At 63.1% G+C, this 230,686-nt stretch carries 202 protein-coding genes, 2 tRNA genes and 1 pseudogene (1 of these 205 cut by a window edge); 116 read left to right on the forward strand and 89 right to left on the reverse strand.

Annotated elements, in window-relative coordinates; translation table 11 throughout:
- Positions 1 to 20 precede the first annotated feature (20 nt).
- The 5 genes from AB1781_07980 to AB1781_08000 all read left to right on the forward strand — a co-directional run bounded on the left by AB1781_07980 (position 21) and on the right by AB1781_08000 (position 5,371).
- Positions 21 to 395, forward strand: coding sequence for a DUF983 domain-containing protein (locus AB1781_07980; GenBank protein MEW5704504.1), 375 nt, complete (start codon positions 21 to 23; stop codon positions 393 to 395).
- Between the two features lies 1 nt (position 396).
- On the forward strand, positions 397 to 1,101 hold the full coding sequence (locus tag AB1781_07985; protein ID MEW5704505.1) for an SURF1 family protein: 705 nt from the start codon (positions 397 to 399) through the stop codon (positions 1,099 to 1,101).
- A 30-nt stretch (positions 1,102 to 1,131) separates the two neighbouring features.
- On the forward strand, positions 1,132 to 2,637 hold the full coding sequence (locus tag AB1781_07990; GenBank protein ID MEW5704506.1) for a carboxypeptidase M32: 1,506 nt from the start codon (positions 1,132 to 1,134) through the stop codon (positions 2,635 to 2,637).
- 74 nt (positions 2,638 to 2,711) lie between these two features.
- A complete protein-coding gene (gene thrC, locus AB1781_07995) occupies positions 2,712 to 4,118 on the forward strand; it encodes a threonine synthase (protein ID MEW5704507.1) in 1,407 nt (468 codons plus the stop codon).
- Positions 4,115 to 5,371 carry a pitrilysin family protein gene (locus tag AB1781_08000; GenBank protein ID MEW5704508.1) on the forward strand — a complete coding sequence of 419 codons (1,257 nt, stop codon included), beginning with the start codon at positions 4,115 to 4,117 and terminating at the stop codon, positions 5,369 to 5,371. The genes thrC and AB1781_08000 overlap by 4 nt, the downstream gene beginning before the upstream one ends.
- 28 nt (positions 5,372 to 5,399) lie before the next feature.
- On the opposite strand, the gene AB1781_08005 is transcribed toward AB1781_08000, so the two are convergent.
- Entirely contained in the window at positions 5,400 to 5,969 is a 570-nt protein-coding gene (locus AB1781_08005; GenBank protein ID MEW5704509.1) for a YqgE/AlgH family protein, read from the reverse strand.
- Positions 5,970 to 6,109: 140 nt separating this feature from the next.
- Here AB1781_08005 and AB1781_08010 point away from each other — a divergent pair, with 140 nt between their 5' ends.
- Positions 6,110 to 8,287, forward strand: coding sequence for a protein-disulfide reductase DsbD domain-containing protein (locus AB1781_08010; protein MEW5704510.1), 2,178 nt, complete (start codon positions 6,110 to 6,112; stop codon positions 8,285 to 8,287).
- Between the two features lie 88 nt (positions 8,288 to 8,375).
- The gene (locus AB1781_08015; protein ID MEW5704511.1) at positions 8,376 to 8,858 is read left to right on the forward strand and encodes a peroxiredoxin; all 483 of its coding nucleotides are present in this window, start codon (positions 8,376 to 8,378) and stop codon (positions 8,856 to 8,858) included.
- Here AB1781_08015 and rnhA read toward each other — a convergent pair.
- Positions 8,855 to 9,322 (reverse strand): ribonuclease HI, encoded by a 468-nt coding sequence (rnhA, locus tag AB1781_08020; GenBank protein MEW5704512.1) that lies wholly within the window; start codon positions 9,320 to 9,322, stop codon positions 8,855 to 8,857. The two genes, AB1781_08015 and rnhA, sit on opposite strands and share 4 nt — an antisense overlap.
- Positions 9,323 to 9,332: 10 nt before the next feature.
- On the reverse strand, positions 9,333 to 10,295 hold the full coding sequence (locus tag AB1781_08025; protein ID MEW5704513.1) for a homoserine kinase: 963 nt from the start codon (positions 10,293 to 10,295) through the stop codon (positions 9,333 to 9,335).
- Between the two features lie 260 nt (positions 10,296 to 10,555).
- Between AB1781_08025 and AB1781_08030 the strand changes: the two genes are divergently transcribed.
- The 5 genes from AB1781_08030 to gcvPB are packed head-to-tail and all read left to right on the forward strand — an operon-like array spanning position 10,556 to position 15,446.
- Entirely contained in the window at positions 10,556 to 11,107 is a 552-nt protein-coding gene (locus AB1781_08030; GenBank protein ID MEW5704514.1) for a hypothetical protein, read from the forward strand.
- On the forward strand, positions 11,104 to 12,210 hold the full coding sequence (gene gcvT, locus AB1781_08035; GenBank protein ID MEW5704515.1) for a glycine cleavage system aminomethyltransferase GcvT: 1,107 nt from the start codon (positions 11,104 to 11,106) through the stop codon (positions 12,208 to 12,210). Before AB1781_08030 ends, gcvT begins: the two co-directional genes overlap by 4 nt.
- A gap of 19 nt (positions 12,211 to 12,229) precedes the next feature.
- Positions 12,230 to 12,607, forward strand: a complete 378-nt coding sequence (gcvH, locus tag AB1781_08040) for a glycine cleavage system protein GcvH (GenBank protein ID MEW5704516.1) — start codon at positions 12,230 to 12,232, stop codon at positions 12,605 to 12,607.
- Positions 12,607 to 13,944 carry an aminomethyl-transferring glycine dehydrogenase subunit GcvPA gene (gene gcvPA, locus AB1781_08045; GenBank protein MEW5704517.1) on the forward strand — a complete coding sequence of 446 codons (1,338 nt, stop codon included), beginning with the start codon at positions 12,607 to 12,609 and terminating at the stop codon, positions 13,942 to 13,944. Before gcvH ends, gcvPA begins: the two co-directional genes overlap by 1 nt.
- Positions 13,941 to 15,446 carry an aminomethyl-transferring glycine dehydrogenase subunit GcvPB gene (gene gcvPB / locus AB1781_08050; GenBank protein ID MEW5704518.1) on the forward strand — a complete coding sequence of 502 codons (1,506 nt, stop codon included), beginning with the start codon at positions 13,941 to 13,943 and terminating at the stop codon, positions 15,444 to 15,446. Before gcvPA ends, gcvPB begins: the two co-directional genes overlap by 4 nt.
- Before the next feature lie 4 nt (positions 15,447 to 15,450).
- Here gcvPB and AB1781_08055 read toward each other — a convergent pair whose 3' ends face one another.
- The 8 genes from AB1781_08055 to AB1781_08090 all read right to left on the reverse strand — a co-directional run bounded on the left by AB1781_08055 (position 15,451) and on the right by AB1781_08090 (position 22,705).
- Entirely contained in the window at positions 15,451 to 15,933 is a 483-nt protein-coding gene (locus AB1781_08055; GenBank protein MEW5704519.1) for a F0F1 ATP synthase subunit B, read from the reverse strand.
- Positions 15,933 to 16,424 (reverse strand): F0F1 ATP synthase subunit B', encoded by a 492-nt coding sequence (locus tag AB1781_08060; protein ID MEW5704520.1) that lies wholly within the window; start codon positions 16,422 to 16,424, stop codon positions 15,933 to 15,935. Before AB1781_08060 ends, AB1781_08055 begins: the two co-directional genes overlap by 1 nt.
- A 43-nt stretch (positions 16,425 to 16,467) precedes the next feature.
- Positions 16,468 to 16,692, reverse strand: a complete 225-nt coding sequence (locus tag AB1781_08065) for a F0F1 ATP synthase subunit C (protein ID MEW5704521.1) — start codon at positions 16,690 to 16,692, stop codon at positions 16,468 to 16,470.
- Positions 16,693 to 16,734: 42 nt separating this feature from the next.
- Positions 16,735 to 17,469, reverse strand: coding sequence for a F0F1 ATP synthase subunit A (locus AB1781_08070; GenBank protein MEW5704522.1), 735 nt, complete (start codon positions 17,467 to 17,469; stop codon positions 16,735 to 16,737).
- A 30-nt stretch (positions 17,470 to 17,499) separates the two neighbouring features.
- Complete coding sequence (locus AB1781_08075; GenBank protein ID MEW5704523.1) at positions 17,500 to 17,835, reverse strand: AtpZ/AtpI family protein; 336 nt, start codon at positions 17,833 to 17,835, stop codon at positions 17,500 to 17,502.
- Positions 17,836 to 17,992: 157 nt separating this feature from the next.
- Positions 17,993 to 21,457, reverse strand: coding sequence for a chromosome segregation protein SMC (smc, locus tag AB1781_08080; GenBank protein MEW5704524.1), 3,465 nt, complete (start codon positions 21,455 to 21,457; stop codon positions 17,993 to 17,995).
- Position 21,458: 1 nt separating this feature from the next.
- A complete protein-coding gene (locus AB1781_08085; GenBank protein MEW5704525.1) occupies positions 21,459 to 22,106 on the reverse strand; it encodes a DsbA family protein in 648 nt (215 codons plus the stop codon).
- Positions 22,107 to 22,183: 77 nt separating this feature from the next.
- Entirely contained in the window at positions 22,184 to 22,705 is a 522-nt protein-coding gene (locus AB1781_08090; protein ID MEW5704526.1) for a DciA family protein, read from the reverse strand.
- Positions 22,706 to 22,822: 117 nt separating this feature from the next.
- Here AB1781_08090 and mutY point away from each other — a divergent pair, with 117 nt between their 5' ends.
- The gene (gene mutY, locus AB1781_08095) at positions 22,823 to 23,959 is read left to right on the forward strand and encodes an A/G-specific adenine glycosylase (GenBank protein ID MEW5704527.1); all 1,137 of its coding nucleotides are present in this window, start codon (positions 22,823 to 22,825) and stop codon (positions 23,957 to 23,959) included.
- Here mutY and AB1781_08100 read toward each other — a convergent pair whose 3' ends face one another.
- From AB1781_08100 to AB1781_08120, 5 genes are all read right to left on the reverse strand, one after another.
- Positions 23,960 to 24,802 (reverse strand): response regulator, encoded by an 843-nt coding sequence (locus AB1781_08100; GenBank protein MEW5704528.1) that lies wholly within the window; start codon positions 24,800 to 24,802, stop codon positions 23,960 to 23,962.
- A 276-nt stretch (positions 24,803 to 25,078) separates the two neighbouring features.
- Positions 25,079 to 25,753, reverse strand: a complete 675-nt coding sequence (locus AB1781_08105; protein ID MEW5704529.1) for a restriction endonuclease — start codon at positions 25,751 to 25,753, stop codon at positions 25,079 to 25,081.
- Position 25,754: 1 nt separating this feature from the next.
- Positions 25,755 to 26,528: a DNA methyltransferase gene (locus AB1781_08110; protein MEW5704530.1), complete on the reverse strand. Its 774-nt coding sequence runs from the start codon at positions 26,526 to 26,528 to the stop codon at positions 25,755 to 25,757.
- Positions 26,529 to 26,593: 65 nt separating this feature from the next.
- The gene (locus AB1781_08115; GenBank protein ID MEW5704531.1) at positions 26,594 to 27,229 is read right to left on the reverse strand and encodes a ribonuclease HII; all 636 of its coding nucleotides are present in this window, start codon (positions 27,227 to 27,229) and stop codon (positions 26,594 to 26,596) included.
- A gap of 59 nt (positions 27,230 to 27,288) precedes the next feature.
- Entirely contained in the window at positions 27,289 to 28,365 is a 1,077-nt protein-coding gene (locus tag AB1781_08120) for a PA0069 family radical SAM protein (GenBank protein MEW5704532.1), read from the reverse strand.
- Positions 28,366 to 28,505: 140 nt separating this feature from the next.
- On the opposite strand from AB1781_08120, the gene AB1781_08125 reads away from it, so the two are divergent.
- Together AB1781_08125 and AB1781_08130 are read left to right on the forward strand one after the other, a co-directional pair.
- Positions 28,506 to 29,210, forward strand: a complete 705-nt coding sequence (locus tag AB1781_08125) for a TIGR04283 family arsenosugar biosynthesis glycosyltransferase (protein MEW5704533.1) — start codon at positions 28,506 to 28,508, stop codon at positions 29,208 to 29,210.
- Complete coding sequence (locus AB1781_08130; protein MEW5704534.1) at positions 29,207 to 29,872, forward strand: TIGR04282 family arsenosugar biosynthesis glycosyltransferase; 666 nt, start codon at positions 29,207 to 29,209, stop codon at positions 29,870 to 29,872. Before AB1781_08125 ends, AB1781_08130 begins: the two co-directional genes overlap by 4 nt.
- On the opposite strand, the gene moaB is transcribed toward AB1781_08130, so the two are convergent.
- From moaB to AB1781_08145, 3 genes are read right to left on the reverse strand one after another with little or no spacing between them, the layout of a single operon-like run.
- Complete coding sequence (moaB, locus tag AB1781_08135) at positions 29,869 to 30,396, reverse strand: molybdenum cofactor biosynthesis protein B (GenBank protein ID MEW5704535.1); 528 nt, start codon at positions 30,394 to 30,396, stop codon at positions 29,869 to 29,871. The genes AB1781_08130 and moaB overlap by 4 nt on opposite strands.
- Positions 30,386 to 32,242: a lytic transglycosylase domain-containing protein gene (locus AB1781_08140; GenBank protein ID MEW5704536.1), complete on the reverse strand. Its 1,857-nt coding sequence runs from the start codon at positions 32,240 to 32,242 to the stop codon at positions 30,386 to 30,388. Before AB1781_08140 ends, moaB begins: the two co-directional genes overlap by 11 nt.
- 47 nt (positions 32,243 to 32,289) lie before the next feature.
- On the reverse strand, positions 32,290 to 33,093 hold the full coding sequence (locus AB1781_08145) for a uracil-DNA glycosylase (protein MEW5704537.1): 804 nt from the start codon (positions 33,091 to 33,093) through the stop codon (positions 32,290 to 32,292).
- A 106-nt stretch (positions 33,094 to 33,199) separates the two neighbouring features.
- Between AB1781_08145 and AB1781_08150 the strand changes: the two genes are divergently transcribed.
- The 3 genes from AB1781_08150 to AB1781_08160 all read left to right on the forward strand — a co-directional run bounded on the left by AB1781_08150 (position 33,200) and on the right by AB1781_08160 (position 37,666).
- The gene (locus tag AB1781_08150; GenBank protein MEW5704538.1) at positions 33,200 to 34,846 is read left to right on the forward strand and encodes an electron transfer flavoprotein-ubiquinone oxidoreductase; all 1,647 of its coding nucleotides are present in this window, start codon (positions 33,200 to 33,202) and stop codon (positions 34,844 to 34,846) included.
- A gap of 168 nt (positions 34,847 to 35,014) precedes the next feature.
- Positions 35,015 to 36,772 carry a tetratricopeptide repeat protein gene (locus AB1781_08155; protein MEW5704539.1) on the forward strand — a complete coding sequence of 586 codons (1,758 nt, stop codon included), beginning with the start codon at positions 35,015 to 35,017 and terminating at the stop codon, positions 36,770 to 36,772.
- Between the two features lie 6 nt (positions 36,773 to 36,778).
- The gene (locus AB1781_08160) at positions 36,779 to 37,666 is read left to right on the forward strand and encodes a 4-(cytidine 5'-diphospho)-2-C-methyl-D-erythritol kinase (GenBank protein MEW5704540.1); all 888 of its coding nucleotides are present in this window, start codon (positions 36,779 to 36,781) and stop codon (positions 37,664 to 37,666) included.
- 19 nt (positions 37,667 to 37,685) lie between these two features.
- Here the strand turns inward: AB1781_08160 and AB1781_08165 are convergent, their stop codons facing one another.
- The 3 genes from AB1781_08165 to AB1781_08175 form a co-directional block, all read right to left on the reverse strand.
- Positions 37,686 to 38,906, reverse strand: a complete 1,221-nt coding sequence (locus AB1781_08165; GenBank protein ID MEW5704541.1) for an SEL1-like repeat protein — start codon at positions 38,904 to 38,906, stop codon at positions 37,686 to 37,688.
- 75 nt (positions 38,907 to 38,981) lie between these two features.
- On the reverse strand, positions 38,982 to 39,491 hold the full coding sequence (locus AB1781_08170; protein ID MEW5704542.1) for a hypothetical protein: 510 nt from the start codon (positions 39,489 to 39,491) through the stop codon (positions 38,982 to 38,984).
- 120 nt (positions 39,492 to 39,611) lie between these two features.
- Positions 39,612 to 39,782, reverse strand: coding sequence for a hypothetical protein (locus tag AB1781_08175; protein ID MEW5704543.1), 171 nt, complete (start codon positions 39,780 to 39,782; stop codon positions 39,612 to 39,614).
- 167 nt (positions 39,783 to 39,949) lie between these two features.
- Here AB1781_08175 and AB1781_08180 point away from each other — a divergent pair.
- From AB1781_08180 to asnB (AB1781_08400), 45 genes are all read left to right on the forward strand, one after another.
- Positions 39,950 to 40,023, forward strand: a tRNA-Gln gene (locus AB1781_08180).
- Positions 40,024 to 40,576: 553 nt separating this feature from the next.
- Positions 40,577 to 41,221 (forward strand): MarR family transcriptional regulator, encoded by a 645-nt coding sequence (locus AB1781_08185; protein MEW5704544.1) that lies wholly within the window; start codon positions 40,577 to 40,579, stop codon positions 41,219 to 41,221.
- Positions 41,221 to 41,718, forward strand: a complete 498-nt coding sequence (locus AB1781_08190) for a transcriptional activator RfaH (GenBank protein ID MEW5704545.1) — start codon at positions 41,221 to 41,223, stop codon at positions 41,716 to 41,718. The genes AB1781_08185 and AB1781_08190 overlap by 1 nt, the downstream gene beginning before the upstream one ends.
- Positions 41,719 to 41,845: 127 nt before the next feature.
- Positions 41,846 to 42,955 carry a UDP-N-acetylglucosamine 2-epimerase (non-hydrolyzing) gene (gene wecB, locus AB1781_08195; GenBank protein MEW5704546.1) on the forward strand — a complete coding sequence of 370 codons (1,110 nt, stop codon included), beginning with the start codon at positions 41,846 to 41,848 and terminating at the stop codon, positions 42,953 to 42,955.
- Complete coding sequence (locus AB1781_08200) at positions 42,885 to 44,249, forward strand: glycosyltransferase (GenBank protein MEW5704547.1); 1,365 nt, start codon at positions 42,885 to 42,887, stop codon at positions 44,247 to 44,249. Before wecB ends, AB1781_08200 begins: the two co-directional genes overlap by 71 nt.
- Complete coding sequence (locus tag AB1781_08205) at positions 44,246 to 45,505, forward strand: class I SAM-dependent methyltransferase (GenBank protein MEW5704548.1); 1,260 nt, start codon at positions 44,246 to 44,248, stop codon at positions 45,503 to 45,505. The genes AB1781_08200 and AB1781_08205 overlap by 4 nt, the downstream gene beginning before the upstream one ends.
- Position 45,506: 1 nt before the next feature.
- Positions 45,507 to 46,628 carry a Gfo/Idh/MocA family oxidoreductase gene (locus AB1781_08210; protein ID MEW5704549.1) on the forward strand — a complete coding sequence of 374 codons (1,122 nt, stop codon included), beginning with the start codon at positions 45,507 to 45,509 and terminating at the stop codon, positions 46,626 to 46,628.
- Positions 46,625 to 47,362, forward strand: a complete 738-nt coding sequence (locus AB1781_08215; protein ID MEW5704550.1) for an NTP transferase domain-containing protein — start codon at positions 46,625 to 46,627, stop codon at positions 47,360 to 47,362. Before AB1781_08210 ends, AB1781_08215 begins: the two co-directional genes overlap by 4 nt.
- A 2-nt stretch (positions 47,363 to 47,364) precedes the next feature.
- Positions 47,365 to 48,366 (forward strand): Gfo/Idh/MocA family oxidoreductase, encoded by a 1,002-nt coding sequence (locus AB1781_08220; protein ID MEW5704551.1) that lies wholly within the window; start codon positions 47,365 to 47,367, stop codon positions 48,364 to 48,366.
- Positions 48,367 to 48,369: 3 nt separating this feature from the next.
- Positions 48,370 to 49,533, forward strand: coding sequence for a DegT/DnrJ/EryC1/StrS family aminotransferase (locus AB1781_08225; GenBank protein MEW5704552.1), 1,164 nt, complete (start codon positions 48,370 to 48,372; stop codon positions 49,531 to 49,533).
- A complete protein-coding gene (locus AB1781_08230) occupies positions 49,530 to 50,564 on the forward strand; it encodes an NAD(P)-dependent oxidoreductase (GenBank protein MEW5704553.1) in 1,035 nt (344 codons plus the stop codon). The genes AB1781_08225 and AB1781_08230 overlap by 4 nt, the downstream gene beginning before the upstream one ends.
- Positions 50,565 to 50,601: 37 nt before the next feature.
- Positions 50,602 to 51,348: a GNAT family N-acetyltransferase gene (locus AB1781_08235; GenBank protein MEW5704554.1), complete on the forward strand. Its 747-nt coding sequence runs from the start codon at positions 50,602 to 50,604 to the stop codon at positions 51,346 to 51,348.
- Positions 51,345 to 52,352 carry an N-acetylneuraminate synthase family protein gene (locus AB1781_08240; protein MEW5704555.1) on the forward strand — a complete coding sequence of 336 codons (1,008 nt, stop codon included), beginning with the start codon at positions 51,345 to 51,347 and terminating at the stop codon, positions 52,350 to 52,352. The genes AB1781_08235 and AB1781_08240 overlap by 4 nt, the downstream gene beginning before the upstream one ends.
- Positions 52,353 to 52,354: 2 nt before the next feature.
- The gene (asnB, locus tag AB1781_08245; GenBank protein MEW5704556.1) at positions 52,355 to 54,193 is read left to right on the forward strand and encodes an asparagine synthase (glutamine-hydrolyzing); all 1,839 of its coding nucleotides are present in this window, start codon (positions 52,355 to 52,357) and stop codon (positions 54,191 to 54,193) included.
- Complete coding sequence (locus tag AB1781_08250) at positions 54,190 to 55,311, forward strand: N-acetyl sugar amidotransferase (protein MEW5704557.1); 1,122 nt, start codon at positions 54,190 to 54,192, stop codon at positions 55,309 to 55,311. The genes asnB (AB1781_08245) and AB1781_08250 overlap by 4 nt, the downstream gene beginning before the upstream one ends.
- Positions 55,308 to 55,694 (forward strand): hypothetical protein, encoded by a 387-nt coding sequence (locus AB1781_08255; GenBank protein MEW5704558.1) that lies wholly within the window; start codon positions 55,308 to 55,310, stop codon positions 55,692 to 55,694. Before AB1781_08250 ends, AB1781_08255 begins: the two co-directional genes overlap by 4 nt.
- Complete coding sequence (locus AB1781_08260; protein MEW5704559.1) at positions 55,691 to 56,542, forward strand: class I SAM-dependent methyltransferase; 852 nt, start codon at positions 55,691 to 55,693, stop codon at positions 56,540 to 56,542. The genes AB1781_08255 and AB1781_08260 overlap by 4 nt, the downstream gene beginning before the upstream one ends.
- Positions 56,539 to 57,660 carry a class I SAM-dependent methyltransferase gene (locus tag AB1781_08265; protein ID MEW5704560.1) on the forward strand — a complete coding sequence of 374 codons (1,122 nt, stop codon included), beginning with the start codon at positions 56,539 to 56,541 and terminating at the stop codon, positions 57,658 to 57,660. The genes AB1781_08260 and AB1781_08265 overlap by 4 nt, the downstream gene beginning before the upstream one ends.
- Before the next feature lie 18 nt (positions 57,661 to 57,678).
- The gene (locus AB1781_08270) at positions 57,679 to 58,878 is read left to right on the forward strand and encodes a sulfotransferase (GenBank protein ID MEW5704561.1); all 1,200 of its coding nucleotides are present in this window, start codon (positions 57,679 to 57,681) and stop codon (positions 58,876 to 58,878) included.
- A 15-nt stretch (positions 58,879 to 58,893) separates the two neighbouring features.
- A complete protein-coding gene (locus AB1781_08275) occupies positions 58,894 to 59,649 on the forward strand; it encodes a class I SAM-dependent methyltransferase (GenBank protein MEW5704562.1) in 756 nt (251 codons plus the stop codon).
- A 13-nt stretch (positions 59,650 to 59,662) separates the two neighbouring features.
- Complete coding sequence (locus tag AB1781_08280) at positions 59,663 to 60,727, forward strand: FkbM family methyltransferase (protein MEW5704563.1); 1,065 nt, start codon at positions 59,663 to 59,665, stop codon at positions 60,725 to 60,727.
- Positions 60,724 to 62,247, forward strand: a complete 1,524-nt coding sequence (locus AB1781_08285) for a hypothetical protein (protein MEW5704564.1) — start codon at positions 60,724 to 60,726, stop codon at positions 62,245 to 62,247. The genes AB1781_08280 and AB1781_08285 overlap by 4 nt, the downstream gene beginning before the upstream one ends.
- On the forward strand, positions 62,240 to 63,082 hold the full coding sequence (locus AB1781_08290; GenBank protein ID MEW5704565.1) for a class I SAM-dependent methyltransferase: 843 nt from the start codon (positions 62,240 to 62,242) through the stop codon (positions 63,080 to 63,082). The genes AB1781_08285 and AB1781_08290 overlap by 8 nt, the downstream gene beginning before the upstream one ends.
- Positions 63,075 to 64,460 (forward strand): DUF4910 domain-containing protein, encoded by a 1,386-nt coding sequence (locus AB1781_08295; protein MEW5704566.1) that lies wholly within the window; start codon positions 63,075 to 63,077, stop codon positions 64,458 to 64,460. The genes AB1781_08290 and AB1781_08295 overlap by 8 nt, the downstream gene beginning before the upstream one ends.
- Positions 64,454 to 65,083: an imidazole glycerol phosphate synthase subunit HisH gene (gene hisH, locus AB1781_08300; GenBank protein ID MEW5704567.1), complete on the forward strand. Its 630-nt coding sequence runs from the start codon at positions 64,454 to 64,456 to the stop codon at positions 65,081 to 65,083. The genes AB1781_08295 and hisH overlap by 7 nt, the downstream gene beginning before the upstream one ends.
- Entirely contained in the window at positions 65,080 to 67,143 is a 2,064-nt protein-coding gene (locus AB1781_08305; GenBank protein MEW5704568.1) for an N-acetyl sugar amidotransferase, read from the forward strand. The genes hisH and AB1781_08305 overlap by 4 nt, the downstream gene beginning before the upstream one ends.
- Before the next feature lie 61 nt (positions 67,144 to 67,204).
- Positions 67,205 to 68,950 carry an ABC transporter ATP-binding protein gene (locus AB1781_08310; GenBank protein MEW5704569.1) on the forward strand — a complete coding sequence of 582 codons (1,746 nt, stop codon included), beginning with the start codon at positions 67,205 to 67,207 and terminating at the stop codon, positions 68,948 to 68,950.
- A gap of 82 nt (positions 68,951 to 69,032) precedes the next feature.
- On the forward strand, positions 69,033 to 69,878 hold the full coding sequence (locus AB1781_08315; protein MEW5704570.1) for a hypothetical protein: 846 nt from the start codon (positions 69,033 to 69,035) through the stop codon (positions 69,876 to 69,878).
- A gap of 18 nt (positions 69,879 to 69,896) precedes the next feature.
- Positions 69,897 to 70,970 carry an FkbM family methyltransferase gene (locus AB1781_08320; protein MEW5704571.1) on the forward strand — a complete coding sequence of 358 codons (1,074 nt, stop codon included), beginning with the start codon at positions 69,897 to 69,899 and terminating at the stop codon, positions 70,968 to 70,970.
- A gap of 5 nt (positions 70,971 to 70,975) precedes the next feature.
- Positions 70,976 to 72,001 (forward strand): class I SAM-dependent methyltransferase, encoded by a 1,026-nt coding sequence (locus AB1781_08325; GenBank protein MEW5704572.1) that lies wholly within the window; start codon positions 70,976 to 70,978, stop codon positions 71,999 to 72,001.
- A gap of 39 nt (positions 72,002 to 72,040) precedes the next feature.
- Positions 72,041 to 72,964, forward strand: coding sequence for a class I SAM-dependent methyltransferase (locus tag AB1781_08330; GenBank protein ID MEW5704573.1), 924 nt, complete (start codon positions 72,041 to 72,043; stop codon positions 72,962 to 72,964).
- Positions 72,965 to 72,996: 32 nt separating this feature from the next.
- Complete coding sequence (locus AB1781_08335) at positions 72,997 to 73,710, forward strand: methyltransferase domain-containing protein (protein MEW5704574.1); 714 nt, start codon at positions 72,997 to 72,999, stop codon at positions 73,708 to 73,710.
- A 31-nt stretch (positions 73,711 to 73,741) separates the two neighbouring features.
- Positions 73,742 to 75,610 carry an asparagine synthase-related protein gene (locus AB1781_08340; protein MEW5704575.1) on the forward strand — a complete coding sequence of 623 codons (1,869 nt, stop codon included), beginning with the start codon at positions 73,742 to 73,744 and terminating at the stop codon, positions 75,608 to 75,610.
- A gap of 193 nt (positions 75,611 to 75,803) precedes the next feature.
- Complete coding sequence (locus AB1781_08345; protein MEW5704576.1) at positions 75,804 to 76,502, forward strand: class I SAM-dependent methyltransferase; 699 nt, start codon at positions 75,804 to 75,806, stop codon at positions 76,500 to 76,502.
- Positions 76,499 to 77,485: an N-acetylneuraminate synthase family protein gene (locus AB1781_08350; GenBank protein ID MEW5704577.1), complete on the forward strand. Its 987-nt coding sequence runs from the start codon at positions 76,499 to 76,501 to the stop codon at positions 77,483 to 77,485. The genes AB1781_08345 and AB1781_08350 overlap by 4 nt, the downstream gene beginning before the upstream one ends.
- A complete protein-coding gene (gene neuC / locus AB1781_08355) occupies positions 77,482 to 78,636 on the forward strand; it encodes a UDP-N-acetylglucosamine 2-epimerase (protein MEW5704578.1) in 1,155 nt (384 codons plus the stop codon). The genes AB1781_08350 and neuC overlap by 4 nt, the downstream gene beginning before the upstream one ends.
- Before the next feature lie 21 nt (positions 78,637 to 78,657).
- Positions 78,658 to 79,359, forward strand: coding sequence for an acylneuraminate cytidylyltransferase family protein (locus AB1781_08360; GenBank protein ID MEW5704579.1), 702 nt, complete (start codon positions 78,658 to 78,660; stop codon positions 79,357 to 79,359).
- A complete protein-coding gene (locus AB1781_08365) occupies positions 79,359 to 81,038 on the forward strand; it encodes a hypothetical protein (protein MEW5704580.1) in 1,680 nt (559 codons plus the stop codon). Before AB1781_08360 ends, AB1781_08365 begins: the two co-directional genes overlap by 1 nt.
- A gap of 13 nt (positions 81,039 to 81,051) precedes the next feature.
- Positions 81,052 to 82,038 (forward strand): hypothetical protein, encoded by a 987-nt coding sequence (locus AB1781_08370; GenBank protein ID MEW5704581.1) that lies wholly within the window; start codon positions 81,052 to 81,054, stop codon positions 82,036 to 82,038.
- Positions 81,974 to 82,849, forward strand: coding sequence for an NAD(P)-dependent oxidoreductase (locus AB1781_08375; GenBank protein ID MEW5704582.1), 876 nt, complete (start codon positions 81,974 to 81,976; stop codon positions 82,847 to 82,849). Before AB1781_08370 ends, AB1781_08375 begins: the two co-directional genes overlap by 65 nt.
- 4 nt (positions 82,850 to 82,853) lie before the next feature.
- Positions 82,854 to 83,816: a dTDP-glucose 4,6-dehydratase gene (locus AB1781_08380; GenBank protein MEW5704583.1), complete on the forward strand. Its 963-nt coding sequence runs from the start codon at positions 82,854 to 82,856 to the stop codon at positions 83,814 to 83,816.
- Between the two features lie 31 nt (positions 83,817 to 83,847).
- On the forward strand, positions 83,848 to 84,777 hold the full coding sequence (locus AB1781_08385) for a class I SAM-dependent methyltransferase (GenBank protein ID MEW5704584.1): 930 nt from the start codon (positions 83,848 to 83,850) through the stop codon (positions 84,775 to 84,777).
- Positions 84,778 to 84,780: 3 nt separating this feature from the next.
- Positions 84,781 to 86,154, forward strand: a complete 1,374-nt coding sequence (locus tag AB1781_08390) for a hypothetical protein (GenBank protein MEW5704585.1) — start codon at positions 84,781 to 84,783, stop codon at positions 86,152 to 86,154.
- Positions 86,151 to 88,298: a bi-domain-containing oxidoreductase gene (locus AB1781_08395; protein MEW5704586.1), complete on the forward strand. Its 2,148-nt coding sequence runs from the start codon at positions 86,151 to 86,153 to the stop codon at positions 88,296 to 88,298. Before AB1781_08390 ends, AB1781_08395 begins: the two co-directional genes overlap by 4 nt.
- Positions 88,299 to 88,312: 14 nt before the next feature.
- On the forward strand, positions 88,313 to 90,259 hold the full coding sequence (asnB, locus tag AB1781_08400; protein MEW5704587.1) for an asparagine synthase (glutamine-hydrolyzing): 1,947 nt from the start codon (positions 88,313 to 88,315) through the stop codon (positions 90,257 to 90,259).
- Here the strand turns inward: asnB (AB1781_08400) and AB1781_08405 are convergent.
- Positions 90,256 to 91,200, reverse strand: a complete 945-nt coding sequence (locus AB1781_08405; GenBank protein MEW5704588.1) for a class I SAM-dependent methyltransferase — start codon at positions 91,198 to 91,200, stop codon at positions 90,256 to 90,258. The two genes, asnB (AB1781_08400) and AB1781_08405, sit on opposite strands and share 4 nt — an antisense overlap.
- A 195-nt stretch (positions 91,201 to 91,395) precedes the next feature.
- On the opposite strand from AB1781_08405, the gene AB1781_08410 reads away from it, so the two are divergent.
- On the forward strand, positions 91,396 to 94,359 hold the full coding sequence (locus AB1781_08410; protein ID MEW5704589.1) for a methyltransferase domain-containing protein: 2,964 nt from the start codon (positions 91,396 to 91,398) through the stop codon (positions 94,357 to 94,359).
- On the forward strand, positions 94,322 to 95,476 hold the full coding sequence (locus AB1781_08415; protein MEW5704590.1) for a glycosyltransferase: 1,155 nt from the start codon (positions 94,322 to 94,324) through the stop codon (positions 95,474 to 95,476). The genes AB1781_08410 and AB1781_08415 overlap by 38 nt, the downstream gene beginning before the upstream one ends.
- A 126-nt stretch (positions 95,477 to 95,602) precedes the next feature.
- On the opposite strand, the gene AB1781_08420 is transcribed toward AB1781_08415, so the two are convergent.
- From AB1781_08420 to AB1781_08455, 8 genes are all read right to left on the reverse strand, one after another.
- Entirely contained in the window at positions 95,603 to 96,928 is a 1,326-nt protein-coding gene (locus AB1781_08420; protein ID MEW5704591.1) for an FAD-dependent oxidoreductase, read from the reverse strand.
- 87 nt (positions 96,929 to 97,015) lie between these two features.
- Positions 97,016 to 98,047, reverse strand: coding sequence for a 2-oxoacid:ferredoxin oxidoreductase subunit beta (locus AB1781_08425; protein ID MEW5704592.1), 1,032 nt, complete (start codon positions 98,045 to 98,047; stop codon positions 97,016 to 97,018).
- A gap of 1 nt (position 98,048) precedes the next feature.
- Entirely contained in the window at positions 98,049 to 99,923 is a 1,875-nt protein-coding gene (locus AB1781_08430; GenBank protein MEW5704593.1) for a 2-oxoacid:acceptor oxidoreductase subunit alpha, read from the reverse strand.
- 126 nt (positions 99,924 to 100,049) lie between these two features.
- Complete coding sequence (locus AB1781_08435) at positions 100,050 to 101,264, reverse strand: 3-oxoadipyl-CoA thiolase (GenBank protein ID MEW5704594.1); 1,215 nt, start codon at positions 101,262 to 101,264, stop codon at positions 100,050 to 100,052.
- Positions 101,265 to 101,290: 26 nt separating this feature from the next.
- Positions 101,291 to 102,088, reverse strand: a complete 798-nt coding sequence (locus tag AB1781_08440) for an SDR family oxidoreductase (protein MEW5704595.1) — start codon at positions 102,086 to 102,088, stop codon at positions 101,291 to 101,293.
- Positions 102,089 to 102,182: 94 nt separating this feature from the next.
- Positions 102,183 to 102,635 carry a DoxX family protein gene (locus AB1781_08445; protein MEW5704596.1) on the reverse strand — a complete coding sequence of 151 codons (453 nt, stop codon included), beginning with the start codon at positions 102,633 to 102,635 and terminating at the stop codon, positions 102,183 to 102,185.
- Between the two features lie 95 nt (positions 102,636 to 102,730).
- A complete protein-coding gene (gene pabC, locus AB1781_08450) occupies positions 102,731 to 103,567 on the reverse strand; it encodes an aminodeoxychorismate lyase (GenBank protein ID MEW5704597.1) in 837 nt (278 codons plus the stop codon).
- Positions 103,564 to 104,946: an aminodeoxychorismate synthase component I gene (locus tag AB1781_08455; protein ID MEW5704598.1), complete on the reverse strand. Its 1,383-nt coding sequence runs from the start codon at positions 104,944 to 104,946 to the stop codon at positions 103,564 to 103,566. The genes pabC and AB1781_08455 overlap by 4 nt, the downstream gene beginning before the upstream one ends.
- A 95-nt stretch (positions 104,947 to 105,041) precedes the next feature.
- Here AB1781_08455 and AB1781_08460 point away from each other — a divergent pair, with 95 nt between their 5' ends.
- From AB1781_08460 to AB1781_08470, 3 genes are read left to right on the forward strand one after another with little or no spacing between them, the layout of a single operon-like run.
- Positions 105,042 to 105,569 carry a DUF1285 domain-containing protein gene (locus AB1781_08460; GenBank protein MEW5704599.1) on the forward strand — a complete coding sequence of 176 codons (528 nt, stop codon included), beginning with the start codon at positions 105,042 to 105,044 and terminating at the stop codon, positions 105,567 to 105,569.
- Positions 105,524 to 106,174: a CoA pyrophosphatase gene (locus AB1781_08465; protein MEW5704600.1), complete on the forward strand. Its 651-nt coding sequence runs from the start codon at positions 105,524 to 105,526 to the stop codon at positions 106,172 to 106,174. The genes AB1781_08460 and AB1781_08465 overlap by 46 nt, the downstream gene beginning before the upstream one ends.
- 15 nt (positions 106,175 to 106,189) lie before the next feature.
- Positions 106,190 to 107,410, forward strand: coding sequence for a CCA tRNA nucleotidyltransferase (locus AB1781_08470; protein ID MEW5704601.1), 1,221 nt, complete (start codon positions 106,190 to 106,192; stop codon positions 107,408 to 107,410).
- Here the strand turns inward: AB1781_08470 and hemF are convergent.
- The gene (gene hemF / locus AB1781_08475; GenBank protein ID MEW5704602.1) at positions 107,397 to 108,245 is read right to left on the reverse strand and encodes an oxygen-dependent coproporphyrinogen oxidase; all 849 of its coding nucleotides are present in this window, start codon (positions 108,243 to 108,245) and stop codon (positions 107,397 to 107,399) included. The genes AB1781_08470 and hemF overlap by 14 nt on opposite strands.
- The gene (locus tag AB1781_08480; protein MEW5704603.1) at positions 108,242 to 108,700 is read right to left on the reverse strand and encodes a TrmH family RNA methyltransferase; all 459 of its coding nucleotides are present in this window, start codon (positions 108,698 to 108,700) and stop codon (positions 108,242 to 108,244) included. The genes hemF and AB1781_08480 overlap by 4 nt, the downstream gene beginning before the upstream one ends.
- Positions 108,701 to 108,886: 186 nt before the next feature.
- Between AB1781_08480 and petA the strand changes: the two genes are divergently transcribed.
- The 6 genes from petA (at position 108,887) to AB1781_08510 (ending at position 114,256) form a co-directional block, all read left to right on the forward strand.
- On the forward strand, positions 108,887 to 109,444 hold the full coding sequence (petA, locus tag AB1781_08485; GenBank protein MEW5704604.1) for a ubiquinol-cytochrome c reductase iron-sulfur subunit: 558 nt from the start codon (positions 108,887 to 108,889) through the stop codon (positions 109,442 to 109,444).
- A 7-nt stretch (positions 109,445 to 109,451) separates the two neighbouring features.
- Complete coding sequence (locus AB1781_08490) at positions 109,452 to 110,663, forward strand: cytochrome b/b6 (protein ID MEW5704605.1); 1,212 nt, start codon at positions 109,452 to 109,454, stop codon at positions 110,661 to 110,663.
- A 4-nt stretch (positions 110,664 to 110,667) separates the two neighbouring features.
- Complete coding sequence (locus AB1781_08495) at positions 110,668 to 111,441, forward strand: cytochrome c1 (protein ID MEW5704606.1); 774 nt, start codon at positions 110,668 to 110,670, stop codon at positions 111,439 to 111,441.
- Positions 111,442 to 111,551: 110 nt separating this feature from the next.
- Positions 111,552 to 112,436 carry an S-methyl-5'-thioadenosine phosphorylase gene (locus AB1781_08500; protein ID MEW5704607.1) on the forward strand — a complete coding sequence of 295 codons (885 nt, stop codon included), beginning with the start codon at positions 111,552 to 111,554 and terminating at the stop codon, positions 112,434 to 112,436.
- Between the two features lie 24 nt (positions 112,437 to 112,460).
- Positions 112,461 to 113,561: an S-methyl-5-thioribose-1-phosphate isomerase gene (gene mtnA, locus AB1781_08505; GenBank protein ID MEW5704608.1), complete on the forward strand. Its 1,101-nt coding sequence runs from the start codon at positions 112,461 to 112,463 to the stop codon at positions 113,559 to 113,561.
- Between the two features lie 8 nt (positions 113,562 to 113,569).
- Positions 113,570 to 114,256, forward strand: coding sequence for a class II aldolase/adducin family protein (locus AB1781_08510; GenBank protein MEW5704609.1), 687 nt, complete (start codon positions 113,570 to 113,572; stop codon positions 114,254 to 114,256).
- On the opposite strand, the gene ychF is transcribed toward AB1781_08510, so the two are convergent.
- The 9 genes from ychF to rfaD all read right to left on the reverse strand — a co-directional run bounded on the left by ychF (position 114,253) and on the right by rfaD (position 122,456).
- Positions 114,253 to 115,353, reverse strand: a complete 1,101-nt coding sequence (gene ychF, locus AB1781_08515) for a redox-regulated ATPase YchF (GenBank protein MEW5704610.1) — start codon at positions 115,351 to 115,353, stop codon at positions 114,253 to 114,255. The genes AB1781_08510 and ychF overlap by 4 nt on opposite strands.
- Positions 115,343 to 115,951, reverse strand: a complete 609-nt coding sequence (pth, locus tag AB1781_08520; GenBank protein ID MEW5704611.1) for an aminoacyl-tRNA hydrolase — start codon at positions 115,949 to 115,951, stop codon at positions 115,343 to 115,345. The genes ychF and pth overlap by 11 nt, the downstream gene beginning before the upstream one ends.
- Before the next feature lie 12 nt (positions 115,952 to 115,963).
- On the reverse strand, positions 115,964 to 116,686 hold the full coding sequence (locus AB1781_08525; GenBank protein ID MEW5704612.1) for a 50S ribosomal protein L25/general stress protein Ctc: 723 nt from the start codon (positions 116,684 to 116,686) through the stop codon (positions 115,964 to 115,966).
- A 75-nt stretch (positions 116,687 to 116,761) separates the two neighbouring features.
- Positions 116,762 to 117,694: a ribose-phosphate pyrophosphokinase gene (locus AB1781_08530; protein MEW5704613.1), complete on the reverse strand. Its 933-nt coding sequence runs from the start codon at positions 117,692 to 117,694 to the stop codon at positions 116,762 to 116,764.
- A gap of 137 nt (positions 117,695 to 117,831) precedes the next feature.
- On the reverse strand, positions 117,832 to 118,707 hold the full coding sequence (locus AB1781_08535) for a hypothetical protein (protein ID MEW5704614.1): 876 nt from the start codon (positions 118,705 to 118,707) through the stop codon (positions 117,832 to 117,834).
- Positions 118,708 to 118,791: 84 nt separating this feature from the next.
- A complete protein-coding gene (gene pgeF / locus AB1781_08540) occupies positions 118,792 to 119,565 on the reverse strand; it encodes a peptidoglycan editing factor PgeF (GenBank protein ID MEW5704615.1) in 774 nt (257 codons plus the stop codon).
- Between the two features lie 6 nt (positions 119,566 to 119,571).
- Positions 119,572 to 120,660, reverse strand: coding sequence for an SAM-dependent methyltransferase (locus AB1781_08545; protein ID MEW5704616.1), 1,089 nt, complete (start codon positions 120,658 to 120,660; stop codon positions 119,572 to 119,574).
- Positions 120,657 to 121,457 carry a prolipoprotein diacylglyceryl transferase gene (gene lgt / locus AB1781_08550; protein ID MEW5704617.1) on the reverse strand — a complete coding sequence of 267 codons (801 nt, stop codon included), beginning with the start codon at positions 121,455 to 121,457 and terminating at the stop codon, positions 120,657 to 120,659. Before lgt ends, AB1781_08545 begins: the two co-directional genes overlap by 4 nt.
- A 12-nt stretch (positions 121,458 to 121,469) precedes the next feature.
- Complete coding sequence (gene rfaD, locus AB1781_08555; GenBank protein ID MEW5704618.1) at positions 121,470 to 122,456, reverse strand: ADP-glyceromanno-heptose 6-epimerase; 987 nt, start codon at positions 122,454 to 122,456, stop codon at positions 121,470 to 121,472.
- 109 nt (positions 122,457 to 122,565) lie between these two features.
- Here rfaD and AB1781_08560 point away from each other — a divergent pair, with 109 nt between their 5' ends.
- The 4 genes from AB1781_08560 to AB1781_08575 all read left to right on the forward strand — a co-directional run bounded on the left by AB1781_08560 (position 122,566) and on the right by AB1781_08575 (position 125,082).
- The gene (locus AB1781_08560) at positions 122,566 to 122,829 is read left to right on the forward strand and encodes an accessory factor UbiK family protein (GenBank protein MEW5704619.1); all 264 of its coding nucleotides are present in this window, start codon (positions 122,566 to 122,568) and stop codon (positions 122,827 to 122,829) included.
- Positions 122,830 to 123,044: 215 nt separating this feature from the next.
- Positions 123,045 to 123,548 (forward strand): YbjN domain-containing protein, encoded by a 504-nt coding sequence (locus AB1781_08565; GenBank protein MEW5704620.1) that lies wholly within the window; start codon positions 123,045 to 123,047, stop codon positions 123,546 to 123,548.
- Positions 123,549 to 123,566: 18 nt separating this feature from the next.
- Positions 123,567 to 124,382 carry a pyrroline-5-carboxylate reductase gene (gene proC, locus AB1781_08570; GenBank protein MEW5704621.1) on the forward strand — a complete coding sequence of 272 codons (816 nt, stop codon included), beginning with the start codon at positions 123,567 to 123,569 and terminating at the stop codon, positions 124,380 to 124,382.
- Positions 124,383 to 124,560: 178 nt separating this feature from the next.
- Positions 124,561 to 125,082 carry a phasin family protein gene (locus AB1781_08575; protein MEW5704622.1) on the forward strand — a complete coding sequence of 174 codons (522 nt, stop codon included), beginning with the start codon at positions 124,561 to 124,563 and terminating at the stop codon, positions 125,080 to 125,082.
- A 51-nt stretch (positions 125,083 to 125,133) separates the two neighbouring features.
- Here AB1781_08575 and AB1781_08580 read toward each other — a convergent pair whose 3' ends face one another.
- From AB1781_08580 to AB1781_08590, 3 genes are read right to left on the reverse strand one after another with little or no spacing between them, the layout of a single operon-like run.
- Positions 125,134 to 126,459 (reverse strand): ATP-binding protein, encoded by a 1,326-nt coding sequence (locus AB1781_08580; protein ID MEW5704623.1) that lies wholly within the window; start codon positions 126,457 to 126,459, stop codon positions 125,134 to 125,136.
- Positions 126,460 to 126,467: 8 nt separating this feature from the next.
- Positions 126,468 to 127,154: a response regulator gene (locus AB1781_08585; protein ID MEW5704624.1), complete on the reverse strand. Its 687-nt coding sequence runs from the start codon at positions 127,152 to 127,154 to the stop codon at positions 126,468 to 126,470.
- A 32-nt stretch (positions 127,155 to 127,186) separates the two neighbouring features.
- Positions 127,187 to 127,684: a MarR family transcriptional regulator gene (locus tag AB1781_08590; GenBank protein MEW5704625.1), complete on the reverse strand. Its 498-nt coding sequence runs from the start codon at positions 127,682 to 127,684 to the stop codon at positions 127,187 to 127,189.
- Positions 127,685 to 127,776: 92 nt separating this feature from the next.
- Here AB1781_08590 and AB1781_08595 point away from each other — a divergent pair, with 92 nt between their 5' ends.
- Positions 127,777 to 128,652: a branched-chain amino acid aminotransferase gene (locus AB1781_08595; GenBank protein ID MEW5704626.1), complete on the forward strand. Its 876-nt coding sequence runs from the start codon at positions 127,777 to 127,779 to the stop codon at positions 128,650 to 128,652.
- Positions 128,653 to 128,656: 4 nt separating this feature from the next.
- Here the strand turns inward: AB1781_08595 and AB1781_08600 are convergent, their stop codons facing one another.
- The 9 genes and pseudogenes from AB1781_08600 to AB1781_08640 form a co-directional block, all read right to left on the reverse strand.
- Positions 128,657 to 129,190 (reverse strand): molybdenum cofactor biosynthesis protein MoaE, encoded by a 534-nt coding sequence (locus AB1781_08600; protein MEW5704627.1) that lies wholly within the window; start codon positions 129,188 to 129,190, stop codon positions 128,657 to 128,659.
- On the reverse strand, positions 129,187 to 129,444 hold the full coding sequence (gene moaD, locus AB1781_08605) for a molybdopterin converting factor subunit 1 (GenBank protein ID MEW5704628.1): 258 nt from the start codon (positions 129,442 to 129,444) through the stop codon (positions 129,187 to 129,189). Before moaD ends, AB1781_08600 begins: the two co-directional genes overlap by 4 nt.
- Positions 129,441 to 130,697 carry a gephyrin-like molybdotransferase Glp gene (gene glp, locus AB1781_08610; GenBank protein MEW5704629.1) on the reverse strand — a complete coding sequence of 419 codons (1,257 nt, stop codon included), beginning with the start codon at positions 130,695 to 130,697 and terminating at the stop codon, positions 129,441 to 129,443. The genes moaD and glp overlap by 4 nt, the downstream gene beginning before the upstream one ends.
- Positions 130,694 to 131,215, reverse strand: a complete 522-nt coding sequence (mobB, locus tag AB1781_08615; protein ID MEW5704630.1) for a molybdopterin-guanine dinucleotide biosynthesis protein B — start codon at positions 131,213 to 131,215, stop codon at positions 130,694 to 130,696. Before mobB ends, glp begins: the two co-directional genes overlap by 4 nt.
- Positions 131,216 to 131,263: 48 nt before the next feature.
- Positions 131,264 to 131,872, reverse strand: a complete 609-nt coding sequence (pgsA, locus tag AB1781_08620; GenBank protein ID MEW5704631.1) for a CDP-diacylglycerol--glycerol-3-phosphate 3-phosphatidyltransferase — start codon at positions 131,870 to 131,872, stop codon at positions 131,264 to 131,266.
- 66 nt (positions 131,873 to 131,938) lie between these two features.
- Positions 131,939 to 133,783 (reverse strand): annotated as a pseudogene (uvrC, locus tag AB1781_08625) (excinuclease ABC subunit UvrC).
- A gap of 376 nt (positions 133,784 to 134,159) precedes the next feature.
- Complete coding sequence (folB, locus tag AB1781_08630; protein ID MEW5704632.1) at positions 134,160 to 134,579, reverse strand: dihydroneopterin aldolase; 420 nt, start codon at positions 134,577 to 134,579, stop codon at positions 134,160 to 134,162.
- A gap of 43 nt (positions 134,580 to 134,622) precedes the next feature.
- Positions 134,623 to 135,402 (reverse strand): SDR family oxidoreductase, encoded by a 780-nt coding sequence (locus tag AB1781_08635; GenBank protein MEW5704633.1) that lies wholly within the window; start codon positions 135,400 to 135,402, stop codon positions 134,623 to 134,625.
- A gap of 68 nt (positions 135,403 to 135,470) precedes the next feature.
- Complete coding sequence (locus AB1781_08640) at positions 135,471 to 136,415, reverse strand: calcium/sodium antiporter (GenBank protein MEW5704634.1); 945 nt, start codon at positions 136,413 to 136,415, stop codon at positions 135,471 to 135,473.
- Positions 136,416 to 136,655: 240 nt separating this feature from the next.
- Here AB1781_08640 and AB1781_08645 point away from each other — a divergent pair, with 240 nt between their 5' ends.
- Complete coding sequence (locus AB1781_08645; protein MEW5704635.1) at positions 136,656 to 138,419, forward strand: monovalent cation:proton antiporter-2 (CPA2) family protein; 1,764 nt, start codon at positions 136,656 to 136,658, stop codon at positions 138,417 to 138,419.
- A 2-nt stretch (positions 138,420 to 138,421) separates the two neighbouring features.
- On the opposite strand, the gene uvrB is transcribed toward AB1781_08645, so the two are convergent.
- Entirely contained in the window at positions 138,422 to 140,575 is a 2,154-nt protein-coding gene (gene uvrB, locus AB1781_08650; protein ID MEW5704636.1) for an excinuclease ABC subunit UvrB, read from the reverse strand.
- Between the two features lie 152 nt (positions 140,576 to 140,727).
- Here uvrB and AB1781_08655 point away from each other — a divergent pair, with 152 nt between their 5' ends.
- The 3 genes from AB1781_08655 (at position 140,728) to msrP (ending at position 143,819) form a co-directional block, all read left to right on the forward strand.
- On the forward strand, positions 140,728 to 141,534 hold the full coding sequence (locus tag AB1781_08655; GenBank protein MEW5704637.1) for an enoyl-CoA hydratase-related protein: 807 nt from the start codon (positions 140,728 to 140,730) through the stop codon (positions 141,532 to 141,534).
- 29 nt (positions 141,535 to 141,563) lie between these two features.
- On the forward strand, positions 141,564 to 142,766 hold the full coding sequence (locus AB1781_08660; protein MEW5704638.1) for a pyridoxal phosphate-dependent aminotransferase: 1,203 nt from the start codon (positions 141,564 to 141,566) through the stop codon (positions 142,764 to 142,766).
- Positions 142,767 to 142,844: 78 nt separating this feature from the next.
- The gene (gene msrP, locus AB1781_08665; protein ID MEW5704639.1) at positions 142,845 to 143,819 is read left to right on the forward strand and encodes a protein-methionine-sulfoxide reductase catalytic subunit MsrP; all 975 of its coding nucleotides are present in this window, start codon (positions 142,845 to 142,847) and stop codon (positions 143,817 to 143,819) included.
- Between the two features lie 19 nt (positions 143,820 to 143,838).
- Here msrP and trxB read toward each other — a convergent pair whose 3' ends face one another.
- Both trxB and AB1781_08675 read right to left on the reverse strand, forming a co-directional pair.
- A complete protein-coding gene (gene trxB / locus AB1781_08670) occupies positions 143,839 to 144,810 on the reverse strand; it encodes a thioredoxin-disulfide reductase (GenBank protein MEW5704640.1) in 972 nt (323 codons plus the stop codon).
- An 80-nt stretch (positions 144,811 to 144,890) separates the two neighbouring features.
- On the reverse strand, positions 144,891 to 145,841 hold the full coding sequence (locus AB1781_08675; GenBank protein MEW5704641.1) for a mitochondrial fission ELM1 family protein: 951 nt from the start codon (positions 145,839 to 145,841) through the stop codon (positions 144,891 to 144,893).
- Positions 145,842 to 146,017: 176 nt separating this feature from the next.
- Here AB1781_08675 and AB1781_08680 point away from each other — a divergent pair, with 176 nt between their 5' ends.
- Positions 146,018 to 146,545: an Lrp/AsnC family transcriptional regulator gene (locus tag AB1781_08680; GenBank protein ID MEW5704642.1), complete on the forward strand. Its 528-nt coding sequence runs from the start codon at positions 146,018 to 146,020 to the stop codon at positions 146,543 to 146,545.
- 18 nt (positions 146,546 to 146,563) lie between these two features.
- Here the strand turns inward: AB1781_08680 and greA are convergent, their stop codons facing one another.
- The 3 genes from greA to carA form a co-directional block, all read right to left on the reverse strand.
- The gene (gene greA / locus AB1781_08685; GenBank protein MEW5704643.1) at positions 146,564 to 147,037 is read right to left on the reverse strand and encodes a transcription elongation factor GreA; all 474 of its coding nucleotides are present in this window, start codon (positions 147,035 to 147,037) and stop codon (positions 146,564 to 146,566) included.
- 80 nt (positions 147,038 to 147,117) lie between these two features.
- On the reverse strand, positions 147,118 to 150,372 hold the full coding sequence (gene carB / locus AB1781_08690) for a carbamoyl-phosphate synthase large subunit (GenBank protein ID MEW5704644.1): 3,255 nt from the start codon (positions 150,370 to 150,372) through the stop codon (positions 147,118 to 147,120).
- On the reverse strand, positions 150,365 to 151,552 hold the full coding sequence (gene carA, locus AB1781_08695; GenBank protein ID MEW5704645.1) for a glutamine-hydrolyzing carbamoyl-phosphate synthase small subunit: 1,188 nt from the start codon (positions 151,550 to 151,552) through the stop codon (positions 150,365 to 150,367). Before carA ends, carB begins: the two co-directional genes overlap by 8 nt.
- A gap of 305 nt (positions 151,553 to 151,857) precedes the next feature.
- On the opposite strand from carA, the gene AB1781_08700 reads away from it, so the two are divergent.
- The 9 genes from AB1781_08700 (at position 151,858) to AB1781_08740 (ending at position 163,692) form a co-directional block, all read left to right on the forward strand.
- Positions 151,858 to 152,313 (forward strand): GatB/YqeY domain-containing protein, encoded by a 456-nt coding sequence (locus tag AB1781_08700; GenBank protein MEW5704646.1) that lies wholly within the window; start codon positions 151,858 to 151,860, stop codon positions 152,311 to 152,313.
- 49 nt (positions 152,314 to 152,362) lie between these two features.
- Entirely contained in the window at positions 152,363 to 154,144 is a 1,782-nt protein-coding gene (gene dnaG, locus AB1781_08705; GenBank protein MEW5704647.1) for a DNA primase, read from the forward strand.
- A gap of 98 nt (positions 154,145 to 154,242) precedes the next feature.
- Positions 154,243 to 156,252: an RNA polymerase sigma factor RpoD gene (gene rpoD / locus AB1781_08710; GenBank protein MEW5704648.1), complete on the forward strand. Its 2,010-nt coding sequence runs from the start codon at positions 154,243 to 154,245 to the stop codon at positions 156,250 to 156,252.
- Positions 156,253 to 156,271: 19 nt separating this feature from the next.
- A tRNA-Ile gene (locus tag AB1781_08715) sits at positions 156,272 to 156,348 on the forward strand.
- Between the two features lie 236 nt (positions 156,349 to 156,584).
- Entirely contained in the window at positions 156,585 to 157,019 is a 435-nt protein-coding gene (locus tag AB1781_08720; GenBank protein MEW5704649.1) for a hypothetical protein, read from the forward strand.
- 167 nt (positions 157,020 to 157,186) lie between these two features.
- Positions 157,187 to 157,645 carry a FixH family protein gene (locus AB1781_08725; GenBank protein ID MEW5704650.1) on the forward strand — a complete coding sequence of 153 codons (459 nt, stop codon included), beginning with the start codon at positions 157,187 to 157,189 and terminating at the stop codon, positions 157,643 to 157,645.
- 64 nt (positions 157,646 to 157,709) lie between these two features.
- Entirely contained in the window at positions 157,710 to 159,062 is a 1,353-nt protein-coding gene (locus AB1781_08730) for a TolC family protein (GenBank protein MEW5704651.1), read from the forward strand.
- A complete protein-coding gene (locus tag AB1781_08735) occupies positions 159,059 to 160,492 on the forward strand; it encodes an efflux RND transporter periplasmic adaptor subunit (protein ID MEW5704652.1) in 1,434 nt (477 codons plus the stop codon). Before AB1781_08730 ends, AB1781_08735 begins: the two co-directional genes overlap by 4 nt.
- Complete coding sequence (locus AB1781_08740) at positions 160,489 to 163,692, forward strand: efflux RND transporter permease subunit (protein MEW5704653.1); 3,204 nt, start codon at positions 160,489 to 160,491, stop codon at positions 163,690 to 163,692. The genes AB1781_08735 and AB1781_08740 overlap by 4 nt, the downstream gene beginning before the upstream one ends.
- 253 nt (positions 163,693 to 163,945) lie before the next feature.
- On the opposite strand, the gene AB1781_08745 is transcribed toward AB1781_08740, so the two are convergent.
- Positions 163,946 to 164,407 carry an NnrS family protein gene (locus tag AB1781_08745; protein MEW5704654.1) on the reverse strand — a complete coding sequence of 154 codons (462 nt, stop codon included), beginning with the start codon at positions 164,405 to 164,407 and terminating at the stop codon, positions 163,946 to 163,948.
- Positions 164,408 to 164,740: 333 nt separating this feature from the next.
- The gene (locus tag AB1781_08750; protein MEW5704655.1) at positions 164,741 to 165,538 is read right to left on the reverse strand and encodes a cyclic nucleotide-binding domain-containing protein; all 798 of its coding nucleotides are present in this window, start codon (positions 165,536 to 165,538) and stop codon (positions 164,741 to 164,743) included.
- Between the two features lie 201 nt (positions 165,539 to 165,739).
- Between AB1781_08750 and AB1781_08755 the strand changes: the two genes are divergently transcribed.
- From AB1781_08755 to AB1781_08795, 9 genes are all read left to right on the forward strand, one after another.
- Positions 165,740 to 168,436, forward strand: a complete 2,697-nt coding sequence (locus AB1781_08755) for an MFS transporter (protein ID MEW5704656.1) — start codon at positions 165,740 to 165,742, stop codon at positions 168,434 to 168,436.
- Positions 168,437 to 168,449: 13 nt separating this feature from the next.
- Positions 168,450 to 172,196 carry a nitrate reductase subunit alpha gene (locus AB1781_08760; GenBank protein MEW5704657.1) on the forward strand — a complete coding sequence of 1,249 codons (3,747 nt, stop codon included), beginning with the start codon at positions 168,450 to 168,452 and terminating at the stop codon, positions 172,194 to 172,196.
- Positions 172,193 to 173,719, forward strand: coding sequence for a nitrate reductase subunit beta (gene narH / locus AB1781_08765; protein MEW5704658.1), 1,527 nt, complete (start codon positions 172,193 to 172,195; stop codon positions 173,717 to 173,719). Before AB1781_08760 ends, narH begins: the two co-directional genes overlap by 4 nt.
- On the forward strand, positions 173,719 to 174,450 hold the full coding sequence (gene narJ / locus AB1781_08770) for a nitrate reductase molybdenum cofactor assembly chaperone (protein ID MEW5704659.1): 732 nt from the start codon (positions 173,719 to 173,721) through the stop codon (positions 174,448 to 174,450). The genes narH and narJ overlap by 1 nt, the downstream gene beginning before the upstream one ends.
- A 12-nt stretch (positions 174,451 to 174,462) precedes the next feature.
- The gene (narI, locus tag AB1781_08775; protein MEW5704660.1) at positions 174,463 to 175,200 is read left to right on the forward strand and encodes a respiratory nitrate reductase subunit gamma; all 738 of its coding nucleotides are present in this window, start codon (positions 174,463 to 174,465) and stop codon (positions 175,198 to 175,200) included.
- Positions 175,201 to 175,209: 9 nt separating this feature from the next.
- On the forward strand, positions 175,210 to 176,004 hold the full coding sequence (locus AB1781_08780) for a peptidylprolyl isomerase (GenBank protein ID MEW5704661.1): 795 nt from the start codon (positions 175,210 to 175,212) through the stop codon (positions 176,002 to 176,004).
- A 21-nt stretch (positions 176,005 to 176,025) separates the two neighbouring features.
- Positions 176,026 to 176,571 carry a hemerythrin domain-containing protein gene (locus tag AB1781_08785; GenBank protein ID MEW5704662.1) on the forward strand — a complete coding sequence of 182 codons (546 nt, stop codon included), beginning with the start codon at positions 176,026 to 176,028 and terminating at the stop codon, positions 176,569 to 176,571.
- A gap of 75 nt (positions 176,572 to 176,646) precedes the next feature.
- A complete protein-coding gene (gene glpD / locus AB1781_08790) occupies positions 176,647 to 178,170 on the forward strand; it encodes a glycerol-3-phosphate dehydrogenase (GenBank protein MEW5704663.1) in 1,524 nt (507 codons plus the stop codon).
- 62 nt (positions 178,171 to 178,232) lie between these two features.
- Positions 178,233 to 178,763 (forward strand): hypothetical protein, encoded by a 531-nt coding sequence (locus AB1781_08795; protein MEW5704664.1) that lies wholly within the window; start codon positions 178,233 to 178,235, stop codon positions 178,761 to 178,763.
- Between the two features lie 132 nt (positions 178,764 to 178,895).
- Here AB1781_08795 and AB1781_08800 read toward each other — a convergent pair whose 3' ends face one another.
- Positions 178,896 to 179,324: a CBS domain-containing protein gene (locus AB1781_08800; protein MEW5704665.1), complete on the reverse strand. Its 429-nt coding sequence runs from the start codon at positions 179,322 to 179,324 to the stop codon at positions 178,896 to 178,898.
- 329 nt (positions 179,325 to 179,653) lie between these two features.
- Here AB1781_08800 and AB1781_08805 point away from each other — a divergent pair, with 329 nt between their 5' ends.
- Entirely contained in the window at positions 179,654 to 179,863 is a 210-nt protein-coding gene (locus AB1781_08805; protein MEW5704666.1) for a dodecin, read from the forward strand.
- 107 nt (positions 179,864 to 179,970) lie between these two features.
- Here AB1781_08805 and AB1781_08810 read toward each other — a convergent pair whose 3' ends face one another.
- Positions 179,971 to 180,531: a hypothetical protein gene (locus AB1781_08810; GenBank protein MEW5704667.1), complete on the reverse strand. Its 561-nt coding sequence runs from the start codon at positions 180,529 to 180,531 to the stop codon at positions 179,971 to 179,973.
- Between the two features lie 340 nt (positions 180,532 to 180,871).
- Between AB1781_08810 and AB1781_08815 the strand changes: the two genes are divergently transcribed.
- Complete coding sequence (locus AB1781_08815) at positions 180,872 to 181,150, forward strand: hypothetical protein (GenBank protein ID MEW5704668.1); 279 nt, start codon at positions 180,872 to 180,874, stop codon at positions 181,148 to 181,150.
- A 77-nt stretch (positions 181,151 to 181,227) separates the two neighbouring features.
- Here AB1781_08815 and AB1781_08820 read toward each other — a convergent pair whose 3' ends face one another.
- From AB1781_08820 to nirB, 3 genes are read right to left on the reverse strand one after another with little or no spacing between them, the layout of a single operon-like run.
- A complete protein-coding gene (locus AB1781_08820) occupies positions 181,228 to 183,909 on the reverse strand; it encodes a molybdopterin-dependent oxidoreductase (protein ID MEW5704669.1) in 2,682 nt (893 codons plus the stop codon).
- Positions 183,906 to 184,244: a nitrite reductase small subunit NirD gene (nirD, locus tag AB1781_08825; protein MEW5704670.1), complete on the reverse strand. Its 339-nt coding sequence runs from the start codon at positions 184,242 to 184,244 to the stop codon at positions 183,906 to 183,908. The genes AB1781_08820 and nirD overlap by 4 nt, the downstream gene beginning before the upstream one ends.
- Before the next feature lie 3 nt (positions 184,245 to 184,247).
- Positions 184,248 to 186,683, reverse strand: coding sequence for a nitrite reductase large subunit NirB (gene nirB / locus AB1781_08830; protein MEW5704671.1), 2,436 nt, complete (start codon positions 186,681 to 186,683; stop codon positions 184,248 to 184,250).
- A gap of 377 nt (positions 186,684 to 187,060) precedes the next feature.
- On the opposite strand from nirB, the gene AB1781_08835 reads away from it, so the two are divergent.
- Positions 187,061 to 188,326 carry a nitrate/nitrite transporter gene (locus AB1781_08835; GenBank protein MEW5704672.1) on the forward strand — a complete coding sequence of 422 codons (1,266 nt, stop codon included), beginning with the start codon at positions 187,061 to 187,063 and terminating at the stop codon, positions 188,324 to 188,326.
- Between the two features lie 56 nt (positions 188,327 to 188,382).
- Entirely contained in the window at positions 188,383 to 190,059 is a 1,677-nt protein-coding gene (locus AB1781_08840; protein ID MEW5704673.1) for a protein phosphatase 2C domain-containing protein, read from the forward strand.
- 111 nt (positions 190,060 to 190,170) lie between these two features.
- Here the strand turns inward: AB1781_08840 and AB1781_08845 are convergent, their stop codons facing one another.
- Together AB1781_08845 and AB1781_08850 are read right to left on the reverse strand one after the other, a co-directional pair.
- Positions 190,171 to 191,592: a tetratricopeptide repeat protein gene (locus AB1781_08845; protein MEW5704674.1), complete on the reverse strand. Its 1,422-nt coding sequence runs from the start codon at positions 191,590 to 191,592 to the stop codon at positions 190,171 to 190,173.
- A gap of 151 nt (positions 191,593 to 191,743) precedes the next feature.
- The gene (locus AB1781_08850; GenBank protein MEW5704675.1) at positions 191,744 to 192,712 is read right to left on the reverse strand and encodes a zinc transporter ZntB; all 969 of its coding nucleotides are present in this window, start codon (positions 192,710 to 192,712) and stop codon (positions 191,744 to 191,746) included.
- Between the two features lie 134 nt (positions 192,713 to 192,846).
- Between AB1781_08850 and AB1781_08855 the strand changes: the two genes are divergently transcribed.
- Positions 192,847 to 193,512, forward strand: coding sequence for an isoprenylcysteine carboxylmethyltransferase family protein (locus AB1781_08855; GenBank protein ID MEW5704676.1), 666 nt, complete (start codon positions 192,847 to 192,849; stop codon positions 193,510 to 193,512).
- A 30-nt stretch (positions 193,513 to 193,542) separates the two neighbouring features.
- Here the strand turns inward: AB1781_08855 and AB1781_08860 are convergent, their stop codons facing one another.
- On the reverse strand, positions 193,543 to 194,004 hold the full coding sequence (locus AB1781_08860; protein ID MEW5704677.1) for a hypothetical protein: 462 nt from the start codon (positions 194,002 to 194,004) through the stop codon (positions 193,543 to 193,545).
- A gap of 358 nt (positions 194,005 to 194,362) precedes the next feature.
- Here AB1781_08860 and AB1781_08865 point away from each other — a divergent pair, with 358 nt between their 5' ends.
- Both AB1781_08865 and AB1781_08870 read left to right on the forward strand, forming a co-directional pair.
- A complete protein-coding gene (locus tag AB1781_08865) occupies positions 194,363 to 194,776 on the forward strand; it encodes a GFA family protein (GenBank protein ID MEW5704678.1) in 414 nt (137 codons plus the stop codon).
- Between the two features lie 77 nt (positions 194,777 to 194,853).
- A complete protein-coding gene (locus tag AB1781_08870) occupies positions 194,854 to 195,576 on the forward strand; it encodes a hypothetical protein (GenBank protein ID MEW5704679.1) in 723 nt (240 codons plus the stop codon).
- A 5-nt stretch (positions 195,577 to 195,581) separates the two neighbouring features.
- Here the strand turns inward: AB1781_08870 and AB1781_08875 are convergent, their stop codons facing one another.
- The 3 genes from AB1781_08875 to AB1781_08885 all read right to left on the reverse strand — a co-directional run bounded on the left by AB1781_08875 (position 195,582) and on the right by AB1781_08885 (position 198,519).
- The gene (locus AB1781_08875; protein MEW5704680.1) at positions 195,582 to 195,950 is read right to left on the reverse strand and encodes a response regulator; all 369 of its coding nucleotides are present in this window, start codon (positions 195,948 to 195,950) and stop codon (positions 195,582 to 195,584) included.
- Between the two features lie 53 nt (positions 195,951 to 196,003).
- Positions 196,004 to 197,605 carry an ATP-binding protein gene (locus AB1781_08880; protein ID MEW5704681.1) on the reverse strand — a complete coding sequence of 534 codons (1,602 nt, stop codon included), beginning with the start codon at positions 197,603 to 197,605 and terminating at the stop codon, positions 196,004 to 196,006.
- 272 nt (positions 197,606 to 197,877) lie between these two features.
- Complete coding sequence (locus AB1781_08885; protein ID MEW5704682.1) at positions 197,878 to 198,519, reverse strand: ABC transporter substrate-binding protein; 642 nt, start codon at positions 198,517 to 198,519, stop codon at positions 197,878 to 197,880.
- 467 nt (positions 198,520 to 198,986) lie between these two features.
- On the opposite strand from AB1781_08885, the gene AB1781_08890 reads away from it, so the two are divergent.
- Genes AB1781_08890 through AB1781_08920 form a run of 7 tightly spaced genes read left to right on the forward strand, consistent with a single transcriptional unit; the run spans position 198,987 to position 210,397 of the window.
- Positions 198,987 to 199,958 carry a metalloregulator ArsR/SmtB family transcription factor gene (locus AB1781_08890; GenBank protein ID MEW5704683.1) on the forward strand — a complete coding sequence of 324 codons (972 nt, stop codon included), beginning with the start codon at positions 198,987 to 198,989 and terminating at the stop codon, positions 199,956 to 199,958.
- Positions 199,955 to 200,893 (forward strand): methylenetetrahydrofolate reductase, encoded by a 939-nt coding sequence (gene metF, locus AB1781_08895; protein ID MEW5704684.1) that lies wholly within the window; start codon positions 199,955 to 199,957, stop codon positions 200,891 to 200,893. Before AB1781_08890 ends, metF begins: the two co-directional genes overlap by 4 nt.
- On the forward strand, positions 200,890 to 204,600 hold the full coding sequence (metH, locus tag AB1781_08900; protein MEW5704685.1) for a methionine synthase: 3,711 nt from the start codon (positions 200,890 to 200,892) through the stop codon (positions 204,598 to 204,600). The genes metF and metH overlap by 4 nt, the downstream gene beginning before the upstream one ends.
- 38 nt (positions 204,601 to 204,638) lie before the next feature.
- A complete protein-coding gene (locus tag AB1781_08905; protein MEW5704686.1) occupies positions 204,639 to 205,145 on the forward strand; it encodes a thioesterase family protein in 507 nt (168 codons plus the stop codon).
- A gap of 38 nt (positions 205,146 to 205,183) precedes the next feature.
- Positions 205,184 to 207,445 (forward strand): UvrD-helicase domain-containing protein, encoded by a 2,262-nt coding sequence (locus tag AB1781_08910; GenBank protein MEW5704687.1) that lies wholly within the window; start codon positions 205,184 to 205,186, stop codon positions 207,443 to 207,445.
- Positions 207,442 to 208,359 (forward strand): 50S ribosomal protein L11 methyltransferase, encoded by a 918-nt coding sequence (locus AB1781_08915; GenBank protein ID MEW5704688.1) that lies wholly within the window; start codon positions 207,442 to 207,444, stop codon positions 208,357 to 208,359. The genes AB1781_08910 and AB1781_08915 overlap by 4 nt, the downstream gene beginning before the upstream one ends.
- Before the next feature lie 10 nt (positions 208,360 to 208,369).
- A complete protein-coding gene (locus AB1781_08920) occupies positions 208,370 to 210,397 on the forward strand; it encodes a M24 family metallopeptidase (protein MEW5704689.1) in 2,028 nt (675 codons plus the stop codon).
- 4 nt (positions 210,398 to 210,401) lie between these two features.
- Here the strand turns inward: AB1781_08920 and ligA are convergent, their stop codons facing one another.
- The 16 genes from ligA to AB1781_09000 all read right to left on the reverse strand — a co-directional run.
- On the reverse strand, positions 210,402 to 212,498 hold the full coding sequence (gene ligA, locus AB1781_08925) for an NAD-dependent DNA ligase LigA (GenBank protein MEW5704690.1): 2,097 nt from the start codon (positions 212,496 to 212,498) through the stop codon (positions 210,402 to 210,404).
- A complete protein-coding gene (gene recN, locus AB1781_08930; GenBank protein MEW5704691.1) occupies positions 212,495 to 214,168 on the reverse strand; it encodes a DNA repair protein RecN in 1,674 nt (557 codons plus the stop codon). The genes ligA and recN overlap by 4 nt, the downstream gene beginning before the upstream one ends.
- A 15-nt stretch (positions 214,169 to 214,183) precedes the next feature.
- Entirely contained in the window at positions 214,184 to 215,017 is an 834-nt protein-coding gene (locus AB1781_08935; GenBank protein ID MEW5704692.1) for an outer membrane protein assembly factor BamD, read from the reverse strand.
- 181 nt (positions 215,018 to 215,198) lie between these two features.
- On the reverse strand, positions 215,199 to 216,122 hold the full coding sequence (lpxC, locus tag AB1781_08940; GenBank protein ID MEW5704693.1) for a UDP-3-O-acyl-N-acetylglucosamine deacetylase: 924 nt from the start codon (positions 216,120 to 216,122) through the stop codon (positions 215,199 to 215,201).
- 153 nt (positions 216,123 to 216,275) lie between these two features.
- Positions 216,276 to 217,940: a cell division protein FtsZ gene (ftsZ, locus tag AB1781_08945; GenBank protein MEW5704694.1), complete on the reverse strand. Its 1,665-nt coding sequence runs from the start codon at positions 217,938 to 217,940 to the stop codon at positions 216,276 to 216,278.
- A 91-nt stretch (positions 217,941 to 218,031) separates the two neighbouring features.
- The gene (ftsA, locus tag AB1781_08950; GenBank protein MEW5704695.1) at positions 218,032 to 219,282 is read right to left on the reverse strand and encodes a cell division protein FtsA; all 1,251 of its coding nucleotides are present in this window, start codon (positions 219,280 to 219,282) and stop codon (positions 218,032 to 218,034) included.
- Between the two features lie 27 nt (positions 219,283 to 219,309).
- Positions 219,310 to 220,164 (reverse strand): cell division protein FtsQ/DivIB, encoded by an 855-nt coding sequence (locus AB1781_08955; GenBank protein MEW5704696.1) that lies wholly within the window; start codon positions 220,162 to 220,164, stop codon positions 219,310 to 219,312.
- Positions 220,152 to 221,069 carry a D-alanine--D-alanine ligase gene (locus AB1781_08960; GenBank protein ID MEW5704697.1) on the reverse strand — a complete coding sequence of 306 codons (918 nt, stop codon included), beginning with the start codon at positions 221,067 to 221,069 and terminating at the stop codon, positions 220,152 to 220,154. Before AB1781_08960 ends, AB1781_08955 begins: the two co-directional genes overlap by 13 nt.
- Complete coding sequence (murB, locus tag AB1781_08965) at positions 221,066 to 222,004, reverse strand: UDP-N-acetylmuramate dehydrogenase (protein ID MEW5704698.1); 939 nt, start codon at positions 222,002 to 222,004, stop codon at positions 221,066 to 221,068. The genes AB1781_08960 and murB overlap by 4 nt, the downstream gene beginning before the upstream one ends.
- Positions 222,001 to 223,437, reverse strand: coding sequence for a UDP-N-acetylmuramate--L-alanine ligase (gene murC, locus AB1781_08970; protein MEW5704699.1), 1,437 nt, complete (start codon positions 223,435 to 223,437; stop codon positions 222,001 to 222,003). The genes murB and murC overlap by 4 nt, the downstream gene beginning before the upstream one ends.
- Positions 223,434 to 224,591: an undecaprenyldiphospho-muramoylpentapeptide beta-N-acetylglucosaminyltransferase gene (gene murG, locus AB1781_08975; GenBank protein ID MEW5704700.1), complete on the reverse strand. Its 1,158-nt coding sequence runs from the start codon at positions 224,589 to 224,591 to the stop codon at positions 223,434 to 223,436. Before murG ends, murC begins: the two co-directional genes overlap by 4 nt.
- Positions 224,591 to 225,715, reverse strand: coding sequence for a putative lipid II flippase FtsW (gene ftsW / locus AB1781_08980; protein ID MEW5704701.1), 1,125 nt, complete (start codon positions 225,713 to 225,715; stop codon positions 224,591 to 224,593). The genes murG and ftsW overlap by 1 nt, the downstream gene beginning before the upstream one ends.
- Entirely contained in the window at positions 225,712 to 227,121 is a 1,410-nt protein-coding gene (gene murD, locus AB1781_08985) for a UDP-N-acetylmuramoyl-L-alanine--D-glutamate ligase (GenBank protein ID MEW5704702.1), read from the reverse strand. Before murD ends, ftsW begins: the two co-directional genes overlap by 4 nt.
- 4 nt (positions 227,122 to 227,125) lie before the next feature.
- Positions 227,126 to 228,214 carry a phospho-N-acetylmuramoyl-pentapeptide-transferase gene (gene mraY / locus AB1781_08990; protein MEW5704703.1) on the reverse strand — a complete coding sequence of 363 codons (1,089 nt, stop codon included), beginning with the start codon at positions 228,212 to 228,214 and terminating at the stop codon, positions 227,126 to 227,128.
- Between the two features lie 12 nt (positions 228,215 to 228,226).
- Positions 228,227 to 229,654: a UDP-N-acetylmuramoylalanyl-D-glutamyl-2,6-diaminopimelate--D-alanyl-D-alanine ligase gene (locus AB1781_08995; GenBank protein MEW5704704.1), complete on the reverse strand. Its 1,428-nt coding sequence runs from the start codon at positions 229,652 to 229,654 to the stop codon at positions 228,227 to 228,229.
- Positions 229,651 to 230,686, reverse strand: the 3' portion of a protein-coding gene (locus AB1781_09000; GenBank protein ID MEW5704705.1) for a UDP-N-acetylmuramoyl-L-alanyl-D-glutamate--2,6-diaminopimelate ligase. It continues 398 nt past the right edge of the window; only the last 1,036 of its 1,434 coding nucleotides appear in the window; its start codon lies off the right edge, out of view — the gene reads right to left on this strand; it ends in the stop codon at positions 229,651 to 229,653. The genes AB1781_08995 and AB1781_09000 overlap by 4 nt, the downstream gene beginning before the upstream one ends.

Genomic DNA, 230,686 nt, shown 5'->3' on the forward strand with positions numbered 1-230,686 from the left:
AGGGGGCAGTCGGCACGCAAATGGCCGAAGGCTTCACGCCGATCCCCTCGCCGATACGCGCCGGCCTTGCAAGGCGCTGCCCGCGCTGCGGGAAAGGCAAACTCTTCCAGGCCTATCTCAAGGTCGCAGACCGGTGTTCGGTCTGCGGCCTTGATTTTTCGACCTTCGAGAAAGCCGACGGTCCGGCCGTTTTCATCATTCTTATCCTTGGCTTCCTCGTCGTCGGCCTCGCCCTTGTCGTCGAGGCCCTGTACCAGCCGCCGTTCTGGGTTCATGCGCTGCTTTGGCTCCCGCTTGTCCTGGGGGGCGTCTACGTCATGCTGCCGCCGCTCAAGGGCTGGATCGTCGCCGCCCACTATAAGTACCTCTCAAACCAGCGTGGCAAGGCACCTTAGAATGGCGTTCCGCTTTCGTCCGACCTTGTGGCCGACGCTGTTGACCATTCCCGCCCTGCTTACCCTGGTGGCGCTGGGCAATTGGCAGATGGAGCGGTTTGCCTGGAAGCGCGAGCTTCTGGCGACACTGGAGGCGCAGCTCGGCCAGCCGTCGGTGATCCTGCCGGCCAGCATCGCCGCGCCGGAAGCGTGGGAGTTTCGCCGCGTCCGCGTGGAGGGCGTTTTTCTCCACGCCAAGGAAATGCATTTGAGCGGCCGCGCCCGCGGAGGCGTTCCCGGCGTTGAGGTCGTAACCCCGCTTCGCCGGGCGGACGGCAGCGTGCTTCTCGTGAACCGGGGCTGGGTGCCGCTGGCCGAGCAGGACCCGGCCGCCCGGCCGGAAGGCTATCTTGTCGGGGGCCAAACGGTCGAAGGCGTGCTGCGCACGGAGAAACCGAAAGGGTGGTTAACACCCCCGAACGAACCGGCGAACGGCCTATGGTTCCGCCTTAGCCTTGCCGAAATGGGAAAGTGGGTGGACGCAGGCCCGGTCCTGCCGGTTTTCCTTGAGGCGAGCCCGAGCGGCGTTCCGGGCCGCTACCCGGCTGGCAAAGCGCCTGAGGTTGATCTTCCGGAAAACCATCTCGGCTACGCCATCACCTGGTACGCGCTGGCGGTTGCGCTCGTCCTTATCTATCTTATCTATCATGGGCGCCCGCGCGCCTGACCCCCGTTTGACGGATTCGGTTGACTGAAAATGGCCTCGAACGCCCTCTCGCCTTACGCGCAACTCGAAGCGCGTTTCCGCAAGGTGATGCACCTTCGGGATGCGGCCGGCATGCTGCAATGGGACATGGCGACGACGATGCCGCCGGGGGGCGCCGCGTCGCGGGCCGACCAGCTCGCCACCCTTGAGGTCGTCTGCCACGAGACGCTGGCGGATGCCGCTCTTGAGGATTTGATGGGCGCGGCCGAAGCCGAGGAAGGCACCGTGGACCCTTGGCGGGCCGCGAACCTGCGCGAGATGCGAAGGCTCTGGCTGCACGAGAACGCCCTGCCGGTTGCTCTCGTCGCGGCGCTGGCGCGCGCTATCGCCGCCTGCGAAATGACCTGGCGGGAAGCCCGCGCCAGAGACGATTTCAAGATGCTTTGCCCCAAGCTCGGGGAGGTTCTCAGTCTGGTGCGCGAGGCAGCCGCGGCGAAGGGAGCGGTATTGGGCTGCGGCGTCTACGACGCGCTTCTCGACAGCCACGATTCGGGTCGGACGACGGCGGAGGTAGACCGCATCTTCGGTTGGTTGGAGCCGTTCCTGCGGGACTTTCTTCCGACCGTGCTCGAACACCAAAAGGCGCACCCGCCGCTCGCCGTGCCGGCCGGGCCGTTCCCGGTGGCGAAGCAGAACGAAGTAGCGACCCATTTCATGAAGGTGCTCGGCTTCGAGTTTCACAACGGTCGGCTTGACGTCAGTCACCACCCCTTCTGCGGCGGCACGCCGGACGACGTTCGGATCACGACCCGCTACGATACGGAAGACTTCGCTTCGTCCCTGATGGCGGTTCTGCACGAGACGGGACATGCCCTCTACCAGCGGGGCCTGCCCCAGGTCTGGCGCGATCAACCGGTCGGCCGCATGCGCGGCATGACGCTCCACGAAAGCCAGTCCCTTCTTATCGAAATGCAGGCCTGCCGCGGCCGGGAATTTATTGCCTTCGCCGCTCCCTTTCTGCGCCAAGCCTTCGGCAGCGAAGGCGCGGCGTGGGAGGCTGAGAATCTTTACCGCCTCTACACCCGTGTCGCGCCCGGTTTCATCCGGGTGGACGCGGACGAGGTGACCTACCCGGCCCATATTCTTCTGCGCACCAAGCTCGAACGGGCGATGATCGCAGGCGATCTTGCGGTCAGCGACCTGCCCGGGGCCTGGCGGGACGAGATGCGGCGGCTTTTGGGCATCGTCCCGGAAACCGATCGGGAAGGGTGTCTCCAGGATGTCCACTGGCCGGGCGGCGATTTCGGCTATTTCCCGACCTATACGTTGGGCGCGATGACGGCGGCCCAGCTTTTCGACGCCGCCAAGCGGCAACTGCCCGAACTTCTTTCGGCCCTCGCCAAGGGGGATTTCGCGCCGCTTCTCGGCTGGTTGCGGACCAACGTCCACCGCAAGGGGGCGCTTCTTGACGCGGAGGCCCTCCTACAGGAGACGACCGGCCAGCCCTTGCAGCCGGCCATCTACCAGCGCCATCTTGCGGACCGCTATCTGGCCTGATGTCCGGCCTTAAGCTTGCCGCCCGGGCGGACGGCGGGTAGGTTCAAGGCGGCCGATTTCGGAGACGTTGCGTTTTGCATTACATCAGCACCCGGGGCGAAGCGCCGGAGCTTCCTTTCGATGAGGTCTTACTCGCCGGTCTGGCGCGGGATGGCGGGCTTTACGTGCCGGCCGACTTTCCGCGTGTCGAGGCGGCAACCCTTGAAGGGTGGCGGGACCTTCCTTACGCCGAGCTTGCCGTCCGGGTCATGACGCCCTTTCTCGACGGCAGCATCGGCGCGGCGGATTTTGCACGCCTCGTCCATGAGGCATACGCCTCTTTCGACGATCCCCGCGTCGCTCCCTTGCGGAAGTTCGACGGCAATGGCTGGCTGCTCGAGCTTTTTCACGGGCCGACGCTGGCCTTCAAGGACTATGCCCTGCAACTCCTCGGGCGCCTCTTCGACCACGTCCTCAAGGCGCGCGGAAGCCGCCTCACGGTTCTCGGCGCCACTTCCGGCGACACCGGCTCGGCCGCGATCGAGGCGTGTCGGGGCCGCGACGCGATCGACGTCGTCATTCTTCATCCAAAGGGACGGGTTTCGGAAGTGCAGCGTCGCCAGATGACGACCGTTCTGGCGGCGAACGTTCACAACCTCGCAATCGAGGGAACCTTCGACGATTGCCAGGATCTCGTGAAGGCGATGTTTCAGGACGTTGCCTTCCGCGATAGGCTCAACCTTTCCTCGGCGAACTCGATCAACTGGGTGCGTATCCTTGCCCAGACGGTCTATTATTTTTCGGCCGCCCTGGCGCTTGGCGCACCGAAGCAGGGCATAGCCTTCGCCGTGCCGACGGGGAATTTTGGAAACGTCTACGCCGGCTATGTGGCGAAACGCATGGGCCTTCCGATCACAAGGCTTATCATCGGAACCAACCGGAACGACGTTCTAACCCGCCTTTTTACGGAAGGCGAGATGCGGATCGCGGCGGTCGCGCCCAGTTTAAGCCCGGCGATGGACATCCAGATTCCAAGCAATTTCGAACGTCTCCTGTTCGATCTCTACGATCGGGACGCCTCCCGTGTGCGCGCCGCGATGGCGGCTTTCCGCCGGGAGGGCCGGCTGAAGCTGGAAAAGGCCATGCTCGATCGGGCGTCCGAGACGTTTTCTGCCGTCCGGATCTCCGACCAGGCGACCCTTCGCACGATCGCCAAAATCCATGAAGAAAGTGGCCTTCTGATCGATCCGCACACGGCGGTTGCCGTCGCCGCCGCCCGCCGGATGGCGCCGGAAGCCGGCGTTCCCATCGTGGCTCTTGCTTCGGCCCACCCGGCGAAGTTCCCGGATGCGGTCGAACAGGCGACCGGCCTTCGACCCGAGCTTCCCCCCCGCCTCTCCGACCTTTTCGAACGCGAGGAACGAATGGCGATACTGCCGAACGATCTCGGCAAGGTCGAAGCCCATATCCAGGCGCGGGTTTCGAGCCGGGGCATTGCATGACGGTTCGGGTCTCCACCCTTGCGAACGGGCTTTGCGTCGCTGCGGACCGCATGGAAGGCGTCGCCAGCGCCACCGTCGGCATGTGGGTCGGTGCGGGCACGCGTTACGAGAAGGCGGACATCAACGGGGTGGCGCATCTTCTCGAACACATGGCGTTCAAGGGGACGGAAACACGCTCAGCCCAGGCCATCGCCGAGGAAATCGAGGCCGTCGGCGGACAGTTGAACGCCTACACTTCGCGGGAACACACCGCCTACCATGCGCGCGTTCTAAGCGCGGACATTGGCCTTGCCGTTGACCTTCTGGGTGACATCCTTCAGCACTCCGTCTTCGACGAACAGGAGCTTGCCCGCGAACATACGGTCGTCGCCCAGGAAATCGGCCAGGCCGAGGATGCGCCCGACGACGCGGTCTTCGATCGTTACCAGGCGGTCTGCTACCCGGCCCAGCCGATGGGCTGGCCGGTGCTGGGAACACCGACAACGCTCAAAAACCTCACGCGCGAAACGGTCCTCGACTACCTGGCCGGGCATTACCGGGCCTCCGCCATGGTGTTGGCAGCGGCCGGCGACGTCGCGCACGAGCATCTGCTCGAACTCGCCGAAGAACGTTTTGCCGGGCTGGTGCGGGAAAAAGCGGCCCCGCCGCCGCCGGCGCGCTATGTCGGCGGAGAGATCCGGGAATCGCGCGATCTCGAACAGTTGCACGTCGTGCTCGGGTTTAACGGCATCGGCTACCTCGATCCCGATTTCTACGCGCTTTCTGTTTATTCGACGCTGCTGGGCGGCGGCATGTCGTCGCGTCTTTTTCAGGAGGTTCGGGAAAAACGCGGCCTCGTCTATTCGATTTACAGCTTCATCTCTTGTTATGCCGATGGCGGGATTTTCGGAATCTATGCCGGGACTGGCGAGAAGGAAGCAAGGGAGCTTATCCCGGTTGTCGCCGAGACCATCCAGGCGGCAACGCGCCAAGCGACGGAGGAGGAGCTTGAGCGCGCGAAAGCGCAGATCAAGGCCACCATCCTCATGTCGCTGGAAAGCTCGGCCGCGCGCTGCGAGCAGCTTGCGAACCAATTGCTTGTCTATGGGCGTCCCTTTTCGCCGGCGGAGATCGTGGCGAAAGTCGAGGCGGTGGACCTCGCCGCCATTGCCCGCGTCGCGCGCCGGTTATGCATGAGCGAACCGGCTCTCGCCGCCCTGGGGCCGGTCGACCGGCTCGAGGGTTTCGATCAGTTAAAGAGACGTTTCGATTAGCTCGATTGGAAAGGGCGGATAGCGGCCGTCAGGCGTTCCCAATTTCGCTGGAAAGCTTGCCCCAGTCGACGCCGATCTTCGCCATCGCCTTTTCCCATTTCCCGTCCATGTCGCCGTCGAAGATCAAGGGTTCGTCGGCCATGACGTTAAGCCAGCCATTGCTCCGCATTTCCATTTCCAACTGGCCGGGCGCCCAACCGGCGTAGCCGAGCGCGACCATGCTTTTCCGCGGGCCGCGGCCTTCCGCGATGTCGCGCAGAATTTCGGCGGACGCCGTCAGCGCCACGTTGGTGTCGATGCAGAGCGTGTTGTCTTGCTGATAGTCGGCGGAATGCAGGACGAAGCCGCGTTCGGATTCGACCGGTCCGCCGAAGAAAAGGCCAATCTCACGGTCGTCGCTGACGGCGTCAATTCCAAGCTGGGAAAGCAAGTCCGGCAAGGGCGCCGTGCCGATGCGCCGGTTGACGACCAGGCCCATTGCGCCTTCCAGGCTATGGGCGCACATATAAATGACGGCTCGCGCGAATCGCGGATCCTGGATTTGCGGCGTCGCAATCAAGAGTTGCCCCGCCAGATAGCCCTGGGAATTCGTTTTCATCGCTTCCATAAGACCATAAGTTTGGGCGAGCAGCGGTAAAGACAAGCTTACCAAAGCATAAAACTTTCGTGAACGCCCGCAATCCCGGTGTCGAATACATAATATAATAGGATGGTATGCGGCGCTTTATAATGCTTTCAATGTGTATACCCCGCCGCTTCCGCCAAGCTGCCCCGGGGCGAGGACTTGGCATCGCAGCGCTGCTTGGCGCGGTCTTGTTGCTTGGCCTTGCCGGCCACGGCCTGGCAGCAAGTTCGCCCTGGACGAGCCAGCTGAGCTCGGAGGAGGCGCCGGCCCGCCTGCGTCTGCTGGCAGCACCGGCGGGGGACCGGGACGAGCTTCTGCTCGGGCTTGAGTTCGAATTGCTGCCGGGCTGGAAGATTTATTGGCGGACGCCAGGAGACGCCGGCTTCCCGCCGGAGATCGACTGGGCGGGCTCGGAGAATCTGGATCGCTCTTCGATCCTGTGGCCGGCGCCGGAACGGTTTCGCGTGCTGGGCCTTGACACATTTGGCTACCGCGACCGGGTCGTGCTGCCGATCCGTGCCGGCCTCAAGGACGCGACGCAACCTTTGCGCGTCCGCGCCCACGTTTCCTACCTCGTTTGCGACGTCGTCTGCATTCCCGGAGAAGCGAAGCTCGCGCTCGATGCGGCGGCGGGCATGGCGGCATCCTCGGAAAGTGAGGTGATCGCGCGGTATTTGGCCCGGGTGCCGGGGGCCGGCGCCTTCGCGGGCCTTGTCCTCGAACGGGCCGAGTTTGCGGAAACGCTTGGGCGCCTCTCGGTCATGGCGCGGGCGGAAAGCCCTTTCCACAAGCCCGACCTCTATGTGGAGGGGCCGGAAGGCTATGCCTTCGGAGCCCCGGAGGTGCGCTTCTGGGAAGGCAAGCGCCGGGCGCTCTTCCACCTGCCGGTGACGCGGTCCGCTTCTGCGCCACCGGCTTCCGCTCTGCTCGGCGCGGGCCTCCGCTTCACTCTGGTTGACGATCTGGCAAAATCGCGCCCGCGCGCGGTCGAGCGCGTCCTTCCCGTGGTCCCCGCCTCGGCCGATGCGCTTCCCGGCCGCACCCTTGCCGCCGTGCTGGCGCTCGCCTTCGTCGGCGGGCTCATCCTCAACCTCATGCCTTGCGTGCTGCCGGTTCTTTCCTTGAAGCTTTTGGCCGTCGTCGGCCATGGCGGCGCGCCGCGGGCGGAAGTACGCAAGGGTTTTCTGGCGTCGGCCGCCGGCATCCTTGTCGCCTTTCTTACACTGGCGGGGGGGATCGCCTTTTTGCGCGGTGCCGGGGTGGCGGTCGGCTGGGGGTTTCAGTTCCAGTCCCCCTTCTTCCTTCTCGCCATGACGGCCGTGCTCGTGCTTTTTGCCGCCAATCTCTGGGGCCTCTTCGAAATCCGGTTGCCTTCAAGCCTACAAAGCGGGCTGGCCGAACGGGGCGGCGGGCATGGCTTGACCGGCCATTTCCTGACCGGCGTTTTCGCCACCTTGCTCGCCACGCCGTGTTCGGCGCCCTTCCTTGGCACCTCGATCGGTTTCGCCCTTTCGCGGGGGCTGCAGGAAATCTTCGCCATTTTTCTGGCGTTGGGGGTGGGCTTTGCTTTCCCCTATCTTCTCGTCGCTCTGTTCCCGGGGGTTGCCTCGCATCTGCCGAGGCCGGGGCCCTGGATGGGGCACTTGCGGCGCCTTTTGGGTGTAGCCCTCATCGGGACGGCGGTTTGGCTGCTTGGGGTGCTGGCGGCGGGTGTAGGCGCGCCTTCCGCCTTCGCCATCGGCGGTCTGTTGGCGCTTCTCCTGCTCGTCCTCGTGCTTGGCGGGCGGTTCCCGGAAAGAAAAGCCGCGTTTCGCGTGCTGGCGGCCGTCTTGCTGCTCTCGCCTTTGCTGATCACGGTCGCTGCCCCGCCGCCTGGGCCAGGCGTTGCCGGGAAAACGGACGCCGGCCCTTGGCGGGCCTTCGACGCCGCGGCGATCCCGGCCTTGGTGGAGGAAGGCCGCGTCGTCTTTGTGGACGTCACGGCGGAATGGTGCCTCACCTGCCAGGCGAACAAGGCGATCGTCCTCGACCGCGGTGCGGTGGCTGAAAAACTGAACAGCGGCGCCGTTATTGCCATGCGCGCCGACTGGACGCGGCCCGATGCGGAAATCGCCGCCTACCTCGCCCAATTCGGCCGCTTTGGCATTCCCTTCAACGTCGTTTACGGGCCGGGCGCGCCGACCGGCATCCCTTTGCCCGAGCTTCTGTCCGGCGAGGCCGTGCTCGAGGCCATGGCGCGGGCGGCCCGGACCGCCGCGCCGCCGCTTGCCAAAAGCCCTTATGGAAATTGAGGATGATTTTAGTTCGGTGTTCCCGTTAACCTAAGGGCTTCGGGACAAGAACGCGCCCCGTTCGGGGCGCTAAGGGGAGAGAACGCGAATGGCAATCAAGGAAGGCGACAAGATTCCATCGGTAACGGTTCACCGGATGACGAAGGAAGGACCGAAGACGGTCTCCACGGACGAACTCTTCAAAGGAAAGCGCGCCGTCCTCATCGGCGTGCCCGGGGCCTTCACGCCGGTCTGCTCGAACCAGCACCTGCCCGGCTTCGTGAAGAACGCCGGCGTCATCAAGGGAAAAGGGGTGGACATGATCGCCTGTATTTCCGTGAACGACGCGTTCGTGATGGATTCGTGGGCGAAATCTCAAAACACCGGCGACGATGTCGTCATGCTTGCCGACGGCAATGGCGCCTTCACGAAGGCGGCCGGGCTGGAGCTGGACGGCAGCGGCTTCGGCCTCGGCACGCGTTCCCGGCGTTTCGCGATGGTCATCGAGAACGGCGTCGTGAAGACCTTGAAGCTCGAGGAAGGCGGCAAGCTTGACGTCAGCACGGCCGAAAACATCCTGGCCGCCCTCTAGCCGTTTCTTTCTCCGCCTTTATTTTCGGCCGCTTCCCGGATGGCCTGGCGGGCGAGTTCGTCGGCGCGTTCGTTTTCGGGGTGGCCGGTATGGCCGCGGACCCAGTGCCACTCGACCTCGTGGGCGCTCAAGGCCGCCTCGAGGCGCCGCCATAAATCCTGGTTCTTTACCGGCTTCCGATTCGCCGTCCGCCAGCCGTTCGTCTTCCAGTTCTTAAGCCAGGCGGTGATGCCTTCCTTGAGGTAGGTGCTGTCCGTATAAAGCCGCGCCTTGATGGGTCGCTTGAGCGCCTCAAGCGCCTGGATCGCCGCCATCAGCTCCATCCGGTTGTTCGTAGTCTCCGCCTCACTGCCCAAGATTTCGCGGGTTTTATCGCGAAAGCGCAGGATGGCGCCCCACCCGCCGGGGCCCGGGTTGCCGCTGCACGCCCCGTCGGTGAAGATGTCGACGACCTCTTCTTTCATCACCTTCTCTTTACACGATCCCGTAGGCGGCCGGGCTTTCGATGCCGGCGTGAAAGCGGAGCCGACGCAGAAATTCGAGCGGGTCTTTCGGCCGCACGAGCGCGCCTTCCGACTGGTTCAGCCAATCGTAAAGCCGGGTCAGCAGAAACCGCATGGCGGCTCCGCGGGCGAGGACGGGGAGCGCGGCAACTTCTTCTTTGCTCAGCGTGCGCACGGCGCGGTAGGCGGTGATCAGCTTGCCCGCCTTCGTGATGTTGAAATCACCCGCCGGCTCGAAGCACCAGGCGTTCAGGCATATCGCAAGCTCATAGGCGAAGAAGTCGTTGCAGGCGAAATAGAAGTCGATGATTCCGGAAAGCCGGTCGCCGAGAAAGAACACGTTGTCCGGGAAAAGGTCGGCGTGGATGACCCCTATCGGCAGGTTGTCCGGCCAGTCTCGCCGCAGCGTCAGAAGCTCGGTGCGGATTTCCTGGGCGAGCCCCGTCCGCACGCGATCCGCTTGCCCCGCGCAAGCCTGAAACAGTTTCTCCCAGCCTTCCGGTCCCAGGTCGTTTTGGCGAAACACCTTGAAGCTTTCGCCGGCCAAATGCATGGCGGCTACCGCCTTCCCAAGCTCCACGCAGTGCTCGGGCAAAATCCGTCTGGGCCACATGCCTTGCAGGAAGCTCACGATAGCGGCTGGCTTGCCGCACAGGCTGCGCAGCGCTTGCTGGTCGCGTCCATGGAGCGGTGTCGGGCAGGGTACGCCGTGCGTCGCCAGATGCTCCATAAGCCCGAGGAAAAAAGGCAGATCCTTCCGCGCCACCCGCTTTTCATAGAGCGTCAGGATGTAGGCCTTCTTCTCCATTTGCAGGAGGTAATTGGAATTTTCGACTCCCTCGGCGATCCCCTTGAAGGCGACGAGCTTGCCAAGGTCGTATTCGGCGACGAATTTTGTCAGGTCTTCGTCGGATACTTCGGTATAGACGGCCATGAAACGAAGATATTTCGGTTGGGAGAGGGGGTGGCGGAGGTTGGCTTGTACGGCATCCGTTCGGGCAAGGCGGGTTGAACGTTTACCCATACGTTCGCCCACCTTACCCGTTCCAGCGCCTCTTGAGCAACGACCGCCAGTCCTCTAAAATCAGGGGCCGAAAGGGGGCCGCCGATGCCCTTGACATAACCGGCCGTGGCGGACGATGCGCAAGGCCGGGACAAACCCGAAGGGATGAAGGGGTGCGGAGAGACCATTTCGTGCGCGCCGGTCGATTTTGTTTGGGTGGTCCCGTTCTCGCGCTTGTCCTTCTTGCCGGTTGTTCGAGCATCGGCTCGACGGTCCGAAGCGTTTCCGAAACCGTCGTCCCCAGTTGCCCGGGCGCTTCGTTCCTGCCCGACGCTTCCAAGTTGACGCGCTTTCGGGAGGGGTCCTTGGGCGATCTCACCGACGTTCGTTTCGAAAGCGAAATCCGCCGCGTCGATGCGAGCTGCTCCTGGGAGGGGGATGCCGTCGTCGCCAACCTCGAGCTTGAATTCGTTCTGGCCAAGGGGCCGGCCTTTACCGGAGAGAATCCGGAGATCGTCTATTTTGTCGGGACGACGGATAAACACCGCGCGGTGATTTCGAAAGAGAAATTGACGACAACGGCCGTCCTTCCGCCCGATGCGAAGGCGCGCGCTTGGAAGGAAAAGCTCGCCCATCGGATCCCCCTGGCTGAGGGGAAGAGCGGCAGCGATTATTCCATCTTCATCGGATTCCAGCTCAGCCGGGAGGAGCTCGACTATAACCGCCGATGGTATGGCCGATGACGGCGGGAAGCCCGCTCCGCACCCCGCTTCATGCCTTTCACCTTCGGCACGGCGGCAAGATGGTCGCCTTCGCCGGCTATGAGCTGCCGGTCCAATACGCAGGCGGCATCCTGGCCGAACATCGGCATACGCGGAACGCCGCCTCCCTTTTCGATGCGTCTCACCTGGGTCAAGTGTTCGTACATGGGGAGAACCAGGCCGAGGCGCTGGAGCGGCTGGTGCCGGGCGATCTCCTGGCGTTGCCGGAAGGCCGCATGCGCTACACGTTGTTCACGAACGCCGGCGCCGGCATCCTCGACGACCTCATGGTGATCAACACCGGCAACCCGTGGTCGCTCGTCATCAACGCCGGACCGAAGGCCGCCGACCTTCGGCATCTGCGCGCGCATCTGGGCGAAGACAAAGTCGAATATCTCGAAGACCGGGCGCTTCTTGCGCTGCAGGGGCCGGCGGCGTCGGCGGTGCTTTCCCGTTTTGCCAGGGGCTGCGAAGGCATGCCCTATCTTTCGGCCAGGACGTTTTCGATCGCCGGTACGGAAGCCTTCGTCACGCGTTCGGGCTATACCGGCGAGGACGGCTATGAGATTGCCGTGCCCGGTGCTGCGGCGGACGCGCTGGCCGAGAAACTTCTCGAACAGCCGGAGGTCGCGCCGGCCGGGTTGGGCGCCAGGGACAGCCTCCGGCTTGAGGCCGGGCTTTGCCTTTACGGCCACGACCTCGATGCGACGACGACGGTGGTGGAGGCTGGGCTTGCCTGGACGGTCTCGAAACGCCGCCGCGCCGAGGGGGGCTACCCCGGCGCCGAGACCGTCCGCCGCGAGCTGGCCGAGGGGCCAAGGCGAAAGCGCGTCGGGCTTCGACCCGCCGGCCGGTCACCGGTCCGAGAGGGTGCCGCCATCGTGAGCGGGGCGGGCGAAAAGATCGGCCAGGTGACGAGCGGGGGCTTTGGCCCGACCGTGGAGGGACCGGTCGCCATGGGGTATGTTGAGGCGTCTTTCGCAACGCCGGGGACGGCGGTCGGGCTTGAACTTCGCGGCCGGACGGTGGAGGCTGCGGTAACTAGGCTTCCCTTCGTTCCGACGCGTTACCACAAGGGCGAATAAACATCTCGGGGGCAAGGCAATGAGCGGGTTTCGGTACACGAAGGATCACGAATGGGTTTTCCTGGAAGACGGGATCGCCACCCTTGGAATTACGGCCTACGCCCAGGGGCAGCTTGGCGACATCGTTTTTGTCGAATTGCCCGAAATCGGCAAGACGGTGAGCCGGGGCGAGGCGGCGGCGGTCGTTGAATCCGTGAAGGCGGCAAGCGAGGTCTACGCGCCGGTGACCGGCGAGGTCGTCGAGGTGAACGCGGCCCTTCAGGCCGATCCGGCCATCGTCAACGCCGACCCGACCGGCAAGGGCTGGTTTCTGAAGCTGCGCCCACAGGATCTCGCCGAGTTGAATTCGCTTATGGATGAACCTTCCTACCAGGCTTACGTGAAGGAACTCGCCTGATGCGTTACCTGCCGCTGACGGACGCGGACCGTCAGAAGATGCTGGAAACGATCGGGGCCGCTTCCGTCGATGCTCTGTTCGTGGACGTGCCGAAGGCGGCCCGGCTTGCAGCACCCCTCGATCTTCCCGACCATCTGGGCGAGATCGAAGTTGAGCGGGCGGTCGCCCGCCTTGCCGCGAAGAATCTGGACGCCGGTTCGGTTCCAAGCTTTCTCGGCGCCGGCCTTTACCGGCACTTCGTTCCCGCCGCCGTCGATTACCTGATCCAACGGGGTGAATTTCTGACCGCCTATACGCCCTACCAGCCGGAGATTTCCCAGGGCACGTTGCAGGCCCTGTTCGAGTTTCAGACGCAGGTCGCTCTGTTGACCGGTATGGAAATCGCGAACGCTTCCCTCTACGATGGGGCGACGGCGGCGGCCGAGGCGATGCTGATGGCCAGGCGGCTGTCGCGCCGCGAGCGCGTGCTTGTCTCCGGCGGTCTTCATCCCCATTACCGGGACGTCGCGCGCACGATGGCGGGAGGCGTCATCGAGGTCTTGCCGCCGAAACTCGGGGGGGGGGAGGAACTGGCCTCGAAAGTGGACGGGACGACCGCTTGCGTGGTCGTCCAGAACCCAGATTTCTTCGGCAATATCCGGGACTTGAGCGGTATCTCGGCGGCCTGCGCGGCGGCCGGCGCCCTGCTTGTCGTCGTCGTCACCGAGGCACTTTCCCTGGGTGCCATCCGTAGCCCGGGCGAGATGGGCGCCGACATCGTTGCGGCGGAAGGTCAGTCGTTCGGCAACGGCTTGAATTTCGGCGGGCCCACCGTCGGTCTCCTCGCCTGCCGCGAAAAGTTCCTCCGCCAGATGCCAGGCAGGCTGTGCGGACAAACGGTGGACATCGAAGGAAGGCGCGGCTGGGTGCTGACCTTGTCCACGCGCGAGCAGCACATCCGCCGGGAGAAGGCGACCAGCAACATCTGCACGAATTCCGGCCTATGCGCGCTCGCCTTCACGATCCACGCGGCACTTCTGGGCGAGGAGGGTTTGAAGCGCCTTGCCGCCATCAACCACGAGAAGGCGGTCGCGCTTGCCGAGAGGCTCGGGCGTCTGCCGGGCTGCGAGGTTACGACGCCCGCCTTCTTCAACGAGTTTACCTTGCGCCTGCCCCTGCCGGCCGCTTCGGCTGTCGAGCGCTTGGCCGAGGACGGCGTCCTTGCCGGCGTCCCGCTTTCCCGTCTCTACCCGGAAGCGGAGGCCCTTGCCAATCATCTCCTCGTTGCAGTTACCGAAGTGACGGAGGAAAGCGACATGGCGGCGCTGGCCGCCGGCCTCGAAGGGTTGCTGCCGTGACGGGCACGACCTCTGGCCATCGTGGCCTCGATTTCGAGGAACCGCTCCTCTTCGAGCAAGGTGCCGAAGGACGCACGGGTGTTGACCTTCCGAAGCCGGCGGGCAAGGCGAACCGCCTGGGCGGGCTTGAGCGGAAATCCCCGGTTGGTTTGCCCGGCCTTTCCGAGCCGCAGGTGATCCGCCACTTCACGCGGCTCAGCCAGAAGAATTACGGCATCGATTCCGGCTTCTATCCGCTCGGCTCCTGCACGATGAAGCACAACCCGAGGCTCAACGAAAAGCTGGCGCGGCTGCCGGGCTTCGCCAGCCTTCACCCGTTGCAGCCGTGGAGCACCGTGCAAGGGGCGCTCGAGTTGATCGAGCAATTGGCGGACTGGCTGAAAAAATTGACCGGCCTGCCGGCGGTTGCGCTGTCGCCGGCGGCGGGCGCCCATGGCGAGCTTTGCGGCATGATGGCGATCCGGGCGGCGCTGGCCGACAGGGGCGACAAGAGGGCCCGCGTGTTGGTGCCGGAATCGGCCCACGGGACGAACCCGGCGACGGCGGCCGCACTTGGCTACCGGGTGGACTCGGTGCCGGGGAATGCGCGTGGGCGGATGGATTTGGAGAGCTTCCATTCGAAGCTGGGCGAGGACGTGGCCGCCGTCATGCTGACCAACCCGAACACCTGCGGCTTGTTCGAAGACGAGATCCTGGAAGTCGCCGCCGCCATCCATGGCGTCGGCGGTTTTCTTTATGCGGACGGGGCGAATTTCAACGCAATCGTCGGCCGGGTGCGGCCGGCCGACCTCGGCGTGGACTGCATGCACATCAACCTGCACAAGACCTTCTCGACCCCCCATGGCGGCGGCGGACCCGGCAGCGGACCGGTCGTCCTTTCAGAAGCCCTAAGCCCCTTCGCGCCTTACCCCTTCCTGGTGCGGGACGCGAAGGGCCTGCGTCTGGCCGAAGGGCCGGGCGAGGTGCCGGAAGGCGCCAAGCCCTTCGGCCGCCTCAAAGGTTTCCACGGCCAGATGGGCATGTTCGTCCGCGCGCTTGCCTACATGCTGAGCCACGGCGGGGACGGTCTCAAGCAGGTGGCGGAAGACGCGGTCCTAAGCGCGAACTACCTGTTGGCCACGCTCAAGGACGAGCTTTCCGCGCCTTACGCGGGGCCTTGCATGCACGAGGCGCTGTTCGACGACGCGGCCTTTCGGAAACACGGGATCACGACGCTCGACTTCGCGAAGGCGTTGATCGACGAGGGCTTCCATCCGATGACGATCTATTTCCCGCTTGTCGTGCACGGGGCGCTTCTGATGGAGCCGACGGAAAGCGAAAGCAAGGAAGGCCTCGACCGTTTCATTGCAACGGTGAGGGCGTTGATGGCGCGCCTAAAATCCGGTGACGTCGTCCACTTCCAGCAGGCGCCGCAATTTACGCCGCGCCGCCGTCTCGACGAAACCCTGGCCGCCCGTCACCCAGTCTTGCGCTGGCGGGCGGGGGCGGAAGTCCAGGACTAAGGAATCAGTGCAGTTTGGCGGGGAGGTCGGCGATGGCGCGCGCGATCAGCCGTTCCGTCGTCTTCGGCTCAAGGCTTTCCGCCAGCACCTTCGTCGCGGATGCGATCGCAATCTCGACGGCGCGGCCCCGGATTTCGCGCACGGCTTCCCGCTCGGCCTGGGCGATACCGTCGGTGGCCATGCGCTCCCGCCGCTCGAGGGCGGCGTTCAAGTCCGTTAGGCCCCGTTCCCGGAGGCGTCCCGCCTCTTCTTTCGCGCGGGCAAGAATTGCGGCGGCTTCCTCGATCGCTTCCCGCTGCTTCCGCTGGAAATTGGCGAGGGTGGCTTGGGCTTCCTCGCGAAGCTTTTCCGCCTCTTCGAGGGAGGTGCGCACATGCTGGATACGCGCATCCAGCATGCCAAGAAGCTTGTTCCGGATTGGTTTGAAAACCGCGCCCACGAAGATCGCGAAAGCGAGGATTTCCCAGAAGACGATCGATTCGAACATTACGCCCCGCCTTTCAGCACGGCGTCAACGGCCAGGCTTGCCCGGTCCTTCGGCACCTCCATGCCGATCAGCTTCGCGGCGACGTCGGCCGCGGCCTCGACGGCCACTTCCCGGGTCGCGGCCAGCGCTTCCGCCTTCGATTCCGCGATGCGCTTCTCCGCCGTCTTCGCTTTCTCGGCCAAGATCGCCTCGAAGCTTGCCGTCCGCTTCACGGCTTCCGCGGCAAGCTCCTGCGCCGCCTGGCGCAGGGCGGCGTGTGCCGCCTCACGCGCCTGGCGCAGGGCTTCCTCGTAGGCGTGGATGGCGGCGTCCGCCTCTTCCTTTAAGGCGGTGGCTCGCTCCAGGTTGGCGTCAATGCGTTTTCGGCGCTCCTGCAGAACCCGCTCGACCCGGGGAAGTGCGACCTTCGCCATGACGACGTAAAGCGTCAGGAAGGTGATGACGAGCCACACGATCTGCGGCGCGTAGTCCGGGATGACCATCTGGGGCATGCGTCTCTCCGAAAGGCTTCGACGGCGTCCTTCGTGCTTCGGCCTAGCCGAAGAGGATCAGGAAGGCCATGACAAGGGCGTAAAGGGCAACCGCCTCGACCAGCGCGAAGCCGAGCAGCACGTTCCCGAACACCTTGGGGGCTGCCGCCGGGTTGCGGAAACTGCCCGCGACATATTCGCCGAAAATCGTCCCGATGCCGACACCGGCCCCCGCCACGCCAATCGTGGCAAGGCCCGCGCCGATCAGTTTTGCCGCTTCAACGTCCATGGTTCGTTTTCCTTCTTTCTTTGGTTTAAGAAATTCCGGTTCTCAGTGGTGGAGATGGATCGCATCGCTGATGTAAATGCAGGTCAGAACGGCGAACACGTACGCCTGCAGAAAGGCGATCAGCGTCTCGAGCCCGTACAGCAGAACGATGAAGATGAAGGGGGCCACCCCGAAAAAGCCGAGCGCCACGACGAAGCCCGCGAACACGGCCAGCATCGTGTGGCCGGCCAGCATGTTGGCAGCCAGACGAACGGAAAGGCTGACGGGACGCGAAAGGTAGGAAACGAGTTCGATGGGCACAAGCAGGGGCGCCAGATAGATCGGCACGCCCGGCGGCAGGAAAAGGCCGAAGAACTTGAGCCCGTGGCGGAGGAAGCCCAAAACCGTCACGCCGAGGAAGATGGCCGCCGCCAAGGCGAAGGTGACGATGATGTGGCTCGTCACCGTGAAGCTGTGCGGGATAAGCCCCAGCACGTTGCTGAACAGGATGAACATGAAGAGGCTGAATACGAACGGGAAGAACCGCTTTCCCTCGCTGCCGATGTTGTCCCTGACCGTCTTCGCGATCCACTCGTAGCTGAGCTCGGCCAGCATCTGCCAGCGGCCCGGCACCATGGCGCGGCTTCGTACGCTCAGGATCAGGAACAGGGAGGCGAGAACGACGGCGATCACCATCATCGCCGAGGAATTCGTGAACGAGGCATCGAGGCCGCCGATCCGGATATCCACGAGGCGCGTGATCGCGAATTGCTGTAGGGGGCTGTGCTCGGCGGCCACTTGGTTTCCTTTCGGCGCTGGGCGGGCGGCCTATTTGCCGCTTTCTTCCCCGGGCCTTCTTTCTTCTTCTTCGGGCTGGGCGTTCAGGCGTCTTCCCGTCCGGTACGCGTTTAACAAGCCCCCGGCACTTCCGAGGAGCAAAAAAATCAACAACAGCCACGGCCCGGTTCCCAACCACCGGTCGAGAGCCCACCCCATGGCGGCACCGACGAAAAGGACCGACGCCATCTCGACGGCTAGGCGAAGCGTTTGCCCGGCGGGCGATGGGTTGGGCGCGCCGGGTTCTTCCCCAAGTCTCGCGTCTTTGGCCTTCCGAATCCGGTTTCCCAGATCGTCGAGAGCGGAAGGCGGTTCGTCCTTTGTCATCGGCACGTTGCGCCTGCCTTTGCCGCAAGCCCTCGCCGTGAAATCGGGGGCAAGATAGGTGCGGGGTTCCCCCCTGTCAAGCGCGCCAAACGGCAACGGAAAGTGCGAGAAAGGGCTTCTTCGTCATGCGGTTACACAAGCACCGTTGGGCGGCGGCCTAGGCTGTCGCCCGCATCCGTTCGGCGCCTTGCAGATCGACGGAAACAAGTTTGGAAACGCCGCGCTCTCCCATCGTCACGCCGAACAGGCGATCCATCCTCGCCATCGTCATCCGATGGTGGGTGATGACGAGAAAACGCGTCTGCGAGGTGTGCGCGATCTCGCTGACCAGGGTGCAGAACCGATCCACGTTCGCATCGTCGAGCGGCGCATCAACCTCGTCGAGGACGCAGATCGGCGTCGGGTTGGTGAGAAAGACGGCGAAGATAAGGGCGAGCGCGGTCAGCGCCTGCTCACCACCGGAAAGCAGCGACATGGTCTGCAGCCGCTTTCCCGGAGGGCTTGCCATGATCTCGAGCCCCGCCTCGAGGGGGTCTTCCGATTCCGTTAGCTTCAGATGGGCTTGGCCGCCGCCGAACAGCCGGACAAAAAGTTCGCGGAAATGGGCGTCCACTTTTGCGAAGGCCGCGAGAAGACGCTCTTCCCCTTCGCGGTTGAGCTCGGTAATGCCGCGTCGCAGCTTGGCGATGGCCGCGACCAAGTCTTCGCGCTCCGCCGTCATCTCATCGATGCGGACTTGCAGTTCGTCGGCTTCCGTCTCCGCGCGCAGATTGACGGGGCCGATGCGTTCGCGTTCGCGCTCGTAGCGGTCGAGCTTGGCTTCGATTTCCTCGATCGGGGGAAGCGCTTCGCCTTCCTTCAGATCCGCCAGCCCGATCGCGTATGCGGGTTCGCAATCGAGGCGTTCGCGGATGCGCTCAATGATCACCTCGCGGGCCTGAACGTCCTGCGCGACCTGGGCTTCGAGCCGGATGCGGTTCTCGCGGCTTTCCGCCAGCGCCGCCTCGGCGGCCTTCAAGGCCTTGTCCTTTTCGGCCATCTGGCTTTCGCCCGCTGCCAGGCGGTCGGCGGCCAATGCGCGGACTTTTTCGGCCGCTTCGAGGCGGGTGGCAAGCTCGCCGCGCTGGGCGGCCAATGCGTCGGGAAGGGCGGCGAGCCGCTCGCGCTCTTCCTCGGCGGCCTGGTGCCGGTTTTGCAGCAATTCCTGCTGATGCGCGGCGCCTTCCGCCTGCTTTTGCCAGGAGATGGCCTCGGCCTCGATCGCATGGAGCCGCGAACTCCGCGCCGCGCCGGCTTGACGCAAACGTTCATGGTCGGCCTGGCATTCGAACATCACGATCCGCCGCTTCGAAAGCGTGTGCCGCTTCTGCTCGACCTGGCTTCTGGCTTCCGGCAGGTCGCCAAGCCGGGCAAGCGAATCCTTGACCGCGGCAAGGCGGGTCTCGGTCTCCCGCCGGTCGAGCGTGATCCGTTTCTCGGCTTCTTCAAGGGCGAGAAGATGTGAATCCGTCTCGGCGCTTTTGCGGGTGATCGTTGTCTGGGCCTGGTGGGCGCGGGCAAGGGTGGCTTCCGCTTCTTTGAGCGTCTCGCGCGAGGTGCGCTCGGCCGCCGCCGCCGCAGCCGCCGCAGCGAGCGCTTCCTGGCATGTCTGGCTGCACGCCGTCACGCCGGGTTCCGCCCGGGCAATCGCTTCGTGCAGTTCCTGAAGGCGGTTGCGCTGGTGCAGCCGGGTTGCCGCCGACAGGCGCGCGCCGGCCTTTATCCGGAAGCCGTCCCACCGCCAAAAATCGCCCGTTCGGCTGACCAAGCGCTGGCCCTGCGTCAGCTCGGCGGCCAGCCTTTCGCCAGTTTCGTGGTCCGGGACGAGGCCGATTTGCGAAAGCCTGCGGTGGAGAACCTCCGGGGCGCGGACATGGACGGTAAGCGGGATGGCGCCGGCCGGCAGGGACGGGTCTTCCGTCTTCGCCGACGTCAGGCGCCAATAAACCGGCGCCTCCTCCGGCCCGGCCGCCGCCTCCAAATCGTCGCCGAAAGCCACGCCGAGGGCCGTCTCGAAACCCGGCTCGACGGTGATCGCATCGAAAAGCGGCGTCCAGTCTTCGCCTTCCGCCCTTTCGAGAAGGGCGGTCCAGGCCGCCGCCTCGGCGCGGAGCTGCACCAGGGCGGATTCCGCCTCGTGCAGCCGGTTGCGGGCATCGTTTGCCGTCTCGTTCGCGGCGTGACGGGTTTCGTTCGCCTTCTCCATCGCCTCGCGCGCCTGGGCGAGGCGGGCGGAAGCGATAGCCACCGCATGGTCCGCTTCGTTCCGGATTGAAATGTCGACGCCTTCGGTCGCGAGCCTCTCGCGGCGGGCATCTATCTCTGTCGTCTGCTGGCCGATGCGGTCAAGGCGTTCCTCCAGATCGCGAAGCTCTTCAAAAAGTTTCGTCTTGCGCGCTTCGTCGGCGGCGACACGCTCGGTGAGTTCGGTAAGGTCGTTTTCAAGGGTCTCCACCTCGGCGCTTACGGCGGCCAGCCGTTTGGCGGCTTCCGCCAGCGCTTCGGTTTCCCCCTCGCCGGCGGCGGTCAGGGCCTTTTGCTCTTCTTCCAGGCGGCTCAAGGCCGACGCCGCGTCCCGGGCCAGTGCCTGCTCGCGTAGAAGATCGCTTTCGATCTGGGCCAGGCGATTCGCGCATTCGGCCTGGGCGGCCTGCAGGCGCGCCTCTTCCGCGTCCAGTCCGTCGCGGGCCAGCAGCAAACGCTGCAACTCGGCCGCCGCTTCGGCTTCTTTTTTGCGAAGCTCCGGCAGCGTCGCCGCCACTTCGGCTTGCGCGCCGGCCGCCGCCGCCGCGACGCGGGTGCGCTCGATGACTTCGGCGTTGCCTTGGGCGAGCTGGCTTTCCGCCGCTTCGACCTTGGCGCCGGCGGCAATCCATTTCAGGTGCAGAAGAAGCGCCTCGACGCTGCGCATGCGTTCGCTCAACCGGCGGTAACGGGAGGCCTGCCGGGACTGACGCTTGAGCCCCTGCATCTGGGTTTTCAGCATTTCGATCACGTCGTTGACGCGGGCGAGGTTGGTTTCGGCCCCCCGCAACCGGAGTTCGGCCTCGTGCCGGCGCGCATGTAGGCCGGCGATGCCGGCCGCCGCCTCGAGAAGGCCGCGCCTTTCCTGGGATTTTGCGTTGATGACGGCGCCGATCCGGCCCTGGCTTACGAGCGCCGTCGAGCGCGCGCCGCTCGTCGCATCGGCAAACAGAAGCTGAACGTCCTTTGCCCGGACGTCCCGCCCGTTCACCCGGTAAAGGGAACCTTCGCCGCGCTCGATCCGCCGCGCCACCTCAAGCTCGTCCGCGTCGTTGAAGAGGGCGGGCGCGGTGCGCTCCTGGTTGCCGAGCTGAATGACGACCTCGGCCAGGTTGCGGGCGGGGCGGTTGGCGGTGCCGCTGAAGATGACGTCATCCATCTCGCCGCCGCGCATCTGCTTGGCGGACGTCTCGCCCATCACCCAGCGCAGCGCCTCGACCAGGTTCGACTTGCCACAGCCATTCGGCCCGACGATGCCGGTCAGCCCGGTCTCGATCGACAGCTCCGTCGGATCGACGAAGGACTTGAATCCGCTCAGCGTGATCTTCAGGAATTGCACGTCAGGCCGCCTCGGCTTTTTTCAGGAGGGGAGCTAGAATCTTGTCGAAGTCCTCGATGAGCATGTCGCCGACATGCTTTTCGCCATCGATGATGAAGGTGGGAGTCGATCGCACCTTGTAGGCCTTTTCCCCATATAGGCGTTCCTTGAGGATGGTGTCGGCCAGCGTCGAATCGTTCAGGCAGGCGTCGTAGGTTTTTTCGTCCATGCCGACCATTTTTGCGAGACTGGCCAGCGCCGCCCGCGGGTCGGCGGATTCTGCCCAGCTCCGCTGACGGGAAAACAGCAGAGTCAGAAAGTTGAAATAATTATCTTTCGGCGTGCAATCGGCAAGCATGGCGGCCTTGTGCGCGAGGTTGTCCAGCGGGAAATTCCGGTAAAGCAGCCGCACCTTGCCGGTGTCGATATACTTTGCCTTGAGTAGCGGCAGCGTCTCGACCTCGAACTTTGCACAGTGCGGGCAGGTGAGTGAGGCGAAGACAACAATAGTGACGGCCGCCTCCGGGTTGCCGAGCAGCCGAGTCGGCAGGCGGGACGCGTCAAAAGTGGCCTCTTCGTCCGTTTTTCCGCAGCCATAGGCGGTCAACAGGAGCAAGGAGAAAAACAGGATATGGCGGAAAAACCGCCTCGCTTCCACAAGATATAGCATGCTGGCGGCCAGTATAGGGGCGAGAAGGCAGAAGCGGCAAGCCGCGCGTTGAACGGACCGTCCGCTTTTTATCCGGCCTATTTCTTGGCGCCGCCGCGGGCGTGTCCGGCACCCAGAACGCGCTGGCGCGCCTCCACCGCGCGGCCGAGGCGGGCCAGCGCTTCCTCCAATCCCGATTCCGTCTCCGCGCCTTCTTGGCCCGGGCCCGGCGTTCCGGCCGTTTCCGTCTTTTCCGAGAGGCGGTCTTTCGCCGGCAGGGCGGTCGCGTTCCGAACCAGCATGTCCTGAACAAGCTTCAGCCGGTGGACGGCGGCATAACCGAGAAAGCCGTTGATCCGTTCGACGATCAGGGGCTCGAGATGCTGCAGCTCCGTCGCCAGGCTGCCGGCCACCGCGACGTGCAGCGTCGCACCCTCGCGCGCCCCCCGCGGAAAGACAAGCTTGCGCGGCAGGCTGGCCCGTCCGAGGACAGGACCGACAATATCCGACCATTTCGTGACGAGGCTGGCGACCATGACGCCCCGCCGGCCAAGGGCGCGAACGGCGATGCGGGGGACAAGCTGGGCAAGGGAGCGCGTGCCTTGGCGGGGCGGCGACATGGCGACGTTTCCTCTTTTTCCCGGGTTGGCCAGATGCCGGGCTCGCGTCCTATGCTAGGCCCAACGCCGGTGAGCGGCAATCGCCGAGAGGGCGGGAAAAAAAGGCCGGGAGAAAACATGGCGACCACACGCCGCACATCGCCGAGTAAGAAGGCCGTCCCGGACGCCGCCCGTCTGGCGCGGGCGTTGCTTCGCTGGTACGACCGCGGCCACCGTTCCTTCGTGTGGCGGGCCGAGCTTGGGGAGCGCGCCGATCCCTACCGCGTCTGGCTCAGCGAAATGATGCTGCAGCAAACCCAGGCTGCCACCGTCGATCCCTATTTTCGGAAATTCGTCGCGCGCTGGCCGACACTTGCGGACTTGGCGGCGGCCGATCTCGACGACCTGCTTCACGCCTGGCAGGGCCTTGGTTACTACAGCCGGGCGCGCAACCTGCACCGTGCGGCGCGGATTCTCGTTCAGGAGATGGGGGGACGCCTCCCCGAGGACGAGGCGGCGCTGCGCGCGCTTCCCGGCATCGGTCCCTACAGCGCCGCCGCCATCGCCGCCATCGCCTTCGGCAAGCCGGCCGTGGTCGTGGACGGCAATGTCGAGCGGGTCATCGCGCGCTTCTTCGCGGTGAAGGAGGCCTTTCCCAAAGCCAAGGGAAGGGTTCGGGAGCTTGCGGCGGGGCTTACGCCGCGCGCCCGCCCCGGGGATTACGCGCATGCCATCATGGAACTCGGCGGCGCCGTCTGCCGGCGGTCGCAGCCGGATTGCGGCCGCTGCCCATGGGCGTTCGCCTGCCGGGCTTACGCGGAAGGGCTGACCGATCGGCTGCCCCGGCGGGCAAAACGGGGCAGGCGGCCGCTCCGCCATGGGGTCGCCTTCTGGCTTCAGCGCGGCGACGGCGCCGTCCTTTTGCGGCGGCGGCCGGAGAAGGGCCTGCTCGGCGGCATGATGGAAATTCCCTCGACCGTCTGGCGGGACGACGCATGGACCCTTGGCGAGGCGTTGCAGCACGTCCCCGTGCCGTCGGCCAGGCTTCGCCGCAAGCGGCTCTTGCCGGGCGTCGTCCGCCACGAATTTTCCCACTTCCGGCTGGAACTCCGCGTCGTGGCGACAGCCACCCAAGGCCGGGTAAAAATGTCGGAGGATATGGTCTGGTGTCGGCCGGAACGCTTCGCCGATTATGCGCTGCCTTCGGTCATGCGGAAACTCATCGCCCATGTTCTTGATGGCGAGATTCCTGGCGGCGAGGCTCTTGACCTTTGATCAGCCGCCGCCCGCCCGCGCGGCGGTTTTTGCCTCGCATCTTGCCGCGACCTCCGGGTAGGTGGCTCGCAGCTGGCTTAGCGAGGCGGCCAACATGCCGTCGACCTCGCCGGTCAGCACGAAGGCAAGTGCGGCGTTGCCGTGCTTGCAGGCCTTCTCGATGGCGGCGGCGTGGCGGCTCAAGCGCGTGAACCCGCAATTACCGGCGACGCTTTTGAGGTCGTGCGCGTTTTCGGAGAGGAGAAGAAGGTCCCGTTTTTCCGTTGCCAGGCGGATGCCGTCGGCGTGGACGCGTACCGTTTTGTCGAACAGCACGAGCAGTTCGATGGTTGACTGCAAGCCGATCATCGCCTCGAAATCGGCTAGCGTCATCGGCTCGAACAGGGGCAGGGGACTTTCCTTTCTTGCTTCGGTTCTTGCCTCGGCCGGGCAAGGTTTTTCCTGGGTCCAGCGTTCAACGAGCGCGACCAGCTCGTTGGCGGCAATCGGCTTCGCCGCGAAGTCGTTCATGCCGGCCTGGTAGAAACGCTCCTGATCGTCCAGCGTCACGTGCCCGGTGAAGGCGACGATGGGGACCTTGCTTTTTCCGTTCGGCAGCGCACGGATCGCCTTCGTCGCCTCGATCCCGCTCAACTTCGGCATCTCGACGTCCATGAGAACGAGGTCGTATTCACCCGCCGCGATTGCTTCGACCGCGGCGATACCGTTGTCGACGTTTTTCGTATCGAAGCCAGCCAGACCGAGGATCGTTCGGACGATCTCCTGCATGGCCGGGTTGTCGTCGGCGATCAAGACGCGCGACGCCTTGTGTGGTTGAGTGGAAAGCGCCTTTGCGTTTTGCATGGCTTGCTTCCTTCATCCTTCCCCTTTCCTTTATCACACGTAAAAGGGGATGTATAAAAGTTTATACAACTATTAGACGAGTTAGTGGTTAACAAAGACTTAAGCTGTGGATAATTATTTAACTATCTGAAAAATATAAGAATTCTTATGGATCATAGATCAATGGGGAAAAAGACGAACATCGGATGTATGGCCCGATTGCAGGGCGGCTCGGGCCAGTGCCACCGTTGTGGTGCGGCGAGCCTAAGGGGGGCGTGGTGCCAACCATTAGTTGTTTTAGTTGTTTCCGGGTAACTGTCTTTCGATTTCCGCCCGGACCGGTTGGATGGCTAGTAATTCTCTCGTAAAATATTGGAAGTTTTTGATTTGATGTTCCTGCCGAAATTTTACGATTTCCTCATAATCAATACTGAGCAACTGACAGAATTCTTGGCCCGTCATGGCTTCCTCCGTCGTAATTTTGCGCTTAAAGCCGTCAACAATCGCCCGACGGTTATTTTGGTTAAAGCAGCAAAAATGAGTGGTGATTGTAAACCGGACGAGAGGAGCAATAACATTGACAAAGCGATGCATACTCTCTCGCTCCCCTGCCGCCTTCTTAGTATCGAAGGCGTCCCCATCTTTTAATTCTATGATGTAACAATGTTGGCGAGAGGGGCGACGTTGAAACACCACGAAATCTGGCTCGGCCGAGACAGAAACAATCGTTTTGCATTTTTTGATTGCCGCTTTTGTCGCTATACACACACTTTCAGGGTAAGTGTCTTGCTGGAGAAAGACATCTAAGTCCTTAATAATATTTGATCTTTCTATTATGAGCTTTTCAAGCTCATTGCCGGACGCAATAACAGCGCTTTGGATACGGCTGATAAGGTTTCCAAGTTCAGGATCGCCAAAAAGGCGCGTGTAGCCCCCATCACCCCGCCCCCGCCTATCACGGATTAAGGCCATTTTAGCCCCTGATATCGCAGCCTAGAAATTGCCGGTTCGTTCGTGCGCAGGCCTTCAATATGGAATAACTACCCGCCGCCGGATCAATCACAATATCGCCGGCATTGGTAAGGGCTTCTATGAGGCGGCTCTGCAGGCCGATCGGTTTGGCGTGGGGGCCGTCGTTCGTTACTTTTTCATCCCAGACGTCGCGAATATCGTGGAGGGACCATACACCTTTGGCGCGGCGCGGCGCTTTTTGCAGGACGACCAGGTACTCGCTGACGCGGCGGCTCCGGTATCCCATGCCCATGCGCAGCTTGTTCCAGACGATAAGATCCACCACGTCCAGATTGGTTTTCTCCAGCCACGGCCCGAGACCCGTGCAGAGATGGAACTTGTCCGTCCATAAAAGCAGATGGCCGGACCGCATCAGCACCCGGTCAATTTCACGAAGGAATCGTTTGATCTCGGCTTCCGACATTTGCCGCAATTCCGATCGCGCACGTTGGCGTTCGCCTTCGTTGCCGTAGTTCTGATGATCGAGGACGCCGCGGTATTGCGGGTCGAAGAAACAAAGCAGCAAGCTTTCCGGTTGGAGTTTTTTTAAGAAGGACACACCTTCGTGTTTATTGCGGCGGTTCGGCTTGATGCCCTTGGGAAGGGAAAGGGAAGGCTGAAGGATTTTCTGCCGGTTGCCATAGACGGATTTCTTGCGGACAGACGGTGTTACGGTCTGCGCGAAATCTTCGTTGGCGGTATTGATCGGCCCAATAATTTCCGTGCGGTTTTTCATCTTTTTCCGGACTGGCATACGGGCCGCTTGTTGATCAACCTGGCCAAAATGCGAATCTTCTATTTCTAGGTATTTGCCAAACTACCCTGTGGGATTGCGCGACTCAAGATACGGGGAATGGGTTGGAAATGCCGCCGGTGGTGAAGGGTCGCGCCGTGGGTCCAAAGTGCCGCCCGGTGCTCGGCCGTGCCGTAGCCCGCGTTCCGCTCCCAGCCATAGGCCGGGTGGCGCTTGCCAAGTGCGGCCATCAGCCGGTCGCGCGTCACCTTGGCCAGGATCGAGGCGGCGGCGATTGAAAGGCTGAGGTTGTCTCCCCCGACGACGGTGCGAACCGGACAGGGAAGGGAAGGGGCGACGTTGCCATCCACCAGGGCAAGTGCGGGCGTGGTTCCAAGCGCCGCCACGGCGCGCGCCATCGCAAGCAAGCTCGCCTGCAAGATGTTGAGGCGGTCGATTTCGTGAACGCTCGCTGCGCCGATGCCGATGCGGCCCAGGGGAAGGATCGCCCGGAACAGCCGTTCGCGTTTCCCCGGCGTGAGAAGTTTCGAATCCCGCACCGTTGCGCCAAGGTCCTTCGGAAAAGTGAACGGATCGAGGATGACGGCGGCGGCGACGACCGGTCCGACCAGCGCGCCCCGGCCCACTTCGTCGATCCCGGCGACCGGACCTTGGGCTTCCATTTCGAGGGAAAAATCCGGCACGTCCCTGCTCTTTCGCGGAAATCGTTTTGGGGGATTCTACTCCGGAACCCATTTCCCTTCTACCCGAACAGGTTGAGTTGATCGCCGGCCGCGGGTGGCGGACGGAAGTGGTCGCGATCCAGCCCTTGCGTTTTTTCGTTCAGGCCGAGCCGCCGGCAGGCGAGGTGGAACCGCTTTTCAAGCAACTCGGCGTAGGGGCCGGCGCCCCGTCGGCGCAGGAAGAAACGGGAATCGTAATCCTTGCCGCCCCGCGCCCCTTGCACGAGGTGCATCACGTGGCGCGCCTTGCCGGGCGCGTTGGTCTCTAGCCATTCGCGGAAAAGAGGCGCTACTTCGCGCGGCAGGCGGATCAGGGTGTAGCCGGCTTCCCTGGCCCCGGCCTCGGCGGCCTTCTCCAGAATCGCCTCCATCTCCGAATCGGTGAGGAAGGGGATAAGCGGTGCCGTCATGACGCCGACCGGGACGTTGGCGCGGGCAAGCTCGCCGATCGTGGCCAACCGGCGGTCGGGCCTCGCCGCCCGCGGCTCCAGCGTGCGGGCGATCTCGGGCTTGAGGCTCGTCACCGAGACGAACACCTTGACCAGGTTGCGTTCCGCCAGCGCCCGCAAAATATCGAGATCGCGCAGGACGAGCGCCGATTTCGTCACCAAAGTGACCGGGTGGGAGAAGGCCAAGAGCGTCTTAAGGATCGCCCGCGTGATCGCATAGGTCCGCTCTACCGGCTGGTAGCAATCCGTGTTGGTGCCGAGCGCGATCGGCGCGCAGCGGTAGCCGGGCTTGCGAAGTTCGGCCGCGAGCAGTTCCGCCGCGTCGGGCTTGGCAAACAGGCGGCTTTCGAAATCGAGACCGGGCGAGAGACCTAGATAGGCGTGGGTGGGGCGGGCGAAGCAATAGACGCAGCCATGCTCGCAGCCGCGGTAAGGGTTGATCGAGCGGTCGAAGGGAATATCCGGCGAATCATTCCGCGTGAGGATCGTGCGCGTCGTGTCCACCGCGACGGTCGTGCGAAGGGGGGGGTCCGCTTCCGCCGTCCAGCCGTCGGCGACCGCGATCCGCGCCTGCGCGTCGAAACGGGGGCGCGGGTTGCTGACGGCGCCGCGGCCTTTCCTGGGCTGGGGTGACAGGGCGTCAACCATGCCGGAAGGCTAGGCGGAGAATAAGAACAAATCAAGAACATTTAACGCCGCCCGCCGCCCGCTTGGGCGGCGTGGCAGCCGTTAGCTTCTGTGCTAAACAGGCCGCAATCCATCGCCTTTGGAAGAAGTTTCGCAAACCTATGCCGAACGGTCCTTTGCTTAGCGTCCTGCTGCCGACCCGCAACGCCGCCAAGACGCTGGCTGCGACGCTGCCCAAGCTGGCGCCGATCCGCGAAGCCTTTCCTTGCGAGGTGATCGTGGCCGACGGTGGCTCGACGGATGACACGGTCGCGGTGGCGGAAAGCTTCGGCGCAAAGGTGGTGCGGCTTCCCCCCGGCATGCCGCCGGGTCGCGGCCAGCAGCTTCGCAACGCCGCCCTTGCGGCGCGTGGGGAATGGCTTTTCTTCCTGCACGCGGACAGTCAGCCGGGGACGGGTTGGAGCGAAGTAGTACGGAAGTTTACCGCAGAGCCTGAGAATTACCACGTTGCCGCCGTCTTTCGCCTGGCGCTCGACAGCGAGCGTAAGGCCGCGCGGCGGATCGAGCGGCTTGTCGCCTGGCGCTGCCGGGTGTTCGGCCTGCCTTATGGCGATCAGGGGCTCCTTCTCTCGCGCGCCCTTTACGACGCGGTCGGCGGCTTTGCGCCGATCCCAATCATGGAAGACGTCGAGATCGTGCGCCGGCTGGGTAAGGACCGGCTTGCCTTTCTCGACGCGCCGCTTGTCACCTCGGCGGAACGCTACGAGAAGGGGGGCTACTGGCGAAGGCCGTTTCGGAATCTCGTTTGCCTTGCGCTCTATTTCCTTGGCGCCTCGCCTGCGCGCCTTCGCCGCTTCTACGGATGAAACGTCACCCGTCCGGGAAGCCTCCGCCCAAGAAACGCCGCCGTGAATTCGCGCGTCACCTGGTTCTTTTTACGCGCGCCCCGCGCCTGGGTCGGGTAAAGCGAAGACTTGCCGCCTCGCTCGGCGCCATAGCCGCCCTTCGCTTCCACCGGGCGGCGATGGCGACCGCGCTCGCGCGCTTCGGGCGGCACCCTTCCTTCCGTCTCTGGCTTGCGGTCACGCCGGATGACGCCGGCGGCATCGCCAGCGCCTGGCCTCGGGCGAAAGGGGTGGCGCGCCTTCGGCAAGGACCGGGCGATCTTGGCCGGCGCATGGGGCGCGTCGTTCGGGTCTTGCCGCCGGGGCCGGTCGTCATCGTCGGTTCCGACATCCCGGAGGCGCGGGTGGGGGATGTCCGGGACGCCTTTCGCGCGCTAACCCGGTTCGATGCCGTCTTCGGTGCGGCCGGGGATGGCGGCTATTGGCTGGTCGGCTTCCGGCGCGTCGTCCTTCCCTTCCGCCCTTTCCGAAACGTCCGCTGGTCCTCCGCTCACGCGCTGCAAGATACGCTTCGCAACCTGGGGCCTTGTTCCCGCGTGGCCAGGGTTGCAACGCGCGAGGACGTGGACGATGAAAGAAGTTTCCGCCGCTGGCGCGAGCGGGAAAAAAGGAAGCAGCCTTAGCGTTCCTTCAGGCGGGGCATGAGCTCGACGAAATTGCAGGGACGGAAGCGGCTGTCGAGTTGCCAGCGCAGGATGCCGTCCCAGCCGTCCTTGCAGGCCCCCGGCGAGCCGGGCAGCGCAAAGAGGAAGGTGCCGTTCGCAAGGCCCGCGGTCGCTCGCGACTGAATCGTCGAGGTGCCGATCTTCTCGTAGCTCAGCCTGCGGAAAAGTTCGCCGAAACCCTCGATCTCCTTCTCATAGACCGCGCGAAAGGCTTCCGGCGTCGTGTCGCGCCCGGTGAGGCCGGTGCCGCCGGTGGCGATGACGACGTCCACGTCCACGTCCGCGACCCATTCGCGAAGCTTAGCCGTGATGGCGGGCGCGTCGTCCCGCACGATGGCCCGCCCAGCCAGATGGTGGCCCGCCTCCTTCACGCGCTCGACCAGCACGGCGCCGGATTTGTCGTCCGCCGCGCTTCGCGTATCAGAGACGGTGAGGATCGCGATGCGAACGGGAAGAAAAGGCCGGGACTCGTCAATCGCCATATTTGGCAACCTCCGTTTCTTCCTTGAAGGCGCGGCCTTCCTGCAAGGGATTGGAGGCGACGTAAATCGGCCATTCCCCGCCGAGCAGCGCGTCCAACGTCGGGGTCGGTTTCCCCAGCCGTTCCTGGTAGATCCAGAGGTTCCGAAAGACGCGCTTCACGAAGATGCGCGTTTCGTTCGCAGGGATGCTCTCGAGGAAAAGAAGGGCGTCGTTGTCGTAAGACAGATTGCGCTGCCATCTTGCGACCCGGTTCTCGCCCGCGTTGTAGGCCGCCGTCAGCAGAAAGAGGTTGCCCCCCACCTTCGCGTGCCGGAGAAGGCGCAGGATGTATTTCTGGGCGATCGAAAGGTTGAGCTCCGGCTCGAAAAGCTGGGCGCGCTGCGTCCCGCGGAACGGCTGGCCGTCCACCATGAGGTTCGCCGTCTGCGGCAGCAATTGCATGAGCCCATGGGCGCCAGCCGGGCTTTTTGCCCGCACGTTGAACGTCGATTCCTGATGCATGATGGCATAGAGAAGGGCGCGATCGACGAGGAAACCTTCGGTCGGCACCCATGGCGGGATCGGGTAGGTGCCCCCGAGACGCTCCGCGTTGTTGCCGAACAGCCCCGCGAGGCGAACGGAAAGAGACGGAAGCTGGAAGTGCGTCGCCAGGGCGAACACGGGCTCCGCCAGTTCGGGTTCGGCGGCAACGCCGCGTAGTTCCCGCTCCGCCCGGTAGGACTGGTCCACTTCGAGCAGGGCAAGCGCGCGCGCCCCGCGCGCCGTCGCCGCGATGCGGCGGACGTCTTCCTCGCTTAGGCTGGGCAAGTTCCACGTGTAGTTCGCCTTCCGCCCGAGCGCCCGGCGGGCCAGGATGCCGTAGAAGGTCTGCGGGTATTCCGCCGCCAGTTCAAGCCAGTGGCTGACGTTCTGCGGCCGGCGGTTGACCAATGCGTTGCGCGCCGCCCAATAGGCGCCAGCCGCTTTCCAGGCGGCGGCGGCCCCTTCCAGCTCGGCCAGCGCCTCGAAATGGGCGCCCGCCGCGTCCGGCCGCTTGAGCCGCCAGGCGGCCAGGCCGGCCATCCAATGTGCCTTCGGTACCGCCCTACCCGAACGCGCCGCGCTTGCAAAGGCTAGAGTGTAAGCTTCTTCGTCCTCGCCCTTGCCGAAATAGCCGGCGGCGACATCGGCCTTAAGACCGTCATAGGCGGCCGTTCCCACGTGCCGGCTGGCGGCCTTATCCAGAAGGGCCCGCTCGGCGCGTTCGGGTTTCCCCTTGCGCAGATGGTTGCGGACCGTTGCCTGAAGCTTGTGCAACGCCTGCCGGGCTTCCGGCGAAGCGGGTCGCAGCATCGCCGCCGCCTCGGCCACCCGCTCGAGACCGGTGATGTAGGTGCCGACGGGCGGCCTCGGCGGGCGGGCATCCCGCGGCTTCCGGTGAAGGGCAAGCCGATAGATGCGCGCGGCGTCCGGATGATCGGCGTAGGTGTCCATCCACCCTTGCAGTTCTCGGTAGTTCGAGCGGTAGGCCGTCGGATGAAGGTAGCGTTGGGCCAGGAGGTGCCCGACCAGGAGCCGGTTTTGGATCTGCCGGATGCGGCGATCGGCGGCCGGCCATTTCCCGTCTTCCTGAAGGGCGAAGGCTTCCCGGTAAAGTTCGCGGTCGTGGTCCGTAAGGACAGGCGGAACCAGGTTTTCCAAGGGGGCGGTCAAAAATTGACCGGTGTCCGTTTCGGAAGGGATGGCCAAAGCCTTTCCCGCCCCGGCCAGGATGAGGGCAAGCAGAAAACCGGCAAGAAGGCAGGTAATTCTTTCCGCCGACGCGGGTTCTCTCTTTGTTTTTGGCAGGGCCGACCGGGGGAACATATGGCCTCCCTTAACGAAATCGCGTGGCGTCGGCAAGGGCGCGGTCCCTAACGGCTTGCCTTGAGTTTCGCCTGGACGGCGAGAAGGTCGGCCCAAACGGCGCGCTTCTGAATCGGCGTGCGCAGAAGGTAGGCGGGGTGGAAGGTCGCGATCGCCGGAATGGGACGGCTCATGCCGACGCTTTCATAGTCGTGCCAGGTGCCCCGCAGCTTCATGATCCCCTCGTTCCGTGCCAACAGGGTTTTTGCCGCCACCCCGCCGAGGAGAACGAGGATTTCGGGGTCAACCAGTTCGATGTGCCGCTCGACGAAGGGCAGACAGGCCGAAATCTCCGGGGGCGTCGGTTGCCGGTTGCCGGGCGGGCGCCAAAAAAGGACGTTCGAGATATAGACGGAGGTTCGATCCAGCCCGATCGCCGCCAGCATCCGGTCAAGCAACTTGCCGCTGGCCCCCACGAAGGGAAGGCCAAGCCGGTCTTCTTCGGCGCCGGGCGCTTCGCCGATCAGCATAACCTTCGCGGTCGGGTTGCCGTCCGCGAAAACGAGATTTGCCGTCTCCTTGAGCGCGCAGCCGTTGAAAAGCAGCAACGCCTCGCGAAGCTCGGCCAGGTTTTTTGCCGCGTCGGCCAGGCTTCGCGCGCTCGACGTTTCGAAGGCGAGGGCGAGAGGCGTTCTTGGTTTTTGCGCCGGTCCGTGCGCGGGCGGTGCTTGCGGCTCCGACGTCTGCCCGGGCGCCTCGACCTCGACCGCGCGTTCCGCATAGCGGTTGTGCGGCCTCTCGCCGATCGCCTCGTCGGCGCCCGCTTCGATCAGCCACTGAAGGTGGGAAAGACAAGCCTGCATGGTGGCCATCCGGTCAGTCTAGCACGCACCCGCATGAGGCGCATCCCATGCTAGACTAAAGGTTCCCAATTGTTTAAGGCCGCAAAGCGGATTGAACGGAAAAGGCGGGGAAGCGATGGAACGGGAATCGATGGCTTATGACGTCGTCGTTGTCGGCGGCGGGCCGGCCGGTCTCGCGGCGGCGATCCGGCTGAAGCAGTTGGCGGGCGAAGCGGGGGCGGAGCTTGGCGTCTGCGTGATTGAGAAGGGCTCGGAGATCGGCGCCCATATCCTTTCCGGCGCCGTGCTGGAGCCGCGCGCGCTCGATGAGCTTTTGCCGGACTGGAAGGAGAGGGGGGCCCCGGTTCGTACCGCCGTCGCGGAAGAAAAATTCCTCTTCCTTTCCGAAAAGGGCGGCCTTGCCTTTCCGACTTTCCTGCTGCCGTCGGCCATGCACAATCGCGGCAACTACGTCATCAGTCTTGGCAATCTCTGCCGGTGGCTAGGACAGCAGGCGGAAGCGCTTGGCGTCGAAATCTATCCGGGCTTCGCCGCGGCGGAAGTGCTCTACGACCAAGACGGCGGCGTGCGGGGCGTCGCCACCGGCGACATGGGCGTGGGCCGCGACGGCGAAAAACTTGCCACCTATCAGCCGGGGATCGAACTGCATGCGAAATACACATTCTTCGCGGAAGGCTGCCGGGGCAGCCTCGGCAAGGGGCTGGGTGCGCGTTTCGGCTTAAGCGCGGGCGCCGAGCCCCAGACCTATGGCCTTGGCATCAAGGAACTTTGGGAAGTCGAGGCGGGCAAGCACCGGCCGGGCACGGTGCTGCACACGGCGGGCTGGCCTCTCACCAGTGACGTTTATGGCGGGGCGTTCCTCTACCATCTCGAGGATCGCCAGGTCGCGGTCGGCTTCGTCGTCGGGCTGGATTACGCGAACCCTTACCTCAGCCCTTACGACGAATTTCAGCGCTTCAAGCAACACCCGCAAATCCGCCCCCTCTTCGAGGGCGGGAAACGCGTTGCTTACGGCGCGCGCGCGCTGAACGAGGGTGGCCTGCAGGCGCTTCCCAAACTCGTCTTCCCCGGCGGCGTTCTCATCGGCTGCGAGGCGGGCACGCTGAACGTGCCGAAGATCAAGGGCACCCACACGGCGATGAAGTCCGGCATGCTGGCGGCGGAAGCGGCGTTCGCGGCCATCCGCGCCGGGCGCCAAGGCGACACGCTGGCGGCCTATGCGGAGGCCTTCCGCAATTCCTGGGCCCATGACGAACTGCACCGGGCGCGGAACGTGCGGCCTTCCTTTCACTGGGGCCTGTGGGCCGGCACGCTTTACACCGGCATCGACCAGTTGCTTTTCCGGGGCCGGGCGCCCTGGACGCTCCGCCACGGGCGCGCCGATCACGCGCGCCTGCGCACGAAGACCCAAGCCCGGCCCATCGCCTATCCGAAACCGGATGGCGTCGTCAGCTTCGACAAGATGTCTTCCGTTTTTCTTTCGAATACGAATCACGAGGAGAACCAGCCAAGCCATCTCGTGCTGAAGGACCCGAAGACGGCGATCGCCGTCAATCTGGAGCGTTTCGATTCGCCGGAGTCGCGCTATTGCCCGGCCGGCGTCTACGAGATTGTCCGGGACGACGCCGGCGCCAACCCCAAGCTTCAGATCAACGCCCAGAATTGCGTCCACTGCAAGACCTGCGACATCAAGGACCCGACCCAGAACATCCAATGGGTGGTGCCGGAAGGCGGCGGCGGGCCGAACTACCCGAATATGTGAAAAAAGGCCCTTGGTAGAGGCCGGTTATTACCCCATATGCCGTGTGAAAAAGCGCCCCCGCGGCTTGCGGGGCGGGCGGAAAACCCCTAGTTTTAGCAAAGCGTTGCCTGCCTTGGGCGGGCTTTTCCTAAAGCGACGTAAGCGAATTTACACAAAGGAATAGCGTCGGTGCTGGCGTTCTTTCCCAAGAATCGTTTCCAGAATCCAAGCGGCCTGCGCCGCCGATGCGGTGTTTTGTCGCTCGGCCTCGGGCTGGTTCTGCTCGTTGCGGCCTGCGACGATGGCCGGAAGAAAGAAACCGCCGCGCCGCAGACTTCCGCTCAGGCCGAACTCGAGGGCGGTTTCGCCGGCCGTTACCTCGCCGGCCGTCACGCCGCCATTACCCGGGATTTCACCGCCGCCGCCGACTTCATGGCCGCCGCCCTGGCTTACGACCCGGAGAACGCCGACCTTCTGCGCCGCACCTTCTACCTGATGGCCGACGAAGGGCGGTTCGAGGAGGCCGATAGGCTTGCCGAGCGCGTCCTCGTCATCGAGCCGGAGGATCCCATCGCGGGTTTCTACCGAATGGCCCGCAGCTTCCGGGCCGGCAACCCCGCCACCGCCCTCGACGATCTGGAGAAGATGCCGCGGCGGGGCTTGAACGCCTACCTCCAGCCGCTTTTTTCGGGGTGGATACACTTCGCCCTAGGCGACGGGGAAAAGGCCGTCGAGGCGCTTGGCCGGCTTGCGCGGGCGGAGGATTTCCAGACGATCTACCACTACCACCTGGCCTTGCTTTACGACCTTGAAGGCAAGGACGACGTGGCGGAAGACAATTACAAATTGGCTCTTGATGACCACCCGCCTTCCTTGCGCGGCATCGAGGCGCTTGGAAATTTTTACGAACGCCATAACCGGCGGGAAGAAGCGCACAAGCTTTACGGTGAATACGTTTCCGATGACAGTCCCTCGCTTCTCCTGATTGAGCGGCAGGAACGCTTGGCCGGGGGCAAGCCGCCGGCCCGCCTTATCGGATCGCCCGCCGAAGGGCTGGCGGAGGCCTTCTTCAATCTTGCCGGGCTTCTTCAGCAACAAGGCGCGCATGAATTCGCGCTGGTTGCGGCCCGTTTGGCGATGGACCTGCGCGCCGATTTTTATGATGTCCATATGCTGGTGGCGGAGATTTACGAGGCACAGGAACGCTACCGCGCGGCCATCCACTTGAGCGAACAGATCCCGTCGGAAACGGCGTGGGGCTGGCTTGCCCAGCTTCGCACCGCGCGAAACTATGACCTCCTCAACGAGGAGAAGAAAGCGATTCTTCTGCTGAAGGACATGGCGAAGAAACGGCCGGAAAGGATTGACGCGCCGATCGAGCTTGGCACGCTTTTGCGCATGCGCGAGCAGTATGGGGAGGCGATCGTCGCCTACGACGAGGCGATAAAACGAATCAAAAAAGTCGCGCCGCGTCACTGGACGATTTTCTATGCGCGCGGCATCGCGTTCGAGCAGTCCGGCAAGTGGGAAAAGGCGGAGGCGGACCTGCTGCGCGCGCTACAGCTTCAGCCCGATCAGCCTTACGTGCTGAACTATCTGGGTTATTCCTGGCTGGAGCACGGCCAGCAACTGGACCGGGCGCGGCGCTATATCGAACGCGCCGTCGAGCTGCGGCCAGACGACGGCTACATCGTGGACAGTCTTGGTTGGGCTCTCTACCGCACCGGGGCGTACGAAGAGGCGCTTCCCCATCTTGAACGCGCCGTCGAGCTGCGGCCCAACGACCCGATCATCAACGACCATTTGGGCGACGTCTATTGGCAGGTCGGCCGGCGGTACGAGGCCCGCTTCCAGTGGAAGCGCGCGCTGACCTTCAACGCCGATCCGAAGCTGGGCGAAAACATTCAGACAAAACTGGAAAGCGGACTTCCGGAAAAAGACGGTTGAGGAACGGTGACGGCAAGCGGTGCTCCCGGTGAATTCTGGCTTTCGGCGCCGGCCAAGCTGAACCTCTACCTCCACGTGCTGGGGGAGCGGGACGACGGCTATCACCTCCTCAACAGCCTGGTTGCCTTCGCCGGCCTCCGGGATGAACTCGTCTTCCGGCCCGACGACACCTTAAGCCTTTCGATTCGGGGCCCGTTTGCCCCGGCGCTGGAGGAGGTCCCGCTTGAGGAAAACCTCGTGCTGCGGGCGGCGCGCCGGCTGGCGGAAGCCATCGGCGTGCGCCAGGGGGCGGCGATCACGCTGGTCAAGAACCTGCCCGTCGCCGGCGGCATCGGCGGCGGCTCGGCCGACGCGGCGGCGACACTTCGCGGGCTTATCCGCCTGTGGGGGGTCGCGTGGGAGCCGGGCCTGCTTGGCGCGCTTGGCCTCGCGCTTGGCGCGGACGTGCCGGTTTGCCTTGCCGGACAGGCGGCCTTCCTGGGCGGCATCGGCGAGGAATTGACGCCGGCTGGAAAACTGCCGGAGGCGGGCCTCGTGCTCGTCAATCCCGGTGTTGCCCTTTCGACCGCCGCCGTCTTCCGGGCGCATGGGAAGGCGGTTTCCGAGGCCGCGCCCATCCGATCTCTTCCTGGCGATGCGGAGGGCCTGGCCGAATTTTTGAAGGCTAGGCGCAACGACCTGACGGAGGCCGCGCTTCGCCAGGCACCCGTCGTCGGGGAAGCGCTGGAGGAAATCGCCGGGACGGCCGGTTGCCTGCTTGCCCGCATGTCGGGCAGCGGGGCGACCTGCTTCGGGCTTTACCGCGATCTTGCCGCCGCCAAGGCGGCAGCCGCCGCGCTTCGCCGCCGGCCTTCCGGCTGGTGGATCGCGGCGACAACTTTTCTTGCCGGTTGAGGCGGCGTGGGAGAGCGCGTCAGTCGGCGGGACGACCCGCCGACTGGGAGACCGAACGGAGTTCCTCGAGTAGCGCCTTCGAAGCCTTGCCGTCGGTCGGCAAATTCCCGAACGCCTGGTAAAGCCGGATCGCGGCTTCCGTTTTCTCCGTCACGACGCCGTCCGCCGGTCCCGGCTCGAAGCCAAGCCCGACCAGCAAACGCTCAAGCGTTTCGATTTCGCCCTGGGTAAGGGCTTCCTCCGGTTTTGTTTCGTCGAGGACGACAATCTGTACGTCGCCTTCGGTTTCTTCCTGAGGGCTTGCCGCGCCTTCGGCGCTCATCCGCCAGCGGCGCGCCGCCTCGGTATCCTGTGCCACCCCTGCGCCCGCCTCGTAAAGGTCGGCCAAACGGTACATGGCCGCGACGTGGCCCTGTTCGGCGGCTTGGCGAAAGTAAGCCGCCGCCTTTTGGGCGTCCTTACCGACGCCGGCGCCCTCGGCATAGGCGATGGCGGATCGGAACTGGGCCTCCCGATGGCCCTGCTCGGCGGCGCTTTGGAACCAGAAGAAGGCTTCGATGAGGCTCTGCGTCACCGCGCGGCCTTGTTCGTAAAGCAGGCCTAGCCGGTACTGGGCTTCGGGGTGGCCGTGGAGAGCCGCTTTCTCGAACCATTCGGCCGCGGCTTGATCGTTCTTCGGGACCCATTCGCCGAGCGCGTAGCGCTGGGCAAGGTCGAACTGGGCTTCCCGGTCGCCGGCCTGGGCGGCGGCGCGGATCCGCTCGAGCGAAGCAGCGGAAAGATCCGCGGGATGACCGGCGGCCGTTTGGAGGCTGCCCGCGTTGGGGGAGGGCGCACCGTTCTCACCCACCCAGAGAAGCCCGAAGCCAGCCACCGCAAAAATCAGGACGACGAGAGAACTCGCCGCGAGCCAGCGAAGCTGCCGTTGCAGACGGGAAGACGGCGGCGCATAGCCTTTATAGCCGATAGCCGGTGTTTCCGTTTCCGTCGCCGTTTCGGGCAGCCGTTCGAGCTCGGGCACCGTCTCCGTTTGTTTCGCGCGCCCGCTTTCGCCAATACCTCGCGCGCGTCGCAGGATTACCGCCTCGACCCATTGCTCGACCGGGATGCCGGCCTGGCGGGCGGCTTCCGTGGCAGCCTTTCGCGCTTCCGGGCGTACGCCTTTCGGCTGCCAAGCGGCTTGCGTCGTCATGTCATCGGCCCGAAGCTTTCCCGGTTCTTCGTTATCTCGCGCGTCCATACAGTCTATCTATCTATCTATCTATCTATCACAGCTTTGGCCGGGCGGAACGGTTTGACCTTGCGGAGGGAATGGTCAGGGCAGATTGAACAGGCGGGCGAGCCGGCCGCGATGGGGGCGGCGTCTCTCTTGAGCGGTGGGTTCCGGCCCTTCCATTTTTTCCATCCGTTCCGTCAACCGCTGCAAGGCGCGCTCCATCGGTCCGGTGGCAATGCCGGTTTTCTCGCTCACCTCATGGAGGTGAGCGGCAAGCTCTTCGACCTTCTTGGCGATCGGTGCGACTGTTTCCTGGGTAGCCTGCTCGATGTGCTCGACCCGCTGGATGAGGTGCTGGATGCTTTTGAGGATTGCCTCTTCCGTCAACGCCGGCGGCGAGGGGCCTGCAAAATCGCCTTCGCCGCCGCTTGCCGTCCATTCGGCGGGCGTCTTCTGGCCGCCGCGTTTCAATTCGTTGGCGGCGGCGGCAAGGATCGTGCGGGTAAGCCAACCGCCCAGTGTCATGCCAGTCTTGCGTGCCGCCATCTTGGCGGCCTCGCGCGCTTCCGGCTCGATCCCCTTGATGCTCCAGGGGGCGTGGGAAGCCATACCGTCTATCCTTTCGGTTGCCCTTCAGATTCCAGGTAGTACCACCGAGAATCCATTGAAAACATGGATAATGCTATGGAGTTGGCCTGCTTAAGTCAAGAAAGGTAGGGCCATATTCGGCTAGTCGGGCGCGGTCCCGGCGGACGCCTTTTTTTCCTCGGCGGCCTCAAGGGCGGCCTCGAGAATGATGCGGCTCAGCCACTCGCCCACGGCAAGCTTCTCGCGCCGCGCCGCCTGTTTTGCCGCTTCCCGTGCTTCTCCGGATATGTTTTCGAGCTTCCAGCCGGTCATCTTCCCCTCTTCTGTTCCGGCCGGGATAGTACCTTCGGCCATCTCAATGGGACAAGGGGTAGCGCCAGCCCGTTCAAGGTAGTTGAGGGAAATTTCCCCCTTCTTCGTTACCCGACGGCTCTCTCTTGCAGGGGGGCGGGCTTTCCGCCTACTTTCTGCCCGCGCGATGGGGCGTGGCCAAGTGGTAAGGCAACGGGTTTTGATCCCGTGATCGCAGGTTCGAATCCTGCCGCCCCAACCAAGCGGTCCCGATTGCTACCTCGCCTTTACCCAATTTCAGCCACGGGCGCGCCGCCACTGCCGCCGCGATGCCCTGGGATGAGCCCGAACGATTCGCTCTCGCTCCGACCGGTCAAACGCCGGAACGAAACGGCGGCCGGATTGTGGGAGCTGGAATCACGGTCCATGGGCCGGCACGTAACCGGCAGAGAATAAATATCGGTCGTCGGGGCCTGAATGGTCCGCGCCATCGGCGTGCCATGGCGACGCATGAACGAGACCGCGGCATCGAAAGAATTCCAAATGATCCGTAAGGCGCCGGCGGCGACATCGGGTGGGATAAGCGCCGCCGCTTGGGTTTGGGCATACCCCCGGCCGGCCGGCTTTCCAGCGGAGGCCCCCCGAGACTCCCCGGCAGGCCAAGGCGGAGGATAGGCTAACAATTTGATTTAAAATCATAAATCTAGAAAAACTGCCCAGGCCGTATCGTTCACATTGTGAATTTCAAACCTTGACCATGCCCGCGGCGGGTGATATTCAAATTCTGAATTTCACACCATGAATGAGAGCGCCCCATGACCGGCAAGCCGAAGGCGCACGCCGAGCTCGACTTTCTAGCCGCGATCGAACGGGGCGAGATCGTCACCCAGATGACGTTGCGGCGGCAGATCGGGGTGTCCGTCGGCATGGTCAATGCGCTGGTAAAGCGGGCCGTTGGCAAAGGCTATGCGAAGGTGAGCCAGGCGCCCTACAAGCGCTATGCTTACTACCTCACGCCGCGGGGGTTTACCGAAAAGAGCCGGCTGGTTGCGGAATATCTGGAAACTTCGCTCGATTTCTTTCGCGCTGCCCGCAGCGAGTATGCCGAAATCTTCGTACGCACCCAGCATATGGGCGTGAACAGAATTGCCTTGGCGGGCTGCGGCGAGCTCACGGAGATCGCGGTGCTGGCCGCCCTCGGCGAAGGCGTCTCGATCGATGCCATTCTTGAGCCCGAGGCGAACGAGGCCGAACGGTATGGTGTCAGGATTATCCGAGACCTGTCCGAGGCGCCCGCCATCGACGTGGTGATCATCACCGAGACGAAAGCGCCACAGGCCGCCTACGAACAGATGTGCGCGGCTTTTGGCGCGGCGCGGGTCTTTGCGCCGCCGCTGCTGCGCATCACGCCGAACCGGCGAGAGCTGATTGCCAGGGCGGGGCAGGAGGAGAACGCCTGATGCGCTGGTACGTGGTCTGTTGCCAGGCTCGGCAGGAAGCGCGCGCCGATCTCAACCTGCGCCGCCAGGGTTTCGAGTCTTGGCTGCCCCGCTTGCGGTGGACGCGGCGCCATGCGCGGCGTGTCGATAACGTGCTCGTGCCATTGTTTCCCGGCTATTTGTTCGTGCGCTTGGGTCTGGACGTTCATCTGTGGCGTTCGATCAACGGCACGTTTGGCGTGCGCCGCCTCCTCTGCGAGAACGAGCGGCCGGCGCCGGTCGCCGCAGGGTTTGTCGAGACTCTGCGGGAAACCGTAGACGAAGAGGGCCTGGTCGTCGCACCGCAAGACGCCTTCAAGTGCGGCGATCCCGTGCGCCTGATCGCGGGGCCGTTTGCCGACATGGTTGGTACGCTCGCGCGCTTGACCGACAAGGACCGGGTCGCGGTGCTGCTGAATGTGCTGGGGCGTGAGGTCCAGGCGATAGTTTCGCGCCGCGTACTGATACCGGCCGGCTGAGCCAAGTCTGACCGACCGACCGCGCCGCAAGCGCGGCGCGCTTTGAACGGTACCGTCTGGGTGACACCGCTTTCACCCAAACGGCGGTAGCGTGCCACAAAACCCACTTTTCATACGCATATCCGACATGGCTGCTCCCCTCAAGGTTCACCTGATCGCAGGGGCGAGACCGAATTTCATGAAGGTCGCGCCGCTGTGGCACGCGCTCGCGCGCACGACCTGGTGCGCGCCCGCGCTGGTACACACCGGGCAGCACTACGATGACGCGCTCTCCGGCCGCTTGCTGGAGGAACTTGGGCTTCCGCACCCGCACCACGCGCTTGGCGTGGGCAGCGGAAGCCATGCGGAGCAGACGGCCAAAGTCATGATCGGCTACGAACGCGTGCTTGAGGAGGCGCCGGCTGATTTGGCGGTGGTGGTCGGGGATGTCAATTCGACGCTGGCGGCGGCGTTGGTGGCGGTCAAACGTGGCGTAGCGGTCGCGCACCTGGAGGCCGGGTTGCGCAGCGGCGACCGCGCCATGCCCGAGGAGATCAACCGCATCGTAACCGATTCGGTGGCGGATATTCTGTGGACGCCGTCGCCGGACGGCGATGAAAATCTCGTCCGCGAAGGGGTGTCAAAGACGCGCATTACCCGCGTCGGCAACATCATGATCGATGCCTTCGAGTTGATGCGCCCGCGCATCGCCGCCGATGAAACGGTGCGCCATTTGCGCCTTGCCGAGGGGCGATACGGCGTTGTCACGCTGCACCGGCCCTCGAATGTCGATGACGTGGCGCAGTTGACTGCCATCGTCGATGCGTTGTGCCGGATAGCGCAAGAATTGCCTCTCGTATTTCCGGCGCACCCCCGCACCCGCGCGCAACTCGCTCAGGCGAAACTCGACGATCGGTTGGTGGGCGGCGGGGTAACGCTCATCGACCCGCTCGGCTATGTCGGTTTCATGCGGCTTGTGACAGGGAGCCGCATTGTGGTGACGGATTCCGGCGGTGTGCAGGAAGAGACATCGTATTTGGGCATACCCTGCCTCACTCTGCGCGCCACCACAGAACGCCCGATCACGGTAACGCATGGCACGAATCGGTTGGTAGCCGCCGATACCTTGCTTGCGGCGATGGCGTCCGCCGCACCACGCCGCCGGCCTTCCGCGATTCCGCTCTGGGATGGCGCAACCGCTTCGCGCGTGGTCGCCGACATCGCGCATCGCTTTGCCGTCGGGCGTCATGCCGCCTGACAGCGCTGTCTTGGACCTTGTCTCCGCGCGGGCCGATTACGCCGTGGCGATTGTGGTGCAGGGTGTCCCGCACCCCAGCGAAGGGGCGAGCGCCGTCCTGTTTTTCCAGTATGCCAAGGCGATTGCCGATGCGGGCTACCGTGTCATGACCATAGTTCTTGCGCCGCAAGGCGCCGAAACCACACGTCAGCTATCGCGCTATGAAGACGCAATAAACCATGCCTCGCACGTGGTCCGCCAAATCCCGATTCGGGGCGCGGTGGTTCGCCCCAGCCGTTTCGGCTTGCAGGTCGATGGGGCGGCGATTGCCGGTGTCGGCCGGGTATGGGACGACGTTGCGCCGGACGCCATCGTTGCCTTCGATGTCGGCCCGGCGCGGTGTGCGGCCGGCGTCTCTGGCGGCAAGCGGATCGCCTGGCTCGGCGATCTCGGGTTCGAGTCGAACTGGTACCACTATCTCTATGGCTTCAAGGAGGACTGGATGTTGCTGCGGCGTCTGCCCTACGCCCTGGCGCAGACGGCGGCGTGGAAGCGGTTTTATCGCACGGCGCTTTCCGGGTTCGATCGCCTTATCGTGGCCTCCAAGTCGTCGGAGCGTCCGCTTGGGCGCTTAGGCCTTGCCGCGCATTTCGCACCCTATCCCTGGCCGGAAGCCAAGGGCCGTATCGCCGGTCCGCGCCGTGGCCCCAAAGAGAAGCCCCGGTTCTTGTTCTATGGGCATCTCTCCGGGCTTGGCTCCCGCTCGGCGCTGCATTTCCTTTGCGACCGCCTCTATCCGGAACTTGTGGCGGCGTGGGGCGAGGACGGGTTCGAGATCGTCATCGGCGGGCGGGAGCCGCCGCCGGCGTTTTTTGCGGCCAAGATCGATCGCCTTCCAGCGCTTTCTTGCGTCGGTTTTATCGAGGATTTGGATGCGATGATGACCACGGTTCACGCGGTGATCGCGCCGCTTGATGTGCCGGTCGGCAACCGCAGCCGCCTGTTGACCGCCATGGCGAAGGGCGCATTGATCGTCGCGCATGAAAATGCGGCGCTTGGCAATCCGATGCTGGTCGCAGGGCAGACGGCGCTGCTGGCGCGCGATGCGGCCGGGTTTGCGCGGCACATGCGTTTGGCGGCGCAGGATCCGGACGCTTGTGCGGCCATTATTGATCGGGCAGAAAAGGCGTATCTTGAACACTATGCGCCGGCGGCGGCGGCGCGCGCTCTTGTGCAAGCCATTGACGAAGAGTTGAAGATCGCCCTCACCCCCAAGACGGCGACCGCCAAAACGGTCCAGGGAAAAACGGAATGACGACACATCACGACTTGCCGTTGGGCAAAATTGACCATTGCCAGGTCTGCGGGGGCCGCAATCTGCACGATGTGCTGGATCTCGGGCATCATCCGCCGTGCGACAGTTTGCTCTGGCCGCGTCAATTGGACGAGGCCGAGAAAACCTATCCGTTGCGATTCCAGGTCTGTCGGGATTGCTCGCTCGGGCAAATCGACTATGTCGTATCGCCCGAGGTGCTATTCTTCCCGGACTACCCGTACCGGAGCGGCATTACCGCGACACTCGTTGAAAAGCTCAGCAAGACCGCCGTATCGACTCTTGCGCGCTTTCCGCTGCCCGAAGGCAGCCTGGCCATGGATATTGGCTCCAACGACGGCACGGTGTTGATGGCGTTCAAGGAGCGCGGCATGCGCGTGCTTGGGGTGGAGGCAACCAACATCGCCAAGATCGCCAATGAAAGCGGCATCGAAACCCTGCAGGCGTTCTTCGACGAAAGGCTCGCCGACCGGATCGTTGCGAGTCATGGCCAGGCTGGCTTCATAACCGCGACCAACGTGTTCGCGCACGTCGCGGGACTGGGGGGCATCCTGCGTGGGGTCTCCAAGCTGTTGCAGGATGGCGGGGTGTTTGTGACCGAGTCCCACTATCTGCTCGATCTTCTCGCGACCACGCAGTACGACTCGATCTATCACGAGCACCTTCGCTACTACACGCTGAAGTCGCTCATTCGGCTTTTCGATCAGTACGATTTCACCGTCACGGATGTCGAGCGTATCGACAACTATGGCGGATCGGTCCGGGTGTTCGCCTGCAAGGGAAAGGGCCTTCCGGTTTCGCGCGCGGTCACGGATTTGTTGGCCGAAGAAGAAGGGGCGGGGCTCTATGGGACCGAAGTGTATGACCGTTTCGCCGAACAAACCCGCAAGGCGCGGCGCGATCTCCTGGCCCTTGTCATCGGCGCGAAGGCGGCGGGCAAGTCGGTTGTCGGGATCGGCTGCCCCGGCCGTTGCAGCACGCTTCTCAACTACACCGGCCTTGATCCGGACCTGATGCCCTACATCGCGGAGCAGCCCACGTCGCTAAAGCTTGGCCTGTTTCTGCCCGGCAAGCACATCCCCATCGTTGATGAGAAACGCATGTTCAAGGAGCAGCCGGACTACGCGATCATGTTGTCCTGGCACTATGCCGAGCCGATTATCCGCAAGCTCCGCGAAAAGGGGCTGAAGTCGACGATCGTCGTGCCGCTTCCCGATGTGCGCGTGTTTGAGGGCTGAAGTGGGCCATCTCGACGGCACCGCCAAAGGCCAGTTGCGGATCGGTGTCATTGGCATGGGTTTTGGGGCGGGCGTTCACCTTCCGGCGCTCGGCACGCTCGCCAACGTCGTGGTTTCGGGAGTGGCCGACGCCGGCTCGGGGCGGGCCCGGATCGCGGCCGCGAAGTACGCGCCTCGGGCGCGTGTGTTCGATAACGGGCACGCCCTTGCGGAATGGCCGGGAATCGACGCCGTCAGTATCGCGGTGCCGCCCCGCCAGCAAGCCGCGATCGTGCGGACCGCGATCGATGCGGGCAAACATATACTTTGCGAGAAACCCTTCGGCGCCGGCCTTGATGAGATCACAGGGCTTGCCGCGGACGCCATGGGCAAGGGGCTGGTGACGGCGATCGGTTACGAATTTCGCTATGACACGGCCATCGCCGCGCTTTGCAAAGCGGTGCGGGAGGGACGCATCGGGCCAGTCCGGCGGATTGCCGTGACCTGGCTGACGGGGGGTGGGCTCGACCCGAATCGCCCGTGGTCGTGGCGGCACGACGCGGGGGCATGTGGCGGCGTTCTCCTCGATTGGTGCAGCCACGTGATCGACTACGCCTTTTTGATCGCCGGCGCCGACGTGACGGAAATCTCGGCGCGGACGTCGATCACGGTACTTAAGCGGCCGGACGGCCGCGGCGGCGTGGCGGATGTCACGGCACCCGATAGCTGCGAGATCGCGTGCCTGTTTGCTAACGGCGTCGTCGGACGGTACACGGTGTCCAATGTGCAGGCGGCCGGCATCGGCCATAAAATCGAGGTCTATGGCGACAGCGGGCGGATCGTTTTTCACCATGCCCCGCCGTTCACCTCGCGCAGCAAGACGCTGACGCTATACGATTCGAACGATGAGGGGCTCGTGGTGCCGATTGCGGAAACCGGCGCCGCCGACGGCGAGGATGGCAACGGGGACGACCGCGTTGCCGCGTTTCGCGAACTGGCGCAGGATTTTTCCGCGGTCGCGCAAGGCAGCACCACCGCCGGCCGGTTCCCCGATTTTGCAGCCGGCGAGAGGGTTTGGCGGGTGCTGGAAGCGGCGCGAAACTCGGCCGCTCAAGGTTCGGCCATGCGAGTTCAAGCGGCGTGACCGTCGTTCAACCCGGCAAACCGACTGGAAAGCGCGCCCGGATTTTCGCGATAGTTCAAGCGCGCATGTCCTCAAGCAGGCTTCCCGGGAAAGTGCTGAAGTTGGTTTGCGGAAGACCCATGCTTTCCTATCTGCTGGACCGATTGAAACAATGCGGGGAACTGGACGGCGTGATTCTCGCAACGTCCGACCAGGCGGCCGATGATCCGATCGCGGACTTTGCGGAGAAGGCTGGTATCGGCTGCTACCGAGGGAGCCTTGAAGACGTGGCCGGTCGTCTAGTGGCGGCCGCAGACATGGTTGCGGCCGAAGCTCTTGTCCGCGTCAGCGGCGACAGCCCGCTTTTGGATAGCGCATTGGTCGATAGGCTTGTGGCGATGTTTCGGAAAAAGGATTCAGTCGATCTCGTGACAAATGTGCAGAAACGAACTTTTCCGAAGGGGCAATCGGTCGAAGTCCTGGCGTTGGAAAGTTTGCGACGGGTTCATCGATCGGAGTTGAGCCGTAGTGAGCGAGAGCACGTCACATCTCACTTCTACCGGCATCCCGATCGGTTCCGCATCGTCAACGTGGAACACGAAGCGCCGCTCGGGTCGCTTCAGCTTTCCATCGACACGGCAAGTGACCTCGACCGCTTCGAGGCCTTGCTGGGTGTTCTCGGAGAGCCTGTGCAGGAGCATGGGTTGGGCGCCGTGGTGGCCGCGGCGCTTCGGTTGGAGGCCGTGCGGGTTTGACGGTGACAAAAGTCAAGGCGGGAATCATCGGGCTTGGCGTCGGCGAAAAGCATATCGACGGGTATCGTGCGAGCGACGCGGCCGAGGTGATCGCCCTTTGTGACAGCGACCCCGCGAAGCGCGATATGGCAAAGAAAAAATATCCGGATTGCCGTGTGTATGACAACGCAGAAGCCCTCATAGATGACCCCGATGTCACCGTGGTTTCCGTTGCCAGTTACGATCACCAACACGCCGCCCAGGTGGTGCGGGCCTTGGACTGTGGGAAGCACGTATTCTCGGAAAAGCCACTGTGCACCAGCGAAGAGGACTATGTTTCCATCCGCCGGGCGCTGGTGCGCAACCCGGGTCGAAGGCTCTCGACCAATACGGTTCTGCGAATGAGCGAGCGTTTTCGTGACGTCCATGCGCGTATTCGCGCAGGCGACCTTGGTCAACTGTACTGCGTCGAGGCGGACTACAATTATGGCCGGCTGCACAAGGTCCTGGATGGTTGGCGGGGCGATATTGCGGACTACTCCGTCATGCTTGGCGGCGGCGTTCACATGGTGGATCTGCTGCTGTGGCTGACGGGAAGTGGCATCGTCGAAGTTAGTGCGGTCGGCAACAAGATATGCAGCGCCGGCGCGAAATTCACGACCCCCGACATGGTGGTTGCGTGGCTAAAGTTTGGTAACGGCGCGATCGGAAAAGTCGGCGTCAATTTCGGCTGCGTGCAGCCCCATTTCCACCGTGTTTTACTCTATGGCACAAAGGCGACGTTCGAGAATGCGCTCCCGTCGGCGTTACTCTACCGCTCGCGTGATGCGAGTATGCCGCCGGAGAAGATCGAGTCCGCTTACCCGGGGGTCGACAAGGGCGATTTGCTGCCAAGCTTTGTCGATGCCATTCTCGGCCGTGGCCTGGCCCTGGTGGAAGAAGCCGATGTTTTTGCAGCAATGTCAGCCTGTCTAGCGATCGAAAGATCCCTGCGGACCGGCAAACCGGAACACGTGCGTAACTGAAAAATGTCCGACGGCTCTACGCGCAACCTACCATTCGGCAAGCCGATCATCGGCGAAGAAGAGCGCAACGCGGTCATGGACGTGTTGCGGGGGCCGCAATTGGTTCATGGCCCGCGGGCCGAACGGTTCGAGGCGGATTTTGCGGCGTTTGTCGGGGGCGGCCGGGCGTTGAGCGTGGCCTCCTGCACGGCCGGCCTGCATTTGGCGTATGTCTATCTGGGCATCGGGCGGGGAGACGAGGTGATCGTGCCGGCCCAGACCCATGTCGCCACCGCTCACGCCGTTGAATATACGGGCGCCAAGCCGGTCTTTGTCGATGTCGTGGCGGAAACCGGCAATATTGACATCGACCAAATCGAGGCGGCTATCGGCCCCGGCACCAGGGCGATCTGCGTCGTTCACTATCTTGGCCTGCCGGTCGATATGGATCGGGTCAACGCATTGGCGAGAAAGCACGATTTGTTTGTCGTCGAGGATTGCGCGCTATCCATCGGCGGCCGCTATAAGGGTGTGCACACCGGGTTGCTCGGCGACGTTGGCGCCTTCTCTTTTTATCCGGTTAAACACATTACGACAGCCGAGGGCGGCATCTTCCTCAGCCGGCGCCCTGAAATAACCGAGCAGGTTCAGAAGATTAAGTCGTTCGGATACGACAAGCCGCTGGGGGAGCGGGTGGTGCCCGGCCTCTACGACGTGAATAGGCTTGGCTACAATTACCGCATGAACGAAATGGAGGCCGCCCTCGGCATCGAGCAGTTGAAACGGGTTCCCGGTTTCCTGCGCAAACGCCGGGAAAACGACGCGGTTTTGCGCCATGAACTGGCCGACATCCGCGAAATTTCTTTGCTCGGAGCGGGTGGCGGGGACTACGAACACGCCAACTACTGCATGGGTGTGGTGCTGAGCGAGGCAATCTCGAGCCGGCGTTTCGACATCCTGGCGTCCTTGCGCAACGCAGGCGTAGGAACAAGCGTCTACTACCCCGGCCCTGTCCCCCATCTGACTTACTACAAGGAGAAATACGGCTGGGGCGCCGTTCCGTTCCCAAACGCCACGCGTATCAGCGACCAGTCGATCGCGCTTTCGGTCGGACCGCATCTTGACGGCGACGATATGTGTTATATCGCGGCCGCTCTTAAATCCGCCATCAAGGGAGCCCTTTCGTGAATATTGAACTTCAAGGCAAGCGGATTGCGCTTATTGGGGGCGCTGGATTCATCGGCCACAATCTGGCGCTCAAACTGAAGGAGATGGGGGCGATCCCCCATATCATCGACAGCCTACAGGTCAATAATCTTGGGGCGTTCACCAGCGATTTCGAGACTAACGAAAACGCCCGGTTGTATGTGGAATACATCAACGAGCGCCTGGATCTGCTGCGTAAAGCCGAGATCCCGCTACACATCGTCGATGCGCGTGATTACCACCTTCTCTCGCCGCATCTTGCGTCAACCAAGCCCGACGTCGTCATTCATTTGGCGGCAGTCGCGCATGCGAATAGGGCTAATAAGGACCCCTACCACACGTTTGATCACAGCATGCGCACGTTGGAGAATGCCCTGGACAGTGTTCGCGGCTACATGCCCCAGTTCATTTATTTTTCCTCGTCCATGGTCTATGGGCATTTCGAAGGGGAGGCGGTGACCGAGGACCGGGTATGCCAGCCCCTCGGCATCTATGGTGCGCTCAAACACTCGGGCGAGACGCTGGTCAAGGCATACAACCAGGTGTTTGGACTGCCCTATACGATTATTCGTCCGTCGGCGCTCTATGGCGAGCGGTGCGTGAGTCGCCGCGTCGGGCAGGCTTTTATCGAGGGCGCCATCCGAGGCCGGAACTTGACCGTCAACGGCGACGGCTCGGACGAATTGGATTTCACATATATTCAGGACCTTGTTCGCGGCGTCGTTCTTTGCATTACGCGGGAGGAGGCGAAGAATCAGACATTCAACATCACGTATGGTTCCGCCCGTTCCCTGAAGCAGATGGCGGCAATTGTCATGAAGCATTTTCCCGGCATCGAATTGGAATTCAAGCCGCGCGACCAATTAATGCCCGAGCGAGGTACGCTAAGCATCGAGAAAGCCCGGAAACTCTTGGGTTACCGGCCGGCGTATTCGCTGGAAGACGGGTTTGTCGGCTATATCGAATGGTGCAAGGCGCTGGCGGCTCGTCGTCCCGATCTCTTTGGTGGCTAATGCAGAGCCGCATCCAGGAAACGCATCTTATTTGCCGATGAAGTTTAGCAGCACGGCCGATATCTGGCTGAGCGGTATTCTCGGGCGCCCGTGTTTCAACGTGCGGCATGTGTCCGGCGATTTGAGTGCGGATCAACTCGTCGCCGGCTATGCGAAGCCCGGCATCTTCGCAGCCGCCAAGGTGCCGGCGATCGAGACGGCCGCTTCGCTGGAATTGCAGAAGGCCGGGTTCCGTCATATCGAGATGGCGCTGACCCTTGACTGGCTTCACCCGGCGGTCGATTTCGAACTTTCGAGGGTCCGGTTCTCCGTTGCAAGCGACGTCGGCAGTGTTGCCGCCATTGCGGAGAGCGCCTTTCGTTATTCCCGGTTCCACATGGACGCGGCGATTCCAAATACCTTGGCAGACAAAGTAAAGAGAGCTTGGGCGGAAAATTATTTCTCGGGCAAGCGCGGCGACGCCATGATCGTCGCAGAGGCCGATGGCCAGGTGGCCGGTTTCCTTCAACTGTTGCGCGGCCAGAACGGTGCGGTGGTCATTGATCTGGTGGCGGTGCACCCAAGTGCGGCCCGGCGCGGCTTGGCGCGCGAGATGATCGGCCTTGCCGCGACGCAAGGTATCGGGGACGGCGCGCCGGAGCGCCTTAGCGTCGGTACGCAGGCGTGCAACGTTGCATCGGTGGATTTGTATGAATCGATGGGGTTCCGGCTTGCCGGCGCACAGCACGTGCTGCACTTCCATGGTCCCATGCCATCCGAATCCAGGGCGGGTCGGGCGTTATGAGAATTGGCCACGTTGATCTTGACAGGGAAGTGCTTCTGATCGCCGAAATCGGCAACAACCATGAGGGGGACGTGGCACTTGCCGAAAGGCTTGTCGGACTCGCCGCAGAGGCCGGGGCGCAGGCCGTAAAATTTCAGACGATCGCGCCCGAACGCCTTGTTTCCGCCGAAGATGAGGCAAGGGTCAGGCAACTTCAGAGGTTCGCCTTGAGTCGTCGGGACCATGAGCGACTGGCCAGGGCAGCGGAAAACGCCGGCGTGATTTTCATGTCGACGCCGTTTTTTCTTGAAGCCGTTGACTGGCTCGAATCCCTTGTTCCGGCGTTTAAGATCGCTTCCGGCGATAACGACTTCGATCCCTTGCTGGCGCGGGTGGCCGCGACGGGAAAGCCGGTTGTCCTGTCCACCGGTATGGCGACCCTTGAGGATATACGGCATGCGCGCTCCGTCCTTGGGTCGGTGTGGACGGAACGCGGGGTTCGGCCCGGCCTCGGACTTTTGCAATGCGTTTCGGCCTATCCGGCAGCCCCCGAAGCGGCAAACCTGGCGGCCATGCACGCCCTGAGGCCATTGTGCGATGCCGTGGGCTATTCGGACCATACGCTGGGCAACGAAGTTGCCGTTCTGGCGGTCGCGGCCGGTGCGCAAATTATCGAAAAACATTTTACGATCGACAAACAGTTCTCATCGTTCAGGGATCACCGGCTTTCGGCCGATCCTGTCGAACTGAAGCAGCTTGCCCAACGCATTCGAGAGGCATCGCGTACCCTTGGCCGCCCGGAAAAATATGTCGATGCAAGCGAGGCGCAGCTATCCATCGCTGCGCGGCGGAGCATTGTCGCGCGGCGGGACCTTGCGGCTGGGCACGTGATCGGGCTGGACGATCTGGACTGGTTGCGCCCAGCGGGCGGTCTTGCGCCGTGCAGAACGGCCGAAGTCCTGGGCAAGAAGCTGGCGCGGGACGTGCGTGGCGGCGAGCGCCTGGAACCGAATATTCTGCTCTGACCATGTGCGGGATAGCTGGATTTCTTGGTTCACGACCCCTCGCGGACGACCGCCTCAAGGCGTGCCAGGCGTTGATGCGGCGGCGCGGACCCGACGCCGAGAATAGGGTTGCGTTAAGGACGCGATCGGGCAGCCACCTTCATTTGCTCCATTCGCGCCTTAGCATCATCGATCTGGATCACCGTGCAGACCAGCCCTTTTCGGTCGACGGGTGCGTTCTGTCCTACAACGGCGAGGTGTACAACTACCCAGAGCTGCGCGCGGCTCTTGAAAAAGAGGGGGAGAAATTCTCGACCAGCAGCGATACCGAGGTTCTCGCCCGGCAACTCGTGCGCAAGGGGATCGAGGGCGTGCGGGCGTGCGAAGGCATGTGGGGATTCGCCTGGTACGACGCGAACACCGGCAGCCTCTATCTGTGCCGCGACCGTTTCGGCGAAAAGCCTCTCTATGTGTATCGGAACGAGGAGGGGGTCTATTTCGGATCCGAGCCCAAGTTCATTTTTGCCCTTCTTGGAAGGGCGCTTCCCGTCAACCGGCGGCAGCTGTCCCGCTATCTCGTGAACGGATACAAGGCCCTCTATAAGACGCGGGAGACCTTTTTTGAGGGGCTGCACGAGGTGGCGGCCGGCGCTTATCTCGAATGCGACGGGCGGGCCGCAAAACCCGAGACGTTCTACTGGCGGCCGGCGTTTGACACCGAGCAGCAGGACATGTCCTACGACGAAGCGGTTGCCGGCGCGCGCGCCGCGCTGGTGCGCTCCGTCGAGTTGCGGCTGCGCGCCGACGTGCCGATCGCTTTCTGTTTGAGCGGCGGCGTGGATTCAAACGCGTTGATTTCGATCGCCAAGCGCCAACTCGGCTACGACGTGCACGGCTTCACCATCATGAATACGGATTCCCGGTACGAGGAACGAAGCATGGTCGAAACCGCGGTCGGCGACCTCGGCCTTCGGCACACCCAGGTGCCCGTTTCCACCGAGAACTTTCTGCCCAATCTGCGGACGCTGGTCCGTTATCACGACGCACCGGTCTACACCATTACCTACTACGCCCAATGGCGTTTGATGGAGGCAATCCGCCAGGCGGGGTACAAGGTGTCGGTAAGCGGAACGGCCGCCGACGAACTCTTCAGCGGCTATTTTGACCACCACAACGCGTACCTCGCCGCGATGCGGATCGAGGACGGGCGCCTCCATCGGCAGGCTCTGGAAGATTGGCGCTCGGTTGTGGCGCCCATCGTTCGCAATCCCTACTTACAGGATCCGGACTATTTCGTGAAATGCCCCGAATCCAGAGCCCATATCTATTTGGACGCGGCTCTGTTCGCCGCGTTTCTTACCCGGCCTTTCGATGAGCCCTTCCAGGAAGCCGCCTATGCCGGCTCGCTCTTGCGGAACCGCATGGCAAACGAACTGTTTCATGAATCCGTTCCGGTGATCCTGCACGAGGACGACCTGAACGCGATGTACTACTCCATTGAAAACCGGTCGCCCTTTCTCGATACGGCTCTGTTCGATTGGTGCCAAAGGATTCCAACCCGGCATCTGGTGAAGAAGGGGCGGGCCAAAGCCGTGTTGCGCGATGCCGTGCGCGGTCTTGCCCCGGATGCCATCGTGGACAACCCGCGCAAGGTGGGGTTCAACGCGCCAATGCACGGTTACCTTGATACGGGGTCCCGGGTGGTGCGCGACGCGTTGCTGGCTGACAGTCCGGTTTTTGATGTGATACGGCGCGATCGCGTTTCGGAACTGCTGGATTTGGAGGAGTTTCCCAATAGCCGCAGCAAATTTCTGTTCAATTTTGTTTGCGCGAAGATTTTTCTGGAGGAATACGCGGCGTGAAGTGGTGCGCGAGCTGCGTTTTACCCGACACGCGCCCCAATCTTCGCATCGAAAGCGACGGTCGCTGCAACGCGTGCCATGCCCATGAAAGCAAGAAGAGCATCGATTGGCCGGCACGCGAACGCGCTTTGCAAGATGTCGTAAAACGGGCCAGGTCACGGTCGCAAGGGTACGATTGCCTAATTCCGGTCAGCGGCGGCAAGGACAGCACGTGGCAGACGGTGAAATGCCTCGAATACGGCCTGAAGGCGCTTGCGGTTACCTGGAGGACGCCGGGACGCACGGAAATCGGCCGGCGGAACCTGGAGAACCTGGTCGCCCTGGGTGTCGATCACATCGACTACCGGATCAACCCGAAGGTCGAGGCGCGGTTTATGCTTAAGACGTTCAAGCGGCTCGGCTCGACCGGCATTCCCATGCATTTGGCCCTGTTCAATATCCCGTTGACGCTGGCGGCGCGTTTGCAGATTCCGTTGGTGGTTTGGGGGGAGAATTCGGCATTTGAGTACGGTAGCGCCAAGGATGCCCATACCGGATTCCGGCTGGACGCGGATTGGCTCAAGACCTATGGCGTCACGCACGGGACCACGGCCGAGGACTGGGTTGGCGAAGACCTCTCGCGGTCGGACCTGACCGCCTATTTCGGCCCCGCCCCGGAAGAACTCCGTGCGGCCGGAATCGATGCGGTGTTCCTTGGCTACTACCTGCCGTGGGATCCCGACGCGACCCATGCGCTAGCGAAGGCGCACGGTTTCAAACGCAACGAGGGGGTGGCCCGCACCGGGTACTACGACTACGCCGATATCGATGACGATTTTATCTCTCTGCACCACTGGATGAAGTGGTTCAAATTCGGATTCACGCGCACATTCGATAACCTTTCGCTGGAGATTCGCAACCGTCGCCTGTCTCGCAGTCAGGCGATTGCGTATTTGCGCGAACGGGGCGATGAAACACCGCATGGCGATATCGGGAAGTTCTGCGAGTTTGCCGGGGTGAGCAGGCCCGAGTTTTCTGCGATCGCCGAAAAATTTCGTAATGCCAGGATTTGGGAGCGCCGTTCGGATGGCGTGTGGCATATGCCAGGGTTCCTTATTCCGGACTGGAACTGGTCATGAAGTTTGTTGAGAAGCGCCCGCCCCGTGAGTTCGAGGTGGGGAACGCCGTCCGCTTTCCCATGAGGGATTGCGGTACGGTGGCGCTCGACCCCAACGAGCAAGTGACGCTGACCACGGAAAGCGGCGGCGAATACGACGTAGCGCGCAAAGAATGGGGATTCTACGCGACGCCGTCGCTCAACGGCCGCTTGCTTAACCATGGTCTGCGCGGCGTATTGATCCGCAACAAATTGACGGGGCGGTATTTTGTTTTTCTCGTCGAAAGCGGCAAGGAACCGTCTTTCGAGGAATACATGGCGCAGGAAAGCCTGGAGGTGGTTGCCTGGCTTGACAGCACCGAATCTCTCGATCGTTTGCGCCGGGGGATCGGCAATACCGAATGACTTGCCAGCCGACCCTCCGCTGTCCTTGCAACGGTGCGCACCTACGGGAGGCGTTCTCGTACGATGCGCCGCCGGAAGGCGAAACCCGTTTCGACCTCAAGGGCGTTCCCTATAAACGCGCCTACGACCGCTGCGAGCTGTGCGGGCACTTTTTTGCGCGGCACGCCATGGACCTGTCGGCGTTGTATTCCGCCGAATACGTGGATGCGACCTATGGCGGGGTCGAGGGCATGCGGGCGCGCTTGGAGGCGCTTAAGGCCCTCCCTCCGGATCGGTCCGACAACGCTGGCCGCGTTGCGCGCATCTTGGAGTACGCACAGGTAGTTCTTCCAAAACGTTCCGCGCCGCCAAGGGTGCTTGACGTGGGCGCCGGGATAGGGATTTTCCCGGCGGCGATGCAGCAGGCCGGCTGGCACGTCACCGCGGTTGAGCCCGATGCCAGGACGGCTGGGCATCTGCGCGAGGCCGTGGGCGTGGCCGCCAGGAACGGAACGCTTTACGAGCTTGACCCGGAAGATACCGGCCGGTTCGACGCCGTGACGTTCAACAAGGTCCTCGAACACGTCGAGGACCCGGTGGCGTTGCTGCGGAAAGGCGCCGAGTTCGTGGCGGCGGACGGATTTCTCTATGTCGAGTTGCCCGACACAGCGGCGGCGGCGGAAGGCCCGGGCCGCGAGGAGCTTTTTATCGAACACCACCACGTCTTCAGTCCGCAATCCTTTGCTGCGTTGGCAGAGAGAGCCGGGTTGTCCCTGAACACGATGGAGCGCTTGCGCGAACCCAGCGGCAAATGGACGCTACGGGGATTTTTAACTAGATGTCCGTTGCAACTTGAGGTGCGGACATGACCGCATGGCAGCGCGTTGCCTCGTTCGGCGGAATGCCAGAGAGTCGATCGGACGAAACATGGATTTACGAGCCGGATATCGGTCCAGCACAGAAATTTCCTGTGCATGTGACGAATGGCAAGCCCTTTAACGTATTGGGACTCAAAGGTGCGGACCTCGATGAGATTCGAAAATATGCGGCCCATCTAAGGCGTACTGCGAAACAATTGTATGGGCCCGGAATTCCCCGTCGCCGTGTCGAGACTTGCCCCTGCTGCCTGATGGCAACCGCTGGCAATACAGTTGACGAACATTGCTTCATCGGCGTGACCTACCATAGATGCACAAACTGCGCCCACGGGTTTGTCTTGGAGCAGCCAACCGAGGAGGCGCTCAATGCCGTTTTCGAAAATTCAACGGCTCATGCCTCTGCCTATGTAAATCACGATTCCCTTGAGGCGCGAATGCGGGAAATCATTTCCCCGAAGGTAAACTGGACCCTATCCACCTACCGCGAGGTATACAGCACGACACCGAAGACAGGTGTCGATGTTGGTGCTGGAGGAGGACATTTTGTGGAAGGCATGCGGCGTGCCGGCATTGATGCTGCGGGGTATGAATTGAACCGATCGTCGCGTCAGTTTGCCAAGGAAGCGTTTGGTCTGGATTTACGCAAGGAGGACTTCCTCAAGATTGGCAGCGATCCCGTCGACCTTGTCGCTTTCTGGGGAATGTTAGAATACGCACCTGAGCCTAGACGTTTCCTTGAGGTTGCGCGCCGTCAACTCATACATGGCAAAGGGTTATTGGTGGTTGAAGTGCCTAGGTTTGATTGCCTTGGCACGGCGGTACAAATGGAAAACCCATTCAACATTGCCCGTCATATGGACCCTACATCGCATATCAACACGTTTTCCGACGCTTCGCTGGCCACGGCCCTGGTGGAAACAGGATTTCGCCCCGTCGCGGCCTGGTATTTCGGCATGGATGTGTACGAATTCTTGATTCAGGCTGCCCTGCGCCTGGACGATGGCGCCGTCATTGAAAAATTGGCTGACATGATTCCAACTTTGCAGGCGGGGCTGGATCAGAGCCGTCAGTGCGACGATCTTGTGGTAGCCGCGGTTCCCATGAAATGACCGCGCCAATTTGCGTCAATGACTAAGCCCCTATTTGTCTTCGGAGTTGCCCGTGCCGGCACCAACTTGATCGCCGGTATGTTGAACGCGCACCCCAATGTGGAATTGGCGCTTGACCCATTGCTTCCCTTTTTCAAGGCGCTCCGGACTGCGCTGTTGATCGCATCGGGCGACCGCAATTTGCAAGCGAAGTTTCCTTCGGAGGCGCCGTTTCAAGATGGCTACTACGACAGCCAGGGGTATCGTCTGCTGGACCTAGTTTTGACCGGCCGGCTTGACGTCCCTATGGGTGATGAAAACGAAACGTTGAGCGCCGCTATTGCCGATCGCGCGGCCTTGGAAGCACCGGAATTTGCCCGACGACTGCGCGATGTCAACGGCCAGACCTTCACAGACGTGCTCGATCAAGTTTTTGACAGGGTATCTTCAGCGCGACTTTCCAACGTGGTCTGGCGTGGGGTCAAGGAGGTATGGACTACGGAATTTATTCCGTTGTTGGCGCGAGCATATCCGGAGGCTAGGTTTATCATTGTGCGCCGCGATCCCCGGGGTATTGTGGCGTCTCTACTCGCATTGGCGAAGAAGAATCCGTCACAGGCCGCGCACACGATTTCTTACATGCGCCATTGGCGTAAAGAGGGTGCTGTTGGCGCGGCATTGATGAACGACAAGTTTCTGGATGGCCGCGTTATGATGCTGTCCTACGAGACAGTCGCTAGCGATCCGGAGCAGGGGGTAAAAAGTCTCTGCGCGTTTCTCGACCTGGATCTGGATCGGGCCATGCTGTACCCCATTCAAGGAACGGGTGGTGCAGGTGATGGCAACAGCAGTTTTGGTAAGATTGTCGGTGTAAGCAATATCTCCGTAGAACGCTGGCGAAACGTGTTGAGCGCGGCCATGATTCAAACCATCGAATTTTTTTGCGGGGCGGATATGCGCTTAGAAGGCTATGCGCTGGTAGGAAGCCTTCCAACACTGCTGAACGAGGCTATAACCGAGATTGTCAGGGACGCCGACCTTAGCCCTGGGGCTTGGCGCAGCGACTTCGGAACGATGGAGGCGAATCTGGCACATGAGGAGGCGCGGTGGCGTCTGTTGAGCGGCGCGCCCGAAGCCTTACGCGATGCGGATGAAATCCGGCGCCATTTCTTGTTCGAATCCTATTTTTACCGTCTTCGCGCGGCCGTATTCCCTAATCCACAGCCAGCAATAAGCTGAGGCGTAAACAGAATCATGTCCGAAAAATTCGCCTACCATGATTATGTAAAGGACGAAAGGTTTCTCGCGGAATACAACGCCTATCAGGCCCGTTACGCCGACACCATTCGCGAGAGTGACAAGGTCATCCTCTCCATCGTCAAGGACCTGGCAGAGAAAGCCGACGGCCGCACGCTGAGGCTTCTCGATATTGGCTGTTCCACCGGGAACTTGCTGAAGCATCTCAAGCGCGTGGTGCCCGGGGTGCAATACACCGGGGGCGATCTGGCGCAATCCTCTCTGGAGATGTGTCGGAAGAACCCGGATTTGAGCGATGTCGCGTTCGAAGAGATGGATATTTTGAACCTTCCGGCTGATGCGTTTGACGTGATCGTCGTCAATGCCGTTCTGTATATGTTTGATGACGCGCAGTACGAAAAGGCGATCGAGAGCCTGGGAGCCAGCCTGGTGCCAGAAGGCAATCTGATCATCTACGATTTTGCACATCCCTTCTCTCACCAGAATTTGACGATCTATGAGACCACAATGATGCACCCCGATGGGCTTAGGCTGTGTTTCCGTCCCATGAAGAAAGTGAGCGAGGTGGCGGCACGGGCCGGGTTCGCCGAGATCGACTTTCGCCCGTTCGAGTTGCCGATCGATCTCCCGATGCCGGGGTACGACGAAGAGGTGGTGACCTATACGGTCAACGGACAGGCGGGGAACCGAATGATGTTTCGGGGCGCGCTGTTTCAGCCCTGGTGCCACATGATCGCACGGAAGGCCACTTGAGAGCCCGCGCAACATGACGGTTTTGGAACGGCGAACCGCATTGGGCGCGACGATCTGGGATCTCGCCTTAAGGCCGGTGCTGGAAGCCGGCGTGTCTCCGCGGGTCGTGGATGTCGGCGCGCGCAACGGCATGTTTTTGCTGCCGGCCGAGTACGCATCGGTGGCGACGCTGATCGGGTTCGAACCGAACCGCGAGGAATACGAGAAGCTCACCACGGGTTCGACGGATAGGCACGCCTGGAGCGCGCATCGCGGCCAGGAGATTCCAAAGTTCAAGAAAGAACACTACTTCGATTGCGCCGTCTGGGACGCCGAGGGCGATCACACTATCTATATCACGCAGGGACTGGGGGCCTGCACGCTCATGGGCCCCACCGCGCCGCTATTGGAGAACACCTATTTCCTCTACCCCTGGGGAGACGCGAGGCGCCGCCGGAGCGTCCATGATCTGCACACGCGAATCGTGTCGGAGGATAAAGTCGCGTGCCGTCCCCTGGACGCGCTTCTGGGTGCCGGCGAGACGGTCGATTTCTTGAAGGTCGACGTCGAAGGCGGGGAGCTGAAGGTTTTCAAAGGGGCGCAGCGGCTTTTTGATGAGCGGCGGATTCTGTTCGTTCAGGCCGAGTTTCAAGCCTTCCCCTACTATCGGGATCACCCCGTTTTTGGCGACCAGCATGCGTTCTTGACGCGGAACGGGATGCGCCTGATCGATCTCGATTTCGACCATCCGCGATATCGGCGCGGGCCCGTTGATCTGCCCGATGCTTGCGGCCGCGCGCCGCTATTTGCCGGCGACGCGCTGTTCATGATCGATCCTGACCGGAACGCCATTGCGCCGTTGGATCGCCAAAGGCTGGCGCTGATCCTGCTAGCGTTCGGCTTCAATTCCCTCGCCGTCGGCTTGCTCGTCGAGGCGGCCCTGTTGAGCGGGGAAGAGCTGGAAGCGATAAAATCGGCCATTGCCGCCCGCCCGGACAAATCCAGGAAGCGCCGGATGCTGGACGCCTGGAACAGAATTCCCCTTGCCGTGCATGGCGCGCTTTCGTCGGCGCTTCGCCTGTCCCGGAAACGGCGTTGAACAAACCTTCGGTCTTGTTTGTATTTACGGCCGAATCCTACCACCGCGAATCCGCGCCGGTAATAAGCGAATTCGTGCGGCGCGACTGGAACGTTACGGTGTTGCTCGGGTTCCAATCCGATGACGCGACGCGAATTTTCGAATCCTGCCGGCAAGAAGGGATAGCGGTCGAATTCGCACCGGGCACGGTCACCTATGGCAAGGCCGCCGGTACCGATCGCACGGCGGCTGCCGCCGGCCCGAGTCGGCGTCGAACCGCCGATGGCGCGGGCAACCCGTTGCACGGCGTGCGCAGCCTGGTTCGCAAAACCGGATTGATGCGACTGATTGGGTTCCCCGCCAAGGTCGCGGCATGTTTCAGAAAACGAAAAGCGGCCGAGGCCATCGTCGCCAGGCTGGCGCCAAGCGTTGTTGTCGCCGGGCCTTTCCATAGCGCCGGGCAGTTCGACAACGCGATTGCGCGCGCCTGCCGAAAGCGGGGAACGGCAATGTATTGTCTGCCGAACTCGCCCTATCTGGGCGAGAGGATCCTGCGGGTGGCGCGGCCGCATCACCTCGATCACGGCATGGCCGGCCCCGTGATCACGGTGGAATACGACTGGCTAAACCGGCTGCTGGGATGGATTTTTCCCAAGTGGACCCGGCGGGTGGCGGACGGTCGCCGGTTGTTCTATTGGGACCCTCTGCACGTCCTTGCCGCCGAGCTGGCGGGCTTGCAGATGAACCGGTTGTGGCTGAAGCCGAGCCTGGATTTCAAGCGGGTTTTCGTTCATTCGGCGTATTCGCGCGACCTTCTTTTGACGGACGGATACCCAGCCGAGCGCATTGTGGTTAGCGGACCACCGCTGCTTGATGCGGTCTGGGCGCAGATCGGCGACGCTGCCCACGAAACTAGGCTATTCGCCCATATCCGACTGCCGGTTGGGTCGCCTTTCATCCTGTTCAACGTGGAGCCGTCCGCGGAGCACGACTACTGCGACTGGGACCGCCATTGGTCGCTGTTCCACGAAACCATGGCCGCGGTTATCAAATGCGGGTTGCCGGTCGTTCTGTCGCTGCACCCGCTCTGCCGATACGAAGACTACCGGTTCGCCGAAGACAAATACGGTGTGACGATCTGCACGGAGTATAGAATCCACGCGTTATACCCGTATTGCACGGTCAGCGTCTCTTTTCCGTGCTCCACCAACCTGCTGTGCGATGTGTTCGGAAAACCCCTGGTGATCTACGATCATTTTGGGCTGACGATAGGGGAAGGTGAAAGTTGCAACATGCATCTGGTTCCGGGCGGCATGGTTGCACGTTCTGCCGCGGAGCTCTGCCAGCACATCAAATCGATCATTGCTCGTTGCGTCGGTGCGGAGACTGGGCGCGACGTTGGTGGTCGCATTGTTGCTTCCTCGGGGTTGATCGTGGATGTAGTAGAATCAGATGTCCAGGCCACCGCTGAGGGACAAGTTTTACGCCGGCAGGCTCGGGGGGATACAGTGCAGTGTGAGGAAATTCGCACCAATGGTTGAGAAAATAGGAACAGACATACATTCCGCAGTCTATTGGTCCCAAAAGGCGGACAGCTATGTCGAAGGTATCAGAGGCCCCTATCATCGTCACCGTCTGGAAGTAGTAAGAGCGCTCATAAGTGATGTCGATCTGGCAGGCCGAATTTGCTTGGACTTTGGCTGCGGCGACGGGATTTTCTCAAGCTGTTTGGTGCAAGGAGGCGCCAAAGTCATCGGGTACGATACTGACGCGCAAATGATTGAAGTTGCCCGTCAGCGATTCTCGCACACGCCATTCTCGGACGCTTTCAAAATGGGGGGCGTTGAGAGATTGGGTTCGTTTGATAGCCAGTCGGTCGATGCAGTTTTTGCTTTGAATGTCTTGGCTTATTTGTCCAAGGACGAAGAGGAAGAGTTCTACAAACAAAGTGCACGAATTACGCGCCCTGGAGGAAGATTGGTCGTTACTCACTCGAACGAATTGTTCGATATGTATACCCTAAATCAGTATACGGCGATGTTCTTCCAGCATCATTTTGGCACTCGGGCTTGTCCATGTGATGTTTCCTCGTTGCTGACTTTTCCGGACAAGCCTGACCGCAAGACATTCTCCGTTCGTGAAAATCCACTGAGCTATCGATACAAGTTGGCAAAATACGGTTTTACAGAACAAGCGCAGGAATTTGCTAACTTGCATCCTCTGCCGCCGCTGCTGATTCCGGATTGGGATGCAGACGATATCAACGCACGGCAATATATGGATACGTTGAATTGGCCGGCCGAGCACCGGTGGAAGCTAATGTTCATGTGCAGCATGTTCGGTTCGCATTCCCGGCGGGAGCCCGCGGGTGAGTGACGCGCCGGATATGATCGGTTTGGCGCAGGCCTTGTGCGCCTTTCGCGCCGGTGTCGTCGCCGATGGGAACGATGGCCTGTTCGCGCGTATTGCCGAGGAAGTGCCGCTCGAAATCTTCCGTTTTGCCTCCGGCGACACCCACAACGGATGGGTGGTGCCGGACAATTGGCGGGTGAAACGGGCGAAATTGTTTCGCGATGGCGTCGAGGTGTTTGACGGCACCGCCCACACGCTTGGGGTGGCCTATTACTCCAAGTCGTTTTCCGGTGAGTTGGCATGGGACGCGCTCAAGCCGTATCTGGTGACCAACCCCGATCTGCCCGAAGCCTACATGTTTCACTGCATGTGGCAGTATCGGCCGTGGGATGCCGACTGGGCGTTGTGCGTGCCCTATCGCATCTATCGGAAATTGGGCCCCGGCCGCTACCGTGTCGAGCTGGAGACCGAGCGCGTTCCGGGTGAAATGCTGGTCGCCCACGCGGAAGTCAAGGGCCGTGGCGAGCAGACGATCGTCTTCAACTCCAACACCTGTCATCCGCACATGGCGAACGACGGGTTTGCCGGTACGGCGGTTCTCATCCGATTGATGCAGTGGCTCGCCGGGCGCGACAATCGTTACACCTACCGTTTGGTTCTGGGGCCGGAGCATCTTGGGAGCGTGTTTTATCTGCGCGATTTGCCCGAGGACGAAATCGCGCGCATGGCGTGCGGCGTTTTCGAGGAAATGCCCGGCACCCAAGGGGCGATCAAGGCGGCAAGCACCTTTAACGGGGGGCACAAAATCGATTTGGCGTTCGCCAACGCCCTCAAGCACCACACCAAGGGCTACGCGCTTGTGCCCTGGCGGAAGGGGGCGGGCAACGACGAAACCGTGTGGGAGGCGCCGGGCTACGAGGTGCCGTTTGTCGAAGTAACGCGTTGCGAAGATCAGTTCGCACCGTACCCCGAGTATCACTCCAGTCTAGACACGCCCGATATCATGATTGCCGGACAGCTGGATGAAATGCTCGACACGCTCAAGCGGGTTGTTTTTACATTGGAAAACGATGCGTCGATTGAACGCAGTTTCGACGGGCTGATCTGTCTGTCGAACCCCGAGTACGGCCTGTACATGGAGCGGCCCGACCCGACCATCACCAAGGATCTGGAGGCGGACGCCGAGAAGTGGGGGCATCTGCTCGACTGTCTCTTCCGCTACCTGGACGGGACCCTGACGGTGTTGGAGATCGCCGAGCGCCACGACCTGCCTTTTGAAAGATTGCATGGCTATCTCAAACGGTTCGAGGCGAAGGGCCTCGTGGACATGCGCTTTTCGCCCTGTGCGCGGCCCCGCCCACGTCGGGTGCGCGGGCAGACTGGAAGCAGACGGCCTTGCTAGGTGTCGTTGATCTCGGCGTCAGCAACATAGGGTCGGTGATGCGCGCCTTTCAGAGGCTGGGCAGCGACCCCGTCCTTGTGGATGGCCCGGCCTCGATCGCGAAGGCCAAGGGGATCGTGCTGCCCGGGGTGGGGGCGTTTCGCGACGGCATGGCCGTGTTGCGCGAGAGGCGACTTGTCGAACCCATGCGGGACGCCGCCCGCGGCGGCAAGCCGGTCCTCGGGGTCTGCCTGGGCATGCAACTCCTCGCCGATCGCAGCGAGGAATACGGCGATCACGAGGGGCTGGGGCTGGTTTCCGGGAAGGTTGTACGCCTGCGGGCGGGGGTTGGCGAACGGGTGCCAAATATTGGCTGGTGTGACGTGACGGCGGGAAACTGCGCGCGTCTGTTCCGGGGCGTGCCGTCGGAGACGTCCTTCTACTTCGTGCACAGCTACCATGTGCAGTGCGCCAGTCCCGGGCCTGTCGCGGCCTCCATACGGTTTGGCGGCGCATCGGTCACCGCTGCCCTCGAGTGCGGCAACGTTTTCGGCCTGCAATTCCATCCGGAGAAAAGCCAGGATGCGGGGTTGGCTATTCTCGAAAACTTTCTATCCGTTGTCGAAGGCGCGTCCGCGCCGTGATCCGACCGCGCCTCATTCCCTGTCTGCTGCTCAAACAAGGTGTCATTGTTCGCAGCCAGCTGTTCAAAGTGCATCAGGTGATTGGCAATCCGATGAGCACGGTCGAGCGCTTCTCGCACTGGAACGTCGACGAGCTGGTCGTCTTGGACATAGGCCGCGGCGAGGGGCGGCACGATTTGCGCCGTGACGATATACAACAGCGCTATGCCGGTGAGTCCGCCATAGATGTCTTGCGCGAAATTGCCAAGGTCTGCTTTATGCCGCTGACGTTCGGCGGTGGCATTCGCACGCTCGACGATATCGGTCAACGGCTTGCCGCCGGCGCCGACAAAGTGGCAATCAACACCACGGCGATCGACGACCCGGATTTCATCACCCGGGCCGCCGAAAAGTTTGGCAGCCAGTGCATCGTCATCTCGATGGACGCCGTACGCCGTAACGATGGTCGCTACGAGGTGATGGCCGAAGGGGGGCGCCGCCCAACCGGGCTTGAGCCCGGCACGTGGGCGCGCCGGGTCGAGTCGCTGGGCGCCGGCGAGATCTTTCTCAATTCCATAGACCGGGACGGCTCCGCGCAAGGGTATGATGTGAACTTGATCCGGCGGACAACGGAGGCCGTCTCCATTCCCGTCGTCGCATGTGGCGGGGTCGGCCAATACGAACATTTCGCCGCGGGCATTCTTGAGGGCGGGGCCAGCGCCGTCTCGGCCGCCAATATTTTTCACTTTTTTGAACTCAGCTATTGCCATGCCAAGCGGGCATGTATCGAGGCGGGGATTCCCATGCGCCCGATCCGTCTGGGCAGCCGTTACATGCCACGCGAACCCCGGTACGACCGCGCCGCCGAAGACGCGCGCCTAGAGGAAAGGTTGCGTCAGGCCCGGGGCAACGACTATGTGGCCGCACGGCCAGAAAGCGCGGTCAACCGGCGGCCGATTACGTGGTGCAAGAGTTGCACCTATCCCTCCATCAGTGCGGCGCCGATGGAGTTCGATGACGAGGGGGAATGCACCGGCTGTCAGATGGCGCGGGTGAAATCCGCCATTCCTGCGTCCGAATGGGATCGCCGCAAGGGCCTGCTGCGAGAGATTTTGGACAGATACCGTTGCAAAGACGGCAGCCGGCATGACTGCGTGATCGCGGTATCGGGTGGCAAGGACAGCTACTTTCAGGCGCATGTGCTCAAGAACGAGTTCGGCATGAACCCTCTCCTGGTAACCTACAACGGGAACAATTGGACACCGGTGGGCTGGCGCAACATGCTGCGCATGAAGGAAGTATTCGATTGTGACCACGTGATCGTTCAACCGGCCGTCGGCACGCTCAGGAAACTTAACCGGCTCGCGTTCCAGATCATGGGGGACATGAATTGGCACGCCCATGTTGGCATCATGACAGCGCCCGTCAAGGTGGCGGTTCAGCACGGCATTCCCTTGGTGTTCTATGGCGAGCATGGCTATCTGGACCTCTGCGGGCAGTTCTCGATGGACGATTTTCCGGAGATCAGCTACCGCGACCGACAGGAACATTTCGCACGCGGCTACGAATGGACCTACTTCGTGGGCCGGGATGGGCTAACCAGCGCCAATATGATTCCCTGGAAATATCCGACCGACCGGGAACTCTTTGATCTCGATCTACGGGGTATCTTCCTCGGGAACTATGTGTACTGGGAAGCCAACGCGCATACGAAGATGGTCATAGAACGGTACGGATTCGAGGTGAATGAAGAGCCCTTCGACCGCACCTATCGCACGATGTCCAACCTGGACGACATGCACGAGAACGGCGTGCACGACTACCTGAAATTCATAAAGTTCGGATACGGTCGGGCGACGGATCATACCTGCAAGGATATTCGCGCGGGGCTGATGACCCGAGAGGAGGCCATTCCGATCGTCAATCGCTATGACCCGATTAAACCCAGCGACCTTCGGCGGTGGCTGGATTATGTCGGCATGACCGAGGACGCTTTCGATCGCATGGCCGACACCTTTCGCGACCCGCGTGTGTGGCGGCGGGAGCGCGGGCGCTGGATTCGTGAAGAACTGAAGTGCTGACCGCATGCTTCAAAGCATAAGAGATTCTCTGTCTCTCGTTGAACGGGCGGAACGGCCGCTCTTGCTGGCCCTGTTTGGTGTTGGTTTGTTGGCGGCCGTTCTGGAGACGGGCAGCGTTGGGCTTGTCTACTTGTTTTTGAAGATCGCGATGGAGCCCGCGATGCTTGGCGGCATTCAATGGGCGCAGGGATTGTACGGCTGGCTGGGAATGACGGATAAGCCATTGTTCATGGTTAGTTTGGCCTTGGGCGTGATGGCCGTTTTCGTCACACGGGTAGCGGTGCAGGTGTTTTCCGTTTGGTTCAATATGTGGCTTCGTAAGAAAATTCAGGTCCGCGTTTCCGGCGCGCTGTTTGGCAGATACCTTAGCGGACCGTATAGCCGCTACCTGGCCTCGAAATCCTCCACATTCTTGAACAACGTGACGAGCAACTCCGCGGCGGCCGTGGCCAACTGCACCTTGGGCGTCGTTGAGATAGCGGGGGCGGTCGCGTTGGCGGTCCTGTTCTTGCTCACGTTGTTCGTTGTCAGGCCTTTGGAAACGCTGGGTGGCATTGCGGTTATCGGCACCTTGGCGGCGGTGTACTGGTTTCTCATGCAAGAAAGGCTCCTCTATTGGGGAAACCGGATGTTGCGTGCCACCGAGGAAGTCTATGCGGCCGTTGCGGAAGTCGACCATGGTATTAAGACGATCAAAACAACCCAGACGGAGGACGTGTTTCATCAGCGTTATCTTAATCTTGCCGAGGAGCAGTACACGTTGAGGCTGAAGAGCGGCATCGCACAACAGCTTCCGAGGTTTGCTCTGGAGCTGGTTGTTATCGTGGTCCTTTTCGGCGCGGTGGGGACGGCGATCGCGGTCGGCGAAACCATGCAGGAAATCATACCTGCCATGGCGCTTTTCGGGATGGCGACCTTGCGAATGGTGCCGGCATTCGTGCGCATTATCTCGGCGCTCCAGTTATATCGAAACTCAGCACCTTGTCTCCAGGCGATACTTCCCGACTACAGGGAATGCCCTATCAAAGGCACGGCATTGGGGCCGCGGGAAAACCGGCCCGTCCCACTAAAGTTTGAGCGCGCGCTGGTACTGGAGGATATCTCGTATCACTACGCCGGCGCCAATATCCCCGCCGTAAGGAATGTGCGCATAAAAATTGAAAAGGGTCAGCTGGTCGGATTCGCTGGGCACTCCGGGTCGGGTAAATCCACCACGGCCGACATCCTTCTCGGCTTGTTGTCGCCAACGTCCGGGCGCATCATCTGCGACAATCAGGCAATGCCGAGCAATGCAGTGGGCCTGTTCGCTTATGTTCCCCAGGACTCCTTCGTTTTGGACGATAGTGTCCGGCGCAACGTGGCCTTTGGCGTCGAGGAGAAGGACATTGACGATGCGCGGGTCTGGGATGCGTTGAGCGGCGCGGCATTGGCCGACCGCGTCAGGAGATTACCCAAGGGGGTCAATTCTGTTCTCGGGGAGAGAGGCGGATCCCTATCGGGTGGCGAGCGTCAGCGATTGGGAATTGCGCGAGCGCTTTACCAGGACGCGCCAATCCTGGTGCTTGACGAGCCGACGGCTTCTTTGGATGCCCGGACCGAATTTGAGGTCGGCGAGGCGATCAACAAATTGCACGGATCGAAAACGGTTATTGTGATCGCGCACCGGTTAAGCTTCATATCCCGATGCGACAAGATTTTCTTCTTCGACAAAGGGTCTGTCGTTGCAGAAGGCACGTTTAAAGACCTTGTCGCGAACGTGCCGGCGTTTCGGGAGATGGTAGACCATCTTCGTATGGAGGCGAGTTGAGGTCTTGCCGGGCGCTCGGAGGCGGTCCGCGGGTTTTCCGTATGTGGTTGACGTTCCCTAAGATACGAAAGGTGCGCCACAGTTGAATTCTCTCGCTGAACGGTTGAAAACACCCGTGCGCATGTTTCAGCGTACGCAAATATATTTCAATATGGTCCGGTCGCGTTACTTCCGGGATCATCCCATTTACGATCGCCCGGATAATTGCAGTCCAGAATTGCGTGAGCTCCTGGATACCGGACTGCTGATACTGCCCGAATTCCACGACAGCCGATTGATCGCGGTCATTTCGGAACAGGCATACAAGCTGGGAAAACGGTTGAAAGAAGGCGGGGATCCCGAGCTTTCCGACACCGTTATATATCCGGACGATGGCATTTACCGCCTGAGGAACGTGGAAGCCCATATCCCCGAGAGCAAGATCGTTATCGACAATCCGTATCTCCGGCAATTGGCGGCGGAATACCTTCGCTATCCCCTGAAGACATCCGGAAATTATCTCGATTACAAGCCGGACATCGGCAAGCACGACTACACGACGGTTCCACACATGGATCAGTGGAAATCGTCAATTAAGATTTTTACCTTGCTCTCGGATGTCACGGAAGACAACGCTCCCATGGTCTATTGGAAGGGCAGCCATTTTGATCAGGCATGGCGCCGACCGCTGGACTACCTCAACTGGCTTGGCACGGATATCGGGTCTGCCGGGATTTGTCCCCCGCACCTACTTAGGAAACGCGCGGACATGGAGGGGGGCAAAAACATCGAGGAGGCCGTCATCACCGGGAAGGCGGGGACAGTAGTTGTTGCGGATACGCGCGGATTTCATCGCGCCAGCAATTTGAACGCCGGCTACAGATTGCAGATGGTCCAGAAATTCACGGTAGACTATTACAAGACCATGTTTCAGTTATTCACTCAGTGACAGAGAGTCCCGTCCAGAATGGCATATCTCTTTCCTAATCCTTTGGCGCGGCTGATTTTTCAAGAGCTGTTACAAGGCAAGAAACTTCGCGTCCTTGATGCCGGCGCCAGCGGCGGCGGCGAATACAACCGTTGGCAATTTCTTGGCCAAAGTCTCAGTCTCTATGGGTTCGAGCCCGAGAAAAGCGAATTGGCCGCATTGGTGCGCAATGCCGAGAGAAGCGGTATAAATGCCGAATACTCCAGCGCATGTATCGGACGAACCGAAAAAGGGCGGAAGCTTATTGTAACCAAGGAGCTGTGCTCGGCGTCGTTTCTTAAACTCGACTACGCGTGGTACCAAAGAAAAATCGGCGCGGTGGTCGACGGCCAGCCAATCCGGTCTTCCGACTCGATGGCCGTGGATAAGGAAATCTTGGTTGATTGCGTATCCCTTGACGATTGGGCGCAAGAGAGGGGGGTGCAGGGGATCGACTACCTAAAACTTGACATCGAAGGCCTCGAATTGGAGGCCCTTGAGGCTGCTCCGGGAATTTTCACCTCGGTACTCGGCATTTCCGTAGACGTGATATTCCATGCCGACTGGATCGGCGCACCGGTTTTTGCGGATATTGACGCCTATCTTCGAAAGAACGGCTTCTATCTATGGGATATTGACAATATCAAAAGAGGTCATCAGTTCGATTCGCCCATTCGCGTTCCGGATGGCCACGCGATATACAAGTCCCAGTTAGCGTGCGCGAACGCAATCTACTTCCGGGACCCGATCAGTGGCCCAGGCGCTGTGGATTCCCAGGAAAAGGTGCTGAAGCTGGCTGCGATTGCAGAAGTTCTCGGGCTTGTGGAGTATGCCTTCGAGTTGCTCATTTTCGCCGCCAAGAGGGAGGCGGACGATGGCGTCCGGCAGAAGATAGAAGACGTAGCGAAGCGCGGCGAAGCCGAATACCGGGCTCGACTGCAACAGGCGCGCGCACGATCGTTCTTTTTGCCGGTCGCGGTCGCGCTTCAGCGTTATTTGCCGGATGGTCTCTGGCGGAAAATTGTTCGGCCGGCCGGCCGGGCGATGATGAGGACGTTCTCTGGCGGCAAGTGAAAAGATTGGGCGCCACTGAAAACTCCGACATAGGAACCTGTCTCAGCGAGGCGGAACTCTGCCCGGATGACCTGCTCAAGGGGCAAGAGGAAGCGTTTGCGCGCGATATCGAGAGATTGCAGCGGCGCGCTTCCGAGTTCGTCGCGGTCGTCTGTCCGGCATGCGGCGCGGAGTCTGGGGCCAAGGCGTTCGACAAGTCGGGTTTCACGTATCGGCGTTGCAGCGATTGCGCGACCATCTACATGTCGCCCCGTCCGTCGGAAACGGTAATGGCGGACTACTACGCGAACTCGGAGAACTACGCCTACTGGGCGAAGTATATTTTCCCGGCCTCGGAAGAGTCCCGCCGCGAGAAAATTCATAAACCCTGGTTGCAGCGGGTTGTCGGGTACTGCGAATCCTATGGCGTGACACGGGGTACGTTGCTTGAGGTCGGGCCGGGTTTCGGAACTTTTTCATCGATTGCGGCGGAGTCCGGGGCATTTAAGCGGGTTGTCGCCGTTGAGCCGACGCCGGAACTCGCCAAGGCATGCCGAAGCCGTGGCATCGAGGTGATCAATCGGCGTATCGAAGACCTTTCCGGCGAAGTGGCAGGGGCCGATGTTGTCGTCGCCTTCGAGGTGATCGAGCATCTGTTCGAGCCACGGCGGTTCTTGAAAAGCCTGTACCCTATTGCCGCTCCGGGCGGGCTGGTGGTCCTGTCATGCCCTAACGGGCAGGGTTTTGACATCGCCATGCTTGGGGCGGGTGCGTTGGCGGTGGATGCCGAGCACGTAAATCTTTTCAACCCTGCCTCGTTAGCGAAGTTGATGCGCAGCGTCGGTTTTGAGGTGCTTCGGTCTCACACGCCCGGTCGCCTGGACGCCGAGTTTGTTCGTGAAGCGGCGCTGGCCGGGAGAATCGCGCTGGATGCCTTTTTACAGCGTGTCTTGGTGGACGAGTGGGACGAACACGGCTGGCCGTTCCAGCAGTTCCTTGCCCGGCAGGGGCTGTCATCGCATATGTGGATCGTCGCGCGGCGACCCCGGTAGTCTCGGTACGTTGGCTGCTAACCGGAGATACTCTTGACAATGGCACCTGAAAACCGGGATCGCATTGAGGCGAGCGTCAAAGCGTGCTACGCGACCTGGAGCAAGCGTTACTACGGCGAATATTACGAATCCGATACGGCATACCCGCCGGTTCACACGGGTATTGTAAGAGGCGTATTGGCGTCCACGGACATCGCGTCCGTTCTGGATGCGGGTTGCGGCCCGGCTTCCATGCTGCGCGATCTGACGGATCTCGATGTGGAGTTGTACGGTTTCGATCTGACCCCGGAAATGGTTGTCGAGGCCCGCGGGGTGTTATCGGAAAGGGGCGTTTCGGGCGATCGTATATGGCAAGGCAGTGTGCTGGACGGGGAAGCGTTCGTCGCCGCACCGGATGGCAGGAAAACGTTTGACGCCGGAATTTGCTTCGGCGTGCTCCCGCATGTTCCGGAGGGCAGCGAGGCCGCCATCCTCGCCAATTTCAAACGGGTTGTGCGGCCGGGCGGGTTGATTGCCTTGGAAGCGCGCAACGAACTGTTCGCTTTGTTTACGCTCAACCGATACAGCAGCGATTTCTTTAAAAAGCGCTTGATGGACGTGGAGACCTTGCGGGCGCGCGCCGGCGATGAAAGGGCGGCGCTGGACCAAGCCCTCACGCGGCTCGACGATCGTTTCCGCATGGATCTTCCACCCTTGCGCAAGGGTTACGAGGGGGAACCCGGGTACGACGAGGTTCTGTCGCGAACGCATAACCCATTCATCTTGCAAGAGATGGCCAAGGCGCAGGGCCTGACGGAGGTCCAGGTTCTCTTCTACCATTACCACGCCCTGCCGCCGATGCTTCAGGAATGCGCACCTAATCTTTTCCGGCGGGAGAGCATAGCCATGGAGAACCCTTACGATTGGCGCGGACACTTCCTTGCGTCGGCATTTATCTTGGTCGGAAAAATCAAAGAGGATTAGCCCGCGCTGGGGCTGCGTGGGACGCGTCGTCAATGGCATCAACAAAGTCGCGGAAACTTGGAGATTCCATCGTCCGTACGGACGGCTGGAATAATTTCAACATCTGGGATCACAGCCAGACCGTGCTGGACCTCTATACCCGCCGCGCCCGCGATGAAGAAGTGGAAATGACGTGTGCGGCCCAGGCGGCGGAATTGTTGAGCGGTGTTCTGTCGCCGGGGGAAAGCGTGATAGATGCGGGATGTGGCAGTGGGTACTTCTTTCATTCCTTGCGGAAGCGGGGCATGAACGTCAGCTACCGCGGCTTTGACGCGAGCGAACGCCTGATCGCAATCGGCAAGGCGGAGCTTCCCGAATTTGGCCTGGATCCGGAACGGCTGACCGTTCTCCGTATCGAGGATTTCCAGGGCGCGGCGGATCACATGCTGTGCATGAACGTGTTGTCGAACATCGACAACTACCATCGCCCCCTGGAGCGGCTGTTGCTGGCGGCCAGAAAAACTCTGGTCTTACGTGAGTCGATCAGCGAGAACGCCTCCTACGCCTATGTTCGCGACGACCATCTCGACCCTGGGATCGATCTTAAGGTGCACGTAAACACCTACGCCCGCGGGGATATTCTCACGTTCATTTCCGGATACGGTTTTACGGTCGAAGAGGTCGTCGACCGGCGAACCGGTGGCGCCCCGGAAATGGTAATCGGCCACCCCCATTGCTGGACCTTTCTCGTTGCAACCAGAACCTAGTCCAGACCCGCACGGTAGCCGAGGGCTGTAAGTGTCGCGCATAGTCGGATGGATTGCTTTCCACGCGGCCCCGCCGGGCTCCGGTCCGGTTGCGGGCATGCTGGCGAAGCTTCCCGGTCAGGCCACGGCCACGGACGAAAGCCCCGGCGGCGTTCTGGGTTGGAAGGGTTGGCCGGATGGTCCTGCCGGGGGCATCGGCGGTCAAGATGGCATTCGGGTCGTGCTGGACGGGCGCATTCTCAATGGAGCGGAATTGCGCCGGGAACTGTCCGTTGATGGCGACGATGTATCGCTGGTGATCGCATTGTATCGGCGCCATGGCTTTGTAGATGCGCTCCGGCGCATAGCCGGCGATTTTGCCATAGCCCTTGTCGATGTCGCGCGGGCGACGTGTTGGCTCGGGCGCGACCGATTCGGCGTCAAGCCGCTTTATCATTGCAGACCCGCGCATGGCTTTGCCTTTTCTTCCCAGCCGCGGGCACTGCTTGGTTTGCCGGGTGTTTCCGCAGCGCTCGACCGTGGTTTTGTTGCGCGCTTCGCCGGTATGCACTACCGGACGTTTGACAATTGCCCGGAATCTTCCCCTTACGCGAACGTCGCTCAATTGCCGGCCGGCCATTGCATGAAGGTCAGCGAGGGGAAGGCCTCTGACCCTATTCGATACTGGGGTCTGTCGGAAGAGCCGGATTGGGATGAGGCGGAAGAGGTCCTGGCGGAACGCTACCGCGAGCGTCTTCTGCTTGCCGTATCCCGCCGGGTCAAAAGTGTCCGGAAAGCCGCGTTTACTCTTTCGGGCGGACTCGATTCGTCCTCGGTTCTTTGTTGTGCGGCCGCGGTAGAGGGCCGGAAGCAAGCCGCCGTCTCCAGCATCTACGAAGATGCCGTTTACGATGAACGCGACGAGATCCGTGATGTTGTCGCCGAACGGGTGTCGGAATGGACGGCGGTCGAGATTCCCAATGCGCTCGATTTGATCGGCATCGTCTCCCGCATGGTCCGAACGCACGACGAGCCGGTGGCGACCGCTACCTGGCTGTCGCATTTCCTGTTGACGGAGAAGATGGCGGCGTCGGGATTCACCGCCCTGTTTGGCGGGCTGGGCGGCGACGAACTGAATGCCGGGGAGTATGAATATTTTCCGATGTTCTTCGCCGATCTTCGTGCCCAGGGCCTTGACGATGCCATGGAACATGAAATTCTTGCCTGGGCTGAACACCACGACCATCCGATCTTTCGCAAAAACAGAAGCACCGCGGACGAGATGATGGCGCGCCTGGCGGACCCGGTGCGTCCCGGGGTTTGCCTGCCGGATCGCACGCGAATGATGCGCTACGCCAACGTGGTGAATCGAGAATTCTTTGATTTGACGACATTCCGGCCGATCATGGAAACGCCATTCGGCAGCTACCTGAAAAATCGGACCTATCAGGATATGTCTCGCGAGACGTTGCCGTGCTGCCTGCGGGCCGAAGACCGTCAATGCACCGCGGTCGGGCTGGAGCATTTCGATCCTTTCCTTGATCACGAATTGGTCGAGTTCATGTATCGGGTGCCGGGACGGATGAAGATCCGGAACGGTGTGACCAAGCAGCTCTTGCGCCGCGCGATGACAGGCATTCTTCCCGAGGCGACGCGCACGCGCATCAAAAAGACCGGCTGGAATGCCCCGGCCCATCGCTGGTTTTCCGGCCAGGCGGTGGACATGTTGAAAGATATGGTATCTTCCCGGTCGTTCAGGGATCGTGGTGTCTACCGCCCGGCCCCGACGTTGGCCCTTATCGACGATCATGTGCGAATCGTGGAGAGTGGTGAACCTGTCGAAAATCATATGATGTTCCTCTGGCAGCTGTTGAACCTTTCGCTGTGGATGGAAAGCGTTGATGGGCCGAATGGAGAATGAGAAATCCGCCATGCAATGTGCGATCTGCAGGGGCGCGCTGGGACGGGTATTGTTGTCGCACGAGCAACGGGACCGGTTTGAAATCCACGTCGGCGTTGATGAAACCGGCTACCATCGCGAATGAGTGGAATGCAGCCGGTGTGGCAGCGCAACCAACCTGCAATCTCCCGAGAACCAAAGGAAATTGGCGTCCTTGGCGGCGGAATACTATGAAGTGGATCTGGCCAATTCATCCATTGCGGAGAAGTACGACAGGGTGATGAATTTGCCTCCGGACCGCTCGGATAACGCCGGACGCGTTGAACGTATCCGATCGACCGTTGAAGGTTTCCATGCCCGGATCGATGGCCTACGCGAAAGGCGGCGGCGCGCCTTGGATATAGGGGCTGGCACCGGCGTGTTCCTGTCACGCTTTGTCGACTCTACGAAATCCGCCGCCGCGCAATGGACCGCGGTCGGGATAGAGCCGGATCCGCGGGCCGCCAATCATTTGCGTTCAATCGGGAAATTCAAGGTGCACGCAGGGCGGTATGACGGCCAGCGAGAATTTCGCGATTTTGATCTGGTTACCTTAAACAAAGTCGTCGAACATATCCCGGAGCCGGTTTCTTTTGTAAAGCAGGCGGCGCAAGCCCTGTCGGCGAAATGTGGAATTATCTATATCGAGGTTCCGGACAGGCTGACGATTGGGCGCCGACCGCCGAGCGATAATATTTTGGGGTCGTTGCATCATCACCTATACACGCCGCAGGGGCTGATGACGTTGTTCCAATTGGCCGGCTTGGTCGCGTTGAATATCGGACGCGTTTTTGAGCCGAGCGGAAAAATAACCGTCTATGGATTTGCGGCGCGCGAGGACTGTATGGATGCGTTGAGCGGGGATAGACCTTGAACAAGATCATCGCTGAAATCGGGTCGGTTCACGACGGTTCGTTTGGCAACGCGTGCAAGCTGATCGAGGCGGCGGCTGCGTGCGGCGCCGATGCCGTCAAGTTCCAGACTCATATTGCGGCGGCGGAAACCTTGCGGGATGCGCCTGCACCGCCCTATTTCAAAGGCGAATCGCGTTTCGCGTATTTCACGCGCACCGCCTTTACCGTCGAGCAGCACCGAGCGCTTGCGAAACGTTGCGCGGACAGCGGGGTCGAATTCCTGTCCTCGCCCTTTTCGCTGGAGGCGGTGGATCTGCTCGAGGAAGCAGGGGTTTCCGCTTACAAGATTCCATCGGGCGAGGTGACGAACCTGCCGCTAATCGAACGCGTCGCCGCCACCGGGAAACCGGTGTTCCTGTCATCGGGCATGAGCGACTGGGCGGAACTGGATGCGGCCGTGGCCGTTCTTTCGGGTGGCGGCCCGCTCACCGTTCTGCAGTGCACGTCGCTCTACCCGTGCCCGCCGGAGCGGGTCGGGCTGAACGTCATCGCGGAGATGCGCGACCGCTGGGGTGTCCCCGTCGGGTTTTCCGATCATACGTTGGGCGCGGCGGCGGCGTTTGCGGCGGCCGCGCTGGGGGCGAGCGTCGTTGAGAAGCATTTCACCTTCTCGCGTCGGATGTATGGAAGCGACGCGGCGCATTCCATGGAGCCAGACGAATTTCGCATATTTTGTAAAGGGTTGCGGGATATTTGGACGATGACGGCCAACCCCATCGACAAGGATGACCTTGCGCCCTGCCGCGATATGAAGCCCATCTTCGAAAAGAGCATTGTGACGGCGTGTCCGGTGGCCGCGGGAACGGTGCTCACGCGCGAAATGCTTGCGTTCAAGAAGCCGGGCGATGGCATTAGCGCAGCGCTCTACAGGGATGTGATCGGAAAAAAGGTTGTTCGTGATCTGCCCGCCGACCACATGCTTCAGACGGCGGATCTTGCATGAAAAAAATCTGTACCATCATTGGCTCGCGCGCCAACTACAGCTCGATCAAGTCCGCCTTGCGGGCAATCCAGAATCACCCGCAACTTACGCTCCAACTGGTGTGCATGGCCTCGGCGCTGCTCGATCGCTACGGTCGGGTGGTTGACCTGATTGAGCGCGATGGGTTTCGCATCGACGAACGCCTGCACATCCTGATCGAGGGGGAGACCCCGGCGACCATGGCGAAATCGACGGGGATCGGCCTGATCGAGCTCCCATCGGTGTTCGAACGCCTGAAACCCGACGTGGTCGTTTCCGTCGGCGATCGCTTCGAGACCATGGCGACGACGCTGGCGGCATCCTATATGAACATCCCCGTTGCGCACACCATGGGCGGGGAGGTCTCGGGGACCATTGACGAGAGCATCCGTCACGCCGTGACAAAATTCGCGCACATTCACTTTCCCGCCAGCCGCGCGGCGGCCGAGCGCATCGTGAAGCTGGGCGAGCTTCCCGAAACGGTGTTCCGGGTGGGTTGTCCCCGCATCGACCTCGTGGCCGAGATTCTGGCGCGGCCGGAGAACGATCTTGACGATAGCATTTTCGCAGTCGGCGTCGGTTCCGCGCTCGACCTGTCCAGGCCGTTCGCGATTGTCAGCCAGCACCCTGTCACGACGGAGTATGGGGCGGGCGAGAGTCAGATCACATCGACGCTGGAGGCGGTTCGGCGCAACGGCCTGCAAGCCATCGTGCTGTGGCCGAACGCGGATGCGGGTTCCGAGGATATCGCCCGCGGGATCCGCAAGTGGCGCGAGCGCGGGCAAAGCGAAGGCATGCATTTCTTCAAGAACCTGCCGACCGACGTTTATATCCGGTTGATGGCGAGGGCCAGTTGCCTGGTCGGCAATTCGTCCAGTGGCATTCGCGAAGGCGCGTATATCGGCACGCCGGTGGTCAACGTCGGTTCGCGGCAAACTTCGCGCGAGCGTGGCGACAACGTGACCGATGCGGGCTACGATGCCGACTCTATCGCGGAGGCAATCCGGCGCCAGGTCGCGCATGGCCGCTACGCAATGCAGGATATCTATGGCGACGGCAAGGCGGGGGAGCGGATCGCCGATACCTTGGCGAAGCTTGGCCCCATCAACGTGCAGAAGCGCATTGCCTACTGACCCCTGGAAATTCGGGCAGGGATGAATATCCTCGCGATCATTCCGGCGCGCGGCGGATCGAAGGGTGTTCCGCGCAAGAATCTGCGCCTGCTCGCCGGCCGGCCGCTTATCGCGCATACGATAGAGGCGGCGCTGGCAGCCGCGACGCTCGGCCGCGTTATCGTGTCCACCGACGACGAAGAAATCGCGGCTACAGCGACGGCGCTGGGGGTCGATGTCCGCATGCGGCCGAAGGCGCTGGCGGGCGACGCCACGCCCACCTTGGCGGTGCTGCAGCATCATGTCCTGCAATTCGCCGCGGAAGGCTATCAACCCGAAGCGGTAATGACGCTACAGCCAACCTCTCCGCTGCGCACGGCCAATCACATAGATAGGGCGGTCGGGCTATTTTCGTCCGACGCTACGGCGGACAGCCTGGTGAGCTGTGTTGAGGTGCCCCACATCTTCCACCCGTTTTCCGTGATGCGCAAAGATGTCGACGGCTATCTGCGCCCGTTCCTCGATCGCGCGCCCGGCCCCACCCGCAGGCAGGACAAGGAGCCGGTTTTCGCCAGGAATGGGGCGGCGATCTACCTCACCCGCACCGAACGCTTGGGCGAGTATATTTTCGGCGGGCGGCTGCTTGGCTTTCCCATGGCCGCGGACGAATCCATCGACATAGACAACGAAGCCGATCTTGTGGAAGCGGAACGGCTGCTTGCCGCGAGACGCGCCCGCGGGTGATGGGCATTACCAATTTGTTCGGGCGCGCCCGGCGGCGCGCCATCCTCGAACTGGATGGATTGCGATGGCGGCGCGCGGTCGCTCCTCTGCGTTCGGCTGCCCGGGGCGGCGCGCAGGGGCGGCTTCTGATCTGCGACCTGATGACGATGATCGCGACGGCGAAGGCCGAAGCCCTCATTGCGGGGGTGATGCGGCTCGACGGTATCGCCCCGGTCGTGCTGCTGCACCGCCGCGACCCGGTCATCGAGAGGATCTATCGTGCCGCCTCGCCGGACGTGCAATTCGCCTATTTCGATGACTATCTGCGCGACGTTCCGCAGGACGAAGCGAGAAGGGAGGCCGAGCAGCTGGTTGCCGGTTTCAAGACGATGGAATCGCTTATCGGCTATGAGCGCGACGGTGTGCGGACGGGGCGCAACGCGCTATCGACGGCGGTGCGCAAGCTGCGGATCGGACGGCTGGATATGGGCAACCCAGATCACCGCAATCACGCCATCGAAGGACTGGCGAAATCGATTCGCGCCGCGCGTGCCGCGCAGACGGCGGTCGCCGGGATCCAGCCGGATCACGCGCTCTTTAACGAAAGGGGCTATACGCCGGCTGGCGAGGTATTCGACGCCTGCCTGCTTGCCGGCGTCGACGCCATTCAATGGTTCGGGGCGCCCAGTTCGGACAGCCTCATGTACAAGCGGTACGACCTGACGAACCGGGGCGATCATCCGATGTCGATCTCGCCGGCCACGTGGGCGGCGCTGAAAAGCGAGCCATGGTCCGACGAAATGAATGACGTGGTCATTGCGCGCATTGCGGAAAATTACAAGAGCGGCGCATGGTACAACCGCCAGCAGCTTCAGGAAGGAAAGGTGCTTCTCGACGCGGCGGGCGTGCGGGATGCGCTCGGGCTTGATCCCTTGCGCAAGACGGCGGTGATCTTCGCCCACATCCTTTATGACGCAACGTTCTTTTACGGGGAAAGTCTTTATCCAGACTACGAAACCTGGCTCATCGAAACCGTCCGTCATGCCGCCGCCAATCCAAACCTGAATTGGATCGTCAAGGTTCATCCGGTGAACGTCTGGCGCTCGAAGATGGACGGGGTCGGGATGGAGCAACTGGAGGCGCGGGCCCTGAAACAGGCGTTTGGCGAATTGCCGGATCACATTCGGATCATGCCCGCCGATACGAACATCAACACGTATGCGCTGTTCGGCGCCATTGACTACGGGCTGACGGTGCGCGGCACCATCGGCATGGAACTTCCTTGCTTTGGGATTCCCGTGGTGACGGCGGGGACAGGGCGGTATTCCGGCCGCGGCGTCACGATCGATCCTCGGTCTCCCGAAGAATACGCCGCAACCCTCGCGCGACTTCACAAGGTGCCGAGGTTGAATGACGAGGTGGTGCGGCTTGCACGCATTCACTACCACGCGGCGATGACCCGGCGGCCCATAGCGATGGAATCGTTTGTGCTCGATTTCCATGCCAATACCAAAGGGCTGCCCGAATTGAGGCAGAATACCTATGTGCGGACCCGGCCGGGAAGCGCCTGGAAGGCGAGTGCCGATCTCGGCGCTCTCGCGGACTGGGTAAGATCGCGCAGGGGGTACGAATTGCTGCGTGCACCCGTCTCCAAAGGTTCGGCAGGGGACCGGTCTGCACATCGGAGCGGCCAACCTTAGGCCAAAGCGCAGCATGAAGACATTGTACGCAACCATCCTGGATGCCAATTTTATTGTTCGGGCGCTGGCGCTTCGGCAATCCTTGATGCCGCACATCAAGAATAAAACCTTCGTCTTCTTTTGTATCGACGATGTGGCGGCCGATACGCTGGAAGCGCTGAACCTGAAAAACAGCAAAATTCTTCGGCCAAGCCAATTCGAGACGGCCGATCTTCTGCGCGTGCGCGGCGGACGGAAGGCGAACGAGTACTGCTGGACCATCAAGCCCGCGGCCCTGTTGCAAGCCATGGACTCGGACAGCAGCCTGGATTGGGTCGTGTATGTGGACGCCGATACGATGGCGTTTGCTGACCCCGACGAGGCTCTTGCCGAGGCGCAGGAAATGGGCGCTTCGGCTCTGCTGACCCCGCATGGCTTCCACGGCGCCGAATTCTCCGGTCTCGAGCAGGTGGTGGGGCGATTCAACGCCGGCTACGCGGCGTTTCGGTGCGTGCGGGAGGGGCGCGAAATCCTCCGCTGGTGGCTGGATCGGTGCCTTGAAAAGTGCTCCTGCATTCCCGATGAACATGCGTACGGCGACCAGAAGTATCTCAACACCATGGCGACGCGGTTTCCTGGGGTTCTGGCCTCGCCGCACCCCGGATTGAACCTGGCGCCTTGGAATCTTCGTGGTCACGCAATCACGCCGGGGGCATGGCCGCAAGTCGACGGGCGCAAGCTTCTCCTTTACCATTTCCAGGGGTTCAAGATTTTTGGCAGAAAGCTGTTCAACCTGTACGACGGCGACTACACGATTCCCGGTCATGTGCGGCGTCTGATTTATCGTCCCTACGTCGCGGAAATTCGTCGCCAGATTAGGTGCTTGCGCGAGGTCAGCTTGGACGCGAGCCTTGGCCGGGAGCGGGATATCGGGCGGCCGATGCGGTTAAGGAATCTTGGGCGGCGCGTGTTGTTCCGGCAGGGAAACATGCATCTTTCTTTCAAAACTGCTGCAAAATAGGTTTGCGGGCGTGAAAGTACTCGTGGTGGGCGCGAACAGTTTCATCGCACGGCATTTCGCCGACGCGGCGAGGGGCCGCATGCAGATAGTCACGCAGTCTCACGGGGAATTTTCTTCCGGCACGGACATCCGTGGATGCGACGTCGTTGTCAACTTCGCCATTGACCCGGCATTGTTTACGTTACCCTATCGCCCGCAAATCGATATGGATCTCCTGGCGGCTCGCCGGGCCGCTGCGGAGAACGCGCACTTTGTGATGATAAGCTCGCGTAAGGTTTATGGGTTAGGGGCGCCTATGCCGGTGGCCGAAGGTCACGCGCTTGCGCCGAGCGAGGAATATGGGCGCAGTAAGGCGCGTGCGGAAACCGAAGCAAGAAAGGCAACCGGCGGAAAACTGACGATTGTTCGCGGCGCGAACATTTTTGGATACGAACTTAATAGAAGGACCTTCTTTGGCAGGGCGTTGACCAGTCTGCGCGACGAGGGGCGCATAACCCTTGACGAGAGCCCGTTTGCCAGGCGCGATTTTGTAACGGTTGAATCTTTTGCGCGGACGCTTGCCGAGATCGTTTCGCGACGCGTGACCGGCACTTACAACGCCGGCTCGGGCCGGGCCACTCCGATCGGCCAGCTTGCCCTGTGGCTGATTGAAGGGTACGGCTCGGGAGAGCTTCGCATAGCAAGACCGAAAGTTCGCGACGAGTTTCTTCTCGACAATTCCAAGCTGGAGCGCGAGCTTGGCAAGCCGTTGTGCGAGCAAGACCTCGGTTCCTACTGCCGGTCGTTAGGAAAAAGGCTGATCAATGCATAGGATTGTGATTACCGGGGGCGCGGGTTTTATCGGTTCTCATGTTACCGAACGCATCGCCCGCGATTACCCGGACGCCAGGATAGTTATCGTCGACAAGATGACCTATGCCGCCGACATACAAAATTTGGCGGGCGTTCTGGACTGGCGCCAGCGTCATTTAAAGGTCGGCGATGTCTGCGACTTCGAGTTTTGTCTTTCGGTCACCAAGGATGCCGATTGCGTCATCCATCTGGCGGCCGAAAGCCACGTTGACAATTCTTTCGGCAATTCCATGCAATTCACCCGGTCGAATACGCTGGGCACCCATACGCTTTTGGAAGCCTGCCGCCTGAATAACGTGCCGCGTATCGTTCATGTCTCAACCGATGAAGTCTATGGCGAGATCGCCGAGGGGTATCACACGGAATCGAGCATTCTTAACCCCACGAACCCGTATTCGGCTTCCAAGGCGGCCGCGGATATGGTCGCCATGAGCTACATTCGCTCTTTCTCCCTCCCTCTGCTCATTGTGCGATCAAACAACGTTTTCGGTATCCGGCAGTTTCCCGAGAAAATCATTCCCCGCTTTATTTTATGCGGCCTGCGTGGCGAGAAGATGCCGTTGCATGGGTCGGGAGAGCACCGCCGCCGCTTTCTGGCGGTCGAGGATTTCTCCGAGGCCATATCGATGCTGGTCAAATCGGGTGCGCCGCACGAGATCTATAACATCGGAGCGGAAGAAGAATATGCGACACGGGAAATCGCACGCATGATCTGCCGCGAACTCGACCTGCCGTTTGAGGGTACGGTCGTATTCACGCCCGATAGGCCGTTCAACGATTGCCGCTATGCCGTGAACAGCGACAAGCTCGAGGCCATGGGGTGGAAACCCCGTGTTTACTTGTCGCAGGCGCTGAAGGGTATTGTCGATTGGTACCGCGAGCATCAAGACCGCTATGTATCGGTGCCGACGGCGCTGTCCGGGTGAGATGGGGACTTTGGCTCAAAGGCTGAACGCTATGACGAAAGCAGGCAACACCTGCCCCCTTTGCGGCGGACACCCGTGGGTAGAGGTGCGTCGAGTCGCGACGGGGCCCATCAAGGATTATTGGCGGGCCATCGGGATAGACCTCGCGCAAGATTATCCGGGGTTTCCCAATCACCTCTCGGAGCGCCGGTGCGTTGCGTGCGGGCTGCACTTTTTCTTTCCCCTGGTGGTGGGTCTGCCGTCGCTTTATGCCGCGCTCTCTGCGCGCAACCCCGAGTGGTATTACACTTCACACAAATGGGAGTTCATCCAGGTGCTGGAACGCCTTGCGGCAGCGCCGGCGGAACGCTTGCTTGAGATCGGGTGTGGGGTCGGCAATTTTCTCGTGCCCGCGGCGCAGTTTTGCGGCCGTGTAACCGGCATCGAGTTCAACCCCGACGCGGTGCGTGCATGCCGGGAGCTTGGGCTGGACGTCCGCAACTGCGGTGTTGCCGAGTTGACCGAGAAGTTTGATGCCATCGTTTCGTTTCAAGTGTTCGAGCATGTCGAAAATCCGAAGGCGCTGTTTGCGGATTGCGTCGACCGCCTGGCGCCCGGCGGCCGGCTGATTGTCGCCGTGCCAAACCAGGATGGCGTTCTCGGCGAGTTGACGGGCAATTTCCTGAATCTGCCGCCGCACCACGTAACCCTGTGGGGAAAATCGTGTTTTGAGCACGTCGCGAAACAGCACGGTCTCGTCATCGAGAGCTATCTGATAGAGCCGATCACGTTCGATTTGTACGCGTCACGTTCCTACGAATTGCTGGACAGAATAAAGCCTCGGACGGGCTTTCTCGCGCGGCTGTACAACCGGTTACTTCTCCTTCTTCATCGCGCGCAGCTGCCGTTTCAATTTGAGAATGGCGGGCGCGCTTGGCCTGGCCACACGCATATAGCGATTTTTCGAAAGAACCTCGAATAGGCCGTGGGTGACGACTTTCCCCGCGTCTTGTTTATCACGCCGCACGCCTTCAACAAGGCAACCGGCGGCGGCATCACGTTTTCCAACCTGTTCGATGGCTGGCCGTCCGACCGTATCGCAACCGCGCACACCGATCCCGAACCAACGACGGGGGATGTGTGCACGAATTATTTCGTGCTCGGTGCTGAGGAATTCGACCTTGCCGCGCCGTTCGCAATGGCGCGCCGCGCGATCGGGCGTGCGGCGGTTGCCGGCGGGCCATCCGGGCCGACCGCAACCTTCCCGGCAACGGACGCATCGGGACCTCCTCCGGCGTTGCCGGGCGAAAAGCGCGCTGTGCTTCGCTCAGCGCTTATCCGTTCCGCGGCGCGCGTTCTGGGGGACGGCCTGCCGGAGCGGGTCGTGCTGTCCGATCGCCTGTGCAAATGGATCGAGGCTTTCGAACCCGATGTTCTTTACACGATTCTTGGGTCCAACGGGATGATGCGGCTGGTTCGCGAAGTCCGGGACCGGTACAAGGTCCCGGTCGTGGTCCATTTCATGGACGACTGGATGTCTTCCTATCATCGGGGTGGCTTGCTTGGTCCGGCCATGCGACGCGAGATGGTCGCACTTGTGCAGGACGCGGTGCAGGGGGCGCGGACCTGTCTCGGTATTTCGCCTGCGATGTGCGAAGCTTTTTCGCACCGGTTCGGCCGCCCGTTCGAGGTCTTTCAGAACACCATAGACGTCTCGCGCTGGGCGCGGATGGCCAAAGGGCGAAGGGTCTCCGGGTCGCCGGCGGATATCGTGTATGCCGGATCGATCTTTCCGAACGCGCAGCTCGAATCGCTGGTTGATTGTTGCCGGGCCGTAGCCGCGCTCGACGATTCTGGCATAGCGGCGACATTGACGATCAGCAGCCCATCCGGCCAGGCAGGGCGATACCGCGACCGTCTCGCGATTCATCCCTCGATTCAAATCACCGACACCATCCGTGACGACGAAGCCTTTTTTCACCGGATCGCGGCGGCCGACCTTTTGCTTCTTCCGGTCAATTTCTCCCGCCAAAGCATCCGGTTCATTCGCTATTCGATGCCGACGAAGGTGCCGGCCTATCTTGCCGTGGGCACCCCGATATTTGCGTACGGCCCGCGGGAAACGGCGCAGATGCGCTATGCCGAGCGGGAAGGATGGGCCTTCACCCTGAGCGAGCGAAACGCGGACGCGCTCGTCGAGAAGCTCAAGAACGCCCTGTGCGACGAAGGGGCGAGAGCCAGGGTATCGGCGGCCGCCATGACGGCCGCTTCCCGCCATCACGATGCGGCGACGGTCCGCGCCCGCTTTCGGGATATGCTGCGGGTGGCGGCCGGCAAGGAGTGTGGGGTGAGCGCATGAAACAAGTCCTGATCGGGCATGGCGGCGTGACCGTCGAGGATGTTCCGGCACCCGGCATCGAGCCCGGGCGCATTCTCGTGCAAGTCGATCACTCGTGCATCTCCGTTGGAACCGAGATGAGCGGTGTCCGCGCCGGCAACCAGCCGCTTTGGAAGCGGGCGCTGCGCAACCCGGCGGAGATGCGCAAAGTCTTGGACCGGGTTCGGAGCTCCGGTCTTTCCGAGGCGCGCGACGTTGTTCAACGCAAGCTGAAGACGCTCCACCCCATCGGTTATTCCGCGAGCGGGACGGTCATCGGGGTCGGCGAGGGGGTGTCGTCCTTCGTCGCGGGGGACAGGGTTGCCTGCGCCGGGACCCATTGGGCGTCCCATGCGGAATACGTATCGGTGCCCGAGAATCTCGCGGTTCGGATGCCCGATCGGCTCGATTTCCGGGTGGCGTCGACGGTTACGCTGGGCGCGATCGCCCTGCAAGGTATTCGCCGGGCCGGCCCGACCTTGGGCGAGACCTTCCTGGTGATCGGCCTTGGCATGCTTGGCCAGTTGACGCAGCGCATGTTGCGCGCCAACGGCGTGTGCGTGATCGGGCTCGACGTGAAGCAGGACCGTATCGCTATGGCAAAAGCGAACGGATTGGCGCATGCCCTCGATCCGGGGGCCCCGGACCTTGCCGCGACGGCTTATCGGTTGACGGACGGGCATGGCGTTGACGGGGTGATCGTCACGGCCGCCTCCGCCTCCGATGCGGTTCTCTCGACCGCCTTTCAATGCTGCAGGAAGAAGGGCCGCGTCATACTGGTTGGCGATGTGGGTCTCGACATCCGGCGCGAGGACATCTACGCGAAGGAGCTCGACTTCCTCGTCTCCACGTCCTATGGGCCGGGCCGCTACGACCGCCGTTACGAAGAGGAGGGTATCGACTACCCGATCGGCTATGTGCGGTGGACCGAAACCCGCAACATGGACGCTTATCTGCGCTTGATCGCCGAGGCTCGCATTGACATCTCTGACCTGGTGACGCGGGTCTTCCCCGTTGACAGCGCGCCGGCGGCCTATGCCTCGCTCGAAGGCGGGGAAAATGCGCCGCTCGCCATGCTTCTCGACTATGGCCGCAAGCCCATCGCCGCGCCGGCCGCTCTCGGGCGGACATTCGCCAACCCCGCCGCTACCGTCCGGGGCGGTGCGGTCAGGCTTGGCCTCATCGGTGCCGGCGGGTTTGCTACCGGCACCTTGCTACCCATCGTTGCCAAACACCCGAAGCTGTTTTCGCTGACCACGATCGTGACCAGGCAGGGCGTTTCGGCGACCAACGCGGCGCGCCAGTTTGGCGCGGCGCGGGCGTCCACCGACATCGAGGCAGTGCTTGGCGACCCCGACACGGATGCCGTCATGATCGCCACCCGCCACGACCGGCATGGACCGCTCGTCCTTCGGGCGCTTGAGGCAGGGAAGCATGTCTTTGTCGAAAAGCCGCTTTGTTTGACCGAGCCGGAGCTGGCCGCGATCGAAGCTTTCTACGCGGCCCGCGGCCAATCCGATGGGCCGCTTCTGATGACCGGCTTCAACCGCCGCTTCGCGCCCACGGTTGTCGCCCTTCGCGCGCGCACCGCCGCGCGCGCAGCGCCAATGATGATCAACTACCGCGTCAACGCGGGGTTCCTCCCGCCCGACGCCTGGGTTCACGGGCCCGAAGGCGGGGGGCGGAACCTCGGCGAAGCGTGCCATTTCTACGATTTTTTCACCGCGCTCACCGGGGCAAAGATAAAGGCGATCGCGGCGGTTGCCATCAACCCATCGACCAAACATCACCGTTCCGATGACAACTTCATGGCGCACATGGCGTTCGAGGACGGCTCCATCGCGACGCTTACCTACTCGGCGCTGGGAAATCGGTCGGTACCGAAAGAGCGCATCGAAGTGTTCTGCGACGGGCAGGTTTACGAGATCGAGGATTTCAAGAGCTTTCGGCCCTCCGACGGCGTCGGCGCGATTTCCGGCAGCGTGCGCAAGGGCCACGCGGAAGGCTTGGTCGCCTTCGCCGAAGCCATTCTGGGGCGCGCGCCCTGGCCGATTCCGTTGTGGCAGCAATTCCAGGCGACGCGCATCGCTCTTGACGTCGAAGGGCGCATCGGCGGCTCGGCGTAGGCATCGCGAACGACATGTGCGGGATCGCCGGAATATATGCCTACGGGGCCGAGGCCTCGCCGCCAACGGCTTCGCTTATCGACGCCATGCGGGACACCATGCTGCACCGCGGGCCGGACGGTGCGGGCACCTGGATTTCCGATGATGGGCGGGTCGGGTTGGGGCATCGCCGTCTTTCCATCATCGATCTCTCGGATGCGGCGGGGCAGCCGATGGGCGACGGCGGGGGAAACGTCCGGGTCGTCTTCAACGGCGAAATTTATAATCACGTCGAGTTGCGTTTTGAGCTTGAGCGGCTCGGTCATCGCTTCCGTACCGACCATTCTGACACCGAGGTGGTGGTCCGGGGTTTTCTGGAATGGGGCATCGGCTGCCTCGACCGCTTTCGCGGCATGTTCGCCTTCGCCCTCTGGGACGCCCGGCAGCGCGAACTCTGGCTGGTGCGCGACCGCATCGGGATCAAGCCTCTCTATTATTCCATTCGCAATGGCCGGGTTTCTTTCGCCTCGGAGATCAAAGCGCTGCTCGCCGATCCGGAGCAGAAGCGCGAGATCGATGAAGAAGCCCTGTTCCATTACCTTTCGTTCCTTGCCGTGCCGGCGCCGCGCACCATGTTCGAGGGAATCCGAAAGCTGCACGGCGGCACCTGGCTGAAGATCGATGCCGCGGGCGTCCTGCAAGAAAAGCGCTATTGGGACGCCTTCGATGGCGAGCGCTCGCAAGTAGGGCTTTCCGACGACGAACTCGCCGGGTCCGTTCTCCAAGGGCTTCGGGACGCCGTAAGCCTGCACAAGATAGGCGATGTGCCGGTCGGCGTGTTCCTGTCGGGAGGCGTCGACTCGAGCGCCAATGCCGCCCTTTTTTCCGAGGGCGACGGGCAACCCGTCAGGACCTTTTCGGTGGGGTACGATCAAGATTACGGCTCCTATCGGGACGAATTGTCCTACGCCCGGGACGTCGCCAGCCGGCTCGGCGCGGATCATCACGAGATAAAGTTGAATCGCGGCGACCTCGACGCCTTCCTCCCGCGCATGGTGGCGCTCCAGGACGAACCGATCGCCGACCCGGTTTGCGTGCCGCTCTATTATGTTGCAAAGCTGGCGCGGGACAGTGGCGTCACCGTCTGTCAGGTCGGCGAAGGGGCGGATGAGCTGTTCTGCGGCTATCCAGCCTGGAAGCGCTCGCTCGTCCGCCAGCGTCTTGACGATGCGATGCCCGTGCCGAAATTTCTGAAAAAGCTTATCTACCGCGTTCTGTCGCTTGCCGGCCAAGACCATACGCAGACGGCGGAGCATCTGCGCCGCGCTTCGATGGGGCAGCCGCTTTTCTGGGGTGGCGCCGAGGCCTTTACGCACGCCGACAAATGGCGGCTCTTGTCACCCCGGCTGCGTGAAAAATATCGCGGCAAGACGTCCTGGAGCGTGATTGAACCCATCTACCGACGGTTTCTCAACAAGGCGCCGGAGAAATCCACGCTCGATTGGATGACGTTTCTCGATCTCAACCTGCGTCTTCCGGAGCTGTTGCTGATGCGTGTCGACAAGATGAGCATGGCGGTAAGCCTCGAAGCGCGCGTGCCATTCCTCGACCATCGGTTTGTGGAAATCGCGATGGGCATGCCGGAAGCGGCCAAGATCCGGAACGGCACCCTGAAGTCGTTGCTCAAGAAAGCGGTGCGCGGCATTGTCCCCGACGCCATCATCGACCGCCCCAAGCAGGGTTTCGGCCTGCCCTTGCACGAATGGCTGCTGGACGGGCTTGGCGAAGATGCGCGAAGGCATGTCGACGCGTTTGTGGCCCAAACGGGCTTATTGGACCCCCGAGGGGTTCAGCGCATTTTCGAACGCAAACGGGGCGACGTTCGGGTCTGGTATCTGCTCAATCTGGCGCTGTGGTGGGAGCACTTCATCAAGGGCGAGGAGCCGCCCCCTGCGGGTGCGAAAGCGCCGTCCCGCCCTTAAACCGCCCGTAATCGGAAATAGCCGTTGATGCCTGCGACACAACCGTTTGTCAGCGGCCAATGCTTGTCGTTGAATTGGAGGTTGGACAGGAAAGTGCGGCTTTCCAGGTCCAGCCGCGGATCTTTCAGCGCCTCATAGATTTTAGGCAGACGCATGAGCTCGAACAGCGAAACCGCGGAACCCAAAAACTCCCCTTCGAGTCCCGCCTCTCGCGCCAGGGCGAGGAATTCATGGGGACGGTAGCAACGCGCGATGGGGCAGGCCTCGCCATCGGTCGTGCGGGCAAACGCCTCTTCCTTGGAAAGATCGCGATACAGTCGGTTGGCAATGCGCATCTCGTAGACGACGTGCAGATGCATCCACAGCGAATCGCGATTGTAGACCATGATCTGAGCCGAACCGTTGGGCTTGAGAACCCGCCTGAACTCTCTGAGAATGGCGAGCGGATCGGGCGTGTGGTGCAGCACCCCGGCGCTGTGAATGAGATCGATGGAAGCGTCATCAAGAGGCAATTCGCGGCGCTCTTCAGCCATACGGTGAAATTCCGCGTTGATGCCATGAAGGGCGGCCCGCCGCCGCGCTAGATCGAGGGCGGTAGCGGAAACGTCGAGGGCCACGAGCCGGGAGGGTTTACTGAAGGTGCCGAACCCAACAATATCGTTCCCCGGTCCGCAGCCATAGTCGAGAACGGCAAGACCGTCTGCCGTGTCCACGGGCATAAGATCGGTGTGGCCGGGATACTGGCGGTTCCTCCAATCGAGGTGATCGAGCGACTGGGCGACGGTGGCGAAGCCCTCGTCCGGCGCGGCGACGTGATGGCGGGTCCAGTATTCCGTTGATGAAAGATGCCCCTCGCGAAACCTGCGCAGGGCGCCGACCCGGCGGCGCAGGGCGTTGCGCAGAGGTTTCGGCAGCACGGCCTTTAAGATCGGAACAAGCATCGAACTCGGATTTTTCCTCTGCGAAAAGTTGTCGGAACGGCGGTGGCTAGGTTCCAACCGGGGCAACATGCCGACATAACCCGGTACTGGCAACCGACATGTTTTTCAAGTTAAGTCCATGTTCCGCGCCCCGCCTTGCTCCGGCTAGTCCATCGTAAATGTTTCCCGTCCCTCCCGGTTTGCCTGGATTTCCGAATGATTTTCCCCGAACTTCCACCTGAAGACGTCTATGCGACGGCGAAGAAAATCCGCTTCATGCGGGATCGGCTCGCCGGCCTTCGCGAGGCGTTGGGGCGCCCTCTAAGGATACTCGATTTTGGCTGCGGGAACGCCGTCCAGATGGGGCGCTACCTTATCAACGGTACGGATACTTATGTCGGTGTGGACACGCATGAGCCGTCGCTTGTCTACGCGCGCGCCCATTTCGGCGGCCAGAAGGCGCGTTTCCTAGACCGGCCGCCGGAGGAAGAGAAGTTCGACGTTCTTGTCGTCTCCGAGATTCTGGAGCATCTCGACGATCCGGGCCGGGTGCTTGCCGGGCTGGTGTCGCAGCACTTGGCGTCGGGCGGCGTTGTGCTGGGCTCGGTCCCGAACGGTTACGGGTTGACTGAAATCGAGAAGTATATTGATCAAAACCTCGGCCTTTACCGTGGGTTGCGGACGGGCGTGCGGTCCATGCGGGCGCTACTCGGTCGCCGGGATCGACAACGCGCCACGCAAGCTCCGTACAACTATGACTCTGGCCACGTTCAGTTCTTCACGCGAAGCAAACTGCGGGCGGCGGCGGCGGCGGCCGGTCTGGCGCTCACGGAGTTGCGCAACGGGTCTCTTATGGGCGCGGACCTAAGCGGTGTTACGGTGCTGCGGCCGGGCTTCATGATCCGATTCAATACGTGGGTAGCCGACTACGTTCCTCACTGGGCCGCCGCCACCTGGTTCTTCAGGCTCGATCGCACCCGGGCAAGCCGAGGTATGGATGGATCCAAGTTTCGAGTCGTTTGGCGTCGGCTCGCGGGAAAAACGCCGGCAGAATTCGCGGCGCTGGCCGCGGGTGCTGCGCGTCGCAGGGTGCGGGCGCGGCTTGAAACCTATGTCGATCGCGTGATCGCGACCCATGGGCCGGCGCCGACGGGCGAGCGTTTCTCCGTACTCCGTGCCGTGCCTCGTATGCCGACTCAGCCTCAGCTTGCGGTCTTGAACCGGATGAACGCCAACAGCCGTGGGCATTACTTTGATATTTTGGGTTCGGGGCCCGTTTCCGCCCGCTACGGCGGACGCGGCGCGGGTATCCGTGACGTGCGGTTCGAGCCAGGCGCGCCGGTCCTGGCGGATGCGCAGGGCGAATGGCTTGCCGGCCGCGTGCCGCCTGCCGCGCTTGCGCGTTCGCGGCGAATCTGGCGCCTGATCTACGACGGAGCATACGCCCTGCACGCTTACGAACCGATCGACTGGCAGCGCGACCTGCGCTCCGGGTATCGCTGGGACGCGCGTCGGCATTGGCGGAAGATCGCGATCGGGCGGGTACGTGGCGCCGATATCAAGATGCCGTGGGAATTGGCCCGGATGCAGCATCTGCCGCGTCTGGCCTACGGCGCGCTGGCGGCGCGTGCGGCGGGTCTTGAGGACGAGGCGATCCGTGATGCAGCCGAAATTCGCGCCCAGACCCTAGATTTCATCGCCAGTAATCCGCCGCGGTTTGGCGTCAATTGGCGTTCCGCCATGGAGGTGGCCATACGCGGTGCAAACGTTGCGTTGGCGCTCGATCTCTTGGCGCGTGCTGGTCTCGAGCTGGATGCGCCGGCCCGCGCAACGGTCGAGGCGAGCCTGCAGGACCACGCAAACCACGTGCTCGCAAATCTCGAATGGTCGGAGGAGGCGCGCGGCAACCATTATCTGGCCAATATAACCGGGCTGTTGTTTATCGCCGCCGCCCTTCCCCGGTCGCGCCGAACCGACGCCCTGGTCGCGTTTGCGGCGCACGAGCTCGACGTTGAAATTCGCCGGCAATTTCTTGCCGATGGCGGTTCGTTTGAGGGGTCCACCGGCTATCATCGGTTGGCGGGCGAAATGGCGCTCTGGGGGTGTGCGCTGCTGGTTGGTCTGGCGGCCGCGCGCGGCGAGGTGTTTCAAGACTTCAATCCGTCGCTTGTGCGGCCCAGGCCTGGTATGCCCCGGCCGCCCCTTCCGCAAAACCCCGCTGCCTTCGGCGCGCCGCTTAAGGAGGAGACGTTGACCCGCCTGCGGGCGCTGGCCGCATTTGCCGCGGACGCTCGCCAGGCCGACGGCGGGGCGTTGCTGATCGGTGACGACGATTCGGGCCGTTTTTTCGATCTGCAATTGCCGGAGGCGGGAGACGCAAAACCGGACCGGCGAGATCGCGCGGCGATGCTGGGGATGGCCGATAGCCTGTTCGGCGAGGTGCTGAAAACTGGGCCCGATTTTCCGCTCGAGGCGCAGCTTGTGCGCGCCCTGACCGGTGATAGGCCAATAGCAGCACCGCGCGGCGCTGCCCGGGTGCAGGCGTGCGGTGAGCGCTCTTTGCTGGATCTGGTTTTGGCGCGTATAGAGGCAATGCCGGCCGCTTCCCGGCGGCGATTTATCTTTCCTTGGCGGCAGGGCTGGGCTCCGGAAAACGTGAAGCCATCGGCGTACCCCGTATTCGGCCTCTATCTTCTTAAGGCCGATGGGTTCTCTTTGGCGCTTCGCTGCTGTGCGCCACCGGGCCCGGAGGCGGCGGGGCACACCCACGACGACAATCTGGCGCTGGCTTTGATGATGGGCGAAGATCCTATGGTCACCGATCCCGGCACCTTCTGCTACACGCCGTTCCCAGATATTCGCCATCTCTACCAAGGGATTGGTTCGCATTTCGCGCCCCGCCCCGAGGGCCGCGAGGCAATGGTCTATGGGGACGGTTGTTTCCATGTTGCGCACACGGCGCAGGGCCGTTGCCTCTATTTCGGCGCGGATGGGTTTGCCGGCGAGCTGCTCGGGGGCGACTGGCGTGTGCTAAGGGTGGTTAGACTGGCCCAAGAAGGCGTGATCGTTGACGACGGTTGCGCGACCGGCCCGCTTGCCCCTTACTCGATACTGACTGCCAACCATAAGGTCTGTCGCGGCTATGGCGAAGAAGCCGGTTATACTCCTTACGCTCTGTGAGAGCCTGTCGAACGCGGCGGTCGTGTCGCAGGCCTTGGGTCATGCACGTGTTATGGCCGATACGGGCGTTGGCACGTTTCACATCCTGGCCATGACTTGGAACGCCGCGATGCGGGCGGACGCGGAGAATTTCCGCGCGGAAGCCGAGAGACTTTCCGGGGCGCCCGTCCGTCTCGTGCGGGGTTGGCGCCCCGCCGCGCCCGGGTCTTCGCGCATCAATGGCGCGCGAATCGCGCAAGCCGTACGGCGGCTGGGGATTTCCTTTACGCACGTCCACGCACGCACCGACTATTCGGCGGCCGTCTCCGCCCGCGCGGCGCAAGTCTCCCAAGCGGTCTTGATATGGGACTGCCGGGGAGACGCCGTCGCGGAGCTCGATTTCCGTGCGTCCGGCCTCGTGCGTCGGGTCGGTCGCCGAGTCATCGAAAGCCGCCTTGCCCGTGCCGCCCGTCAGGCGGACCGGGCGGTGTTTGTCAGTCACGCCCTGCGGCGGCGGATGGCGGGTGTTTGGCCCGCGGACAAGCCGGCAGAGGTTATCCCAAGCGTCGCATCCGACCGGCTTTTCTTTTTCGATCCGCGTCTGCGGGATGAGACGCGGGGGGAGCTTGGCTTGGCTCCGCAGACGCCTCTCTACCTCTATAGCGGCGGTCTGGCGCCCTATCAGAAATTTCCGGAAACGCTGGATATTTTTCGCCGCCTCCAGCGCGTGCGGGCGGACGCCAGGTTGCTCGTATTGACGGCCGACACCGTGGCCGCGTCCGCCCTGGCTTGCGATACGGACGGCGTTGTCGTGCGCAGTGTCGCGAATGTCGAGGTTAATCGCTACCTAAACGCGGCCGACGCGGCCTTTATGCTGCGCGACAAGGCGGCGACAAACCTTGTCGCAAGCCCGACAAAATTTGCCGAATATTGCCTGGCTGGTCTGCCCGTCGTCATGACGGATGCGGTCGCCGATTCCTACGCGCTGGCCAGGGAGGGCGGGAACCTCGTCAACGTTGAGGACGGATCGATTGCAACCGATATTCCCGCCGTCGATCGGAAGAAGATAGCCGAATTTTACCGCGGCCGGCTCAGCCGCGAGGCGACCATCGAGGCCTACCGGCGGCTCTACGCCTGACACGGCAGAGGCTGTCCGCCGGCGTTTAGCTCGGCGCGCCGGCTCAAGCTTACCCGGTCTTCCAACCAAACGAAAAACGGCGGTCCGTAAGGCCGCCGTTTTTCGTTTTGCGATGTCCAGGCCGCCTCAGCCGGCTTCGCGTTTGCCCATTTCCTTGTCGAGGGCGGCCAGCATGTCCTCGACGGTGACGAATTTCTTGCGCGGCGTCGGCGGGGTGGCGGCGGCGTCTTCGACCGCTTCGATTTTCTGCCATTCCTCGAACGAGACGACGCGCACGCCCCGTTCCCCGAGCAGCTTCTCGAAAGCGTTACGCCCCGGCTTTCCCCCCTTGCAGTCGGCGAGGATCTGTTCGGCGGCGAGCTTGCCGTCCGGCTTGTTCGTGGCGATCGTGCCGGTCGGTCCCCGTTTGATCCAGCCCACCGCGTAAAGCCCTTCCGAAACCCGGCCGTCACGGTTCGGCACGATCCCCCATTTCTCGTCGAAGGGGGCGCCCGCGATCGGTGTCGAGCGGTAGCCGATGGCCGGGATCACGACGCCGCAGGCGATCTCGAAAAACTCCCCGGTGCCTATGGCGCGGCCGTCCTCGACGCGGGTGCGTTCCATCCGGATGCCTTCCACCCTGTCGCCACCCAGAATCGCGACCGGCGCGGCGTAGAAAACGAAGTGGACCCGCTTCGGCTTTTCGTCCGCCTTGCGCAAGGAGAATTCCTTAAGCGTGGCCAGGTTCTTCTCCCGTACGCGAAGGTCGCGGTCTTCGTAGTTGCCGGTGACGGCCTCGGGCAATTGGGCCGGGTCGAGGACCGGCACGCAGTTTTCCAGCTTGCCCATTTCACGAAGCTCGACGTTCGTGAACTTCGCATCGACCGGCCCCCGGCGGCCGAACATGTAGACGTCGGCGATGGGGGCGGCTTCGATGGCGTCGGCGGCGTAATCGGGGAGGTCGGAAGTCGCCATTTCCGCGCGGGTCTTCACCAGCACGCGGGCGATATCGACCGCGACGTTGCCGACTCCGATGACGGCGACGGTCTTGGTGTTCAAGTCTGGGTTGAGTTCGCGGAAATCCGGGTGCCCGTTGTACCAGCCGACGAAGGCGGCCGAACCGTAGACGCCTTTCTTGTCGGCGCCCGGGATGTGGGCGGCGTTGTCAGTGGGGGCGCCGATGGCCAGCACGACGGCGTCGTAAACGGCTTGCAACTCGGCAAGGCCCACGTCGCGGCCGACCTTAACGTTGCCGTAGTAGCGAACCGCGGGCTTGAGCGCTGTTTTCGCGTAACTCTTCTGGACCTTCTTCGTCGTCTGGTGGTCGGGGGCAACGCCCGCCCGGATAAGGCCGAAGGGGGAGGGGAGATATTCGATCAGGTCCACCTCGACGTCGGCGCCGGCCTCGGTCAATGCCTCCGCCGTATAGAAGCCGGCCGGCCCCGCCCCGATTATCGCCACCTTTATCGTCATCGCGGGCCCACCTTGTTGCGGGGAAAAATCTTCATCAAGCGTCGGCGCCTCTTAAGGGGAAGCGCCGTTCGCCTGCGTGCGCGGGGGTCAGTCAGAAACCTGCCAGGTGTGGCCGGTGCGCAGGAGCGCGTTGAGGCCGCCCGGCGCCGGCGCCTTTGCCTTCGCTTCCTCGATCTGCTGGTAGACCCGGTCGCCATAGGGGGCAACCGGGTTGCAGTAGAGGACGCCGATCGCCATCGGGAAGTTGGGCGGGCGCATGGCGGCCAAAAGCTGGGCAAGCGTGCGGCTCGTCTCGTCGTGGACGAGGATGTCCTTCTCCGCGATCCCGTTCTCGCCCACCGTGACGACTTCGAGATCGAAGCTGCCCGGCTTCACGCGCAAGCCGCGCTTGCCGTCCTTGCCGAAAAGAAGCGGCTTGCCGTGCGTGACGTGGATCTGGTGGTCGTCGGCGACCGTCTTGTCGGTGAAGTCGGCAAAGACGTTGTCGTTGTAGACGATGCAGTTCTGGAAAATCTCGACGAAGGAAGCGCCCCTGTGCGCGTAGGCCCGAAGGAAAAGATCGGGCAGCAGCTTTAGCTGGGTATCGATGCCGCGGGCGATGAAGCGGGCGCCGGCGCCAAGCGCGAATTCCGTCGGCGAAAGGGGGTAGTCAACGGACCCCGAAGGCGTCGAGGGTGAGCGCGTGCCGATGCGCGAGGTCGGCGAATATTGTCCCTTCGTAAGGCCGTAAATCTCGTTGTTGAAGAGCAGAATCTGCACGTCCACGTTCCGCCTCAGGATATGCAGCAGGTGGTTGCCGCCGATCGAAAGCCCGTCGCCGTCGCCGGTCACCACCCACACGCTCAAGTCCGGGTTGGCCAGCTTGACCCCTGTGGCAAAAGCCGGTGCCCGACCGTGGATCGTATGGAAGCCGTAGGTGGACATGTAATACGGAAATCGCGACGAACAGCCGATGCCGGAAACGAAGACGATGTTTTCCTTCGGCAGGTTCAGCTCCGGCATCACCTTCTGCACCGCCTTCAGAATGGCGTAATCGCCGCAGCCCGGACACCAGCGCACTTCCTGATCGGAAGCGAAGTCCTTCGGGGTCAGCTTCTCGAGTGGCGTGGTCACGTTCATGCTATTTCCCCAGGCGGCTTTGGATGGCCGCTTCGATTTCGGCAATCTTGAACGGCTGGCCCGACACCTTGTTCAGGCCCTCGATGGGCAGCAGGTATTCGGCGCGCAGCAGCGTGCTCAACTGGCCGGCGTTCATCTCGGCCACCAGCACGCGGTCGAAGCCTTCGAGCAGCTCCTTCAAGTTGGCGGGTAGCGGCCAGATATGGCGAAGGTGGATGTGGGACACCCGGACCCCCTTTTCCCTCAAATTCGACACCGCCCGGGTGATCGGCCCGAAGGTCGAGCCCCAGCCGACGACGGCAAGATCGCCCTTCGCCTCTCCCTCCTCGACGGCCTGGAGGGGGATGTCCCTGGCGATTCCCCGGATCTTCGCGGCGCGTATTTCCGTCATTTTTTGATGGTTCGCCGGATCGTAGGAGATGTGCCCGGTTTGGTAGTCCCGCTCGATGCCGCCGATGCGATGTTCAAGCCCCGGCGTGCCCGGGACCGCCCACGGCCGGGCGAGGGTCTTGGGGTCTCGGAGGAAGGGATGGAAGCCTTCCGGGTCGGTCCGAAAGGCGACGGGGATTTTCGGGTAGGCGTTGACGTCGGGGATGAGCCACGGTTCGGACGCGTTCGCGATGTAGCCGTCCGTCAGCACGATCACCGGCGTCATGTATTTTGTGGCCAGGCGCACGGCCTCGATCGCGACATCGAAGCAATCTGAGGGCGAGCGGCTGGCGATGACCGCGAGCGGGCTGTCGGCGTTGCGGCCCCAGATCGCCTGGAAAAGGTCCGACTGCTCGGTTTTCGTCGGCATGCCCGTCGAGGGGCCGGCGCGCTGGGAATTCACAACGACGAGCGGCAATTCGACGCCGATCGCAAGCCCGATCGCTTCCATCTTCAGGGCCATGCCGGGGCCCGAGCTCGATGTCACGCCAAGCGAACCGGCGTAGGACGCCCCGATCGCGGCGCACACGGCGGCGATCTCGTCTTCCGCCTGGAAGGTGACGATGCCGTAGGACTTCAACCGCGCCAGCGCATGGAGCAGCGTCGAGGCCGGCGTGATGGGGTAGGACGCAAACGTCATCTGGATGCCGGCCAGCTCGGCGCCGGCCACCAGCCCCCAGGCAAGCGCCTCGCTTCCCGTCACCGTTCGGTAGAGGCCCGGCTGGATGTCCGCCTTCGGGATGAGGAAACCGCCGATATCGGAGGGCATTTCCGCTGTTTCGCCGAAGGCATGGCCGGCGTCCATGGCGGCGATATTGGCGTCGGCCAGGTCGGTCCGCTTGGCGAATTTTGCGCGCAGCCATTTCGTCGTCGCCGTGCGCTCGCGCCCGTACATCCAGTAAATAAGCCCCAGCGCCCACATGTTCTTGCAGCGCAAGGCCTCTTTCTGGGAAAGGCCGAGCGCCTTGACCGATTCAAGCGTCAGCCTCGAAATGTCGACCTTGATCGGCCGGTACGCGTCCAGCGTGCCGTCTGTCAGCGGGTTGGTCTTGAAGCCCGCCTTTTGCAAATTGCGTTCGGTGAAACTGCCGATGTCCAGAATGGCGAGCCCGCCCCGCCGGAGGTCGCCCAAGTTCACTTTGAGCGCGGCCGGATTCATCGCGACCAGCACGTCAGGCTCATCGCCGGCGGTCTTGATGCGCCGCCCGCCGAAATTGATCTGGAAGGCGGAAACGCCATAGGTGGTGCCGGTGGGGGCGCGGATCTCGGCCGGAAAATCCGGAAACGTCGCGAGGTCGTTCTCGGCGAGCGCGGTGGTCAGCGTAAATTGGCCGCCGGTTAATTGCATGCCGTCCCCGGAATCGCCGGCGAAGCGAACGACGGCCGATTCAAGGATTTGCCGGGGCGCCCGGTCCGATTCAACTTTGACATTTGCGGTGGTGGACATTCGCCTGCTCTCTTTACCCCTCCCCCGAGGGCGCAACCGCGAATACTAATATATTTATAAGGTTTGCATAGGCATTCGGCAGGAAGCTGCTCGGAAGGGCTTGAAATTTTGTTTCAAAGCCACGCCTTACGCTTTTCCCGCTTGGCGCTCTAGGATGACGGCCAGGCCTTGGCCAACGCCGATGCACAGGGTTACGAGCGCGTAGCGGCCGCCGCCGCGGTGAAGCTGGCGCAGGGCCGTCAACACGAGACGGGCGCCGGAACACCCGAGCGGGTGGCCGATGGCGATGGCGCCGCCGTTCGGATTGAGGCGGGGGTCGTCCGCCGACAAGCCCATCTGTTTCAGGCAGCCCAGGACCTGGGCTGCGAACGCCTCGTTGATTTCGATGACGTCGATATCCTTGAGGGAAAGCCCGGCGCGCGCCAGTACCTTGCGGGAGGCGGGTACGGGGCCGAGCCCCATGACCCGGGGCGGCACACCGGCCACGGCCGCGGCGACGACGCGGCCCATCGGTTCGCCCTTCGCGCGTTCGCCCGCTTCCCGGCTGCCGATCAGCAGCACGGCCGCGCCGTCGTTGATACCGCTGGCGTTGCCCGCGGTCACGACGCCGTTCGCGAACAACGGCGATAATTTCGCCAGCGCGGCAAGCGTGGTGTCGGGGCGCGGGTGCTCGTCCTCCGCCACGGTAACGGGCGGCGTCTTTTTACCGGTCGGCGCCGCAACGGGATGGATCTCGCCGTCGTAGAATCCGTCCGCCTTGGCGGCCGCGTATTTGGCTTGGGAGGCGGCGGCGAAAGCGTCCGCTTCTTCGCGGCGAATGTTCAGTTCGCGGGCCACGTTGTCGGCGGTTTCGGGCATGGAATCGTTGCCGTGCTCGGCGATCAGCCGGGGGTTCGGAAAGCGCGCGCCGATGGTGGTGTCATAAACCTTGAGGTCGCGGCTGTAGGCGCCTTCGGCCTTGGCGATCGCGAAGGGCGCCCGGCTCATGCTTTCCACGCCGCCGGCCACGAACAACTCGCCTTCCCCCGCGGTTACGGCGCGCGCGGCGTCTATGACGGCCGCCAGCCCGGAAGCGCAGAGCCGGTTGACGGTCTGGCCGGCCACCTCGACCGGCAGGCCCGCCAGCAAGCCGGCGTGGCGGGCGACGTTGCGGCTGTCTTCACCCGCCTGGTTGGTGCAGCCGAGAAGGACGTCCTCGATCTGGCCGGGCTCGAAGGGCGAGCGCGCCACCAAAACGCGGATAAGTTCACCCGCCAGATCGTCGGGACGGACCGCCGCTAGCTTGCCGGCGAGGCGACCGATGGGGGAACGCAGGCCGTCATAGATATAAGCGTCGCGCATCTTTTCCCCGGCGGCTTCGCTTTGCCTCAGCCGATCATGCTGTAGCCGCCGCTCACGCTCAAGATCTGACCAGTGGCGTGACCCGCCACCTTGTTCGAGGCGAAATAGAGAACGGCGCCGACGATGTCCTCCGGGCGGCCGATCTTCTTGAGCGGCATCGTCTTGGCGATCTTGGCGAGCTGATCTTCCGTGAAATTGATGTCGCCCGTCTTCCACATGCTTTGCTGGCCAAGCTGTTCCGTGCTTTCCGCGATCGTGATACCGGGGCAGACGACGTTGCAGCGGATGCCGAAGCGGCCGTTCTCCTTGGCGATCGTTTTCATGAAGCTGTTCACGGCCGCCTTCATGCCGCCATAGACGGCTTCGGTGGGTTCGCCCTGGCGGCTGGCGTCGGAGCTGATGGAGACGATGGCGCCTTGTTTCTGCTCGATCATGACGTCGAGGGCATGCTTCGTGCAGTTGAGGGCGCCGACGAAATTGATCTTGATGATTTTTTCCCAAAGGTCCGGCGTCGTCTGCGTGAAGAACATCAGCCGGTCCCAGCCGACGTTGTTCACCAGGACGTCTACCGCGCCGTACTTTTCGCGGGCCGCCTGCACCATCCTGCCGACGGCGTCGAAATCGGTGACATCGGTTTGGATCACCTGAACGTCGGCCGCACCCAGTTTGCGCGCCTCCCCCGCGACCTTTTCCGCGTGGGTGGTTTCGATATCGGCGATGGTGATCTTCGCCCCTTCCTTCGCGAAACCAAGCGTGATGGCACGCCCAATGTTCGAAGCGCCGCCGGTAACGATGACGGACTTGCCTTTGAGATCGAGGTCCATGCTTTCTCCTTTTTTCGAGGCGTGCGCCGCCGCATTTCCCTTTTGGCCCGAGGCCAACGAGGGTCTCCGCGATTCCGTGGGCGGGAACGTGCCCCTAAAATTCCTTGCCGATGATGGACTGGTCAACCGAAAATTTGCCGCTGCCCCGGAAAAGGATGGCGAGCGCGAAAAACGCCCACATCATGGCGTGCTCGTAGCCGCCGTTATAGATGAAGAAGCCGTTCGCCAGGTGCACGCGCTCGACCGCGACGGCGAGCAGCACGAAGACGGCCGCCGCCGCCGGCCGGGTGAAGAGGCCGAGGACGAGCAGAAGCCCGCCGAAAAACTCGACGCTGCCGGCCGCGATGACCATCGGCATGGCGGGCTCGATCCCGACTTTGCCGAAGAACTCGGCGGTCTTTTCCGGGTTGCCGCCGAACCAGCCGAACAGCTTGGCGGCCCCGTGCGGCATCAGGAAGAGGCCGGTCGTGATGCGGATCAAAGGGTAGCTGGTGCAAGCGAGCTTTTCGTAAAGCCCGCCAAGCGCCGGTATGAATAGCTTGTTCATGGTCCAACCTTTCTCGGGTCTTTGACGCGAAAGATACCCCCGCCGCCATCATGGAGCCGGCCGGGTGCTTCCGGCAAGCCCCGGACCCGCCGCCTTCAAAACCCGCTTTCGGCCTCGGCCAGGGCCCGCACCCGGGCGGCCAGCGCTTGCAGGAGAGGGGGAATAGCGTAGCGCCGTTCCTCCAGCGCGCAAACCGGCCACAGGTGAATGAGGCTGTTGGTGAGGAAGCAGGCTTCGGCGCCAAGGGCCTCGGCCAGGGCAATGGGCCGGACCTCGACCGTGAGTTTGAGGCCCGCCACTTCTTCCAGAACAACCTCGCGCAGGACGCCGGCGACGCCCGCCGCGCGGAGTTCCGGCGTGAGAAGCCGCTCCCCGTTCACGAAGAAGACGTTCGTCTTGGTGCCCTCGACGAGATTGCCGTCGGTGTCCAGCATCAGGCCTTCGGCGATTGCCGTGTCCGTCCATTCCCTTGCCGCCAGCACCTGTTCGAGCCGGTTCATATGCTTGATCCCGGCCAAGGCGGGGTTGCGGCCGAGACGGGTTTGGCAAAGGCGCGCACGCACCCCTTTTTCCGCCACGTCGGGCAGGTTGGGAAAGGGGCTTAGCCGCAGGACGCGGGTAGGCTCGGGGCTTTCGGGCTTGCCTGCGTCGGTTCGACCCCGCGTCAGCCAGATGCGAAGCACGCCCTCGCAGGCGGGCTCGAGCAGGCGTTTTGCTTCTTCCGCCAGTTGGCTTCCGGCCGGCGCGGCGATCCCAAGGCGCGCCGCCCCTTGTCGAAGCCGCTGCAGATGGCGGAGCCAGAATTCCGGCGCGCCGTTGCGGACGGCGATCGTCTCAAACACGCCGTCGCCATAGCGGAAGCCACGGTCGTCGATCGGAACGACCTCGGCCGTCCGCCCGTTCACCAGCGTCTTGGAGTCCGCGCGCGTCATCCGGTCAGCGCGCGGATCATGCCGCGCGCCTTGTCGCGGGTTTCCAGCACCTCGCGCGCCGGCACCGAATCGGCGACGATGCCGGCGCCGGTGCGGATCGAGACCCGGTTCCCGTCCCGCAGGATCGAGCGGATCAGGATGTTCAGGTCCATGTCGCCGTTACGGTCGAGGTAGCCAATGGCGCCGGTGTAGGGGCCGCGGCCCTTTCCTTCGATCTCGGCGATGATCTCCATGCAGCGCACCTTCGGGCAGCCGGTGATCGTGCCGCCGGGGAAGGCGGCGCGGATGATCGCGCCAGGCGTCGCATCCGCCCGCACGCGGCCCTCTATGTTCGAGACGATGTGGTGGACGTGGGCGTAGGATTCGACCATCATGAACTCGTCCACGCGGAGGCTTCCCGGCACGGCGACCCGGCCGAGGTCGTTTCGCTCGAGGTCGATCAGCATGATGTGTTCGGCGCGCTCCTTCGGGTGCGCGAGAAGGTTTTGCGCGTTCGCGCGATCGCTTGCGGCGTCTTCCCCCCGCGGCCGCGTGCCGGCGATGGGGCGGGTCCGGAGAAGGGGTCCGCGGCGCTCGATGAGGCGCTCGGGCGAGGAACTCAAGATCGCTCTCTCGCCAAAGCGGACGAGGCCGGCGAAGGGGGAGGGGTTCCGTTCCCGGAGCCGGGCGTAGATCTCGGCGTGCGACGGGTCGCCGGCCAGCCGGCCCGCCCAGTTTCGCGAGAGGTTCACCTGAAAGACGTCGCCTTCCGCGATGTAATCCTTCACCCGCCGGATGCCGTCCAGATAGGTTTCGGCGCGTTCCTCGAAGAGAGGTGCGGCAAGCAAAGGCCCGCTGCCGGCGGGCGGGGACGGCGAGGCCTTCGCTTCCTCGAAGTCGGCGGCGAGCCGATCGAGAAGATGGGCCGAGGCGGCTTCCGCGACGAAATGGGTCTCGCCCTTCTCGCGGTCGCACAGGATGGCGGCCGGAATGCGCGCGGCAAGCGCGATGGGAAAGCCGTCCCCGGCGGCGGGCAAGCGAAGTGTAGGCTCGACCTCGGCGGCCAGCTCGTACCCCAAATAGAGAAACCAGCCGCCGGTGAAGGGAAGGCCGGCCCCTTCTTCCCGCGGCCTGCGTTCGGCCCGGAAACGGCGATCCAGAAGGCCGAGAAAACCGTCTTCCAGGGCGCCCAGCTTTTCGAGGACGAGTTGCTCGCCCGGAAAGGCGAAGAGGATGTCGTAGCGGGACCGTGGCCCGCCCGGCGCGGCGCTTTCCAGAAAGAAGGGGTAGCGTTCCGGCCGGCGTGCGTGCAGCGGCAAGAGGTCCCGGCTTTCCGGCAGCGTCCGTAGGACAAACCCGGCGGTGGCCGGGCGTTCGTGCGGCAGGTTTTCCACGCCCATGGGCCTTGCGTTTCCGCTCGTCTTTGTTCGCGGGATGCTTACGTTATAAAGACGTAACGTGAAGGAAGTATAGTCTCGCCCGTGCGAGGACTGCGATGAAAGACAATCGGCTTACGGCGGCAAGAATCCGGCCGGCGCCAAAGGGTGCTGACGCCTTCGGGATACGCATCGGCCGCGACGGCACCTGGTATTACGAGGGCTCCGCCATCACGCGAAAGCCCCTCGTCCGCCTTTTCGCGACCGTGCTGAAAAGGGACGTGGCCGGGGCCTACTGGCTGGAAACGCCGGTCGAGAAGGGCCGCATCGAGGTCGAGGACGCGCCTTTCACGGCGGTCGAGCTTGCCGTTTCGGGCACGGGGCGGGGGCAGGTGCTGCGTTTTCGCACGAACGTGGACGACTGGATCAAGGCGGGGCCGGACCACCCGCTTTGGGTCATTGAAGACCCGAAAACGCGCCAGCCGAAACCCTATATCCTGGTGCGCGATCGGCTGGAGGCGCTGATCACGCGCGCCGTTTATTACGACCTCGTCGAACGCGGGGTCGAGGAAGACTACACCAGGAGGAAGACCCTCGGCGTATGGAGCGAGAACGCTTTCTTTCCCTTGAGCCCGATCTCGGAATAGACGCCGTGCGCGGTCGAGTCCGGGAAAGGCTTGCCGACTATCGGCCGAAGACGAAGCCCGATCTCTTTCGCGGCGACCACGTGCTTTCGCCCCATTTGAAGCCCAAGACGCCGTGGACGCCGGCCGCCGTGCTGGTGCCGCTGATCGAGCGGGTGAGGGAAATGACGGTTCTTTTCACCCAGCGGACGGATCATCTGCACGTGCATGCGGGCCAGATCAGTTTTCCCGGCGGCCGGCTTGAGACGACGGATGCCGACCCCGAAACCGGCGCGCTCCGTGAGACGGAGGAGGAACTCGGCATTCCCGCCCAGCACGTCGAGATCGTGGGCCGGCTCGACACCTACCTCACGCGCACCGCCTTCGAGGTTACCCCCGTCGTCGGGTTGCTCCGGCCACCCTTTCCGCTCGTGCCGGACCGCTTCGAGGTCGCCGACGTCTTCGAGGTGCCGCTCCGCTTCCTGCTTGAACCCGCGAACTACGTCCGGCACGAACGCCTATACGCCGGCCGGGCCGCCCACTACTATGCGATTCCGTTCGGGGATCGGTACATCTGGGGGGCGACGGCCGGGATGCTTCGAAATCTCTGCGAAGTCCTCTGCAAGTGAGGCGGAAGGCAAGTCGTGAAGCCGCACGCGAAGATGAACGTGCAGCCCTGGATGACGGCGCCGGAAACCGAGGCCGTCCTGCAGGCGTTGACGGCGAAGGGGGCGGTGGCGCGTTTCGTCGGCGGCTGCGTTCGGGACGCCGTTTTGGGGCGTTCCGTCCGCGACATTGACATCGCGACGACCGAGCCGCCCGAACGCGTGCTCGAGCTCTTGAAGGCGGCCGGCATCCACGCCATACCGACCGGCATCGCCCACGGCACGGTGACGGCGGTCGTCAACCACAAGCCCTTTGAAATCACGACGCTTCGCCGCGACGTCGAAACCTACGGTCGGCACGCCAAGGTTCGTTACACGGACGACTGGAAGGAAGACGCCGCCCGCCGCGACTTCACGATGAACGCCCTTTTTTGCGACGCCGACGGTACGCTCTTCGATCCCTTCGCCGGCATGGCGGACTTGCGCGAAGGCCGCGTCCGTTTCGTGGGGGAGGCGAAAGCGCGCATCCGGGAGGACGTGCTGCGTCTCCTGCGCTTCTTTCGTTTCTATGCGGAATACGGGAAACCGCCGCCGGATGCGGAAGCGCTTCGGGCCTGCACGGAACTCGCCCACCTTCTGCCCAATCTTTCCGGCGAGCGCGTGCGGGCGGAGCTTTTGCGGCTGCTCGATTCGGAGCGTTCGCCCGCCGTGATCGGGCTCATGGCGCAAGCGGGCGTCCTCGGCCACGTGCTTGCGGAGGCGACGGAGGTGGAAACGCTTGCCGCCCTCATCAATTGCGAGACGGAAACGGTGGGGGGGCACGCCATCCGCCGGCTTGCGAGCCTGCTCAAGGGCGGGGCGGCGGCGGTCGCCGTCCGGCTCAAGCTCTCGAACGCGGAAAAGCACCGCCTGATCGGGCTCGTCGCCAACCCGATCGACAGCGGCAAGTTTTTGGATCGCAAAGCCGTGCGCGCCGCCCTTTACCGGGAAGGGGGCGTGCGCGTCATCGATTTAGCGCTTCTGCACTGGGCGCGGGACGGTGCCGGCGAAGCTCGCTATCGCGCCGCCATCGCGGAAGCTCAGGCCTGGAAACCGCAAACCCTGCCGATCAAGGGCAAGGACCTGCTTGCGCTCGGGCTCAAGCCGGGGCCGGAGCTCGGCAAGCTTCTGGAAGACGTCGAGGCCTGGTGGGTCGGGCAGGACTTCGCGCCTTCGCGCGCGGCGTGTCTCGCCCAGGCGAAGGCGCTTAAGGCCAGGTAACAACCGGCGGCAGCGACATCAAGATCGCCTCGACGTTGCCGCCGGTCATCAGCCCAAAACGGGTGCCGCGGTCATAGAGCAGGTTGAACTCGACGTAGCGCCCGCGCCGCATCAGTTGAAACGCGCGCTCCTCCTCCGTCCAGCTTTCGTTCATGTGGCGGCGGACGATGGCCGGGTAAACCTCGAGAAACGCCCGGCCGACGTCCTGCGTGAAGGCGAAATCCTTCTCCCAATCGCCGGTGTCGAGGTAGTCGTAGAAGATGCCGCCGACACCGCGCGCCTCCCCGCGGTGCTTCAGATAAAAGTAACGGTCGCATTCTTGCTTGAAGCGTGGGTAATAGCCCGCATCGTGGCGGTCGCAGGCCGCCTTCAGGGCGGCGTGGAAAGTTGCCGTGTCGCTGGCGTCCGGGATGATCGGCGTCAGGTCGCTGCCGCCGCCGAACCAGCCCTTCGTCGTCACGATATGACGCGTGTTCATATGCACGGCCGGCACGCGGGGCGAGCGCATGTGCGCCACCAGGGAAATTCCGCTTGCCCAGAAGGTGGGGGCAGACGCCGCCCCGGGAATCTCCTTGCGGAACTCTTCCGAGAACTCACCGAACACGGTCGAGACGTTGACGCCCACCTTCTCGAAGACGCGGCCCTTGAGGACGGCCATCTCGCCGCCGCCGCCGCCTTCGCGCCGCCATGCCTTGCGTTCGAAACGGCCCGGCGGAAGGTCTCGGCCGGGGCCTTCGAGGTCGTCCTCGAGGCGTTCGAAAGCCGCGCAGATGGCGTCGCGGATCTCTTCGAACCAGGCGCTGGCGCAGGCTTTGCGGTCTTCCCGATCGGTCATGCGTTCCCTCCTGGAAATCCCTTCGTCTGGCGGAGCGCCTCGCCCAGCACCAAGGCGGCGGCGAGGGCGACGTTCAGCGCCCGCAAGCCCGCCCGCATCGGCACCTTGAGCCTGGCGTCGGCGGTTGTGTGGACGGTCTCCGGCGCGCCCGCGCTTTCGCGTCCGACGAGCAAGATGTCGTCTTCGCGAAAGGCGAAGTCCGTATAGAGGATTTCCGCCTTCGTGGAAAGCAGCACCAGCCTTCCCTCTCGCGCCTGGAGGAACGCGTCCCACGAGGGGTGCCGCGTAAGCGCGGCCTTGTCCAGGTAGTCAAGCGCGGCGCGCTTGAGCCTGCGGTCGTCGAAAACGAAGCCGCAAGGCTCGATCACGTCGAGGGGGACGCCCAGGCAGGCGCCAAGCCGGAGCAAGGCGCCCACGTTTTGGGGAATGTCCGGTTCGTAGAGGGCAAGGCGCATGCGGTTGCGTGGGGCTTTGCAAGACGTTGAAATTTTAGTATACCCGTGGGCCACCGGTACGGAAACGCGGATACGACGCTTTTCTCCGCGAAACGCAGAAAGACGGTTCAGCCAATCGGTCGGTTCTTCCTCAATCCCTGTCACAGTTGACGTCAACCCAAAGCAAAGCAACGGCACGCGCGATTCATGGCAGCTAAGGCAAAAGCCAAAAAGAAGGCGAGCGCAAAGGCAAACGGCGAACGCCGGGATTTCCTGATTCTCGCCACCAGCGCCGTCGGCGCGGCGGGAGCGGCGCTAGCCGCCTGGCCCTTCATCCGCAGTCTGAACCCGTCCGCCGACGTGTTGGCGCTCTCCTCGACGGAAGTGGACATTTCTCCGATCGCCGAGGGGCAGGCGATCACGCTCCAATGGCGCGGCAAGCCGGTTTTCATCCGGCATCGCACGGCGGCCGAGATCGCGGCGGCGCAAGATGTGGACGCGAGCGCTTTGCGCGACCCCGAGCCCGATTCGGCGCGGGCGGAAAGGCCTGAATGGCTGATTCTGGTCGGGATCTGCACCCATCTCGGCTGCATCCCGCTGGGCCAGAAGGCGTCCGATCCGCACGGCGACTGGAACGGTTGGTTCTGCCCCTGTCACGGCTCGCACTACGACACCTCTGGCCGCATCCGTAAGGGGCCGGCGCCCAAGAATCTGGCCGTGCCGCCCTATGTTTTTCTCGACGACACGCTGATTCGGATAGGCTAGGGGGCGCATGCTTGCACCGGACAAAGGGCTGGGAAAATGGATCGAGGATCGCCTGCCGATCATCGCCTTCACGCGGCATTCGCTGGTGGATTACCCGACGCCGCGGAACCTGAACTACTGGTGGAACTTTGGGTCGCTTGCCGGCATCACGCTGGTCATCATGATCGTCACCGGCGTCGTGCTTGCCATGCAGTACACGCCGCACGTGGATTACGCCTTCAACAGCGTCGAGCGCATCATGCGCGACGTGAACTACGGCTGGCTGCTTCGCTACCTTCACATGAACGGCGGGACGATGTTCTTCATCGCCGTCTATATCCACATTTTCCGCGGCCTCTACTACGGGTCCTACAAGTCGCCGCGTGAGATTCTGTGGTGGCTCGGCATCGTTATTCTTCTCCTGATGATGGCGACGGCGTTCATGGGTTACGTGCTGCCCTGGGGCCAGATGAGCTTCTGGGGAACGACGGTCATCACCAACCTGTTCTCGGCCTTTCCCTGGGTGGGCAACGATATCGTCACCTGGCTGTGGGGCGGTTTCTCCGTCGGCAACCCGACGCTAAATCGCTTCTTCGCCCTGCACTACCTGTTGCCCTTCGTCATCGTTGGCGTCGTCGTCCTGCACATCTGGGCGCTGCACACCGTGAAGTCGAACAACCCCCTGGGTATCGACATGAAGGGGCCGCAGGACAGCATCCCCTTCCATCCTTACTACACGGCGAAGGACTATTTCGGTCTTGGCCTGTTCCTGACCGTCTATTTTGCGTTCGTCTTCTTTGCGCCGAATTTCTTCGGCGAGCCGGACAACTACATCCCCGCCAACCCGATGGCCACCCCGCCGCACATCGTGCCGGAATGGTACTTCCTGCCCTTTTACGCGATCCTGCGCGCCATTCCCGACAAGCTGGGCGGCGTCGTTGCGATGTTCGGCTCGATCCTGATTCTTTTCGTGCTGCCCTGGCTCGACCGCTCGAAGGTGCGTTCGGCGCGCTTCCGGCCTCTCTACAAGCAGTTCTTCTGGCTGTTCCTGGTCGACTGCTTCGTGCTGGGCTGGATCGGTGCGAACCCGCCGGAAGGCGCATTCGTCCTGATCGGCCAGGTGGCGACCGCATACTATTTCGCGCATTTCCTCGTCATCGTTCCGCTGCTGGGCAGGTTCGAAAGAACCCGGCCCTTGCCGGAAAGCATCGCTGCCGCCGTCACCGGCGGAAAGGGGTAGGGCCATGCGCGCGCAACGCGGCTTTCTTCTTCTCGGTCTGTTCGGGCTTGGCCTGCTGCTGGTCGGCGCGACGCCGGCGGCGGCGGGCGGGGCCACCTATAAAAAGCACGAATGGTCGTTCGACGGGATCTTCGGCCGCTTCGACCGGGCGGCGCTTCGCCGCGGCCATCAGGTCTATCAGGAGGTTTGCGCCGCCTGCCATTCGCTTTCGCTGGTCGCCTACCGGAACCTGGTGGACGTCGGCTTCACGGAAGACGAAGCGAAGGAGGTCGCCGCCCAGAAAGAAGTCACCGACGGCCCGAACGACGAAGGCGAAATGTTCACCCGTCCCGCCAAGCTTTCCGACCATTTTGTCTCGCCCTTCCCGAACGAAAAGGCGGCGCGCTTTGCAAACAACGGCTCCCTGCCGCCCGACCTTTCCCTGGTCGTCAAGGCGCGCAAGGGGGGTGCGGATTACCTCTATGGCGTTCTTACCGGCTATTCGGACGAAGTGCCGGAAGGGGTCGAGATGATGGACGGCATGGCTTACAACCACGTCTTCCCCGGTCACCAGATCGCCATGCCGCAGCCGCTTTACGAGGATGGCGTCGAGTACGAGGACGGCACGCCCGCCTCGATCGAACAAATGGCGAAAGACGTCACCACCTTTCTGGCCTGGACGGCCGAGCCGGAGCTCGAGGAGCGGAAAAGCCTCGGCGTCAAGGTGCTGCTCTTCATGCTCCTGCTGACCGCGATGCTCTACGCCGTGAAGCGGCGGATCTGGTCGAAGCTCCATTAGAAAAAACCGGTTTTTTCGGAGATCTGGACGGCCCCTGCTTTTTTTGACGGGGCGGGCGCGCTAAAATGGCGGGATGCCTTTGCCGGGGCCGGCGATAAGGGGGGCGCGTCATGACGAAGACGAAAGGGCCGGGCGCGCTCGGCATCATCGGCGGCAGCGGCCTCTATGAGATCGCGGGGTTGAGGAACGCGCGCTGGGCGTGCGTCGAAAGCCCCTTCGGAACACCCTCGGACGATTTCTTCTGCGGCGAGCTGGCTGGGCGCGATCTGGTTTTTCTGCCTCGCCACGGGCGCGGCCACCGGCTTTCACCGGGGGACATCAACTACCGCGCGAACATCGACGCGATGAAGCGCGCCGGTGTCACGGAAATCCTCTCCTTGAGCGCCGTCGGCAGCCTCCGCGAGGCGCTTTCCCCCGGCACTTTCGTCATCGTAGATCAATTCGTCGACCGCACCTTCGCCCGCGAGAAAAGCTTCTTCGGCAAGGGGCTTGTCGCCCACGTCGCGATGGCGAAGCCGGTTTGCGCACGGCTTGGCGACGGCGTCGAGAAGGCCTGCCGGGAGGCCAGCATCCCCTGCGTGCGCGGCGGCGTCTATCTGGCGATGGAAGGCCCGCAATTCTCGACGCTGGCGGAATCCGCTTTCTACCGGCGCTCCGGCTTCGACGTTCTCGGCATGACGAACATGCCGGAAGCGAAACTCGCCCGCGAGGCGGAGATCTGTTACGCAAGTGTTGCCATGGTCACCGACTACGATTGCTGGCATCCCGACCACGACGGCGTGACGGTCGAAGCGATCCTCGCCGTCCTTTTCGCCAACGCCGACAAGGCCCGTGAACTTGTCCGCCGTTGCGTGCCCTACGCGGGGAAGGACGGCGCCTGCCCGGAAGGGTGCGACCGGGCGCTCGATACCGCCATCGTCACGGCGAAAGAGGCGCGCGACCCGGCAATGCTGAAGCGGCTGGAGGCGATTATCGGGCGGGCGCTGAAGGGGTAGGCGGCCCCGGCCCATGAAGGTGCCATGAAGGTTCAGGGAAAACACCGGCGGACGATTTGGCTGAACGACGACGGTCGGTCGGTCGGCATCATCGATCAGACGAAGCTTCCCCACCGCTTCGAATGCGTGGCGCTGGAATCGCTGGCGGACGCGGCGCGCGCGATCCGCGAGATGTGGGTCAGGGGCGCGCCGCTGATCGGGGCCACAGCGGCCTATGGCGTGGCTCTTGCCATGCGAAAGGTAGCTTCCGACGCGGCCCTTGCCGAGGCGTGCGCCACGCTGCTGGCGACCCGGCCGACGGCGATCAACCTGCGCTGGGCGCTTGAGGACATGCGCGGGCATCTCGAAAATCTGCCGGTGGAAAGGCGCGCCGCCGCCGCTTATGCGCGCGCCGCCGCCATTTGCGACGAAGACGTCGCCCAGAACGAAGCGATCGGCCGGCACGGCCTGCCCCTGCTGGCCGAAGCCCACAAGCGGCGCGGCGACGGCGGGCCCGTCCACGTGCTGACCCACTGCAACGCCGGCTGGCTGGCGACCGTCGATTGGGGGACGGCGCTCAGCCCCATCTACCGCGCCCACGACGCCGGCATCCCGGTCCACGTCTGGGTGGACGAAACCCGCCCCCGCAACCAGGGCGCCGGCCTCACGGCCTGGGAGCTTGGCCAGCACGGCGTGCCCCACACCGTGATCGTCGATAACGCCGGCGGGCATCTGATGCAGCGGGGCGAGGTGGACCTCTGCATCGTCGGCACCGACCGGACCACGGCGACGGGGGACGTCTGCAACAAGATCGGCACCTACCTGAAGGCGCTGGCGGCCCGCGACAACGCGCTGCCGTTCTACGTGGCGCTGCCCGGCACCTCGATCGACTGGCGGCTTGGCGAAGGTAGCGCCATCCCGATCGAGGAACGGGCGGCGGCGGAGGTCGCCTCCGTCACCGGCCTCGACGCGGAAGGCAGGCTCGCGACCGTCTGGCTGACGCCGGAAGCAAGCCCCGTCCGCAACATCGGCTTCGACGTGACGCCGGCCCGGCTGGTGACGGCCTTGATTACCGAGCGCGGGGTGACAGAAGCTTCGGCGGCAGGCCTGGCGAGGCTCTACCCCGACCGCCCGCGGGCGGCGTAACGGAACGGATGGGTGCCATGGAAAACGCCGGCTTGCGCGAGGAAATGGTCGCCGCGGTCAAGCGCATGGTCGCGCTTGGCTTGAACCGCGGCCGTTCGGGCAATCTGAGCGCGCGCGCCGGCGGGCGTTTCCTGGTGACGCCTTCCGGTATCGGGCCGGACGACATGACGCCGGCCGACATCGTCGCCATGGACTTCGACGGCACGCCGCAGGGCCACCGCGAACCATCCTCCGAGTGGCGCTTTCACCGCGACATCCTGGCGGCCCGGCCGGAGGCGAACGTCGTCCTCCACGCGCACCCGATCTTCGCGACGGCGCTCGCCTGCCTTCGCCGCGAAATCCCCGCCTTCCACTACATGGTGGCGGTGGCGGGTGGGCGCGTCATTCCCTGCGCGCCTTACGCCACCTTCGGCAGCCAGGCGCTATCCGATCATGCCGTCGCCGCGCTCCGGGGCCTGCGCGCCTGCCTGCTTGCCAACCACGGCATCCTCGCCTTGGGGCGGACGCTGGAAGGCGCCCTCGGTCTCGCGGTCGAGGTGGAGGCGCTGGCCGAGCAGTACATGCAGGCCTTGCAGGTGGGCGAGCCGGCGATCCTTTCGGACGCCGAAATGGCGGAAGTCCTTAAAAAGTTTGAAACCTACGGCGCGGCGGCCGCCATCACGGGAAGGCCGCCCCCGGCCGCCGGCCGGTCCTAGACGTTGAAGCGGAAGTGGAAGACGTCGCCGTCCTTGACGAGGTAGTCGCGCCCCTCGAGACGCAGCTTCCCCGCTTCCTTGGCTCCCTGTTCGCCGCCGTAAGCCACGAAGTCCTCGTAGGCGATGGTTGCCGCCGCGATGAAGCCGCGCGCGAAATCCGTGTGGATGGTGCCGGCGGCTTCGGCCGCCGTCGCCCCCTTGGTCACCGTCCAGGCGCGCGTTTCCTTCGGCCCCGCCGTGAAAAAGGTGAGCAGGCCTAGCAGCGCGTAGCCCGTCCGGATGATGCGCGCCAGCCCGGTTTCCTTGAGGCCGAGCGTAGCGAGGAAGTCCTCGCGCTCGGCGGCACTTTCGAAGGCCGCCACTTCCGCCTCGATGGCGGCGGAAATGGTGACGCACTCGGCGCCAAGCCCCTTCGCGTAAGTCGCCAGGGTCGCGGAGTGGGCGTTGCCCGTTCCCGCTGCCGTCTCCTCGACGTTCGCGACGTAAAGGACGGGCTTCGCCGTCAACAGGTTGAGCTGTCGGAAACGCGCCTCCTCGCCTGCCTCGATCGGGGCGCGGGAGGCGGGTTCGCCTTTCTTCAGCACCTCAAGCGCGCGGGTTGCGAGATCGAGTTCCTCCCGCGCCGCCTTGTCGCCGCCGCGCGCCTTCTTGGCAAGGGATTCGGTTCGCCGTTCCAGGCTTTCGAGGTCGGCCAGCATCAATTCGGTGTTTACCGTTTCGGCGTCGCGGACCGGATCAACGCCGCCTTCGACGTGGGTCACGTCTCCCGATTCAAAGCAGCGCACGACATGGAGGATGGCGTCCACCTCGCGGATGCTGCCCAGGAATTTGTTTCCCAGTCCCTCGCCCCGGCTGGCCCCGCGGACGAGGCCGGCGATGTCCACGAATTCGAGGCTCGTCGGCACCACCTTGACGGATTTCGCAAGCTTTGCGAGGACGTCGAGTCTTGGGTCCGGCACGGCGATGCGGCCCACGTTCGGTTCGATCGTGCAGAAGGGGTAGTTGGCGACCTCGGCCGCGGCCGTCGCGCTCAACGCGTTGAAAAGTGTAGACTTTCCAACGTTTGGCAGGCCGACGATGCCACAGTTAAACCCCACCTTCAACCTCGGCGGGCGGGTCTTTGCGCTTCGGCGGATGGAGGACGAGGGCGACGCGGCTTAAAAATAAACTCTCGTCGGTGACGAGAAGGTCCGCTTCTTCGGCGATCGCCTCCAACAGAGGGTCAAGCACTACCTTGTCCGCCTTGGAAAAGTCCGAGAGCACGTAGTCGGCGACCTTGTCCTTGGCGCCGGGATGGCCGACGCCGATGCGCAGCCGCCGGTAGTCCTTGCCCAAATGCCGGTCGATGCTGCGCAGGCCATTATGGCCGCCGTCGCCACCACCTTGCTTTATGCGCACCTTGCCGGGGGCTAGGTCTATGTCATCGTGCGCGACGAGGACATCGGAAAGCGCAAGCTTGTAGAAGCGAACGGCGGCAGCGACGGATTCTCCGGAATCGTTCATGAAGGTTTCGGGCTTAAGCGCCATGGCTTTTTCTCCGGCCAGCGTTCCTTCCGCGAGTTGCCCCTGGAAGCGCCGGCGGAAAGGTCCGAAGCCATGGCGCCGCGCAATCGCCTCGACCGCCAGGACGCCGGCGTTGTGACGGTTGCCAGCGAACTCCGAGCCTGGGTTTCCCAAGCCGACCAGAAGCAGCATGACGGGAATCGCCTAGTCGCCTTTCCCTTTGCCCTCGCCCTTGCCTTCGCCCTCACCTTTGCCTTCGGCCCCGGCCTCGGGTTTCTCGCCGCCCGCGGCTTCGGCTGCCGCTGCGGCTACGGCTGCGGCTTCGGCCTCGGCCTTCTCTTCCTCCGCCGTCTTGAGGACGGAAGGTGCGGCGATCGTCGCGATGGTGAAGTCGCGGTCGGCGATGGTCGGCCGCACACCCGCGGGCAACTGGATATCGCTGATGTGGATGCCGTCGCCGATCTCGAGGCCTTCCAGATTCACCGTAAGCGAATGGGGAATCTCCATCGCCTTGCAGATCAATTCGATCTCGTGGCGGACGATGTTCAGCACGCCGCCGCGCTTGATACCGGGTGAAAGCGCCTCGTTCGTGAAGATGACCGGCACCTCGACCGTAATGGTCGTGTCCGCCGTGACGCGCATGAAATCGATGTGAAGCGGGGCATCCGTCAGGGGGTGTATCTGGACGTCGCGTGGCAGTACGCGATGCTTTTCGCCGTTGATATCGACGTCGAAAAGTCGCGTGAAAAACCCGGGCTTATGGAGTTCCTTCTTAAGATCCCGGGGCGCCAGCGTGATCATGACGGGCTTTTCCTTGTTGCCGTAAATCACGCCCGGCACGTGGCCCAGGCGACGATCGGCACGGGCGGCCCCCTTTCCGGCCCGTTCGCGGATTTCCGCGCTAAAGCTTGAAACGATGTCGGCCATCCAACTTCTCCTTTCTTGTCCTTGTCTTGGCTTGTGCGGCGTCGGCCTCCAGGGGTGCCGGCGCGCGCATTCTTGCTAGTTGAAGAGATAGGAAACGGAACTTTCCTCACTGATTCGAAGCATCGCCTCGGCCAGCAGCGGCGCGATCGAGATCTGACGGATTTTTTTGGCTTTTGTGTGCCCTTCCGTCGCCAGGATGCTGTCGGTTATGACGAGCGTTTCCAGCGGCGAGGCCTCGATCCGGTTTGCCGCCTCGCCGGAAAGCACGCCGTGGGTGGCGTAGGCCGAGACCGACGCGGCGCCGGCTCCCTTCAGGGCGACGGCGGCGTTGCAAAGCGTGCCTGCGGAATCGACGATATCGTCCACCAAAAGACAATGCTGGCCTTTCACCTCGCCGATGATGTTCATGACCTCGGAAACGCCGTCGCGTTCGCGCCGCTTATCAATGATCGCAAGGTCGGCGTCGAGCCTGCGCGCGATGGCGCGGGCGCGAACCACGCCGCCGACGTCGGGCGAAACGATCGTGAGGTCCTTGCCGTCGTAGTTTGCGCGAATGTCGTGCACGAAAACCGGGGCGGCGAACAGGTTGTCGACGGGAATATCGAAGAAGCCCTGAATCTGGGCGGCGTGCAGGTCGAGCGTCAACACTCGGTTGGCGCCGGCGACCCCGATCAGGTTGGCGACCAGCTTGGCCGAGATCGGCGTCCTCGGGCCGGTCTTCCGATCCTGGCGGGCGTAACCGAAATAGGGGATGACGGCGGTGATCCGCTGGGCCGATCCGCGGCGAAGCGCATCCAGGGTGACCAGAAGCTCCATCAGGTTGTCGTTTGCCGGGTAGGAGGTGGGCTGAATGGCGAAGACGTCTTCGCCGCGGACGTTCTCGTGCACCTCGACGAAAACCTCGTTATCGGCAAAGCGGCGGATTTCGGTGGTGGCGAGCGGCAGCCGGAGCCAAGCCGAGATCGCTTCGGCGAGCGGCCGATTCGCGTTGCAACTGATTACTTTCATACGGATTTCCTCGCACCTGCCGCGCCTTCCGGCCCGGCCCGGCCTCCCGCGCGCGAATGCGGGCGAAATCTAGCAGCGGAACGCCGCCCTTGTAAATGAAGAAGGGGCCAGACGGCGCCGGCCGATAGCAGGGAAATTCAAGGATTTTCGCTCCTATCGCGGGGCAGGCCTTCGAGCAGGGCGAGGACGCCTTCGGCCGTGCCGGCAGCGATGCTGGGGGCGATCTCCCCCCAGGTGCCGGTCGTCTGCCCTTCCGGAATAGTGTTTTGCTGGGTAAAGGAGCCAATAGCCCCGCCATCGGGGCGGATCAGCGTCCAGACGAGCTCGACCGGCTGGCGGCTTTCCCTCGCGGAGCCAAGCCGCATCTCGCCTAGTAGGACGAAGTTCGGCTCCGCCTCGCCGAAGGACACCGGCACGCCGGCGCGCGCGATCGCCGCCTGCACCGCGCGGGTGAGCAATTCCTGGCCGTCCTTCGGCGCGCCGTCCACCGGCCGGACGGCAACGGTGGAGACCCGCTGGCCCGTCCAGCCCCGGCGCGCGAGCTTGGCCAGCTTGCGGCCTGCCACGCCGGCCATGTCCTCGAGGTGGTGCGGCTCGCTTTCCCAAACCGCGGCGGGAAGGGTTTCTGCCTCCTCGATCGTGCCGATCGTCTCCCCGGTCGTCGAACGCAGCGTCCAGCGCAGCACGAGGCGGTCCGTTCCGGGCGCCGTCTCGGTCCGTTCCGCCTCGCCGTCTAGGCGCAGGCTGGCTGGGTTCCGGTTGGCGGCGCTGGCCGGAATTCCTTCCGCCTCAAGCGTCGCCAGCAGGGCGTCCTTGACACGGTCCGCCGATTGCGGCGGCAATCCGCGCAAAGCCGCCATCCAAAGGCCCGCCCCTTCGGGCGGGAAGAGTTGGGTTTTTTCGGTGTCCGTGCGCGCTTCCGGCGTGAACGGGCCGGAGAGCGTGCCGCAGGCGGCAAACAGGCCAAGGCCGAGCCCGCCGAGAAAAAGCCGGAAGGTGAGATTCGCCCGCACGTCAGACCACGCAGCTTGCAAGCAGGGCGAGAACCATGCCCGCCGATAGAAACGCCAGGAAGTGGACGAGATGCGGCATCGGGCCTAGCCTTCTTCTTCCCTAAGCGCGATGGCGGAAAGCGCCCGGCCGTAATCCGGCTCGCCGTTCCAAAGCGAGCGGCGGTAGCTAAAGAAACGCGTCGCCTCGCGGCAGGTGTCCGCCTCGACCCGCGCCACGCTGGCGACACCGGCCTTGCCGAGCCGCGATTCAACATAGGCCCCAAGATCGAATCGCAAACGGCCTTCCTCGCCTGCCACGAAGAAGCGGGCGTTGGCGGCGTCCTCCGCCAGGAAGGGCACCGGGAACTCCGGGCCCACCGCGTAGGAGCCGGCGCCGATACAAGGCCCAATGACGGCGGCAATGCGGGAAGCCTCCGCCCCCAAGCGTGTCATCTCGCTGACCACGGCTTCCAGCACGCCACCCTTCGCGCCCCGCCAGCCGGCGTGGGCGGCGCCAATGACGCGGGCTTCCATATCCGCCAGCAGCACCGGCGCGCAGTCGGCGGTGAGAATGCCGAGAGCAATCCCGGCGACGTTCGTAACAAGCCCGTCCGCTTCCGGTGCGCCAGCTGCCTCCCAAGGCTGCTCGACGCGGAACACGGTCTTTCCATGCACCTGCCGCGCCGTTGCAAGTTGTTCGCCGGAAAGCCCGAAGGCCGCCATCGCCCGTCTTCGATTTTCCTGCACGCGGCCCGGCGCGTCGCGTGAACCGGGGCCGCAGTTGAGAGAGGCGTAGATGCCTTCGCTGGCGCCGCCTTCGCGGGTGAAGAAGGCATGGGAAACGCGGGGAAACCGATTAAGGAGAAAATGCGTCAGCATGGAACCCTACGCGCCATCGTCAAAGCCGGGAAGCGTGGTTAAATCGGGGTGGGCAATGGCAAGCGCCCGGAAAAGGGTGCCCATTTCCTCCGCCGCGATCAAGCGCCGGCAGGCGGTGCGGATGCGTTCCGCTGCTTCGTCGTCCGCCCGCGCGATCAGGTGTTCGGCGCGGGCATGCATGCCAAGACGTTCCAGGAAGAGCCCCTGGGGCAGGATGGCCGTCGCCCGCGCCCCGGCTTGGCGGGCGGCCTCGGCGAGGGATTCGAAATCGGCATGGGCCGAGAGGTCCGCCTCGCCCGGGCGGTCGAGCGGGTCGTGGCGGCGATGTTCCCGCACGGACTGGAACGTTGCCCCGGGCTTCGACAGGTCCGAACCGTAGTCGAGGGCAAGGGCCGCCCCGCCGAAGGCGGCGACCCGCCGGCCGATTTCGTGGGCGAGGGAAAGGGCGGGTAGCGAAATCTCGACGACGCTTCCAGGCGCGCATGCGTGCAAACGGGCGGGGATTTGCTGCGGCGGGGTCATCCCCTTCGCCAGCGTGAAGCGGAAGGTGCTGTCGGCTTCCGAAAAGGTGACGAGCCGTTCGCGGAAACCGCCCGCCGTGCGTTCGAACTGGCGAACCGGGAGGGCATCGAAAAACTCATTGGCGAGCAGCAGAAGCGGCCCCTCGGGCAGATCGGCGAACGTGTTGTGAAAAGTGGGTTGGAAGGCGGCGAGGGCCTTTTGTTGGGCGCGCCGGAGCGTTTCGTTCGTCTCGACGAGGTGCAGCCGAACGGCGGCTTCGAAGCCCGTCTTGAGGCGGGCGACGCGCAGCGCGTCCCCCATCAGCGTGCCGCGCCCGGGGCCAAGCTCGACGAGAAGGACCGGCGCCGGTGATCCCATCGCCTCCCAGACGACGGCGCACCAGCCGCCGAGAAGCTCGCCGAAGATCTGGCTTATCTCTGGCGCTGTCGTAAAATCGCCGGCTGCGCCCAAGGGGTCGTGCGTGCGGTAATAGCCGTACTCGGGATGGCCAAGCGCCAGCGCCATGTATTCGGCAAGCGAAATAGGGCCGCCGCGTTCGATACGTCGGCGGAGCAAGCGGGCAAGCGGGTTCAGATGGGCCGCCTTCTCCATGCCCACAGCAACAAGGCAATGCCGGCCAGCAGGACCGGCACGGAAAGAATCTGGCCCATCGTCAGCCCCGGCCCTAGGAGGCCGATTTGGGTGTCCGGCTGGCGGAAATATTCGCCGCCGAAGCGGGCGATTCCATAGCCGCTCATGAAAACACCGCCAAGCAGCCCCGGGTGCCGGGACGCCCGCGTGAAACGGTGCAAGAGGAAAAGAAGAAGGAAGAGCGCCACCCCTTCGAGCAGCGCTTCATAGAGTTGGCTGGGATGGCGGAGCTGCGGCCCGCCGGTTGGAAAGACCATCCCCCACGGCATGTCCGTCGCCCGGCCGTAAAGCTCGCCATTGATGAAATTCGCCAGGCGGCCGAAGAAAAGACCGATCGGAGTGGCGCAGGCAACCAGATCGCCGACCGCCAGGAAGGAAAGTTTTCGCCATCGGCAGAAAAGCGCCAGCGCGATCAGCACGCCGGCGAGGCCGCCGTGGAAGGACATGCCGCCGCGCCACACGGCCAGAATTTCCATTGGATGGGCCAGGTAGAAATCCAGGTTGTAGATGAGAACGTAGCCCAGCCGCCCGCCGAGCAGGACGCCGAAGGTCGCCCACAGCAGCAAATCGTCGGTGTCCCGCGGTGTCATCGTCGTCGGCGGTTTCGCGGCCAGGGTCCGCACGTACCACCAGCCCAGCAGGAGGCTCACCACGTAGGCCATCGCATACCACCGGATCACAACCGGACCGAAGGAAACGAGAACGGGGTCTATGGCGGGGAAAATGAGCGCGGGCAACATCCTTGAAGCCTCCTAGCGGTAGGGATCCGCCGTGTCCAGATATTCCCGGACATAGCGAAAAACCCCTTGCTCGACAGAGAGAAAAGGCTGGCCGTAGCCGGCCTGGCGAAGGCGCGCCATCTCGGCTTGGGTGAAATACTGATAGCGGTCGCGGATTTCTTCCGGCGTGTCGATGAACTCGATCTTCGGCGGTGTCCCGAGGGCGGCGAACAGGGCGTGGGCGACGTCGAGGAAGCTCTGCGCCTTGCCCGAACCCAGGTTGAAAAGGCCGTTCACCGCCGGGTGCGCGTAAAGCCACAGAAGGGCATCGACGCTGTCGCCGACCCACAGGAAATCGCGAAGCTGGCCACCGTCCGGGTAATCCGGATGGTGGGAGCGGAAAAGACGTACCGGCCTTCCCGCCTTGGCGTCCGGGAACATCTGGGCGACGACGCTTTTCTGGCGTCCCTTGTGGTATTCGTTCGGGCCGTAAACATTGAAGAACTTGACGCCGGCCCATTGGGGCGGTTCCGGCTCGCCGTTACGGATGACCTTGGCGACGTGCTGGTCGAAGAGATGCTTGCTCCAGCCGTAAGGGTTGAGCGGCCGAAGCAAGGCGAGCGCTTCCGGCGAACCGTCGTCGTCGAAACCTTGCGAGCCGTCGCCATAAGTGGCGGCGGAGGAAGCGTAGAAAAAACGGATGCCCTCCTTCGCGCAGCGTTCCCATAAGGTGACGGAAAGGCGGAAATTCGTTTCCAGCAGGCGTTCCGTATCCATCTCGGTGGTGTCCGAGATGGCGCCGAGGTGAAAGATGGCCTCCACCTGGCCGCGGTGGTCGTCGAGGAAGGCGGGCAGGGCTTCCGGGGGGACGATGTCGTCCGGGTTGTGCTTGGCGAGGTTTCGCCATTTTTCCCTGCCGTCCAGATGGTCGCAAGCGATGAGTCCTCCGACCCCTTGCGCCTCGAAGCCGGCCAGCAAGTTCGAGCCGATGAAACCGGCCCCACCCGTCACGAGAATCATGCCGCTATCCTTTGGATTTTTCCCTTATAGGGCCTAAGGCTTGCCCGCCGCAATCGCGCTATACTCATGTTAGACTGTACGCGACGCGGCACCAACGGAGGATTGAAACATGGATTCCGGAACCCGCCCCTTCGACGGCCTTGCCCGCGGCGCCCTTGGGGCGCTCTCGGCGCTTTCCGCGCTCCGGCGGGAAACGGAGGATTTCGTGCGGCAGCGGCTGGACCGTCTGCTGGCGGATCGGGGTCTCGTTACCCGTGAAGAATTCGACGCGGTGAAGGAGATGGCGGCCAAGGCGCAAGCCGGGCAGGCAGCTCTGGAGAAGCGTCTCGCCGCTCTTGAGGCCGCTCTCGGCCAAGCCACGGAAAAGAAGTAAGACGGCAAGGGTGATTCCCTCCGCTTTCGGGGGGGCAAAACGAAAGTCGGGGCATCCCGCCCACTCCTGGCTTGCATGACGTAAGACATTCTGGCAATTTGGCCTCCATAGTGTATTAAGGAGGGTCAATACACCATATCTCGTGTTCTCTGGCCCTCTCTCCGTCCGATCAAAACGGCGGGGGCTTCCATCCGCTTTCCTGGGGGGGCGTCGCCATGTCCTTGGCTTCCGCGACCATCAAGCAGCGTCCAGCAAATCCGCTCGACCTCATCGAGGATTTTCTCGTTCACCGCGACATGCTTTTCCGCCGCGCCAGCCGCGAAGAGCTTTCCGCCGACGTGCCGGGCCGCTGGTGCGATCTCAACCTTTACTTCGCCTGGCGGCGGGAAGCCGACGCCCTGCATTTTTCCTGCGCGATGGATCTTCGCGTGCCGCTGCCGAAACGCCGTCTGGTCGCCGAGCTTCTGACGTCGGCCAATGAACGGCTTTGGCTGGGGCACTTCGATATGTGGTCGGAGGACGGCTTGCCGATGTTTCGGTACACGCTGCCCTTGCGCGGCATCCGCGGGGCGAGTTCCGAGCAGATCGAGGATCTGACGGAAACGGCGCTGATCGAGTGCGATCGCATCTACCCGGCGTTGCAATTCGTGCTTTGGGGAGACAAGGAACCGGCGGAAGCCCTTAAGCTCGCCATGCTCGACACCATCGGCGAAGCCTAAGCACGGCCGGGTGCGGGCATGCTGGCGGAAGGGCCGGTTCTCCTCGTTGGTTGCGGCAGGATGGGTGGCGCCATGCTCGACGGCTGGCTGGCGCAAGGCGCAGCTCCCGAACGGATCGTTGTCGTCGAGCCGAACCCAGCCGGGGCTTTTCACCATCGCGCCGGGCTTCGTAGGGTCGTTTCCGTGCAGGCGATTGAGGCCGCCTTCCGTCCGGCCGCTGTCGTCTTCGCTGTAAAGCCGCAAGAGATCGCCGCCCTTATCGACGGGTATCGCCGGTTCGTGAATGCCGGCACCGTCTTTCTTTCGATCCTTGCCGGCAAGCGGATCGACTTTTTCGAGAAGCGGTTGGGAAAAGAAGCCGCGCTCGTCCGCGCCATGCCGAACACGCCGGCCGCCATCCGTCGCGGCATCACGGTGGCTTGCGCGAACGCGGCAGTTGATGCGGAATCTCGCGCGCTTTGCCAGCGGCTGCTGGCGGCGGTCGGTGAGGTGGAGTGGGTTGCGGCGGAGGCCTTGCTCGATCTCGTCACGGCGGTTTCCGGCAGCGGTCCGGCCTATGTCTTTCTGTTCACGGAATGTCTGGCGAAGGCCGGCATCAAGGCGGGGCTTCCGGCACCGCTTGCCTGGCGGCTTGCCCGGGCGACGGTTTCCGGCAGCGGCAGCCTTCTCGACCAATCCAGCGAGGCGCCGGAAGTGTTGCGCCAGCATGTGACGAGCCCGGGCGGTACGACGGCGGCGGCGGTTGACGAATTGCTCGCCGACGATGCCCTGGAAGCTCTTCTCGAGCGGGCCGTCGCCGCCGCCGTCCGCCGTTCCCGCGAGCTTGGCGACTAGGAAAGACGGCCGGAAAGGCTCGTAATTCCGCAGTTTTTGTGCAGTGCAAAAAATTCTTGACGCCCATCATTCGGGGGCGCATATTCTCCCCTGAATTGTGCAATGCAACATATCGCAACATGACGGTCAGACGCCTTCGGATTTGGCGGATCGTTGAAAGGAACGCAAGGTGATTGAGATGGAAAAGATGTACCCGTTTACCAACGTGGATGTGACGAAACTTTTCGGCGATTTCCGTAATACGGATGTGACGAAACTTTTCGGCGATTTCCGTTTCCCGGAATTCGATATCGAAGCGGTGCTGGTTAGCCAGCGCAAGAATCTGGAAGCCATGACGACCCTAAGTCAGCTGGCTTTCGACGGGGCGCAGACTCTGGCGAAACGCCAAGCGGAACTCGTCAAGGAGTGCTTCGATTGTTGCACGAAGGGGGCAACCGCGGTGTTCGAAGCCGAAGCGCTTGAGGACAAGGCGGTGAAGCAGGTTGATCTGGCGAAGGACCTTTTCGAAGAGACGCTCGCCGATCTCAACGAAATGGCCGATTTGACGGCGAAATCCACCAACGCGATTTTCCACGTCTTCGAGAAGCGCGTGGCAGAAAGCTTGGGTGAGGTCCGCAACGCCGTGCAAAAGCAGGCGAAGGGCGCTACCAAGGCGGCAAAGGCAGCCACCGTCGGCAAGTCGTCCGTGAAGGCCGCCTAACCTAGGTCGCTTTTCGACGCAAGATTAGAGGCCGCCGGCTTGCCGGCGGCCTCATTCTTTTTGGGCGGTATCCAGCGGCAGCCGCAGGCGGACACGCAAACCGCCAAGCGGGGAATCGTCGAGCGCAATCTCTCCGCCGTGGCCCCGGAGGATATCCCGGCAGATCGAAAGGCCAAGCCCAACGCCACCCGTCTCGCGGTTGCGCGAGGTGTCCAGGCGATAGAAGGGGCGGAAGACCGCCTCGCGCTTGTCCGCTGGAATGCCCGGGCCGTCGTCGTCGATCGTGATGACGACATCGTCTTTCCGCCGCCCGGCACGGACCGCGATATGGGTGGCGTGACGCACGCCGTTCGAGATCAGGTTGGCAAGCGCGCGCCGGAAGGCGTCGCGTCGAAGTGGCAGGATCATTTCCCCTTCGATGTGGAGATCGATGACGATCCCCTCCCGCCGCGCCTGCTCCGTCGCCTCGCGAAGGAGCGGGGCGAGATCGACTCTGGTCGGCGCTTCGCCTCCCTCGCCGCGGGCGAAGGCGAGATAGCCTTCCAGCATGGTTTCCATATCGGCGACGTCGGCCCGCAGGTTCGCAACGTCTGGGCCGTCCTTCAACATGGCGAGCTGAAGCTTGATCCGCGTGAGCGGGGTTCTCAGGTCATGGGAAACACCGGCCAGCATTTCCGTGCGCTGGGAAATTTGGCGCTGGATGCGTTCGCGCATGACGTTGAAGGCGCTGGCCGCCTGGCGGACCTCAAGGGCACCGGCCGGCCGGAAGTCCGGTACGTCGAGGCCGCGCCCAAAGCGGTCAGCGGCCAGCGCCAGCCGGCGGATCGGGCGCACCTGGTTGCGCATGAAGACCGTCGCGATCGCAAAAAGAATGAGGGAGACGCCGACCATCCACAGGATAAAGACGTAGGTTGTCGAGCTGAAGAGACGCTTGCGCGGAGCGACAACCGCAAGCACGCCTTCCGGCAGCTGGACACTTACCCCGACCTCCCGGTCATAGCTTTGGGTATCGATCTGGAAGGGGTAACGCAGCCGCAGGCCGAGCTCGTGCCGGAGGGTGTCGTCGAGCGGGCTGAAGATCGGCGTCGGCGGCCCTTCGGGCAAGGCTTCGCCCGGCCGGAGAACGGCGCGAATTTCGAGATAGCTCAGGGCTTCGTTCAGGATGACCTCGCGGTCCCCCGCTTCGGGGTTGCGCTCGATCATCTGGGTGAGGATGGCGATCTCGCCGGCCAAGTCGCTGGCCAGGCGGCGGGTGATCGTATCCCAATGGCGTTCGTAGAAGATGTAGGTCGAAACGATTTGCAGCAGCACGAGCGGGGTCACGATGATCATCAAGGACCGTCCGAGAAGAGTCTGCGGCAGGAAGCGTTTCAGCATGCTTTGCCTCAGCGGTCCGGCCGCAGCGCATAGCCCTGGCCGCGGATGGTTTGGAGATAGCGGGGCAGCCTGGGGTCGGGCTCGATCTTGCGGCGAAGACGCGTCACCTGAACGTCAACCGCCCGCACGCCGCCCCGGATGTGGCCCTCCTCGACCAGCTTCTCCCGGCTCAACGCCTGCCCGGCGTTGCGCGCCAGCGTGGCAAGCAGACTCATCTCGGCGCCGGTCAGGCGGACGAGGGTATCGCCCTTTCGCAGTTCCTCGCGGGCGAGATCGAAGGCGAAATCTCCAAGCCGGATTTCCTGCGGGGTTTTCTCCTCCGTTCGGGTGCGGCGCAGGATCGTCTGGATTCGGAGCACAAGTTCCCGCGGCTCGAACGGTTTCGGCAGGTAATCGTCGGCGCCCATCTCCAGCCCCCTGATGCGGTGATCGGCTTCCGCCATGGCCGTCAGCAAGAGGATGGGGGTGTCGTTTTCCTTGCGAAGCGCGTGCGTAAAATCAAGGCCGCTTTCGCCGGGCATCATGACATCGAGCACGATAAGGTCAAAAACCAGGCTTTGCAGTTTGTCGCGCGCCTCCGCCGCGTCCTGCGCCGCCGTTACGCGGAAGCCGTTTTCCGTAAGGTACTTCTTCAAGAGGCCGCGAAGCCGGGTATCGTCGTCGACAACCAGGATATGGGGGCATGCCGCCGTCATGGGGGGAGTATAGCGGATGGCGGGTCCGCGCCCTAGCTGTTCGGGTTGTCGATCCGCGGCAGCTTGGCCCTTTCGCTCTCGTCGATCATGCCGATGAGGACCTTGCGGTAGCCTTCGACGGCCTCGGCGCCGGCCGCCCGGAAGGCGCGCGCCACGCGTCGGCGCTGGGATTCGGAAAGCCGGCGTTCCAGCTCGGCGCCTTTTGCCGTGAACTGCAACAGGCGTTGGCGGCGGTCGCGTTGACCCGGCTGCTGGGTGATGAAGTTTTGGCGGACAAGCTCGCTCAGAACGCGCGAGAGGCTTTGCTTCGTGATACGCAGGATGGCGAGCAGTTCGCTGACGCTGATCAGGGGGTAGCGGCCGACGAAGTAGATGACCCGATGATGGGCCCGGCCGAGCTTGTATTCGGCAAGGATGGCGTCCGGCTCGGCGGTGAAATCCCGGTAGGCGTAAAACAGGAGCTCCATGCCCTGACGAAGCGCTTCTTCGCGTAGAAATAGCGGGTTTGCACCGAATTTTACGTCAGTCATGTTGACATATATGAAGGGGAATGGTACTCGAATCAACTCCCTTTCGGCAAAGGCAGGGAATTCCTAGGGTTTATCCCGGAAAGACACTGGCCATGGCGGTGCTGCCCTTCGATGACCGCGACGGGGTCATCTGGTATGACGGCGTCCTCGTTCCCTGGCGCGAGGCCAAGCTCCATGTGCTGAGCCACGGTCTCCATTACGCAAGCTGCGTCTTCGAGGGGGTGCGGGTCTATGGCGGGAATATCTTCAAGCTGACGGAACATACCGAGCGGCTTTTTGCTTCCGCCGCCGCGCTTCGATTCAAGATTCCTTATACGGTCGCGGAAATCGACGATGCCTCGCGCCAGGTCGTCACGGCGCTTGATATTACGGACGGCTACCTCCGTCCCTTCGCCTGGCGCGGCAGCGAGATGATGGGTGTGGCCGCCCAGCAGACGCGGATCCATGTCGCGATCGCGGCCTGGCCGTGGCCCTCTTATTTCTCGAAGGAGGCGCGTCTCAAGGGTTTGCGCATGGTAATCTCGGAATGGGCGCGGCCCGCTCCGAACACGGCGCCGACCAAGACGAAAGCCGCCGGCCTTTACATGATTTGCACGCTTTCCAAACACGCCGCCGAGGCGGCGGGCTACGACGATGCCCTCATGTTTGACTGGCGGGGGCGGATCGCCGAGGCGACCGGCGCCAACATCTTTTTCGTCAAGGACGGCATGCTGCACACGCCGGTTCCGGATTGCTTCCTCGACGGGATCACGCGGCGCACGGTGATCGGCCTTGCCCGCAAGCGCGGTATCAAAGTTGTCGAGCGGGCGATCCAGCCGGAGGAAATGGCGGGCTTCGAGCAAGCCTTCCTTACCGGCACGGCCGCCGAAGTCACCCCCATCCGCGAGATCGCCGAGTTCCGTTTTACCGTCGGCGAGATCACGCGCCACCTGATGGAAGACTACGACCACTTGGTGCGCGGGCTATAAGGTCTCAAGGTTTCCTTTCGATCCAGCGTGCCATTGCCGCGTCGTCCTTGGCGTCGGCGTCCACCCAGCGCGCGCCAGCCGCCGTTTCCTCCCGTTTCCAGAAGGGCGCCTTCGTCTTCAGCCAGTCGATCAGGAACCGGCAGCTTTCGAAAGCGGCTTCCCGGTGCGCGGAAGTGGTCGCCACCAGCACGATGCGATCGCCGGCCTTGAGCCGTCCATAGCGGTGGACGATGAGGCTTGTCTCCAGCGGCCAACGGCGGTGCGCCTCCGCGTCGATTTCTTCGAGCTTCTTCTCGGTCATACATGGGTAGTGCTCAAGCGTTATGGCGACCTGCCCTACATCCGCCGCGGTTTCCCTTGGCTTTTCACCAGTCATACTTGGGTAGTACTCAAGCGGTATGGCGGCGGATGGCCCTACCGCCGCCGGCTGGCGTACGACGCCGACGAAGATGGCGACGCCGCCGATCTTCGCGTTGCCTTGCGTGAGTTTCTCCAACTCCTGGCCGACGTCGAAATCTTCCTGCTGCAGACGAATCATGACCGGCCTCCAGTGACCGGGGGAAAAAGGGCGACCTCGTCTTCCGGCTTAAGCGCATGGTCGCCGGCCACGTAGTCGTGGTTGACGGCGATCCGCACGAGCTTGCGGTCGGCCAGCGCCTCGGCGTGGCCGGGGCTTCTTCCCTTGAGCCAGTCGAGAAGCCCCTCGACGCTTCGCACATGGGCGGGCAGGGCAAGGTCTTCTTCCGCGCAGCCCACCTTCTCGCGCAGCCAGGCGAAATAGAGGATTTTCATGGCATCAACTCCGCATAGGGCAGAAAATCCACCGCCATGCCGACCTCGATTTTCGTCATGTCCTCCGGCAGTTCGACGAGGCCATCCGATTCGACCATCGAGGAGAGAATACCCGACCCCTCGCGGGGGAACCGCTCGGCGACCCGGTCGCCGGCACCGTCCCGGACGAGGCGGCAGCGGATCCACTCCCGGCGGCCCGCCTTCTTTTTTATGGCAAAGCCCGCCTTCACCCGGTAGGCGACGGGGTCCGGGCTTTCCGCGCCGGCGAGGCGGAGGATCGCAGGCCTCGCGAAACGGAGGAAAGTGACGGCGGCGGCGACCGGGTTGCCAGGCAGCCCGATGAACGGCACCCGCCCCACCTGGCCTAGCGCGATCGGCCGGCCGGGCTTAATGGCAAGCTGCCAGAAGTGCAAACGCCCCAAAGCCGTCACCGCCGCGCGCACATGGTCTTCCTCGCCCACCGAAACGCCGCCCGAAGTGAAGAGAAGGTCATGCCGGCCGGCGGCCTCCCGCAAGGCTTCCCGGATCGTTTCCAGCCGGTCCGGCAGGATGCCGAGATCGGTGACCGCGCACCCCATGCCCTCGAGAAGCGCCATCAGCGTGTAGCGGTTGGCGTCGTATATGCCCCCTGCCGCCAAGCCGTGTCCCGGCTCCGTCACCTCGTCGCCGGTCGAGAAGACGGCGACCCGAAGCGGTTTGAAGGCGCGCAGACGCTCGGCGCCGAGCGAAGCGGCAAGACCTACGTCCGGCGGTCGCAGGCGTCGCCCGCGGGTCAGCACGATGTCGCCCCGCCGGATGTCCTCGCCGCGCTTGCGCACATTCGCCCCACGCGTGATTCCGGCCGGCAGGCGAACGGCGTTTGCCTCCTCCGCGCCGTCTTCCTGCATAAAAACGGTGTCCGGGCCCGGGGGGACGGGCGCGCCGGTAAAGATGCGAAGCGCCTCACCGCGTTTCGCGGGGCGGTCCAAGGGATGGCCGGCGGCGATGCGCGCCGTTACCGGCAGCGTCGTTTCGCCTTCCGGCTTCAGGTCGTCGAAGAAGACAGCGTAACCGTCGACGGCGGTGTTGTCGTGGGGCGGCACGTCAAGGGGAGAGCGGATGGCCTCGGCCAGGATCCGCCCCGCCGCCTTGCGCAAAGGGATCATTTCGGTTTCCACGACGGCATCGAGACGCGCCTTCAGGATGGCGAGGGCTTCCGCCGCCAGCATCCGGCGTCCGCCCGCCTCGAAGCAATCGTCGGAGAGCTGCGTCATCGGGCTTCCTTCAGTCGCCGGACGACGAACTCGGCGATGGTAGCGATGTCGTTGAGATCGAGGACCGGGAGGTTGAGCCCGGGCAGGGGACGGTCGGAGGCGATGGCGACGATCTCCGCATCTTCCGTGCAGAAAAGCGCCTTCCCGGTTGCGCCGCGGTGCACCTCAAGCTTGCCGAGCGGGCAGCTCTGTCGCCCCTCGACGAGGATAAGGTCGACCGGCGCCATGCGCGAACACAACCCCTCGAGATCGCGCCGGTCTTCGTCCTCCGCGTAGTCGTGAAACAGCGCCCAGCGGTTCTTCGACACCAGCATGACTTCCCGCGCGCCCGCCGTCCGATGGTTGTGGCTGTCCTTGCCGGGCCGGTCCATTTCAATATCGTGGTGGGAAAGCTTCATCGTGGAAACGGCAATGCCCCGGCGCTTGAATTCGGGAAGAAGTCTTGCGATCAGCGTCGTCTTGCCGCTGCCGCTTGGGCCGGTGATGCCGAAGATGCCGTTGTTGGGCCGCCGTTTCACTTTCGCTTTCCCCGCGTTCCGTGAAGATCGGAACTTTCTAAAGGAATTTCAAGTCGTTGTGGACGACCCTCGCGACGAGTCGGCGTCCGGTTTCTCTCCCGGCGGCGCCTTCAGCACGTGGACGAGGCCGGAGCGGAAGTAATCGTAACCGGTGAGGAGGGTCAGCGCGGCCGCCCCCCAGATGCCGACAACACCCGCCGTCTCAAGCGGCAGGCCCGGCACGGCGTCGCCCAGCAGGAGGCAGGCGATCGCCACCATCTGGATTCCCGTTTTCCATTTTGCGAGGCGGCTGACCGGCACGCCGATCTGCACTTCGGCGAGGAATTCCCGAAGCCCGGAAACCAGAATCTCCCGGCACAGGATCACCAGCGCCGGCAGCACGACAAGGCCCGCGATGCGGTCGAACGCGGTCAGCATGACGATCGCGCTCACGATCAGAAGCTTGTCGGCGACGGGATCGAGAAACCGCCCAAAGCTGGACACCTGTCGCCGGGCGCGGGCGATGTAACCGTCAAAGAAATCTGTTATTCCGGCCAGCGCGAAGACCACGAAGGTAACCCACCTGGCGGCCGGGTCCGCCAGGTAAAAGCCGCCGACGAAAAGCGGCAGAAAAAGAATACGCGAAATCGTCAGCAGATTCGGAAGGTTCAGGATCATGACGTATCCGGGAAGCCGCCGCTTTTGTGCGCCATGCACCGCGCGGGATTCGGGCTTGGCGACATTCTAGCCGCCGCTATGGAAATGATCATAAATTTTTTTCGCGATGGCGTGGCTTATACCCTCCACTTTTTCCAAATCCTCGATCCCGGCGCCGGCGACGCTTCGCGCGGAGCCGAAATGGTGAAGAAGCGCACGCTTACGCTTGCCACCGACGCCCGGGATGGCGTCGAGGAGGGATTGGCCGATTGCCTTTGACCGCTTCGCGCGGTGCGCGCCGATGGCGAAGCGATGGGCTTCGTCCCGCAGCCGTTCGAGGAAATAGAGGACAGGATCGCGCCGCTCGAGCGTAAAGGGCGGCCGGTCCGGCTGGAAGAAGCGTTCGCGGCCGGCGTTGCGGTCGGGCCCCTTCGCGATAGCGGCGACCGCAAGGTTGCTTAGGCCGAGATCGGCCAGCGCCTCAAGGGCGGCGCGCAGGTGGCCGGCGCCGCCGTCGATCAAAAGCAGGTCCGGCCAGGTGGCGCTCGCCCGTTCGGGGTCTTCCTTCAGCGTCTGGCCGAAGCGCCGGGTCAACACCTCGCGCAACATGCCATAATCGTCGCCCGGCGAAATACCGCCGTCGTCGGCCGGCCGGCCGGTCGTGCGGATGGTGAATTTTCGGTAAGCGTTTTTTACGAAGCCGCCCGGCCCGGCCACGATCATGGCGCCGACGGCGTGGGCGCCGAAGACGTGGCTGTTGTCATAGACTTCGATTCGTTCCGGGGCGGCGTCCAGGCCGAAGACCTCGGCCACCCCTTCCAGCAACTTGCGCTGGGCCGTGCTCTCCGAAAGCCGCCGGCCAAGGGCTTCCCGAGCGTTGAGCAGGGCGTTGGCGACCAACTTCCGCTTTGGTCCGCGCCGGGGGTGGGAAAGCGTCACCTTGCGGCCGGCTTTCAGAGAAAGCGCTTCCGCCATCAGTGGAAGTTTTGGGATCGCGTGGCTTAGGAGGACGGCTTTCGGTGGCGGCGTGCCGTCGTAGAACTGGCCGAGAAAGGCGGCCAGCACCTCGCCGGCTTCGGCCCCTTTCGCCTGAGTCGGAAAGTAGGCCCGGTTCCCGAGATTCTGGCCGGCGCGGAAGAAAAAGACCTGGATGCACCAGGCGTCGCCGGCTTGGTGGACGGCGACGACATCGGCATCTTCCATCCCTTCGACGGCGACACCCTGGCGGCCTTGAATCTCGGTCAGGGCCTGGATGCGGTCGCGGTAGAAGGCGGCCTTCTCGTAGTCAAGCCCCAGGCTTGCCGCCCGCATCCGTTCATCAAGCTTCTTCTGGATCTGCCGCGACCGCCCGGTCAGGAAGTCGCGGGCTTCCTGGACGATCGCCGCGTAATCCTCGGGTGCGATGCGCCCGACGCAAGGCGCCGCGCAGCGCTTGATCTGGTATTGCAGGCAAGGCCGCGTGCGGCTTGCGAAAATGCTGTCCGGGCAGGAGCGCAACGGAAAGGCGCGTTCAAGCGTGGCGAGCGTCTTGTTCACAGCCCCCGCCGAGGCGAAAGGGCCGAAATATTCGCCCTTCCGGCTGCGTGGTCCCCGATGCTTCCGGATTTGCGGCCATGGGGGATCGGCGGTGATCAGGATGTAGGGGAAGGATTTGTCGTCCCGGAGCAAGATGTTGTAATGGGGTCTGAGCTTCTTGATGAGGTTCGCCTCGAGAAGAAGCGCCTCGGCCTCGGTGTGGGTGGTGATGAACTCCATCGCCCTGGTTTCCGCCACCATGCGGGCAAGCCGGGTCGAAAGGCGCGAAGGGATGCGGTAGGTCGAGACGCGTTTGCGCAGGTTTTTCGCCTTGCCAACATACAGAACCTTCTCTTCCCGTCCGATCATCCGGTAAACGCCCGGGGTTTCCGGCAAGGTGGCGAGCAGGGCCGCGATAACGGCAGCGCCGCTTTCCAGGCGAAGGGCGGCGCTTGCCTTGGAGGGGGCAGGGGATGGGGTAGGTTTCCTTGCCATGGGCACGGTCCGGTTGGCGGTCGGTACGATAGGATATGGGAAGAGCGGTGCTTCCGCCAAAATTGTGGATAAGTTTGAGGATGACGGCTCCCGAAAGGTTAAGATGTCTTTTTCCCGGATCCTTCCCGGTTGCCGGGGTCTCCTTCTAACTGATTGATTTAAAAGTAAAAATCTTGCCAATATAGAAAGAGCGCCGGGGGGTTGGCGGATTTCTCCGCCGTTTTACCGGGCTAGACGTCCTGTGCACAACTTTGCTTCAGCTTGCCAGGATAACGCGTTGGTTTAATTGTGGGATTGGCTATCGTTCGTGGGAATCCCGGCGCCGTGTGATCGCGACGCCTACGCTACCCACATCCGGAAAGACATCGAGCTTCTCGATCCGTACGCGCGCCTCGGCCACGCGCGGGTCATCGAGACAGAGGCTGGCGACCCGTTCGGCCAGCGTCTCGACGAGGTTGAGATGGCCGGCCGCCGCGATTCCGCGGATGCCAGCGATGATCTTCTCGTAGCAGACGACACCCTCGAGCCGGTCCGCGATGGCGGCGTCGTTCTCATGGACGGCGAGGTCCACGTTCACCCGCACGCGTTGCTCGCAGGTGCGTTCGTGATGATGGACGCCGATTCGGCAGGGCAGCACAAAATCGCGCACGAAGACGCGCCGTAGCGGCTTTGCCGTCTTCGATGCCGGTTTCGGATGCACGAGGTTGAGCGGGGTCATGGCGGAAAATTTCCCCAGGGGCGCTGATGGAAGGTCGCGCCGTCTATTCCGGCGGCTGGGCCTTGCCGGACGGCTGGGCCCAGCCTAAGTGCTGCCCACCATCCAAGGCAATCATTTGCCCGGTCACGGCAGGGGCCGCAAGCAGAAAACGAAGGGCGTCGCAAATCTCCTCTGGCGTCGTGCCGTGCCCCAGCGGCAGGCGGGCGGCCTGGTGCGCGAATTGTTCCTCGCTTTGCCGGCGGGAAGGTAGCGTCGGTCCCGGTCCGATCGCGTTCACGCGGACGCGGGGCGCCAGCGCCAGCGCCATCGTCTGCGTCAACGTCCATAGGCCGGCCTTGCTCAGCGTGTAGGAAATGAAATGCGGCGTCAGGTTCCACACACGCTGATCGATCAAGTTGACGACGTTGCCGCGTGCTTCCGCGGGCATGGCCTTGACGAAAGCCTGGGCGAGGACGAAGGGGGCCCGCAAATTGACCTCCAGATGGTCGTCCCAGGATTGGCGGGTCGCTGTTTCCATCGTATCGAGCTCGAAGATCGAGGCGTTGTTGACGAGAAGGCCAAGCGGGCCCAGCGCGTCCATGGCCCTTGGCACGAGGGTCGCCGTTGACGCCTCTTGGCCGAGGTCGCCCTCCAGGAGAACGGCTTCGGAGCCGGCCTCTCGGATAGCCTCGGCCACGGCTTTCGCGGCCTCCGGAGAATCGCGGTAGTGTACGCCGATGCGCCAGCCATGACGGGCAAGGTCGAGGGCAATGGCCCGGCCGATCCGCTGGGCGGCCCCGGTGACGAGCGCGGTCCGGTATGTCGAATCCGTCGGGTTTCTCATGGGCGGAGGATGCGCGAGGAAAAGGGGAGAAGCAAGGCCGGCCAAGGCTAGCCGCCCATGTCGGCGCCTTAAAGCCCGGCGGCAAGGCTGCCGATATAAAGCGCGTAGGCAATCAGGAAAAGGCCGCCGAGACTGCGCGAAAGTCGCCTGCCCCGGAACATGAGCAGGACGAAGAGAAGGGTGGCGGCCAACAGGACCCAGTTGTCGAAGCGGACAATCTCCGGCCCGATGGGAATCGGTGCGACAAGGCCCACGATGCCCAGGATGCCAAGAAGATTAAAGAAATTGCTGCCCAGAATGTTGGCTATGGCGACGTCGCCATGGCCGCGCCGCGCCGCGACGAGGGAGGTGGCAAGCTCCGGCAACGACGTGCCGACCGCGACCAGCGTCAAGCCGATCACGGTTTCCGGGATGCCGAGGCTTTGGGCGATGCCGACGGCGCCGGTGACTAGAAACTGAGCGCCGAAGATCACGCCGAGCAAGCCGCCGGCGACCGCCAAGAGGTTTGCCCAGAGTGGCCAGTGGGTGTCGAACTCCTCCGCTTCGCGGGCATGCAGTTCGGCCGTCTTCCTGTCTTGCCGTTCGCGCCAGTAGCCGAACACCGTATAGCCGATGAGGCCGGCCAGGAAGGGACCGGCCATCCACGGCGCGATTCGGCCGGTGGTCATAGCGAAGACGACGTAAAGAAGCGAGGCGGCGGCGACGGCGAGGCCGTCCCATTTCAAAAGGCCGCGTTCGAAGGTGACGGTGGCCACGACGGCGGCCAGGCCTCCCACCAAAAGGATATTCGCGATGTTGCTTCCGATCACGTTGCCGATGGCGATTCCGGGCGACCCGGTCAACGCCGCTTCGAGGCTTGCAAACATTTCCGGCAGCGACGTACCCCAGGCGACGACCGTCAAGCCGATCAAGGCCGGCTGGATCCGCAAGCGATGGGCAAGCGCCACGGCACCCCGCACCAGAAGCTCGCCCCCCGCGAAGAGGAAAAGCAAGCCGATTACCGTTTCGAACAAGACCGTTATCATTCAGGCTGGCCATGTGGGCGATGGATGGAGCGCTCTTTTTTAGCACACCCTCCGGCCCTGGCACGAGTGGCGTGCGAAGCAAAAGGTGCCCCGCGTTCGCGCGATGGTGTCGGTATGCGGGAAGGATCGCTTGGACTTCGCCTTGGCGGTCTTTACATTCGGATAGTCACCTTCGGATCATCCAGGTGGCACGGTTGGAAAAGAAGCCGGAAAAAGGAGGGTCGCCGGGTGCCCGAAGCGAACCATTTGCTAGACGTCCTTTTCCTGCTGATCGCCGCCGTTATCGTTGTTCCGATCGCCCAGCGTCTCCGTCTGAGTCCCATTCTCGGCTATCTGATTGCCGGGGCCGTCATCGGGCCTTACGGTTTTGCCATCCTCGCCAACGTGGAAGGGACCAAGACCCTTGCCATCTTCGGCGTCGTCTTCCTTTTGTTCATGATCGGGCTCGAGCTTTCCGTCGAACGGCTGCGGGTGATGAGCCGGCTTGTCTTCGGGTTCGGTGCCGCCCAGGTTCTCCTCTGCGGGGTCGCCCTGGGCGGGCTTGCCATCTGGTTCGGCCAGACGGGAGGGGCGGCGATCCTTATCGGGGCCGGGCTTGCCCTTTCCTCGACGGCGCTCGTCCTGCAAACCCTGGTCGAACGGGGCGAACTTGCCAGTCGGGTAGGGCGCACCTCGCTCGGCATCCTGCTTTTCCAGGACCTCGCCGTCGGGCCGCTTCTGCTGCTGGCCGGCATGCTTGGCCAGGACGCGGCTTCGATTCCGGAAGCCCTTGGGCTCACCGCGGTACGCGCGGTGACTGCCCTGGCCGCGATCTATGTCTTCGGCCGTTTCTTGCTGCGCCCGATCTACCGGGCGATCGCCTTGGCCGGGAATCCCGAAATCCTTTCGGCGATGACCCTGCTTATCGTGCTCGGCATCGGCTGGGCGACGGAGCGGATTGGCATCTCCATGGGGCTTGGCGCTTTCCTCGCCGGCATGATGTTGGCCGAAACGGAATACCGCCACCAGGTGGCGGCCGATATCCAGCCCCTGCGGGGTATCTTTCTCGGCCTCTTCTTCATGACCGTCGGCATGCTGATCGACCTGCCGCTCATCCTCACGCATGCCGTTACCGTTGGCCTGATCGTCCTCGGCATCCTTGCCGTGAAAACGGTCCTGATCGTCGGTATGTGTCGGGTCTTCGGCTACCCATGGCACCGCGGGCTGCATATCGGCCTCCTGCTTGCCCAAGGCGGTGAATTTGCCTTTATCCTGTTCGGTGCGGGCATGCAGTTCGGCGTCCTGCCGCCGGCGACCGGCCAGCTTTTGTTGGCGGCGGTCGCGCTGACGATGGCGTTGACGCCGTTTCTAGCCATGCTTGGCACCACCCTTTCCAGGGCGATGATGCAGGCGCGGGAACCGGAGGTCGAGGAAATCGCGGAAGAAACGGAGCGCCTGATCGGCCACGTCATCGTCGCGGGCTTCGGCCGGCAGGGACAGACCGTTGCGCGCATCCTGACGGAACGCGGTGTGCCCTACGTCGCGATCGATCGCGACGCCAACAACGTAACGCTTTGGCGGGCCCGCAAGCTTCCGGTCTATTTCGGGGATGCCAGCCGCCCGGATATCCTGCAGGCGGCCGGTGCGACTCGGGCGCTGGCGGCGGTGATCGCGATAGACGACATGGCGGCGACGGAGCGCACCTTCGAGGTGCTGCGGCGCGATTTTCCAGACCTTCGCATCGTCGTCCGCGCCCGCGACCACCACCATGGCCGGGCGCTCGAGTCGGCCGGCGCTGCGGCCGCCGTTTCGGAGGCGCTCGAAACCAGCCTTCAACTGGCCGGTACGGTCCTGCGTGTGGTTGGCGCCTCGGAAGAGGACATCCACGACGCGATGGAGGAGGCCAGGCGCAACAACTACGCCTCCTTCGAACGTGAAATCCGTCCGCCCGGTCACCCGCAGCGGAAGGAAGAAAAAGAGAAAAAAAAGGAAGGCACGGAAAGCCCGGCCTAGGGCTAGGGTTGGCCGCCGCGCTTTGGCCGCCCCCTTGCCGGGCCCTTGCGGGCGGGGGATTTCGCCTTCGCGCCTTGGCCGTTTTGCCCGCCTTGGCCTGCTCGGGTGGCCAGCGCGCGGGCCGGGATTTCGAGGTCGGAACCTTCGAGGCGACGGATCTCGTCGCGAAGGCGTGCCGCCTCCTCGAATTCGAGGTCGGCGGCCGCGGCGTGCATCCGCTTTTCAAGATGGGCGAGGTGGGTCTTTAGGTTGCCGCCCACCAGGCGATCGGCCGCTTCCAGTTCCACGGTCATGTGGTCTCGCTCATAGACGCTTTGCAGGATATTACCGATGGATTTGCGCACGCTTTCCGGCGTGATTCCGTTGGCCGCGTTGTAAGCGTTCTGTCTGGCCCGCCGCCGATCCGTTTCGTCGATGGCCGCCTTCATCGAATCCGTCAGAGTGGCGGCATAGAGGATGACCCGCCCCTCGACGTTGCGGGCGGCCCGGCCGATCGTTTGGATGAGCGAGGTTTTCGAGCGCAGGAATCCTTCCTTGTCGGCGTCGAGGATCGCAACCAGCGCGCATTCCGGGATGTCGAGCCCCTCGCGCAGCAGGTTGATGCCGACCAGCACGTCGAAGGCACCGAGACGCAGATCGCGGATGATCGCGATCCGCTCCAGCGTCTCGATGTCGGAATGCAGGTAGCGCACGCGAATGCCCGCCTCGTGCAAGTACTCCGTCAGATCCTCCGCCATCCGTTTCGTCAGCGTCGTCACCAGGACGCGCTGGCTTTTTTGCGCGCACGCTTTGCATTCAGCGATGAGGTCATCCACTTGCGTCTCGACCGGCCGGACGAAGATTTCCGGGTCCATGAGGCCGGTCGGCCGGATGACCTGCTCGACGAAGGTGCCGCCGGTTTGCTCAAGCTCCCACGGGCCCGGCGTGGCGGAGACGAAAAGGGTGAGGGGGCGCATGCGGTCCCATTCTTCGAATTTCAAGGGCCGGTTGTCGACGCAGGAAGGCAGACGGAAGCCGTGCTCGGCGAGCGTGGATTTGCGCTGGAAATCGCCGCGGAACATGCCGCCCAGTTGCGGCACGGTCACGTGGCTTTCGTCCACGATGAGAAGCGCGTCCTTGGGCAGGTATTCGAACAGCGTCGGCGGCGGCTCGCCGGGCTGGCGGCCGGTCAAGTAGCGGGAATAGTTCTCGATCCCGGCGCAGGCCCCGGTCGTTTCCATCATCTCGAGGTCGAACGTCGTCCGCTCCCCGAGCCGCTGGGCTTCGAGCAGCCTGCCGGCGGCCACGAACGCATCGAGGCGGAGCTTAAGGTCCTTCCGGATCTCCTTGATCGCCTGCTGCAGGGTGGGGCGGGGCGTTACGTGGTGACTGTTCGGGTAGATGCGAAGGGAGGCGAGCCGGCCGGTCTTTTCGCCGGTCAAGGGATCGAATTCCGTAAACCCCTCGATCGCGTCCCCGAACAGCGAGATGCGCCATGCTCGGTCCTGGAGATGGGCGGGAAAGACCTCGATGGAATCGCCCCGCACCCGGAAGGTGCCGCGGTGGAAGTCCGTGTCGTTCCGCCGGTACTGAAGCTCGACGAGACGGCGGAGAAGCGCGTCCCGCTCGATGCGATCGCCTTCGCCCAGATTGATCACCATGCGGGAATAGAATTCGACCGTCCCGATGCCATAGATGCAGGAGACGCTGGCAACGACGATGACGTCCTTGCGCTCCAGGAAGGAGCGCGTCGCCGCATGGCGCATGCGGTCGATCTCTTCATTGATGGAGGCGTCCTTCTCGATATAGGTGTCCGTGCGCGGCACGTAGGCCTCGGGCTGGTAGTAGTCGTAGTAGGAGACGAAATATTCGACCGCGTTGTCTGGAAAGAAGGATTTCATCTCGCTATAGAGCTGAGCGGCGAGCGTCTTGTTCGGAGCGATGATCAGGGCCGATTTCTGCACGCGCTCGATGACGTGGGCCATCGTGAAGGTCTTGCCGGAGCCGGTCACGCCGAGCAGCACCTGGTCCCGCTCGCCCTGACGAACGCCTTCGGTAAGGGCGGCGATGGCTTCCGGCTGATCGCCGCCGGGCCGGAACTCGGAGACGACTCGCAAGGGGTTTAAGGCCTCCCGCGGCCGGCCATCGGGAGAAAGGGCGGGGGCGTCGTCTGGCATGCGTTATTTTAGGCGCGTTGGCGCAGGCTTTGCCAGTCTCCGTCCCGGTTCCGATCAGGGGGGCCGCCTTCAGAGCGGAAGTGGCGCCGGTCGGAGAGGCTCGCTAAACTGGCGCCGCCAATCAATAGCCAGCTTCCGAAACGGGGATCGGCATGACCTATAAATACGTGAAGTTTTCGATCGAAGAGGGGATCGGCCACCTGATCCTGGCCAGCGACGGCACCCGAAACGCACTCGCCGTCGGTGGACTGGTCGAGGAGGTCCTCGACGTCCTCGACCAGGTCGAAACGGGAAAGGACGCCCGCGTCCTGGTGATTTCCGCCGAGGGCAAGGCGTTCTCCGCCGGCGGCAATTTGCGCGAGATTGCCGACCCGGATGGGCCTTACGGCGGCCTGCCGGCCGAGGTGCAGCGGAAATACACGCTCGGCATCCAGCGCCTGCCGAAGGCGCTCTATTACCTAAACGTGCCGACGGTCGCCGCCGTGCAGGGCCCGGCGGTGGGGGCGGGCTGTGATTTTGCCTTGTTCTGCGACATCGCCATCGCCTCGACCGAGGCCGAGTTCACGGAAGCCTTCGTCAATCTGGGCCTCATTCCGGGGGATGGCGGGGCGTGGATTCTGCCGCGCATCGTGGGCTATAGGCGGGCAACCGAACTTCTGCTCACCGGCCGCGCGGTCGGCGGCCGGGAGGCGGCCGAGATCGGGCTGGCGCTCGAATGCGTCGCGCCCGAGAAACTTCTTCCCCGCGCCTTCGAGCTTGCCCGCCACATCGCTTCGCGGCCGACGGTCGCGGTTCGCTTCCTGAAGATTCTTCTGCGGCAGACCCACGACGCCAGCCTGCCGGAGTTTCTCGACACCTCGGCCGCGCTTCAGGCCATTTGCCACAACACGGAAGACCACCGCGAGGCGGTCGCGGCCTTCCTCGAAAAGCGCCGCCCGCAACCTTTCAAGGGCTATTAAGGCGAGAAACCGAAGGAGACAATCGACGCATGAGCATACTGGCGCAACGCTTGAACCGGATCAAACCTTCGCCGACGATCGCGGTGATGACGCGGGCGGCGGAACTGCGCGCCGCGGGCCGCGACGTCATCGGGTTGGGCGCCGGCGAGCCGGATTTCGACACGCCGGACCATATCAAGGCGGCGGCGAAGGCGGCGATCGACCGCGGCGAGACGAAATACACGGCCGTTGCCGGCACGCCCCAACTGCGCCAGGCAATCTGTGCCAAGTTTCAGCGCGACAACGGCCTGCGCTACACGCCCGACCAGATCACCGTCGGTTGCGGCGGCAAGCAGACGATCTACAACGCCATCCTGGCGACGGTGGACCCCGGCGACGAGGTGATCGTTCCCGCACCCTATTGGGTCTCCTACCCGGACATCACGCTGCTGGCGGATGGCACGCCGGTCTATGTGCCGTGTTCGCCGGAGAGCGGTTTCAAGATGCAGGCGGCGGATCTTGACCGGGCGATCACGCCGCGGACGAAGTGGGTCATTTTGAACTCGCCTTCGAATCCGACGGGGGCGGCCTATAGCGCCAAGGAGATGCAAGCGCTCACCGACGTTCTCGTGAAGCACCCGCAGGTCTGGGTGATGGCGGACGACATGTACGAGCGCCTGGTCTACGACGGCTTTGAATTCGTCACCCCCGCCCAGATCGAACCGCGTCTTTACGAACGCACGCTCACCTTAAACGGCGTCTCGAAAGCCTACTGCATGACCGGCTGGCGGATTGGTTACGCGGCAGGGCCGGTCAAACTCATTCAGGCGATGAACACGGTGCAGTCCCAAAGCACGACGCACGCGAGCTCCGTCTCCCAGGCGGCGGCGGTCGCAGCGCTCACCGGGCCCGAAGATTTTCTCGTCGAGAATCTGCGGGTCTTCAAGACCCGCCGCGACCTCGTCGTGGCGCGGCTGAACGACATTCCCGGCCTGGTTTGCGCGAAGCCGGAAGGTGCTTTCTACGTCTACCCAAGCTGCGCCGGCGTCATCGGCAAGAAAACCCCGAAGGGGGAGACGGTCCGCACGGACGGGGACTTCGCGGCCTATCTGCTGGAGCAGGAAGGGGTCGCCATCGTTCACGGCGAGGCGTTCGGTCTGTCGCCTTTCTTCCGGATTTCTTACGCCACGGCGACGAAAATTCTGGAAGAGGCGTGCGCGCGGATTCGCCGGGCCTGCGCGGCCCTGCGGTAGAACCAAGGCCTCTCACGGGGAATCGAGTTGCACCGCGCCCGCCGCGTGGATAGGTTTTTCGCAAGGGAGGCAAGCGAGATGCCGATACCCCACCGCCGCGAATGGGCGCTGCCGGAGAGTCGCGCAACGTCGGAAGAAGTCTTCCGAAAGCGGCGTGAGTTCATGCTGGGAATCGCGGCGGGCTCGATCCTTGCCGCCACCCCCTTTTTCCCTTCGTTTCTGGCGGAGACCCGGGCGGCCGAGGCGGACCCCGCCGCCGGTCTTTACCCCGTTCCCCGCAACCCGCGCTACACCGCGACCCGCGCCGTCACCGGCGAGACCTACGTTACGACGTACAACAATTTCTATGAGTTTGGCTCCCACAAGGAAATCCACGAGGCGGCCCAGGCGCTGCCCATTCGCCCGTGGACGGTCGTCCTCGACGGCCAGGTGGAGAAGCCGATAACGATCGGTTTCGACGATCTCCTGAAGAAAATGCCGCTCGAGGAGCGCGTCTACCGTCACCGCTGCGTCGAGGCGTGGTCGATGGTCGTGCCGTGGAGCGGTTTTGCGATGCGCGCGCTCGTCGATTTCGCGAAGCCGAAGGCCGGCGCCAAGTTCGTGATGATGGAAACCTTCTTCGACCCGAAGGTGGCCCCCGGCCAGAAACAGCATTGGTATCCCTGGCCTTATACGGAAGCGCTTACGATGGAAGAGGCGCGCCACGAACTCGCCTTTCTCGTCACCGGGGCCTACGGCAAACCGATCCTGCCCCAGAACGGGGCGCCGCTTCGCTTGGCGGTGCCGTGGAAATACGGCTTCAAGTCGATCAAATCCATCGTTCGTTTCACCTTCGCCGCCCAGCGCGCGGAGACTTTCTGGGAAACGGTCTGGCCGCGGGCATATGGCTTCTGGGCGAACGTGAACCCGGACGTTCCGCACCCGCAGTGGAGCCAGGCGAGGGAGCGCGTGCTTGGCACCGACGAGGTCGTCGCCACCCGGCTTTACAACGGCTACGAGGAATACGTGGCCGGCCTTTACAAGGGCTTCGAGAAAGAACCGCTTTTCATGTAGGGACGGCTCAGACCGTCGCTCAGGCGACGATGTCTTCGCCGGTTTTTTCCGTTTCCCGTTCGGCCAGGAATTTTTCCGCCTCCAGCGCCGCCATGCAGCCGGTGCCGGCGGCGGTGATGGCCTGGCGGAAGATCTTGTCCTGCACGTCGCCGGCGGCGAAGACGCCGGGCACGCTCGTCCGGGTGCTGCCCGGCACCGTCACGATATAACCGTCCTTGTCGGTTTCGACCTGGCCCTTGAAAAGGGCCGTCGTCGGGGTGTGCCCGATGGCGATGAAAGCACCGTCCACGGCCAGCGCCTGCGTCTTGCCGCTGTGTACGTCCCGAAGACGCACCGCCGTCACGCCGAGCGGGTCGTCCTTTCCAAGGACTTCGTCCACGACGTGATTCCAGATGACTTTTACCTTTGGGTTCCGGAACAGGCGGTCCTGCAGAATCTTTTCGGCGCGCAGCCGGTCGCGGCGGTGCACGAGGTGCACCTCGCGGGCGTGGTTCGTGAGATAGAGCGCTTCCTCGACCGCCGTATTGCCGCCGCCGATGACGGCGACCACCTTGTCGCGGAAGAAGAATCCGTCGCAGGTGGCGCAGGCCGACACGCCGAAGCCCTGGAATTTCTGCTCGCTCGGCAGGCCGAGCCAGCGCGCCTGCGCGCCGGTCGCGATGATCAGCGTCTCGCCGGTATAGCGGTCACCCGAATCGCCGATGCCGACGAAGGGCCGTTTCGAAAGATCGACGCTTTCGATGGTGTCCGAAAGGATCCGTGTGCCGACATGAGCGGCCTGCGCCGCCATCCGTTCCATCAGCCATGGGCCCTGGATGACCTCGGCGAAGCCCGGGTAGTTCTCGACGTCGGTCGTGATCGTGAGCTGGCCGCCGGGCTGTAACCCGGCGACGAGAACCGGCTTCAAATTGGCCCGGGCGGCATAGATCGCCGCCGTATAGCCGGCGGCGCCGGAACCGATGATCAGGGTTTTCGTCGCGAAGCTTTGCATGATCGGTCCGTGCGTTTCGGGAAGGCCTAAACATAGATTTTTGGCCTCCCTCTGACAAGGAAGGCGGCGGCCGGCGCCGATTATTTCCAGCGCGCGCGGACCGCCTCGGCAACCCGGGCGGTGTCCCGCAGCGGCGCGTATGTCCAGCGCTCGACCGTGCCGTTGAAGGGCCGGGTGACGCCGAGCCGGCGGAGGTTTTGATGGAAGGCGGCGAACTTTCGCGACCTGCCCGGCAGGGCGAAGACGTAAACCGGCTTGCCCGTCGTCGCCGCTTCCGAAGCCATCGAGATGGAATCGTTCGTCACCACGATCGCGTCCGCCGCCGCGAGGTAAGCGAAGTATGGATTTTCGCCCGTCCCCCCCCACACCTCGCCGGGCACTTCGCCGAGGCCCGCCCGCAACCGTTCGAGGGCGGCGGCCCCCGTTCGCCGGGAGGGCGTGACCAGCAGGCTGCCGCCCGTTTCGAGGGCGGCTGCGCGCAGCAGCGTCGCCAGTTCCGTCGCGGCACCTTCCGTGAAGGCGAAACGCTTGCTGGCGCCGCCAAGCAGGACGGCGATGCGCGGCCGCGGCAATTCCGCAAGGCGGCCCCCATGGGCCTCCAGGGCTTGTTCGAGCCGAGCCTGCGTGACGCGGTTCGGCGCGCCTTCCGTCACGACGACGTTGTTGCCGGCAAGCCCGTCGTGGCGCGGCACGGCGACGAGATCGAAGCGTTCGGGGCTCACATAGGGGTTGAGCAGGTGGACCGTGAAGGTCCGGCCCTTGCTTCGCGCCCGGATGGCAAGGGCGAAGGGAACGCTTTTCCGCCCGCCGGTGATGAGCAGGTCCGGCCATGGCGCTTCGAGCCGACCCCCGCCCTCGGCCGAGGCGGCCAGCGTGAAGGGCCAAAGGCCCGCCGGCAACCAGCGCCACGGCCGCCGCGGGCGGACCCGCTTCACTTCCGGTTCAAGCCCAAGGGCTTCGGCCAGGCCGAGGCACTGGTTCTCGGTGCCCGCCATGCCTTCCGTGAGTATCCAACAGCTTGGTTTCGTCATCGCTTTGCGTTCGCAGCATACAGCGGCATCGCCGTCGGGAGATAGGCCGAGGCGCAAAAGCCCGGCGGGAAGAGGCGGATCAACGGGGTCAATTGTCGGTTTGCCTTCCCTCGGTCATCGGGTAAGATCGAGTAATATAATTTCAATTTTTTCTGCAAATGGGGAGTCTTCGAACCGTGGCGCGAGTCAAGCTTGACCGCATCGACCGCCAGATACTGAGCGACCTGCAACGCGACGGCCGTATGACGAACGTGGAGCTGGCGCACCGCGCCGGCATCTCGCCGCCGCCTTGCTTGCGCCGGGTGCGGGCGCTGGAGAAGGCGGGGTACATCCGCGGCTACCACGCCGACATTGATCCGGAGGCGCTCGGCTTCGGTGTCACCGTCTTCGCCCAGGTCGGCCTTAACAGCCAGGCGGAGACGGACCTTGAAGCGTTCGAGGCGCGTGCCGCGAAATGGCCGGAGGTAAGCGAGTGCCACATGCTGGCCGGCGAGACGGATTTTCTGCTGAAGATCTACGCCGAAAGCTGGGACGGCTACCAGCGCTTCCTGACGACGCAACTGACCCCGGCGCCGAACGTGAGTCACGTGAAATCGGCGCTGGCCATTCGCAGCTCGAAATGTACGCCGGGTGTTCCGATCATTGTCGTTGGCCAGGAAGAGCAAGCCCCCGCCGCGCCCCCCGCCAAGAAGCGCAGCGCGTGAGGCGGGGCGGACCGGCCTCTAGCGGTATTTCACGGAAAGAATTTCGTAGGACTTCGAGCCGGCCGGCGTCATCACTTCGATGGCATCGCCCTGTTCCTTGCCGATCAGGGCGCGGGCCAGCGGAGAGGAGATGGAAAGCAGCCCCCGCTTGATGTCCGATTCATCGGCGCCGACGATCTGGTACGTCGCCTTTTCGTCGGTGTCCTCGTCAAGCAGTTTCACGGTGGCGCCGAACTTGATGGATTTGCCGGAAAGCTTGCTGACATCGATAACTTCGGCGCGGCTGGTGATTTCCTCGATTTCGGCGATGCGGCCTTCGATAAAGGACTGCCGTTCACGCGCGGCGTGGTATTCGGCGTTCTCGGACAGATCGCCATGGGCGCGCGCTTCGGCAATCTGCTGAATCACCGCGGGTCTTTCGGCGGTCTTCAGGTGCCTTAGTTCTTCTTGGAGGTGCTGGAGCCCCCCCGCCGTCATCGGAATTTTTTCCATGGCCAAAAATAGCTCCACCCTTTTGGCAGTGTGCGCCATCGGGCAAGGGGGCCGACAGGTTCCCGGTCTTTCCGGAAGGTTTAATACGACTCGCTAAAGTAAAACTGGAGCGGCAGGACTTCAAGGGTCCCGCTGCGGAGTGCGGCGATGGCCTCGACGGCGGCCAGGGCGCCGGCGACGGTCGTGTAATAAGGGATTTTATGAAGGAGCGCCGTCCGCCGGAGGTTGAGGCTGTCGGCGATGGCCTGGGCGCCTTCGGTCGTGTTGAAGAGAAGAGCCACCTCGCCGTTCTTCATCGCATCCACGATATGGGGGCGGCCCTGCGCCGCCTTGTTGATCGACGTGACGGGCAGGCCTACCGCCTTCAGGTAGTCGGCCGTCCCGTGGGTGGCAAGCAGGCGGAAGCCCATCTCGGCTAGGCGCCGGCCGGGGCCAACCATCGCCGCCTTGTCGGCGTCCTTGACCGAGATGAAGACGACGCCCTCGAGCGGCAGGCTGACGCCGCTGCCCAACTGCGACTTCGCAAAGGCCCGGCCGAAGTCGCGGTCGAGGCCCATCACCTCGCCGGTCGACTTCATTTCCGGCCCCAGCAGGGTGTCGACGCCGGGGAAGCGGGCGAAGGGGAAAACGGCTTCCTTCACCGCGATATGGCGCGTGGCTTCCGGTTTGAGGGCGAAGTCGGCCAGCCGTTCGCCGGCCATGACCCGGGCGGCGATCTTGGCGATCGGCACGCCGGTCGCCTTGGCGACGAAGGGCACCGTGCGGCTTGCCCGCGGGTTCACTTCGAGGATGTAGATTTCGCCGTCCTTGATGGCCATCTGGATGTTCATCAGGCCGCAAACGTTGAGGGCGCGGGCCAGCACTTCCGTCTGGGCGCGAATTTCCGCGATCCGCGTGTCGGAAAGGGAATGGGGCGGCAGGCAGCAGGCGGAATCGCCGGAATGGATCCCGGCCTCCTCGATGTGTTCCATAATGCCGGCGACATAGACGGCGCTCGCGTCCGCCACCGCATCGATGTCCACCTCGATCGCCGATTGCAGGTAGCGGTCGACCAGCACCGGGTTCTTGCCGGAAACTTTCACTGCCTCGGTCATGTAGCGAAGGAGGCCCGCCTTCTCGTGAACGATTTGCATGGCGCGTCCGCCGAGCACGTAGGAAGGCCGGACGACGATGGGATAGCCGATTTCGTCCGCTACCTTCACGGCCTCCTCGACGGAGTACGCGGTCCCGTTCTCCGGTTGGCGCAAGCCCAGTTTCTTGAGCAGTTTCTGGAAGCGCCTGCGGTCTTCGGCCAGGTCGATCGCGTCCGGCGAGGTGCCGAGGATGGGCAGGTCGGCCGCCTCGAGGGCGGCGGCGAGCTTCAGCGGGGTCTGCCCGCCAAACTGGACAATGACGCCGAGCAGTTTGCCGTTCGCCCGTTCGGTCCGCGCGATCTCGATAACGTCTTCGGCGGTCAGCGGCTCGAAGTAGAGCCGATCGGAGGTGTCATAGTCCGTCGAGACGGTTTCGGGGTTGCAGTTCACCATGATCGTCTCGAAGCCGGCCTCGGCCAGCGCGTAGGCCGCGTGCACGCAGCAATAGTCGAATTCGATTCCCTGGCCGATGCGGTTCGGCCCGCCGCCCAGGATCAGGATCTTGTTGCGCGCGCTTGGCTCCGCCTCGCATTGGGGCGGCTCTTTCGGGGCCCATTTCGGCTCGTAGGTCGAATACATGTAAGGGGTGATCGCTGGGAACTCGGCGGCGCAGGTGTCCACCCGCTTATAGACGGGGTGGACATGGTGTTTTTCCCGAAGCTTAGCGACGTCTTCTTCGGCCGTGCCGGTAAGCTCGGCCAGGCGCGCGTCCGAGAAGCCAAGACCCTTCAACTCGACGAGGCCGGCCGCCATTTTCGGCAGCCCCTGTTCCCGAATTTCCGTTTCGACGGCGACCAGATGCCAGATCTGCTCGAGGAACCAGGGGTCGTATTTCGTGATCGCTTGCACGTCGGCGATGGTAAGGCCGTGGCGGAAAGCCTCGGCGATGAGGAGAAGGCGTTCCGGTGTCGCCTTGCCTAGCGCCGCCTTGATTTGGGTTTTCGCTTCCGGTCCCTCGAAGCTGGGCGAAGGCGAGTTGAGCCCGGTCAGCCCGGTCTCCATCGAGCGCAACGCTTTTTGCAGGGATTCCGCGAACGTGCGGCCGATCGCCATCGCCTCGCCGACCGATTTCATCGAGGTCGTCAGCGTCGGCTCGGCGTCGGGAAACTTTTCGAAGGTAAAGCGCGGTATCTTCGTCACGATGTAGTCAAGCGTCGGCTCGAAGGCGGCGGGCGTTGCCTTCGTGATGTCGTTCATGAGTTCGTCCAGCCGATAGCCGACGGCGAGCTTCGCCGCGACCTTGGCGATCGGAAAGCCGGTCGCCTTCGAGGCGAGCGCGGAGGAGCGCGAGACCCGCGGGTTCATCTCGATGACGAGAAGCCGCCCCGTCTCCCTATCGATGGCGAACTGCACGTTCGAGCCGCCCGTATCCACGCCGATCTCGCGAAGCACGGCGATCGCTGCGTCCCGCATGACCTGGTATTCCTTGTCCGTCAGGGTAAGGGCGGGCGCGACCGTGATGCTGTCGCCGGTGTGGACCCCCATCGGGTCCACGTTTTCGATCGAACAGACGATGATGCAGTTGTCCGCGCAATCGCGAACGACTTCCATCTCGTATTCCTTCCATCCGATGACGGATTCTTCGATCAGAACCTCGTTCGTCGGCGAGGCGTCGAGCCCGCCCGCGACGATGGCTTCGAACTCGTCCCGGTTATAGGCGATGCCGCTGCCGGTGCCGCCCAGCGTGAAAGAAGGCCGGATGATCGCCGGCAGGCCGACGTGTTCCAGTCCCTCCCAGGCTTCCGCCATGGTGTGGGCGAGCACGCTCTGCGGGCAGTCGAGGCCGATCCGCTTCATCGCCTCACGAAAGCGCTCGCGATCTTCCGCCTTGTCGATCGCCTCGCGGGAGGCCCCGATCATCTCGACGCCGAACTTCGCAAGCACGCCGTCGCGGGCCAGCGTTAAGGCCATGTTGAGGCCGGTCTGTCCGCCCATCGTCGGCAGCAGGGCGTCGGGCCGCTCCTTCTCGATGATCTTGGTAAGGATGGCGGGTGTGATCGGCTCGATATAGGTGGCGTCGGCCAGCCCCGGGTCGGTCATGATCGTCGCCGGGTTCGAATTCACCAGAATCGTGCGGTAGCCTTCTTCCCGAAGCGCCTTGCAGGCCTGGGCGCCGGAATAGTCGAACTCGCAGGCCTGGCCGATGACGATGGGTCCGGCGCCGATGATGAGAATGGATTGAATGTCGGTCCGCTTAGGCATGGGCTTTGATCCGATCCAGGAAGCGGGCGAACAAATAGTGGCTGTCGTGCGGGCCGGGCGAGGCCTCCGGGTGGTACTGGACGGAAAAGACGGGCTTTTCCACCACTTTCAGGCCTTCGAGCGAGCGGTCGAAAAGCGAGACGTGCGTCATGGCGACCCCTTTGGGCAGGCTCGCCTCGCGGACGACGAAGCCGTGGTTCTGGCTGGTGATCTCGACGCGGCCGGTTTCCAGGTCCTTGACCGGGTGGTTGGCGCCGCGATGGCCGAGGAACATCTTCTCCGTGCTGGCGCCGAGGGCCAAGGCCAGCAGCTGGTGTCCCAGGCAGATGCCGAATATCGGTATCCCTGAGGCAATTAGATCCTTGAGCACCGGCACGGCGTATTTCCCCGTCGCCATCGGATCACCGGGTCCGTTCGAAAGAAAAACGCCGTCGGGTTTGCGCGCCAGAATTTCCGGCGCTTTGGCGGTTGCCGGCAGCACGGTAACGCGCACGCCGGCGTCGGCCAAGGAACGCAGGATGTTCCACTTGGTGCCGTAGTCGATGGCGATGACGTGATGGGTCGGCGCTTGAAGCCGGCCATAGCCTTGGCCAAGCCGCCAGCAGGTTTCGTCCCAGTCGAAGGCCGCCTCGCACGTCACCTCCTTTGCCAGATCCATTCCTTCGAGGCCGGCCCAGCCGAACGCCAGCGCGTGCAGCGCGTCGAGATCGAAACGGCCGTCGGCGGGATGGGAAATCGCCCCCTTCGGGGCACCCCCGTCCCGGATGCGGCGGGTTAGGCGCCGCGTGTCCACGCCTGCGATCCCGATCAGGCCTTGCGCTTTCGTCCAGTCGTCGAGATGGGCCTCGCTTCGGAAGTTCGCCGGCGCCGAGATGCCGGCGCGCAACACGAACCCCCGGGCGGCCGGCCGGGCGTATTCCAGGTCTTCCCGGTTGGTGCCGACGTTGCCGATATGGGGAAAGGTGAAGGTGATGATTTGGCCGGCGTAGGAAGGATCGGTCAGGATTTCCTGATAACCGGTCATCGCGGTATTGAAACAGACTTCGCCGACCGCCTGGCCGTGGGCACCCACCCCTTTGCCCCACACCACGTGGCCGTCCTCGAGCACCAATACCGCCGAGGCGCCGGGAGGGGGGCTCCCATCCGGCCTGAAGGCGCGCGTCGGCTGGGCGGGGGGCATGCTAGCTATGGCTTCCTTTCGCGTCCTTCTGGCAGCAACAGCCGCTTCCAGCCGTTCGGGCAAGTGCCTATCCGCCCATCCGCTTATCGCGCGGTCCGTGGTGGCCGCCGCTGGGAACGGATGGGTTTTTTAGGGGACCCGGCGTTACATAAGCAAAAGCCGTGCCGCCGTCAAGTGGGCACCGTTCTGAAAACGAAAACAAAATCAATCGGTTACTAAACAATCGGTGGTTGCCAAAGGGCGGCGATTCCTGTACGTTCAGAGGTTTCCACCATTCCTGACATGACCTTTTCCGGCCTAACCGTATGCTGCGCACTGAACTGAACGAGGCGCTCAAATCCGCCCTCAAGTCGCAGGACAAAATCGCAGTCTCGACGCTTCGCCTGATTCTGGCGGCGCTTAAGGATCGCGACATTGCCGTGCGGCCGGAACGTGGCAACGCCGGCCTCGACGACAGCGAAATCCTGCAGATGCTGCAAAAGATGATCAAGCAGCGCGACGAATCGATCGCTCTTTACGAACAGGGCGGACGGCAGGAGCTCGCCGACCGCGAGCGCGCCGAGATCACGATCATCTCGCGCTTTCTTCCCAAGCAGATGGAAGGGGACGCGCTGCGCCAGGCGATCGTGGCGGTCGTCGAGGAAGAGCAGGCCGCGCATCTGAAGGACATGGGGCGGGTGATGGCAGCGCTTCGCGAACGCTACGCGGGCCAGATGGATTTCGCGAAGGCGAGCGGCGTCGTAAAAGAGATGCTTGGCTAAGAGCCTTCCCGGCGGGGAAAGCTTCAAAAGGGTTGCACCGGGCCGGCTGATGAGTTTTTCGCCTCAATTCCTGGATGAGATTCGCGCTCGAGTGCCATTGGCCGAGATCGTCGGCCGCCACGTGCGGCTGCAGCGGCGCGGCCGCGAATATTCGGGCCTTTGCCCTTTCCACAAGGAAAAGACGCCTTCCTTCACCGTGAACGAGGAGAAGGGCTTTTACCACTGCTTCGGCTGTGGGGCGCATGGCGATGCGATTGCCTTCGAGATGCAGATCGGCGGCCTTGCCTTCCCCGAAGCCGTCGAGCGGCTGGCCGGCCTCGCCGGCTTGCCGATGCCGAAGCCGGACCCGGCGGGGGCGGCCCGCACCAGGGAGGCCGACCGGATGCTTGGCCTGCTGGAGGCGGCGACGCGCTGGTTCGAGGGCGAATTGCACGGGCCCCGCGGTCGGGGGGCTCTCGCCTATTTGCAGGAACGCGGCCTCGATGAAGCTTCGATCCGCGCCTTTCGTCTGGGTTTTGCGCCGGAGGCGACGGGCCTTTTGAAAGAAGTCCTTGCCAAGGCGGGCTATTCCGAAAAGGAGATGGTGGAGGCCGGCCTCCTCGTCGCTACCGATCCGCCGAAACTTCCCTATGACCGCTTCCGCCGGCGCATTCTTTTCCCGATCACCGATCGCCGCGGCCGCGTCATCGCCTTTGGCGGGCGGATCTTCGGCCCGGCCGGGGAGAGGATCGCAAAATACATCAATTCGCCGGAGACTCGCCTCTTCAGTAAGGGAAACGTGCTCTATGGACTGGCGGCAGCAAGGGAGACCGTGCAGAAGCGCCGCGAAGCCCTGGTCGCGGAAGGCTATATGGACGTGCTCGCCCTGCACCGGGCCGGTTTCCGCAACGCGGTCGCGCCCTTGGGCACGGCGCTGACCGAGGCCCAGATCCAGGAGCTCTGGCGGCTTACGCCCGAGCCCGTGCTTTGCTTCGACGGCGATACGGCGGGCCAGCGCGCGGCGATTCGCGCCGCGGAGCGGGCGCTGCCTCTTCTCGGTGCCGGCCGTTCCTTGCGGTTCGCGACACTGCCGCCGGGCGAGGACCCGGACAGCCTCTTGTTGGGCGAAGGTGCCCCGGCGATGCAGCGCGTGCTTGACCAGGCCCGGCCTCTGGCCGATGTGCTGTGGGAGGCGATTCTCCAGAGCCAGCCCCCCGACACGCCCGAGCGACGCGCCGCGCTGGAAAGCCGCCTCGAGACGGCCGTCCGCCGGATCGCCGACCGCCGGGTCCAGGTCTATTACCGGGATGACTTCCGGTCCCGCCTTTGGAACCGAGGGCCGCGGCGGTCGGCAAAAGCGCCGGTTACGGCGGCTGCCGCCGCCCCGCCGTCCGAGCCGTTGAAAAAATGCCAGCAGATTCTAGTGGTGGTTGTCCTCAACCATCCCGATCTCTATAACGAGGTGGCCGAACGCTTCGGGAATCTGGCCTTTCCGCTCAAGGATCTCGACCGTTTGCGGCAGGCCATCGTCGAGGCCTTCAGCGAGCAGCCAGATCTTGACTCGGAGGCCCTGAAGCGCCATCTCGAAACGCGCGGCTTTTCGGAGGATTTGGCGCGGCTTTTGCGGCCGGATTTCTATACGAGCGTCGGCGCTTTTGCGCGACCGGAGGCGTCCAGCGAGCAGGCTCTGGAGGGCTGGCAAGAAGTTCATCAGCGCTTTCAGCGGCAAGCCGAGGAAGCCGAGTTGCGCGAAGCGGAACGGGCCATGACGGATAATTTGACGGAAGAGGCGTGGCAGCGGTTCAAGGTGCACAAGCGGCACGGCGGTGCGGCCTCGACCGCGTCGGACTAAACGGGTTTCAGGCATCGGGTCCTTTTTCGCTCCGCTTCGGCGGGTCGTGCGGGAAAAGGCGGATGCGAAGAATAGAATACAGAGGAGCAAAGAGACGCATGGCTTCAAAGTCAGCATCCTTGCCGGTCGCCGGCAAAGAAACCGAAATGGTGAAAGATTCCCCGCTCATCGATACGGTGAACGCGGCCGTAAAAAAGCTGCTTAGCCGCGGCAAGGAGCGCGGCTACGTCACCTACGACGAGTTGAACGCGGCCTTGCCGGCGGGCGAGGCGTCCTCCGAACAGATTGAAGATATCATGGCGATGATGTCGGAAATGGGCATCAACTTCGTCGAGAACGAGGACGGCGAAAACGCCGACGAGTCGGCGGACGATTCGAGCGAAGAGGAAAAAGAGGAAAAAGAAGAAAAGGGCGAAGACGGCGCCATCGCCGGTAATTACGACAACACCGAGCTCGGCCGGACGGACGACCCGGTTCGCATGTATTTGCGCGAGATGGGCAGCGTCGAATTGCTTTCCCGCGAAGGCGAAATCGCGATCGCCAAGCGGATCGAATCGGGCCGGAACAAGATGATCGGCGGCATCTGCGAAAGCCCGACCACGATCCGCTCGATCGTGGATTGGCGCAAGGGCCTGATGGAAGGCACCATCTTGCTTCGCGACATCATTGATCTCGACGCGACCTACGGCGGCACGGCCGCGGCGGCCGAGGGCGCCGCCGTCGAGGAAAACGACGAAGACGAGGAAGCCGCCGCGGAATCCCAGCCCGAAACCTATAAGGGGGCGGCCGACGGGAAGCCGCACGAGCGGGAGGAGACCGACGCCGACGGCGAGGAAAACCCGGTTTCCCTGGCCGTGATGGAAGAGGAATTGCTGCCGAAAATTCTCGACATTTTCGACGACATTTCCTCGACCTATAAGAAATTCCATCGCCTTCAGGAGAAGCGATTCGCCGCCTTCCAGAAGGCGGAGAAGACGACGTCCGCCCAGGAAAAACGCTACGAAAAACTCAAAACCGACCTTGTCGAGCTGATGGAGGGCGTTCACCTCAACAACGCCCGAATCGAGGATTTGGTTGACTATCTGAAGGTGCTGAACCGCCGCCTCGTCATGCTGGAGGGCCGGCTTTTGCGGCTTGCCATGCACTGCAAGGTGAAGCGCGAAGACTTTCTCGAACGCTATCTCGGTCTTGAGCTTGACCCCAACTGGTTGCGCCGGGCGGCGCGGCTGAAGGCGAAGGGCTGGAAGGAGTTCGCGAAGCGGCACGGGCCCGAGGTCAAGGACATTCGCACCGAGATCACCGAGATTTCGAAGGAGGCGGGGCTTCCCATCAGCGAATTCAAGCGCATCGTGCATACCGTCCAGACCGGCGAGCAGGAGGCGAACCAGGCGAAGAAGGAAATGATCGAGGCGAATTTGCGTCTCGTCATCTCGATCGCCAAGAAGTACACGAATCGCGGCCTGCAATTCCTCGACCTTATCCAGGAAGGCAACATCGGCCTGATGAAGGCGGTGGACAAGTTCGAGTACCGCCGCGGCTACAAGTTTTCGACTTATGCGACGTGGTGGATTCGCCAGGCGATCACCCGCTCGATCGCCGACCAGGCGCGCACGATCCGCATCCCCGTTCACATGATTGAGACGATCAACAAACTCGTTCGCACCTCGCGTCAGATACTGCACGAGATCGGCCGCGAGCCGACGCCCGAGGAGCTGGCGGAAAAACTCAGCATGCCGCTTGAGAAGGTGCGGAAGGTGTTGAAGATCGCGAAGGAGCCGATCAGCCTCGAAACCCCGATCGGTGACGAGGAGGACAGCCACTTGGGCGATTTCATCGAGGACAAGAACGCCGTCCAGCCGTTGGACGCTGCGATCCAGGGGAACCTGCGCGAGACGACGACGCGGGTGCTGGCCTCGCTGACGCCGCGCGAGGAGCGTGTGCTGCGCATGCGCTTCGGCATCGGCATGAACACCGACCACACGCTCGAAGAAGTCGGTCAGCAATTCACAGTGACCCGCGAGCGCATCCGTCAGATCGAGGCGAAGGCGCTCCGCAAGCTCAAGCACCCCTCGCGCTCGCGTAAGCTGCGCAGCTTCCTCGATACGTGATAGGGGTCTATCCGTGACCGGGCCCGTAGTTCAGCTGGTTAGAACCGGCCGCTCATAACGGTCATGTCGCAGGTTCGAGTCCTGCCGGGCCCACCATTTTACTCCCGCCGTAGACGCGTCCGGAACGTTCCGACGACGAGGGGGGCGGAGTTCAGAGATATGGGGCGGAGTTCAGAGATATAAAGACCCTGCAGAAATTCGCCACCACCCATGCCTCGTTCCACAATCACTTCAACCAAGCCCGCTACCTAAACCGCCGCAATATCTTCAAACAGAACAGCGCTACCGCGCTCGCCGAGTGGCGTCAATCACGAGCAGTGTGAGCCAAAGTGATGGCGGAGGATGGCTTGAATGCTTTTGCTTGTAATGGTAGCGTTCATGCCATGTTTGCCGTGGCACTCAAACACCTGTTTCTTGCTTTGGCCGTGCTCGCCTTCTTCGGCAGTGCGACGACGCAGGCGATGTTGTTTTCACATGCGATGGGCATGTCGTCGACCGCAGATGGTATGATGGTGGCAGGCGACTGCGACCAGATGGACATGATGGGATCCAAGAGCGCTATCAACAAGTCGATGCCGTGCAAGTCCATGAGCTTGGATTGCCTGCAACTGATAGCATGCTCCGGGTCCACAGTGAATCTTGCGGCAAACTCCTATGCGGTCTCCGAGCCTGTCGCATACGGCGCTGTGAACTATTGGCCCCCCTCTGTGATGGGAATGGGCTTTTCCGTCCCGCCTGACCCTTTCCCTCCCAAGACCCTTACCTAAAAGCCCGGCCGCGCGCCACGTGCGCGTGTGCCCATTCCGCTTCACGGATAACCGACACGCGTACGCGTTGTCTTCTCCGCGAGGGGATCACCAATGCTTGGGTTGTCGCCGCTCTCGAATGGAACGCCATAGAAAGGCTCCGTTGTGCGGCTCAGAGGGAAAATGTCGTGTCACTCAATCGTACAGCCCCGCTTGCGCGGGGAGCTATCGTCACGCTCTTGCTTGTCATTGCGGGCTCTCTTGCCCTTGGAGGCTGCAAGCCGTCGTCCGCGCCCAAATCCAGTTCCGAAGGCGCGAGCTACCAGTTCGAGCTTGTGGGCGCGCCGCAAAAAACCGCACCAGGAATACGCGTTGTGTCGGTGCGATTGGTGCACCTGCCCGACAAGAAGCCCGTGCCAGATGCCGTTATCTTCGAAACCAGGGCAGACATGGGCCCCGATGGCATGGTCGCGATGACCGCACCTGTCAGGGCGTTGCCTGAACCCGAGCCGGGCATTTACCCGTTCGAGATCGAATTCGGACCGGTGTGGAACCGACCGGGCGACTGGGCGCTCTTACTCGCCGCAAAAGTTCAAGGCGAGACGGAGACCGTCCGTGGCAGCGTGACCGTTAATCTCGAGCCGTGACATGTCTGGTCAATCGAACAAAACTTCCGCCGCGCAGACGCGCCGGCGAGTCTTGCAACGGGCTATGCTCCACTTCTCGGTGCGAAGCCTGGGCAAGCTCATCTGTAATATGCTGCTCGCTCTAACGGTGGCGTGTGGGACCGCTGTAACGGCAACGGCCAAGGACAATCTCTTTGCTGGCGCGCAGACTCTCGAGCTGGAGCAACTCATTGAGCTTGTGCAAGCGCGAAACGCGGATCTTGAAGCCGCACGCGCAGGGGCGGAGGAGGCAGCAACTCGCATCAAGTCTGCGGGAGCTCTCGAAGATCCCATGCTTAGCTACAAGCTCGCCCCGGCCACGATCGGCTCGCGAGAAATCGGTACAAGGCAAGGCGTCGAGGTTTCGCAGACTCTGCCGTGGCCGGGCACACTCCACGCGCGCGAAGCAAAGGCTAAGGCAGAAGCTGAGGCTGCACAGAACGACACAAGCATGCGCACACTCGAAGTGGTCTCCGATGCCAAAGCAGCCTTTGCTGAGTGGGTATTCATATACGCGGCGCTGAAGATCAACCGTCAGCACCAAATCCATCTCGGGGACCTGGAAGCGGCGGCGGAAAGAAGTTACGCAACCGGTGTCGGGCGCCAACAGGATGCGCTCAAGGCAAGCCTCGAGCTCGCCCGCGTGGAGAATGAGGCGCTTGGATTAGAGAGCCAGCGCCGCATGGTCCAGGCCCGGATTAATGCGCTATTGAACCGTGCTCCCGTTGCCGAGCTGCCCGAACCGACGCCTTTCCGTTTGCTCACACGACTTCCTCCGCTCGATCACCTCGGAACTATGGCGATGGCGCGCCATCCCGAGTTGAAGGGGCTTGAAGCCACGCTCGATTCGACCGAAGCGGTGGTCGCTTTGGCTAGGAAGGCGTTCTATCCAGATCTCAGTGTACAGGCTGGTTACGACGAGATGTGGGACGCCAAGGAAATGCGGCCGAGCGTTGGCATCTCGTTCAATGTGCCTCTCCATTGGGAGCGGCGCGAAGCAGAGCTTGCCAGTGCACGCGCCGCGCAACGACGTGCCGAATGGAAGGTTGCCGATCGACGCGCGACACTTCTGGCGGCCGTGGCTGAGGCCTATGCGAGTGTGGATCAGGCCGCGCGATCCATTGCTTTGTATAAGGAGAGGCTCCTGCCATTGGCGGACGCTGCCGTGTTGGCCGCGCTCGCCGATTACCGCCTGGGGACAGGCGGCTTTTCCTCGGTTATCGACGCGGAGCGCAGCAAGCTCGATCAGCAACTGAGCCTCGAGCGCGCCATAGCGGATCAATACCGGAGCCTCGCAGCCTTGGAGCAGGCGATCGGCGGACCGCTTGTCGAAGCGGACTCCGAGGTTGGTTCTCCTGCCAGTAATGGCGCAATCGACCATCGGGAGTATCGCCCATGACAATAACCTTGCGCGGCGGGCTTCGTCGTTTCCTACACTTGATTGCGGCTGGTTTAGCGATTGCTGCCGTTGGCGGCGCTCCTGTTATCGCCGGCGACAAGACGGAGAATCCTGCGCAACGGCAGGAGCGGGCACCACTCTATTACCAGCATCCTGACGGTAAGCCTGTTTATGCCCTGACGCCGAAGAAGGGCAAGGACGGGCGTGATTTCGTGCCAGTTTACGAGGACGAATCCACGTCGGCAGGACCGCCGGCGCAGCAATCCGCGACACCCTCGGCTGACAAGGGGCGGATTCTCTATTACCGCAATCCGATGGGTCTGCCGGACACCTCCCCCGTGCCGAAGAAAGACTCCATGAGCATGGACTACATCCCGGTCTACGAGAACGAAGTCGCTGAGGTGGGAATCGTTCGTGTTAGTCCCGGCAAGCTGCAGATGCTTGGGGTACGGACGGCGCCGGTTGAGATGCATAAAACCCTGGTGCGCAGCGTTCGTGCCACCGGGAGTGTGCAGCTTGACGAACGGACACTCGCCGTCGTCACCACAAAGATCGGCGGGTGGATCGAGTCGCTTCAGGTCTCTGCTGTGGGCGATGACATTCGGCGTGGTGATCCGCTTCTCCAGATCTACTCGCCTGAGCTTGTTGCCGCGGAGGAGGAATACCTCGTTGCGTCTCGACTGACAACGTCACACGGCGATGGGGCGCGTGGAAGCGCAGAAGCGCTGACGGCAGCAGCGGCGCAGCGCTTGCGGGCGTTCGGCGTGCCCGAGAACGAGATCGCACGTTTGAGGCAGACGGGAAAGGCCAGTCGTGCCATTACGGTGCGTGCGCCCATCAACGGCATCGTGGTTGAAAAGCCTGCCGTACAGGGCATGCGCGTCGAGTCGGACTCGGTTCTCTACCGATTGGCGGATCTCACGACCGTGTGGCTCGTCGCACAGGTTCAGGAGCGGGACCTCGGAAAAATTCAGAAAAGGCAGCGCGTGCGTGCGTCTTTCGTGGCGTTTCCCGAGCGCACCTTCGAGGGCATCGTCGACTTCGTCTATCCCACACTATCGGCGGAAACGCGAACGGCACGGGTTCGCCTCCTTATGCCTAATCCGGATCTCATGCTTCGCGAGAATATGTATGCAACGATCGAGATCGAAACACCTGTCACGTTAGGCAAGAGCCGAATGCTGATTGTACCAGACTCTGCTATCATCGACAGCGGCGCACACCAAATCGTTCTGATCGATCGTGGTGAAGGACGTTTCGAGCCAAGGGCTGTTCGTCTTGGTGCTCGTGGTGATGGCAACAGGGAGGTGCTCGAGGGACTGAAAGAGGGCCAGCGTGTCGTCGTTGGTGCGAACTTCCTGATCGACTCGGAAAGCAATCTCCGGGCGGCACTGCAGAGCTTCATGCCCACGACAGGAAACCCCCAATGATCGCGCGCGTTATCGAGCTCTCTGTCCGCAATCCGGTTTTGATTGCATTGGGAACACTCGCAATACTGGCCGCTGGCCTTTGGGCACTCCTCAACACGCCGCTCGATGCCATTCCGGACCTCTCCGACACTCAGGTTATCGTCTACACCGAATATCCTGGTCAGGCGCCCCAGGTGGTCGAGGATCAGGTCACCTATCCCCTGACGACGGCGCTCCTTGCGGTGCCGCGCTCGAAGGTCGTGCGTGGCTTCTCGAATTTCGGCGTATCGTTCGTCTACGTCGTGTTTGAAGACGGCACCGATCTCTACTGGGCACGCAGCCGCGTGCTCGAATATCTCAACTTCGCCCAGAAACGCCTACCAAGCGGCGTCACGCCGTCGCTCGGTCCGGACGCGACAGGCGTGGGCTGGGTTTATCAATATATCGTGCAGGGCGTGAACCACTCGCTCGCCGAGCTGCGTAGCCTCCAGGACTGGCTCATTCGCTACCATCTCACCAAAGCGAGCGGCGTTGCCGAGGTGGCCTCGGTCGGGGGCTTCGAGAAGCAGTATCAGGTGATCGTCGATCCCCGGAAGTTGCAGGCCTATAGCATTCCCCTGTCGCAAGTGACCGACGCCGTGCGGATGAGTAACCGCGATGTTGGTGGCCGCACCCTCGAGATGACCGAGACCGAGTATATGGTGCGCGGCCGCGGCTATCTGCGCGGGATTGATGACATTGAGCAGATTATGCTCAAGGCTGATCCGGCTAGTGGCACGCCGGTGCTGCTTAAGGATGTTGCCCGCGTCGAGCTTGGCCCGGATGAGCGGCGCGGCATCACGGAGTTCAATGGCGAGGGCGAAGCAGTCGGCGGCATTGTTGTGAAGCGCAATGGGGCCGACGCGCTGACTACCATCCGGAGCGTGAAGGAGACGATCAGAGATCTGCAGTCGAGCCTGCCCCAGGGTGTCTCCATAGAACCGGTCTATGATCGATCCGAGCTCATTGGGCGGGCAATCGCCACGCTCAAGCGAACCCTCGTAGAAGAGAGCCTTATCATCGCCCTTGTCTGTGTGATTTTCCTTTTCCATGTCCGGAGTGCGCTGGTGGCGATCTTGACCCTGCTGCTCGGAGTCCTGATCACCTTCACCGCTATGCACCTCCTCGGCATCAGCTCGAATATCATGAGCCTCGGCGGCATCGCGATCGCGCTCGGCGCAATGGTCGATGCGAGCATCGTCATGATCGAGAATGCGCATAAACATCTCGAACGCTTAGCGCCCGGCGCCTCACGCCGTGCCGCGCTCCTCAGGGCAGCCAAGGAGGTGGGGCCTTCTCTGTTCTTCAGTCTGCTCGTGATCACCGTTTCCTTCCTGCCGGTCTTTGCGCTTGAAGCGCAGGAGGGCCGCCTCTTCAAGCCGCTCGCCTACACCAAGACCTTTGCCATGGCGGGCGGAGCACTACTCTCGGTGATGCTCGTGCCAGTACTCATGGTGGCCTTCATCCGTGGGCATATCCTTCCGGAAGAGAAGAACCCGCTCAACCGGATCCTCATCCGGCTCTATCGGCCGCTCATCGCCCGCGTTCTGCAAGCGCCGCGCGCCACCGTCGTTCTGGCTGTTATCGTTCTCCTCCTCACGGTTCTTCCGGTCATGCGCCTCGGCAGCGAATTCATGCCGAATCTGAATGAGGGGACGTTGCTTTACATGCCGGTGACACCTCCGGGAATCTCCATCACAAAAGTTGCGGGACTTCTGCAGACCCAGGATCGCATTATCAAATCCTTCCCCGAGGTTCAGTCGGTCTTCGGTAAGGCGGGTCGTGCTGCGACGGCCACCGATCCAGCGCCGACCGAGATGATAGAAACGGTCATCAGCCTGAAGCCGGAGAGCGAATGGCGCTCCGGCATGACCCTCGATAAACTGATTGTCGAAATGGATGACGCGCTCCGCCTTCCCGGCGTGAGCAATGCCTGGACCATGCCGATCAAGGCACGCATCGACATGCTCTCGACTGGGATACGCACACCGGTCGGTGTCAAGGTGTTCGGCCCGGATCTCAAGGAACTTGAGCGGCTTTCGACGGAGATTGAACATGTCGTGCAGGCGGTGCCCGGGACGACGAGTGCCTATGCGGAGCGACTCGGCGGTGGTTTCTACCTCGAGATTGCACCAGACCGCGCGGCGTTGGCCCGCTACGGGCTCTCCATGGACGAAGTCCAGAACGTCATTGCGACCGCGCTCGGCGGAGAGTCACTCACCACGACGGTCGAAGGGCGGGAGCGCTACAGCGTGATGGTGCGTTACCCTCGCGATTTCCGGAATGACCCCGAAGCGATCGCAAGCCAGGTGCTTGTGCCCACCACGGGCGGTGCGATGATTTCCCTTGGCCAAGTCGCAGCGATCCGTCTCACTCAGGGTCCCCCGAACATCCGCACCGAGAATGCCCAGCTCGTCGCCTATATCTATGTTGATATGCGTGGCCGGGATATCGGCGGCTTCGTTGCCGATGCCGCCCGAGCAGTCCAGGGAGAAATCAAACTTCCGCCAGGCTATCGCGTCCAATGGAGCGGCCAGTTCGAGTATCTCGAGCGGGCAAAGGCGCGGCTTGCAATCGTCGTTCCGGTCACCTTAGCCATCATCTTTCTTCTGCTCTATCTCAATTTCCGCCGGATGACTGAGGCGCTGATCGTCATGCTTTCCGTGCCATTCGCGCTCGTGGGGGGCGCTTGGCTCATGTGGCTTCTCGGATACAATCTGAGTGTCGCAGTTGCAGTCGGGTTCATCGCGCTTGCCGGTGTTGCCGCAGAAACGGGCGTGGTGATGCTGATCTATCTCACCCACGCGCTTGATGAGGTTAAGGAGCGGTGTGAAAGGGAGGATCGGCCCTTTGGTCCAGCTGACCTTAAGGAAGCGATCATCGTGGGTGCCGTCGAACGCGTCCGGCCGAAAATGATGACCGTGACCGCAATCATGGCGGGACTTCTTCCCATTCTATGGAACCATGGCACGGGTTCAGAAGTCATGCGCCGCATTGCCGTTCCGATGATCGGTGGCATGGTTTCTTCGACCGTGCTAACGCTGCTCGTGATCCCGGCGATCTACGCGCTTGTAAAGCGCAGACAAACGGTGACGGTAGCGTACAATAAAACACTTGAATCTTCTCAGGGCAAGCAACGAGTGGGTCAGGAAGTCAAAGAGGATGTGTCTGTCGATTCGTAGAATTGGATTTCAAACCAACGCATCACTGGAGGCGCGGCGCGCTGGACGTGCATTCAGCTTACTTTGTTCGTCATCTCGTGTGTGCTAGTTGGGGGCCCGATGGGTGTATAGCGAATCGATACTCACCCTGTACCTTCTGAAAATTCCATCCGCCACTGAAATCTCTGTGGTTCGGGATTTCGATGATGGTTGTATTTTGAGGGCGGACTGCGTTCGCGCAGCTGGGTCAGCCATTTTTTCAAGGGGCTAGGCCCTAAAGCGACGGGTAATGATGATCGAACTTGTCGCCCAGGCGCTGACCGAAAAGGCCGGTCGAGGCTTGGCCGGCAGCATCTATATGGATCAGAACGTTCGCTACAAGCAGCCCGCCGAGAGCGACGGGCATCAACAGATTGCGCCAGTTGCGACCGAATACGATCTCGCGCAGGACGACGAGGAACGAAAGGTCGAGTGCCGCGGTGAGGCCGGGGCCGATGAGGGCCGAGGTAGCCATGGCAGCACGGCCAAGAACCCAGGTTCCGAATAGAACGATCAAGGGCAAGCCCTGAAGCGGCATGCGGCCCGTCCAATTAGGGATCGCCGTAAGCAGGAAGCCGGCGATGACTCCGGCGGCAAAGCCGAAGATCATTTCATGGGCATGCCAGGCGGCCGGGCTGAAGGCGGGCGGCATCGGAACCGCGCCCGACATGACCGCAAGCCAGAACGCGACGCCGATGAATCCCTAGAAGCCAGCGCCCAGAAAGAACGGGCGGAAGCCCTGGCAAAAAAGTGCCGGTCCGGCGAAGGGGCGATGGCGAGGTGTTCCGGCGCCTTGCGTGCTCATCGCGGTTCCGGACATCGCCAGAATAACCGGGCAGAAAGTTCGTATGTTCCAGCGCGGCGATGAAAATGTAGGATGCGGCGATTCAAGGCACAGCTTTCAGCGCGGCAATTTCTTTCAATCCACGGCTCCATCTGCAATCCGTTTAACCTCCAGCGCCATTTGAGCCCCCGGCGCATACGCAGAATCTTCCGTAACGATGCGATGGCGGAGTGGCAAGCTATTCCGTCAGCTATCCCGGCCATCGATCAACGGTGTCGGTTTCGCGAAGGTTTCCAGTTCGGCGAGCTTGCTCAACCGGATATCGGCGCCGACGACGGATACGCCATAGGGCTTCAGCGTCCCGAATGCGCGGGAAAGGTTTTCCGGGGTCATCCCGAGCAGAGCGGCAAGCGTCCTTTTGTCGATGGCGAGCGTCAGCGCGCCGGTCGCGCCCTGCGCGGAATGCGCGCTCAACAGGTAGTTCGCTAACCGTTCGACAGACGTGCGAAGTTTCTGGTTCTTCAGTGTCCGGACCAAAGACCGGTAGGCGGTCGCCTGCTCATGGACCATCGATCGCGCAAAACCGGGATCTCGCTCGAACATGACCCGAATGTCTTTCGAGGGGATCAATAGAAGACGTGACCTTTCGGTCGTTCGGGCCGACATCAGATAGGGGGCGTCCTTCAGGGTCGCGGCCGCGATAAACGTGGAAACCGGTTGTATGAGTTCGATGGTCGATCTTCGCTCCTTGGTCTCCGCGAACATCTCTACGCAGCCTTCGACAATAACATAGAGAAAATCGGCGGGTTCCCCTTCCCCGATGAGTTGCACATGCGGCGGGAAACGCTGGAGATAGGCGGCCTGCATAAGCTCGACAAAATTGGCCGCGGCCATCTCGACGAAGAGCGGCAGGTCGCGAACGGCTTCAATGTCTACGCTGGGCATACCAATTATGTTCGGGTTCTCGACGCCGAAGGACATTCCCATCATCAATTGATAAATGTCAAGCAAGCGGTTGCGGCTGGGCGCTTCCAGAATTGACATTTTATTTTTACTGTATGACATCTTGGGATGTTTGATTTTTTTCTTTCCATAACCAATAAAAACCGGGGAAGTATTATTTAAACGAGGAATAAAACGTAATAAATTTTCGTGGTTGTTCTACAGGCCCGGCGATCCGATCGGGGTTGGGGAGAATTCCACGTGCATCAGCTTGAAGGCGTTTCCGCTAGCAAACAAAACCGCATGCTCGCGATGAGTACGGTCGCGTTCACGGTGTGTTTCGCGGTCTGGACCATATTCTCGATCCTCGGCGTGCAGATCAAAGAGGAGATGGGTCTCAGCGACACCCAGTTCGGGCTGCTCGTCGGCACCCCGATTCTCACCGGATCGCTGAGCAGGATTTTTCTCGGCATCTGGTCCGACCAGTATGGTGGCCGGATCGTCTATTGCCTGGTCATGATTCTGGCGGCTCTGGCGACCTTCCTGCTGTCGCACGCGACTTCCTACGAAACGATGCTGCTCGCAGCGCTTGGCGTCGGGCTTGCCGGCGGCGCCTTCGCAGTCGGCATCACCTATGTGTCCAAGTGGTACCCCAGGGAAAAACAGGGCACCGCGCTTGGCATATTCGGCGTCGGCAATGTCGGCGCTGCGGTGACCAAATTTCTCGCTCCCTTCGTGATGGTAGCCTTCGGCTGGCCGATGGTGGCCCAAATCTGGGGGGCCGCGCTGGTTCTCATGGCGGTGGTTTTCTGGTTTACGACCGATGACGATCCCGAACTAAAGGAGAGGCGGGCGAAGGGCATGAAGCCGCGTAGCATGCGGCTCGAACTCGCGCCGCTCAAGAATCTGCAGGTCTGGCGTTTCTCGCTCTATTATTTCTTCGTCTTCGGGGCGTTTGTCGCTCTGGCGCTCTGGCTGCCGCGTTATTTGGTCGGTGTCTACGGGCTGGATATCAAGACCGCGGGCATGCTCGCTGTTTTCTACTCAGTTCCGGCAAGTCTGTTCCGCGCCTATGGCGGCCATCTTTCCGATCGCTATGGCGCCCGGACGATCATGTACTGGACCTTCGGGGTCTCGGTCCTTTGCACCTTCATGCTCTCTTATCCGAACACGGATTACGTGATTCACGGCATCCGAGGGCCAATCGCATTTTCAACCAGCATGGGGCTGGTGCCGTTCGTCATGATCATTTTCGTGCTCGGCTTCTTCATGTCGCTCGGTAAGGCGGCAGTCTATAAGCACATCCCCGTCTATTACCCCAATCATGTGGGTTCCGTCGGCGGGCTGGTCGGCATGATCGGCGGTCTTGGCGGATTCGTGCTGCCGATCGCCTTTGGTGTCATGAACGATCTTACCGGCGTGTGGACAGGATGCTTCATGCTTTTGTTCGGACTGGTCGCGACCGCGCTGATCTGGATGCACCTCGCCATTCGGCGGATGGAGCGGACCGCCTTGCCGGACGACATGCCCGATTTGCCTCAGCTGCCGGAGATGAAGGAACTCCACAAACCGGAGCATAAAGGTGTGCTGGGCCCTGTTATCGAAGACTGGCGGCCCGACGATAAGGGGTTTTGGGAGACGACCGGAAGGAAGATCGCGCTGCGCAATCTGTGGATTTCAATCCCGGCGCTGCTGCTTGCCTTTGCGGTCTGGCTGGTATGGAGCGTCGTTGTCGCCAAGCTGCCGTCCATCGGATTTAAATACACCACGGATCAGTTGTTCTGGCTGGCGGCGTTGCCGGGCCTGTCCGGAGCGACACTCAGGATTTTCTACTCCTTCATGGTGCCGATCTTTGGCGGACGCCTATGGACAACCATGTCATCGGCGTCTCTGCTGATTCCGGCTTTGGGCATTGGCTACGCGGTTCAGGATCCAACGACGCCCTATTTCCTGTTCATCGTGCTGGCGCTGCTGTGCGGCCTCGGTGGCGGTAATTTTGCCTCCTCCATGGCCAATATCAGTTTCTTCTTTCCGCGGGCGCAGAAGGGCAACGCGTTGGCGCTCAACGCCGGTCTTGGCAATGTGGGCGTCAGCGTCATGCAATTCGTGGTGCCGCTGGTGATCACCACCAGCGTGTTCGGGGCGATCGGCGGCGAGCCGCAAATAACCAGCGCTGGCACCAAGATGTGGATGCAGAACGCGGGCTTCATCTGGGTTCCGTTCCTGCTCATATCAAGCGCTGCAGCCTTTTGGGGCATGAACGATCTTGTGTCGGCAAGGGCATCGTTCAAGGAACAGGCGATCATCTTCCAGCGCAAGCACAACTGGATCATGTGCTGGCTCTATACCGGCACCTTCGGTTCCTTCATCGGGTACTCCGCGGGTTTTCCGTTGCTTGCCAAGACCCAGTTTCCCGAGGTGAATTCCCTGCAATACGTGTTTCTCGGCCCGCTTGTCGGCGCGCTGTCGCGAGCGGCGACAGGCTGGATTTCGGATAAGTATGGCGGTGCGCGCGTCTCCTTCTGGGTGTTCGTGCTGATGATCGCCGCGGTCGGGGGCGTGCTCTATTTCCTCGGCATCAAGGAGCAGCCAGGCGCGTTCTGGGGCTTCTTCGCGATGTTCATGGTGCTGTTCATGGCCACCGGTATCGGCAATGCGTCGACCTTCCAGATGATCCCGGTGATCATGCGTCAGGAGATCAGCCGGCTAATGCCGGGCGGCTCCCCGGAAGAGCGGCTGCGTCAAGCGGAAAAGGAATCCGCTGCGATCATCGGATTTACATCGGCGATTGCGGCCTACGGCGCCTTCTTCATCCCGAAGTCGTACGGCACCTCCATTGCCGCGACCGGAGGCCCTTCTGCCGCGCTGTGGGTTTTCATGATCTTCTACGTCAGCTGCGCGCTCATCACCTGGTGCGTCTATTCGCGCCGTGGCGGCGTGCTGCACGAGGTCGAAAGACTGGGCGAGTGTACGGCCGCCGCCAGCCAGTCCGCGAAATGAATGGGGGTCCGTCATGAGTCATCTGCTCGATCGTTTGCATTTCTTTACCAAGAAGGAAACCGGCCGCTTCGCCGACGGTCACGGCATCACGACGCGGGAGAATCGGGGCTGGGAGGAGGGCTACCGGCAACGCTGGCAGCACGACAAGATCGTGCGCTCCACCCATGGCGCCAACTGCACCGGGTCGTGCTCGTGGAAGATCTACGTTAAGGGTGGGATCGTCACCTGGGAGACCCAGCAGACCGATTATCCGCGTACCCGCCCGGACCTGCCCAATCATGAGCCCCGCGGTTGCAGCCGCGGAGCGAGCTACAGTTGGTATCTTTATTCCGGCAACCGGGTGAAATACCCGCTGATCCGCTCGCGGCTGCTCAAGGCGTGGCGCGCGGCGCGCGCCACCAGGACGCCGGTCGCCGCCTGGAAGGCGATCGTCGAAGACCCCGGCACGCGAGCCTCGTGGGTGAAGATCCGTGGCCATGGCGGCTTCGTCCGCGCGGCCTGGGACGAGGTCACCGAGATCATCGCCGCGGCCAATGCCTACACCGCCAAAACATATGGACCCGACCGGGTGATCGGCTTTTCGCCGATCCCAGCCATGTCGATGGTTTCCTATGCGGCGGGCGCTAGATACCTGTCGCTGCTGGGCGGCGTCTGCATGTCGTTCTACGATTGGTATTGCGATCTGCCGCCGGCGTCCCCGCAGACCTGGGGTGAGCAGACGGACGTGCCGGAATCGGCCGACTGGTACAATTCAGGTTTTCTCATGCTGTGGGGCTCGAACGTGCCGCAGACGCGCACGCCGGATGCGCATTTCTATACCGAGGCGCGCTACAAAGGCACCAAGAGCGTAGTCGTTTCGCCCGATTACAGCGAGGCCGCGAAATTCTCCGATATGTGGCTGCACCCCAAGCAGGGCACCGATGCGGCCCTTGCCATGGCGCTTGGCCACGTGATCCTGCGCGAGTTTCATCTCGACCGGCAGGCCGAGTATTTCGAGGATTACTGCCGGCGATACAGCGACATGCCGATGCTGGTCCGGCTGGTGAAGCAGGGCGACCATTACATACCCGATCGCTTGGTACGCAGTTCGGACTTCGCGGACGATCTGGGACAGAAGAACAACCCCGACTGGAAGACCGTCGGTATCGATCGCAGCAGCGGCCGCATCGTCGTGCCGCAGGGTTCCATTGGCTTCCGCTGGGGCGAACAGGGCAAGTGGAACCTGGAGGCGAAGGACGCCGGTAGCGCGGACGTCGAGCTGCAGATGTCGCTGATCCAGGATGAAGATCACGACGAAGTCGCGGAAGTCGGGTTCCCTTATTTCGGAAACCGCAAACACGACCATTTCCAGGGAACCGACCACCCCGACGTGCTGGTCCGTCGCGTGCCTGCCAGATCCGTGACGCTCAAAGACGGCGACGCGCTGGTCGTGACCGTGTTTGACCTGTTTGTCGCGAATTACGGGCTCGATCGCGGTCTTGGCGGCGAGAACGTCGCCACCTCTTATGACGAGAACGTGCCCTATACGCCGGCCTGGGCGGAACGAATCACCGAAGTGCCGCGCGATCAGATCATCACGGTGGCGCGCGAGTTCGCGCTGAACGCGGAGAAGACCCACGGCAAGTCCATGGTCATTCTCGGCGCCGGGCTAAACCACTGGTACCACATGGATATGAACTACCGCGGTATCATCAATCTGCTGGTCATGTGCGGCTGCGTCGGGCAATCCGGCGGCGGGTGGGCGCATTATGTCGGCCAGGAAAAATTGCGGCCGCAGACCGGCTGGCAGCCGCTCGCCTTCGCGCTGGACTGGAACCGGCCGCCCCGGCAGATGAATTCGACGTCATTCTGGTACGCTCACACGGACCAATGGCGCTATGAGACGCTGGAAGCGTCGGAAATCCTATCGCCTACGGCGCCGGAGGGACCGTGGAACGGCGCGCTCATCGACTTCAACGTGCGCGCCGAACGCATGGGCTGGCTGCCGTCCGCGCCGCAGCTGCAAACCAACCCGTTGGAGGTCGGCAAGGCCGCGGCTGCCGCCGATGGCGGGCCCGGATCCTATGTCGTCGAAGGCCTAAAGTCCGGTGCGCTTCGCCTTTCGTGCGAGGACCCCGACAATCCGGCGAACTGGCCGCGCAACCTGTTCGTCTGGCGGTCGAACCTGTTGGGTTCATCGAGCAAGGGGCATGAGTATTTTCTCAAGCATCTTCTCGGCACCTCGCACGGGGTTCAGGGCAAGAATCTGGGCGAAGCCGGGCTACAAAAACCGACCGAGGTCACATGGCACGACACGGCACCGGAAGGAAAGCTCGACCTTCTGGTCACGCTCGATTTTCGGATGTCGACCACTTGCGTCTATTCCGACATCGTTCTGCCGACGGCGACCTGGTATGAGAAAAACGATCTCAATACCTCCGACATGCATCCGTTTATCCATCCGCTGACCGCGGCCGTGGATCCGGTGTGGGAATGCAAGAGCGATTGGGAAATCTACAAGGCGATCGCCAGGAAGTTCTCCGAGGTCGCGTCGGAGGTGCTCGGCGTTGAAAAAGACGCGGTTCTGGTGCCGATCCAGCACGACACGCCGGCTGAGCTTGCCCAGCCGCTCGACGTCAAGGACTGGAAGAAAGGGGAAGTTGACCCGATTCCCGGCAAGACGATGCCGCAGGTCGCGATCGTCGAGCGCGATTACCCAAACCTATACAAACACTTCACCGCGTTGGGGCCGTTGTTGGAGAAGCTCGGCAATGGCGGCAAGGGGATTGCCTGGAACACCGAACACGAGGTCGAGAACCTAAAACGGCTCAACGGCGAAGTAACCGAGGAAGGGCCAACTAAGGGAATGGCCCGAATCGAGACCGACATCGACGCGACCGAGGTCATTCTCATGCTGGCGCCGGAGACCAACGGCGAGGTCGCCGTAAAGGCGTGGAAGGCGCTAGGCGAGAAGACGGGTCGCGATCACGTCTGCCTTGCCGCCGGCAAGGAGGACGAGAAGATCCGCTTCCGCGATGTCGTGGCGCAACCGCGCAAGATCATTTCCTCGCCGATCTGGTCCGGGCTGGAGTCGGAGAAGGTCTGTTACAACGCGGGCTACACCAATGTTCACGAGTTAATCCCGTGGCGAACGCTAACCGGGCGCCAACAGCTTTATCAGGACCACCTCTGGATGCGCGCCTTCGGCGAAGGGCTTTGCGTCTATCGTCCGCCAATCGACACGAAGACCGTCAATTCGATCATCGAAGACAAGTCGAACGGCAATCTGCAAATCGTGCTCAACTTCATCACGCCGCACCAGAAGTGGGGCATCCATTCCACCTATACCGATAATTTGCTGATGCTCACCCTGTCGCGGGGCGGCCCGATCGTGTGGATTTCCGAAACCGATGCGGCGAAGGTCGGCATCGCCGACAACGACTGGGTCGAGGCCTACAATTTGAACGGCGCGTTGGTCGCCCGTGCGGTGGTATCCCAGCGTATCCGCGAAGGAACCCTCTTTATGTATCACGCACAGGAGAAGATCGTGAACGTGCCGGGTTCGGAAGTAACTGGCCAGCGCGGCGGGATCCATAACTCGGTCACGCGCGCGATACTCAAACCGACCCACATGATTGGCGGCTATGCCCAGCAATCCTATGGCTTCAACTATTACGGGACGGTGGGGTCGAACCGCGACGAATTCGTCATCGTTCGCAAAGTGGACAAGGTCGATTGGCTTGAAGGCCCGGCCACACACGCGATGGAGGCGGCGCAATGAAAATCCGCGCACAAATCGGTATGGTGCTGAACCTGGATAAATGCATCGGGTGCCACACCTGCTCAGTTACCTGCAAGAACGTCTGGACCAGTCGCGAGGGCATGGAATACGCATGGTTCAACAATGTCGAAACCAAGCCCGGCATTGGCTACCCCAAGGACTGGGAGAACCAGGCGCATTGGAATGGCGGCTGGGTCCGCAAGTCGTCGGGCGCGTTGCAGCCGAAGATGGGGGCAAAGTGGCGAATCCTCGCCAAGATCTTCGCCAACCCGGATTTGCCGGAAATCGACGATTATTACGAACCTTTCACCTTCGATTACGGGCATCTGCAGACCGCTCCCGAATCGCAGGCGATGCCCACCGCGCGGCCGCGTTCGCTGATTACCGGCGAGCGGATAGAGAAGATCGAGTGGGGGCCTAACTGGGAGGAAATCCTCGGCGGCGAATTCGCCAAACGGTCCAAAGACTACAACTTCGAGGGTGTCGAGAAGGAGATCTACGGCGCTTTCGAGAATACTTTCATGATGTATCTGCCGCGCTTGTGCGAGCACTGCCTGAATCCGACTTGTGTCGCCGCCTGTCCTTCCGGAGCGATCTACAAGCGCGAGGAAGACGGTATCGTCCTCATCGACCAGGAGAAATGCCGGGGGTGGCGCATGTGCGTCTCGGGCTGCCCCTACAAGAAAATCTATTACAACTGGTCGACGGGAAAATCCGAGAAATGCATCTTCTGCTATCCGCGGATCGAAGCCGGCCAGCCAACCGTATGTTCCGAGACCTGTGTCGGACGCATTCGCTATCTTGGCGTGCTGCTGTATGACGCGGATCGAATCGAGAAGGCTGCCAGCGTGCCCGACACGCAAGACCTTTACGAGTCGCAGCTTTCGGTCTTCCTGAATCCGAACGATCCAAAAATCCAGGCGCAGGCGCGTCACGATGGCGTGCCCGAGGCCTGGCTGGAGGCGGCGCGAAAATCACCGGTCTGGAAGATGGCGATGGAGTGGAGGGTTGCTTTTCCGCTACATCCGGAATACCGCACCTTGCCGATGGTCTGGTACGTGCCGCCCTTGTCGCCCATTCAGTCGGCGGCCGAGGCTGGAAAGATGGGCATTGATGGCGAGATGCCGGATGTCCGCTCGCTGCGCATTCCGCTGCGCTATCTCGCCAATCTGCTGACCGCCGGCAAAGAAGAGCCCGTTGCGGCCTGTCTCGAACGCATGCTCGGCATGCGCGCCTATATGCGGGCAAAGACCATCGATGGCGCGATCGACGAGGCCATCGCGTCGCGCATCGGCCTCACGCCGGTCCAGATAGAAGAGATGTACCACGTGATGGCGATCGCCAATTACGAAGACCGGTTCGTCATTCCGACGAGCCATAGAGAAGTCGGCGAGGACGCCTATGATTTGCGCGGCTCCTGCGGCTTCAGCTTCGGTAACGGCTGCTCCGGCGGCACCAGCAAGGCAAACCTGTTTGGCAGCCCGCGCAAAAAGAGTGTGCAGACACCGACGGAGGTGATGTGATGATGCGGACGCTTAAGGTGCTGTCGGCGCTTCTGTCCTATCCCGACGACGCGCTCAAAGAGGGAGCGCCCACGCTCCGCGAGGCAATCGTCGAAGAGGCCCTGCTGCCGGCCCATGCGCAGGAGCGGGTGCTGGAGCTGATCGGGCAGATGGAAGCCCGCGATCTCTACGATCTGCAGGAGCGCTATATCCTGCTGTTCGACCGCACGCGCTCGCTATCGCTTCATCTTTTCGAACACCTCCATGGAGAAGGACGCGATCGCGGTCAGGCGATGGTCGATCTGATGGCGCTTTATCAACGCCACGGGCTGGAAATCAGCGCCAAGGAATTGCCCGACTATCTGCCGCTGTTCCTGGAGTTCCTGTCGATTTTGCCGCTTGAGGAGGCGCGTGAGACACTGTCGCAGCCGCTTCACGTCATCGCGGCGCTGGGTGAAAGACTGCGCAAGCGGGAAAGCCCGTATGCCGGCGTTTTTGCCGCGCTACAGGATTTGGCAACGGGCACGCCGGATGATGCCGATCTCAAGGCGCTGATGGATGAGCCCGAGGATGACCCCAACGATCTGGTTGCTCTCGACGCGAGATGGGAAGCAGAGGCCGTCACCTTCGGTCCCACCGCTCCCGACCCGGCGGGCGGGTGCCCCAGGGTGTCCGACATACTGAAGCAAATGCGCGCCGACCCGACGCCACCGGATAGCCTGGCGGGAGACGCGCCCCCTGGCACAAACTGAGGAGACGATCCGATGGCCGACTATCTCAATATGCTGGTTTTTGGCATCTATCCCTATATCGCGCTTGCCGTGATGGCGACCGGCTGCATTGTGCGCTACGACCGCGAGCCCTATACTTGGCGGTCCGGATCTAGCCAGCTTCTGCGCCGGCACCAACTGGTCTGGGGGTCCAACCTCTTCCATATCGGTGTGCTGATTGTCTTCCTTGGTCACTTGGTCGGGCTGCTGACCCCGATCGAGATATTCGACGCGGTGGGGATCGGCCATGGCTTCAAGCAGCTGATGGCAACCGTGGTCGGCGGTATCGCGGGCGTCATGTGCCTGACCGGCGGCGCAATGCTACTGCATCGCCGCCTGGCCGACCCGCGCATCCGGCACACCTCGTCATTTGGCGACATCGCCATTTTGATCTTGCTGTTGCTCCAGCTGGTGCTCGGACTTGGCACCATTCCGGTATCCATGGGGCATCTGGACGGGCAGGAGATGGTCAAGTTCATGGCCTGGGCGCAGGGCATCTTCACCTTCCGGTCCGGGGCGGCACTTCACGTGGCGGATGTGCATTGGGTGTTCAAGACGCACCTTTTCTTGGGGCTCACCATTTTTGTGGTGTTTCCATTCACGCGGCTGGTTCACATGTTGAGCATGCCGGTCCGGTATTTCTGGCGGCCGGGTTACCAGATCGTGCGGACGCGTGGATCCCATGCTATACGCCGCGCCGGCAATCCCGGCGGCGGGACGCCGAGGGAGTAAGACGGGATCATGGAAACCATCGTCGTCAATGGAACGGAAATTCCACCGGCCGTCATTGCGGCGGAAATTCAGAACCACCCCGCCGCCAGCGCCGATAAGGCGCGCGCCGACGCTATTTGCGCTCTGGTCGTGCGGGAGCTCCTGCTTCAGGAAGCGCGTCGGCTCGGGCTTGCGCCGGACCCGATGGTGGACGAGGACGGCCGACGCGAGACCGATGACGAGGCCCTCATCCGCCAGCTTTTCAATCGTGAGGTCGTTGTGCCGGATGTCGACGATGCGAGTTGCCGGCGCTACTATGCGAATAACCTCAATCGGTTTCGCAGCCAGGACATCTTCGAAGCGGCGCACATCTTGCTGTCCGCATCGCCCGCGGACGCAGAAGCCTACGAAGCTGCCGCCCGCGAAGCGAAGGCGATCCTATCTACGGTGATGGACGATCCGAAGTCATTCGCGGGCATCGCCCGGCAGCGATCCGACTGTCCGTCCGGAAAGGATGGCGGCTGCCTCGGCCAGGTGACGCGCGGCCAGACATTGCCCGAATTCGAGACGTTTCTGTTTGCGTTGGAGGAGGGGCAGCTTTCGCCGGTGCCAGTCAAGACCCGATATGGTATCCATGTGCTTCGGCTCGATCGCAGGATCGAGGGCCGGACACTGCCGTTCGATTTCGTGAAGGCCAAAATCGCCGCCTATTTGGAAAACGCGAGCTGGCGTCTTGCCGTCTCTCAATATATCAGAATTCTGGCCGGCCGGGCCGAGATCAAGGGGGTTGACCTGGCGGGCGCGGAAAGTCCCCTTGTTCAATGAACGCGATGCGGGCAGACACAGATGAACAAACCTGCTGACACCCCGTCCTGGATCGCGCCCATGCCGCGGGACCTGCTCGGCGATCCACTCGCATTCTTTGCGGCCGATCATTTGCGCCAGCGCGCGGCTTTCGTCCTTATCGAACAAGTGGCCACGGCGGATGCGCTGGATCGCGCCCTTGCCGCCCACGTGCTCGAATTTTTGGGGAAGGATATGGTCGTGCATGTGCTTGACGAAGAGCACGCTCTGTTTCCGCTGCTTCGTTGTCGGTGCGCGCCGGAGGACGACATCGAGCATGTGCTCGGGGATCTTTCGGCGGAGCACGCGGTGGAAGAACGCATCGCGGTGGATATCCTCATCGGGTTAGCCGAGGCGCTCGAGGCCGATTGCGCGGTCGGCGACATCGAGGGGCTTGGCAAACGGATGCTTGCCTTTGCGCATGCGGAGAGCCGTCATCTGGCGCTCGAAAACGGAATCATCCTTCCCCTTGCACGGGCGCGGCTGTCGGAGGGCGACCTGCGCGATCTAAGCGCACGTATGATCCGGCGCCGCGCCGCCGGCTCGTAAAAAGCGCTGGATTTCAGCGGCTTGCGGGAATTGCGAGGGAAAACATCCCGTCCTTCGTTTGGAAAAGGGACCTTGGTGGCGTCTGATATTTATGATCTCGCGATCATCGGCGGCGGCATCAACGGTGTTGGAATCGCTCGCGACGCCGCGGGACGCGGCCTTTCCGTATTGCTTTGCGAGCGCCGGGATCTTGGTGCGGCGACCTCGTCGGCCAGCACCAAGCTCATCCATGGCGGGTTGCGCTATCTGGAGCATTTCGCCTTCCGTCTGGTCCGCGAGGCGCTGACCGAGCGCGAGGTGTTGCTCGGCATCGCGCCCCAAATCGTCCGGCCAATGCGCTTCGTCATGCCCCATGCCGCGGAACTTCGGCCCGGCTGGATGATCCGGCTCGGGTTGTTCCTTTACGATCACCTGGGCGGGCGGAAACGGCTGCCGGCTTCCGCCGGGATTGCGTTGGGCGGGCATCCCGCAGGCGGCGGCCTGTTCCCGGAACGGACGCGGGGCTTCGTCTACTCGGACTGCTTGGTCGATGATTCGCGGCTGGTCGTCCTGAATGCCCTGTCGGCGGCCGAGAAAGGCGCCGTGATACTGCCCCGAACGTCGTGTGTCGCGGCCTGCAGGGAAAGGGGGTGGTGGAATTTGACCCTGCGTTCGGTGGGGGGCTTGGAAACGGACACCCGGACGGTGCGCGCCCGTGCCCTGGTGAATGCCGCCGGGCCGTGGGTATCCGAGACGCTGGACCGGGTTGTTTCGGTTCCAAGCAGCCGGGCGGTGCGCTTGGTCAAGGGCAGCCATTTCGTAGTGCCCCGGCTGTTCCGCCATGACTTCGCCTATGTCTTCCAGAACGATGACGACCGCGTGGTTTTCGCCATCCCCTATGAGGACGACTTCACGCTGATTGGTACGACCGAGGTCGAATATACGGGCGATCCCTACGAGGCGCGGATTACTGAGGGCGAAATCTCTTACTTACGCGCCGCCGTCAACCGTTACCTCCGCACGCCGGTCGATGCCGAGGCGATCGTCTGGTCGTTCGCCGGCGTGCGGCCCCTGTTGGATGACGTTGCGGATGATCCGTCCGTCGTCACGCGCGAATATTACCTGGAAATTGACCAGCCCCCCGGCAAGGTGCCGGTGCTTTCGGTATTTGGCGGCAAGATTACGACCTATCGCAAGCTGGCCGAACGCGCCCTCGAAATGTTGAAACCGGCGCTCGGTTTCACCGCCGGTTCGTGGACGGGTGGCGATCCTCTTCCCGGGGGCGATATCGGGGACGGTGGCCCGGGCGGTTTTGCCCGGCGGCTTTGCGGCCAATACGAATGGCTTCCCGAAGAGCTGGCCCGCCGCTACGCTCGGACTTACGGGACGCGCACCCATGTTCTGCTGGATGGAATCGGCGGCCTGAAGGAAATGGGGCGCCATTTCGGCCACCACCTTTATGAGGCCGAGCTCCACTATGTTTTGGCCCACGAATGGGCCGCCAGCGCCGAGGACATTCTGTGGCGGCGGACCAAACTGGGCCTCCGCCTCGACGCGTCCGGGCGGGCAGCCCTTGAGGCGTGGATTCGAAAAACACCCGGCCCGGCTTTGTCGAATTAACCGGAAGTGGTAGCGAATGGTTTGCTATCCTGAAGCGTTATGCAAAAGGAACGGTGCGGCCCATGCAAGTAGAGAACAAACGAAGCGTCGTTGGCGTTTTTCGCGAAGTCGCAGCGTTCGAGCGCGCGCTCGATGGCTTGCTGAAAGCAGGCTTCGATGCATCGGCGATCAGCGTGCTTGGCAGCCATCAGGCGATTGTCGATCATTTCGGGCGGGTCCCGCGGCCTAACGAAATGACCGACGCTCCTGACACGCCACGCGAAGCGCTGGACACCGAAGTCGCGCTGCACAAGGCGATCGACTTTATCGCCGGCACGCTGGCGTTGATCAGCGAAGTCGGTGCGGCGGCCGCCGCCTATGCGGTCGGCGGCCCGATCGGCGTTGCCGCGGCTTCGGCCGATCTGACCGACACCACCGTCGACAGCGTTCTATCGGGATATGTCGACGACAGCTACCGGGAACGGTTCGAGCAGAACGTTCGGGACGGCGGCATGATATGTTGGGTACGCACACCAAGCGAGGATGCGGTTGTGGCGGCTTCGCGTATCCTGGCTGCAGCCGACGGACGGCATATCCATGAGACCGAAATTTGAAGGTCTAGCCGACGGACGCGGCGCGCGTCGCTGCGGCTTTACGCTCCGATCAGGGGCGCTTTAAGAGGGCCGGCGGCGCAGGCGGGGTGAATTGCAGGCGTCCCGCCGGACAAATGGCGGCGTGCTCACTCCTCAATGCGAGATGTAATCACGCATCGATTCGTTATCCTTTGCCAGGTCGTCGAGACGTAGCTTGACCACATCGCCTATGCTAACGATTCCGGTGAGTTGGCCAGCTTTCACAACCGGCATGTGGCGTATGCGCTGCTTGGTCATTCGCGCAAGCAGGCTCACGGTCGTGTCCCGTGGCGAGCAGGTCTCCACCTCACGGATCATGATCTCGCCGACAGGCCGTTTAAATAACGAGGGGCCCGATTGGCTAAGCCCGCGGATGATATCCCGCTCAGACAATATTCCGGCCACGGAAACACCGTCGTCGCTCACTACCAATGCGCCGATGTTGTGCTGGGAAAGAAGCTGAATCGATTCCGTAACAGTGGTGTCCGATCGAACGGTCACCGTGGTCGCGCCCTTTCGATCGAGGATCCGTGCAACTGTCATCTGCATCTCCCTCAAAAAGGTGCCGTAGGGTTCATCTATATCCCGCTTGCAGCCTAATTTACAGGGCTTTGGATCGCCCTGCGATTTCCGATGCATTTTTGATTGGAAATGCCGAGACGGCAAACCCACATAAAAGGCGTTGGGCTGGCGGCTTCGTGTGACCGGCAAGGGGCGCCCTAGCTTGAAGGCGCATGACTTTTGGCAGGGGCGGGAGGGGCTCTGTTTGTTCTTCAGGTCTGCATGAAGTGTAAATCTCGCAACGTTTGGCATGGGGGCCTCTCACGCGGGCCGCAATCCAAGCGCAAGAAAATGGAAAATGGAGGGTTTGGATGAGCGATAATGTGTACAAAGTGATTCGTCTCGTCGGCTCCTCTTCGTCAAGCATCGAGGAGGCCATTCAGAACGCGATCAAGAAGTCTTCCAAGACACTGAAAAACTTACGCTGGTTCAAGGTCATCGAGACACGCGGGCATATCGAGAACGACAAGGTTGATCACTTCCAGGTAACGCTGGAGGTGGGGTTCACGCTGGAGAATTAAATCGCGTGAGCGCCACCTGTCGCTGGGTGGGCGACGCATCTCGGACACGCCAAGCGCAACAATTTTGCAGCTAGCCTTCGACGCACCCAAAAAAAAGCCACCGAATCTCAGGCGCTGGCGACGACTTCGTGCACATGCACGTCGGTTGCGTTATGGCGCTTAAGAATATCGGATGCTTTTTTCTCGTCCGCTGGGGTTCGCAGATGTATCCACAGCAAGATGCCGCCGCGTTCGATCTGGCGCTCGTAATATTCGGCGTGTTCCCGGCCGATCTCACCGGCCACCAGGCCTCCGAACGTACCAGCCAGTCCGCCAGCTGCGATGGCTGCGCCGATTGCCGGCAGGAGGGCGCCCGCGGTTGCCACCACCGCTCCCGCCGCGGCGACGGCCGCGACAAAGAAGGGTGCGCCTATTACGGCCGCTTCTTCGACATCGACGGCTCGCCTTGACACCCAGGCGGCGCGAGGCGCTTCGGGATCGTCCTCCGCCTTTTCGGCCCTTGTATAGTGGTGGCCCAGCTTCTTCTCCACCACCTTGTCATGGGCCAACAGGCTCAGTTCCGACACGTTGAAACCGGATACCTGTAACTCGTCCACGGCGAATTCCAAGTCTTCTACCGAATGGAACACGCCGACGACTTCGCTTACGGTTTTTTGGAAGGTCGTCATAGCCGCTCTCCTCCTAACAGGCTTTGGTTCCCAATAGAGACAGATAACCCATTCTTTTTCTTTTTATTATATGGGGATAGTTGGCGGCCTTTTTAAGGAACCGGCGGTAGGGGCGAACGATATATCCCCATCCAGAAGTCAAAAGGTCCCTTTGTTGAAACAGATAACACGGCAATCCCGGCAAGGGTGCCCGCAGAATTGCAGCCTCTATTTTCAACGGGAAATGGCAAACCTGAATACCCATATTTTACTTGACGCGCTGGCTTGGCTTCGCGGGGACAGCCAGGCAGCTTTCCCCGCAACCCGCGTCTTGAAGGGGGGCTAGAGATGGAGGGGTGTCATGCTTGAAATGACAAACATTCATGAATACCGGAAATTGGACGAGGGCGTGGTCAAGGCGATCGCCGAGCATGAGCATATGCCGGATACTGTCGCCGCCGATGTTGGAGATCACTTTCTCCACTCCGAGGGCGGAGTCCGCGAAATCTGCAAGATGATCGTTGAGGACATCACCGCCGCCCGGCGCGAGGGTAATCTCGTTCATATTATGGAGCTCAAGGTTATCCTGGCTCGATTCATGAAGCTTTTCACCAGGGCCGCTCACGCGCCGCTCGGGTAAGTAGAGGCGCTCGCTCCAAGCCGCCCTCATCCCCTTCTCGGGGAGAGGCTGTTTGCCGCCGCCGCTTTTCCATCCGATCAGGCGGCGTTAGGGCGGGTATGGCCGAGCAACTCCTTGAGTTCGGGCAGGCAAGAGCCGCAGTTGGTGCCGGCCTTAAGCGCTTGCCCGATGGCTTCGACACTGGTGAGCTTGCGCTCGCCGATAGCGGCGACCAACCGCTTGAGACCGACGCCAAAGCAGGCGCAAACAATCCGCCCTTCGTCCGCTCCTGGCGTTGGCGCGGCGCCGCCAAGCAACACACGCTGCGCGGATGCGTCAATGCGATCGTGCCGAAACAATTCCAACAGCCAATCGCGCTCGGGAAGCGCTTCGCTGCGCGAGACGAAAAGACAGGCATCCAGCCCGATGGCGTGGAGCTTCACCCAGCGCCAAATCCCGTGTGTCGGGTCGCGGAAACGGATGAGTTCATCGGTGGCGGCGGCCTCGAGAAGATCGCCGGCCCAGCCGTCGATGGCATCGGGAAGGTGCGCGCCGGCGAGTTCGTAAACGAAGCATTGTTCGGCCGCATGGCGGCACCAATAGTCAACGTCGCGCGGCCGACATTCCCGCCGCGAGATCAGGAAACCGCTCCAGCCGGCGGCAAAAGGCGAAATACGCACCCGGGCGTTTTTCGAATCGGGCTGGCCCGAGATCGGGTCAGTCCGCGCCGGCACCAAACGGCCAATGACCGAATTTCCGGTAAAGGCATCGCTCCAATGCATCGGAACGAAAACTGAGCCGGGCTGCTGGCCTGCGCTCAGGCGAACGCGGATGAGAATTTCACCGTTTTGGTTTGCGATTCGGGCAAGCCCGCCGTCGCTGAGACCGAATTTTTCGGCGTCGCCGGGGTGAACTTCGGCAAACGGCTCGGGCTCGGTTACGGCGAGGCGCGGCGATTTTCCGGTTCGGGTCATGGTGTGCCACTGGTCGCGAACCCGGCCGGTATTGAGCACAAGCGGAAACTCGACCCCTGGCGCGTGGCCCGACGGCGTTTGCGAAACGGCGACGAATCGCGCGCGGGTGTCCGGCGTCGCAAATCCGCCATCGGCGAAGAGGCGTTTCGGGCTTGCACCGCCTGCCTTGCGCTTCCCATCGTTCGCCTTTGGCAGCGGCCATTGCACGGGCGCGAAAGCGTCGTATTCCGAATCCGTGATTTCGGCCAAGCCGCCGATGTCGAATCTGCGGTCGCCTTGATTTTCAAAACCCGAAAGGGCGGCGTGCTCGCGAAAAATGTCGGCCGGCGATTCGTACGCGAATTGCTCGGTCCACCCCATGCGGCGCGCCACTTGGGTGACGATCCACCAATCCGGGCGCGCTTCGCCCGGCGGGTCGATAAAACGCCGCTGGCGCGAGATTGTCCGCTCGGAATTGGTCACCGTGCCGTCCTTTTCACCCCAAGCAGCGGCGGGCAAAAGAACATCGGCATAGCGCGTGGTGTCGGTCTCGGCGACGCAATCCGAGACGACGACCATCTCACAAGCCTCGAGTCCGCGCCGGACCTTGTCGGTTTCGGGCAAGCTAACCGCCGGGTTGGTCGCCATGATCCAGATCGCCTTGATCCGCCCCTCGGCCACGGCCTGGAACATATCGACGGCCTTGCGGCCCGGCCCGCGCGCGATGCGGGGCGCTTGCCAGAAGCGGGCGACGCGGGCGAGGGCGGCGTCCTCGAAGCCCATATGGGCGGCAAGCTGGTTGGCCAGCCCACCGACCTCGCGCCCGCCCATGGCATTGGGCTGACCGGTGGCGGAAAAGGGTCCCATGCCGGGACGGCCGATGCGGCCCGTGGCGAGATGGCAATTCAGGATGGCGTTGACCTTGTCCGTGCCTTGCGCCGACTGATTGACGCCTTGGGAAAAAACCGTAACGGTCTTTTCGGTGGTGGCGAACCAGTCGAAGAAGCGCGCAAGATCGTCGGGGTTAAGGCAAGTGCCGGCGGCGATCGCGGCGATCTCGCCGGCCTCGTTGCGGGCGGCGGCAAGGGCTTCAACGAAGCCTTGGGTATGCGACTCGATGAAGCTTCGATCGAGGGCTGCCGCTTGAGCGAGATGGGCCAGCAGCCCGTTCCAAAGCAGCACGTCGCTGCCCGGCTTGAGCGGCATATGCAAGTCAGCGATTTGGCAAGTGACGGTGCGCCGCGGGTCGATGGCGACAACCCGCGTGCCGCGGCGCTCGCGCGCCTCGCTCAGCCTTTGAAACAAGACCGGGTGGCACCAGGCCAGGTTCGAGCCCGTCAGCACCACGAGATCGGCCTCTTCGATATCTTCGTAACAGCCGGGAACGGTGTCCGAGCCGAAGGCGCGGGTATGGCCGGCCACGGTGGACGCCATGCACAACCGTGAATTGGTGTCGATATTGGCGGCGCCGATGAAGCCTTTCATCAACTTGTTGGCGACGTAGTAATCTTCGGTCAGAAGCTGACCCGAAACATAAAAGGCGACGGCCTCGGGGCCGTGCCGATCCATCGCCCGGCTGAAGCCATCGGCAACGGTGGCGATGGCCGACGGCCAATCGATCCGCCGTCCGCCCAGGCGCGGATAAAGCAGCCGGCCGTCATGGCTTAGGGTCTCGGCCAACGCCGCGCCCTTCGAACACAGTCGCCCGAAATTGGCCGGATGCCCGCGGTCGCCGGCGAGCACGACTTTGCCGCCGGGGTCGCGCCGGACAAGGACGCCACAGCCGACGCCGCAATAGGGGCAAGTGGTGCGAACCGGCGCGCTCAAGCGGCTTCGGTCGCTGTTTCTGGGCGATCGAGGGAGATCAGGACCATGCCCTGCTCAACGCGCACGGGGTAGCTATTGGCGCAGCCTTCGTCGGGCGCTACCGCCTTCCCCGTCGTCAGGTCGATGACAAAATCGTGCAGGGGGCAGGTGACGAAATGGTCATGCACGATGCCCTGCGATAGCGGTCCCCCGCGATGCGGGCAACGGTCGGTCAGCGCGAATACGCGGTCGTCGCTGGTGCGAAACAGGCTGATATTGCCGCCAGGCGTGGGCAGGACCCGCGCGCCGAGCCGCGGGATTTGTTCGAGAGGGCAAATTTCGGTCCAGTCGGTCATCGTTCAGGCGTTCACGGTCAAGGGCACGAACTCCGTCCGGTCGAGGCCCGTCGCCCGTTCCGCCCAGGGGTCTTTCTGCACGAAGGTCTGGGCGTGCAGGAAGCGGGCATGGAGCGCCTTGCGTCCTTCCTCGTCCTCGACAATGCGCTGCTTGATGTAAGGCAGCCCGACCCGCTCGATCCAGGGCGCTGTGCGTTCGAGATAATGCGCCTCCTCGCGATAGAGCTGAAGATAGGCGCCGCAGCATTCTTCGACTTCCTCGGGCGTCTTGACCTTGCATAGCAAATCCGTCGCCCGCACCTTGACGCCGCCATTGCCGCCGACATGAAGCTCCCAGCCGGATTCGACGGCGACGACGCCAAAATCCTTGATTGTCGCTTCGGCGCAGTTGCGCGGGCAGCCCGACACCGCCATTTTCACCTTGTGCGGCGTCCAGCTGCCCCAACTCATCCTTTCGAGCGCAATCCCCATCGCGGTCGAATCTTGCACCCCGAAGCGGCACCATTCCGAGCCGACGCAGGTCTTGACCGTGCGCAACGCCTTGCCATAGGCGTGACCAGACACCAGCCCGGCCTTGCTGAGATCGCTCCAGACGGCGGGCAAGTCCTGCTTCTTCACGCCCAGAAGATCGATGCGTTGACCGCCGGTGACCTTGACCGTGGGGATGTCGAACTTATCGGCAACATCGGCAATCGCCCGCAATTCCGCAGGCGTGGTGACGCCGCCCCACATGCGGGGGACGACCGAAAAGGTGCCGTCGCGCTGGATGTTAGCGTGGGCGCGCTCGTTGATGAAGCGCGAGCGGGAATCGTCGCTGTATTCACCCGGCCACGCGCACAAGAGATAATAATTAAGCGCCGGGCGGCACTTGTGACAACCGTCCGGCGTGCGCCATTCGAGAAATGTTCTGACTTCGGAGATCGATTTCAGGTTTTGTTCGCGAATGACCCGGCGGACCTCGTCGTGGGAATACTCGGTGCACGCGCATATCGGCTGCATTTTCGGGGAAACGGAGTAGTCGCTGCCAAGCGCGCTGGCGAGCAATTGTTCGACCAGCCCAGTGCAAGAGCCGCAAGACGACGAGGCCTTGGTATGGGCGCGCACATCCTGCAGCGTGAAAAGTTTCTTGGCGGTTATGGCGGCTAGAATCTGCCCCTTGGAAACGCCATTGCAGCCGCAGATCTCCGCTTCATCGGCGAGTTGCATCGTCGCCGAATGCCCGCCGCGTCCTGAATCCCCGAGATGGAACCGGCCGAACATCAGTTCGTTGCGGAGCGCCGAGACGTCGGTGCCCTCGCGCAGCAATTGGAAATACCAGGCGCTATCGACGGTATCGCCATAGGTGACCGCGCCGCAGATGCGGTTGTCTTTCAAGACCAGCTTCTTGTAGACGCCCTGGAAGGGATCGTGCAGAACGATCTCCTCGCCGCCATTGCCGCTCTGGAAATCGCCCGCCGAGAAAACCTCGACGCCGGTGACTTTGAGCTTGGTCGAGGTGACCGACCCATTGTAGCCGGCGTGGCCGCGGCGTGCGAGCTGATTGGCGCAAACCTTGGCTTGTTCAAACAAAGGCGCGACCAGTCCATAGGTTTTGCCGCGGTGCTGGACGCATTCGCCGACGGCATAAATGCGGGGGTCGTAGGTCTGCATGGTATCGCCGACGGCGATGCCGCGCTCGCAGTGCAAGCCGGCTTTTTTCGCCAGTGCGATGTTGGGCCGGATGCCGACGGCCATGACCACGAGATCGGCGGCGATCTCGGTGCCGTCTTTCAGCCGAACGGCGCTGACGCGATCTTCGCCCAATATCGCCTCGGTCTCGGCCGGCATGTGGAAGACAATCTTGCGGGCTTCGAGGGATTGCCGGAGCATGCCGCCCGCGATCGGGTCGAGCTGGCGCTCCATCAGCGTATCCATCAAGTGGACGACGGTCACCGCCATGCCCCGTTTCAGAAGGCCATAGGCAGCCTCGAGGCCCAGCAACCCCCCGCCGATGACGACGGCCCGGCGATAGCGTTCGGCGGCCAACCGCATAGCCTCGACATCGGCGATGTCGCGGAAGGTCACAACGCCCGGCAGGTTCCTGCCGGGCAACGGCAGAACGATCGGATCGGAACCCGTCGCCAGCAACAGCCGGTCATATTCGGCGAAAGTTCCATCGGAGGCGACGACGCGCCGCCGCTTCCGGTCGATCTCGACCGCTGCCTTGCCTTTGTGCAAAGCGATGCCGTGTTCGGCATACCAGTCTTCGTCGTTGAGCGTGACCTCTTCCAGGCTCTTGTCGCCCGCCAGAACCGACGAGAGCAGAATCCGGTTGTAGTTGCCATGCGGCTCAGCCGAAAAAACCGCGATGTCATAGAGATCGGGCGCGATGGCCAGCAACTCTTCGACCGTCCGCATTCCGGCCATTCCGTTGCCGATGACGACGAGACGCTGCTTCACTGGGGCAATCTCCGCGCTTCGTGTTCGAGCCTTTCGCGATGGGCGCCGGTCATTCAGGGGCGGCACGCTCGCGAACAACTTTCAGAAAACATCACGCAAGCTTCGTGCCATTCCCGGCATTCCGGTAAAGCTTTGGTAGAATAAGGACTTAGCTGGGCCGTGCCGGCAAAATGAACGGTGCGCCCGGCCTATTTATTGAGCAGCGCAATAATTATCGCCCAGATTACGATCAATTATCTTTAGTGCACTATTTTTGATCAACTTAATAACGCCATGATTTACAAGGAAAAAACCAATTTTATCGCAAATTATAGGCTGGCATGCCCCTTGCTTGTTGCACTGCAAGAAAGACAAGAAGGAGCAAACGGATGGGACCGATGGATTTTCGCGATTTCCGCAAGGCCGGGCATTGGCCAACGCTGCTGGCGGCGTTCCTGTATTTCGATTTCAGCTTCATGGTCTGGGTCACGCTTGGACCGCTGATCATCTACATCTCGCGCGATCTCAATATCGCGATGGAGGAAAAATTCACTCTGGTGGCGATTCCGATATTGGCTGGCGCGTTGTGGCGATTGCCGGTCGGTATGCTGGCGGATCATTTCGGCGGAAAGCGCACCGCTACCGTCGCGCAATCGCTGGTCATCGCCGCCATGGCGTACGCATGGATTTTTGGCTTGAACAGCAAGCTCGACGTTCAGCTTCTTGGCGTCGTGTTGGGGATCGCCGGCGCTTCTTTCGCGGTCGCCTTGCCGCAAGCGAGCCGCTGGTATCCGCCGCATTATCAGGGCATTGTCATGGGTATTGCCGGGGCTGGTAATTCGGGGGTAGTGCTGAATACTTTGATCGTGCCCTCGCTTGCCGAAACGTATGGCTGGCAAAACGTGTTCGGCTTTTTGCTGATCCCTCTGCTGGTGGTATTTGCGGTTTATCTGTTGCTGGCCAAAGATGCGCCAAACGCCCGCCGGCCGGTGAATTGGCAAAGCTACCGCGCGCTGCTTGGCGATCGAGATAGCTGGTGGTTTATGTTCTTTTACTTCATCACCTTCGGCGGTTTTGTCGGGCTTGCCAGCGCCTTGCCGGTTTACTTCACGGTGCAATATCACGTCTCGGGCGTGGCGGCAGGGCTTATGGTCGCCATCATCGTCTTGTGCGGCTCCTGCTTTCGCCCCGTCGGCGGCTTTGTCGCCGATCGCTTTGGCGGCATCCGCAGTTTGCTTATTTTATTCACCGTGGTCGCGGCGGCTTATTGCATCATCGCGAATATGCCGGGTGGCCCCGCCCCCGACACGGCGGCCGGCGCGTCTTGGGCCATTACCGATATGCCGCCGATCGCCTGGGCGTCGGTTTTGCTTTTTTCAACCGGCATGCTGGCGCTGGGCATGGGCAATGGCGCGATCTTTCAGCTCATTCCGCAACGCTTCCGCCAAGAAATCGGCACCCTGACCGGCTTGGTCGGTTGTGCGGGCGGCATCGGCGGGTTTTTTCTTGCCAAGACGCTGGGCCTGTCGCAGGCATGGAGCGGCAGCTTTAGCGGCGGCTTCCTGGTTTTTGCGTTATTGGCGCTTCTGGGGCTTGGCGGGCTCGTCACCGTCAAGCGCCGCTGGCGGACCACCTGGGGTGCGCGCTCGGGCGCGCAGATCTGATCGATCCGCGCCAGAAAGGAACGGATTTATCGGTGCAGTTTTGCAACGATCTTCATGTGCGGGTCGGCTTTGCCAGCGAGCGGGGGGCGCGCGCGCGTAACGAAGATTTTCTTGCGGCCTATACCGGCACGGCCAAGGAGCGCGCGAGCCATGGCCTGGTGGCGGCGATCGCCGATGGCGTCGGCGGCGCCAAGGGCGGGCGGGAAGCGGCGGAGATTGCGGTCCGGGACTTCATCGAGGGCTATCTAAGCCAACCCGCGACCTTGAGCGTCGAACGGGCGGCGGCCCGGGTGCTGGAAGCAACGAACCGCTGGGTATTCGCGCAAGGGCGCGGGGATGCGAACCTGCAGGGCATGGCGACCACGCTGAGCGCGCTGATCCTGCTCGGCCGCAAGGCGCATGCGATCCATGTCGGTGACAGCCGCGTCTACCGTTTCAGCCGCAATCGTTTGCAGCGGCTGACCGAAGATCACGTTCATCGCCATCCCGATCTGTCGCATGTGCTGTACCGCGCCATCGGCGTCGAGGAGGCCTTGCGCCTCGATCACTTGTCGCTTGGCCTGGAAGCCCATGACCGCTTTCTGCTGTGCACCGATGGTGTGCATGGCGCGCTGTCGGACGCGCGCATCGCCGAACAGCTTGGACGCGGCGCGGCGGCGGACGAAACCGCGCGCAGTCTGGTGGTGGCGGCGCTGACGGCTGGCAGCCAGGACAATGCCAGCGCCCTGGTACTCGACGTGATCGCATTGCCATCACTCGATTGGGCCGGCGTCGAAAGCGAAGTTGGCGATCTGCCGATCGGCGAACTGCCCAAACCCGGCGATGAAATCGACGGGTTTCGACTAGGCCCAGTTCTTTCGGATGGCCGTTACTGTCGGCTCTATCGGGCGTACGACCCAGCTTCGGCGCGAGAGGTCGTGCTTAAATTTCCGCGCCCGCGTGTCGCCGACGATGCGGTCTATCGCGTCGCCTTTGCGCGCGAAACTTTGGTCGCCAGCCAAACGCGCAGTCCCTGGCTCGGCGAGATCGTTCCGCTGTTGCCCGAGCGGCGATCGCGGCTTTATCTGGCGATGCCGTTTTACGATGGCGAAACGCTGGAAGCGCGGCTCGCGCGCCGTCCGCAGGTCACGCTGGCCGAGGGTGTCGGGATCGGCATCGCGCTCGCCAAGGCGGTGGTGGCGCTGCATCGTGCCGGCATTATTCATCGTGACATCAAGCCCGATAACGTCATGGTGCTCAAGGGCGGCGGTCTCAGGCTGCTTGATTTCGGGGTGGCGCGTATGGCCAAGGCCGAAGACCCCAGTGTGGAAGCGATCCCCGGAACGCCGAGCTTCATGGCGCCGGAAATGCGCGAAGGCAGCAACGGCGACGAGTCGACCGATCTTTATGCCCTTGGCGTGACGCTCTATCGCGCCTTTAGCGGACACTATCCCTACGGCGAGATCGAACCTTTTTCCCATCCACGGTTGAAGCCGCCCGTGCCGCTGTCGCGTTACCGTCCCGATCTGCCGGCCTGGCTCGACTTTGCTTTAGGCCGCGCTTTCGCCATCGATCGCGGTCAACGTCATGGGGACGTGCTGGAGTTTGCCTTCGAGATCGAGAACGGCCTGGCGCGTGGCGGCATAACGGCAGAGTCGCGGCGACCCCTGTACGAGCGCAACCCGCTGCTGTTCTGGCAGGTGGTTAGCCTGTTGCTGCTGGGGCTGCTGGCGCTTTCCTGGGGCGTTCGCTAATAGCCGCCGTGGCCCAAGGGGATTGCTATCCCGGGTAATTCGCGAAATTTCCCCGTGTTTTTCCCATTAAACAGGGCAATCGGCGGGGACGGTGCCCTTCGCTACGCTTCTCTAGCGGTGCGCGGAGGGCGCGATTGTCTGCGTAATGCTGGACATACAGTTGATGCCCCGGGTCTTGTCGTAGAAACAATGATCGAAGATCGCGCGGACGTTAACGTCGAACTCCTCCCAGTAGCCCGTGGCGTCGTCCGTGATGCGGATCTTCCGGCTGCCGTCTCGGATCCGCAGACCGAGTTCCTTGCCGCTGCCCTTCGCATAACCCAGCATGGTGCCGACCACCGTTCCGTCCACACGGATAGTGTAGGTCGGTGAGATCGTGGTCTCGTAAGCGTAGAGAATGAAATTGGCGTGGTGTTCGATCGGCCCGTCGGGATGCGGCACGGTGAACACTTGCACAACCTTGCCCTTGCCCCAGGGGTTGGGCGCGACCTTGACGCTGATGCGGTCGGCGATCGGGATCGCGTCGCGGTGCTTGGCATAGTCGAAGTCGTACTCATAGTAATCGACATAGCCGAGCGGCTTGAACTGCCAGCGCTCCGCCGGCCTGTCCATCGGCGAACAGTCGGAGAACGGGTCGTCCGGATCCTCCGCGCAGTCGGGGCCGGGGTTGAAGTGGAAGCTGTCGTCGGTCGCGATCCAGCGCGGGGCGCCGCCGTCGAGGGCGAGCGCGCGGCGGATGCGCGGCAACAGATCGTCGGGGCCGGCGGCCGGTCCCTCGAAGATGCAGACGTACTGCCGCAGCGCCTTGTCGGTCTCGTCGACGATTCCGCAGCTGGAAGCGCCCGGCAGCGCGTAACGCGCGTCGGCCACCTTGTTCGCGTTGAACGCGCCCGCGGTCAGCATCTTGAAGTCGCGCTCGGCGTCGGCGATGGCCAGCCGGAGGACGGCGCAGAAGCCTTCGCGGCAGGGTGGGTCACGCGGCAGGCGGTCGAGCACGGGCAGGAAGTCGTCGACGAACGGATCCCTGCCAACGGCGGCGCGCAGCCACTTCTCGCCCTCGGCCATGTCCACCGGCACGCCATCGCCCACCAGCAGTTGGGTGCCGAGTTCCACCTGCGCGTAAGCCCAGCCCTGTGTTGCCGATGCGCGGTACAGCCCGGCCGCCTTCGGTTTGTCGATGGGGGTGTCCGCGATGCCGTAGCGGTAGAAGTCGCCGGCCCATGCCTGCGCCGGCGCAAAACCCCGCGCGGCGGAGCGGTCATACCAGCGCAGCGCGGCGGGGACATCCTGCGTGACTCCGAAACCGTTTTGGAGCCGGACGCCGATCAAGAACTGATGCCGAGCCGAGAGCGAACCATCGTCGGCGCTGGGAATCGGGCCGCTCAGTTTTTCGGCGGCGGCAATCAAATCCTGAAAGGTCTCGGCGACGGGCTTGGTCGGCACAGCCGGCTTCGCGTCTGGTGGGGCCTCGGCGGGCGGGGCCGCCATTGCGCCGAGCGATGCGCCAACGAGCAGCGCGAAGAACGTGAACATCAGGCGTCGCATCGGGCGGGTTCTCAAGCTGTCGGTGAGCGTCGTAGCCTGTTCTTATCTTTGCTTGATTGCAAGAGCCAACAAGCCGACCCCGCCGCTCTATTTCCGATGAACGCCCTGCGCCGGCCGGAGGCTCGGGCACACAATCCCGTCAGACCCAGCGCAGTTTGCGGAAGAGCCAAAGCTCGAAAAGGCCGACGGCAAGCAGGGCTCCGCAGACGGCGACGAAGGCCCACGGCGTCTCCGCGCCCGGGATGCCGGCCACGTTGATGCCGAGAAGTCCGGTGATGAAGCTTAAGGGCAGGAAGATGCCGGCGACGAGGGATAGCGCGTACATCGTGCGGTTCATCTGCTCGGAGAGCCGGTTCGTCAATTCGTCCTGAATAACGGCGGCCCGCTCGCGCGCCGCATCCAAATCTTCAACGTAGCGGACGACCTGATCGGCGACATCGCGAAGCTTGGCTCGGCGCCTGGCGTCCAGCCATGGCGTGTCGAGCGTTGCAAGCTGGCCGAGCGCTTCGCGCTGGGGTGCGAGGTAACGCCGAAGCGCGATCGCCTCGCGCCGAAGCTCCCCAAGGCGGGAGCGCAGCGCGCCGCTTTGGACGACAAGGATTTCGTCCTCCAGCGCATCCACGTTGTCGTCCAGCTCGGTGATGACGAAGGCCATACGGTCGACGAGACGTTCGGCCAGATCGGCGACGAAGTCGCCGGCCGTGCGCGGCCCCCGACCGGCCCCGAGCGCGTCCGCAATGTCTTGGGTGGCGATGACTCGCCTCCCGCGTGTCGTCACGATGCGCGTCGGCTCGACCCAGGCCCGAACCGCGACCATGTCCTCCGGGTCGGCGCCCGGGTTCAGGTTGACGCCGCGCAAGGTCAGTATCGCGCCGTCGTTATGGCGGGTGCAGCGGGGCCGCGCCTCCTCGGCGAGCAACGCCTCGCCGACGTCCGGGTCGAGCCCGCTTGCCTCGCTGATCCATTGCCGCGCGGCCTGGGATTGGCGGTTCAGGTGCACCCAGAGGAGGCCCTCGCCAGGCTTTCCGATGTCGTGCCAGTCAACCGCTTCGCCACCCCCCGCGCCATCCAGCCGGAAGGCAGCGATCAAGCCTTCGCTTTTATCCATGGTTGCCTCGTCCGTTTGTCCCTGCGGTATCAACATGATAGCAGACCGGCGGCGGCGAAGGGGGCGCGATATCTTCCTTGCGGCAGCGGCACGCAGCCGGTAGTTTCGCGCGGCCGGTTGACAGAGGGGCGCCCATGTCGAACCAGAAAATCCACGTTCCAGTCAGCCCGATGACTGCCGTCTCGCCTTCTCCCAGCCTTTCTTCCGTTCAGCACCGCCGCAAGCGTGCCATCTTGGGGGTCGGCCTTCTTCTTCTGCCCACCGGCCTCTTCACGCAATCCTGGTGGACTCCGGGAGGGGCCTGGCACGAGGGCCTCGAAATCCTTGGCCTGTTTCTTATCGGGTTTTGCGTCCTCGGACGGGCCTGGTGCAGCATGTATATCGGCGGGCAGAAAAACGCGACGGTCATCCACAGCGGTCCCTATTCGGTCGTGCGCAACCCACTTTACGTGTTCTCGGTCATCGCCGCCGGTGGCGTGGGGTTTCTGGTCGGCAGCGGCGTCGTTGGCGTGCTGTTCGCGTTTCTCATTTTTCTGATTTTCAATGGCGTCAGCCGAAAAGAAGAAGCGTTTCTGTCGGTCAAACTTGGCGAGTCCTACCGCGCCTATCTGGCCGAGGTTCCGCGTTGGCTGCCGCGCTGGCGGCTGTGGAAGAACGCCGAGACGCTTGTCGTGCGGCCGTCGCTCGTTTGGATCACATTCCGGGACTCCTGCCTTTTCTACCTCGCCCTGCCGCTTTTCGAAGGGATCGAAAAGCTGCAACTGGCCGGTTACCTGCCGGTCTATCTATGGCTTCCTTAAGCCCTTCGGGATGGGGTTCGGGCGGCGGTTTCAGTCGTTGAAGGAAAAGCGGAGCATCCCCATCAGGTGGGCGAAAATCCCGGTGACGAAGGACCCCACGACCATCCATTCCAGCCAGCCGACGCTTCGCACCGGTGCCATGAAGAGCGAATAGAGCCAGCCGAACATGTGCGCCGCCCAAAGAAACCCAAGGCCAAACATCCCGCCGATGACAATTTTCAAGGTTGATCGGTAGATACCCGTCTTTTCCGCTTTCTTTTCCATCATCGCGTTGCTGCTTTCTGTTTTTTCCAAGCTTCCTCCACCGGGGTACGCCAAAAAGCCTTGCGGTTTCGGAACCGGTTGCGCCGACTCGGCCGGACGGGCAGCAAGCCGGGCTAGCCGCCGGTCCAAACGGTCAGTGCCATGAGGAAGAAGATGACGAGGGCCGAAAAAAGTTTGAGGAGCATGACTGTCTCCCGGGTGGGCAGAAGCTAAGGTTGCGTTCGGCAAGCCGGCCTTCCGCTTTTTCGTGCTTCCGCTCTTCCGTCTGGTTTCGGATGGGAAAAGCATCGCCCGTCCGTTCGGCGTTGTCGAATCACAACCGGCGTTTCGTTTTGCAATGCGAAAGGAAAAACGCCGCTTTAATCCGTCCTCCGGCGGCTGTTTTGGGTTGCGGTGCGAAATTCATCCACAAGAATCGATTATGCCATATTGACCTAATATGCCGCACTCGATGTCGGGCGTGGTTAAATTGCCTGACTGGGGCGGGGCGGGCTAGTGTGGGGCGAAGCCTTTCGGAAAGGCAAGAGAACAAGAGAACAAGAGAGCAAGAGAGCAAGAGAGCAAGAGAGCAGGGAAGAAGATAATCATGACGACTTATAAGGGCGGCTGCATGTGCGGCGCCATCCGTTACGAGATCGCGGGCGAACCCATGCTTGCCGGCAATTGCCATTGCCGCGACTGCCAGAAGGCGTCGGGCGGCGGCTCTGCCGCGGTGGCGGTTTTCCCGAAGGCGAACGCCAAGTTTCTTAAGGGCGAGGCAAAATATTATACCGTCGCCGCGGACAGCGGGCGGAAGATAAGCCGCGGCTTTTGTCCGAATTGCGGGGCGCCGGTGTTCTCTAAACTCGAGATGCTGCCGGACGCCATCGTCATCAAGGCATCTAGCCTCGACGACCCAGGCCTCTACAAGCCGACCATGCATCTCTATACGGCGAGCGCCCAGCCATGGGACACCCTTCCCGACGACGGGTTGGCACGGTTCCCGAAGATGCCGGAATAAACGGGGCGTTCGTTATCGTCCGCCGTCCGCTTTTTTTCACATAGGAAAAGCGGCCCCCGGTTGATATGTTGCCGGCCATGTCAAAAAAGGCGTGCCTTGAGCCCAAACACTTTCGCCACGTTTACGACCGGTTCCAAACGGCCGTTTCGCGTTACGATTGCGGAAAGAAGTGCGCGCCGCTGAACGGCGGCGAGCCGGTGTGCTGTACGACCCAGGACGCCGTTCCCGTCGCCCACAAGGCGGAATGGGAACTGCTGAAATCGCGGACCGATCTGTGGCACCGCTTCAAGCCCTACGATGCCGCCACGCGCCGCATCGTCGAAGAGACGGCGGGCGACTGCCGGACGATCGAATGCAAGGGGGCGCGCTTCTGCGAGCGGGAGAACCGCACGCTTGCCTGCCGGGCCTTTCCCTTCTTTCCTTACATCACGCTGGAGGGCGAATTCCTGGGCCTGGGCTATTTCTGGGAATTCGAGGACCGTTGCTGGGTGATCTCGAATCTGCGGGTCGTTACCCGCTCGTTCGTGCGGGAATTCGTTGAGGCGCAGGAGTATCTTTTTGCCCGGGACCCGCAGGAAAAGTCCTACGCCCACGAGCATTCCATCACGGCGCGCCGCGTGTTCTCGCGGTGGAACCGCCCGATCCCCCTGATCGGCCGCGATGGCGGCTACTTCAAGGTATTGCCCCATGGGGGCGGCCTTGTGAAGGCAAAGCTTTCCGAGTTCCGCGCCCACGGGCCCTACGTTTCGGAGAAAGCCTACCGCCAGGCGATCGAAGAGGACGCCGCCCGTCGCCGGTAAACGGCCTAGTCCATCAATTTCTGTTCGATGAAGCGCTTCAGCGCGCGCAAGGGGATCGGTTTGTCGATGACGCCGAAGACGTTGATCTCGGCGCTGTTGGCGTCGTGGATGCAATCGGCGTGCCCGGACATGAGGATGACGGAAGGTTTCGGCGAAAGCCTGTCAATGAGGCGGGCCACCTCGATCCCGTCCAGCCCGGGCATCTTGATGTCGAGCAGGACAATGTCGGGGTGGTTTTTCTTGATGCTGCTGAGGGCGCCGTAGCCGTTCTGTTCTTGTAGGCAGTCGATGTTCAGGGTTGCCAGGAAGTCCGCCAATTCCTTCAGTTGTAGCGGATCGTCATCAACGACGAGTATGGATTTTCGCTTTTCCATTGTTTTCCGCGTTTCCTTTCCCTGAGACTGCTCCCTGAGACTGGCCCCGCAGCTTACAGGTTTTTTTCAGAATCCGCTTGCGGAAGTTTGATCTCGAAGCAGGTCCCCGCGGGGGTGTTTGCGGCGACGATCTGCCCGCCCATGGCGTTAACTATGTTTTGCGAGACGGCGAGTCCAAGCCCCGTTCCCTTGCCAACCGCCTTCGTCGTGAAGAAAGGATCGAAGAGACGGGCGAGATTGGCGGACGGGATGCCGATGCCGTTGTCGGTGACACGGAGCCTGATTTGGGTCGCCGGGGGATCGGGGGGCTTTGAGCCCGAGGTCAGGATCTCAAGCGTGATCCGGCCCTTCTCCGCCGCCGGTGCGTTCGGGGGCGCCCCGCGTTCCTGGATGGCGTCCCGGGCGTTATTCAGGAGGTTCAAGAGGGCGTGCTCGATCTGGTTTGGATGCCCGCGCACCTCAAGCGGCGTTGCCGGCAAGTGGACATCCAATTCGATGCCATCGGCATCGAATTGGTCGCGGAGCAGGTCGGCGGCCTGCTGAGCGACGGCGACAAGGTCAAAAACTTCCGTATGGGTCTTGTCGAGACGGCTGAACGATCGCAAATGATTGATGATCTTGCCCATCCGTTCCGATTGCTTCGAGATGGTCGCCAGCTTTTCCTCCGTATAGGCGGCGTCCAGGCCGTCCGCCTGCCGCCGCAGGAGCGCGTTCTCCGCCGCCATGCGGATGACGTTCAAGGGCTGGTTCAGCTCGTGGGCGATGCCGGCCGACATCTGTCCGAGGGTAGCCAGTTTCGACGCTTGCAGGAGTTGGACCTGCAGGGCTTTCTGCTCGGTGATATCGCGCACGATTACGATGTGCAACTCCTCGCCGCCATAGGTCATGCGGCTTGTGGCGATGTCCGCCAGGAAGGTGGCGCCGTCCCTTCGCTTCGCGATAAGTTCACGGGCGGAAGTGGCCACTCCCCATCTCCAAGGCGATGCCGAGGTACTTTCTTTCTCCTCGGTGGCCACGTTGTATTCGGTCGGCACGAGGTCCCCGAAGAACACCTTTCCGACGCACGCGTCTGGCGGATAGCCGAATAGTTTCCCGGCCGCCGAATTTGCAGATTTGACGCGGCCGTCTTGACCGATGGTCACGATACCGTCGAAAACGTTGTCCATGATTCCGCGAAGGCGTTCCTGCAACGAGATGATGTCCACGAAGGTTTGTCCGATTCGCAGGCTGACCATAAGAATGGCCACGCAATAAAAGGCGATCATGGCTGCCATCGTCAGATGGATGGGCTCGCCAAGCAGGAGGATGCGGATGCCAACCGGCGGCAGACTGGTCAGAAAGAAAGCGTGAAAGGCCTGGATGTGGTGGCTGGAGATGACGAGCGCGCCGGTCGCCATGCCGCCGATGACGAAAAGAAGAAAGGTGTACAGAAGCGGGTTGTCGGGAACGAAGAGAAGAACGCCGGCCAGTCCCCAGATGCTGCCGGCCAAGCCGGCACTTAAGGTGAGCCGGTTTGCCCATCGCCTGGCGTTCGTAGTGTCGATGCGGGCCTTCCGGAACCGCGCCCAGATGGCCAGCCGTAAGAGGCCGACGGCGACGAGGCCGATAAACCAGTAGACCGAGCGTGTTCCTGGCGACGGCGCTCTCCAGCACAAGGACGACGAGACCGGCGTTCAATAGGTTGAGGGTCACCGCGAGCGGAACGCCGCGATAGGCGTGAGGAAGAAGTATGGCTAGGGCGTGGTTAGAGCGGTGGCTCGGCATGGCGTTCGTCCAGCGGTGGCTCCGCGCAGGGTAGCACGTTTCGGACCCAAGGCCCGTCCTGCGCCCGCGGAGGGTCCCGGCGGCTTTCCGGCCCGTCGTTGCTCGCGTCTTTCACGCCGCCGTTCCGGGCGGGGATTGCCCCGATTTCCCGGGGGAAGGCCTTTCAGGAGGCGCCGGAAAGACTCCGGTTCACGCCCTCCGTTTTCTTGCGCAGAATTTCAAGCAAGCCATCGATCCCACTGCCAGCGCGCTGGATGACGGCGGCAAATTCGTTGCGGTGGGTCAACACCATGCTCAAGCCCTCGATGGAGACATCGATAACCTTGATGCCGGCGTTCGGCTCGTGAACCCGCCAGTCCACGCGAACCGACGGCGCCGTGCGCCGGATAATGCGCGTATAAACGATGGCGTCTTCCCCGCCATCCTGCCGCACGTCGTTCACTTCGAAGGTTTCGTCGTTGTATTCCTTGAATCGGCTGGAATAGGCCAGCACGATGTAATCCTCCAGAAGAGACTGGAATTCCTTTTTCTGCGCCTCCGTGGCTTGCGACCAATAGCGCCCAAGAACGAAACGGGCGATGATCGGCAAGTCGAAATTTTCCTCGAAAAGCTTGCGGAAACGGGCCTGGCGGGTCGAATCTTCCAGCGTCGGTTCCGTTAGCATGGTGATGGCCTTGCCGCCGAGGCCATTGATGAAGCTGGTCGCCTTGTTGGCTTCTAGGGCCGCCAGCGGACTGCTCGGAAGCGTCAGAACAAGGATTAGAAATACAATCCGGTAGAAACGCGATGCGGGATTTTTTGACACAGGATTTAATGGCATGGCTTGTTCGGCGACCGAAGCGCTCCCTTCAAGTGGTGGACGTTCTTTGCTGCTTGTTACGGTCTCTTGTCGTTTTAAAGCGCGCCGAAAGGGAGGGAAAATCGAAGACGACCGACCGTCACGAATTCTATCCTACCGGCGCAGGCGGTATAAGGTACGCACCGCTGCGTAGAAATCAACCAGCTTCTCCTTACTTAATCCTTACTCGCTGTTCGCATAGGAAACACGCCGTATCCTGCCGATCAAGCCTGGTGAATGGCCGTTCGGGAAAAGAATACCCATCCACACCGTCACGGGCGTTTCCCGTGTTGCGTCCGAGGCGAAGGAAAAAAGGGAAAGAAAAGCTTGCCAACACCTTCGGCGCGCTGCCGGAATGGGCGACTTGATAACAATATAAAGATATGTTTATATTATAGGCAAAGTCGGGAATTTTGGCGTCCGTGAGAGCAAGCATGAAAAACCTGTCGCAGTTTCTAAACGGCTTGCGCGCGACGGCGGAACCGACGCGGCTTCGCCTGCTTGCGCTGTGCGCCGAGGGCGAATTGACGGTGAGCGAGCTTACCCAGATCCTCGGCCAGAGCCAGCCCCGCATCTCGCGCCATTTGAAACTGCTTTCGGAGGCTGGCTTGCTCGAACGTTTCCGGGAAGGTAGCTGGACCTTCTACCGCCTGGCTTCGGAAGGCGCTGGAGCGGAACTGGCCGCCCGCGTTCTGGCGCTGCTTCCCTCCGATCTCGAACTGCGCCGTGACCGCGAGCGTTTCGCAGACATCAAGCGCGCCCGGGCGCACGTGGCGGCCGACTACTTTCGCCGCAACGCCGCGGAGTGGAAAACGCTGCGAGCGCTTCATGTGCCGGAAGACCGCGTCGAGCAAGCCATGCAGGAACTTGCCTTGAAGGGGTTGCCGAAAAGTCGCCGCCGAAGCCTGCTCGACATCGGCACCGGCACCGGGCGTGTCCTCGAGGTCTTCGCACCCCATGTCGAACGCGCCCTCGGCGTTGATCTTTCCCACGAAATGCTGGCGATCGCCCGGGCCAATCTCGAAAAAGCCGGTCTCGGCCATTGCCAGGTTCGGCAAGCCGACATGTATCAGCTTCCGCTGGCGGATGGGGCATACGACCTCGTGACAATTCACCAGGTCCTTCACTACGCGGACCGTCCGGCCGATGCGATTCGCGAAGCGGCCCGTGTCCTGAAACCCGAAGGCCGTCTCCTGATCGTCGATTTCGCCCCGCACGACCTCGAGGCGCTGCGGCACGAGCACGCCCATCGCCGTCTCGGGTTTCGGGACGATGAAATGCAAGATTGGCTTGCCGCCGCCGGGCTGAAGGGGGCCTTGGGGAAAACGCTGCCGGGCAAGCCGCTAACCGTCGTGCTGTGGCGGACGACGCGCGCCGCCGGCGCCAGGGAAGGAAAAGCCGCATGACGCCGCGAAACGCCAGCCCCTCGCCCGCGGTCCAGACGCCGCCGCTTCCCTTCACGCTCACCCGTCGCGCGGCGCCGAAGCTTTCCTTCGAGTTTTTTCCGCCGAAGACGGACACGATGGCGGAAAAACTTTGGGAGGCGATCTTGAGGCTAGCCCCCCTCCGCCCGCGTTTCGTTTCGGTGACCTATGGGGCCGGCGGCGGCACGCGGGGGCGCACCCATGAGACGGTGACCCGCATCCGGCGCGAGACGGACCTTGAGCCGGCCGCCCATCTGACCTGCGTAGGCGCCACCCGGGAAGAGGTGGATGCGGTTGCGCGCTGCTATTGGGAATCGGGCATCCGCCACATCGTGGCGCTGCGTGGCGACCCGCCGGAGGGCACGGCGCGCTATGCGCCGCACCCGGGCGGTTACCCGTACGCGGCGGATCTCGTCCGGGGCCTGAAACGCGTCGCCGATTTCGAGATTTCCGTCGCCGCCTACCCGGAGACGCACCCGGAAGCGAAAAGTCCGGCCGCCGATCTCGACAACCTCAAGCGGAAAATCGACGCCGGTGCTGCCCGCGCCATTACGCAATACTTTTTCGACGTTGATGTGTATTTCCGCTTTCTCGATCGCGTGCGCGCCGCCGGGATTACGGTTCCCATCGTGCCGGGCGTCATGCCGGTCTCGAATCTCGATCAGATCGTCCGGTTCAGCGCCGCGTGCGGGGCGACGGTCCCGGCCTGGCTTTGCGATCTCTTCGAAGGGCTGGAGAACGACCCGGAAACGCGCAAGCTGGTCGGTGCCACCGTCGCCGCCGAGCAATGCCGGCTTCTGCAGGCGCAAGGCCTTGACGAATTTCATTTCTATACGCTCAACCGGGCGGATCTCACCTATGCGATCAGCCACGTGCTCGGCGCCCGGCCAACGAAAAAGGAAAGCGAGAGCGCATGACGCCGAAAGACTGCACGAACGAACTCAAGCGTTATATGAGCCAGCGCATCCTCTTCCTCGACGGGGCGATGGGAACGATGATCCAGGGCTATCGGCTGGATGAGGCGGGCTATCGGGGCGCGCGCTTCAGCGATTTCCCGCGCGACCTTAAGGGCAACAACGACCTCCTCAATCTGACCCAGCCCGCCATCATCCGCGACATCCACGCCGCCTATTTCGAGGCCGGCGCCGATATCGTCGAAACGAACACCTTCAACGCGACGGCGATCGCGCAGGGGGACTACGGGCTTCAGTCCCTGGTTTACGAGCTGAACGTCGAGGGGGCCAGGCTCGCGCGCGAGGCGGCCCTGGCCGCGACGAAAAAAACGCCGGAAAAGCCGCGCTTCGTAGCCGGCGTGCTGGGGCCGACGAACCGCACGGCCTCCCTCTCGCCCGACGTCGGCGACCCGGGCTTCCGGAACGTCACCTTCGACGAGCTGGTCGCCGCCTACCGCGAGGCGACGCGCGGTCTGGTGGCCGGCGGCGCCGACATTCTGCTGATCGAGACCGTGTTCGATACCTTGAACGCGAAAGCCGCGATCTACGCCGTCCATGACTACTTGGCGGCGAGCGGCCGACGCCTTCCGATCATGATTTCGGGCACCATCACGGACGCCTCTGGCCGCACGCTTTCCGGCCAGACGCCGGAGGCCTTCTGGAACGCCGTCGCCCACGCCGAGCCGCTCTCGATCGGTTTCAACTGCGCGCTGGGCGCCAAGGAGCTGCGTCCGCATATCCAGGAGATCGCTCGCGTCGCCGGCATTCCCGTCAGCGCCCATCCGAACGCCGGCCTCCCCAACGCCTTCGGCGGCTATGACGATACGCCGGAATCCATGGCCGCGTGCCTGCGGGAGTTCGCGGAAAGCGGCCTCGTCAACATCATCGGCGGCTGCTGCGGCACCACGCCCGACCATATCCGGGCCATGGTCGAAGCCATCGCAGAGCTTTCGCCGCGGCCGATCCCGACCATCGAGAAGCGCTGCCGCCTGAGCGGTCTCGAACCCTTGACCCTGGGTTCCGTCGCCGGCTTCGTGAACGTCGGCGAGCGGACGAACGTTTCAGGCTCGACACGTTTCGCGAAGCTCATCCGGGAGGGCGCGTACGAAACCGCGCTGGAGGTGGCCCGCGAGCAGGTCGTCGGCGGGGCGCAGATCATCGACGTCAACATGGACGATCCCATGCTGGAGGCCGAGGTCGCCATGCCGATCTTCCTCAACCAGGTGGCGTCCGAGCCCGACATCGCGCGGGTGCCGGTCATGGTCGATTCCTCGAAATGGTCGGTCATCGAGGCCGGCCTCAAATGCATCCAGGGAAAAGGCATCGTGAACTCGATCAGCCTGAAGGAAGGCGAGGAAGCCTTTCTCGTCCAGGCGCAGGCGATTCGCCGCTATGGAGCGGCCGCCGTCGTCATGGCTTTCGACGAGAAGGGCCAGGCGGACAACAAGGCGCGGATGATCGAGATCTGCACGCGCTCCTACCGCCTTCTCACGGAAAAGGCCGGTTTCCCGCCGGAGGACATCATCTTCGATGCGAACATCTTTCCGGTGGCGACCGGCCTCGAGGAGCACCGGAACTTCGCCCGCGACTATATCGAGGCCGTCCGCGAGATCAAGGCGACGCTGCCCTACGCGCTTACCAGTGGCGGCGTCAGCAACATCTCCTTCTCCTTTCGCGGCAACAACCCGGTTCGGGAGGCGATGAACGCGGTCTTCCTCTACCACGCCGTGCAGGCGGGGATGGACATGGGAATCGTGAACGCGGGCCAGCTCGCTGTTTACGAGGAAGTCCCGCTCGCGCTGCGCGAGCGGATCGAGGACGTCGTTTTCAACCGGCGGGCGGACGCCACGGAGCGCCTCCTCGAAATCGCCGAGACGGTCAAGGGCGGCGGCAAGGAAAGAAAGGAAGATCTCGCCTGGCGGAACACCTCCGTCGAGGAACGGCTCACCCACGCGCTGGTCAAGGGGATCACCGACTATATCCTCGAGGATACGGAAGCGGCCCGCCTTTTGAAGGCGCGCCCGATCGAGGTCATCGAGGGGCCGCTGATGGACGGCATGAACGTCGTCGGCGACCTTTTCGGCGCCGGCAAGATGTTTCTGCCCCAGGTCGTGAAAAGCGCCCGCGTCATGAAGCAGGCGGTCGCCCATCTCCTGCCCTTCATCGAGGCGGAAGGTAGTAGGGGAGGGGGAGGGGCAAAGGCAAAGGCAAAGAAGGGAAAAATCCTGCTGGCGACCGTCAAGGGGGACGTCCACGACATCGGCAAGAACATCGTCGCCGTCGTCCTTCAGTGCAACAACTTCGAGGTCATCGATCTTGGCGTGATGGTGCCCTACGCGAAGATTCTGGAAACCGCGAAACGGGAGAAGGTTGATGTGGTGGGCTTAAGCGGCCTCATCACGCCCTCGCTTGAGGAGATGGCGGCGAACGCGAAGGAGATGACGCGGGAAGGTTTTACCGTTCCCTTGCTGATCGGGGGGGCGACGACCTCGAAGGCGCACACCGCGGTCAAGATCGCGCCCGGCTATCAGGGGGCCACCATCCACGTTTTGGATGCCTCGCGCGCCGTCGGCGTCGTCAGCAACCTGCTGAGCGAAACCCTCAAAGACGATTTCGTCGCCGGGATCACGAAGGAATACGAGGAAATCCGCACCCGCCACGGCGCGCGCGCGCAGAGGGGGCCGGGGGTGAGTCTGGCCGAGGCGCGGCGGGCAAAATACCGGATCGACTGGGAAAAAACGACGCCGGTGCGGCCCGCCTTCCTTGGGCTCAAGGCCTTCGCGGCTTACCCGCTCGAAGACCTGGTCGGCCGCATTGACTGGACGCCCTTCTTCCAGGCCTGGGAGTTGGCCGGCACTTACCCGGCCATCCTCGACGACGCCAAGGTCGGCGAGGCGGCCCGCCAATTGTTCCGGGACGCCGAGGTCATGCTGAAGCGCATCCTTGAGGAAAACTGGCTTACGGCAAAAGGTGTGATCGGCTTCTTCCCCGCCAACGCCGTCCGCGACGACGACGTCGAGCTTTACACGGACGAAACGCGAGGCGAGGTCCGCGCCACCTTCCATTTCCTCCGCCAGCAGGCGGCGAAGTCAAGGGACCGGGCGAATTTCTGCCTGGCGGACTTCGTCGCGCCGAAGGAAAGCGGAAAGCCCGACTATCTGGGCTGCTTCGCGGTGACGGCGGGCCACGGGATCGAGGAAAGGCTGGCCGAGTTTGAACGCGCTCACGACGACTTCAGCGGCATTCTTCTGAAATCGCTCGCCGACCGTCTGGCCGAGGCTTTCGCCGAGCGCCTGCACGAACGCGTGCGGAAGGAATTCTGGGCCTACGCGCCGGACGAAAACCTCGACAACGCCGCCCTCGTCCGCGAGGCCTATCGCGGCATCCGCCCGGCGCCTGGCTACCCGGCCTGCCCGGACCACAGCGAAAAGACGCCGCTTTTCGATCTCTTGAATGCGGGGCGTCTGACTGGAATCACTCTCACGGAAAGCTTCGCCATGCTGCCGGCGTCGTCCGTTTCCGGTTTCTACTTCGCCCACGAAGAGGCCCAGTATTTCGGGGTCGGGCGCATAGGCCGCGATCAGGTCCTCGACTACGCGGCGCGGAAAGGGGTCGGCGTCGCGCAGGTGGAGGCCTGGCTGGGGGCGAACCTTGCCTATGATCGCGAGTAATTTTCGCTATAGTCGCAAGCGGAGATCAAGGAGCACGCATGGACAGCACCATTCTCGAGGCGCCCTACCGGGCCTACGCCGGCAAGGTCGAGCCAAGCTGGCTCGACTACAACGGCCACATGAACGTCGCTTACTACACGCAGGTCTTCGACGACGCGATCGACCGCTGGTGGGGCCATGTCGGCCTCGGCCCCAAATATATCGAAGCGAAGAAATGCTCGGCCTTCGCGGTTGAGGCGCATGTCATTTACAAGCGCGAGCTGCACGCCGGTGATTCCTTCGACGTCACGGCCCAACTTCTGGGTTTCGACGCGAAGCGCATGCACCTTTTCTTCGAGCTGCTCCACGCCGGGGAGGGCTTCGTTTCGGCGACGCAGGAGATGCTGGTCGTCCACGTGGACATGACGAAGCGGGCCGCCGTTCCCTTTCCGGAGGCGATCGTGGGGCGGCTGCAGGAGGTTCTCGCCGTTCACGCAAAACTTCCGCAGCCGGCGGAAGTCGGCCGGCAGATCGCCATGAAATCGCGGCGGACAGGCGGAAACTAAGACGGGCCAGCCGGAACAGCTATAGGTTATAAGACGTCATGGCGAACGCCGAAGTTGAAAGGACACCCCCCCTCCCGGCGCCGCCCGTCCAGGCATTCCCCCACCTCGAAGGCCTGAACCCGGAACAACGCCAGGCGGTCGAAACTCTCGACGGCCCGCTCCTCGTGCTGGCCGGGGCCGGCACCGGCAAGACCCGCGTGCTGACGGCCCGCATCGCCCACCTCCTGCTCACCCGCAAGGCGATCCCGGGGCAGATCCTGGCCGTTACCTTCACGAACAAGGCGGCGCGCGAGATGAAGGGGCGGGTCGGCGCCCTTATCGGGCGTGCCGCCGAGGGGCTCTGGATCGGCACCTTTCACGCGGTCTGCGCCCAGATCCTGCGGCGCCATGCGGAACTTCTCGGCCTCAAGCCCACCTTCACGATTCTCGATGCCGATGACCAGCTGCGCCTCTTGAAGCAGGTGCTCGCGGCGGCGGATCTGGACGAGAAGCGCTGGCCGGCGCGCGCGCTCTTGAACCTGATCCAGCGCTGGAAGGACCGCGGCCTTATGCCCGACAAAGTGACCGCGGCGGAAGCGACGGAATTCGCCGGCGGCAAGGCGCCCGCCCTTTACGCGACCTACCAGGAGCGGCTGAAGGTATTGAACGCCGTCGATTTCGGCGACCTCATTCTCCATTGCCTTTCGCTTTTCAGGCAGCACGAAGACGTCCTCCAGACCTGGCAGCGGCGGTTTCGCTACCTGCTCGTGGACGAGTACCAGGACTCGAACGTCGCACAATATTTGTGGCTTCGCCTGCTGGCGCAGGCCAGCCGGAATCTCTGCGTGGTCGGCGACGACGACCAGTCGATCTATGGCTGGCGGGGGGCGGAGGTCGGCAATATCCTCCGTTTCGAAAAGGATTTTCCCGGGGCCAAGGTCGTCCGCCTCGAACGGAACTACCGCTCGACCCACCGCATCCTGAACGTCGCCTCCGACCTTATCGCGAAGAACAAGGGCCGGCTCGGCAAACGGCTGTGGACGGAGGTGGCGGCGGCCGAGCCGCTTCGCCTGCGCAGCGCCTGGGACGGGGAGGAGGAAGCCCGCCTCGTCGGCGAGGAAATCGAGGCGTTGCACCGGGCCGGCCATTCGCTCAACGAAATCGCCATCCTCGTCCGGGCCGGCTTTCAGACCCGTGAGTTCGAAGAACGTTTTGTCACGCTTGGGGTTCCCTACCGCGTCGTCGGCGGCCTGCGCTTCTACGAACGGCAGGAAATCCGCGATGCCATCGCCTATCTTCGCGTCCTCGTCCAGTCCGACGACAACTTAGCCTTCGAGCGTATCGTGAACACGCCGAAGCGCGGCATTGGCGACACGACCTTGCAGGCGCTGCATCGGCAGGCGCGGGCGGCCGGAACGTCGCTGGTGACGGCGGCGGGCGCGCTGGTGACGACGGACGAGCTCAAGCCAAGGGTTCGGGGGGCGCTAGCCGGGCTTCTCCAGGACTTCGACCGCTGGCGAGGGCTGCTCGATACGATGTCTCATGCCGAACTCGCCGCCCTCGTGCTCGAGGAGTCGGGCTATACGGACATGTGGCAGAAGGAAAAATCGCCCGACGCGCCGGGCCGGCTCGAGAACCTGAAGGAGCTGGTCGCGGCGCTTGAGGAGTTCGAGACCCTTGTTGGTTTTCTCGAGCATATCAGCCTGGTCATGGAGAACGATGCCGCGGGCGGGGCGGTCGGCGAGATGGTGAGTCTGATGACCCTGCACAGCGCCAAGGGGCTCGAGTTCGACACCGTTTTTCTGCCGGGTTGGGAAGAAGGCGTCTTTCCCCATCCGCGCACGCTGGACGAGACCGGGGCGGCGGGCCTCGAAGAGGAACGTCGGCTCGCCTATGTCGGCCTGACGCGCGCCAGGAAACGCGTCCACCTTTCCCACGCCGCGAACCGGCGGGTCTATAACCAATGGCAGAGCAATCCGCCCTCGCGCTTCCTCGATGAATTGCCGTCCGAACATGTCGAGCGGGACACCGAAACCGGGCTTTACCGCCGGACTTCCGGAAAAGCGGATGGTTTTCAGGAAAGCGGAGCGAGTTTCGAGTGGGAAACGCGGGACGGCTATCGGGGAAGGCGCGACCGGACGCTTAAGGGGCGGGGCAAGGCGGTCCCCGGCCCAGCGCCCGCCTTCGGTGTCGGCGCCCGCGTCTTTCATAGCAAATTCGGCTATGGCCGCGTGCTGGCGGCGGAGGCTGACCGGCTCGACGTCGCCTTCGACAAGGCCGGCCGTAAGAAGGTGATGGCAAGCTTCGTAACCGGGGCGTGAGTACTTCCGCTCATCGGGCCGCTTTTGCGGTCGAGCTTTCGGTGCCGGCCGAAGCCGTCGCCATTTTTGAACGCGCGCTCGCCAGTCTCGCCGAAACCGTCGCCAGCTTCGAGGAGGGAGAGGAAGGACAAGCCTGGCGTCTTGCCGCCTATCTGGAAGCGCCCCCCGACCTCGGCCATCTTGCGACGGTGCTTCAGGTGGCCGCCGCCGCCACCGGGATCCCATCGCCGGAGCCTAAGGTAACGCGCCTTGCCGAATGCGACTGGGTGCGGGAATCCGAACGCCAGCGCCCGCCCGTCCGGGCGGGACGCTTCTTCATTCATGGCGCCCACGGCCGGGGGCTGGCGCCGGCCGGTGCCTTGGCCCTTGAGATCGAGGCGGGCCGCGCCTTTGGCAGCGGCGCCCACCCGACGACGGCGGCTTGCCTCCTGGCCCTCGATCGTCTTTCCCGCCGCCGCCGCTTCCGCCGGCCGCTCGATCTCGGCACCGGCTCCGGCGTTCTAGCGCTTGCCATGATCGGCTTATGGAAGGTGCCGGTGGTGGCTTCCGATTCCGATCCGCTCGCCCTCGATGTCGCCCGCGGGAACGCCAGGAAAAACCGCCTTTCCCCTTTCCTTCGCACGGTCACGGCCGAGGGCTTCCGTCACCCCGCCTTTGCCCGCGCCTCTCCTTTCGATCTCGTCATGGCGAATCTTTATGCCCGCCCGCTTCGCGCCCTTGCCGAAGCGATGGCCGGCCATCTCGGGCGGGGCGGCGTCCTCGTGCTTTCCGGCCTGCTGGTGACGCAGGAGCGGGAAGTCCTCAACCGCTACCGCGAGGCCGGCTTCGCGCTTCTTCACCGCCTGCCGGTGGCCGAATGGATGACGCTTGTCCTTGTCAAGGGCGCCCTTGCCAGGCCGGGGCGGTCCGCCTAGCCTTGCGGCCATGGCCCAGGGATTGAAGGAACAGAGCGAAGGCCCGGACCCGCTGGCGGTATTTCTTGCCGAAGCGGGGATGGCCGTTTCGGTCGAGGAAATCCGCGAACTTGTGGCGGGCGTTGCGGCGGCCCCCAAGGGGATCGAGCCGGAAGCCTGGCTTGGGCTTTTGCCGCAGGCGCCGACGGCGGCCTTGCGCCAGGCCCTGGTCTCCCTCGAAGCGGAATTTCGCACCACCTTTCGGGCGGAGCGGGCGGCGGTCGTGACGCCGGAGCGGCTGGACCGGCTTCGCGCCGCGCTGGCGTGCGCCCGCCTCGACGGCTTTCTCGTGCCGCGCGCCGACGAGCACCAGGGCGAATACGTGCCGCGCGCCGCCGCCAGGCTGCAATGGCTTACCGGATTTTCCGGCTCGGCCGGTCTCGCCATCGTGCTGCGGGAGAAGGCGGCGATCTTCGTGGACGGGCGGTATACGCTTCAGGTGGCCGCGCAAGTGCCGACCGACCGTTTCACGCCGCTCCACCTGACGCAGAACCCGCCCGCGGCGTGGTTGAAGGCGGCGGTGACGCCGGGCATGCGAATCGGGTTCGATCCGTGGCTGCACACGCCGTCGGGCCTCAAGGCCTTTTCGCAGGCCTGCGAGGAAGCGCAGGCCCTGCTCGTGCCGTGCCGGGAAAACCCGATCGACGGCGTCTGGGACGACCGTCCGCCGCCGCCCATTTCGCCGGCGGTCGCGCACGCGCTGGGTTTCTCGGGGCAGTCTAGCGCGGAGAAGCGCCAGGTAGTAGCCGCTACCCTGGAAGGGGCGGCAGCGGGCTTTCTCGCCCAGCCGGATTCGATTGCCTGGCTTCTCAACGTGCGCGGCGGCGATCTTGCGCACACCCCGCTTTGCCTTTCCTTCGCCCTCCTTTACCGTGACGGCACGGTGGACTGGTTCGTCGATCCCCGCAAGGTGCCCGCCGCGGTGAAGGCCGATCTCGGCGTCGGCGTGCGGGTGCGGCCAAGGCAAAGCCTAGGGGAGGCGCTGGCAGGGCTCGGGCGCGGCGGCGCGGAGGTCCTGCTCGATCCGCAGACGACGCCGGTTTGGGTTGCAGCCACGCTTCGCGCCGCAGGCGCCAGGCTGCGCGAGGGCATGGACCCTTGCGCGCTTCCCAAGGCGTGCAAGAACGCGGTCGAGCTTGAAGGGATGCGTGCCGCCCATTTGCGGGACGGCGCGGCGCTCACGCGCTTTCTGGCTTTTCTTTCCGAAGAAGGACCGCAGGGGCGCCTGACGGAACTTTCCGCCGCCGACCACCTGGAAGCCTTGCGCGCTGAGAACGCGCATTTCCGGGGCTTGAGCTTTCCGACCATCTCCGGCGCCGGCGACCATGGCGCGATCGTGCATTACCGGGTGAGCCCGGCAACCGACCGGGCGCTCGCGCCGGGCATGCTTTACCTGGTCGATTCCGGTGCCCAGTATCTCGATGGCACGACGGACGTTACGCGCACGCTTGCCATCGGCACGCCGACCGCCGAACAGCGCGACCGCTTCACGCGCGTGTTGAAGGGGCACATCGCCCTTGCCCGGGCGCGTTTTCCGGAAGGGACGACGGGCTCGCAGCTCGACGCTCTCGCCAGGCTTCCGCTCTGGCAGGCGGGCCTCGACTACGACCACGGAACCGGCCACGGGGTCGGCTGCTATCTGGGGGTGCACGAAGGACCGCAACGCATATCGAAGCTGCCGAGCCCGGTCGCGCTTCGCCCCGGCATGGTCCTTTCGGATGAGCCCGGCTACTACAAGGAAGGCGCCTACGGCATCCGGATCGAAAGCCTGCTGGCCGTGACCCCGCCTTCCGCCGCCGCGACGGGCGAGAAGGCAGTCCTCGGCTTCGAGGTGCTGACGCTGGCGCCGATCGACCGTTCCCTGGTCGAGCCGTCGCTGCTTGAGGCCGAAGAAAGGGCATGGCTCGACGCCTACCACGAACGCGTGCGAAGCGCGCTCTCCCCGCTTCTGGAAGCGGGGGAAAGGGCCTGGCTCGAAAGCGCGACGCGGCCGCTTTAGCGCCTCAGCGCCCGGTCCGTTTCAGCCATTCCGCCTCATCGAAGATCGCAACGCCGAGGGCTTTTGCCTTGGCCAGCTTCGAGCCGGCGTGCGGCCCGGCGACGACGAAATCCGTCTGCGCGGAGACCGAGCCCGCGACCTTCGCGCCAAGCGCTTCGGCGCGGGCCTTTGCCTCGCGCCGGGTCATCGATTCCAGATTGCCGGTAAAGACGATCGTCTTGCCGGCCAGGACCGACGTTGCCTGCGGCGCCTGGAAGTCGAGGACGCGGACTTCCTTGCAGAGCGCTTCAAGCACTTCTTCGTTCCTGGGCTCGGCGAAGAAGCCGAGGACGTCGTCGGCGACGCCGGGCCCGATGCCATCGATGTTGAGGAGATCCCGGTAGGCGGCGGTGGCGCGGTCCTCGGCCTCCCGCATCGCGCGCCGCCAGTTTTCCAGGCTTACGTAGTTGCGGGCGAGGAGGCGCGCCGTCGCCTGGCCGACCTGTCTTATGCCGAGGGCGTAGATGAAGCGGGCAAGCGAAATTTCCCGGCGCGCCGCGATGGCGCGGAAGAGGTTGCGGGCGGAGACCTCGCCCCAGCCTTCGCAATCGGCAAGGCGCGGCTTGGCGGCGGCGTCCGTTTTCTCCAGTCGGAAGATGTCGACGGGCCCCCGGATGCGCCCCTCCTTCCAGAAGAACGCGACCTGCTTCTTGCCGAGGCCCTCGATGTCGAAGGCGTCCCTGGAGACGAAGTGGCGGAGCCTTTCGACGGCTTGGGCTGGGCAGATGAGGCCGCCGGTGCAGCGGCGGGTGGCCTCCCCCTCTTCCCGGAGAGCGAGGCTGTGGCATTCCGGGCAGTGGGTCGGAAAAGGAAAGGGCTCGGCGTTCTTCGGGCGTTTCTTCGCGACGATGCCCAGGACTTGCGGGATGACGTCGCCGGCGCGCTGGATAAGGACCGTGTCGCCTTTGCGTACGTCCTTGCGCCGGATTTCGTCTTCGTTGTGGAGGGTGGCCCGGCTCACGACGACGCCGCCCACCGTTACGGGTTCGAGAACGGCGACCGGGGTGAGCGCGCCGGTGCGGCCGACCTGGATGCGGATGTCGAGCAGGCGGGTTTCGGCCTGCTCGGCCGGGAACTTTCGGGCGATCGCCCAGCGCGGTGCCCGGCTTGCGGTGCCGAGCCGTTCCTGCCAGTCGAGGCGGTTTACTTTCAGGACGATGCCGTCGATGTCGTAAGGAAGCTCGGCCCGTTTCTCCTGGATGCGGTCGTAGAAACGCGCGGCGTCGCCTTCGCTTGCCGAGAGTTCGGCAAGCGGGTTCGTGGCCAGCCCCATTTTTCGAAGCCGTTCCATGGCTTCCCATTGGGTTTGGCCCAAGGCAACGCTCGTTTCGCCCCAGCCGTAGGCGAAGAAGCTGAGCTTGCGCTCGGCGGTGATCGATGGGTCGAGCTGGCGGAGCGAGCCCGCCGCGGCGTTCCTGGGGTTGGCGAAAAGCATCTCGCCCGCCTTCGCGCGCGCTTCGTTCAGTTTGAGGAAATCCCGCCTCGCCATGTAGGCTTCTCCGCGGACCTCGAGCGCCTCCGGGACCTTCTCGCCTTTAAGCTTTCCCGGAATGTCCGCGATCGTGCGCAAGTTTTCGGTGATGTCTTCGCCGGTCACACCATCGCCACGCGTTGCCCCCAGCACGAACGCTCCCCTCTCATAGCGGAGCGAGGAGGAAAGGCCGTCGATCTTCGGCTCGGCCATCACCGTGACGGGGGTGTCCTGGCCAAGCTTTAAGAATCGCCGGACGCGCCCGAAGAATTCGGCGATGTCTTTCTCGTCGAAAGCATTATCGAGGGAAAGCATCGGGATCGCGTGGGTGACCTTGCGAAAGCCTTCGGCCGGCGCGGCGCCTATCCGCCGCGAGGGGCTGTCGGGGCGGACAAGCTTGGGAAATTTTTTTTCGATCGCCGCGTTCCGCCGACGGAGCGCGTCGTATTCGGCGTCCGAGACAAGGGGGGCGTCGCGCCGGTAATAGGCCGCGTCGTGGCGGGCGATCGCTTCCGCCAGGCGGGCAAGCTCGGTTGCCGCCTCCGCCTCGGTCAGCGCCTTCACCGGCTTCTCGGCCGACGGCGTTTTCATGTCTTGTGCGCCAAAAGCAGTTGATCGGCGGCCGCGCGCGCCTCCTCGGTCACGCGCGCGCCGGCCAGCATGCGGGCGATTTCTTCCCGCCGCGCGGCTTGCGGAAGCTCCTCGACATGGGCGACGACGCCCTGCGCGGTTTCCGACTTCCTAACCCGCCAATGATGGGCGCCCAAGGCCGCCACTTGCGGGGAATGGGTGACGACGAGGACTTGCACGTCGTTTCCCAGGCGGGCCAGCCGCTCGCCAACGGCGGTGGCGACGGCACCGCCGATGCCGCGGTCAACCTCGTCAAAGACAAGGGTCGGCACCGGGTTGGCTTGGGAAAGCACGACCTTCAACGCCAGCATGAGCCGGGAAAGCTCGCCGCCCGAGGCGATCTTGGCAAGTGGGCCCGGGGTACCGCCCGGGTTCATCGTGCCCTCGAAGGTGATGCGGTCCGTCCCGTGGCGCGCCCATTGGGCTTCTTCCAGGGGCGTGAGTTGGGTCTTGAAAACGGCTTTTTCGAGCTTCAATGGACCGAGCTCGGCCTGGATCGCCTGGTCCAGACGCAGGCTTGCGCTTGCCCGCGCCTTGCGCAGCGTCGTCGCCGCCTTGCAATAGGTTTCGCGGAGTTCGGCGAGACGGGCCTCGGACTTCCGCAAATCCTCGGTCGCTACCTCGACGCTTCGGAGCTTGGCTTTCAGCGCTTCGCGAAAATGCGGAAGTTCGGAGACCGGAAGGCCGTGCTTGCGGGCGCACGCACGGAGCGCGAAGAGCCGCCCCTCGACTTCTTCGAGGCGTGTCGGGTCGGCCTCGAAATCGCCGGCGAGATGGGCAAGGGCGCCCAGGGCTTCGGCCAGTTCGAGGGAAGCCGCCTCCAGGCTTTTCAGGATCGGGTCGAACCTTCCCTTGGCCGCCGTCGCCTGGCGCGCCAGGGCCTTGCGGGCGTGGGCCAGCGCCGTCTCGACATCGGGTTCGCCTGCGAGCGCCGCCGTCGCCTGGTTCAAAGCCTCCCCAAGCTGTTCGCCGTGGCGCAGGAGGTCGCGGGTTTCGCCAAGGACCGTCTCCTCATCCTCGCGCGGGTCGAGGCGGTCAAGTTCCTCAAGGTGGTGGCGAAGCTCGTCCTCGCGCCGGGCCGTTCGTTCATTCTCGGCCTCCGCCTCGAGAAGCGTCCGCTCGGCCTCCTTCCAGGCGTCGAAGGCCCGCGCCGTCGCCTGAACTTCAGCCGCGTAATCGCCGAAGGAATCGAGGGCTTCGCGATGGGTGACCGGGTTGAGAAGGCCGCGGTCCTCGAACTGGCCCTGAATTTCGATCAGGCTTTCGCCGAGCCGCTGGACGAGCAAAACGCTGGCTGGCTCGTCGTTGACGAAGGCGCGACTTTTGCCGTCCGCTGCAAAGGTCCGTCTAAGGATTAACCGGTCGCCGGCGGCCGGCAGGCCGGCCTCGGCGAGGAAGGTGTGCGCGGCGTCGGCAGGGCACAAATGAAACTCGGCGGCGATGCTGCCTTGTTTGGCTTGGGCGCGAAGCAGCGTCGGCGAGGCCCGTCCGCCGAGCGCCAGCCCCAGCGCTTCGAGCAGGATGGATTTGCCTGCCCCGGTCTCGCCCGTAAGTACGCCAAGCCCGTCATGGAATCGAAGATCTAGCCGGTCAATTAAGACGAAATCCCGGATGGAAAGACCGGCGAGCATCGGCGTTCGGACACCTCAATTTTTCGCTGCGTCGGAAGGGGGATTCGCCGCCACCATGGGCTGCAGCTTTTTCTTGGTAAGCAGATCGTAACTGTCCTGGTACCAAGGGCTTCCGGGGAAATTGTACCCAAGCACGGCCGCCGTCTTGCGCGCCTCGTCGAGGAGGCCAAGGGCGACATAGGACTCCGTCAGCCGATGCAACGCTTCGGCCACTTGTGCCGTGTTCTGGTACCGCTCGACGACGTATCGAAACCGCTTGATCGCCGCGACATAGTTGTCCCGCCTCAAGTAGTAACGGCCGACCTCCATCTCCTGGCCGGCGAGCTGGTTATGGGCGAACTCGATTTTGAGGCGGGCATCGCGCGCGTATTTGCTGTCCGGAAAGCGTCGCACGAGCACGTCGAACGCCTCGATCGCATGGAGGGTCATCGCCTGGTCGCGGCGGACGTTCGAAATCCGTTCATAGTAGCTGAGCGCCTTCAGGTAATAAGCATAGGGCGCGTCCGGGTTTCCAGGGTGAAGCTGAATAAAGCGATCGAGGGCATTGATTGCCTCGTCGTACTTGTTTCGCAGGTAAAAAGTATAGGCCACCATCAGCTTCGCCTTCGTCGCCCAGACCGAGTAAGGGTGCTGGCGCTCGACTTCGTTGAAGGCGTCGTTGGCGCTGCGGAGGTCGCCATCAAGGAGTTTGTTCATGGCTTCTGTGTAAAGCTCGGGCGCCGCCCGATCGAGGAAGATGTCCGTGCCGATCTGGGTGCCGCCCCTGTCGTCCGACGCGCAGGCGCCAAGCAGGAAAAGCGTCCCGAAAATCGCACAAAACCGTCGAAAAACGTGAAAAGACCTGGGCATCGGTGTGAATGGTATCGGGTTCCTGGCGGGCACAAAGGCGCCCCCCGCCTTGTCGGCGTAACTATAGCATGGGGTGCGCGTATTCCCAGAGGCTTTCCGGGGCTTCGCGCCGCGCACGCAAAAACGCCGCCGGTTGCGGCGGCGGAAGGGTGGCGGCGAAATTCGGAGAAAGTGTCGGCGATCAGGCTTCCATCGCACTCAGTGACGGTTCCCATGCCGCGTCCACATGGGGAATTTTTTCAGCCGGCACGCGGCGGAAGGCGTCTTTCTCGGAAAACAATTTGTGAAGCAACTGGTTGTTCAGCGTATGGCCGGAATAGGTGCCGCGGTAAAAACCGAGCACTGGCCCGCCGGCAAGGTACAGGTCGCCGATGCAATCGAGGGCTTTATGGCGAACGAATTCGTCTTCGTAGCGAAGCCCTTCTTCGTTCAGCACCTTGTCGCCGCTGACGACGACGGCATTTTTCAGCGATCCCCCGCGCGCCAGTCCGGCCGCACGGAGCTTGCTGACCTCGCTCTCGAAACCGAACGTCCGGGCCCGGCAAATATTCGACTTGAAGGTGCCGTTGGAAAGGTGGAAACGGCAACTCTGGCGGGCAATGGCTTGGCTTTCGAAGTGGATTTTGCACTCGACGGAGAAGATCGGCGAGGGCAGAAGCGCGGCGTGTCGGTTGCCGTCCTTGACGAGGATCGGCTTGATGACCTCAATCGCCATCCGCGCCGCTTTCTGCTCCTGGATGCCGGCGCATTCAATCAGGAAGACGAAGGGGGCGGCGCTGCCGTCCATCACCGGCACTTCGGGTCCCGAAACGTCGATGACGGCGTTGTCGATCTCGCAGCCGTAGAGGGCCGCCATCAGATGTTCGACGGTGGCGAGCCGAATGCCGCCGACGTTGCCAAGCGTCGTGCCCATCGTCGTATTGACGACGTAGTCCCACCGCGCCGGAAGCTTGGCCCCTGCGCCCGCGATATCGGTGCGCCGGAAGACGATGCCGGTATCCGGCCCGGCCGGGCGCATCGTCATCGTGACGTGGGCGCCGGTATGGAGGCCGGTTCCGGTGCAGGAGATTTCGCTGCGAAGGGTCTTTTGGGAAATCGTGTTCAACGCCAAGTTCTGATTTGAAGACTCGTTAAATGAGTTTTGCAGCGGATTAACCATCGCTTGAATGCTCCGGGGGGTGTAACAACATCCCCCCGGGCATTCAAATCACGTTTTGTTACAAAATGTTACGAGCCATCCAGTCTGCCTTTCCGGTGGTTAATTTGCTTGCCGGCGCAGGAAGGCGGGGATCTCGAGAAGGTCCTCTTCCGGCCTTGCCGCTTCCGCCGGTCCGTCGGCGAGGTCTTCGAGATTTTCCGGCATGGCCGGGACGGTCGGGCGTTCGGCCTTGGCGGGTGCCGCCGGACGCTCCACCTTGACGGCCGGTGCCGCTGGACGCTCCACCTTGACGGCCGGTGCCGCTGGACGTTCCACCTTGACGGCCGGTGCCGCTGGCGAAGGGCCGCGGTTGATGGCGGGCATGGTCGGCGTCGCCCGCCTTTCGACGGCCGAAGGGGTCGCCCTCGGCGTTTCTTCGTTCTCCGACTGGCGGGCGCGGCCGGTTCCCGTCATACGCTCGAAGAGGCTGGGGCGGGATTCCGAGCGGCGGCCGTAAGCCCCGTTCGTTATCGCCGCGGCGGCGAAGGGATCCGCCTCCCGATTGCCGCCCGGCCGGGCTTCGGCCGGCTTCGGCGCGATGAAGGGCGGGTCTATCGTCGCGGCAGCGGTTTCCTGCACCGGTTCGGCCGAGGCTTGGGCTCCGGCTTCGGCCGTCTCGGCGGGGGGGAACGCGTCCTCGGCTGCGGCCTCGGCCGAGATGGCCGTGGCGGCGGGGTTGGCGGCGGCTTCCCGTGGTTGGATCGGCCGCCCGCGATCGGAGACCAGGCTGATCCGGTTCGGCTTCGGCGCCACTTCCGCTTCGAGATCAATGCCGGTGGCGACGACCGAGACCCGCATGCGCCCTTCCAGCGCATCCTCGAAGGTGGAGCCGAAGATGATGTTGGCTTCCGGGTCCACTTCCTCGCGAATCCGGTTCGCCGCCTCGTCCACTTCAAACAGCGTCATGTCGTGTCCGCCGGTGATGTTGATGAGCACGCCGCGCGCACCCTTCATCGTCACGTCGTCGAGGAGCGGGTTGGAGATGGCGGCTTCGGCGGCCTTCAGTCCGCGCTGGTCGCCTTCCGCCTCGCCGGTGCCCATCATCGCCTTGCCCATCTCGCTCATCACGGTCCGGATGTCGGCGAAATCGAGGTTGATGAGGCCCGGCATGATCATGAGGTCGGTGACGCCGCGCACGCCCGATTGCAACACGTTATCGGCCATCTTGAAGGCGTCGGCGAACGTCGTCGTCTCATTCGCAACCCGGAAAAGGTTCTGATTCGGGATCACGATCAGGGTATCCACGTATTGTTGCAATTCCGCCATGCCCATCTCGGCGATCCGCATCCGTTGCGTGCCTTCGAAGGCGAACGGCTTCGTCACGACGCCGACGGTCAGGATACCTCTCTCGCGGGCGATCCGGGCGATGACCGGCGCCGCGCCGGTGCCGGTGCCGCCGCCGAGGCCGGCGGTGATGAACGCCATGTTGCTGCCTTCCAGGTGATCGGCAATGTCCTGGATCGCCTCTTCGGCGGCGGCCCGGCCGATCTCCGGTCGTGAGCCGGAGCCAAGCCCTTGCGTGATGCCGATCCCCATCTGAAGCTTCCGGCTTGCCTTCGAATAGGCGAGGGACTGGGCGTCCGTGTTGACGACCAGGAACTCGACACCTTCCAGGCCGGAATCGATCATGTTATTGACCGCGTTGCCGCCGGCGCCACCGACGCCGATCACGGTGATGCGGGGCTTCAGTTCGTACGTCTCCGGTGATGTAAAATTAATTGTCATCGTTGCCTCCAAGGTTATGCGTTTTCGTAAACGGTCGGCGTCCGCCGACGGGGGTTGTGGTGATTGCTTGCTCAAAGTCGGTCGTCTCCCATTAGAAATTCTCGCGCAGCCATTGCCCAAGCCGCCCCGGACGGGCGGAGGTTCGCGCACTCGCGAAGGCGGATTTCCCGGCCCACTCGGTCGGGGTGCGGAGGGCGTAGCTCAAGAGGCCGGCGCAGGTGGCGAACGCCGGACCGCCGGTCGCTTCCGCCAGGCCGCGGATGCGGATCGGGCGCCCGATCCGCACCTGCTTGCCGAGCACGCCGGCGGCCAATTCGCGGGCACCTTGCAACTGGCAGGCGCCGCCGGTCAGCACGGCCCGTCGGCCGGCGATGCGGCCGAAGCCGCTTGCCTCCAGGCGATTGCGGACCAGTTCGAAAGTTTCTTCCAGGCGGGGCTTGATGATTCCGGTCAGCATGGAACGGGGCACGTGGTTAGCTTGGGCGTGCTCCTCCTCACCGACCGACGGCACGTCGATAAGCTCGCGGTCTTCCGTGTGGGAGGGCAGCGTGTTTCCATAAAGCGTTTTCAGCCTTTCGGCATGGAGGATCGGGGTCGAAAGCCCGCGCGCGATGTCGTTCGTGACGTGCCGTCCGCCGATCGGAAGGCTTTCCGTGTAAACGGCGTTGCCTTCGGCGAAGACGGCGATCGAGGTCGTGCCGCCGCCCATGTCGATCAGGGTCGCGCCGAGTTTCATTTCGTCTTCGACCAGGCAAGCAAGACCGGAGGCGTAAGCCGACTCGACGATCGTCTGGATGTCGAGGTGGCACCGCTCGACGCAGACGGATAGGTTCCGAACCACGCTTTCCATGGCGGTGACCAGGTTGATTTTGACGCTCAGGCGATGGCCGAACATGCCGCGCGGGTTGTCAATCCCGTTGCTGCCGTCAATGCCGTAGCCGACCGGGATCGTATGGATGGGGACACGTTCCTCCGGAATCTCGTAGGGGTAACCTTCCATGACGGCCCGGCGGATGTCGTGGTCGCCGATTTCGTCCCGCGTCAGCGGGATTTCGATATTGAAGACTTTCGAGCTTGGCGCGCCGCCGGAAAGATTGACGATAACCTCGCGGATCGTCTCGCCGGTCATTTCTTCCGCCGAGGTGATGGCGGCGAGTATCGATTCTTTGGCGGCTTCCATGTCCGTGATGGCGCCTGCTCGCAGGCCTTTCGAGACCCGGTGTCCGATTCCGGTAATGTTGAGAGCGTTATCCCCCTCGTAGCGTGCGATGAAGCAGCAGACCTTCGTCGTACCGATGTCGAGCGCCGTAACTAGGCCGCTACGTGGTTTTGCCAGTGCCATATTTTCAATCCCTACGTCTTCTGATCTCTACGTTTCGTTCTCGGCCCCGCCGCCCGGCCCGGTCTTGACCGGGGCCAGCCGAACGACGAGACGTCCCTTCAGCCGTAAGTCCAAGGCGGCGACCCGATGGCGCGTGGCGTCCTCGAGGCGATCGTATTCCGCGAGGTTTGCCCAGGCGGCGGCGACGTCGGTTTCCGGCAGGTAGACTTCGACGCCGCTCTTGAGGCCTACGTTCCACCGCCGATTGCCGATCAGCGTCGCCGTCGCGACCTGGGCGGCAAGCGCCGGCTGCGTCGCGAGAATCTCGAACAGCGCCTTTGCTTTCCCTGGCGCTTCTTCCCCGATGACGATGGGAAGCGCGCGGAACCGGCCAAGCTGGTCGCGTTGAACGACGACGCCTTGCTCGTCGACCAAGGAAAGCTTGCCGTTCCGCTGCCAAAGCGCGAGCGGTCGGCGTTCGATGAGGTCGAGGCGGATACGATCCGGCAAGTGGCGCTCGACGGTGGCCGAGCGGACCCAGGGCAGCGCCTCAAGTGCGCCCTTCGCCCGATCGGGCTCGAATTCGAGGATGGGATCGCCGGCCCGGGCCCCAAGCGCGGCAAGAATGGCGGCTCGGTCGGTTTCGGCGTGCCCCTGCACTTCGATTTCCCGGATGGCAAGCCCGGCATCGACGCTTTTTGCCATCGCCCAGGCGAGGGCTGCGTCGTGCTTCGCCGCCGCCCACCCCGACCACCACGCCCAGCCGCCGCCCGTCAGCAGTCCGACCAGGGTGGCGAGGAGAAAGGTGTTGCGAAGGGCCGAAGGTATCTTGCGTACTCCGCGGCGCTTGCGCGGGGACGCCTCCTTTCTTTTCGGGAGCAGACGGCTGATCAGCTTTCGCATCGGGCGTTCTCCACCATCCAGGCAACAAGCTCGGGAAACGAGATGCCGGCATGGGCGGCCAGTTCCGGAACCAGAGAAAGCGGCGTCATGCCGGGCTGTGTGTTTACTTCGAGGACATAGAATTTGCCGGGCTCGCCCTGGCTGTCGTCGTAGCGAAGGTCGGTTCGCGTGACGCCACGGCAGCCCAGCGCCCGATGCGCTTCGAGGCCGAGCCGCAGGGCTTCTTGGTAGGCCTTCGGCACGATCGGCGCCGGCATCAGATGGGTGGCTTTGCCATCGGTGTATTTTGCCGCGTAGTCGTAAAAGCCCTCCTGCGGCCGGATCTCGATGGCGCCGATGGCGATCTCGCCCATGACGGCGACGCAAATCTCGCGGCCCGGGATATAGCGTTCGACGAGAATCCTCTCGCCGTACGGCCACGCTCCGCCGCAGCCCGGCGCACCTTCCTTCTCAAGCACGAGACGCACGCCGACGCTTGACCCTTCGTTCACCGGTTTCAGTACGTAAGGCGGCGCCATGGGGTGCGCGTTTTCGATCGCCTGGCGGCTGCAGACCATGCCTTCCGGGTGGGGAATGCCGGCGGCCGCGAACAGCCGCCGCGCCGTCGGCTTGTCCATCGCGGCGGCCGAAGCCAGCACGCCGGAATGGGTATAGGGGATGCCGAGGATTTCAAGCAAGCCCTGAACGCAGCCGTCTTCGCCGAAGCGGCCGTGCAGGGCGTTGAAGACGGCGTCCGGCTTGGGGTTCAGATCGGCCAGCAGCGTCTTTATGTCGCGGGTGACGTCGAGAACGGTGACGGAATGCCCGCTTTCGGCAAGCGCTTTGGCGACGGCGCGGCCGCTTACCAGCGAGACCTCGCGTTCGGCCGACCACCCTCCCATCAGCACGGCGACGCGTTTCGTCATGGCGTACCCTCCGGCAGGGGCGCGCCGATCCGGCGGATTTCCCATTCCAGCCCGACGCCGGTTGCCTTGAGGACGCGGCGGCGGACCTCCTCGCCAAGCGCTTCGAGGTCGGCCGCGGTCGCGTTCCCGGTGTTGATCAGGAAATTGCAGTGCTTGTCGGAAACGGCGGCGCCGCCGATCTTGAGCCCTCGGCAGCCGGCCCGTTCGATCAATTCCCACGCCTTCATGCCGGGCGGATTCGTGAAGGTGCTGCCACCGGTGCGGGTGCGGATGGGCTGGGTTTCTTCACGAGCGCCGGCGATCTCGGCGATCCGCCGCCCAATCTCTTGGGGATCGCCCTTCTCGCCTACGAGGGTGGCGCTTGTGAAGACCCAGCCTTCCCCCACCGCCGTGTGCCGGTAGGAAAAACCAAGCTCGTCCAGGGCAAGTCGCCGCACGTTGCCGTTGGCGTCGAGCGCTTCGGCTTCGCGGACGACGTCCTTCATTTCCCGGCCATAGGCGCCGGCGTTCATGCGCAGCGTGCCGCCCAGCGTGCCGGGGATGCCGCTCAGGAATTCGAGGCCGGCGATGCCGGCGTCGCGGGCCGTCATGGCGATGGCGCGGGCATACGCGAAAGCCCCGGCCCGAATGGTAAGGCCGCTTGCCTCTTGGTGGGCGAAGGCGCGGCCCAGACGCACGACGACGCCCGGCACGCCGCCGTCGCGCACCAGGAGATTCGAGCCCAGGCCGAGAAGGGTAACCGGCACGTCAGCCGGCTTACCTTTCAAGAACGCGGCAAGGTCGTCGCGGTCGGCCGGAAGGTAAAGGACTTCGGCCGCGCCGCCGACCCGGAACCAGGTCATCGGCGCCAAAGGTGCGGCTTCCGTGTACGTGCCGCGGACCGCGGGCAGGCGGTCGCGCAGGCACCTCGCGGCGGGTTTCTTGGCGGCCATCATCTCTCCACCTCGGGCAGTTTGCCGAAGAGTTTCGCGAGCTGGTCGGGCAGCGCCTGCGCCCAGGCCGTCACGTCGCCGGCGCCGAGGCAGACGACGCAGTCGCCTTCCTCCGCGATTTCGTGAACCCGTTTGGCCAACGCCTCGGGCTCTTCGAGGGGCAACACCTGGCGATGGCCGTGGGCGCGCAGGCCCTCGACGATGGCTTCCCGGTTGATGCCCGCGACCGGCGCTTCGCCCGCCGCGTAGATGTCGGAGACCAGCACGACATCGGCGTCGTTGAAGGCGGTGCAGAAGGCGTCGAAAAGATTTTGGACCCGACTGTAGCGGTGCGGCTGGAAGACGGCGATTACCCTGCCCGGTGTTACGGTGCGGGCGCCGCTGAGGACGGCGGCGATTTCGGCGGGGTGATGGCCATAGTCGTCGATGACGGTGACGCCGCCGACGGTGCCGATCCGCGTGAAGCGCCGCTTGACCCCGCTGAAGCCGGCCAGAGCCTTGCGCAGGGCCGCTTCCTCGATCCGCATCTCGTTGGCGAGGGCAACCATGGCGAGCGCGTTCTTCACGTTGTGAATGCCGGGCATCGGAAGCCGAAGGCCCGCAAACGTCGTCTCCTCGCCGCTGGTGCGGTCGGTGAATACAACGTCGAAGCGGGCGCCCTCCGGCGTGATCTCGACCTGGGTGCCGCGGACGTCGGCCTGCGGAGAAAGCCCGCAAGTCACGATTCGGCGGTCGGGGATTCGGGGAACGATGGCCTGGACCTCCGGGTCGTCGATGCAAAGGATCGCGAAGCCGTAGAACGGGATGTTCTCGACGAAGCGGACAAAGGCGTTTCGCAACTCCGCGAAGGAGCCGTAGAAGTCGAGGTGCTCACGGTCGATGTTTGTGATGACGGCGATCGTTGCCGGCAATTTGACGAAGGTGCCGTCCGATTCGTCGGCCTCGACGACTATCCAGTCGCCGCCGCCAAGCCGCGCGTTCGTGCCATAGGCGTTGATGATCCCGCCGTTGATGACAGTGGGGTCCATGCCGGCGCCATCGAGCAGGGCGGCGATCAGCGAGGTGGTCGTTGTCTTGCCGTGGGAGCCGCCAACGGCGATCGACCATTTGAGACGCATCAGCTCGCCAAGCATCTCAGCGCGCCGCACGATCGGCAGGTGCCGGGCGCGCGCCGCCGCCACTTCCGGGTTGGGTGCCTTGACGGCGGAAGAGACGACGACGACTTCGGCGTCCTGCAGGTTTTCGGGCGCATGCCCGATGGCGATGGGAACGCCAAGCCGGCGGAGCCGCAGAACGTTCGCGTTTTCGCTTACATCGCTGCCCTGCACGCCGTAGCCGAGGTTGTGCAGGATTTCGGCGATGCCGCTCATGCCGATGCCGCCGATGCCGACGAAGTGAATCCGGCCAAGGGAAAGCGGAAGATGGAACGCCTTCATGCCAAGGCTCCCTTCGTGCTTCGGCGATTCACGGCGCCGCCGTTGGCGGTGGCATCGGGCAGGAGTTCGGCGACGGCGTCCACCAGCCGTTCCGCCGCCTCCGCCTTGCCCAGGCCGCGCGCGCTCTTGGCGGCTTTGTCCAGAATGACCGGCGTTTCGAGGAAGGATTCGATTCGTGCCGCCAGCGCCTCCGGCGTGAAGGCGGCTTCCGGCATCAACCAGGCCGCGCCCGCTTCGTCCAGCGCACGGGCATTCGCCGTCTGGTGATCGTCCGTTGCAGCGGGGTAGGGCACCAGAATGGCGGGCCGCCCGGCCGCCGTGAGTTCGGCCACCGTCGAGGCGCCGGCCCTCGAGACGACAAGGTGGGCTTGCCCCATCCGTTCCGGCACGTCTTCGAAGAAGGTGGCGGTGTCGGCTTCGATCCCGAGGCTTTCATAGGTGTTCCGCACGGCCTCCCGATCCTCCGGGCGGCATTGCTGATGGACGCGCAGGCGAAGACGCATCTCCGCCGAAAGCGCCGCCAGTGCTTTCGGCACGATGCGGCCGAAGACCCGCGCGCCCTGGCTTCCGCCAAGCACCAGAAGGACGAAGGGTTCCCCCGGTTCGAGTGCTGGGTAAGAACGTTCCCGCACCTCCCGGAAAGCCCTGCGCACCGGGTTGCCGGTGATTCTTACCTTGCCGGCGTCGGCCGGCCGCACATGGCCGGTCGCCGGAAAGGCGGTGGCGATCGTCGTGACCAGGGGGGCAAGCAGCCGGTTGGCGCGGCCAAGAATCGCGTTCTGCTCATGCAGAATGGTCGGCACGCGCAGCCAGCGCGCGGCCAGCATGGTCGGCACCGAGGCGTAGCCGCCGAAGCCGACAACGACCTTGGGTTTCAATCGGCGCAGCAGGCGGTAAGCCTGACAGAACCCAAGCGCGAGCGCGACAGTCGCCCGGACAAGCTGCCAGACCTTGCGTCCGGCCACCTGGGCGGCGCGGATGCGGTACACGTCAAGATTGGCCAGCGCGCCGCGGTAGGCATGGCCGCGCCGGTCCGTCACCAGCGCCAGCCGCACGCCGCGCCGGCCGAGCGCCTCCGCCAGCGCCTCCGCCGGAAAGACGTGGCCGCCGGTGCCGCCCGTCGCAAGGAAAACGAAAGGGGGTGAGGCCGGCATCAGAATTTCTCCCGGAAGTGCGCGTGGCGGCGGGTGAAGGCGAGAATCAGCCCCATCGTGAAGGCAAGGGCAATGAGCGACGAACCGCCGTAGGAAATGAAGGGAAGCGTCATCCCCTTTGTCGGTATCAGGTTCACGGCCGATGCCAGGTTGATGAGCGCCTGCAGCGCGAATTGCAGCAGCAGGCCCGCCACGGCGATAAAAATGAAAAGATTTTCCTCCCGCATCATGCGGGCGAACCCGCGCAGCAGGATGAAGCCAAAGAGGCCGACGATAAGGAGGCAGACAAGCAACCCGAATTCCTCGCCGGCGACGGCGAAGATAAAGTCCGTATGGGCGTCCGGGATCAATTCTTTGATGCGTCCCTCGCCGGGCCCGCGGCCAAAGAAGCCCCCGTTTCCGAACGCTTCCATCGCCCGCGCCACCTGATAGCTGTTGGCGGAGGCCGGATCGAGAAAGCCTTCGACGCGCTGGGCGACATGGGGGAAGGCGAAGTAAGCGCCGACCATGCCGAGGATCCCGAGGACCAGCAGAAGCGCGGCCCAGAAAAAAGGCAGACCGGCCAGCACGAACTGGGCGCACCACGTCGCGGAGACGACGAAAGTCATGCCGAGGTCGGGCTGGGCGAGCAGCAGCAGGACGACGAGGCCATACAGTGCGATGGCAATCGCCCGGCCCGAGAACTCGCGATTCAACCGCTGCTCGGCGAACATCCAGGCCGCCAGCACGGCGAAGCCGGGCTTGATGAATTCGGACGGCTGCAGCGAATAGCCGGCAATCCAAATCCACCGCTTCGCCCCCTTGACCTCGGCGCCGATGAAAGGCAGCAGCACCAGCAGCACAAGAGAGACGAGGAAGACGAAGATGGCCAGGCGCCGCGCCGGGCGGGGGGTAAGCAGCGAAACCAGGAAAAGAACGCCGACGGCCACCGGCAGGTAGGCCAGATGGCGCTGGACGAAATAAAAGGAATCGAGACCGAGCCGCTCGGCAACCGGGGGGCTCGCGGCCAAGGTCAGGAGGGCGCCGATGCCGATGAGCAGCGCCAGCGCCGCCAGCATCCAGCGGTCCACCGTCCACCACCAGCGGCTCAGGATGCTCGTATCGGCGCGCGCGAAGCTCGTCATGAAAGGTTTCCTCCGCCGGTGCGAACGATCGGCTGGGCGTCCGGCAATTTGAGGACAAGCGTGCGAAAGGCGTCGCCCCGTTCCTCGAAGTTCTTCCACTGGTCGTAGGAAGCGCAGGCCGGCGACAAGAGGACGACCGCCGTTTTTTCGCCGGCGGCCTCGGCCATTCCACGCGCCGCTTCCAGCGCCGTATGGAGGTCGCCCGCGCGCGTGAAGGGCACATCGGCGCTTAAGGTTTCGGCAAACCGCTCGGTTGCCTCGCCGATCAGGAAAGCGTGGCGGACGTGCGAGAAATAGGGCTTGAGGGGCGCGATGCCTTCCGCTTTCGGGCGGCCGCCGACAATCCAGTAAACGGCGTCGAACGCGGCGAGCGCCATGGCCGTGGCGGTGGCGTTCGTCGCCTTGCTGTCGTTCACGTAAGCGATGCCGTTCACGACGGCGACGAGTTCCTGGCGATGAGGAAGGCCGGCGAAGCTTTCCAGCCCGTGCGCGGTGCGTTCCGGCTCGACTCCCAGCGCCCGGACGGCTGCCCAGGCGGCTGCCGCGTTCTGCCAGTTGTGCTTGCCGTGAAAGACTGCAAGCCTGCGCAGGTTAAAGGGGGGAATGCGCGTGCCCAGCCGTTCGACCAGTTGGCCATCCGCCGCGCTGACGCCGCGATCCAATACCTTTTCCGCCGAGATCGGGATCAGGCGGGCGACCCGCGGCGCGATCGCGCCCCGGATCGTCTCCGTGTGGCTGTCGTCAATCCCTAGAATGGCCGTCCCGCCTTGGCGCAGGCAGTCGAAGATCCGCCGTTTGGCTGCGATGTAGCCCGCGAGGTCACCGTGCCGGTCGAGGTGGTCCGGGGTGATGTTGAGAAGGACGGCGACGTCCAGGAAGGGCATGCGCAGGAGATCGAGCTGGAAGGAAGAAAGTTCGAGCACGTAAGTGCCGTCGGCGCCGAGGGGGGCGAGTTTTAGCGCCGGCGCGCCCAGATTGCCGCCAAGTTCGACGCGGTGGCCCGCTGCCTTGAGCAAATGGCCGATCAGCGAGGTTGTTGTCGATTTGCCGTTGGTGCCGGTGATGCCGACATAGCGGGCTTCCGTTTGCGTGCGGGCCAGGAGTTCGATGTCGCCCAGGATTTCACAGCCCGCCTCGCGCGCTTTGCGGACGACGGGGTGGGGTTTCGGATGGGTGAGGGGGATGCCCGGGCTGGGCACCAGGGCGTCGACGTGCGACCAGTCGAGCCGCTCCGGGTCGGTCAGGGGAAAACCTTCCTTCCTTGCCTCCTCGCGCGCGCGCGCGTCGTCGTCCCAGGCCACGACCGCCGCCCCTCCTTCGCGCAGGCCCGCCGCCGTGGCCAGGCCGGAACGGCCAAGCCCCAGCACCATGACGGCGCGACCCCGGTAGGCGGTGACTTCGATCATGCCCTTACCTCAGTTTCAGGGTCGAAAGGCCGATGAGGGCCAGAATCGACGCGATGATCCAGAAACGAATGACGATGGTGGGCTCCTTCCATCCCTTCTTCTCGAAGTGATGATGAAGGGGTGCCATGCGGAAGACGCGCTTGCCCGTCAGCTTGAAGGAAGCGACTTGAACGATGACGGAGACGGTTTCCAGCACGAAAAGCCCGCCGATGATGGCCAGCACAAGCTCGTGCTTGGTGACGACGCTGATGGCGCCAAGGGCGGCCCCTACGGAAAGCGAACCGGTGTCTCCCATGAAGACCATGGCGGGCGGTGCGTTGAACCACAGGAACCCGAGGGAGGCTCCCAGCAGCGCCCCGCACAGCACCGTGAGTTCGCCAGCGCCCGGCACGCCGTGAATCTGGAGGTAGCCGGCAAAGACGGCGTTGCCGACCAGATAGGCGATAAGCGCGAAGCAGGCGGTTGCGATCATCACCGGCACGATGGCGAGACCGTCAAGCCCATCGGTCAAATTCACCGCGTTCGAGGCTCCGATGATGACGAAGGCCGCGAAGGGAAGAAAAAACCAGCCGAGATTAAAGAGCACGCCCTTCAGGAATGGCAAGGCGAGGCTGTAGGCGAGCGGCGGGTGTGCAATTTCCGCGATGGCGTAGCTCGCCGCAAGCGCGATGACCGCCTGCAGCAGGAATTTTACTTTTGCCGGCATGCCGCGGGACGACCGCCGGCGGACTTTCAGGTAGTCGTCAACGAACCCAATGACACCGAAGCCGGTCGTCACGCCGAGGACCGCCCAAATGTATGGGTTCGCGAGGTCGGCCCACAGAAGCGTGGAGGTCAGCATGCCGAGCAGGATTAGAAAGCCGCCCATCGTCGGCGTACCGGCCTTCTGAATGAGATGACTCTCCGGGCCCTCCTTTCGGATCGGCTGGCCCTCTTTCTGGCGCGCTTTGAGCCAGCGGATGATGGCCGGCCCGAAGACGAAGCTGATGAGCAGCGCGGTCAGAATGGCGCCGCCGGTCCGGAAGGTGAGGTAGCGGAACAGATTCAGCACGGGCAACTGATCCGAGAACGGAAAAAGAAAGTTGTAAAGCATTCAGCGGCTCCCTCAGCGTCCGTTCGCCGCGCTCGCCACGCCGTCTTCGGCGTGGAGCAAGGCTTCGATGATGTGGCTCATGTGCATCGCGCGCGAGCCTTTCACGGCGACGATATCGCTGCCGTGCAACTCGGCCAGCAGGGTGGGCACGAGCCCTTCCGCCGTCTCCGCGTGGCCGCCCCGCATGTGCGGCGGCAATTCCCGGTCGAGGTGTTCCATGAGCTTGCCCACCGTGAACACGAGGTCGATCTTGTTCCGGATGAGGTCGCCGGCCAGGTTCGCGTGCATGCGGGGGGCGTCCTTGCCGAGTTCCAGCATGTCGCCGAGGATGACGATGCGGCGACCGACCGGGCCCGCCGGGGCGGCGGCCAGTGTGTCGAAGGTGGCGCGCATCGAGGCCGGATTCGCGTTGTAGCTTTCGTCAATGATCTCGACGGTGCCGCTCGGCAGCGTGGCGCGGACGCGCCGGCCGCGCCCAATCGGCGCGGTAAGATTGCCAAGTCGCGCCGCCGCGCGCTGGACGTTGGCGCCGACGGCGTCAACGGCGGCCAGCACCGCCAGGCTGTTCGTCACCCAGTGGCGGCCAGGAACGCCCACGCGGTAGTGGATCTCGACACCGCCGATCTCGGCGACGACGTTGCTGGAAAAAGCGTGGCACGTGCAGTTGATGAGGCGCGCCTGGGCCTCGGGGTGTTCACCGAAACCCACGATGCGGGAGATGCCTTGCGCCCTTGCCGCCGCCGTCAGCCGCTGGAAGTACGGGTTGTCGCGGTTGAGGATCGCGAAGCCGTCAGCGTTCATGCCTTCGAATATCTCGGCCTTTGCGTCGGCGATTTCCGCGACGGAACGGAAATGCGCCATGTGCACGGCCTCGACGTTCGTGATGATACCAATTTCCGGCCGTAGGAGCGTGGCAAGGGCGCCGATCTCGCCGGGGTGGTTCATGCCGAGCTCGAAAACGCCGTAGTCCGCGTCCCGCGGCAGGCGCGCAAGGCTTAAAGGAACGCCGTATGCGTTGTTGAGGTTGCCGACCGTCGCCGTGACCGTGCCGCTTTCGGCGAGCGCCAGGCGCAACGCTTCCTTCGTGCCGGTTTTCCCGACGCTGCCCGTCACCGCAAGGATACGGGCGGTGCTGCGCTCGCGGGCGGCGCGCGCCAGGGCGCGCAAGGCTTCGAACGTATTGTCGACGAGCAGAAGCGGGGCGCGCTTCAAGACCCCCTTCGGCCGCTCCTCGACGACGGCCGCCGCCGCGCCCTTCTGGAAAGCCTTGCGGACGTAATCGTGCCCGTCGCGGCGTGGCCCGCGAATCGCTATGAAGAGATCGCCCGGCTCGACCTGGCGGCTGTCGATCGAGACGCCGCTTGCCTCCCATGGCGCGGGGCTTGTTCCACCGGTGGCGCGCACCGCCTCGTCCGACGTCCAAAGCGGTTTCGACGTCATGGGTTGTCTCCGGCGCGCCGCAGCGTGGCTTTTGCAAATTCCCGGTCATCGAAGGGAAGAACGCGCGTGCCCACGATCTGACCCCGTTCGTGGCCCTTGCCGGCGATCAGCAGAACGTCCCCGGCTTCCAGGCTTGCGATCGCGGCCTGGATGGCTTCCCCGCGATCGGCGATCTCTTGTCCTTTCCGGGAGGCGAGCAGAATTTCCCGCCGGATGGCGGCAGCGTCCTCGTTCCTGGGGTTGTCGTCCGTGACGAAAACCGTATCGGCCAGCGCGTCGGCGATGGCGCCCATCTCGGGGCGCTTGCCGCGGTCCCGGTTGCCGCCGCAGCCGAAGACGACGCAAAGCCGCCGCTTCGCATAAGGCTTGAGGGCGCGCAGCGCGTGGGCAAGGGCGTCCGGCGTGTGGGCGTAGTCCACGAAGACGCGCCCGCCGTTCGGCAGGCGGCCGACACCTTCCATGCGGCCGGCGATGCCGCGAAGGCCGGGCAGGATCGCCAGCGCCTTTGCCATGTCCCCACCCGCCGCCAGCACGGCGCCGAGAGCGGCCAGCACGTTCTTGGCTTGAAAGACGCCGACCAGGGGAAGATGGAACGCCTTTTTTTTGCCGAGAATCTCGCAAACCACGTCCTGGCCGTCATCCGAAGGCGTGCTTTCGAGCAGGCGGAGGTCGCGGCCCTTCTCGCCGTAGCGGAGGATCTTGATCTTGCGTTCCGCGCAGGCCGCCGCGAAGGCGTCGCACGCCGCGTCGTCCGCGTTGAGGACGGCGGTTCCCTTCTCGGCCAGCAGTTCCCGGAACAGACGCAGTTTGGCGTTGAGGTAAGCCGCCATCGAGCCGTGGTAGTCGAGATGATCCCGGGAAAGCGTCGTGAAGATAGCGATCCGGATGCGAACCCCGTCGAGCCGGAATTGTTCAAGGCCGTGGCTTGAGGCTTCCATCGCCAGATGGTCGATCTTCCGCCCGGCCAGTTCGGCGAGCAGGTGGTGAAGAAGGACGGGATCTGGTGTCGTCAGCGAAAGGCCCGCCGTTTCG

This window comes from Pseudomonadota bacterium (genome assembly GCA_040752895.1).
GTDB lineage: Bacteria > Pseudomonadota > Alphaproteobacteria.

Excerpts from the sequence above, each read along its gene's own strand:
- AB1781_07980 (MEW5704504.1), top strand. The coding sequence starts at position 21 with ATGGCCGAAGGCTTCACGCCGATCCCCTCGCCGATACGCGCCGGCCTT.
- AB1781_07985 (MEW5704505.1), top strand. The coding sequence starts at position 397 with ATGGCGTTCCGCTTTCGTCCGACCTTGTGGCCGACGCTGTTGACCATT.
- AB1781_07990 (MEW5704506.1), top strand. The coding sequence starts at position 1,132 with ATGGCCTCGAACGCCCTCTCGCCTTACGCGCAACTCGAAGCGCGTTTC.
- AB1781_08000 (MEW5704508.1), top strand. The coding sequence starts at position 4,115 with ATGACGGTTCGGGTCTCCACCCTTGCGAACGGGCTTTGCGTCGCTGCG.
- AB1781_08005 (MEW5704509.1), bottom strand. The coding sequence starts at position 5,969 with ATGAAAACGAATTCCCAGGGCTATCTGGCGGGGCAACTCTTGATTGCG.
- AB1781_08010 (MEW5704510.1), top strand. The coding sequence starts at position 6,110 with ATGTGTATACCCCGCCGCTTCCGCCAAGCTGCCCCGGGGCGAGGACTT.
- AB1781_08015 (MEW5704511.1), top strand. The coding sequence starts at position 8,376 with ATGGCAATCAAGGAAGGCGACAAGATTCCATCGGTAACGGTTCACCGG.
- rnhA (MEW5704512.1), bottom strand. The coding sequence starts at position 9,322 with ATGAAAGAAGAGGTCGTCGACATCTTCACCGACGGGGCGTGCAGCGGC.
- AB1781_08025 (MEW5704513.1), bottom strand. The coding sequence starts at position 10,295 with ATGGCCGTCTATACCGAAGTATCCGACGAAGACCTGACAAAATTCGTC.
- gcvT (MEW5704515.1), top strand. The coding sequence starts at position 11,104 with ATGACGGCGGGAAGCCCGCTCCGCACCCCGCTTCATGCCTTTCACCTT.
- gcvH (MEW5704516.1), top strand. The coding sequence starts at position 12,230 with ATGAGCGGGTTTCGGTACACGAAGGATCACGAATGGGTTTTCCTGGAA.
- gcvPA (MEW5704517.1), top strand. The coding sequence starts at position 12,607 with ATGCGTTACCTGCCGCTGACGGACGCGGACCGTCAGAAGATGCTGGAA.
- AB1781_08055 (MEW5704519.1), bottom strand. The coding sequence starts at position 15,933 with ATGTTCGAATCGATCGTCTTCTGGGAAATCCTCGCTTTCGCGATCTTC.
- AB1781_08060 (MEW5704520.1), bottom strand. The coding sequence starts at position 16,424 with ATGCCCCAGATGGTCATCCCGGACTACGCGCCGCAGATCGTGTGGCTC.
- AB1781_08065 (MEW5704521.1), bottom strand. The coding sequence starts at position 16,692 with ATGGACGTTGAAGCGGCAAAACTGATCGGCGCGGGCCTTGCCACGATT.
- AB1781_08075 (MEW5704523.1), bottom strand. The coding sequence starts at position 17,835 with ATGACAAAGGACGAACCGCCTTCCGCTCTCGACGATCTGGGAAACCGG.
- AB1781_08085 (MEW5704525.1), bottom strand. The coding sequence starts at position 22,106 with ATGCTATATCTTGTGGAAGCGAGGCGGTTTTTCCGCCATATCCTGTTT.
- AB1781_08090 (MEW5704526.1), bottom strand. The coding sequence starts at position 22,705 with ATGTCGCCGCCCCGCCAAGGCACGCGCTCCCTTGCCCAGCTTGTCCCC.
- mutY (MEW5704527.1), top strand. The coding sequence starts at position 22,823 with ATGGCGACCACACGCCGCACATCGCCGAGTAAGAAGGCCGTCCCGGAC.
- AB1781_08100 (MEW5704528.1), bottom strand. The coding sequence starts at position 24,802 with ATGCAAAACGCAAAGGCGCTTTCCACTCAACCACACAAGGCGTCGCGC.
- AB1781_08105 (MEW5704529.1), bottom strand. The coding sequence starts at position 25,753 with ATGGCCTTAATCCGTGATAGGCGGGGGCGGGGTGATGGGGGCTACACG.
- AB1781_08110 (MEW5704530.1), bottom strand. The coding sequence starts at position 26,528 with ATGAAAAACCGCACGGAAATTATTGGGCCGATCAATACCGCCAACGAA.
- AB1781_08120 (MEW5704532.1), bottom strand. The coding sequence starts at position 28,365 with ATGGTTGACGCCCTGTCACCCCAGCCCAGGAAAGGCCGCGGCGCCGTC.
- AB1781_08125 (MEW5704533.1), top strand. The coding sequence starts at position 28,506 with ATGCCGAACGGTCCTTTGCTTAGCGTCCTGCTGCCGACCCGCAACGCC.
- AB1781_08130 (MEW5704534.1), top strand. The coding sequence starts at position 29,207 with ATGAAACGTCACCCGTCCGGGAAGCCTCCGCCCAAGAAACGCCGCCGT.
- moaB (MEW5704535.1), bottom strand. The coding sequence starts at position 30,396 with ATGGCGATTGACGAGTCCCGGCCTTTTCTTCCCGTTCGCATCGCGATC.
- AB1781_08140 (MEW5704536.1), bottom strand. The coding sequence starts at position 32,242 with ATGTTCCCCCGGTCGGCCCTGCCAAAAACAAAGAGAGAACCCGCGTCG.
- AB1781_08145 (MEW5704537.1), bottom strand. The coding sequence starts at position 33,093 with ATGGCCACCATGCAGGCTTGTCTTTCCCACCTTCAGTGGCTGATCGAA.
- AB1781_08150 (MEW5704538.1), top strand. The coding sequence starts at position 33,200 with ATGGAACGGGAATCGATGGCTTATGACGTCGTCGTTGTCGGCGGCGGG.
- AB1781_08165 (MEW5704541.1), bottom strand. The coding sequence starts at position 38,906 with ATGGACGCGCGAGATAACGAAGAACCGGGAAAGCTTCGGGCCGATGAC.
- AB1781_08170 (MEW5704542.1), bottom strand. The coding sequence starts at position 39,491 with ATGGCTTCCCACGCCCCCTGGAGCATCAAGGGGATCGAGCCGGAAGCG.
- AB1781_08175 (MEW5704543.1), bottom strand. The coding sequence starts at position 39,782 with ATGACCGGCTGGAAGCTCGAAAACATATCCGGAGAAGCACGGGAAGCG.
- AB1781_08185 (MEW5704544.1), top strand. The coding sequence starts at position 40,577 with ATGACCGGCAAGCCGAAGGCGCACGCCGAGCTCGACTTTCTAGCCGCG.
- AB1781_08190 (MEW5704545.1), top strand. The coding sequence starts at position 41,221 with ATGCGCTGGTACGTGGTCTGTTGCCAGGCTCGGCAGGAAGCGCGCGCC.
- wecB (MEW5704546.1), top strand. The coding sequence starts at position 41,846 with ATGGCTGCTCCCCTCAAGGTTCACCTGATCGCAGGGGCGAGACCGAAT.
- AB1781_08200 (MEW5704547.1), top strand. The coding sequence starts at position 42,885 with ATGGCGCAACCGCTTCGCGCGTGGTCGCCGACATCGCGCATCGCTTTG.
- AB1781_08205 (MEW5704548.1), top strand. The coding sequence starts at position 44,246 with ATGACGACACATCACGACTTGCCGTTGGGCAAAATTGACCATTGCCAG.
- AB1781_08225 (MEW5704552.1), top strand. The coding sequence starts at position 48,370 with ATGTCCGACGGCTCTACGCGCAACCTACCATTCGGCAAGCCGATCATC.
- AB1781_08235 (MEW5704554.1), top strand. The coding sequence starts at position 50,602 with ATGAAGTTTAGCAGCACGGCCGATATCTGGCTGAGCGGTATTCTCGGG.
- AB1781_08240 (MEW5704555.1), top strand. The coding sequence starts at position 51,345 with ATGAGAATTGGCCACGTTGATCTTGACAGGGAAGTGCTTCTGATCGCC.
- asnB (MEW5704556.1), top strand. The coding sequence starts at position 52,355 with ATGTGCGGGATAGCTGGATTTCTTGGTTCACGACCCCTCGCGGACGAC.
- AB1781_08255 (MEW5704558.1), top strand. The coding sequence starts at position 55,308 with ATGAAGTTTGTTGAGAAGCGCCCGCCCCGTGAGTTCGAGGTGGGGAAC.
- AB1781_08260 (MEW5704559.1), top strand. The coding sequence starts at position 55,691 with ATGACTTGCCAGCCGACCCTCCGCTGTCCTTGCAACGGTGCGCACCTA.
- AB1781_08265 (MEW5704560.1), top strand. The coding sequence starts at position 56,539 with ATGACCGCATGGCAGCGCGTTGCCTCGTTCGGCGGAATGCCAGAGAGT.
- AB1781_08270 (MEW5704561.1), top strand. The coding sequence starts at position 57,679 with ATGACTAAGCCCCTATTTGTCTTCGGAGTTGCCCGTGCCGGCACCAAC.
- AB1781_08275 (MEW5704562.1), top strand. The coding sequence starts at position 58,894 with ATGTCCGAAAAATTCGCCTACCATGATTATGTAAAGGACGAAAGGTTT.
- AB1781_08280 (MEW5704563.1), top strand. The coding sequence starts at position 59,663 with ATGACGGTTTTGGAACGGCGAACCGCATTGGGCGCGACGATCTGGGAT.
- AB1781_08290 (MEW5704565.1), top strand. The coding sequence starts at position 62,240 with ATGGTTGAGAAAATAGGAACAGACATACATTCCGCAGTCTATTGGTCC.
- AB1781_08320 (MEW5704571.1), top strand. The coding sequence starts at position 69,897 with ATGGCATATCTCTTTCCTAATCCTTTGGCGCGGCTGATTTTTCAAGAG.
- AB1781_08330 (MEW5704573.1), top strand. The coding sequence starts at position 72,041 with ATGGCACCTGAAAACCGGGATCGCATTGAGGCGAGCGTCAAAGCGTGC.
- AB1781_08335 (MEW5704574.1), top strand. The coding sequence starts at position 72,997 with ATGGCATCAACAAAGTCGCGGAAACTTGGAGATTCCATCGTCCGTACG.
- neuC (MEW5704578.1), top strand. The coding sequence starts at position 77,482 with ATGAAAAAAATCTGTACCATCATTGGCTCGCGCGCCAACTACAGCTCG.
- AB1781_08360 (MEW5704579.1), top strand. The coding sequence starts at position 78,658 with ATGAATATCCTCGCGATCATTCCGGCGCGCGGCGGATCGAAGGGTGTT.
- AB1781_08365 (MEW5704580.1), top strand. The coding sequence starts at position 79,359 with ATGGGCATTACCAATTTGTTCGGGCGCGCCCGGCGGCGCGCCATCCTC.
- AB1781_08370 (MEW5704581.1), top strand. The coding sequence starts at position 81,052 with ATGAAGACATTGTACGCAACCATCCTGGATGCCAATTTTATTGTTCGG.
- AB1781_08385 (MEW5704584.1), top strand. The coding sequence starts at position 83,848 with ATGACGAAAGCAGGCAACACCTGCCCCCTTTGCGGCGGACACCCGTGG.
- AB1781_08395 (MEW5704586.1), top strand. The coding sequence starts at position 86,151 with ATGAAACAAGTCCTGATCGGGCATGGCGGCGTGACCGTCGAGGATGTT.
- asnB (MEW5704587.1), top strand. The coding sequence starts at position 88,313 with ATGTGCGGGATCGCCGGAATATATGCCTACGGGGCCGAGGCCTCGCCG.
- AB1781_08405 (MEW5704588.1), bottom strand. The coding sequence starts at position 91,200 with ATGCTTGTTCCGATCTTAAAGGCCGTGCTGCCGAAACCTCTGCGCAAC.
- AB1781_08410 (MEW5704589.1), top strand. The coding sequence starts at position 91,396 with ATGATTTTCCCCGAACTTCCACCTGAAGACGTCTATGCGACGGCGAAG.
- AB1781_08415 (MEW5704590.1), top strand. The coding sequence starts at position 94,322 with ATGGCGAAGAAGCCGGTTATACTCCTTACGCTCTGTGAGAGCCTGTCG.
- AB1781_08420 (MEW5704591.1), bottom strand. The coding sequence starts at position 96,928 with ATGACGATAAAGGTGGCGATAATCGGGGCGGGGCCGGCCGGCTTCTAT.
- AB1781_08425 (MEW5704592.1), bottom strand. The coding sequence starts at position 98,047 with ATGAACGTGACCACGCCACTCGAGAAGCTGACCCCGAAGGACTTCGCT.
- AB1781_08430 (MEW5704593.1), bottom strand. The coding sequence starts at position 99,923 with ATGTCCACCACCGCAAATGTCAAAGTTGAATCGGACCGGGCGCCCCGG.
- AB1781_08435 (MEW5704594.1), bottom strand. The coding sequence starts at position 101,264 with ATGCGCGACGCTTATATCTATGACGGCCTGCGTTCCCCCATCGGTCGC.
- AB1781_08440 (MEW5704595.1), bottom strand. The coding sequence starts at position 102,088 with ATGGACCTCGATCTCAAAGGCAAGTCCGTCATCGTTACCGGCGGCGCT.
- AB1781_08445 (MEW5704596.1), bottom strand. The coding sequence starts at position 102,635 with ATGAACAAGCTATTCATACCGGCGCTTGGCGGGCTTTACGAAAAGCTC.
- pabC (MEW5704597.1), bottom strand. The coding sequence starts at position 103,567 with ATGACGCGCGCGGACTCCAAGACGCTGGTGAACGGGCGGACGGCCGAG.
- AB1781_08455 (MEW5704598.1), bottom strand. The coding sequence starts at position 104,946 with ATGGGCGTGGAAAACCTGCCGCACGAACGCCCGGCCACCGCCGGGTTT.
- AB1781_08460 (MEW5704599.1), top strand. The coding sequence starts at position 105,042 with ATGAAAGACAATCGGCTTACGGCGGCAAGAATCCGGCCGGCGCCAAAG.
- AB1781_08465 (MEW5704600.1), top strand. The coding sequence starts at position 105,524 with ATGGAGCGAGAACGCTTTCTTTCCCTTGAGCCCGATCTCGGAATAGAC.
- hemF (MEW5704602.1), bottom strand. The coding sequence starts at position 108,245 with ATGACCGATCGGGAAGACCGCAAAGCCTGCGCCAGCGCCTGGTTCGAA.
- AB1781_08480 (MEW5704603.1), bottom strand. The coding sequence starts at position 108,700 with ATGCGCCTTGCCCTCTACGAACCGGACATTCCCCAAAACGTGGGCGCC.
- petA (MEW5704604.1), top strand. The coding sequence starts at position 108,887 with ATGGCAGCTAAGGCAAAAGCCAAAAAGAAGGCGAGCGCAAAGGCAAAC.
- AB1781_08490 (MEW5704605.1), top strand. The coding sequence starts at position 109,452 with ATGCTTGCACCGGACAAAGGGCTGGGAAAATGGATCGAGGATCGCCTG.
- AB1781_08495 (MEW5704606.1), top strand. The coding sequence starts at position 110,668 with ATGCGCGCGCAACGCGGCTTTCTTCTTCTCGGTCTGTTCGGGCTTGGC.
- AB1781_08500 (MEW5704607.1), top strand. The coding sequence starts at position 111,552 with ATGACGAAGACGAAAGGGCCGGGCGCGCTCGGCATCATCGGCGGCAGC.
- mtnA (MEW5704608.1), top strand. The coding sequence starts at position 112,461 with ATGAAGGTTCAGGGAAAACACCGGCGGACGATTTGGCTGAACGACGAC.
- AB1781_08510 (MEW5704609.1), top strand. The coding sequence starts at position 113,570 with ATGGGTGCCATGGAAAACGCCGGCTTGCGCGAGGAAATGGTCGCCGCG.
- pth (MEW5704611.1), bottom strand. The coding sequence starts at position 115,951 with ATGCTGCTTCTGGTCGGCTTGGGAAACCCAGGCTCGGAGTTCGCTGGC.
- AB1781_08525 (MEW5704612.1), bottom strand. The coding sequence starts at position 116,686 with ATGGCCGACATCGTTTCAAGCTTTAGCGCGGAAATCCGCGAACGGGCC.
- AB1781_08530 (MEW5704613.1), bottom strand. The coding sequence starts at position 117,694 with ATGAAAGTAATCAGTTGCAACGCGAATCGGCCGCTCGCCGAAGCGATC.
- pgeF (MEW5704615.1), bottom strand. The coding sequence starts at position 119,565 with ATGCTGACGCATTTTCTCCTTAATCGGTTTCCCCGCGTTTCCCATGCC.
- lgt (MEW5704617.1), bottom strand. The coding sequence starts at position 121,457 with ATGTTGCCCGCGCTCATTTTCCCCGCCATAGACCCCGTTCTCGTTTCC.
- rfaD (MEW5704618.1), bottom strand. The coding sequence starts at position 122,456 with ATGATTCTCGTGACGGGTGGGGCCGGTTTCATCGGCTCGAACTTGCTG.
- AB1781_08560 (MEW5704619.1), top strand. The coding sequence starts at position 122,566 with ATGGATTCCGGAACCCGCCCCTTCGACGGCCTTGCCCGCGGCGCCCTT.
- AB1781_08565 (MEW5704620.1), top strand. The coding sequence starts at position 123,045 with ATGTCCTTGGCTTCCGCGACCATCAAGCAGCGTCCAGCAAATCCGCTC.
- proC (MEW5704621.1), top strand. The coding sequence starts at position 123,567 with ATGCTGGCGGAAGGGCCGGTTCTCCTCGTTGGTTGCGGCAGGATGGGT.
- AB1781_08575 (MEW5704622.1), top strand. The coding sequence starts at position 124,561 with ATGGAAAAGATGTACCCGTTTACCAACGTGGATGTGACGAAACTTTTC.
- AB1781_08580 (MEW5704623.1), bottom strand. The coding sequence starts at position 126,459 with ATGCTGAAACGCTTCCTGCCGCAGACTCTTCTCGGACGGTCCTTGATG.
- AB1781_08585 (MEW5704624.1), bottom strand. The coding sequence starts at position 127,154 with ATGACGGCGGCATGCCCCCATATCCTGGTTGTCGACGACGATACCCGG.
- AB1781_08590 (MEW5704625.1), bottom strand. The coding sequence starts at position 127,684 with ATGACTGACGTAAAATTCGGTGCAAACCCGCTATTTCTACGCGAAGAA.
- AB1781_08595 (MEW5704626.1), top strand. The coding sequence starts at position 127,777 with ATGGCGGTGCTGCCCTTCGATGACCGCGACGGGGTCATCTGGTATGAC.
- AB1781_08600 (MEW5704627.1), bottom strand. The coding sequence starts at position 129,190 with ATGATTCGTCTGCAGCAGGAAGATTTCGACGTCGGCCAGGAGTTGGAG.
- moaD (MEW5704628.1), bottom strand. The coding sequence starts at position 129,444 with ATGAAAATCCTCTATTTCGCCTGGCTGCGCGAGAAGGTGGGCTGCGCG.
- glp (MEW5704629.1), bottom strand. The coding sequence starts at position 130,697 with ATGACGCAGCTCTCCGACGATTGCTTCGAGGCGGGCGGACGCCGGATG.
- pgsA (MEW5704631.1), bottom strand. The coding sequence starts at position 131,872 with ATGATCCTGAACCTTCCGAATCTGCTGACGATTTCGCGTATTCTTTTT.
- folB (MEW5704632.1), bottom strand. The coding sequence starts at position 134,579 with ATGACCCCGCTCAACCTCGTGCATCCGAAACCGGCATCGAAGACGGCA.
- AB1781_08635 (MEW5704633.1), bottom strand. The coding sequence starts at position 135,402 with ATGAGAAACCCGACGGATTCGACATACCGGACCGCGCTCGTCACCGGG.
- uvrB (MEW5704636.1), bottom strand. The coding sequence starts at position 140,575 with ATGCCAGACGACGCCCCCGCCCTTTCTCCCGATGGCCGGCCGCGGGAG.
- AB1781_08655 (MEW5704637.1), top strand. The coding sequence starts at position 140,728 with ATGACCTATAAATACGTGAAGTTTTCGATCGAAGAGGGGATCGGCCAC.
- AB1781_08660 (MEW5704638.1), top strand. The coding sequence starts at position 141,564 with ATGAGCATACTGGCGCAACGCTTGAACCGGATCAAACCTTCGCCGACG.
- msrP (MEW5704639.1), top strand. The coding sequence starts at position 142,845 with ATGCCGATACCCCACCGCCGCGAATGGGCGCTGCCGGAGAGTCGCGCA.
- trxB (MEW5704640.1), bottom strand. The coding sequence starts at position 144,810 with ATGCAAAGCTTCGCGACGAAAACCCTGATCATCGGTTCCGGCGCCGCC.
- AB1781_08675 (MEW5704641.1), bottom strand. The coding sequence starts at position 145,841 with ATGACGAAACCAAGCTGTTGGATACTCACGGAAGGCATGGCGGGCACC.
- greA (MEW5704643.1), bottom strand. The coding sequence starts at position 147,037 with ATGGAAAAAATTCCGATGACGGCGGGGGGGCTCCAGCACCTCCAAGAA.
- carB (MEW5704644.1), bottom strand. The coding sequence starts at position 150,372 with ATGCCTAAGCGGACCGACATTCAATCCATTCTCATCATCGGCGCCGGA.
- carA (MEW5704645.1), bottom strand. The coding sequence starts at position 151,552 with ATGCCCCCCGCCCAGCCGACGCGCGCCTTCAGGCCGGATGGGAGCCCC.
- AB1781_08700 (MEW5704646.1), top strand. The coding sequence starts at position 151,858 with ATGCTGCGCACTGAACTGAACGAGGCGCTCAAATCCGCCCTCAAGTCG.
- dnaG (MEW5704647.1), top strand. The coding sequence starts at position 152,363 with ATGAGTTTTTCGCCTCAATTCCTGGATGAGATTCGCGCTCGAGTGCCA.
- rpoD (MEW5704648.1), top strand. The coding sequence starts at position 154,243 with ATGGCTTCAAAGTCAGCATCCTTGCCGGTCGCCGGCAAAGAAACCGAA.
- AB1781_08720 (MEW5704649.1), top strand. The coding sequence starts at position 156,585 with ATGGCGGAGGATGGCTTGAATGCTTTTGCTTGTAATGGTAGCGTTCAT.
- AB1781_08730 (MEW5704651.1), top strand. The coding sequence starts at position 157,710 with ATGCTCCACTTCTCGGTGCGAAGCCTGGGCAAGCTCATCTGTAATATG.
- AB1781_08735 (MEW5704652.1), top strand. The coding sequence starts at position 159,059 with ATGACAATAACCTTGCGCGGCGGGCTTCGTCGTTTCCTACACTTGATT.
- AB1781_08740 (MEW5704653.1), top strand. The coding sequence starts at position 160,489 with ATGATCGCGCGCGTTATCGAGCTCTCTGTCCGCAATCCGGTTTTGATT.
- AB1781_08750 (MEW5704655.1), bottom strand. The coding sequence starts at position 165,538 with ATGTCAATTCTGGAAGCGCCCAGCCGCAACCGCTTGCTTGACATTTAT.
- AB1781_08755 (MEW5704656.1), top strand. The coding sequence starts at position 165,740 with ATGCTCGCGATGAGTACGGTCGCGTTCACGGTGTGTTTCGCGGTCTGG.
- AB1781_08760 (MEW5704657.1), top strand. The coding sequence starts at position 168,450 with ATGAGTCATCTGCTCGATCGTTTGCATTTCTTTACCAAGAAGGAAACC.
- narH (MEW5704658.1), top strand. The coding sequence starts at position 172,193 with ATGAAAATCCGCGCACAAATCGGTATGGTGCTGAACCTGGATAAATGC.
- narJ (MEW5704659.1), top strand. The coding sequence starts at position 173,719 with ATGATGCGGACGCTTAAGGTGCTGTCGGCGCTTCTGTCCTATCCCGAC.
- narI (MEW5704660.1), top strand. The coding sequence starts at position 174,463 with ATGGCCGACTATCTCAATATGCTGGTTTTTGGCATCTATCCCTATATC.
- AB1781_08780 (MEW5704661.1), top strand. The coding sequence starts at position 175,210 with ATGGAAACCATCGTCGTCAATGGAACGGAAATTCCACCGGCCGTCATT.
- AB1781_08785 (MEW5704662.1), top strand. The coding sequence starts at position 176,026 with ATGAACAAACCTGCTGACACCCCGTCCTGGATCGCGCCCATGCCGCGG.
- AB1781_08795 (MEW5704664.1), top strand. The coding sequence starts at position 178,233 with ATGCAAGTAGAGAACAAACGAAGCGTCGTTGGCGTTTTTCGCGAAGTC.
- AB1781_08800 (MEW5704665.1), bottom strand. The coding sequence starts at position 179,324 with ATGACAGTTGCACGGATCCTCGATCGAAAGGGCGCGACCACGGTGACC.
- AB1781_08805 (MEW5704666.1), top strand. The coding sequence starts at position 179,654 with ATGAGCGATAATGTGTACAAAGTGATTCGTCTCGTCGGCTCCTCTTCG.
- AB1781_08810 (MEW5704667.1), bottom strand. The coding sequence starts at position 180,531 with ATGACGACCTTCCAAAAAACCGTAAGCGAAGTCGTCGGCGTGTTCCAT.
- AB1781_08815 (MEW5704668.1), top strand. The coding sequence starts at position 180,872 with ATGCTTGAAATGACAAACATTCATGAATACCGGAAATTGGACGAGGGC.
- nirD (MEW5704670.1), bottom strand. The coding sequence starts at position 184,244 with ATGACCGACTGGACCGAAATTTGCCCTCTCGAACAAATCCCGCGGCTC.
- AB1781_08835 (MEW5704672.1), top strand. The coding sequence starts at position 187,061 with ATGGATTTTCGCGATTTCCGCAAGGCCGGGCATTGGCCAACGCTGCTG.
- AB1781_08845 (MEW5704674.1), bottom strand. The coding sequence starts at position 191,592 with ATGTTCACGTTCTTCGCGCTGCTCGTTGGCGCATCGCTCGGCGCAATG.
- AB1781_08850 (MEW5704675.1), bottom strand. The coding sequence starts at position 192,712 with ATGGATAAAAGCGAAGGCTTGATCGCTGCCTTCCGGCTGGATGGCGCG.
- AB1781_08855 (MEW5704676.1), top strand. The coding sequence starts at position 192,847 with ATGTCGAACCAGAAAATCCACGTTCCAGTCAGCCCGATGACTGCCGTC.
- AB1781_08865 (MEW5704678.1), top strand. The coding sequence starts at position 194,363 with ATGACGACTTATAAGGGCGGCTGCATGTGCGGCGCCATCCGTTACGAG.
- AB1781_08870 (MEW5704679.1), top strand. The coding sequence starts at position 194,854 with ATGTCAAAAAAGGCGTGCCTTGAGCCCAAACACTTTCGCCACGTTTAC.
- AB1781_08875 (MEW5704680.1), bottom strand. The coding sequence starts at position 195,950 with ATGGAAAAGCGAAAATCCATACTCGTCGTTGATGACGATCCGCTACAA.
- AB1781_08890 (MEW5704683.1), top strand. The coding sequence starts at position 198,987 with ATGAAAAACCTGTCGCAGTTTCTAAACGGCTTGCGCGCGACGGCGGAA.
- metF (MEW5704684.1), top strand. The coding sequence starts at position 199,955 with ATGACGCCGCGAAACGCCAGCCCCTCGCCCGCGGTCCAGACGCCGCCG.
- metH (MEW5704685.1), top strand. The coding sequence starts at position 200,890 with ATGACGCCGAAAGACTGCACGAACGAACTCAAGCGTTATATGAGCCAG.
- AB1781_08905 (MEW5704686.1), top strand. The coding sequence starts at position 204,639 with ATGGACAGCACCATTCTCGAGGCGCCCTACCGGGCCTACGCCGGCAAG.
- AB1781_08910 (MEW5704687.1), top strand. The coding sequence starts at position 205,184 with ATGGCGAACGCCGAAGTTGAAAGGACACCCCCCCTCCCGGCGCCGCCC.
- AB1781_08920 (MEW5704689.1), top strand. The coding sequence starts at position 208,370 with ATGGCCCAGGGATTGAAGGAACAGAGCGAAGGCCCGGACCCGCTGGCG.
- ligA (MEW5704690.1), bottom strand. The coding sequence starts at position 212,498 with ATGAAAACGCCGTCGGCCGAGAAGCCGGTGAAGGCGCTGACCGAGGCG.
- recN (MEW5704691.1), bottom strand. The coding sequence starts at position 214,168 with ATGCTCGCCGGTCTTTCCATCCGGGATTTCGTCTTAATTGACCGGCTA.
- AB1781_08935 (MEW5704692.1), bottom strand. The coding sequence starts at position 215,017 with ATGCCCAGGTCTTTTCACGTTTTTCGACGGTTTTGTGCGATTTTCGGG.
- ftsZ (MEW5704694.1), bottom strand. The coding sequence starts at position 217,940 with ATGACAATTAATTTTACATCACCGGAGACGTACGAACTGAAGCCCCGC.
- ftsA (MEW5704695.1), bottom strand. The coding sequence starts at position 219,282 with ATGGCACTGGCAAAACCACGTAGCGGCCTAGTTACGGCGCTCGACATC.
- AB1781_08955 (MEW5704696.1), bottom strand. The coding sequence starts at position 220,164 with ATGCGAAAGCTGATCAGCCGTCTGCTCCCGAAAAGAAAGGAGGCGTCC.
- AB1781_08960 (MEW5704697.1), bottom strand. The coding sequence starts at position 221,069 with ATGACGAAACGCGTCGCCGTGCTGATGGGAGGGTGGTCGGCCGAACGC.
- murB (MEW5704698.1), bottom strand. The coding sequence starts at position 222,004 with ATGATGGCCGCCAAGAAACCCGCCGCGAGGTGCCTGCGCGACCGCCTG.
- murC (MEW5704699.1), bottom strand. The coding sequence starts at position 223,437 with ATGAAGGCGTTCCATCTTCCGCTTTCCCTTGGCCGGATTCACTTCGTC.
- murG (MEW5704700.1), bottom strand. The coding sequence starts at position 224,591 with ATGCCGGCCTCACCCCCTTTCGTTTTCCTTGCGACGGGCGGCACCGGC.
- ftsW (MEW5704701.1), bottom strand. The coding sequence starts at position 225,715 with ATGACGAGCTTCGCGCGCGCCGATACGAGCATCCTGAGCCGCTGGTGG.
- murD (MEW5704702.1), bottom strand. The coding sequence starts at position 227,121 with ATGATCGAAGTCACCGCCTACCGGGGTCGCGCCGTCATGGTGCTGGGG.
- mraY (MEW5704703.1), bottom strand. The coding sequence starts at position 228,214 with ATGCTTTACAACTTTCTTTTTCCGTTCTCGGATCAGTTGCCCGTGCTG.
- AB1781_08995 (MEW5704704.1), bottom strand. The coding sequence starts at position 229,654 with ATGACGTCGAAACCGCTTTGGACGTCGGACGAGGCGGTGCGCGCCACC.